At 67.3% G+C, this 228,101-nt stretch carries 216 protein-coding genes, 6 tRNA genes and 1 other RNA gene (2 of these 223 cut by a window edge); 140 read left to right on the plus strand and 83 right to left on the minus strand.

The annotated features are described in order from the left end of the window. From HDC34_RS08820 to hutI, 7 genes are all read left to right on the plus strand, one after another. A protein-coding gene (locus HDC34_RS08820; protein ID WP_218854932.1) for a glutathionylspermidine synthase family protein crosses the window boundary here: on the plus strand, nt 1–20 show its 3' end. It extends 1,186 nt beyond the left edge of the window; only the last 20 of its 1,206 coding nucleotides appear in the window; the start codon falls outside the window, past its left edge; the stop codon is at nt 18–20. Continuing rightward, nucleotides 17–619: a hypothetical protein gene (locus HDC34_RS08825; protein ID WP_179556584.1), complete on the plus strand. Its 603-nt coding sequence runs from the start codon at nt 17–19 to the stop codon at nt 617–619. The genes HDC34_RS08820 and HDC34_RS08825 overlap by 4 nt, the downstream gene beginning before the upstream one ends. A gap of 39 nt (nt 620–658) precedes the next feature. Then, nucleotides 659–1,189, plus strand: coding sequence for a HutD family protein (locus tag HDC34_RS08830; RefSeq protein WP_179556585.1), 531 nt, complete (start codon nt 659–661; stop codon nt 1,187–1,189). Between the two features lie 147 nt (nt 1,190–1,336). Next, the gene (locus tag HDC34_RS08835; protein WP_179556586.1) at nt 1,337–2,002 is read left to right on the plus strand and encodes an IclR family transcriptional regulator; all 666 of its coding nucleotides are present in this window, start codon (nt 1,337–1,339) and stop codon (nt 2,000–2,002) included. 2 nt (nt 2,003–2,004) lie between these two features. Beyond that, nucleotides 2,005–3,663 (plus strand): urocanate hydratase, encoded by a 1,659-nt coding sequence (hutU, locus tag HDC34_RS08840; RefSeq protein ID WP_179556587.1) that lies wholly within the window; start codon nt 2,005–2,007, stop codon nt 3,661–3,663. Continuing rightward, a complete protein-coding gene (locus HDC34_RS08845; RefSeq protein WP_308807292.1) occupies nt 3,660–5,033 on the plus strand; it encodes a formimidoylglutamate deiminase in 1,374 nt (457 codons plus the stop codon). The genes hutU and HDC34_RS08845 overlap by 4 nt, the downstream gene beginning before the upstream one ends. Beyond that, nucleotides 5,030–6,187, plus strand: a complete 1,158-nt coding sequence (gene hutI / locus HDC34_RS08850; protein ID WP_179556588.1) for an imidazolonepropionase — start codon at nt 5,030–5,032, stop codon at nt 6,185–6,187. Before HDC34_RS08845 ends, hutI begins: the two co-directional genes overlap by 4 nt. A gap of 32 nt (nt 6,188–6,219) precedes the next feature. Here hutI and HDC34_RS08855 read toward each other — a convergent pair whose 3' ends face one another. Beyond that, nucleotides 6,220–6,498 carry a hypothetical protein gene (locus tag HDC34_RS08855; protein ID WP_104312085.1) on the minus strand — a complete coding sequence of 93 codons (279 nt, stop codon included), beginning with the start codon at nt 6,496–6,498 and terminating at the stop codon, nt 6,220–6,222. Nucleotides 6,499–6,539: 41 nt separating this feature from the next. Then, nucleotides 6,540–7,115 carry a peptide deformylase gene (def, locus tag HDC34_RS08860; protein WP_104312084.1) on the minus strand — a complete coding sequence of 192 codons (576 nt, stop codon included), beginning with the start codon at nt 7,113–7,115 and terminating at the stop codon, nt 6,540–6,542. Between the two features lie 65 nt (nt 7,116–7,180). Here def and HDC34_RS08865 point away from each other — a divergent pair, with 65 nt between their 5' ends. Both HDC34_RS08865 and HDC34_RS08870 read left to right on the plus strand, forming a co-directional pair. Next, nucleotides 7,181–8,191: a DMT family transporter gene (locus HDC34_RS08865; protein ID WP_104312083.1), complete on the plus strand. Its 1,011-nt coding sequence runs from the start codon at nt 7,181–7,183 to the stop codon at nt 8,189–8,191. A gap of 121 nt (nt 8,192–8,312) precedes the next feature. Further along, nucleotides 8,313–9,566 (plus strand): glycosyltransferase, encoded by a 1,254-nt coding sequence (locus tag HDC34_RS08870; RefSeq protein ID WP_308807293.1) that lies wholly within the window; start codon nt 8,313–8,315, stop codon nt 9,564–9,566. Nucleotides 9,567–9,581: 15 nt separating this feature from the next. Here the strand turns inward: HDC34_RS08870 and map (HDC34_RS08875) are convergent, their stop codons facing one another. Further along, nucleotides 9,582–10,364 carry a type I methionyl aminopeptidase gene (gene map, locus HDC34_RS08875; protein ID WP_179556589.1) on the minus strand — a complete coding sequence of 261 codons (783 nt, stop codon included), beginning with the start codon at nt 10,362–10,364 and terminating at the stop codon, nt 9,582–9,584. Nucleotides 10,365–10,441: 77 nt separating this feature from the next. Between map (HDC34_RS08875) and HDC34_RS08880 the strand changes: the two genes are divergently transcribed. Beyond that, nucleotides 10,442–10,735 (plus strand): helix-turn-helix domain-containing protein, encoded by a 294-nt coding sequence (locus tag HDC34_RS08880; protein WP_179556590.1) that lies wholly within the window; start codon nt 10,442–10,444, stop codon nt 10,733–10,735. Nucleotides 10,736–10,741: 6 nt separating this feature from the next. Here the strand turns inward: HDC34_RS08880 and HDC34_RS08885 are convergent, their stop codons facing one another. Both HDC34_RS08885 and HDC34_RS08890 read right to left on the minus strand, forming a co-directional pair. Continuing rightward, nucleotides 10,742–11,086, minus strand: a complete 345-nt coding sequence (locus HDC34_RS08885; protein WP_179556591.1) for a thiamine-binding protein — start codon at nt 11,084–11,086, stop codon at nt 10,742–10,744. A gap of 53 nt (nt 11,087–11,139) precedes the next feature. Beyond that, a tRNA-Ile gene (locus HDC34_RS08890) sits at nt 11,140–11,214 on the minus strand. A 110-nt stretch (nt 11,215–11,324) separates the two neighbouring features. Here HDC34_RS08890 and HDC34_RS08895 point away from each other — a divergent pair. From HDC34_RS08895 to HDC34_RS08925, 7 genes are all read left to right on the plus strand, one after another. After that, the gene (locus HDC34_RS08895) at nt 11,325–11,951 is read left to right on the plus strand and encodes a TetR/AcrR family transcriptional regulator (protein WP_179556592.1); all 627 of its coding nucleotides are present in this window, start codon (nt 11,325–11,327) and stop codon (nt 11,949–11,951) included. 197 nt (nt 11,952–12,148) lie between these two features. Continuing rightward, nucleotides 12,149–15,871, plus strand: coding sequence for an efflux RND transporter permease subunit (locus HDC34_RS08900; protein WP_179556593.1), 3,723 nt, complete (start codon nt 12,149–12,151; stop codon nt 15,869–15,871). 103 nt (nt 15,872–15,974) lie between these two features. After that, nucleotides 15,975–17,120, plus strand: coding sequence for a glutamate 5-kinase (proB, locus tag HDC34_RS08905; protein WP_179556594.1), 1,146 nt, complete (start codon nt 15,975–15,977; stop codon nt 17,118–17,120). 50 nt (nt 17,121–17,170) lie between these two features. After that, a complete protein-coding gene (locus HDC34_RS08910; RefSeq protein WP_179556595.1) occupies nt 17,171–18,490 on the plus strand; it encodes a glutamate-5-semialdehyde dehydrogenase in 1,320 nt (439 codons plus the stop codon). A 98-nt stretch (nt 18,491–18,588) separates the two neighbouring features. Next, nucleotides 18,589–19,005, plus strand: a complete 417-nt coding sequence (locus tag HDC34_RS08915) for a hypothetical protein (RefSeq protein WP_104312075.1) — start codon at nt 18,589–18,591, stop codon at nt 19,003–19,005. 52 nt (nt 19,006–19,057) lie between these two features. Beyond that, nucleotides 19,058–21,607, plus strand: coding sequence for an alpha-glucan family phosphorylase (gene glgP, locus HDC34_RS08920; protein WP_308807294.1), 2,550 nt, complete (start codon nt 19,058–19,060; stop codon nt 21,605–21,607). A 177-nt stretch (nt 21,608–21,784) separates the two neighbouring features. Beyond that, entirely contained in the window at nt 21,785–22,291 is a 507-nt protein-coding gene (locus HDC34_RS08925; protein ID WP_104253399.1) for a DUF3145 domain-containing protein, read from the plus strand. Nucleotides 22,292–22,425: 134 nt separating this feature from the next. On the opposite strand, the gene fabF is transcribed toward HDC34_RS08925, so the two are convergent. From fabF to aceE, 6 genes are all read right to left on the minus strand, one after another. Then, nucleotides 22,426–23,667: a beta-ketoacyl-ACP synthase II gene (gene fabF / locus HDC34_RS08930; RefSeq protein WP_179556597.1), complete on the minus strand. Its 1,242-nt coding sequence runs from the start codon at nt 23,665–23,667 to the stop codon at nt 22,426–22,428. 90 nt (nt 23,668–23,757) lie between these two features. After that, entirely contained in the window at nt 23,758–24,003 is a 246-nt protein-coding gene (locus tag HDC34_RS08935) for an acyl carrier protein (RefSeq protein WP_068479114.1), read from the minus strand. Nucleotides 24,004–24,092: 89 nt separating this feature from the next. After that, nucleotides 24,093–25,103 carry a beta-ketoacyl-ACP synthase III gene (locus HDC34_RS08940; protein ID WP_151423032.1) on the minus strand — a complete coding sequence of 337 codons (1,011 nt, stop codon included), beginning with the start codon at nt 25,101–25,103 and terminating at the stop codon, nt 24,093–24,095. A 30-nt stretch (nt 25,104–25,133) separates the two neighbouring features. Continuing rightward, complete coding sequence (locus HDC34_RS08945) at nt 25,134–26,057, minus strand: ACP S-malonyltransferase (protein WP_179556598.1); 924 nt, start codon at nt 26,055–26,057, stop codon at nt 25,134–25,136. A 78-nt stretch (nt 26,058–26,135) separates the two neighbouring features. After that, nucleotides 26,136–27,380, minus strand: coding sequence for a CdaR family transcriptional regulator (locus tag HDC34_RS08950; RefSeq protein WP_104312070.1), 1,245 nt, complete (start codon nt 27,378–27,380; stop codon nt 26,136–26,138). Nucleotides 27,381–27,420: 40 nt separating this feature from the next. After that, nucleotides 27,421–30,165, minus strand: a complete 2,745-nt coding sequence (gene aceE, locus HDC34_RS08955; RefSeq protein ID WP_104312592.1) for a pyruvate dehydrogenase (acetyl-transferring), homodimeric type — start codon at nt 30,163–30,165, stop codon at nt 27,421–27,423. 168 nt (nt 30,166–30,333) lie between these two features. Here aceE and HDC34_RS08960 point away from each other — a divergent pair, with 168 nt between their 5' ends. The 13 genes from HDC34_RS08960 to HDC34_RS09020 all read left to right on the plus strand — a co-directional run bounded on the left by HDC34_RS08960 (nt 30,334) and on the right by HDC34_RS09020 (nt 39,928). After that, nucleotides 30,334–30,828 (plus strand): redoxin domain-containing protein, encoded by a 495-nt coding sequence (locus HDC34_RS08960; RefSeq protein ID WP_179556599.1) that lies wholly within the window; start codon nt 30,334–30,336, stop codon nt 30,826–30,828. Continuing rightward, nucleotides 30,819–30,894: transfer RNA gene (locus HDC34_RS08965), tRNA-Val, on the plus strand. Before HDC34_RS08960 ends, HDC34_RS08965 begins: the two co-directional genes overlap by 10 nt. A gap of 1,095 nt (nt 30,895–31,989) precedes the next feature. Beyond that, nucleotides 31,990–32,886 carry a hypothetical protein gene (locus HDC34_RS08970; protein WP_179556600.1) on the plus strand — a complete coding sequence of 299 codons (897 nt, stop codon included), beginning with the start codon at nt 31,990–31,992 and terminating at the stop codon, nt 32,884–32,886. Further along, nucleotides 32,883–33,476 carry a hypothetical protein gene (locus HDC34_RS08975; protein ID WP_179556601.1) on the plus strand — a complete coding sequence of 198 codons (594 nt, stop codon included), beginning with the start codon at nt 32,883–32,885 and terminating at the stop codon, nt 33,474–33,476. Before HDC34_RS08970 ends, HDC34_RS08975 begins: the two co-directional genes overlap by 4 nt. Nucleotides 33,477–33,516: 40 nt before the next feature. Continuing rightward, entirely contained in the window at nt 33,517–33,966 is a 450-nt protein-coding gene (locus HDC34_RS08980; protein ID WP_179556602.1) for a hypothetical protein, read from the plus strand. Nucleotides 33,967–33,975: 9 nt separating this feature from the next. Then, nucleotides 33,976–34,329 (plus strand): hypothetical protein, encoded by a 354-nt coding sequence (locus HDC34_RS08985; protein WP_179556603.1) that lies wholly within the window; start codon nt 33,976–33,978, stop codon nt 34,327–34,329. 681 nt (nt 34,330–35,010) lie between these two features. Continuing rightward, nucleotides 35,011–35,589, plus strand: a complete 579-nt coding sequence (locus tag HDC34_RS08990; RefSeq protein WP_179556604.1) for a hypothetical protein — start codon at nt 35,011–35,013, stop codon at nt 35,587–35,589. Nucleotides 35,590–35,701: 112 nt separating this feature from the next. Continuing rightward, nucleotides 35,702–35,851, plus strand: a complete 150-nt coding sequence (locus tag HDC34_RS08995; RefSeq protein ID WP_179556605.1) for a hypothetical protein — start codon at nt 35,702–35,704, stop codon at nt 35,849–35,851. A 68-nt stretch (nt 35,852–35,919) separates the two neighbouring features. Further along, a complete protein-coding gene (locus HDC34_RS09000; protein WP_179556606.1) occupies nt 35,920–36,753 on the plus strand; it encodes a hypothetical protein in 834 nt (277 codons plus the stop codon). A 30-nt stretch (nt 36,754–36,783) separates the two neighbouring features. Continuing rightward, nucleotides 36,784–37,044, plus strand: a complete 261-nt coding sequence (locus HDC34_RS09005) for a hypothetical protein (RefSeq protein ID WP_179556607.1) — start codon at nt 36,784–36,786, stop codon at nt 37,042–37,044. Between the two features lie 222 nt (nt 37,045–37,266). Continuing rightward, complete coding sequence (locus HDC34_RS09010; protein ID WP_179556608.1) at nt 37,267–37,608, plus strand: hypothetical protein; 342 nt, start codon at nt 37,267–37,269, stop codon at nt 37,606–37,608. A 107-nt stretch (nt 37,609–37,715) separates the two neighbouring features. Continuing rightward, complete coding sequence (locus HDC34_RS18205) at nt 37,716–38,951, plus strand: helix-turn-helix domain-containing protein (RefSeq protein WP_179556609.1); 1,236 nt, start codon at nt 37,716–37,718, stop codon at nt 38,949–38,951. 347 nt (nt 38,952–39,298) lie between these two features. Next, complete coding sequence (locus HDC34_RS09020; protein WP_179556610.1) at nt 39,299–39,928, plus strand: hypothetical protein; 630 nt, start codon at nt 39,299–39,301, stop codon at nt 39,926–39,928. Between the two features lie 104 nt (nt 39,929–40,032). On the opposite strand, the gene HDC34_RS09025 is transcribed toward HDC34_RS09020, so the two are convergent. Beyond that, nucleotides 40,033–40,689, minus strand: coding sequence for a hypothetical protein (locus tag HDC34_RS09025; RefSeq protein WP_179555366.1), 657 nt, complete (start codon nt 40,687–40,689; stop codon nt 40,033–40,035). 621 nt (nt 40,690–41,310) lie between these two features. On the opposite strand from HDC34_RS09025, the gene HDC34_RS09030 reads away from it, so the two are divergent. After that, on the plus strand, nt 41,311–42,240 hold the full coding sequence (locus HDC34_RS09030) for a helix-turn-helix domain-containing protein (protein ID WP_179556611.1): 930 nt from the start codon (nt 41,311–41,313) through the stop codon (nt 42,238–42,240). Between the two features lie 159 nt (nt 42,241–42,399). Here HDC34_RS09030 and HDC34_RS09035 read toward each other — a convergent pair whose 3' ends face one another. Further along, nucleotides 42,400–43,245: a hypothetical protein gene (locus HDC34_RS09035; RefSeq protein WP_179556612.1), complete on the minus strand. Its 846-nt coding sequence runs from the start codon at nt 43,243–43,245 to the stop codon at nt 42,400–42,402. Nucleotides 43,246–43,696: 451 nt separating this feature from the next. On the opposite strand from HDC34_RS09035, the gene HDC34_RS09040 reads away from it, so the two are divergent. The 4 genes from HDC34_RS09040 to HDC34_RS09055 all read left to right on the plus strand — a co-directional run bounded on the left by HDC34_RS09040 (nt 43,697) and on the right by HDC34_RS09055 (nt 48,197). After that, nucleotides 43,697–44,644 (plus strand): helix-turn-helix domain-containing protein, encoded by a 948-nt coding sequence (locus HDC34_RS09040; RefSeq protein WP_179556613.1) that lies wholly within the window; start codon nt 43,697–43,699, stop codon nt 44,642–44,644. Between the two features lie 400 nt (nt 44,645–45,044). Beyond that, nucleotides 45,045–45,575 (plus strand): hypothetical protein, encoded by a 531-nt coding sequence (locus HDC34_RS09045; protein ID WP_179556614.1) that lies wholly within the window; start codon nt 45,045–45,047, stop codon nt 45,573–45,575. A gap of 328 nt (nt 45,576–45,903) precedes the next feature. Then, nucleotides 45,904–47,448 carry an LPXTG cell wall anchor domain-containing protein gene (locus tag HDC34_RS09050; RefSeq protein ID WP_179556615.1) on the plus strand — a complete coding sequence of 515 codons (1,545 nt, stop codon included), beginning with the start codon at nt 45,904–45,906 and terminating at the stop codon, nt 47,446–47,448. 209 nt (nt 47,449–47,657) lie between these two features. Continuing rightward, the gene (locus tag HDC34_RS09055; RefSeq protein ID WP_179556616.1) at nt 47,658–48,197 is read left to right on the plus strand and encodes a hypothetical protein; all 540 of its coding nucleotides are present in this window, start codon (nt 47,658–47,660) and stop codon (nt 48,195–48,197) included. Nucleotides 48,198–48,277: 80 nt separating this feature from the next. On the opposite strand, the gene HDC34_RS09060 is transcribed toward HDC34_RS09055, so the two are convergent. From HDC34_RS09060 to HDC34_RS09090, 7 genes are all read right to left on the minus strand, one after another. Next, complete coding sequence (locus tag HDC34_RS09060; RefSeq protein WP_308807295.1) at nt 48,278–48,829, minus strand: DUF1990 domain-containing protein; 552 nt, start codon at nt 48,827–48,829, stop codon at nt 48,278–48,280. Beyond that, entirely contained in the window at nt 48,826–49,032 is a 207-nt protein-coding gene (locus tag HDC34_RS09065) for a hypothetical protein (RefSeq protein ID WP_179556617.1), read from the minus strand. The genes HDC34_RS09060 and HDC34_RS09065 overlap by 4 nt, the downstream gene beginning before the upstream one ends. Further along, the gene (locus HDC34_RS09070) at nt 49,029–49,307 is read right to left on the minus strand and encodes a hypothetical protein (protein WP_179556618.1); all 279 of its coding nucleotides are present in this window, start codon (nt 49,305–49,307) and stop codon (nt 49,029–49,031) included. Before HDC34_RS09070 ends, HDC34_RS09065 begins: the two co-directional genes overlap by 4 nt. Before the next feature lie 303 nt (nt 49,308–49,610). After that, a complete protein-coding gene (locus HDC34_RS09075; RefSeq protein WP_179556619.1) occupies nt 49,611–50,636 on the minus strand; it encodes a hypothetical protein in 1,026 nt (341 codons plus the stop codon). A 102-nt stretch (nt 50,637–50,738) separates the two neighbouring features. Further along, complete coding sequence (locus HDC34_RS09080) at nt 50,739–51,716, minus strand: zinc-binding dehydrogenase (RefSeq protein ID WP_179556620.1); 978 nt, start codon at nt 51,714–51,716, stop codon at nt 50,739–50,741. A 2-nt stretch (nt 51,717–51,718) separates the two neighbouring features. Continuing rightward, nucleotides 51,719–52,141: an organic hydroperoxide resistance protein gene (locus HDC34_RS09085; RefSeq protein ID WP_179556621.1), complete on the minus strand. Its 423-nt coding sequence runs from the start codon at nt 52,139–52,141 to the stop codon at nt 51,719–51,721. A 2-nt stretch (nt 52,142–52,143) separates the two neighbouring features. Next, entirely contained in the window at nt 52,144–52,602 is a 459-nt protein-coding gene (locus HDC34_RS09090) for a MarR family winged helix-turn-helix transcriptional regulator (RefSeq protein ID WP_179556622.1), read from the minus strand. A gap of 408 nt (nt 52,603–53,010) precedes the next feature. Here HDC34_RS09090 and HDC34_RS09095 point away from each other — a divergent pair, with 408 nt between their 5' ends. After that, on the plus strand, nt 53,011–53,241 hold the full coding sequence (locus tag HDC34_RS09095; protein WP_179556623.1) for a hypothetical protein: 231 nt from the start codon (nt 53,011–53,013) through the stop codon (nt 53,239–53,241). 61 nt (nt 53,242–53,302) lie between these two features. On the opposite strand, the gene HDC34_RS09100 is transcribed toward HDC34_RS09095, so the two are convergent. Next, a complete protein-coding gene (locus HDC34_RS09100) occupies nt 53,303–53,944 on the minus strand; it encodes a Pr6Pr family membrane protein (protein ID WP_179556624.1) in 642 nt (213 codons plus the stop codon). A gap of 64 nt (nt 53,945–54,008) precedes the next feature. Between HDC34_RS09100 and HDC34_RS09105 the strand changes: the two genes are divergently transcribed. Then, a complete protein-coding gene (locus HDC34_RS09105) occupies nt 54,009–55,034 on the plus strand; it encodes an ATP-binding protein (RefSeq protein ID WP_179556625.1) in 1,026 nt (341 codons plus the stop codon). Between the two features lie 36 nt (nt 55,035–55,070). On the opposite strand, the gene HDC34_RS09110 is transcribed toward HDC34_RS09105, so the two are convergent. From HDC34_RS09110 to HDC34_RS09125, 4 genes are all read right to left on the minus strand, one after another. Then, nucleotides 55,071–55,964 carry an SDR family oxidoreductase gene (locus HDC34_RS09110; protein ID WP_179556626.1) on the minus strand — a complete coding sequence of 298 codons (894 nt, stop codon included), beginning with the start codon at nt 55,962–55,964 and terminating at the stop codon, nt 55,071–55,073. Nucleotides 55,965–56,036: 72 nt separating this feature from the next. Continuing rightward, the gene (locus HDC34_RS09115; RefSeq protein ID WP_179556627.1) at nt 56,037–56,837 is read right to left on the minus strand and encodes an SDR family NAD(P)-dependent oxidoreductase; all 801 of its coding nucleotides are present in this window, start codon (nt 56,835–56,837) and stop codon (nt 56,037–56,039) included. A gap of 63 nt (nt 56,838–56,900) precedes the next feature. Then, nucleotides 56,901–57,791 (minus strand): SMP-30/gluconolactonase/LRE family protein, encoded by an 891-nt coding sequence (locus HDC34_RS09120; RefSeq protein WP_179556628.1) that lies wholly within the window; start codon nt 57,789–57,791, stop codon nt 56,901–56,903. Beyond that, nucleotides 57,781–59,586: a glycoside hydrolase family 15 protein gene (locus tag HDC34_RS09125; protein WP_179556629.1), complete on the minus strand. Its 1,806-nt coding sequence runs from the start codon at nt 59,584–59,586 to the stop codon at nt 57,781–57,783. The genes HDC34_RS09120 and HDC34_RS09125 overlap by 11 nt, the downstream gene beginning before the upstream one ends. A 208-nt stretch (nt 59,587–59,794) precedes the next feature. On the opposite strand from HDC34_RS09125, the gene HDC34_RS17795 reads away from it, so the two are divergent. The 6 genes from HDC34_RS17795 to HDC34_RS09150 are packed head-to-tail and all read left to right on the plus strand — an operon-like array spanning nt 59,795 to nt 66,101. Then, the gene (locus HDC34_RS17795) at nt 59,795–60,862 is read left to right on the plus strand and encodes an acyl-CoA dehydrogenase (protein ID WP_257023100.1); all 1,068 of its coding nucleotides are present in this window, start codon (nt 59,795–59,797) and stop codon (nt 60,860–60,862) included. Continuing rightward, complete coding sequence (locus HDC34_RS09130; protein ID WP_308807296.1) at nt 60,859–62,373, plus strand: bifunctional PIG-L family deacetylase/class I SAM-dependent methyltransferase; 1,515 nt, start codon at nt 60,859–60,861, stop codon at nt 62,371–62,373. Before HDC34_RS17795 ends, HDC34_RS09130 begins: the two co-directional genes overlap by 4 nt. Next, the gene (locus HDC34_RS09135; protein WP_179556631.1) at nt 62,370–63,200 is read left to right on the plus strand and encodes a glycosyltransferase family 2 protein; all 831 of its coding nucleotides are present in this window, start codon (nt 62,370–62,372) and stop codon (nt 63,198–63,200) included. The genes HDC34_RS09130 and HDC34_RS09135 overlap by 4 nt, the downstream gene beginning before the upstream one ends. Next, nucleotides 63,197–63,721, plus strand: coding sequence for a hypothetical protein (locus HDC34_RS09140; RefSeq protein ID WP_179556632.1), 525 nt, complete (start codon nt 63,197–63,199; stop codon nt 63,719–63,721). The genes HDC34_RS09135 and HDC34_RS09140 overlap by 4 nt, the downstream gene beginning before the upstream one ends. Further along, nucleotides 63,718–65,145 (plus strand): NAD(P)/FAD-dependent oxidoreductase, encoded by a 1,428-nt coding sequence (locus HDC34_RS09145; protein WP_179556633.1) that lies wholly within the window; start codon nt 63,718–63,720, stop codon nt 65,143–65,145. The genes HDC34_RS09140 and HDC34_RS09145 overlap by 4 nt, the downstream gene beginning before the upstream one ends. A 29-nt stretch (nt 65,146–65,174) precedes the next feature. Next, a complete protein-coding gene (locus HDC34_RS09150) occupies nt 65,175–66,101 on the plus strand; it encodes an aldose 1-epimerase family protein (protein ID WP_179556634.1) in 927 nt (308 codons plus the stop codon). A gap of 37 nt (nt 66,102–66,138) precedes the next feature. On the opposite strand, the gene HDC34_RS09155 is transcribed toward HDC34_RS09150, so the two are convergent. Continuing rightward, nucleotides 66,139–67,185 (minus strand): LacI family DNA-binding transcriptional regulator, encoded by a 1,047-nt coding sequence (locus tag HDC34_RS09155; protein ID WP_179556635.1) that lies wholly within the window; start codon nt 67,183–67,185, stop codon nt 66,139–66,141. A 115-nt stretch (nt 67,186–67,300) separates the two neighbouring features. Between HDC34_RS09155 and HDC34_RS09160 the strand changes: the two genes are divergently transcribed. The 3 genes from HDC34_RS09160 to HDC34_RS09170 all read left to right on the plus strand — a co-directional run bounded on the left by HDC34_RS09160 (nt 67,301) and on the right by HDC34_RS09170 (nt 70,263). Then, nucleotides 67,301–68,125, plus strand: a complete 825-nt coding sequence (locus HDC34_RS09160; RefSeq protein WP_179556636.1) for a Nif3-like dinuclear metal center hexameric protein — start codon at nt 67,301–67,303, stop codon at nt 68,123–68,125. 102 nt (nt 68,126–68,227) lie between these two features. After that, on the plus strand, nt 68,228–68,962 hold the full coding sequence (locus HDC34_RS09165; protein ID WP_104312044.1) for a zinc ribbon domain-containing protein: 735 nt from the start codon (nt 68,228–68,230) through the stop codon (nt 68,960–68,962). Nucleotides 68,963–69,111: 149 nt separating this feature from the next. Continuing rightward, complete coding sequence (locus HDC34_RS09170) at nt 69,112–70,263, plus strand: ABC transporter ATP-binding protein (RefSeq protein WP_104253354.1); 1,152 nt, start codon at nt 69,112–69,114, stop codon at nt 70,261–70,263. Between the two features lie 215 nt (nt 70,264–70,478). Here the strand turns inward: HDC34_RS09170 and HDC34_RS09175 are convergent, their stop codons facing one another. The 3 genes from HDC34_RS09175 to HDC34_RS09185 form a co-directional block, all read right to left on the minus strand. Continuing rightward, nucleotides 70,479–71,441: a carbohydrate ABC transporter permease gene (locus HDC34_RS09175; protein WP_104312043.1), complete on the minus strand. Its 963-nt coding sequence runs from the start codon at nt 71,439–71,441 to the stop codon at nt 70,479–70,481. Beyond that, nucleotides 71,438–72,568, minus strand: coding sequence for a carbohydrate ABC transporter permease (locus tag HDC34_RS09180; RefSeq protein WP_179556637.1), 1,131 nt, complete (start codon nt 72,566–72,568; stop codon nt 71,438–71,440). The genes HDC34_RS09175 and HDC34_RS09180 overlap by 4 nt, the downstream gene beginning before the upstream one ends. A 112-nt stretch (nt 72,569–72,680) precedes the next feature. Next, entirely contained in the window at nt 72,681–73,997 is a 1,317-nt protein-coding gene (locus HDC34_RS09185; protein WP_104312041.1) for an ABC transporter substrate-binding protein, read from the minus strand. 324 nt (nt 73,998–74,321) lie between these two features. Between HDC34_RS09185 and rnpB the strand changes: the two genes are divergently transcribed. After that, an RNA gene (gene rnpB / locus HDC34_RS09190) (RNase P RNA component class A) lies at nt 74,322–74,710 on the plus strand. A gap of 67 nt (nt 74,711–74,777) precedes the next feature. On the opposite strand, the gene ppgK is transcribed toward rnpB, so the two are convergent. Then, a complete protein-coding gene (gene ppgK, locus HDC34_RS09195) occupies nt 74,778–75,560 on the minus strand; it encodes a polyphosphate--glucose phosphotransferase (RefSeq protein ID WP_179556638.1) in 783 nt (260 codons plus the stop codon). A gap of 51 nt (nt 75,561–75,611) precedes the next feature. Further along, a complete protein-coding gene (map, locus tag HDC34_RS09200) occupies nt 75,612–76,484 on the minus strand; it encodes a type I methionyl aminopeptidase (RefSeq protein WP_179556639.1) in 873 nt (290 codons plus the stop codon). Nucleotides 76,485–76,496: 12 nt separating this feature from the next. Here map (HDC34_RS09200) and HDC34_RS09205 point away from each other — a divergent pair, with 12 nt between their 5' ends. Then, nucleotides 76,497–76,685, plus strand: coding sequence for an SPOR domain-containing protein (locus HDC34_RS09205; RefSeq protein ID WP_179556640.1), 189 nt, complete (start codon nt 76,497–76,499; stop codon nt 76,683–76,685). A 29-nt stretch (nt 76,686–76,714) separates the two neighbouring features. Here the strand turns inward: HDC34_RS09205 and panB are convergent, their stop codons facing one another. Then, nucleotides 76,715–77,542 carry a 3-methyl-2-oxobutanoate hydroxymethyltransferase gene (gene panB / locus HDC34_RS09210; RefSeq protein ID WP_257023101.1) on the minus strand — a complete coding sequence of 276 codons (828 nt, stop codon included), beginning with the start codon at nt 77,540–77,542 and terminating at the stop codon, nt 76,715–76,717. Between the two features lie 75 nt (nt 77,543–77,617). Here panB and HDC34_RS09215 point away from each other — a divergent pair, with 75 nt between their 5' ends. Together HDC34_RS09215 and HDC34_RS09220 are read left to right on the plus strand one after the other, a co-directional pair. Beyond that, on the plus strand, nt 77,618–78,955 hold the full coding sequence (locus tag HDC34_RS09215; protein WP_104253347.1) for a glutamine synthetase family protein: 1,338 nt from the start codon (nt 77,618–77,620) through the stop codon (nt 78,953–78,955). Nucleotides 78,956–78,958: 3 nt separating this feature from the next. After that, complete coding sequence (locus HDC34_RS09220) at nt 78,959–81,976, plus strand: bifunctional [glutamine synthetase] adenylyltransferase/[glutamine synthetase]-adenylyl-L-tyrosine phosphorylase (RefSeq protein ID WP_179556642.1); 3,018 nt, start codon at nt 78,959–78,961, stop codon at nt 81,974–81,976. A gap of 52 nt (nt 81,977–82,028) precedes the next feature. Here HDC34_RS09220 and HDC34_RS09225 read toward each other — a convergent pair whose 3' ends face one another. Both HDC34_RS09225 and glnA read right to left on the minus strand, forming a co-directional pair. Continuing rightward, nucleotides 82,029–82,355, minus strand: a complete 327-nt coding sequence (locus HDC34_RS09225; protein ID WP_179556643.1) for a hypothetical protein — start codon at nt 82,353–82,355, stop codon at nt 82,029–82,031. Nucleotides 82,356–82,486: 131 nt separating this feature from the next. Next, the gene (glnA, locus tag HDC34_RS09230; protein ID WP_104312035.1) at nt 82,487–83,911 is read right to left on the minus strand and encodes a type I glutamate--ammonia ligase; all 1,425 of its coding nucleotides are present in this window, start codon (nt 83,909–83,911) and stop codon (nt 82,487–82,489) included. A 167-nt stretch (nt 83,912–84,078) separates the two neighbouring features. Between glnA and HDC34_RS09235 the strand changes: the two genes are divergently transcribed. Further along, nucleotides 84,079–84,504, plus strand: coding sequence for an RDD family protein (locus tag HDC34_RS09235; protein ID WP_179556644.1), 426 nt, complete (start codon nt 84,079–84,081; stop codon nt 84,502–84,504). 36 nt (nt 84,505–84,540) lie between these two features. On the opposite strand, the gene HDC34_RS09240 is transcribed toward HDC34_RS09235, so the two are convergent. After that, nucleotides 84,541–85,260 carry a DUF4191 domain-containing protein gene (locus HDC34_RS09240; protein WP_104312033.1) on the minus strand — a complete coding sequence of 240 codons (720 nt, stop codon included), beginning with the start codon at nt 85,258–85,260 and terminating at the stop codon, nt 84,541–84,543. A 116-nt stretch (nt 85,261–85,376) separates the two neighbouring features. On the opposite strand from HDC34_RS09240, the gene HDC34_RS09245 reads away from it, so the two are divergent. Further along, on the plus strand, nt 85,377–87,050 hold the full coding sequence (locus tag HDC34_RS09245; protein ID WP_179556645.1) for a hypothetical protein: 1,674 nt from the start codon (nt 85,377–85,379) through the stop codon (nt 87,048–87,050). Between the two features lie 18 nt (nt 87,051–87,068). On the opposite strand, the gene sucB is transcribed toward HDC34_RS09245, so the two are convergent. From sucB to HDC34_RS09260, 3 genes are all read right to left on the minus strand, one after another. After that, nucleotides 87,069–88,550: a 2-oxoglutarate dehydrogenase, E2 component, dihydrolipoamide succinyltransferase gene (sucB, locus tag HDC34_RS09250; protein WP_179556646.1), complete on the minus strand. Its 1,482-nt coding sequence runs from the start codon at nt 88,548–88,550 to the stop codon at nt 87,069–87,071. Nucleotides 88,551–88,582: 32 nt separating this feature from the next. After that, nucleotides 88,583–89,983, minus strand: a complete 1,401-nt coding sequence (gene lpdA / locus HDC34_RS09255) for a dihydrolipoyl dehydrogenase (RefSeq protein ID WP_218854935.1) — start codon at nt 89,981–89,983, stop codon at nt 88,583–88,585. Between the two features lie 89 nt (nt 89,984–90,072). Further along, nucleotides 90,073–91,539, minus strand: a complete 1,467-nt coding sequence (locus HDC34_RS09260) for a leucyl aminopeptidase (protein ID WP_179556647.1) — start codon at nt 91,537–91,539, stop codon at nt 90,073–90,075. A 102-nt stretch (nt 91,540–91,641) separates the two neighbouring features. Between HDC34_RS09260 and HDC34_RS09265 the strand changes: the two genes are divergently transcribed. The 3 genes from HDC34_RS09265 (at nt 91,642) to HDC34_RS09275 (ending at nt 95,511) form a co-directional block, all read left to right on the plus strand. Then, the gene (locus HDC34_RS09265; RefSeq protein ID WP_179556648.1) at nt 91,642–92,556 is read left to right on the plus strand and encodes a proteasome assembly chaperone family protein; all 915 of its coding nucleotides are present in this window, start codon (nt 91,642–91,644) and stop codon (nt 92,554–92,556) included. 97 nt (nt 92,557–92,653) lie between these two features. Continuing rightward, nucleotides 92,654–93,970: a nitrate/nitrite transporter gene (locus HDC34_RS09270; protein ID WP_104312028.1), complete on the plus strand. Its 1,317-nt coding sequence runs from the start codon at nt 92,654–92,656 to the stop codon at nt 93,968–93,970. Between the two features lie 131 nt (nt 93,971–94,101). Next, nucleotides 94,102–95,511, plus strand: a complete 1,410-nt coding sequence (locus HDC34_RS09275; protein WP_104312027.1) for an RNA polymerase sigma factor — start codon at nt 94,102–94,104, stop codon at nt 95,509–95,511. A gap of 114 nt (nt 95,512–95,625) precedes the next feature. On the opposite strand, the gene HDC34_RS09280 is transcribed toward HDC34_RS09275, so the two are convergent. Then, the gene (locus tag HDC34_RS09280) at nt 95,626–95,865 is read right to left on the minus strand and encodes a hypothetical protein (RefSeq protein ID WP_104253334.1); all 240 of its coding nucleotides are present in this window, start codon (nt 95,863–95,865) and stop codon (nt 95,626–95,628) included. 227 nt (nt 95,866–96,092) lie between these two features. Here HDC34_RS09280 and HDC34_RS09285 point away from each other — a divergent pair, with 227 nt between their 5' ends. After that, nucleotides 96,093–97,376 carry a Mur ligase family protein gene (locus HDC34_RS09285; RefSeq protein ID WP_249312025.1) on the plus strand — a complete coding sequence of 428 codons (1,284 nt, stop codon included), beginning with the start codon at nt 96,093–96,095 and terminating at the stop codon, nt 97,374–97,376. After that, nucleotides 97,373–98,131 carry a type 1 glutamine amidotransferase gene (locus tag HDC34_RS09290; RefSeq protein ID WP_179556649.1) on the plus strand — a complete coding sequence of 253 codons (759 nt, stop codon included), beginning with the start codon at nt 97,373–97,375 and terminating at the stop codon, nt 98,129–98,131. Before HDC34_RS09285 ends, HDC34_RS09290 begins: the two co-directional genes overlap by 4 nt. An 87-nt stretch (nt 98,132–98,218) precedes the next feature. Here HDC34_RS09290 and HDC34_RS09295 read toward each other — a convergent pair whose 3' ends face one another. Beyond that, a complete protein-coding gene (locus HDC34_RS09295) occupies nt 98,219–99,271 on the minus strand; it encodes an alanine racemase (RefSeq protein ID WP_179556650.1) in 1,053 nt (350 codons plus the stop codon). After that, entirely contained in the window at nt 99,268–99,948 is a 681-nt protein-coding gene (locus tag HDC34_RS18055; RefSeq protein ID WP_179556651.1) for an alanine racemase C-terminal domain-containing protein, read from the minus strand. The genes HDC34_RS09295 and HDC34_RS18055 overlap by 4 nt, the downstream gene beginning before the upstream one ends. A gap of 220 nt (nt 99,949–100,168) precedes the next feature. Here HDC34_RS18055 and HDC34_RS09305 point away from each other — a divergent pair, with 220 nt between their 5' ends. Further along, on the plus strand, nt 100,169–102,268 hold the full coding sequence (locus tag HDC34_RS09305) for a type IIA DNA topoisomerase subunit B (protein WP_258068141.1): 2,100 nt from the start codon (nt 100,169–100,171) through the stop codon (nt 102,266–102,268). A 77-nt stretch (nt 102,269–102,345) separates the two neighbouring features. On the opposite strand, the gene HDC34_RS09310 is transcribed toward HDC34_RS09305, so the two are convergent. After that, nucleotides 102,346–104,892, minus strand: coding sequence for a DNA topoisomerase (ATP-hydrolyzing) subunit A (locus HDC34_RS09310; protein ID WP_257023102.1), 2,547 nt, complete (start codon nt 104,890–104,892; stop codon nt 102,346–102,348). Nucleotides 104,893–104,945: 53 nt separating this feature from the next. Here HDC34_RS09310 and HDC34_RS09315 point away from each other — a divergent pair, with 53 nt between their 5' ends. Then, entirely contained in the window at nt 104,946–106,094 is a 1,149-nt protein-coding gene (locus HDC34_RS09315; RefSeq protein WP_179556652.1) for an alkaline phosphatase family protein, read from the plus strand. A gap of 27 nt (nt 106,095–106,121) precedes the next feature. On the opposite strand, the gene sepH is transcribed toward HDC34_RS09315, so the two are convergent. Next, nucleotides 106,122–107,225, minus strand: coding sequence for a septation protein SepH (gene sepH / locus HDC34_RS09320; RefSeq protein ID WP_179556653.1), 1,104 nt, complete (start codon nt 107,223–107,225; stop codon nt 106,122–106,124). A 214-nt stretch (nt 107,226–107,439) separates the two neighbouring features. On the opposite strand from sepH, the gene HDC34_RS09325 reads away from it, so the two are divergent. Continuing rightward, nucleotides 107,440–107,736 carry a DUF4193 domain-containing protein gene (locus HDC34_RS09325; protein ID WP_104312021.1) on the plus strand — a complete coding sequence of 99 codons (297 nt, stop codon included), beginning with the start codon at nt 107,440–107,442 and terminating at the stop codon, nt 107,734–107,736. 92 nt (nt 107,737–107,828) lie between these two features. Here HDC34_RS09325 and HDC34_RS09330 read toward each other — a convergent pair whose 3' ends face one another. Continuing rightward, a complete protein-coding gene (locus tag HDC34_RS09330; protein WP_179556654.1) occupies nt 107,829–108,293 on the minus strand; it encodes a DUF3093 domain-containing protein in 465 nt (154 codons plus the stop codon). 75 nt (nt 108,294–108,368) lie between these two features. Here HDC34_RS09330 and dut point away from each other — a divergent pair, with 75 nt between their 5' ends. The 5 genes from dut to HDC34_RS09355 all read left to right on the plus strand — a co-directional run bounded on the left by dut (nt 108,369) and on the right by HDC34_RS09355 (nt 114,566). Beyond that, nucleotides 108,369–108,830 carry a dUTP diphosphatase gene (gene dut, locus HDC34_RS09335; protein ID WP_179556655.1) on the plus strand — a complete coding sequence of 154 codons (462 nt, stop codon included), beginning with the start codon at nt 108,369–108,371 and terminating at the stop codon, nt 108,828–108,830. Then, nucleotides 108,817–109,572 carry a DUF3710 domain-containing protein gene (locus HDC34_RS09340; protein ID WP_179556656.1) on the plus strand — a complete coding sequence of 252 codons (756 nt, stop codon included), beginning with the start codon at nt 108,817–108,819 and terminating at the stop codon, nt 109,570–109,572. The genes dut and HDC34_RS09340 overlap by 14 nt, the downstream gene beginning before the upstream one ends. Before the next feature lie 56 nt (nt 109,573–109,628). Then, the gene (locus HDC34_RS09345; RefSeq protein ID WP_179556657.1) at nt 109,629–110,318 is read left to right on the plus strand and encodes a DUF3159 domain-containing protein; all 690 of its coding nucleotides are present in this window, start codon (nt 109,629–109,631) and stop codon (nt 110,316–110,318) included. A 119-nt stretch (nt 110,319–110,437) separates the two neighbouring features. Continuing rightward, nucleotides 110,438–113,254: an aconitate hydratase AcnA gene (gene acnA / locus HDC34_RS09350; protein ID WP_179556658.1), complete on the plus strand. Its 2,817-nt coding sequence runs from the start codon at nt 110,438–110,440 to the stop codon at nt 113,252–113,254. A gap of 160 nt (nt 113,255–113,414) precedes the next feature. Then, nucleotides 113,415–114,566, plus strand: a complete 1,152-nt coding sequence (locus tag HDC34_RS09355) for a glycerol dehydrogenase (RefSeq protein ID WP_179556659.1) — start codon at nt 113,415–113,417, stop codon at nt 114,564–114,566. Between the two features lie 69 nt (nt 114,567–114,635). Here HDC34_RS09355 and HDC34_RS09360 read toward each other — a convergent pair whose 3' ends face one another. From HDC34_RS09360 to HDC34_RS09375, 4 genes are all read right to left on the minus strand, one after another. Continuing rightward, nucleotides 114,636–116,777, minus strand: coding sequence for a 3-hydroxyacyl-CoA dehydrogenase NAD-binding domain-containing protein (locus HDC34_RS09360; protein WP_179556660.1), 2,142 nt, complete (start codon nt 116,775–116,777; stop codon nt 114,636–114,638). Nucleotides 116,778–116,782: 5 nt separating this feature from the next. Further along, nucleotides 116,783–118,009 carry an acetyl-CoA C-acyltransferase gene (locus HDC34_RS09365; protein WP_308807297.1) on the minus strand — a complete coding sequence of 409 codons (1,227 nt, stop codon included), beginning with the start codon at nt 118,007–118,009 and terminating at the stop codon, nt 116,783–116,785. Between the two features lie 75 nt (nt 118,010–118,084). Next, nucleotides 118,085–119,311, minus strand: a complete 1,227-nt coding sequence (locus HDC34_RS09370) for an HRDC domain-containing protein (RefSeq protein WP_179556662.1) — start codon at nt 119,309–119,311, stop codon at nt 118,085–118,087. Beyond that, a complete protein-coding gene (locus HDC34_RS09375) occupies nt 119,301–119,906 on the minus strand; it encodes a DUF3000 domain-containing protein (RefSeq protein WP_104312013.1) in 606 nt (201 codons plus the stop codon). The genes HDC34_RS09370 and HDC34_RS09375 overlap by 11 nt, the downstream gene beginning before the upstream one ends. 102 nt (nt 119,907–120,008) lie before the next feature. Here HDC34_RS09375 and HDC34_RS09380 point away from each other — a divergent pair, with 102 nt between their 5' ends. Beyond that, entirely contained in the window at nt 120,009–121,193 is a 1,185-nt protein-coding gene (locus HDC34_RS09380; RefSeq protein WP_179556663.1) for an alpha/beta hydrolase, read from the plus strand. Between the two features lie 15 nt (nt 121,194–121,208). Here the strand turns inward: HDC34_RS09380 and HDC34_RS09385 are convergent, their stop codons facing one another. Next, entirely contained in the window at nt 121,209–121,652 is a 444-nt protein-coding gene (locus HDC34_RS09385; RefSeq protein ID WP_104312011.1) for a SufE family protein, read from the minus strand. A 107-nt stretch (nt 121,653–121,759) separates the two neighbouring features. On the opposite strand from HDC34_RS09385, the gene zapE reads away from it, so the two are divergent. From zapE to HDC34_RS09405, 4 genes are all read left to right on the plus strand, one after another. Then, on the plus strand, nt 121,760–122,806 hold the full coding sequence (zapE, locus tag HDC34_RS09390) for a cell division protein ZapE (RefSeq protein ID WP_374757228.1): 1,047 nt from the start codon (nt 121,760–121,762) through the stop codon (nt 122,804–122,806). Between the two features lie 191 nt (nt 122,807–122,997). Beyond that, nucleotides 122,998–124,230, plus strand: a complete 1,233-nt coding sequence (locus HDC34_RS09395; protein WP_179556664.1) for an ammonium transporter — start codon at nt 122,998–123,000, stop codon at nt 124,228–124,230. A 110-nt stretch (nt 124,231–124,340) separates the two neighbouring features. Beyond that, nucleotides 124,341–124,841: a DUF456 domain-containing protein gene (locus HDC34_RS09400; RefSeq protein WP_179556665.1), complete on the plus strand. Its 501-nt coding sequence runs from the start codon at nt 124,341–124,343 to the stop codon at nt 124,839–124,841. Between the two features lie 112 nt (nt 124,842–124,953). Further along, nucleotides 124,954–125,832: a hypothetical protein gene (locus tag HDC34_RS09405; protein ID WP_179556666.1), complete on the plus strand. Its 879-nt coding sequence runs from the start codon at nt 124,954–124,956 to the stop codon at nt 125,830–125,832. A 104-nt stretch (nt 125,833–125,936) separates the two neighbouring features. Here the strand turns inward: HDC34_RS09405 and HDC34_RS09410 are convergent, their stop codons facing one another. Together HDC34_RS09410 and HDC34_RS09415 are read right to left on the minus strand one after the other, a co-directional pair. Beyond that, a complete protein-coding gene (locus HDC34_RS09410) occupies nt 125,937–128,771 on the minus strand; it encodes an ExeM/NucH family extracellular endonuclease (protein ID WP_179556667.1) in 2,835 nt (944 codons plus the stop codon). 108 nt (nt 128,772–128,879) lie between these two features. Beyond that, nucleotides 128,880–129,938 (minus strand): Ku protein, encoded by a 1,059-nt coding sequence (locus HDC34_RS09415; RefSeq protein ID WP_179556668.1) that lies wholly within the window; start codon nt 129,936–129,938, stop codon nt 128,880–128,882. 93 nt (nt 129,939–130,031) lie between these two features. Between HDC34_RS09415 and HDC34_RS09420 the strand changes: the two genes are divergently transcribed. Continuing rightward, nucleotides 130,032–132,428: an ATP-dependent DNA ligase gene (locus tag HDC34_RS09420; protein WP_179556669.1), complete on the plus strand. Its 2,397-nt coding sequence runs from the start codon at nt 130,032–130,034 to the stop codon at nt 132,426–132,428. A gap of 81 nt (nt 132,429–132,509) precedes the next feature. On the opposite strand, the gene HDC34_RS09425 is transcribed toward HDC34_RS09420, so the two are convergent. Beyond that, complete coding sequence (locus HDC34_RS09425; RefSeq protein WP_104312004.1) at nt 132,510–132,713, minus strand: hypothetical protein; 204 nt, start codon at nt 132,711–132,713, stop codon at nt 132,510–132,512. A 206-nt stretch (nt 132,714–132,919) separates the two neighbouring features. Here HDC34_RS09425 and HDC34_RS09430 point away from each other — a divergent pair, with 206 nt between their 5' ends. Together HDC34_RS09430 and HDC34_RS09435 are read left to right on the plus strand one after the other, a co-directional pair. Next, nucleotides 132,920–133,414 (plus strand): hypothetical protein, encoded by a 495-nt coding sequence (locus tag HDC34_RS09430; RefSeq protein ID WP_179556670.1) that lies wholly within the window; start codon nt 132,920–132,922, stop codon nt 133,412–133,414. A gap of 83 nt (nt 133,415–133,497) precedes the next feature. Then, nucleotides 133,498–133,737, plus strand: a complete 240-nt coding sequence (locus HDC34_RS09435) for a DUF3263 domain-containing protein (RefSeq protein WP_179556671.1) — start codon at nt 133,498–133,500, stop codon at nt 133,735–133,737. On the opposite strand, the gene HDC34_RS09440 is transcribed toward HDC34_RS09435, so the two are convergent. Next, nucleotides 133,734–134,624: a DUF5996 family protein gene (locus HDC34_RS09440; protein ID WP_218854937.1), complete on the minus strand. Its 891-nt coding sequence runs from the start codon at nt 134,622–134,624 to the stop codon at nt 133,734–133,736. The two genes, HDC34_RS09435 and HDC34_RS09440, sit on opposite strands and share 4 nt — an antisense overlap. A gap of 34 nt (nt 134,625–134,658) precedes the next feature. Continuing rightward, the gene (locus HDC34_RS09445) at nt 134,659–135,873 is read right to left on the minus strand and encodes an amidohydrolase family protein (protein ID WP_179556672.1); all 1,215 of its coding nucleotides are present in this window, start codon (nt 135,871–135,873) and stop codon (nt 134,659–134,661) included. A 205-nt stretch (nt 135,874–136,078) separates the two neighbouring features. Between HDC34_RS09445 and HDC34_RS09450 the strand changes: the two genes are divergently transcribed. Together HDC34_RS09450 and HDC34_RS09455 are read left to right on the plus strand one after the other, a co-directional pair. Continuing rightward, nucleotides 136,079–137,545 carry an amino acid permease gene (locus HDC34_RS09450; RefSeq protein WP_179556673.1) on the plus strand — a complete coding sequence of 489 codons (1,467 nt, stop codon included), beginning with the start codon at nt 136,079–136,081 and terminating at the stop codon, nt 137,543–137,545. An 82-nt stretch (nt 137,546–137,627) separates the two neighbouring features. Further along, complete coding sequence (locus HDC34_RS09455; protein ID WP_179556674.1) at nt 137,628–137,903, plus strand: hypothetical protein; 276 nt, start codon at nt 137,628–137,630, stop codon at nt 137,901–137,903. A gap of 10 nt (nt 137,904–137,913) precedes the next feature. Here the strand turns inward: HDC34_RS09455 and HDC34_RS09460 are convergent, their stop codons facing one another. From HDC34_RS09460 to HDC34_RS09470, 3 genes are all read right to left on the minus strand, one after another. Continuing rightward, the gene (locus HDC34_RS09460; protein ID WP_179556675.1) at nt 137,914–139,317 is read right to left on the minus strand and encodes a hypothetical protein; all 1,404 of its coding nucleotides are present in this window, start codon (nt 139,315–139,317) and stop codon (nt 137,914–137,916) included. Nucleotides 139,318–139,362: 45 nt separating this feature from the next. Beyond that, nucleotides 139,363–139,908 (minus strand): hypothetical protein, encoded by a 546-nt coding sequence (locus HDC34_RS09465; protein WP_308807299.1) that lies wholly within the window; start codon nt 139,906–139,908, stop codon nt 139,363–139,365. 151 nt (nt 139,909–140,059) lie between these two features. After that, nucleotides 140,060–141,298: a hypothetical protein gene (locus tag HDC34_RS09470; RefSeq protein WP_179556677.1), complete on the minus strand. Its 1,239-nt coding sequence runs from the start codon at nt 141,296–141,298 to the stop codon at nt 140,060–140,062. A gap of 152 nt (nt 141,299–141,450) precedes the next feature. On the opposite strand from HDC34_RS09470, the gene HDC34_RS09475 reads away from it, so the two are divergent. Beyond that, complete coding sequence (locus tag HDC34_RS09475; protein ID WP_179556678.1) at nt 141,451–141,981, plus strand: hypothetical protein; 531 nt, start codon at nt 141,451–141,453, stop codon at nt 141,979–141,981. Nucleotides 141,982–143,998: 2,017 nt separating this feature from the next. Then, entirely contained in the window at nt 143,999–144,934 is a 936-nt protein-coding gene (locus HDC34_RS09480) for a hypothetical protein (RefSeq protein ID WP_179556679.1), read from the plus strand. A gap of 104 nt (nt 144,935–145,038) precedes the next feature. Here HDC34_RS09480 and HDC34_RS09485 read toward each other — a convergent pair whose 3' ends face one another. Further along, complete coding sequence (locus HDC34_RS09485; protein ID WP_179555367.1) at nt 145,039–145,857, minus strand: hypothetical protein; 819 nt, start codon at nt 145,855–145,857, stop codon at nt 145,039–145,041. A 321-nt stretch (nt 145,858–146,178) separates the two neighbouring features. Here HDC34_RS09485 and HDC34_RS09490 point away from each other — a divergent pair, with 321 nt between their 5' ends. Both HDC34_RS09490 and HDC34_RS09495 read left to right on the plus strand, forming a co-directional pair. Beyond that, a complete protein-coding gene (locus HDC34_RS09490) occupies nt 146,179–147,069 on the plus strand; it encodes a hypothetical protein (protein ID WP_179556680.1) in 891 nt (296 codons plus the stop codon). A gap of 784 nt (nt 147,070–147,853) precedes the next feature. Further along, nucleotides 147,854–148,564 (plus strand): hypothetical protein, encoded by a 711-nt coding sequence (locus HDC34_RS09495; protein ID WP_179556681.1) that lies wholly within the window; start codon nt 147,854–147,856, stop codon nt 148,562–148,564. Nucleotides 148,565–148,939: 375 nt separating this feature from the next. Here HDC34_RS09495 and HDC34_RS09500 read toward each other — a convergent pair whose 3' ends face one another. After that, nucleotides 148,940–150,070 (minus strand): hypothetical protein, encoded by a 1,131-nt coding sequence (locus HDC34_RS09500; RefSeq protein ID WP_179556682.1) that lies wholly within the window; start codon nt 150,068–150,070, stop codon nt 148,940–148,942. 863 nt (nt 150,071–150,933) lie between these two features. Beyond that, the gene (locus HDC34_RS09505; protein WP_179556683.1) at nt 150,934–151,305 is read right to left on the minus strand and encodes a hypothetical protein; all 372 of its coding nucleotides are present in this window, start codon (nt 151,303–151,305) and stop codon (nt 150,934–150,936) included. 636 nt (nt 151,306–151,941) lie between these two features. Here HDC34_RS09505 and HDC34_RS09510 point away from each other — a divergent pair. Then, nucleotides 151,942–152,997 (plus strand): hypothetical protein, encoded by a 1,056-nt coding sequence (locus HDC34_RS09510; protein WP_179556684.1) that lies wholly within the window; start codon nt 151,942–151,944, stop codon nt 152,995–152,997. Between the two features lie 404 nt (nt 152,998–153,401). Here HDC34_RS09510 and HDC34_RS09515 read toward each other — a convergent pair. Further along, nucleotides 153,402–153,474 (minus strand) — tRNA-Val (locus HDC34_RS09515). Nucleotides 153,475–153,805: 331 nt separating this feature from the next. Here HDC34_RS09515 and HDC34_RS09520 point away from each other — a divergent pair. The 4 genes from HDC34_RS09520 (at nt 153,806) to HDC34_RS09535 (ending at nt 155,100) form a co-directional block, all read left to right on the plus strand. Continuing rightward, nucleotides 153,806–153,877, plus strand: a tRNA-Gly gene (locus tag HDC34_RS09520). 64 nt (nt 153,878–153,941) lie between these two features. Continuing rightward, nucleotides 153,942–154,012, plus strand: a tRNA-Cys gene (locus HDC34_RS09525). Nucleotides 154,013–154,018: 6 nt separating this feature from the next. Next, nucleotides 154,019–154,093, plus strand: a tRNA-Val gene (locus tag HDC34_RS09530). 77 nt (nt 154,094–154,170) lie between these two features. Further along, entirely contained in the window at nt 154,171–155,100 is a 930-nt protein-coding gene (locus HDC34_RS09535; RefSeq protein WP_179556685.1) for a hypothetical protein, read from the plus strand. Here HDC34_RS09535 and HDC34_RS09540 read toward each other — a convergent pair. From HDC34_RS09540 to HDC34_RS09560, 5 genes are all read right to left on the minus strand, one after another. Continuing rightward, complete coding sequence (locus tag HDC34_RS09540) at nt 155,090–155,671, minus strand: SMI1/KNR4 family protein (protein ID WP_179557145.1); 582 nt, start codon at nt 155,669–155,671, stop codon at nt 155,090–155,092. The two genes, HDC34_RS09535 and HDC34_RS09540, sit on opposite strands and share 11 nt — an antisense overlap. A gap of 69 nt (nt 155,672–155,740) precedes the next feature. Next, entirely contained in the window at nt 155,741–156,370 is a 630-nt protein-coding gene (locus HDC34_RS09545; protein ID WP_179556686.1) for an NUDIX hydrolase, read from the minus strand. Continuing rightward, nucleotides 156,367–157,848: a nicotinate phosphoribosyltransferase gene (locus HDC34_RS09550; protein ID WP_179556687.1), complete on the minus strand. Its 1,482-nt coding sequence runs from the start codon at nt 157,846–157,848 to the stop codon at nt 156,367–156,369. Before HDC34_RS09550 ends, HDC34_RS09545 begins: the two co-directional genes overlap by 4 nt. Nucleotides 157,849–157,893: 45 nt before the next feature. After that, a complete protein-coding gene (locus tag HDC34_RS09555; protein WP_179556688.1) occupies nt 157,894–158,736 on the minus strand; it encodes a phosphoribosyltransferase family protein in 843 nt (280 codons plus the stop codon). A 122-nt stretch (nt 158,737–158,858) separates the two neighbouring features. Further along, nucleotides 158,859–159,869 (minus strand): acyl-CoA desaturase, encoded by a 1,011-nt coding sequence (locus HDC34_RS09560; RefSeq protein ID WP_258068132.1) that lies wholly within the window; start codon nt 159,867–159,869, stop codon nt 158,859–158,861. A gap of 329 nt (nt 159,870–160,198) precedes the next feature. Here HDC34_RS09560 and HDC34_RS09565 point away from each other — a divergent pair, with 329 nt between their 5' ends. From HDC34_RS09565 to HDC34_RS09630, 14 genes are all read left to right on the plus strand, one after another. Beyond that, nucleotides 160,199–160,615, plus strand: coding sequence for a hypothetical protein (locus tag HDC34_RS09565; RefSeq protein ID WP_179556689.1), 417 nt, complete (start codon nt 160,199–160,201; stop codon nt 160,613–160,615). 198 nt (nt 160,616–160,813) lie between these two features. Then, on the plus strand, nt 160,814–162,736 hold the full coding sequence (gene thrS, locus HDC34_RS09570) for a threonine--tRNA ligase (protein ID WP_179557146.1): 1,923 nt from the start codon (nt 160,814–160,816) through the stop codon (nt 162,734–162,736). Continuing rightward, entirely contained in the window at nt 162,733–163,305 is a 573-nt protein-coding gene (locus tag HDC34_RS09575; RefSeq protein ID WP_179556690.1) for an HIT domain-containing protein, read from the plus strand. The genes thrS and HDC34_RS09575 overlap by 4 nt, the downstream gene beginning before the upstream one ends. A 119-nt stretch (nt 163,306–163,424) precedes the next feature. Next, nucleotides 163,425–164,342, plus strand: coding sequence for a pyridoxal 5'-phosphate synthase lyase subunit PdxS (gene pdxS / locus HDC34_RS09580; RefSeq protein ID WP_179556691.1), 918 nt, complete (start codon nt 163,425–163,427; stop codon nt 164,340–164,342). A 7-nt stretch (nt 164,343–164,349) separates the two neighbouring features. Next, nucleotides 164,350–164,946, plus strand: a complete 597-nt coding sequence (pdxT, locus tag HDC34_RS09585) for a pyridoxal 5'-phosphate synthase glutaminase subunit PdxT (protein WP_179556692.1) — start codon at nt 164,350–164,352, stop codon at nt 164,944–164,946. 45 nt (nt 164,947–164,991) lie between these two features. Next, entirely contained in the window at nt 164,992–166,296 is a 1,305-nt protein-coding gene (locus HDC34_RS09590) for a M18 family aminopeptidase (protein WP_179556693.1), read from the plus strand. A gap of 169 nt (nt 166,297–166,465) precedes the next feature. Further along, on the plus strand, nt 166,466–167,230 hold the full coding sequence (locus HDC34_RS09595; protein WP_104311984.1) for a YebC/PmpR family DNA-binding transcriptional regulator: 765 nt from the start codon (nt 166,466–166,468) through the stop codon (nt 167,228–167,230). A gap of 5 nt (nt 167,231–167,235) precedes the next feature. Beyond that, nucleotides 167,236–167,865: a crossover junction endodeoxyribonuclease RuvC gene (gene ruvC / locus HDC34_RS09600; RefSeq protein WP_179556694.1), complete on the plus strand. Its 630-nt coding sequence runs from the start codon at nt 167,236–167,238 to the stop codon at nt 167,863–167,865. 4 nt (nt 167,866–167,869) lie between these two features. Further along, nucleotides 167,870–168,493, plus strand: coding sequence for a Holliday junction branch migration protein RuvA (gene ruvA / locus HDC34_RS09605; RefSeq protein WP_151423516.1), 624 nt, complete (start codon nt 167,870–167,872; stop codon nt 168,491–168,493). After that, nucleotides 168,490–169,524, plus strand: a complete 1,035-nt coding sequence (gene ruvB, locus HDC34_RS09610; protein ID WP_104311981.1) for a Holliday junction branch migration DNA helicase RuvB — start codon at nt 168,490–168,492, stop codon at nt 169,522–169,524. The genes ruvA and ruvB overlap by 4 nt, the downstream gene beginning before the upstream one ends. A gap of 125 nt (nt 169,525–169,649) precedes the next feature. After that, complete coding sequence (gene yajC, locus HDC34_RS09615) at nt 169,650–170,057, plus strand: preprotein translocase subunit YajC (RefSeq protein WP_179556695.1); 408 nt, start codon at nt 169,650–169,652, stop codon at nt 170,055–170,057. A gap of 58 nt (nt 170,058–170,115) precedes the next feature. Then, nucleotides 170,116–171,879, plus strand: a complete 1,764-nt coding sequence (secD, locus tag HDC34_RS09620; RefSeq protein ID WP_218854940.1) for a protein translocase subunit SecD — start codon at nt 170,116–170,118, stop codon at nt 171,877–171,879. Next, nucleotides 171,879–172,949, plus strand: coding sequence for a protein translocase subunit SecF (gene secF, locus HDC34_RS09625; protein ID WP_179556696.1), 1,071 nt, complete (start codon nt 171,879–171,881; stop codon nt 172,947–172,949). Before secD ends, secF begins: the two co-directional genes overlap by 1 nt. Nucleotides 172,950–173,034: 85 nt before the next feature. Continuing rightward, nucleotides 173,035–175,269 (plus strand): bifunctional (p)ppGpp synthetase/guanosine-3',5'-bis(diphosphate) 3'-pyrophosphohydrolase, encoded by a 2,235-nt coding sequence (locus tag HDC34_RS09630; protein ID WP_179556697.1) that lies wholly within the window; start codon nt 173,035–173,037, stop codon nt 175,267–175,269. Here HDC34_RS09630 and HDC34_RS09635 read toward each other — a convergent pair. Next, entirely contained in the window at nt 175,256–175,795 is a 540-nt protein-coding gene (locus HDC34_RS09635) for a hypothetical protein (protein ID WP_179556698.1), read from the minus strand. The genes HDC34_RS09630 and HDC34_RS09635 overlap by 14 nt on opposite strands. Before the next feature lie 157 nt (nt 175,796–175,952). Between HDC34_RS09635 and HDC34_RS09640 the strand changes: the two genes are divergently transcribed. Both HDC34_RS09640 and HDC34_RS09645 read left to right on the plus strand, forming a co-directional pair. After that, a complete protein-coding gene (locus HDC34_RS09640; RefSeq protein ID WP_179556699.1) occupies nt 175,953–176,288 on the plus strand; it encodes a hypothetical protein in 336 nt (111 codons plus the stop codon). A 529-nt stretch (nt 176,289–176,817) separates the two neighbouring features. Beyond that, nucleotides 176,818–177,327 (plus strand): hypothetical protein, encoded by a 510-nt coding sequence (locus tag HDC34_RS09645; protein WP_179556700.1) that lies wholly within the window; start codon nt 176,818–176,820, stop codon nt 177,325–177,327. 126 nt (nt 177,328–177,453) lie between these two features. On the opposite strand, the gene HDC34_RS09650 is transcribed toward HDC34_RS09645, so the two are convergent. From HDC34_RS09650 to HDC34_RS09665, 4 genes are all read right to left on the minus strand, one after another. Next, on the minus strand, nt 177,454–178,056 hold the full coding sequence (locus HDC34_RS09650; RefSeq protein ID WP_179556701.1) for an HNH endonuclease signature motif containing protein: 603 nt from the start codon (nt 178,054–178,056) through the stop codon (nt 177,454–177,456). Nucleotides 178,057–178,153: 97 nt separating this feature from the next. Then, a complete protein-coding gene (locus HDC34_RS09655; RefSeq protein WP_179556702.1) occupies nt 178,154–178,657 on the minus strand; it encodes a hypothetical protein in 504 nt (167 codons plus the stop codon). A 9-nt stretch (nt 178,658–178,666) separates the two neighbouring features. Then, on the minus strand, nt 178,667–179,293 hold the full coding sequence (locus tag HDC34_RS09660) for a hypothetical protein (protein ID WP_179556703.1): 627 nt from the start codon (nt 179,291–179,293) through the stop codon (nt 178,667–178,669). 42 nt (nt 179,294–179,335) lie between these two features. Further along, nucleotides 179,336–179,881: a hypothetical protein gene (locus tag HDC34_RS09665; protein WP_179556704.1), complete on the minus strand. Its 546-nt coding sequence runs from the start codon at nt 179,879–179,881 to the stop codon at nt 179,336–179,338. A 30-nt stretch (nt 179,882–179,911) separates the two neighbouring features. Here HDC34_RS09665 and HDC34_RS09670 point away from each other — a divergent pair, with 30 nt between their 5' ends. Next, nucleotides 179,912–180,268, plus strand: coding sequence for a hypothetical protein (locus tag HDC34_RS09670; RefSeq protein ID WP_179556705.1), 357 nt, complete (start codon nt 179,912–179,914; stop codon nt 180,266–180,268). A gap of 989 nt (nt 180,269–181,257) precedes the next feature. Here the strand turns inward: HDC34_RS09670 and HDC34_RS09680 are convergent. Together HDC34_RS09680 and HDC34_RS09685 are read right to left on the minus strand one after the other, a co-directional pair. Continuing rightward, a complete protein-coding gene (locus HDC34_RS09680) occupies nt 181,258–181,755 on the minus strand; it encodes a hypothetical protein (RefSeq protein ID WP_179556707.1) in 498 nt (165 codons plus the stop codon). Between the two features lie 95 nt (nt 181,756–181,850). Further along, nucleotides 181,851–182,501 (minus strand): hypothetical protein, encoded by a 651-nt coding sequence (locus HDC34_RS09685; protein ID WP_179556708.1) that lies wholly within the window; start codon nt 182,499–182,501, stop codon nt 181,851–181,853. Between HDC34_RS09685 and HDC34_RS09690 the strand changes: the two genes are divergently transcribed. Together HDC34_RS09690 and HDC34_RS09695 are read left to right on the plus strand one after the other, a co-directional pair. After that, entirely contained in the window at nt 182,491–182,979 is a 489-nt protein-coding gene (locus HDC34_RS09690) for a hypothetical protein (protein ID WP_179556709.1), read from the plus strand. The two genes, HDC34_RS09685 and HDC34_RS09690, sit on opposite strands and share 11 nt — an antisense overlap. A gap of 11 nt (nt 182,980–182,990) precedes the next feature. Next, nucleotides 182,991–183,269, plus strand: a complete 279-nt coding sequence (locus HDC34_RS09695; protein WP_179556710.1) for a hypothetical protein — start codon at nt 182,991–182,993, stop codon at nt 183,267–183,269. A 357-nt stretch (nt 183,270–183,626) separates the two neighbouring features. Here the strand turns inward: HDC34_RS09695 and HDC34_RS09700 are convergent, their stop codons facing one another. The 8 genes from HDC34_RS09700 to HDC34_RS09735 all read right to left on the minus strand — a co-directional run bounded on the left by HDC34_RS09700 (nt 183,627) and on the right by HDC34_RS09735 (nt 190,730). Then, nucleotides 183,627–184,205 carry a hypothetical protein gene (locus HDC34_RS09700; protein ID WP_179556711.1) on the minus strand — a complete coding sequence of 193 codons (579 nt, stop codon included), beginning with the start codon at nt 184,203–184,205 and terminating at the stop codon, nt 183,627–183,629. A gap of 519 nt (nt 184,206–184,724) precedes the next feature. Then, on the minus strand, nt 184,725–185,066 hold the full coding sequence (locus HDC34_RS09705) for an Lsr2 family protein (protein ID WP_179556712.1): 342 nt from the start codon (nt 185,064–185,066) through the stop codon (nt 184,725–184,727). A 138-nt stretch (nt 185,067–185,204) separates the two neighbouring features. Further along, nucleotides 185,205–185,783, minus strand: coding sequence for a hypothetical protein (locus HDC34_RS09710; protein WP_179556713.1), 579 nt, complete (start codon nt 185,781–185,783; stop codon nt 185,205–185,207). A 121-nt stretch (nt 185,784–185,904) separates the two neighbouring features. Then, on the minus strand, nt 185,905–186,390 hold the full coding sequence (locus HDC34_RS17535; RefSeq protein WP_218854941.1) for a hypothetical protein: 486 nt from the start codon (nt 186,388–186,390) through the stop codon (nt 185,905–185,907). Between the two features lie 124 nt (nt 186,391–186,514). After that, on the minus strand, nt 186,515–186,799 hold the full coding sequence (locus tag HDC34_RS09720) for a hypothetical protein (RefSeq protein WP_179556714.1): 285 nt from the start codon (nt 186,797–186,799) through the stop codon (nt 186,515–186,517). A 60-nt stretch (nt 186,800–186,859) separates the two neighbouring features. Further along, a complete protein-coding gene (locus HDC34_RS09725; RefSeq protein ID WP_179556715.1) occupies nt 186,860–188,455 on the minus strand; it encodes a recombinase family protein in 1,596 nt (531 codons plus the stop codon). 114 nt (nt 188,456–188,569) lie between these two features. Further along, nucleotides 188,570–189,802, minus strand: a complete 1,233-nt coding sequence (locus HDC34_RS09730; protein WP_179556716.1) for a DUF349 domain-containing protein — start codon at nt 189,800–189,802, stop codon at nt 188,570–188,572. Nucleotides 189,803–189,950: 148 nt separating this feature from the next. Next, nucleotides 189,951–190,730 (minus strand): peptidylprolyl isomerase, encoded by a 780-nt coding sequence (locus tag HDC34_RS09735; RefSeq protein WP_104311975.1) that lies wholly within the window; start codon nt 190,728–190,730, stop codon nt 189,951–189,953. Between the two features lie 69 nt (nt 190,731–190,799). On the opposite strand from HDC34_RS09735, the gene HDC34_RS09740 reads away from it, so the two are divergent. The 11 genes from HDC34_RS09740 to aroB all read left to right on the plus strand — a co-directional run bounded on the left by HDC34_RS09740 (nt 190,800) and on the right by aroB (nt 201,952). Continuing rightward, complete coding sequence (locus HDC34_RS09740; RefSeq protein ID WP_179556717.1) at nt 190,800–192,125, plus strand: replication-associated recombination protein A; 1,326 nt, start codon at nt 190,800–190,802, stop codon at nt 192,123–192,125. 196 nt (nt 192,126–192,321) lie between these two features. Further along, nucleotides 192,322–192,951, plus strand: a complete 630-nt coding sequence (gene rpsD, locus HDC34_RS09745; protein ID WP_068484404.1) for a 30S ribosomal protein S4 — start codon at nt 192,322–192,324, stop codon at nt 192,949–192,951. 176 nt (nt 192,952–193,127) lie between these two features. Next, nucleotides 193,128–193,541 (plus strand): DUF948 domain-containing protein, encoded by a 414-nt coding sequence (locus HDC34_RS09750; protein WP_179556718.1) that lies wholly within the window; start codon nt 193,128–193,130, stop codon nt 193,539–193,541. 38 nt (nt 193,542–193,579) lie between these two features. Beyond that, on the plus strand, nt 193,580–193,774 hold the full coding sequence (locus HDC34_RS09755; protein WP_104311972.1) for a Na+ dependent nucleoside transporter N-terminal domain-containing protein: 195 nt from the start codon (nt 193,580–193,582) through the stop codon (nt 193,772–193,774). Nucleotides 193,775–193,848: 74 nt separating this feature from the next. Then, nucleotides 193,849–196,518 carry an alanine--tRNA ligase gene (alaS, locus tag HDC34_RS09760; RefSeq protein WP_179556719.1) on the plus strand — a complete coding sequence of 890 codons (2,670 nt, stop codon included), beginning with the start codon at nt 193,849–193,851 and terminating at the stop codon, nt 196,516–196,518. 1 nt (nt 196,519) lies between these two features. Continuing rightward, nucleotides 196,520–197,017, plus strand: a complete 498-nt coding sequence (gene ruvX / locus HDC34_RS09765) for a Holliday junction resolvase RuvX (protein WP_219819811.1) — start codon at nt 196,520–196,522, stop codon at nt 197,015–197,017. After that, on the plus strand, nt 196,962–198,215 hold the full coding sequence (gene mltG, locus HDC34_RS09770; RefSeq protein WP_308807300.1) for an endolytic transglycosylase MltG: 1,254 nt from the start codon (nt 196,962–196,964) through the stop codon (nt 198,213–198,215). The genes ruvX and mltG overlap by 56 nt, the downstream gene beginning before the upstream one ends. Next, nucleotides 198,208–199,089 carry a shikimate dehydrogenase gene (locus HDC34_RS09775; RefSeq protein WP_104311968.1) on the plus strand — a complete coding sequence of 294 codons (882 nt, stop codon included), beginning with the start codon at nt 198,208–198,210 and terminating at the stop codon, nt 199,087–199,089. The genes mltG and HDC34_RS09775 overlap by 8 nt, the downstream gene beginning before the upstream one ends. A gap of 4 nt (nt 199,090–199,093) precedes the next feature. Further along, a complete protein-coding gene (aroC, locus tag HDC34_RS09780) occupies nt 199,094–200,365 on the plus strand; it encodes a chorismate synthase (RefSeq protein WP_179556721.1) in 1,272 nt (423 codons plus the stop codon). Next, entirely contained in the window at nt 200,362–200,877 is a 516-nt protein-coding gene (locus HDC34_RS09785) for a shikimate kinase (protein ID WP_104311966.1), read from the plus strand. The genes aroC and HDC34_RS09785 overlap by 4 nt, the downstream gene beginning before the upstream one ends. Next, the gene (aroB, locus tag HDC34_RS09790; RefSeq protein WP_104311965.1) at nt 200,870–201,952 is read left to right on the plus strand and encodes a 3-dehydroquinate synthase; all 1,083 of its coding nucleotides are present in this window, start codon (nt 200,870–200,872) and stop codon (nt 201,950–201,952) included. Before HDC34_RS09785 ends, aroB begins: the two co-directional genes overlap by 8 nt. Here the strand turns inward: aroB and HDC34_RS09795 are convergent. Both HDC34_RS09795 and HDC34_RS09800 read right to left on the minus strand, forming a co-directional pair. Further along, nucleotides 201,949–202,533, minus strand: coding sequence for a dihydrofolate reductase family protein (locus HDC34_RS09795; protein WP_179556722.1), 585 nt, complete (start codon nt 202,531–202,533; stop codon nt 201,949–201,951). The two genes, aroB and HDC34_RS09795, sit on opposite strands and share 4 nt — an antisense overlap. A gap of 73 nt (nt 202,534–202,606) precedes the next feature. Beyond that, a complete protein-coding gene (locus HDC34_RS09800; protein ID WP_179556723.1) occupies nt 202,607–203,425 on the minus strand; it encodes a GNAT family N-acetyltransferase in 819 nt (272 codons plus the stop codon). Nucleotides 203,426–203,580: 155 nt separating this feature from the next. Between HDC34_RS09800 and HDC34_RS09805 the strand changes: the two genes are divergently transcribed. The 26 genes from HDC34_RS09805 to trpC form a co-directional block, all read left to right on the plus strand. Then, nucleotides 203,581–204,450, plus strand: coding sequence for a Cof-type HAD-IIB family hydrolase (locus HDC34_RS09805; protein ID WP_179556724.1), 870 nt, complete (start codon nt 203,581–203,583; stop codon nt 204,448–204,450). 22 nt (nt 204,451–204,472) lie between these two features. Continuing rightward, on the plus strand, nt 204,473–204,940 hold the full coding sequence (aroQ, locus tag HDC34_RS09810) for a type II 3-dehydroquinate dehydratase (RefSeq protein ID WP_179556725.1): 468 nt from the start codon (nt 204,473–204,475) through the stop codon (nt 204,938–204,940). Nucleotides 204,941–205,056: 116 nt separating this feature from the next. Next, complete coding sequence (gene efp / locus HDC34_RS09815) at nt 205,057–205,620, plus strand: elongation factor P (RefSeq protein WP_068484432.1); 564 nt, start codon at nt 205,057–205,059, stop codon at nt 205,618–205,620. After that, nucleotides 205,620–206,027 carry a transcription antitermination factor NusB gene (nusB, locus tag HDC34_RS09820; protein ID WP_068484434.1) on the plus strand — a complete coding sequence of 136 codons (408 nt, stop codon included), beginning with the start codon at nt 205,620–205,622 and terminating at the stop codon, nt 206,025–206,027. The genes efp and nusB overlap by 1 nt, the downstream gene beginning before the upstream one ends. A gap of 109 nt (nt 206,028–206,136) precedes the next feature. After that, nucleotides 206,137–206,700, plus strand: coding sequence for a bifunctional pyr operon transcriptional regulator/uracil phosphoribosyltransferase PyrR (gene pyrR / locus HDC34_RS09825; protein ID WP_104253262.1), 564 nt, complete (start codon nt 206,137–206,139; stop codon nt 206,698–206,700). Further along, nucleotides 206,697–207,656 carry an aspartate carbamoyltransferase catalytic subunit gene (locus HDC34_RS09830; protein WP_104311960.1) on the plus strand — a complete coding sequence of 320 codons (960 nt, stop codon included), beginning with the start codon at nt 206,697–206,699 and terminating at the stop codon, nt 207,654–207,656. Before pyrR ends, HDC34_RS09830 begins: the two co-directional genes overlap by 4 nt. Before the next feature lie 29 nt (nt 207,657–207,685). Then, nucleotides 207,686–209,029, plus strand: a complete 1,344-nt coding sequence (locus HDC34_RS09835; RefSeq protein ID WP_179556726.1) for a dihydroorotase — start codon at nt 207,686–207,688, stop codon at nt 209,027–209,029. Beyond that, nucleotides 209,029–209,571, plus strand: a complete 543-nt coding sequence (locus HDC34_RS09840; protein ID WP_179556727.1) for a hypothetical protein — start codon at nt 209,029–209,031, stop codon at nt 209,569–209,571. The genes HDC34_RS09835 and HDC34_RS09840 overlap by 1 nt, the downstream gene beginning before the upstream one ends. Further along, nucleotides 209,568–210,740 (plus strand): glutamine-hydrolyzing carbamoyl-phosphate synthase small subunit, encoded by a 1,173-nt coding sequence (gene carA, locus HDC34_RS09845; RefSeq protein ID WP_179556728.1) that lies wholly within the window; start codon nt 209,568–209,570, stop codon nt 210,738–210,740. The genes HDC34_RS09840 and carA overlap by 4 nt, the downstream gene beginning before the upstream one ends. A 2-nt stretch (nt 210,741–210,742) precedes the next feature. Next, entirely contained in the window at nt 210,743–214,042 is a 3,300-nt protein-coding gene (gene carB, locus HDC34_RS09850) for a carbamoyl-phosphate synthase large subunit (protein ID WP_104311956.1), read from the plus strand. Beyond that, entirely contained in the window at nt 214,043–214,933 is an 891-nt protein-coding gene (gene pyrF, locus HDC34_RS09855; protein ID WP_179556729.1) for an orotidine-5'-phosphate decarboxylase, read from the plus strand. Then, nucleotides 214,930–215,829, plus strand: coding sequence for a guanylate kinase (gene gmk, locus HDC34_RS09860; protein WP_179556730.1), 900 nt, complete (start codon nt 214,930–214,932; stop codon nt 215,827–215,829). The genes pyrF and gmk overlap by 4 nt, the downstream gene beginning before the upstream one ends. Next, nucleotides 215,826–216,152, plus strand: a complete 327-nt coding sequence (gene rpoZ, locus HDC34_RS09865) for a DNA-directed RNA polymerase subunit omega (protein WP_068484449.1) — start codon at nt 215,826–215,828, stop codon at nt 216,150–216,152. Before gmk ends, rpoZ begins: the two co-directional genes overlap by 4 nt. A 70-nt stretch (nt 216,153–216,222) precedes the next feature. Continuing rightward, on the plus strand, nt 216,223–217,440 hold the full coding sequence (gene coaBC / locus HDC34_RS09870) for a bifunctional phosphopantothenoylcysteine decarboxylase/phosphopantothenate--cysteine ligase CoaBC (protein ID WP_179557148.1): 1,218 nt from the start codon (nt 216,223–216,225) through the stop codon (nt 217,438–217,440). Between the two features lie 54 nt (nt 217,441–217,494). Then, entirely contained in the window at nt 217,495–218,688 is a 1,194-nt protein-coding gene (gene metK, locus HDC34_RS09875; protein ID WP_179556731.1) for a methionine adenosyltransferase, read from the plus strand. Between the two features lie 14 nt (nt 218,689–218,702). After that, the gene (locus HDC34_RS09880) at nt 218,703–220,778 is read left to right on the plus strand and encodes a primosomal protein N' (RefSeq protein ID WP_179556732.1); all 2,076 of its coding nucleotides are present in this window, start codon (nt 218,703–218,705) and stop codon (nt 220,776–220,778) included. Nucleotides 220,779–220,825: 47 nt separating this feature from the next. Next, entirely contained in the window at nt 220,826–221,755 is a 930-nt protein-coding gene (gene fmt / locus HDC34_RS09885) for a methionyl-tRNA formyltransferase (protein WP_179556733.1), read from the plus strand. After that, on the plus strand, nt 221,752–223,254 hold the full coding sequence (locus HDC34_RS09890; protein WP_179556734.1) for an RsmB/NOP family class I SAM-dependent RNA methyltransferase: 1,503 nt from the start codon (nt 221,752–221,754) through the stop codon (nt 223,252–223,254). The genes fmt and HDC34_RS09890 overlap by 4 nt, the downstream gene beginning before the upstream one ends. Before the next feature lie 9 nt (nt 223,255–223,263). Continuing rightward, nucleotides 223,264–223,929, plus strand: a complete 666-nt coding sequence (gene rpe, locus HDC34_RS09895; RefSeq protein ID WP_179556735.1) for a ribulose-phosphate 3-epimerase — start codon at nt 223,264–223,266, stop codon at nt 223,927–223,929. A 24-nt stretch (nt 223,930–223,953) separates the two neighbouring features. Continuing rightward, nucleotides 223,954–224,217, plus strand: coding sequence for a phosphoribosyl-ATP diphosphatase (locus tag HDC34_RS09900; RefSeq protein WP_068484501.1), 264 nt, complete (start codon nt 223,954–223,956; stop codon nt 224,215–224,217). 141 nt (nt 224,218–224,358) lie between these two features. Further along, nucleotides 224,359–225,198: an ATP phosphoribosyltransferase gene (gene hisG / locus HDC34_RS09905; protein ID WP_179556736.1), complete on the plus strand. Its 840-nt coding sequence runs from the start codon at nt 224,359–224,361 to the stop codon at nt 225,196–225,198. A gap of 5 nt (nt 225,199–225,203) precedes the next feature. Further along, complete coding sequence (gene hisF / locus HDC34_RS09910; RefSeq protein ID WP_179556737.1) at nt 225,204–226,007, plus strand: imidazole glycerol phosphate synthase subunit HisF; 804 nt, start codon at nt 225,204–225,206, stop codon at nt 226,005–226,007. Continuing rightward, nucleotides 226,004–226,393, plus strand: coding sequence for a phosphoribosyl-AMP cyclohydrolase (gene hisI, locus HDC34_RS09915; RefSeq protein WP_179556738.1), 390 nt, complete (start codon nt 226,004–226,006; stop codon nt 226,391–226,393). Before hisF ends, hisI begins: the two co-directional genes overlap by 4 nt. Beyond that, nucleotides 226,380–227,075 carry a Trp biosynthesis-associated membrane protein gene (locus HDC34_RS09920; protein WP_179556739.1) on the plus strand — a complete coding sequence of 232 codons (696 nt, stop codon included), beginning with the start codon at nt 226,380–226,382 and terminating at the stop codon, nt 227,073–227,075. The genes hisI and HDC34_RS09920 overlap by 14 nt, the downstream gene beginning before the upstream one ends. Nucleotides 227,076–227,109: 34 nt before the next feature. Then, the gene (locus HDC34_RS09925; protein ID WP_146080783.1) at nt 227,110–227,388 is read left to right on the plus strand and encodes an HGxxPAAW family protein; all 279 of its coding nucleotides are present in this window, start codon (nt 227,110–227,112) and stop codon (nt 227,386–227,388) included. 1 nt (nt 227,389) lies between these two features. Further along, nucleotides 227,390–228,101, plus strand: the 5' portion of a protein-coding gene (trpC, locus tag HDC34_RS09930; protein WP_179556740.1) for an indole-3-glycerol phosphate synthase TrpC. 62 nt of this gene lie beyond the right edge of the window; only the first 712 of its 774 coding nucleotides appear in the window; it begins with the start codon at nt 227,390–227,392; its stop codon lies off the right edge, out of view.

Raw genomic sequence — 228,101 nt, forward strand, 5'->3', positions numbered from 1 at the left:
ATCGCGAGGAGCGGCCATGACCTACGAACCGAAGCTGCGGCGCAGCACCGGCGTCACCCTCTCGGGGATCACGCGTCCCTCGACCACCAAGACGGTGGGAGCTATGGGGGTCGCCACCGCGATGATGTTCCTCGCGGGTTGCAGCACGGTGCCCGACGAGGGCATCGTCGTCGAGGGTGCTGACGGGGAGAACTATGTGCTGCCCGAGGGAGCTGAGCGTCCCACGTACACGTCGAAAGAGGACTGCCTCGCCGACGTGAACGAGCAGATCCAGCTCCTCGAGCAGGAAGGTGAGCAGGTGGAAGGCGACGCCGAGTCGCTCTGCGAGTCGTCGAGCAGCTACGGAACGCACTACAGCTCCGCGCTGTGGCTCGGACCGGTGCTGTTCGCCTCATCGCGCTGGAACAGCACGCGCGTGAGCTCCTGGGCGCCGGTCACCTCCGGAGGCTTCGCGGCGCCCGGCTCGGCCGCCCACTCGGATGTGGCGCAGCGTGCTCCGGCGGGGGCGACCGTCGGGTCGCGGGCCCCGTTGAAGAACGGGTTCGGCTCGACCGGGAAGTCGGGTTTCGGTTCGACGGTCAAAGGCAAGGCCGGGGGAGGCAGCTCGACCGGGGGCTGACCCAAGGCCCGTCCCGGCCGGGCGCAGCAGAATGGATGCATGACCGCTGCGCGTGTACTTCGTTACGACGACCTCGAGCCGATGCCCTGGCGCAACGGACAAGGCGTGACGCGGACGCTGCGGGCCATGTCGGATGGCGGGGGATGGGCGCTGAGCATCGCAACGATCGAGGGCCCGGCTGCGTTCTCCGTCATCCCGAGCACACAGCGGGTGCAGCTCGCCATCGATGCGGTGCGTCTCGAGATCGATGGCGACGAGGTGCGGTTGAACAGCGGAGAGCAGGTGCGCTTCACCGGTGAGCAGCGCGTGACCGGAGCATCCGCCGCCGTGTCTTCGCGGGTGCTGAACCTCATGTATGCCGATGGCGCGCCGGAACTCCGGCTCGTCGTCGCACGGACCGTGCCGCAGATTCCCCGAGCGGCCGAGGCAGTGGTCGTTCTGGCCGGGTCGCTCGAAACGGGAGACGAGACGTTGGGCCCCCTCGACTCGGTCCTCTTCTCGGGGTCGCCAGATCATTCGCGCGACTTCGCTGGTCGGGGGGTGTTCGCGGTCGTTCTCCCGCGCAGCTGAGCGCGGTTGGGGCAGAACACCAACCCGGGTCGCCCGAATCCAACACGCCTCTTGCCATGCATTGACATCTCCGTTTTACTGAGTGCAACAAGGCCGACGGGCATCACGACGTCGGCAACCGCGCCCGCCTGCGACGAGGGAGTCACGTTGGCCGAATCATCGACGCGGACCGTCGAACGAGCACTGAACCTCCTCGCGTCCGTCTGCGAGCGGGACGGCCTGAGCCTGGCGGAAAGCGCGCGCCTCGCCGACCTCTCGCCGAGCACCTCCCTTCGGCTCCTTCGAACGTTGGAATCGGCCGGATTCGTGAGCCGCGACGACCAAGGAGACTTCCGCGCGGGGAGTCGCATGGTCCAGCTCGGAGCGCGAGCCCTCTCGAACGACAACCTCGCGCAGCTCTCTGCGCCCGCAATGAGGCTCCTCGCGGAGAAGACCGGCGAGTCGGTCTACCTGTGCGTCGAGGGCCATGCGGAGCAGGCGCTGTACATCGCCATCCACGAGGGCACGCACTCGGTGCGCCATATGAACTGGGTCGGACGCACCATCCCCCTCGACGGGTCCGCGTCCGGCCAGGTCCTTCGCGGCGAGACCCCGCCGCTCGGCTACGTGACGGTCGAGCGCGGCATCGAGCCGGACGTCACCGCGATCGCAGCTCCGGTGGAGCTCCATGATCGCGTGCTCGGTTCGGTGAGTCTGCTGGTGCCGAGCTACCGAGTCACGCCGAGCAGAGCGGCCCGCTTCGGCGAGCTGCTCACCGACGCCGCGGCGAGCATCGAGCGAAGCCTCGGCACACCACCGCAGGAAGGGATCTGAACATGAACACGCACAAGAACATCAGGGCAGCACGCGGCACGAAGCTGACCGCGAAGAGCTGGCAGACCGAGGCACCGCTTCGCATGCTCATGAACAACCTCGACCCCGAAGTGGCCGAGCATCCAGAGAGCCTCGTCGTCTACGGCGGCACGGGCAGAGCCGCACGCAGCTGGGAGGCGTACGACGCCATCGTTCGCACGCTCACGACACTCGAAGACGACGAGACGCTCCTCGTCCAGTCTGGAAAGCCGGTCGGCGTCTTCCGCACACACGAGTGGGCTCCTCGCGTGCTGATCGCGAACTCGAACCTCGTCGGAGACTGGGCCAACTGGCCTGAGTTCCGGCGCCTCGAGGCAGCTGGCCTCACGATGTACGGGCAGATGACGGCGGGATCCTGGATCTACATCGGCACGCAAGGGATCCTCCAGGGGACCTACGAGACGTTCGCCGCCGCCGCCGAGAAACGCTTCGGCGGGACGCTCGCGGGGACCCTCACGCTCACGGGCGGCGCTGGAGGCATGGGAGGCGCGCAACCCCTTGCCGTCACGATGAACGAGGGCGTCGTCCTCATCGTGGATGTCGACGCCAGCCGCCTCGAGCGGCGAGTCCAGCACGGCTACCTCGACGAGATGACACACGACCTCGACGACGCCATCGAGCGTGTGCTCGCCGCGAAGGAAGCCCGCCAGCCTCGCTCCGTGGGCGTCGTCGGCAACGCGGCGACGATCTTTCCGCTGCTCCTCGAGCGCGGCGTCGCGATCGACATGGTCACCGACCAGACGAGCGCGCACGACCCACTCGCCTACCTCCCCGAGGGGGTGGGCGTTGAGGAGTGGAAGGCCGAGGCCGGGCGAGACCCGGTCGGCTTCACCGAGCGAGCCCGTGCGTCCATGGCCAAGCAGGTCAAGGCGATGGTCGAGTTCCAGGATGCCGGGGCCGAGGTCTTCGACTACGGCAATTCGATTCGCGCGGAGGCGAGACTCGGCGGCTACGAGCGGGCGTTCGATTTTCCTGGATTCGTGCCAGCCCACATCCGCCCCCAGTTCGAGGAGGGGCGCGGCCCGTTCCGGTGGGCGGCGCTCTCCGGCGACCCCGCCGACATCGCCGTGACGGACCGCGCGATCCTCGAGCTGTTCCCGGATGACGAGCGCCTGCACCGCTGGGTGAAGGCCGCGGGGGAGAAGGTGCGCTTCGAGGGTCTGCCTGCGCGCATCTGCTGGCTCGGCTACAAGGAGCGTCATCTGGCCGGACTCAGGTTCAACGAGATGGTCGCGTCCGGCGAGCTCTCCGCGCCCGTCGTGATCGGCCGGGACCACCTTGACTCCGGCTCGGTCGCCTCGCCCTACCGCGAGACCGAGTCGATGAACGACGGTTCGGATGCCATCGCCGACTGGCCCCTGCTGAACGCCCTGCTGAACACCGCCTCCGGCGCAACCTGGGTGTCGCTGCACCACGGCGGCGGCGTCGGGATCGGCAGATCGATCCACTCGGGCCAGGTCATCGTCGCCGACGGCACGGATCTCGCGGCGCAGAAGATCGAACGCGTCCTCACCAACGACCCAGGCACGGGAGTCATGCGCCACGTGGATGCCGGCTACGAGCACGCCGCCGACATCGCGAGGGAGCGCGGACTGCGCGTCCCGATGTGGGAGGGCGAGTGACCGATCGTCGGACCGCGCTCCGGCTGCTCGACGAAGGCTGGATCTGGGCCGACACACTCGTGCGGGGTGCGGACACGGTGCGGTCCGTGCGACTCAAGAACGAAGCGGGCGTGCTGGTCGACGAGCAGGTGGGCGTGCGCGCGCAGGACGACGACCTCGTGCTCGGCACCGCCTTCCCCGCGTTCGGCAACGCCCACTCGCACGTCTTCCACCGCCTGCTGCGGGGGCGCACACACGCAGACGGTGGCACCTTCTGGTCGTGGCGAGACAAGATGTACGCCGTGGCGGGTGCGCTCGAGCCACACGCCTTCGAGCGCATCGCCGCCGCAGGTTTCACCGAGATGGTCGCCAACGGATGGGGGGCTGTCGGGGAATTCCACTACGTGCACCACCGCGCGGATGGCGAGTCATACCCTGACCACGACATGGAGTTGGCGCTCGCCAACGCCGCACGGACAGCGGGCATCCGCCTGACACTGCTCGACACCTGCTACCTGACGGGGTCCATCGGAGCGGACCTCTCGCCCGAGCAGCGGAGGTTCGGAGACGCGGACGCAGAGCGCTGGCTCGAGCGGTGGTTCCGTCTGCGAAGCCGCCTCGCATCCACACACCCCGAAGTCCTCCTGGGAGCGGCGATCCACTCGGTTCGGGCTGTCCCAGCCGACGCGATCGCCAGCATCGTCCGAGGGCTCCCGACCGACGTGCCACTCCACATCCACCTCTCAGAGCAGGCCGCGGAGAACGAGCAGAGCCTGACGGCCTACGGTCGGACGCCGGCGAACGTGCTCGCGGATGCCGGTGCCCTCTCAAGCCGCCTGAGCGTTGTGCACGCGACGCATCTGACCGACGACGACATCACGGTGCTCGGGGAGACCGGGGTGCACGCCGTGTTCTGCCCGACCACGGAAGCAGACCTCGGCGACGGCATCGGCCCGGCCACCGAACTGGTCGCAGCCGGCGCACGTCTGGCCGTCGGGTCCGACCAGAACGCGGTGGTCGACCCGCTGCTCGAGCTGCGCGGCCTCGAAGCAGGGGAGCGACTTCGCTCCCAGACCCGAGGCAGGTTCTCACCGCAGGAGCTGCTGACGATCGGCACGCAAGGCGGGTACTCCTCGCTCGGCGTCCCAGCGCCCGGCGCGGTCGGCGGTCCATTCGACTTCGTCGAGGTGGACTCGTCCTCGGTCCGCACGGCAGGCTCGATGCCGCCTCAGCTGCTGCTCGCCGGGACAGGGAGCGACGTGGTCCGAACGATCGTGGGCGGGCGCGTCGTCTACGACCGCGGCAGGGACGGGCCGCGGCTTGCACACGCAGTCGCCGAGCTCGCGCGCTTCGCCGCCGATCCGGCGTCACGATCCGAAGGAGCCTCATGACCTCGACCGTGTTCACGAACATCGGCGAACTCACGACCAACGGCGACGATGGCGTGCTGAGCGATGCCGCCCTCGTCATCGACGGTGACCGGGTTGCGTGGATCGGTCCGACCATGCGGGCGCCCGCGGCAGACCGCCGTGTCGACGTCGGCGGCCGTGCCGTGCTTCCGGGCTGGGTCGACTCGCACACGCACCTCGCGTTCGCCGGAGACCGTTCGACCGAGTTCGCGGCACGCATGGCGGGGGAGGCGTACGCGGCCGGCGGCATCAGGGTGTCAGTCGAGCGAACTCGTGCCGCCAGCAGTGAGGAGCTGCGGGCGCTCATGGCCGAGCGCGTCCGCGCAGCCAATGTCGGAGGCACGACCTGGCTTGAGACGAAGACCGGGTATGGGCTCGACGTCGAGACCGAGGAGCGCTCCGCCCGCCTTGCGGCCGAGATCTCCGACGACGTCACCTACCTCGGCGCCCACGTCGTCCCGGCGGGGTGGCATGCCGACGACTACGTGGGGCTCGTCACGGGCCCGATGCTCGACGCCGTCCGCCCGTACGTGAAATGGATGGACGTGTTCTGCGAGCGCGGCGCGTTCGATGAGGAGCAATCGCGTGCTGTGCTGCAGGCGGGCCGTGATGCAGGGCTGGGTCTGCGTGTCCACGGCAACCAGCTCGGTCCGGGCCCCGGGGTGAAGCTCGCCGTTGAGCTGGGGGCCGCGAGCGTCGACCACTGCAACTTCCTCGACGACGAAGACATCGACCTGCTCGGGGCATCGGCCACCGTCGCCACGCTGCTGCCGGCGTGCGACCTGTCGACACGGCAGCCGTTCCCACCGGCAAGGGCCCTGCTCGACGCGGGCTCGACGGTAGCCCTGGCGAGCAACTGCAACCCGGGCACCTCGTACACGACCTCGATGGCGTTCTGTGTCACCACCGCCGTGCTGCAGATGCGGATGACCGTGGAGGAGGCGGTCTGGTCCGCCACGATGGGCGGGGCGATCGCGCTCCGGAGACACGAGGGTGAACTGCCCGTCGGCGCGCTGGTGCCAGGCTCTCGTGCGGATCTCCAGGTGCTGGACGCGCCCTCGGTCACGCACCTCGCCTACCGCCCGGGCATGCAGCTCACCCACTCTGTCTGGCAGGCCGGGCAGCGCATCGTGTGAGATCGCGGCGCCTCGACGACGTCGCGGGTGGATCACTCCCACCGCAGCACCAGCCGCCAGCCGTCCGGGTCCCTTCGCAGGTCGAAGAGGGAAGCCTCGCCGTCGGAGCCATCACGTTTCGCGCTGACGCGCCAGAACTCGGTGTCGAGGCGAGACGGGTCACCCTCGCCCGTCCACCACCGTTGCTGCACGCGTCGGTAGAACGCCTGCGGCAGACCGTGCACGACGTAGGCGAAACGCTCCCACCAGAAGACGGACGGGAGCTCGTCGACGAGTTCGACCTCGATGGGGTCGTTCAGCGCTGTGGTCATGTCGGAACCCTCGCAGGAGCCACCGACATTGACCGGCGGGGTCAGCCCTCGAGGTCGTCGACCCCAGGCAGCCAGCTCTTGCCGGGCCCGCCCCAGCTTCGCTTGCGCATGACCTTGAACGCGTCCTTGTACCAGGGGTGCTCCAGACGATCCGCGTAGATGACGCCGTTGAGGTGGTCGAACTCGTGCTGCAGGATGCGCGCGAACCAGCCTTCTGCCTCGATCTCGTACTGCTCGCCCTCGAGATCGGACGCACGCAGGAGCGCACGCTCCGATCGTCGCAATGGGTAGCGCTCGCCGGGGAACGAGAGGCACCCCTCGGATTCGAGCTCGTCGTCCAGCTCCAGCAGCGACTCAGGTGCGGCGGGAGTCACGTACAGCTCCGGGTTGATGGCGACACCGCGATGCATGGTCCCGTCGGCGTCCTCGTACGAGTACACGAAGAGGCGCTTGCCGACGCCGACCTGCGGGCCTGCGAGGCCGACACCCGGCGCTGCATCCATCGTCTCGAACATGTCCGAGACGAGTTCACGGATCTCGTCGGTGATGTCGCCCACCGGGGCTGCGGGCTCGTGGAGGACGGGCTCGCCGTAGATGCGAATTGGGAGAGTTGTCATCCCATCAGCGTATCTTCGCGCCAACCTCCCTCTCTGACTCGCGCCGCCCAATAGGATTGCCCATCATGACCATCGCACCCCTCAGTGATCTGGCAGTGCTCCCGGGGCTCAGTCCGGTCCAGATGATCGGCATCCCGCTCGCTCTCATAGGCGCGGTGTTCCTGTCGCTCGGCGCCATGTACCAGCACCGCGGAGTGAGCAAGGTCGAGGCAGCGAGCGGCACGAGCGGTGCTGCGGGGCTGAACCTGAAGCACCTGCTCGCCCTCCTGAGCCGCCCCTCCTGGGTGATCGGCACGGTCATGCTCGGGCTGGCAGTCGTGATGCAGCTGTCCTCGTTCGTGTTCTCGCCGATCATCGTGGTGCAGCCGCTCGGCGTCGTCTCGCTGCTCCTGACGACACTGCTCACAGCTCGCGCCATCAGGCAACGACTGCCGAACGTGAAGATCTTCGCGGTGGCGCTCTGCATCATCGGCGTCGGCGCCTTCGTCACGGTCGCGGCGCTCTTCGCGAAGGAGCGCGCGATCTCAGACGAGCAGGTCGCCACCGTCCTCGTGCTGCTCGCCGTGGTCGTCGTGGTCTTCGGCACCGCCTTCTTCTTCCTGCGCAAGCGGTTCAAGGCGCTCATCTACGTTCTTGGCGCCGGAGTGATCTACGGCTTCGTCGCGACGCTCGCGAAGATCACCATCAACCGCATCCAGCACGACAACTTCGAATGGCTCACGCTCATCTGCCTCGTCGCGCTGCTCGTCGCCACGGGGGTGGGCGGCTACTTCGTCCAAAACGCCTACGCCTCGGGACCGCCGGACATGGTCATCGCCGGCCTCACCGTCATCGACCCGATCATCGCCGTCGGCATCGCCATCGCCGTGCTCGGCGAGGCGAACGCGGCGCCCTGGTACGCCTTCCTCATGTTCGTCGTCTCGGGCGCCATCGCCGTCACGGGCGTGTTCGTGCTCGAACGTGGGCAGACGGATGCGGAGGTCGAGGCCGTGCGTCGAAATGCCGTCGAAGGTCGTGGCACGCAGGACCCCCAAGGGCACCACCACGACTCGGAGGCCCGAGTCATCGAGCAATAGCAGCGCCCCAGCGTGTGCTGAAGCCCCCTCGCGGAGCGCGGCCAGTAGCATGACGTGAGATTCCGCGAGCGACGACCACACCCTGTCGCGAGCCCCCAGACGAGATCGAGGTCACCACCCCGTGCCGAATGAAGGTCACTCAAGCAGCACCCCCGCCGTCGCAGCTGACGGCGAGCGGCCGCTCAAGATCCTGATCGCAGGGGACACCTTCACGCCCAACGTCAACGGCGCCGCGAAGTTCACCGAGCACCTCGCTTCCGGCATGGCGGCCAGGGGGCACGACGTGCACGTCATGGTGCCCGCCGCCAGCCGCCGCCACGGAACCTGGACCGAGCAGTACGACGGGCAGAACATCACCGCTCACCGCCTCCGCTCGCACCGGTGGTGGGCCCACGACTGGCTGCGCTACGCACCCCCGTGGCGCATCCGCTCCGAGTCGCAGCGGGTCGTCGACGAGGTGCGTCCCGACGTCGTCCACTTCCAGTCGGCGGTCATCATCGGCCGCGGGGTGGCGATCGAGGCGGAGAAACGCGGCATCCGCATCATCGGCACGAACCACCTGATGATCGAGAACCTCGTCGACCACTCCCTGCTGCCGCAGGCTCTGCGTGGCCTCGCGGCCAGGATCTGGTGGAACGACGCTCGCTCGACGCTCGGGCGCGCGACGGCGATCACGACCCCGACGCGGCGTGCCGCCGACTTCCTGGAGGCAAACGGGGGGATCTCCGACGTGCTCGCGATCTCGTGCGGCATCCGGACCTCCGACTACGCCTTCGACTTCTCGGCGCGAGAAGCCAAACGCATCCTCTTCGTCGGCCGTGTGACGGGCGAGAAGAAGATCGACGTGCTCTTGCGCGCGCTCACTCTGCTGCCCCCTGACGTGCAGCTCGACATCGTCGGTGGTGGAGACCAGAAGAAGAATCTTCAGTCGCTCGCCAAGCAGCTTGGTCTCGCCGATCGGGTCACGTTCCACGGCTATCTGAGCGACCAGGAGCTTCGTCGCATGTACACGCGCGCCTCGGTGTTCGCGATGCCGTCGATCGCCGAACTGCAGTCGATCGCGACCATGGAGGCGATGGCCTCCGGCCTGCCGGTTGTCGCAGCCGACGCCATGGCGCTTCCGCACCTCGTGCACGACGGCGAGAACGGCTTCCTCTTCGAGCCGAACAACGAGCGTGACCTCGCGGACAAGCTCGCGAAGGTGCTGTCGCTCTCGGACGCCGAGCGTGAGGAGATGGGGAGGACGGGTCTCGACCTCGTTCGTATGCACGACATCGACCGCACGCTCGAGCTCTTCGAGCGCCTCTACCGGGGCGCCTCCGTCAAGGACGTCGCCCGTGACTCGGTGAACGAGCAGGACCACTCGCTCGACTGACCGCTCGGGCGTTCGTCAGTCGACCGGCCCGGCGGGGAGGGTCAGGATGCGTGGCCCGTCTTCGAGGATCGCGATCGTGTGCTCGGAGTGGGCGGTTCGGCATCCCGTCACGCTGCGGAGCGTCCAGCCGTCGTCGTCCGTGACGAGCTCGCCGGTGTCGGCCATGACCCACGGTTCGATGGCGAGCAGCATGCCACGGCGGAGACGCACTCCGCGGCCCGGTCGGCCGTTGTTCGCGACGTGCGGATCCTGATGCATGGTGGAGCCGATGCCGTGTCCACCGAACTCCATGTTGATGTTGTAGCCCGCCGACGCGAGCACCGTGCCGATCGCGTGTGAGAGGTCGCCGATTCGAGCACCGGGGCGTGCGACGTCGATGGCAGCCGCGAGGGCTCGCTCCGTGACGGCGATGAGCGCTTCGTCACCGGCGTCCCGCGTCGAGCCGACGATGAAGCTGATCGCGGCGTCAGCCGCTACCCCGTCCTTGACGATGGCCAGGTCGAGTGTGAGAAGGTCCCCGTCAGCGAGACGGTAGTCGCGAGGCTTGGCGTGCAGCACGGCGTCGTTCACCCCTGTGCAGATGTAGTGGCCGAACGGCCCGCGCCCGAAGGATGGCTCGTAGTCGACGTAGCAGGAGCTCGCCCCCGCTTCGAGGATCATCGACCTGGCCCACCGGTCGATCTCGAGCAGGTTGGTCCCAGTTCTGACCCTCGATCTGAGCCCCTGCAGGATCGACCCGACCAGCTGCCCGGTGACTGCCGCCCGCGCCAGCTCTTCGTCGTTGAGGATCTCGATCATGCGGTGCCTTCCGTAGTCCGACGCGAAAGCGCCCCAATAAGTATCCCGGTAAAGATATACCGGATTAGTATCGGGTCATGGTCAGACTGCCGCTCAGCCCCGATGAGATCGAGCGCGGGGAGCGTCTCGGCGAGTTCCTACGACGAACTCGGGGGAACAGATCGATGCTGCGCGTGGCACTCGACGCCGGCGTCTCGCCCGAGACGCTTCGCAAGATCGAATCTGGCCGAGTCGCGACGCCGGCGTTCACGACGATCGCCGCTATCGCGGGGGTGCTGTCCGTTTCGCTTGACGAGATCTGGGCGCAGATCAGCACGCCAGACGACCGGGCGGAGTCCGCGACGGGTCCCGGCATCCGCGCGGTCAGCTGACGCCGGCTACCTCGACTGGGCCTCGCGCGCCTCGAGGGCCGCTTCCAGGCGCTCGACCTTTCCATCGAGCTCGCCCGTGTGCCCGGGCCGGATGTCCGCCTTCAGCACCAGGGAGACCCGGCTGCCGAACTGGCCGACGGCCTCGGTGGCCGCTTTGACGACGGCGAAGACCTCGTCCCACTCGCCCTCGATCGTCGTGAACATCGAGTCGGTGCGGTTGGGGAGCCCGGACTCGCGCACGACCGCGACGGCTGCTGCCACCGCGTTGTGCAGCGAGGCGTCGCCCTCACCCGGTGAAGGGGCGTTGGGGCTCGGAGTTCCGCTGGGGGCGACAGAGAAGGCAACGATCATGCCACCATCGTGCCACGCGGGCGCTCCGACAGGGAGTGCCGAACAGAGGAGAGTAGGGCGGGTGGGACTCGAACCCACGCATCGTCCAGTTATGAGCCGGATGCCTTAACCAGCTTGGCTACCGCCCCAAGCGCTGTCGATTCTAGCCAGAATTCGCTCCCGCGTGCGGCAGGCCGATGGTCGGGGTGTGCGCAGGTCTAGACTGGTGCCCCACAAGCGGGGTCGACGTCGATCCTGCATGCACGAAAAGCAGGGGATGATGAAGCGAGCTGAACAGCGAGCGCAGACGAGGCAGGCGCTTCTCGAGGCCGCCTCGCTCGAGTTCGAGGCAAACGGATACGCCGCGACAGTGCTCAGCGACATCTCTGATCGACTCGGCATGACCAAGGGAACTGTGTACTTCCACTTCCCGACGAAGGCGCTGCTCGCGCAGGCAGTCACGGTGAGCTGGACGGTCATGTGGGATGAGGAGATCGCGGCGTCTCGTGCTCGCGGCCTGTCGCTCGACGAGCTCGAGTCCCTGATGATCCGCATCGCAGAGCGCTTCCAGTCCGATGCGCTCATCCGCGCGACGATCAGGCTCGTCCGTGAGCGGGAGCTCATCGAGGAAGAGCTGCCCCGCCCGTTCGACCGGTGGCTCGAAGTGACGAAGGAGGCCCTCCAGGCGTCGCGTGAGTCCGGTGCGCTCCGGGATGACATCGACGTAGATGCGGCCGCGTGGCAGATCCTCGCGAACTTGGTCGGCATCCAGCTGCTGATCGACGATCTGAACGACGGCAGGAGCATCGTCGACCGCGTCCGCGAGATGTGGGCGGTCCACCGGGTGACGCTCGCGAACCCGGGACGTGGTGCCACGCACGCCTGATCCGCCGGTCGGCCCACTACCAGAGCCGCGCTCTTCCCGCCGCGCCGGGGTGGCCTTTCGGTCAAAGATCAGCCTCAAGTAGGGCATAGGGCAGACGGAACCCGTCCTTTCGGGCGATTCAGAGGAATCACCCCGGCGACAGGATTGAGGAGCGCCAGGTCACCGCTCGGCGTCGTATCGCGTCGAAAGGGCCCTCTGTGTCTGTGCTCACCCGTCTGAGTCTCAAGTATCGAATTCTGATCGGACTGCTCACGGCGGCGATCGCAGCCGCGGGGATCATCTCGACGGCCCAGCTCAAGCAGGAGCTCATGCCGTCGATGGAGATCCCCCAGGGCTTCGTGACGGCGACACTCGACGGCGCTTCTCCCGATGTGATGGTGTCGGAGGTCACCGAGCCGATCGAGAACGCCTTGCGCGCGGTCTCGGAGGTGCAGTCGGTCACCTCGACGACCTCGGAGGGCTTTGCCCAGATCGTCGTCGCGTGGAGCTTCGACGCGGACAAGACGCAGGTCGAGGCCGAGCTGCGCTCCGCCGTCGAGTCGACGGAGTCCCAGCGTCCTGAGTCATCGACGGCTGAGCTCATGACGTTCTCGCTCGATGCCCTGCCGGTGCTCACGCTCGGTGTGTCGTCGGATGCTGATACGGCCACCCTGTCGAAGACGATGACCGACACCGTGGTGCCTGCCCTCTCGCAGGTCGACGGGGTCCAGAACGTCGAGGTCTCCGGGGCGCGCGAAGAGCGCGTCGAGATCAATCTCCGCCAAGCCGACGTGGATGCTCTCGAGATCGACACGGCGACGATCGAGCCGACGTTGACGGCGGCGGGTCTTGTGCTCCCGGCGGGCGACGTGACGGGCGGCAGCGGCGAGATCTCCGTGCAGGTCGGCTCGCAGCTCGACACGCTCGATGCCATCCGCGCCCTGCCGTTCACCACAGAGGACTCGACGGTCCTGCTCTCGCAGTTCGCGGATGTCGACGTCAAGGAGATCCCCGCGACGTCGATCTCCCGCGTCAACGGTGCGGAGACCCTGACGCTCAGCGTCACCAAGGCCGCCGACGCGAGCACCGTCTCCGTGGCTCACGGAGTGACCGAGAAGCTCGCCGAGCTCACGCCGACACTTACGTCCAACGTCGTCTTCACGGAGATCGAGAACCAGGCGCCGTACATCGAGCAGTCGATCCACGATCTCTCGGTGGAGGGCGGGTTGGGCCTGATCTTCGCCGTCCTCGTCATCTTCCTGTTCCTCGCCTCGTTCCGTTCGACCATCGTCGCCGCGATCTCCATCCCGATGTCGCTGCTCATCACGATGGTCGGCCTCAACGTGGGTGAGTACTCGCTGAACATCCTGACGCTCGGAGCGCTCACGATCGCCGTGGGTCGCGTGGTCGACGACTCGATCGTCGTGATCGAGAACATCAAGCGAAGGCAGGGGACCGGCCCCCTCACGATCGAGGGCATCGTCGGCTCCGTCGGCCAGGTGGCAGGCGCCATCACGGCGTCGACGCTCGCGACGGTCGCCGTGTTCCTGCCCATCGCGTTCGTCGGGGATATCGTCGGCCAGCTGTTCCAGCCGTTCGCTCTGACGGTCTCGATCGCCCTCGTGGCCTCCCTGGTCGTCGCGCTCACCATCGTGCCCGTCTTCGCCTACTGGATGCTCCGTCGCCCGTCGAAGCCCATGAAGCGGGAGCGGTTCATCCGGGCTCGAGCGACGCACGCAGCGTGGACCGAACGGCAGGAGGAGTCTGCCGAGCGCCGCCGGGCACGCCAGGCGGCGAAGCTCGACGCGAAGAACGCGAACCGCGAAGCGCGCGGGAAGACGCTCCTGACGGTCCCCACCACCGTCACCGGTGTGGTCCAGGCGCGAGGCGATGGCGAGGAGGGGTCGCCGTATGACGGCCTGCAGCGCGCCTTCGTCCCGATTCTCGATGCGACGCTGCGCCACCCCCGCCGCACGGTCGCGGCCGCGCTCGCGCTCCTGCTCCTCACCGGTGTCGGGGCGACCGCCCTTCGCAGTGATTTCCTCGGCAGCATGGGCGACGAGACCATCGTGGTCGAGCAGAAGCTCGCACAGGGCACGACCATCGAGCAGAGCCTGGCGGGCGCGGAGAAGCTCGAGGCTGTCATCGCCACGAAGGACAGCGTCGAGACGTTCGTCAGCTCGATCGGGGCCGGCGGGGCGAGCGCTTTCGGTGGTGGCGGGGGAGACACCTCGATCACCGTGATCCCTGTCGAGGGGCAGGATGCGGAAACCGTCGCGAACAGCCTCAGAACTGACTTCGGCGGACTGAGCGACGTCGGTGAAGTGACCGTGACGACCGCCGCTTCGTCTGCGCTGGCGAGTGACGTGCAGCTCGCGATCCAGGGCAACGACGCGGACGCCCTCAGCCAAGCCGCGACGCAGCTCGGAGACGCGGTCAAGGATCTGCCTGGCGTGACCGCGGTCACGAACGACCTCAGCACTGGAGGGAACGTCGTCGTCGTCGACGTCGACCGCAGCAAGGCCGCGGGCTTCGGCTACACGCAGGCCACGGTCGGCCAGGCGGTCTCCGCCGCCCTCAACGGAACCCCGCTCGGATCCGTCCGCCTCGAAGGCGTCGACCGGGACATCGTGATCGCTCCGACCCAGGGCGCCGTCGCGCTTGACCAGCTTGCGCTCATGCAGCTTCCGGTGACCGCGGTCCAGCAGCAGCGCGCCATCCAGGATGCGACGGATGCCTTCGCGGACGAGCAGGAGGCGAAGGCCGAAGAGCAGCAGGCTGAGGCGGTCGAGCAGATGCAGCAGACGGTCGACGACGCCGTCGAGGCGCGAGACACGGTCTCGTCTCAGCTCGCAGAGCTGCAGACGCAGCTTGCGACCCTGCAGACAGCCCCGCTGACGCCGATGACCCCCGAAGTCGGTTCTGCGATGACGCCGGAGCAGGCAGCGCAGGCCGAGCGCGATGCGCAGATCGCGGCGCTCACCGAGGCGATCGCGCAAGCGGAGTCGGGTATCGAGCAGGCGAACGCCGGTGTCGACGCGGCCGTCAAGGCGCAGGAGGACATGGCGGCGCAGACGCTCGAGGCGGAGGAGACGCAGGCCAGGCAGGAGGGGCTCGCCGACACGAAGGCAACGCCCATCCGCCTCGGCGACATCGCCGCGGTGCGCGAGGAGGCGACGCCGAGTGCGATCACCCGCAACGACGGTGCGCGTCAGGTGACGGTCTCGATCACGCCAGCGGAGGGTCAGCTGGGAACCGTCACGCAGTCCGTGTACGCGGCGACCGACGGCCTCGCATTGCCGGCAGGCGTCACGTTCGCGGTCGGTGGCGCATCGGCCGACCAGAGCGAGTCGTTCGAGCAGCTCGGCATGGCGATGCTGCTTGCGATCGTCCTCGTGTTTCTCATCATGGTGGCGACGTTCCGCAGCCTCATGCAGCCGCTGATCCTGCTCGTCTCGGTGCCGTTCGCGGCCACGGGAGCTGTCGCGCTCCTGCTGCTCACGGACACGCCGCTCGGGCTCCCGTCGCTCATCGGCCTGCTGATGCTGATCGGCATCGTGGTGACCAACGCGATCGTGCTGATCGACCTCATCAACCACATCAGGGAGCGCGGAGCGAGCGTGCATGACGCGATCGTGCACGGCACCAGGCTTCGCCTCAGGCCGATCCTCATGACGGCCGCCGCGACGATCTTCGCGCTCATCCCGATGTCGCTGGGGCTCACCGGTGGCGGGGTCTTCATCTCGAAGCCGCTCGCCATCGTCGTCATCGGCGGTCTGATCAGCTCCACGCTGCTGACGCTGGTGCTCGTCCCCGTGCTCTACTCGAGCGTGGAGCGGCGCGCCGATCGCCGAGCCGCGAAGCGGGCGGCGCGAGCGGACCGGAAGGCCGAGGCCGCGGCGCGGAAGAAGGAGCTGGGCGCCGCCCCCGCGGCCAGCTGAGTGAGGCGGCGCTGCGCGAGAGCGCGGCGCCGTCATCCCATCGTGCCCGCGACGTTTCGCGACGCAATTCGGCACGCGCCGAGGATCAGGGGAGAATAGGCGGATGCATCCGATCGCCGCCCGTGCTCAGCTCTCGACCGCCCACCGCATCGTGGTCAAGATCGGGTCCTCATCGCTGACCGGCGCCGACGGACACCTCAACCTCGATGCGCTCCGCAAGCTGGTGCAGGTGATCGCCGACCGTCACGAGAGCGGCCTGCAGACCCTGCTCGTGACCTCTGGCGCAGTTGCCGCGGGTATCGGCCCACTCGGGCTGCCCTCGAGACCGCGTGACGTCGCGACGGCTCAGGCGGCCGCATCCGTTGGACAGGGGATGCTCGTGGCCAGGTACGCGGAGGCCTTCGCCGACCGGGCGATCACGGTTGGGCAGATCCTGCTCACCGCGGAGGACACGGTGCGCCGAACGCGCTACAAGAACGCGCAGCGGTCGCTCGAGCGGCTCTTCCGACTCGGCGTCGTCCCTATCGTGAACGAGAACGATGCCGTCGTGACCGATGAGCTGCGCTTCGGTGACAACGACCGTCTCGCGGCGCTGGTCGCGCAGCTCGTCGGTGCCGACGCGCTCGTGCTGCTCACCGACGTCGACGGCCTCTACGACGGACCGCCCACGAGGGAGGGCACACGGCGCATCTCGGAGGTGCTCGGCCCGAGCGACCTCGAGGGCATCGAGGTGTCCGGGAGGGGAAGCGACGTCGGAACGGGCGGCATGCTCACGAAGCTCGAGTCGGTGTCGATCGCCACGGGGTCGGGCATCCCCGTCGTCCTGACGAAGGCGGACAACGCACGACCGGCGATCGCGGGGGAGCGCGTCGGGACATGGTTCGCGCCCACTGGGAAGCGAGCGTCGCGGAAACGCCTGTGGATCGCGCACGCGGCACGTGTGCAGGGGAAGATCGTCCTCGACGACGGTGCCGTGGATGCCGTCCTCGGCGGCCGCGCCTCCCTCCTCGCGGCAGGCATCGTCGGCGTCGAAGGCGAGTTCGTCGCGGGTGACCCCGTCGAGCTCGTCTCCAGGAGCGGTTCCGTGATCGCGCGCGGCCTCACCGGCTTCGATGCCGTCGAGATCCCGGACATGCTCGGGCAGTCCTCGAGCGCGCTCCGCGCATCGCTGGGCTCAGGGTACGACCGCGAGGTCATCCACCGTGACGACCTCGTGCTGGTGCGCCCGAAGGGGCTCCGCGTCAGCTGAGTCGGGTGCAGCGGGCTGACGGGCTCCCGCGCCGCATAGAATGCACTGTCATGACGATCTTGCAGGGTGAGCGCGCGGAAACGGCCGACCAGGGTGATGCGGACGAGGCGGCGACAGCCGCGATCGTCGAGCTCGCCGGACGCGCACGAGCATCGTCCCGGGTCCTGGCGCGGGCGACGCGCGCGCAGAAGGACGGTGCGCTCCTCGCGCTCGCCGACGCGCTCGTGGCCGCCAGTCCGGAGATCCTCGCCGGCAATGCCCTCGACCTCGAGCGAGGGCGTGCCTCCGGTATGTCCGCGGGACTTCTCGACCGGCTCGCGCTCGACGACGCACGCATCCGCGCGATCGCAGACTCGCTCCGCGAGGTCGCGGCGCTTCCGGACCCGGTTGGGGCAGTCGTCCGTGGGTCGACACTCGCGAACGGCCTCCGGCTGCGTCAGCTGCGCGTGCCCATGGGCGTCATCGGCGTCATCTACGAGGCACGTCCGAACGTGACCGTCGATGTCGCGGGCCTCGCCTTGAAGAGCGGCAACGCGGTGATGCTGCGTGGCGGATCTGCGGCCGAGTCCTCGAACGAAGCCATCATCGGCACGATGCGCGCGGCACTCGAGGCCTACGGGCTGCCCGCCGACCTGGTGCAGTCCATCGACGAGTACGGGCGAGCCGGAGCGCGCGCGCTCATGCGCGCCCGCGGCCATGTCGACCTCGTCGTCCCGCGCGGCGGGGCTGGGCTCATCCAGACCGTGGTCCGCGAGTCCCGTGTCCCCGTCATCGAGACAGGGGTCGGCAACTGCCACGTCTTCGTCGACAGCTCGGCCGAGCTCGACATGGCCCTCGACATCATCATCAACTCCAAGACGCATCGGGTCGGGGTCTGCAACGCGGCCGAGACATTGCTCGTGCACGCAGATGCCGCCGCCGCATTCCTTCCTGGCGCGCTCTCCGAGCTGAACCAGCGCGGGGTTCGTCTGCACGGCGACGAGCGCACGCGGTCGGCCGCCCCGGGCGGCATCGAAGTCCACGAGGCGACGCACGAGGACTGGGCGACTGAGTACCTCGACTACGAGATCGCAGTGCGAGTCGTCGACGACTTCGACCAGGCCCTCGAGCACATCCGCGAGTTCAGCACGGGTCACACGGAGGCGATCGTCACGAGCTCGCTGCAGGCGGCAGAGCGGTTCACCGCCGAGGTGGATGCGGCCGCTGTGATCGTCAACGCGTCGACTCGCTTCACCGATGGCGGCCAGTTCGGTCTCGGCGCAGAACTGGGCATCTCGACGCAGAAGCTGCACGCACGTGGGCCCATGGGGCTCGAGGAGCTCACGACGACGAAGTGGGTCGTCACGGGCGACGGTCAGATCCGCTCCTGACAACCGCCGGGTGCGGGCGCCCAGAAGATCAGACCAGGTGATGACGCGCTCGGTCAGGTGCGCCACGTAGCCTTCTGGAAGTCGAGGAAGGGACGATCATGACCAGCACCCCACTGCCCATCGAGAACCAGCAGCAGAATCTCGACCGAGTGTTCCTCGGCGAACTCGAGGTGTCTCGCGATCGCATCGCCGGTCCCTACGGCTCGCTGCCGACCGCGGGCTCAACGGTCTTCGTCACGAACATGTCGCGAGTCGAGCGGGCGATCCCCACGTGGGCGATCATCGTCGCCATCGCGGGCTTCTTCGTCCTGACGATCTTCAGCCTGCTCTTCCTGCTCGTCAAAGAGGACAGGGTCGTCGGCGGCTACGAGGTGCGCATCTCGAATCCCACCGGCACGCTGACGAGCTTCGTGCCGGTCGATGCGAGGTCTGCCGCATGGATCTGGCAGGACCTCCAGGGGCGCGCAGCCGCCGCACGAGAGATCATCGCGTCGGTCACTTCTTCCGTTCACTGACGTTCACTCGCGCGACGCTGCAAGCGCGCGTTGTGGGGCTACGCTGTACCGCGTGAAGGCCTACGACTCGCTGCCCGTATCCACTGTCCTCCCCGATGAGCTCGCCGCTCTGAGGCTACTTGCGAAGAACCTCCGCTGGTCTTGGCGCCCGAGCGCCGAGCGACTCTTCGCGGGCATCGACGAGCGGTTGTGGCGCGTGTGCGGCCGCAATCCGGTCGTGATGCTGCGCTCACTTTCAGCGTCGCGGGCCGCCGAGCTCGCCGCTGACGACGCGTTCCTCGCCCGTCTCGGACAGGAGGCCGAGAACCTGGCCGCCTACCTCCAGAGCGACCGCTGGTTCCACGAGCGCACCCGCGCGAGCGAAGACGAGGGCACGAGCGTCGCCTACTTCTCCATGGAGTTCGGCATCACCGAATCGCTGCCCGTCTACTCCGGGGGCCTCGGCGTGCTCGCCGGCGACCATCTCAAGAGTGCGAGCGATCTCGGTGCGCCCGTCATCGGCATCGGACTCCTCTACACCTACGGGTACTTCTCGCAGACGCTCTCCCGGGAAGGCTGGCAGCAGGAGGCGTACACGGAGCATCCTCCGACGGATCTCGCGGTCGACCCCGTGCTTGACGCCGAGGGGCAGCAGGTACATGTAGCGCTCGGCTTCCCCGACGGGAGATCCCTCGACATCGCCCTCTGGGAGGCGCAGGTCGGGAGCGTGCCTCTGCTGCTGCTCGACACGAACCTGCCGACGAACCCCGAGGACTTCCGCGCGATCACCGACCGTCTCTACGGTGGTGACGCGGAGCACCGCATCCGCCAGGAGATCGTGCTGGGCGTCGGTGGTGTTCGCGCAGTTCAGGCCTACGCGGAACTTCGCGGACGTCGGCAGCCGACGGTCTTCCACCTCAACGAGGGCCACGCCGGCTTCTCGGGGATCGAGCGGATCGGGCAGCTCATGGCTGACGGCGAGACGTTCGACACGGCCCTGGCGATCGTCCGCTCGAGCACTGTCTTCACGACGCACACGCCGGTTCCCGCAGGCATCGACCGATTCGATGCGCACCTCGTCCAGCGCTACCTGGGCTCGTCGGGCGGCCACACCCTTGTGCCCGAGGTCCCCGCTGCCCGCATCATGGACCTGGGAGCGGAAGACGATCCAGGTCGCTTCAACATGGCGCACCTCGGCCTCCGGCTCGCCCAGTACGCCAACGGCGTCGCCAAGCTCCACGGCGTCGTCTCACGTGGCATGTTCGCGAAGCTCTACCCGGGTGTGGAACCCGAGGAGGTGCCGATCGGCTCCATCACCAACGGCGTGCACATCCCGAGCTGGACCCGACCGGCGATGATGCCAGTCATCGAGGCGATGAACGGCGGGCCGGACCTGGCCACCTCCAACACCTGGGACAACCCCGGCGCGGTCAGCGCTGAAGAGCTGTGGCGCATCCGCGGCGAACTGCGTGCCGAGCTGGTGGGTCGCGCGCGCGACTCCGTGCGCGCGTCGTGGAAGGCACGCGGTGCGCAGGATGCGGAGCTCGGCTGGGTCAGGGACGTCCTCGATCCCAGCCGGCTCACCGTCGGCTTCGCGCGCCGGGTCTCGACCTACAAGCGCCTGACGCTGATGCTCCAGGACCGGGAACGGCTGGCGCGAATCCTGAACAATCCCGAGCGGCCCGTGCAGTTCGTGATCGCCGGCAAAGCGCATCCAGCCGATATGGGCGGCAAGCAGCTCCTGCAGCAGCTCGTCGCGTTCGCGGACGAGGCGGGTGTGCGGGATCGCATCGTGTTCCTGCCCGACTACAACGTCACGATCGCCAGGCACCTCGTAGCCGGGAGCGACGTCTGGCTCAACAATCCCGTGCGTCCACAGGAAGCCTCGGGGACCTCGGGGATGAAAGCCGTCATGAACGGCTGCCTGACCTTCTCGATTTCCGACGGCTGGTGGGACGAGATGGCGGATGACAGCGTCGGCTGGACCATCCCGGACACGAGCGGTGTCGACGAGCACACCCGGGACGCGCTCGAGGCCGGGGCCCTCTACGACATCCTCGAGCATGAGATCGCCCCGCTCTTCTACGATCGTGACGAGCGCGGCCTGCCCGTCGAATGGGTCGAGAAGGTGCGCCGCTCGATCGCGATCGTCGGGCCGAAAGTCGCCGCCGAACGCATGGTCCGCGACTACGTGAACGACTTGTACCTCCCAGCGGGGCGTTCGGCGCGGATCGCCGCTGATCGGGTCGAAACCCGTGCATTCGCCAGCTGGCTGGGCGAGGTGCGCGCTGCCTGGCCCAGTGTTCGGGTCGAGTCCGTGGGAGCAGCGGACCCGGCTCCGAGGACCGGGGAGAGCCTCCGCCTGTCCGCTCGTGTGGAGCTCGGGCAGCTCACCACGGACGACGTGCTGGTCGAGGCGATCGTCGGGACGCCTGGCGAGCAGGGGGAGCTGCAGGGGGCTCGCATCGTGGAGATGCGCCCCGCCAGCGAGTGGCCGTCGGAGTTCCTGGCCGATGTGCCGCTGGACGCTCCGGGTCACCTCGGCTACACGGTTCGAGTGCAGCCCAAGCATGCCTACCTGCAGGCGCCGGCGGAGCTAGGCCTGGTTCGCTACCCGGCCTAGCGGCGAACTTTCGGGCGGCGGCGTCGAATGTAATGACAGGCTTGTCATTCGGCGTCGCCGTCGGGCATAATTCAAGAGACGACAGAAATGTCGACGTCTGGTAAACGATGCAGTTCGCATCCATTCATCACGTGATCGTTGGGGAAGACGAATCACCAAACGAATGGAGGAGAACTCATGGTTGCACCAAACGCAGGAGGGGTGCTCTACGTGCACTCCTCTCCTAAGGCGCTTTGCCAGCACGTCGAATGGGGTGTCGGTCGCGCCCTCGGGTACGCCGTCAACCTTCCTTGGATCGACCAGCCGGTCATTCCGGGGCAGTTGCGTGCGGAGTTCACCTGGGAAGGCGAGCCCGGCGCGGGGGCGGCGATTGCGTCGCATCTGCGCGGGTGGGCTCACCTTCGCTTCGAAGTCACCGAGGACGCGCGTCCTGGCGTCGATGGCGGTCGTTGGATGCACACGCCTGAGCTTGGTATCTACTATGCCCAGACGGATGCCTCTGGCGGCGTCGTGGTTCCGGAAGAACGCGTCCGGTACGCGATGGAGATCGCGGGCGGCAACGCCTCTGAGCTCCACCGTGAGCTGCGCCTCGCGCTTGGGCAGGCTTGGGACGACGAGTTGGAGCCTTTCCGCATCGCCGGAGACGAGAGTCCCGTCGTTTGGATGCACCACCGCGTCGGCTAGGTCAGCCACGCCGTAGGCCCGCCGTGAGGTGAGTCTGCAGCTGTTCTCGATACTCCAAGGACTGTGGCCCCTCAGGTTTCCACCTGAGGGGCCACAGTTCTGTCTGCGCGCGGCGAACCGCGTGCAGGTCTTGCCTAGATGCCGCGGAACGCGACGACGGCGTTGTGCCCGCCGAAGCCGAACGACGTCGAGATCGCGACCTTGCCGGACGCCTCGAACGGGCGCGGTTCGGTCACCACGTCGAGGTGGATGGCAGGGTCCTGCTCGTTGAGGTTGATCGTCGGGGGCAGCGTGCCCTCGGAGAGCGCGAGCACCGTGAACATCGCCTCGATGGCGCCGGCCCCACCGAGGAGATGGCCAGTGGATGCCTTCGTCGCCGAGACGGGGATCGACGCGAGGTGGTCCCCGAAGACGGACATAAGGGCCGTGAACTCGGCGATGTCCCCGACGGGTGTCGAGGTCGCGTGCGCGTTGATGTGGGTGACGTCCTCGACCGAGACCCCGGCTTGCTCGAGTGCAGCCCTGATGGCGCGGGCAGCCCCCGTACCTTCTGGGTCCGGCGCGGTGATGTGGTGCGCGTCTGCGGTCACTCCGCCACCGATCAGCTCGGCGTAGATGCGTGCGCCACGGGCGAGCGCGTGCTCTTCCGTCTCAAGCACGAGCGCCGCGGCACCTTCGCCGAGCACGAAGCCGTCGCGGCTCACGTCGTAGGGGCGTGACGCGTGCGACGGGTCGTCGTTGCGCTTGGAGAGCGCCTGCATGGCCGCGAAGGAGGCGACGGGCAGGGGGTGGATGGCCGCTTCCGATCCGCCGGCGACCACGACGTCTGCGAGGCCCTGCTGGAGGTGCTCGTAGGCGTCGGCGATTGCTTCTGTGCTCGAAGCGCACGCGGAGACGACGGTGCGGACGCCGGCGCGGGCCTGGATGTCCATGCCGATCGCGGCTCCGGGGCCGTTCGGCATGAGCATGGGAACCGTCAGCGGCATGACGCGGCGCGGCCCCTTCTCGCGGAGCGTGTCCCAGGCGTCGAGCAGGGTCCATACGCCGCCGATGCCGGTGGCCCAGTCGACGAGGAGTCGCTCGGCGGGGATGTCGCCAACCGTGAGCCCGGCGTCGGCGAAGGCCTCGCGGCCAGCGATAAGCGCGAACTGGCTTGAGGGGTCGAGGCGCTTCGCCTCGTGGCGGGGGAGCACCTCGCTTGCCGGGACCTTGGCGGTCGCGGCGAATTCGATGGGGATCTCGTACTTCGCGACCCATTCGGCCTCGAGCGTCCGGGCTCCGGACTCACCGGCGAGGAGTGCTTCCCAGGTGCTGCGGGCGTCTCCGCCGAGCGGGGAAGTCGCTCCGATTCCGGTGACGACGATTTTCTTGGTCATGACAATTGCTCCTGAATGAACTGGGGCGAAGGTGAAACAGTCACCAAGAGTGGGCGGCAGATGCCGCCCACTCGAAGTGGAGGACCGTCCTTAGGACGCTGCGACGATGAAGTTGACGGCGTCGCCCACGGTCTTGAGGTTTGCGACCTCGTCGTCCGGGATCTTGACGTCGAACTTCTCTTCGGCGTTGACGACGATCGTCATCATGGAGATCGAGTCGATGTCGAGGTCGTCGGTGAAAGACTTCTCAACGGTGACCGTGTCAGCCGCGATTCCGGTCTCGTCGTTTACGAGCTCAGCGAGTCCCGCGAGAACTTCGTCGTTGGTAAGTGCCATGGTGTTTCTCCTTGATTGTCAATGACCGAGCCAAGTGTATTGGTCGGCGGCGGTGCGTGGTGGAGGCGTGCGGGGAGTTCTTGGCCGCGTTAGGGGAGCACGACGACCTGGGCGCCGTACACGAGGCCGGCGCCGAAGCCGATCTGCAGTGCGAGGCCGCCCGAGAGCTCGGGGTTCTCTTCGAGCAGCCGGTGCGTTGCGAGCGGCACCGAGGCGGCCGAGGTGTTGCCGGTCGTCGCGATGTCGCGGGCGATGACGACGTGGTCTGGCAGGGCGAGCTGCTTCGCGAACTCGTCGACGATGCGCATGTTCGCCTGGTGAGGGATGAAGGCGGCGAGCTGGTCGGGGGTGACGCCCGCCTCTTCGAGTGCGCGTCGCGCGACCTTCGCCATGTCCCAGACCGCCCAGCGGAAGACGCTCGGCCCGTCCTGGCGCAGCGTGGGCCATTCGGAGCCGCCTTGGCGGTACTCCTGCAGGCTCGCGTTCATGGAGACTGCCTCCCAGCGCGAGCCGTCGGATCCGAGGATCGACTTGGAGATGCCAGGAGTGTCGCTCGGCCCGATGATCGCCGCTCCCGCACCGTCACCGAGGAGGAACGAGATGGTGCGGTCGGTTGGGTCGATGAGGTCGGAGAGCTTCTCCGTGCCGACGACGAGGACGTGCTCGGCGACGCCGGTGCGCACGAGCGCGTCGGCCTGGGCGACGGCGTAGCAGTAGCCGGCACATGCGGCGTTGAGGTCGTAGGCTGCCGCGGGCGTCGTGCCGACGAGGTCGGCCAGGCGGGCGGCGAGCGAGGGCGTCTGCATCCCGTTGCTGATCGTCGCGACGATCACGGCACCGATCCTGCTCGGGTCGATGCCGGAACGCTCGATGGCCTCGCGGGAGGCGTCGACGGCGAGGTCGAGTGCGCTCGTGTCCTCGTTAGCGCGGACTCGAGTGATGACGCCGGTGCGCTGGCGGATCCACTCGTCTGAAGAGTTGATCGGCTCGATGATCTCCGAGTTCGGCACGACGCGCTCACCGCGGGCGGCGCCCATTGCGAGGATGCGCGTGAACTGCGCGCCCGTCGACTGCACGAGGGTGGGTGTTGCTGTGGTCATGCGAGTCCTCTCGAGGATGCTCTTGGCGGGTCAGGCGTCGGCGGCGATGCGCTCGCGCGCCACGTCGAGGTCTGCGGGAGTGGAGAGCGCGAGCGTCGGCGTTCCCTTGAGGGCGCGCTTGGCGAGCCCGCTGAGGGTGCCGGCGGGCGCGAGCTCGATGAGCGAGGTGACGCCGGCGGCCGCGAAGGAGCGCATGCAGGCGTCCCAGCGCACGGGCTGCGCGAGCTGGCGGATGAGGGCTGCGCGAAACTCGACGCCGTCCGTCACGGTCTCGCCGGTCTCGTTGGACCAGATGGTGCGCACTGGATCGCGAACCTCGAAGAGCTCGGCGTCCGCGCCGAGTGCGGTGCGGGCCTGCTCCATGTACCGCGTGTGGAACGCGCCGGCGACTTTGAGGGGGATGACGCGCGTCCCGGCGGCCGGTTCGCTGCGGAGCGCGTCGAGGGCCTCCGGGGCGCCTGCGGCGACGATCTGGCCGCCGCCGTTGAAGTTGGCCGGGGTGAGGTCGAGCTCTGCGAGGCGCGCGAGAACGGCTTCTTCGTCTCCGCCCAGCACTGCGCTCATGCTGGTCGGCGTCGCGGCCGCATCCTGTGCCATGAGCTGGGAGCGGCGGGCGACGAAGCGCATCGCGGTGTCGGCGTCGAAGATGCCGGCAGCGTAGGCGGCTGTGATCTCGCCGACCGAGTGTCCGGCGACACCGCGGACGGCGGACGCTGCTCCAGGGAGTTCCATGAGCGAGTTCCACGCGAGGATGCCGGCGGCGACGATGAGGGGCTGGGCGATCGCCGTGTCACGGATCGTGTCGGCGTCTGACTCGGTGCCGTGCTTGACGAGGTCGATGCCGGAGGAGGCGGACAGCTGCTCGAGCGTGTCTCGGTTCCTCGCGTCTTCGATCCAGGGGAGCAGGAAGCCTGGAGTCTGAGAACCCTGGCCTGGGCAGGTGACGACAATCATGGATTCCATCATGACAGCACCTGAGCCCTCAGCCCTGTAGCAACAGTCCCAAGAAGTCGAGAATTCATTAGAGGATCTCTAGTGGGAGGTGCGCCGACCGCGTCGCGGCACGTTGGCTGCTCCGGTCGTGCCCGTTTGGCGTCGCGGTTCGGGCTGCTTGGGCTCGGCGATGTTGCCGAGGATGAGCGCGCACTGCAGGATGAGGGCCTCGCGTGGTCCGGTCGCGTCCCAGCCGATGACTTCGCTGACCCGCTTGAGGCGGTAGCGAACGGTGTTGGGGTGCACGAAGAGCTCGCGTGCGGTCGCTTCGAGTGAGCGGCCGTTGTCGAGGTAGCACCAGAGCGTTGTGAGGAGGTCGCTCTGATGATCGGCGAGCGGCCTGAACACGCGGGCGACGAGCGTCTGTCTCGCGAGCGGGTCGCCTGCGAGTGCTCGCTCCGGCAGCAGTTCGTCGGCGAGCATGGGCCGCTGCGCCTTGCGCCAGGCGCCGGCGACCGCGAAGCCGGCGAGTGCGGCGCGCGCGCTTCTGGAGGCCTCGACGACGCTCGGCACGGGTGGGCCGAGCACCAGACGTCCGTCACCGAAGCTCGGTTCGAGGCGCTCGGCGATCTCCATGAACGGAACCTGCTCGGTCTCGTCACCCTCCCCGTTGGGGTGCGCGCGCCCGATGACGAGCACGAGGCGCCCGCCTTGGACGCCGACGAGCAGGTCGACCTTGTTGTGTCTGGCGGTTCGGCGGATCTGGTCGACCTCGAGGATCCTCGGGGTGGTCCCGACGAGGACGCTCACCTCGCCGTGGCCGTGCCAGCCGAGTGCCGCGATGCGGCTCGGGAGCTCATCATCGTGCTCGCCCGTGAGGATCGAGTCGACGACCAGCGCCTCGAGGCGCGCATCCCACAACCCGCGAGCCTCCGCGGCGCGCGCGTAGACGTCCGCAGCCGCGAAGGCGATGTCACGCGAGTACTTCAGCACCGCTTCACGCACGTCGCCGTCCGTGGACTTCGTCCGTTCCTCGACGACCTCCACGACCACTCGGATGAGCTGCAGCGTCTGCTGCAGGCTCACCGAGCGGAGGAGCTCGCGCGGAGCGGAGTCGAAGACGTCCGCCGCCACCCAGGGGGTGGCGGTCGGGTCCTCGAACCAGGCGATGAAGGAGGAGATGCCCGACTGGGCGACGAGGCCGACGGCGCTTCGTCGCCCAGGGGGCATGTCCCCGAACCAGGGAAGGGTGTCTTCCAAGCGCTTCACTGTCGCGGTCGAGAGCTCTCCCGAGATCGACCGAAGCCAGTTGAGTGTCTGGTCCTTTGTGCGTGGAGCGGGCATGATTCCGAACTGTGAGGTGGCGAGCAGGGGAGGAGGGCCGTTAGGCGTCTCCGCCCGCGCTGCCGCTCGTGCCGGCCTTCGGGTTGTGCAGGTCGTACTTGTCGATGGCCTCCTGCACGACCGAGCGGTCGAGCTTGCCCTGCGTCGCGAGGCGCTCGAGGGCGCGGACGACGACGGAGTGGCTGTCGATGAGGTAGTAGCGACGAGCTGCCGGACGAGTGTCGGAGATGCCGAAGTCATCGGCGCCGAGCGTCGTGAAGTCGTTCTTCACGAACGGACGGATCTGGTCCTGCACGGCGTGCGAGAAGTCGCTCACCGCGATGACCGGGCCCTCTGACGCCTGGAGCTTGTCCGTGACGAAGGGAACCTTCGGCTCCTCGTTCGGGTGCGTCCAGTTGTACTCCTCGGCACGGAGGCCGTCGCGACGGAGCTCGTTCCAGGACGTGACCGACCAGACCTCGGCGGCAACGCCCCAGTCCTTCTCGAGAATCTCCTGCGCCTCGAGAACCCACGGCACACCCACGCCAGACGCGAGCAGCTGCACGCGCGGCCCGGAGGCCTCGGTTCCCTTGAGGTAGTAGATGCCCTTGAGGATGCCCTCGACGTCGACGTTCTCCGGCTCAGCTGGCTGCGCCATCGGCTCGTTGTACACCGTGAGGTAGTACATGACGTTCGGGTCCTGCTTCGGGTTCTCCGACTGGGAGTCCGGGCCGTACATCCGCTCGATGCCTGCCTGCATGATGTGTGCGAGCTCGTAGGCGTAAGCAGGGTCGTAGGTGATGACTGCCGGGTTGGTTGCGGCGATGATCGGCGAGTGGCCGTCCATGTGCTGCAGGCCTTCGCCGGCGAGTGTGGTGCGTCCGGCGGTGGCTCCGATGAGGAAGCCCCGCGAGAGCTGGTCGGCTGCCGCCCACATGGCGTCCGCCGTGCGCTGGAACCCGAACATCGAGTAGTACATGTAGATCGGGATCATGGCTTCGCCGTGCGTCGAGTACGACGAACCGGCTGCCGTGAATGCGCCCATGGCGCCGGCCTCGTTGATGCCGACGTGGTTGATCTGACCCTGTTCGCTCTCGCGGTAGGCGAGGAGCAGCTCACGGTCGACCGACATGTAGTGCTGGCCGTTGGGGTTGTAGATCTTCGCGGTCGGGAAGAACGCGTCGACACCGAAGGTGCGGGCCTCGTCCGGGATGATCGGGACGATGCGTGCGCCGAAGTCCTTGACGCGCATGAGGTCCTTGAGGAGGCGGACGAACGCCATCGTCGAGGCGATCTCCTGCGTTCCGGATCCCTTCTTGACGGACGCGTACGTCTTGTCTTCCGGGACCGCGATCTGCGTGAACTTCGAGCGACGCTCCGGCACGAAGCCGCCGAGCTCGCGGCGACGCTCCTGCATGTACTGGATGGCCTCGTTGTCCGCGCCGGGGTGGTAATACGGCGGCTGGTAGACGTCGGCTTCGAGCGCTGCGTCCGAGATGGGGATGTGCAGCTGGTCGCGGAACGCCTTCAGGTCGGGAAGCGTGAGCTTCTTCATCTGGTGCGTCGCGTTGCGGCCCTCGAAGTGCGGTCCGAGGCCGTAGCCCTTGATCGTGTGGGCGAGGATGACGGTCGGCTGGCCCTTGTGCTCAGTCGCTGCCTTGTAGGCCGCGTAGACCTTGCGGTAGTCGTGGCCGCCTCGCTTGAGGCCCCAGATCTCGTCGTCGCTGTAGTTCTCGACGAGCTTGAGCGCTTCTGGGTCGCGTCCGAAGAAGTTGTCGCGGACGAATCCACCCGACTCCGTCTTGTACGTCTGGAAGTCGCCGTCTGGCGTCTCGTTCATGAGCGTGCGGAGCGCGCCCTTGTCGTCGCGCTCGAGCAGCGAGTCCCACTCGCGACCCCAGACGACCTTGATGACGTGCCAGCCGGCGCCGCGGAAGAAGCTCTCGAGCTCCTGGATGATCTTGCCGTTTCCGCGGACGGGGCCGTCGAGGCGCTGCAGGTTGCAGTTGACGACGAAGGTGAGGTTGTCGAGGTTCTGGTTGGCTGCGACCTGCAGCTGACCACGCGACTCGACCTCATCCATCTCGCCGTCACCCAGGTACGCCCACACGTGCGAACCGGAGGCGTCCTTGATGCCGCGATTGGTGAGGTACTTGTTGAACTGCGCCTGCCAGATCGCGTTGAGCGGCCCGATACCCATCGAGACGGTCGGGAACTGCCAGAAGTCCTTCATGAGGCGCGGGTGCGGGTACGACGGCATGCCGAACGGGGCAGCGGACTGCTCCTGGCGGAAGCCGTCGAGCTGCTCCGAAGAGATCTGACCCTGAAGGAAGGCACGCGAGTAGTTGCCGGGGGAGGCGTGGCCCTGGAAGAAGACCTGGTCGGGCCCGTCCGCGTGGTCGTAGCCCTTGAAGAAGTGGTTCAGACCCACTTCGTAGAGCGTCGCCTGCGACGCGTAGGAGGAGATGTGGCCGCCGACTGCGACCCCTTCGCGCTGCGCGCGCTGCACCGTCATGGCCGCGTTCCAGCGGATCCACGAACGGTACGTGCGCTCCAGCGACTCGTCACCGGGGAACTCTGGCTCATCCTCGGGCGCAATCGAGTTCACGTAGTCGGTGGTTGGAACCATGGGAACGCCGAGGTGGCGCTCCCGAGACCGCTCAAGAAGGCTGAGCATGATGTCTCGTCCGCGCTGGTGTCCCTGCGCGTCTACGACCGCATCGAGCGATTCTCGCCATTCGGCGGTCTCCTCGGGGTCGCTGTCAACGTAATGCTCTGAGTACGGATCCTGGTTGTTAACAGCCACCGTCGACCTCATTTCGTTCCGGGTTCGTCACGTCAATGGCGCACGCCAGGTTACGACGCGCAGTCCACCCGCTAGCCTATCTATGGTTTGTGCGATGCACACGCAGGTTGAGGGGAATCCTTGTCGAAGCGCGCACAACCGAACATCGTGAGTGGAGAGGGCCTGATCGTGAGCGAATTCGCGCCGCCACTCGAATCCATCTCCCTGGTCGATCATCGCGGCGGGATGCGCGTCGTCGCGGGCCCGGCAGCGTCGGCTCGGCTGCTCGTGTTCGTGCCAGGGGCGTTCACACCCGTGTGCGCCGATGAGGTTCGAGAGCTCGTCGAGCTGGTCGACTCGGCTCGGAATACGGGGAGATCCAGCGCCCTCGCTCCAGGCTTCGAGGTCTTCGTCGTCGCTACCGACAGTGCGGCGACGCTGAGAGCCTGGCTACACGACCTCGGCGCTGACGGAGTGCTCACCGGGTGCAGCGACTTCTGGCCGCACGGGCGGGCCGCGCGCGCCTACGGCGCATTCGACGAGGGTTCTGGCGCAGCCACGCGCCGCACCTTCCTGCTGCGAGCGGATGGCAGCTACCGTCTCGTCGCGTCCGCTCACCCGGGGGAGGCGCGTGTTCGAGCGGACCACGCCGCCGCGCTACACTTGCTCGCCGAGGGCCTTTAGCTCAGCTGGTAGAGCGCCACGTTTACACCGTGGATGTCGTCGGTTCGATCCCGGCAGGGCCCACCACTCTGTATTCCTGGTCAGAGCGCGTTGGCACCGAGGTTGTCGCTCCCAGGCTCTCGACCGACCAGCGGCGAGGCGGCCGGGTGACGCGGTGCGCCTTGCGGTGGTGCTGCGTGTGTCCCGCCGCCGAAATCGAATCCGGGTGCGCGGACGGGTGGGGAGTCGCTCGCCGGCATGTGCGGGGCCGCGGAAGACATCACCGAGAACGTTCACGTCGAACGTGACCAACCTTGACAGCAAGGACTTCGTGATCAAGTAGCCGAGACCGCGGTAGGCACTTGCACCGGCAGGCCCATGGCGGCTCGGGTGCGAGTTTGCCAGGCTCCGTTCGTGCGCAAACCGACGCCGGGCCGCCGGCATGCCGTTGCCGGGGAATGCGCGCCAAGGTCCAGGCCAATTCGCGCGACTGATAGCGCATAGCGACCCTTTTCCGTCTGTATCGCGCCAAAGAGCGTCTCCGCCTCGTCGGGTTCCAAGCTCGTAGCTAGGCTCGCGCAGTCGAACTCCGGACGGTCGTCTCGACCAGCCGCGGTGAGAATCCGGTGACCCGGTGGGCGCCCCGTTCCGCCGATGCAGGTCAGGCGCACCATGCCGACGCGGCGGCGGTGACGAAACGAACGGAAACTGATGGGAAACCCCGCCACACGCTTGCTCTCTGCCCTGGTGCTGAGCGCAGCCCTCATCGGCACGACGTTGACACCCGCTGTCGCTGCCACGCTGGACTCGGCAACGATACCCAAGGTAGTAACTTGCACGCCAGCGAGCACAGGTGCGCCGACGCCCCGCGCAGCGGCGACTCCGACCGGGAACGGTTGTTCATCACATACGGCGCCGACGAACGCGACGGCACGGCAAGCTGCAGTAACCACCACCGGGACAACGACCGCGAACCCCGTTCCGACTCCACTGGACGTGACCACGGCAACCGCGACGCCAACAACGTCGAGCCCTGTCCAGACGCCTCCCGATGTGCCCACGCCATCCGCGACGCCGAAGCCCCTGCCATCACCCACCATGACGCTGAACGATCCTCCAAAGACGACTCCCGATCCGGTTGAATCGCTCCCGCCGGACAGCGCCCAAGAAGGTGACCCCTCAGTGCTGGAGCAGCTGCGCGCAGCGAGCCCAGAGAGCGCCCAGTGCTACGGATCGTCCAGCCTGAACTGGATCTGCAGCGGACCTTTCCAGAACGCCGTCCCCGGCTGGAACATCATCAACAACGCCGAAGGAGGCATGACCTCAGCCGGCATCGCGACCGCGGGCGGCGTGCACCAGCTGTACCTGAGCCGTAGCGTCACGATCCCCGCATCCGGATCGGTGCAGCTCGCCTCTCCCGTAGGTAAGCCCTACCCGGACGCAAAGCTCGGCCGCCTCGTCATGGACGCGCAGATCGGCGGCATTGACGGCAAGCTCACCCAGCGCCCCGACCTGACCGACCCACGTCAGCTCTGGGTCTTCACCCGGGACGCGGCCGGCGCGGCCAAGACTGTCGCCCAGAACGCCCCCATCGTGTCGCTCGACAAGCCCCGCCCGGGCGCGACATCGATCTTCTGGCTCGGTTCGAACAACCTCGACGACATGGCCCGCGTCAAGGACGACACCGCCCGCATGATTGAGCTGCACCAGGCGACTTCCAACGCGCCGTTCTACGTCGTCGAGCTGCCGCCGGCCTGGGGCGGTAACGAGCACCCTGTGACCGCCAACCGGAAGAGCCTCAACGCTTGGATCAAGCAGAACTACGGAGAGCGCGTCATTCCTCTCGCCGACTACCTTTCGAACGGGGCCCTCTACGACGCTGGAATCACACGCACCCAGGCTGACCTCGATGCCATCGCTCGAGGCGTCAATCCTCGCTCGTTCTGGATGTCGGCCACCGACCTCACGCACATGAACAGCACTGGTAAAATCTCGCGGCCCGTTACTTCGCCAGGTTCGTCCGTGACGACGCGACTTACAGCAAGGCGTACTCCCGCTTCAACGCGCAGTCGACTATGAACGTCAGCGTCAATGGGGGACAGGTGACCGTCTCCGGCCACGCCTTCGACTACTCGGACCTGTTCCAGTCGATACCGGTCGGGATCACCGTCAACGGCGCGTGGAACGCGACGATGGCCTCCGGCGCATCGACCAACCTGTTCGCGTACGGCATCCCCGGTCGCCACTCATACTCGATGACGTTCAACCTGAACCCGGGCAAGCACTTCATCTGCTCGGTGGGCGTCAACTTCGGTGCCGGAAACGACTATTTCCCGGCGTGCCAGACGATCACCGTCCAGAAGGCTGCTGCGCCCATCGGGCAGGTGATGGATGCACCCGCGTCGAACCGAATGCACCAGTTCGCCGGGTGGACGTACACGCCGGGCAACCCGGCCCGCTCGATCCCCGTAGCGATCCTCGTCGACGGGAAATGGCACCACGCCATCACAGCCAACCGGGACTCGCCCTACCTCAAAGGCGTCCCCGGTAAGCACGCCTTCTGGACAGCGGCTGCCTTCGCTCCCGGTAAGCATTCCATGTGCGCCGTCGCGATCGAGTCCGACACCAACATGACCAACCTCGGCTGCAAGGACTTCGTCATCAAGTAGCGCTGAGCAGTCTCGTCGCTTCGGCCCTGCATAGATGGGCATGAACCCATCCAGTCCCGTCGCTTTCGCCGCGCACTCCGGCGGCATCGTCCTGTTGCGGCGCACGTTCGATGCGGTCTTCATCTCGCTCGGGGCTCTCCTGCTCGCCTTCGCGGCCGATTCCGCCCTCAACCCGCCCACCAGCGACACCGTCATGTTCACCATCACGGCGACGAACACGGGGACGAAGACCATCGGCAACGGGCGCATCCACGACACCGCAGGCGACGAGCTCGGGGCTCAGGCAACTCGAATCATCTCCGGCGTTCTCGTCGCTGCCGCATCCCTCACCGCGGGAATCCTTGTGCTCCGGTTCCCCAGCGGCCCAGCGTCACGGAGACGGGGCCCGAGACATGAAGGACCGTTTGCGCCGAAATCCCTCCATCTCACGTCAATCCATCCCAGCGATCGTGTCGCTCGTCCGCACCGGTCCAAGCCATCCCTACGTTGAGGCCTGCTCATGAAACGAACCACCGCCATCACCTCAGCCGCAGCGATCACCGTCACGCTCCTCGCGGCGGCCGCGCTCACCGTCAACGCCCGCCAGCAGCTGCCCGTCAGCGACGCCGTCACGTGCACCGTCACCGCTAAGGGAGCCGAAGACGGCGCAGAACAGATCAAGCATCTGCGCATCGACACCGTGGACTGCGGCAGCTTCCGAGTCGCCGACCCGATCCTCATCGACGTTGGGACCCGCGCTGACCTCTACCGTTCGATCGAGACCGGGCAGACATACACGTTCGACACTCGCGGCGACCGAATCGAGTTCCTCGGGCTAGTCCCCGGCATCGTCGCCGCGACTCCCGCCGAGTAGCGCCCGCGTGAGCGCTTGGCAGGACGTGCCCACCGGCGCCTGGTTGCTGGTCATGGTGCACCTCTTCCGCGCCGGCGACGACAGGTGGATCGTCGTCGACTCCGAAGCGCGAACGTGACGAGGAACGAGGCACCGTCTACTCGCGCGAGCTGGCGAACATGCACACTGGCATCGCGGACGTCCTGGATGCCGTGTCCCGCGTCGATGACGGCTCCGGGGCACGTGAGCGATGATCGACTGGTCGAAGTTCAGCGAGCAGCAGGAGCAGGACTACAAGCGCCTCATTGAGTACTCCGGCGAGGCCTAGCCGCACTCGTGCTCGGCGGACTAGAGGTGACATGGTCCTCCTTCACGCCCGGGACGTGTGTGCCGGCACTGGCCGTCGTGACACCAGGCGGTCTTCATTCGGCGGGTGTGCCGGTGACTGACCTGAAGCCCCTCCGGCCGTGGCCGCACCGGTCACTGCAGAGTCCCGCTGACATCACCCATCTTCATGTAGTGAATGCTCAGTCCGCGCGACAGTTTGCGACAATCTTCTGCCTTCTTGCGTCTGAACAGGGGCAACGGCGTAGCACGGGATCCAGCTATGCCTACGGTGAACGCTGCTTCTGTGTCCCAGGGGCTTCACCGAGCTGGGTCGCAGGGCGCGAGCAGTGCGCCCGCGTTCACCAGAGGGTCCCGATGACACCACCAGGCCATGTTCACAATCCTGCAGGAGACACTGGCACACCCAGCCGCCGAGCGCTGCTGAAACGCGGCGCCTGGGCGGCACCCGTCGTTGCTCTCACCGTCGCGACACCCCAAGCTGCGGCGTCAGCAGGGCAAGCGACGACACGCTTCAACACGACGCCGCAGATGTTCATCCAGGGCTCCGCGTGGAGCCCGGCACTGAACGGCAGCGTCGTCCTTAGCTACCGGTTCGAGACCAAGTTCGAGAACATCTACCAGCCCCACGCCGTCACGATCCTCACCACCGACCTCGTGATTTCCTACCCATCCGCGTACATAGCGGACCTACCCCTCACCAATCTCAGCAACGGACTCGTCGAGGTTGGCCGGGCCGTGAGCGGCGAGACGATCACCTTCAGATTGCGGCTCACGGAGACGATTGCGAACGCTGCGTCATCGTCAGACATGAGTTGGGTCGCCACTGCCGTCCCCGGCGTCTCAACCTCCCAGGCCGTCCCGTTCTCCGTCACGCTGACTTCGCCCCAGTCGTCCACGACACTCGCGCACTCCGGCACCAACCCGACCTGGTAGCCGCCGCTCCACCCCTGCAAGGTCACGCGTTCAGCGCGCGAATCTCCCTTCTTGGCAACCGGTGGGACCGACCGCCGCGCACAGTCCCCGTGACCCACGCGGAGACTTGCCCTTGACCCACACTTCTGACGCTTGCCGCGAGTCCGCCCGCGGCAACGGAGTCGCCGACGCGGGCACCGCTGTCCCCATCGATTCGCTCAGGCAAGGCGACCGCGTGGACATGCGCCAGGTGATCGAAGCCCACATCGACCGCGCGGACTGAGACCTGGATAGCGCGGTCCGCGAGCTCATGCGCTCCTCGCCCTGTTCCCGACCGCCGTTCGCGCGGATGTGACGTTCACCGATCGCATCGGTCGCTTCGACGGGCCCGTGGAAGACCCGGACGTCGTGCGAGTCCAGGATTTCGCGATCTCCGACACGGACCACGTTGACCTGGTGGAGAAACTCGACGAGGACATCGAGCAGATCAAGGACACCGCGGCCGAGAAACATCGCAAGCTCACGAAGGCGGAGCAGAACAAGCTCACCACCCTCGAGGCCGAACGCGCCACGTTGCGGGAGCACGCGGAAATCGCGCTCTCCGCGATGGAGCACCAGGCCATGTCGGCCGACTTCAACCGCGAGTACCAGCTCAGCATCTCGAAGGTGGACCTCTCCGTCGGCGAAGCGAAGGACATCCACCTCGAGGCGATGGACCGAGCCCGCGCCGCAGCCCACGCCACCATCGACCTGTGCCGACAGGACCTCGCCGCCTACGCCGAGGACTACCGGCTCGACAAGGTCGACCACGTCGAGGTCCACACTCGCGCCGCGGACGCGTTTGAGGAAGAGCACGAGAACAGATACATCAACCGGATCTTCGACCGCGACGGCGAGGGCGTCTACTACTACGCGACCGGCAGGAGAGCGACGACGTGTACGAGCTCGCGGAGTTCGCCGAGCAGGGCATCTACTACCCGAACGCGAAGACGAACGATGCGAACCTGCTTCAGATGTCGAAGCTCGCCCGCGACGCCGCCACCTTTGGCATCGACCCGCAGTACCCTTCCAAGGGACTGCCGGCATCGACCGGGACGTCCGGGAAGCTGCCGCTGTGGGACCCGAGTTCCGACCCGACCAGCGTCTTTCTCTTCGATGCCTGAGCTGATCGCCAGTCTGGACTAGGCATCGTTCTGGATCGGTGTCGCGGCCGCCGTGCTCGTGCCGGCTCTGATCTTCGCGACCTGGTTCGCCGCCATATGCGTCTACGTCCTCGCCACCAACCGGCGCTTCGGGCTCGGCGGATGCATGGTCTGCGATCGGGCGCCCGTGTGCGAGATGAAGGAGAAGACGGAACTGCAGGTGTTGTTCACGAAGCTCTGGCACAACCAGGTGCTGGCGCGGATGCCCGCGCATCGGAAGGCGTGGCGAGCGCACCGCTGGCGCCCCGACAACTGCGCCGCCCGAACCCGCTGAACCCGCCGACCGAAGTTTCACGCATACAAAAGGATTGGCTCGCTATGACGACTGCAGCAAGTTCAGGACGTGAAGCCGCCCGCGGCAACGGCACCACGGGAGGCCAGTTGGCTTCCAGGACCACAGACTGCCAGCGGCCGCTCCCCAGTCGACTCGAACGAGCTCGAGGCAACCCGCATCCAGGTGTTCAACCCGCAGGCGACGTCCGTGAGGAACATGGCGGTGACGACCGCCGCGATCCACCGCGACGTCGGCTTCGAGGACCTGTCGCGGTCCGAACGGCGTGCGCACCGGCACGTGGACAAGGACCGCGGCTGGATCCTCGACGAACTCCCGCGGGATGACCGAGGCGAGATGAACGGTCTGGAAGCCCTGTGGCAGGTTGCAATAGCTCCGAATAACCCCGAGCAGACCTGGGGGATCCGGGCCGGGGCCTCCACGACCGCGATCGCAGCACAGCAGCGCACCAACGTCCTGGCCGCCAGTCACGGGCTCGAGTTCGACCCCCGCGACGGCGGAACGTTCACCCCCCCCGTGGCTTCGGAGACGGACGCGCCACGCTGAGCCACCGTCGCGGGTGAGGAGCGTGCGCGGGCTTCCGGAGCGCGCCCATCCGCAGAAGTGACCGGATTAGCTGTCAGTTCGTCAAGGGTCTAGTTGCAACTGGTGTCGTGTGTATCGACCCGCTGAGAAAAACTGGTCGAAATTTGGGAAGAACTGGTCGGATACCCCGGGATCAGCCATTTCGCGACAGTGCCGACGTGTACGTGACGCAAAATGAACGCTTGCACGTCGGAAGACGTGTCAGCGCTCGCATCCGGGCCGGATGCATGTCTTTTCACGCGCATACGCTTGCCGAAACTTCTCACTGGAGGTGGAATGTGCATGAAGCGAGCGCTCATGGAGCGGCAGCAGGTGCTGTCACGCGTGAAGTCGTCCTCGACGGCGACGCCGCGATCGAATGGGTCGCCGCACTCGGCTGGGTGGCTGAACCCATCAACTCGCGCTTCCAGGTCATCGCCGATCTGATCCGAACCGACAGCTTCGCGATCGGCCGCATCTGGCACACGCCAGCTCACCTCTCGTTCGTCGTCGACGACGAGACCCCGCCGGACCTGTTCCACTCGGTGTACGGCATCGAAGGCACCCAGATACTGACGTCCGACACCGAACGAGTCGATCTGCACCCCGGACAGATGCACGTGCAATCCTTCGGGGAACCACTCACGATCACCTCCCACGAGCCAGTCGCACGCCTGTTCTTCGTCTCCAGCTGGGCCCGCTTGCGAGACTTCGAAGGAAACGTCCCTGAACCGCACACAGGGCTGTTCGGCGCGTCCAACGCGTACCGGGAAATCTTCACCAGCGCAGCACACGCCGCACTGAACTCCGTGACGACGGTGGAAGGTGCTGGATTCGACCGCGTCAGAACCGGGCTCGACCAGCTCTTCGCCGGCGTACTCGCCGATGACGCGCCGGCACGACCCAGGCGAGCGCGCGGGGTCGGAACCTCGCAAGAAGGGAGAGATGGCCTCCGAGTCACGCCCTCGCTGCTTCGGCGCGCGTCGCAGCGGATCGAAGCCTCCGCCAGCGACGTCACCTTCGACGCTGGCAAGCTCGCGCGGGATCTCGGCATCTCCACAGCGAGTCTGTATCGGGCGTACGAAGACACAAACCTGACGCCGGCCTCTCAGCTTCGACGAGTTCGAGCTCGGCTCGCGCGAGACCTGTTGGAGGCACCGGGAGAATTCGGCGACGTTGACACCCAAGACCTGAAGCGCATTGCTGCGGCTGCCGGTTTCGGCTCGGTGCGGGCCATGCGTCGCGCCCTCGATGGGCTATCGGACAGCGAGAGTGAAGCTCAGTCGGACATCTCTGCAGGCGAGTCTGGCATCGCTCGGATCTGAGCGCTGACGCTCACATTCCCACTCGCTGAGAAAGACCGACCGGAAAGTCGGTCGTTCTCGGGTCGACTCTCGCTATTACTGCCAGTGTTTCTCAAACTGAGTGCTGATTCTTCTCCCAGATTGAAGCTCGATGACTGGTCGGATAGCTTGCAGGAAGGGTTGCGGTTTCATCAAAGCAGACCTCGCGCTTGGTGGTAGCGAACTCACGTTCGTGCCGAGATGCAATGCCGTAATGACCTGGGATCTGCGGCTGGTGACAGTTTGCCGGTAAGCGCCCACGTCCTTATCTAACCGGACTGCCGTGGTCTATTCGCGACCTCGTTTCAGCGACAGAGAAAGAGCACACATTGACAAAGAACACTTCTGAGAACCACGGCGCGGCCGGGGACACCACGCGTCGGCGGGTCCTGCAGACAGCGGCATGGACGGTGCCGGTGATCGCGATGACCACCGCAGCTCCAGCATTCGCGGCATCGCCGCCGCGAACGTTCGAGATCCAGTCCAGCTTCGGCATCGGGTGGTACCCGACGGCTCAGGGCCAGACCGCGAACGGTGCGCTGCAGTACGACGCAAAAGAGCCTGGCCAGTATCTTCGCATCACGGGCACGCAGCCCGGTGACGTCCTCTCGAACATCTACTACGAGGTGCTCATCTCCACGGGATGGCCGGCTGTCACGTTCACGCCGATTCCCGGCTCGAACACGGCATGGTCGACACTCGCGAACACGGGCACGACGACGGTCGTTGGTGGCGTCACCTACCGCGTTTACCGCTCGAACTACAGCGGCACCGTGACTGCAACCGGGGCGACGACCAACGTCACGACCGACTTCTTCTTCCGTTCCTCTGGCCCGTACTACGCCGGCCAGACTGCGATCACGCGCCGTTACGTGACGGTCAACAGCACTCCCGTTCAGCTCGTCAGGAACCCGGCTGAGATCGTGAACAGAAACGTCACGACCTACCCCACTCCGTAAGCTCTGACGCCTGCGTCACGGGACGGAAACAGCGAATAACACGGGGGCCAAGACTGCAACAGTCTTGGCCCCCGTTCTCGGTTCCCGAGATGCCCGTTGCGAGGCTACGAGCGGCAGCCGGCCGCGGAGATGCGGGGGAGTCCGATCCGGATGTCGTCGTTCGTGCGGTTGGGGTTGTTGGTCACCCCTGGCACGAGGAAGACGATCGCGAACGTCACGGCGGCGTTGCTGGGGGCCGTCCAGGTGAATGAGTGGGTCTGCCCGCCGCTGAGGTTGTTCGTCGGGCCGCCGGCGGTCGGCTTCGTGATGCCCGCCCAGTGGGTGGTCCCGTTGATGCGCATGTTCAGGGTCTGCGAGTCAGTCAGCGTGGTGTTCGTGTTGGTGACGAACGTGAAGGTGTAGGCCGTCCCGCTGACCGGGACGAACACCGTCGACCACTGCACGGTCGTGGTGCCGCCCTGCAGGTTCCTGTCCTGCACGGACAGGAACGAGTTCGCGTTGTTCTCGGGCAGCGCGAGGTATGTCCCGCCGACTCGGTTGTTGTAGGTCGGATCGGGGTGCACTCGCAACTGACCGGTTGTGCTCGCCGTCCAGCTCGCCGCCGACGCAAACTGCGGGCACGGTGGGGACGCCGCTGCCATCGGGGCTGCGGCCGCGACGGCGATCACGGGGATGGACCAGGCAGCGCCGGCCACGATCGTGCGTCGCTTCATCGATCCTGGCGCGTCGGCCTGGTTCGAGCTGTCGAGAGGATCCGACATGAGTTTCCTTTCGTTGGTGAGCCCCTGCATTCCCACGGGAACGTCCTGCGGATATCGATCACGATGCACGCGAGGTGGCTCTATGAATTGCACGCTGAGAATCAGACGCCAATCCGAACGGTAACTTCTTCACGCGCTCCACGTGCGCTCAGAGAAAGAACGGCGGAAGAAATGGCACGTGAGCATCCGTGGCGGCTCAATTTCATTTCCCCGGGTTCCTGGATACCTATGGATGACGAGAACGATCATGCGAACACTTTGCGACACAAGTCATCCAATTTACGTCTCTTGGCGCCGATTGAAATGTTCTCGACATTTCATGCGGCATGCTGGCAACCGCCGGACGGTGGTGTGTTCTGGGGAGCCGCGTCTTCGCGGGGATCTCGGGGAGATCCGCGCACCGCCCATCCGTGCCGGACTCCTGCGGGTCGACGGCCCCCACTGCCGCCCGCAGGAGTCTCTCTTGTGCGCGCCACAGGCCTCCGGTTCCGACGCAGATGAGCCGCGTGTGGGTCGGGAGCTGATGTTGGCGCGCGTCGCCGCGGACGCTTCACGTCACCACCCACGGTCCCACCACCGACCGCCGCCGAGGCACATCGTTCTAATCGACTTGGAGGACCCATGGAGCGCGTCGCTCGTGCCCATTACAAGGAAGACAGCGGCTGGAGCCCCTTCCCTGGCTACCGGACGCAGCAGTTCAGAATCCGAGGCCCGCTGCCCCCTGGCATCGACAAGGTGCTCAAGGCCGGTGTGGACCTGCGTGCGCCCACGCGTACCGCGACGATCGAGGCCTCGTTGCTGCGCTTCGACCGGTACCTGGTCGTGAGGGGCGAGAGCTCGCCGATCGACCTTGTCTGGAAGCGCGAGCGCGCTTCAGCTCAGGGGCGGACACTGGTGTTGTTCTTGGAGCGAGGTTCGCTCGACGTCGGATCTGACCAGCGACGGCTTCGACTGGAGGCGTCGCAGATCGCGATCGTGCCACCGGGGGCCGGCCCGGTCGTCCTCCACGCCCACGAGAAGATCGCCGGCGTCATCTTTTCCTTCGCAGCCAGCGAGCTCGCACCGCTCCAGACCCGGTGGTACCACTCCGACGGAGGCGTGGTCCGCGAGAGCGTGCTCGCGCTCCTGACTGCAGCCGCGACAGCGTCGCCGATGCCGGACCCGCAAGCCGCGACCTCACTGCGGTCGTTGCTGCGCGCTGCCGCTCACTCATTGCTGGTCGAATCCACGCATGTCAGCAACTTGCGCGACACCGACACGCTCGCTCTGGTCAGGCTCATCGTCGAGAACCGATTCCAGGTCCCGGGCTTCTCCGTCGACGGCATCGCCCGCGAAGCTGGCCTCAGCCGGAGAGTCCTCGAGCGTCGACTCCAGGCGGTCGACGCCAGTGCCGCAAAGATCCTGCGTGAACGCCGCATCCAGAATGCCGAAGCCCTCCTGCAAGAACAACCGGGACTGCCCGCTCGAGAGGTCGCGATGCAAAGCGGATTCTCCTCACCCGTCACCCTGCGGCGAGCGCTCGCTTCGCAGCGCACCAGCCTCGAGTCCTAACCGTTGCTCGCCGTCCCGGCAGGATGCGGGGACAGTTGTTCTCAGATGTCGTGCCAGAAGCCCCACACGTACCAAGAGCCGCCCCGACGATGCGTCGGGGCGGCTCTTGCATTACGGCACGGGATACCCGGGGGAGGTCCTCAGTGCTCGAGCCCAGGTTTAGCAGGCGATCTGCGCGGTGAACCTGATCGAGCTGACGGCGATGAAATGCCATCCCTGGTTCCCGTTGAACGACGTGTAGTCCATGGTGCTGCCGTTTGGGAACGAGTCGAAGCGGAACTCGTCCTGGTACTGCGCCTGCTCCATTGGGTTGGTGGGGAAGAGTCCACCGCTTCTACGGAACGGGTCGGCGAGCGTACCGGTTCCTGCTCCCTGATCGAGCGTCGGCTCCGAAACGATCGACGCAGGCGTGACGCTGAAACCAACTGCGTCCCAGTAGGAGGCACGCCAGGCGGGCACCTCGACGGAGGTGATGTCGAAGATGTCGATCGCGACGTTCGTGGCAGAGATCGCAGCGCCTGATGCGTCGAAGAACTCGAAGGTCAGCGTCTGGCTATCGGTGCCCGGACCGATGGGCGCGGTGGTGCCTTCCTTGCGCTGGTTCAGCACGATCGCGCCGGCCGGACCGAACCCAGAGTAGGTGTAGTCGCCGCTGCCATCGTCCGCGAAGTCGCCGTTCCAGCCGGAGCCGTTCTGACTGAAGTTGTAGGACTGGCCATTTTGCGTGGTCGTCGTCCCGGGGGCCAGTGTTGACGTGATCCGCACGGTGTACGTGTCAGCTGTGTCGGGGCTCGTCGCGTTCAGCACCTTCACCGACCCCGAGTCCGAGTTCGTCACGAACGCAGCGTCGAACTCGGCCGTCGGGCAGGCTGAGGCAGCTGCGAGCGGCACGGCGGTGGCCACGGCCATCACGGGGATTGACCAGGCGGCTCCCGCGACGAGTGTGCGCCTGCCGACGATGGCCGGAGCGGTGCGTGGTGTCGGGTCCTGCGTGGGGTCTGACATCCGATGTCCTTTCGAGGACGAGAACGAGCTCCGCGCCGGGGGGCACTCGCGTGGGGTGGGGGAGGGGTGATGCGGTGATGCCCGTGTCAGCATTGGGCGCTGCACGTAAAGATTCAGGTCCGCATTGAATCGTAGAGAGCCAGGAACGAGCGAATGAGCTCTTGAGAAGAACTGGCGAGAAGGAAGCGCAGCTCGAGTGAACCAGCTAGTGAGAAGCGGTCTGGACGCGATGATGCGCCTGACCAGGGAGGATGAGCGCAAGCCTTCGGGGGCGTTAGGCGCTGTCGATGACGACTCGGCGCGCGCGCTTGGAACCAGGTCCACGCCCGGCCGATAACTGTGCAACTCTTCGATTGAGGAGCCGCGAACATTGCCCGCCAAGCGGGGGCGTGAGCCTGCTCAGGTGTTGAGGTGTCCCCGTGCGCGGGATTCGATTGTGCGAGGAGGGTCAATGGAGCAGAACGCGAACGTCAAGTACGACGAAGACCGAGGTTGGGGCTCGTTCCCGGGCTATCAGGCACACTCCTTCCGGCACAAAGGACCACTGCCTCCCTCCATCGACACGGTGCTCAGAGCGGGCGTTGACCTGTTCGCTCCGACCGGATCCGTCACAACGGAGGTGACCATCCTCCGCTTCGACCAGTACGTTGTCGCGCATTGGAGGTGCTCGCCTGTCGACTTCATTTGGAAGCGTGAGCGTTCCTGGTCCCACGGGCGTGGGTTGGCCGTCTTCCTCGAGCGTGGATCGCTGCTGATCACCTCCGGAGACCGCAGCATTGAGCTTGAGGCGAAGCACCTGGCGATCGTGCCGCCCGGCACCGAACGCGTCGTCATGCACGCGGATCGGGGATTCGAAGTCACGCTCTTCTCGTTCGACGTGAGCGAAGTGGACTCCACGCGCTTGAGCTGGCACCACTCCGCTGGCGGCATCGTGCGGCAGAGTGTTCTCGGCCTTCTGGAAGCTGCCGCGAAGAGACCACAACCATCGAATCCGCAGTCATCGAGTTCTCTACGCGCCCTCCTCAGGACCGCAGCCACTGCCTTGGTCGTCGAGTCGAGAGACTTTTCCAACCAGGAAGACACAGACACATTCGCTCTCGTTCACCTGATCGTCGAGAACCGGTTCCATGACCCGAGCTTCTCCGTCGACGGAATCGCACGTGAAGCCGGTCTCTCTCGCAGGGCCCTCGAACGCCGACTGCGCGGTTCCGGGGCGACTCCTGGCCGAATGCTTCGTACCCGCCGCGTGCAGAAGGCACTGGAGTTGAAGCGCGAGATGCCTGGTCTGCCCTTGAGCGAAGTCGCACTGCGCAGCGGTTTCGCAAGCCCCGTCACCATGAGGCGCGCCATCGCTGCCGAGACCGCCGACCAGGAGACGAACCAGGACGCCACACCATGACAGGGCGTTGACGCCAGCTGTCTCCTACGCACGCAGTTGTCACGATGACCGTCAGAATGCGTCGGGCCGACGGCAGGGAAGTGCTTGCCGGCATCGCGCAATCCACGGCCTATCCGCACCGGCGCGCTGCCGTTCACCACGACCCCCGCAGACGGAAACCCCCGCCGAACAGCCTTCAGACGCGTGAGGTGCGAGTGCGGGGTTCCGCATCCTCGCGACCCGCTGATGTGACCCCGGCGAAGCCTGCTGTCTCTTCCGAACCCGATAGTCACGATGGCGGATCGTTCACCGCGATCGCCCTCCATACGGCCACACGTGTACCCGGGAGGCGTCCAGGATCGATTGGGAGCGTGGTCGCGTCACCCGTGCACGGAGAACAGGCGAACGAAGCGAGGTAGAGATGACCGCAAACCCCAACTCAGAGCTGGCAGCGCCTCCCGAATTGGACGCCGTGATCGGGCGCGGGTGGCTCGTGGAAGTACGCCGGTACACCCTCTGGATCCTCGCGATTGCCGTGTTCCACACCATCGCGAGCAGCGGTTCGCGTAGCTACTGTCCGGGTGGTGTGACCGGGGCTGGAGACTATCTCGACGCGAATGGGGAGATCACGGCCCAGGTCCCGAATTGTCTCGCGATGACGCTGCAGCCCAGTCCGCTCGCATACCTTGCGTTGGCGCTCGGATTCGTGAGCATCCTCACCGTGCTCATCCGCCGGGGAACGATCCTCGCAGACGCTCGACGCCAGTTCACTCGTTCAGCGATCCTGTTCACCATCGTGATCGTGCTCTGGACCGGAGCGTCGCTCTACTCCCTCTTCACGTTCCCGATCGAGCTCTATGACGGTGGCCTCGCTCGTCCTGACGGATTCATCTTCGGCGATGTCGAAGTCGACATCTCCCCTATGCAGGTCCAACTGCCGAACCCGAGTTGACCGGCGGCGCTCGGCGATGCCCATCCACAACCACGGACACAGCAAGGAGCACACCCCACCCCGCCAGCCGGCCACAGGAAGACCGTGCTCGTCGCATTCCGCGCCCTCATGGATCGCAAACGTGGACCCGCGTCCGCTCAGGAATTGTTCACGCGCCTTAAACGTGAACAATCCCCAGAGTCGTGTTGAACAACATAGGGTCGATTGATACCCGGGTGTTCGCACCGGCGATCTTGATCCCTGAGCGCGACCCGCGGTGTACCCACCCCTCTGCCGACGGCGCCGGAGCACCATGAGTCCGACGCCCCCACACCTAGGACAAGAGACCATGACACGCGTCACCAGACGACTCCTCGCCGCACTCGGCGCCGGGGCCATCCTCGCCACCGCGCTCGCCCCGCCGGCGCAGGCGGCACCCGACCCCCGCCTCGAGAGCACCGAGCTCGACGTCGAGGAGCTCCGCCTCAGCGCCACGCTCCCCGGCGAGACCGTTCCCTTCTCCACCCAGATGATCGCATCCACCGGGCTTGAGGCCGCGCTCGACAACTTCTCGGCCACGCTCGCCGGGACCGCACCCGAGAACGCCGACACGCTCATCGTGGAGACGGGACGTGAGATCTGGGACATCGCCGTCCAGAACGCTCAAGACGTCGAAGCAGCCACCCGTTACGAGGACCGCGGTCTCTACTGGGCGCGGCTCGCGATGCGCGCCGAGGTCAAGGACTGGGCCGCCTCCTCCGCCGTTTCGGCTGAGCAGCTCACCGACCTGCTGCACAACCTGGAGGAGGCGACTCGCGGCCTGCTCGAGCTCGGCTTCGACGAGGACCCTGGCGTCACCAAGGTGATGATCAGCGGATTCGACCCGTTCCAGCTTCCCGCCCTGCTTGAGCGCTCGAACCCCTCCGGTGCCGTTGCCCTCTCCCTCTCCGGCCGTGTCATCGAGACGGCCTCCGGTCCAGTGCAGATCCAGGCTGTCGTGCTGCCCGTGACGTGGTCGCGCTTCGACGGCGGAATCGTCGAGGACGCCTACGGCCCCCAGTTCCTCGCGGGTGCCGCATCCCCGCAGATGGCGATGACCATCAGCCAGGGTCGCACCGGCTACGACATCGAGCGCTGGGCGAGCAGTTGGCGCGGCGGCGGCGTCGACAACCTCGACGAGCGCGCTCTCGAAGAGGCACCGGATGCGGCGGCGTGGCCGCAGACCGTCGACGGTGCGCAGTTCATCGAGACGACGCTGCCGTTCGAAGAGATGGTTGCCGCAGAGACGGGCCCGTTCCCGGTGCAGCTCAACAACGCCTTCTGCTACTCCTTCAGCGAAGCTCGGGATGACGAGGCGCAGTGTGTCGGCACGAACGACCCAACGGCGCCGCCCGAGGGATCCTTCGCAGTGAGTGGTGGAGGCGGCGACTACCTCTCGAACGAGAGCATGTACCGCGCGAACCGTCTCCGCGTCGGCCTGGACCGTCAGGATGTGGCCGGCGGCCACCTGCACGTCCCAGTGCTCGACTACGCCAACCTCGCCGCCAACCGGGCGACGAACGTCGAGCAGACGCAGCAGCTCATCTTGGCGGCGGCCGCCGCGCTTCCGACACCCGCAAGCCCGGAGCCCACGCCCACGGCAACCCCGTCAACCACTCCGACCGTCGCGCCCGAGCCCACGCAGGAACCGGAACCCACCGTTGCGCCTGAAACATCGACGGCTCCGAGCCCCGTCGAGACCACGACGTCCGCGCCAGCGGCTCCCGTCGACGGTGACTCGAGTGCATCACTCGCCACGACAGGAAGCGCCGGAGTACCGTTCCTGACGATCACTGCGGCTGCGATCGCCGCACTCGGCGGGCTTGTCCTGCTGCTGCGTCGCCGACGCAGCTAACGCTCGCTTGGCGGGGAAGGTGGCGTATGCGTCTTCCCGAAGCCAGCACAGCCTCCCCGGCTCGCCGACCGCCGCCCCGACTCCGTGGGTCCAGACGGTCGGCTGGTCGGGGAGGAATCCACCGTGTGCGGGAGCCGTGACGACGATCATCCCGCTTTCGCTAGGCTCGCAGTGACACCGCAGGGGCAGCAACCGCCTTGGAGGGGATCATGCCGAACCGAGCACATCGCGCGGAGGAAGAGTCGCTCGTAGACTTCCTTGCCGATTACACACCCGGGGAAGCGACGTTCTCCCTCTCGACCGGTGACACACCACTGCTCAGGGCGATGCTGAATCCAGATCTGATGGCCCGCCTGGGCATCGCTGAGCGGCTGCTCGACGACGGCGCGGATGCATCCGTCACTCTCTCGTCCGGTCTCAACGCCCTGCACCTGCTGTTCTCGAACCGCGAGCACGACCTAGACCGCGAGGCGGCGCTTGTCGCTCGGCTCATCGCGGGCGGGGCCCTCGTGAACGCGATCTCGAAGCGGCAGGGACCGCCGCTGCTCACCATGATCGACTCAGGTATGGCCTCGCTGACCGGCATCGGCGTCGTCATCGACGCGATCACCGAGTCGACGATGATCGACCTCGAGGTCCTCGTCAACCGCAGAGGAAGACCTCGGAAGACACTTCGCGAGGAGATCGCGACATCGGAATGGCACATTCCCGAGGTGAGGGAGCGTCTCGGGATCTCCCACCAGCCTTGACCGAGGCGATAGCCTCGCCAGCCTCGGGCGGTCTCCCCGGAGCGTCTCTAGCCTCGACGGGGCATCCGGCGCGCTCAGCTTCAGGTCTCGCTTGCGGCCAATGCCCGAAGGTACCGGCGGGTCATCCGAGTCTGCACCGTTCGAGCTATTGGGCCGCCGAGGATGGTGAACCAGCGCGCGGGTGCGGAGAAGGCGACGATGCTGAAGGTCACAGTCCCGGAATCCGCCAGGTCCAGCACGAAGCGCTCCTCACCTCGCTCGGGGTGGCCGGGGAGCGTGCCGTAGGCGAAGCCGCAGGAGGTCGAGGTGCGCTCGGCCCAGACGACGAGGCAGGGGATCGTGAACTTCAGCGGACCCATCTGCAGTCGCATGACGACGCGCGATCCCTCCCGCAGGGGGACCTCCGAGAGCTCGACCGAGGCGCCGGCTCTGCTCTGCGCGCGGCCAGCGAGCAGGTCGTGGGCCGCCCGCTCGAAGGTGTCGCGCCCGTGCCCGATGACCAGCGATTCGCGCACGTGGTGGTAGCCAGTCGGCAATTGGCCTGCGGTGGCTCCGACCTCGGTGTACGTGAGCTCGGGCAGCTCACCACGGGAGCCAGAGCCGGGCGTGGGCGGGGCGGAGTCGCGCGTCACCCCTGTGCCGCCGACGCGTCGTCATCTGCCCTCTTCGGTGTCCGTGCCGGCCACACGACCAGGAGGAACACCGCGATCGGGCCGGTCAAGAGCGTCAGCAAGAACCAGGTCCAGGCGGAGCGGCCGCGAGACCGCGCGTACCCCGCCGCGAGAAGCGCGATGCTGAGCCAGATGGCAGAGAGGGTCGACTGCTCAGGTGTCATCGGGCCAACGCTACGGCACGGTCATCATCGCGGGCCGTTGCCAGCGCGCGCATCATGTCGACGAGCTCGCGCGACACAACGTCGAGCTGACTTCGGCTGCCGATGATGGGCCGCGGGTAGGGCAGTCGCGGGTCGGGGTCAGCCCGGCCGTTCAGCTGCAGGATGCTCCGTGCGACGGAGTGCAGCAGCTCGGCGTCGTTCACGGGCTCACCGGAACTGAAGAGCCGGAGACTGCACTCCATCGAGTTCAGTCCGCGTCCGAGCTGGACGGCCATGGCGCACTCCTCATTCCCTGCACCGACCTTCACCGTGAAGGACCGGTTTCGCCCGCTCGTGAACCAGGATCCCTTGGCGACCGTGGCCCCGGCATCCCTGAACGCGTCCATGAACTCCGCGAGCGACAGCGCGGCGTAGCCCCCTCTCGGGGTCGTGAGGTCGTCGCCCTCGGAAGGCCGCGTCGACTCGGCCGACCAGTCGCGCTTGGCGTCGCACCAGCGATACCAGGCGTCGCCGAGGCCCAGGCGTGCGAGGTCGACGGTGAGGCGAGATACGCCGAGGCGGAGGCGGTCGGCATGAACCTAGAACCTCTCCTTCTCGTCGATGGCTGCGGGAGACACGACGGCGGCGATCTGCGTGCCCTCCTCCGCGCTGGTGAAGAGGGCCACGACGATGTCGTCGGTGACCGGCCAGAGGTCGACGTGCTGGATCCACGTCACCTCGAGCTTGTTGGCTGCCCACGAGCCTGGCGCTGGCGCCTCAGCCCGAGGGGTTCCCCACTGTGCGATGAAGGCGGCTCGCACATCGCTCATGACCCGAGCGAGCGCTGCCACATCAGTGGGGCTCCCTGGGTCGTGGGTGTCGATGACGGCAAGCTCATGCCCCCACGCTGCCGTGGTGCGTGGCAGGTTCCGGAGTCGCCCGAACTGGATTCCCTCGATACGCGGCTCCTCGAACAGCTCGAGGCAGGCAGCGATCACCTCGCTGGTGTTCACCTCTGGGGCGACGAAGGGAGTGGCGGCGCGGACAGGCTCAGGTTCCTCGTTCTTGACTTCAGCCACCCAGGCGTCGAACGGGTCTGGTTCGCGAACCTCCCAGTGGGCGGGCACCTCGACGCCGAATTCCGTCTCGACCCACGCCCTGAACTGAGCCAGTGCCGCCACCGATTCCTCGTCCTCGTCAGACGGTTCCTCGGCGAGCACGTAGCCGTTCAGCTCGAGATAGCCGATGGCGAGCAGTCGCAGGAAGTCCACCGCGTCATCAGCGAGGGAAAGGCGCTCGCCCTCCGACCCGAGCACCACCACACGGATGGCGTCCGAGGGGTCGCGCCAGAGCGCGGCGAAGCTTCCGGTGCCGTCGGTCTGCCCGAGCGGGAAGAGGCGGTCGTGCCCCACTTCGTCCGGCTCGAACCAGCCGGTCAGCGACTCGGTGGGGGAGAAGACGATGCCGAGCTCCGCGGTCCCCGCGTATGGGGTGAGAAAGTAGCCGTTCCGGTTCTCGAAGCCCCAGCCCTGTCCTTCCATCCACGTCCACGCCCGCTCGAGCGGCTCGGGGATGGTCATACCGTCGGGGAGCTTCGGCGCCAGGAGGTCTGCGAGATGTGACATGCGTTCAGGATGGCCGCCGAGCTTGAGCAGATCCAGGGAGCGCCGTGCAGAACGCCCCGCCCTGTGACGGGCGGGGCGTTCGAGAAGCCGATGCCTGCGGCGCTAGGGGCGAAGCAGGACCTTGCCGACCCGGCCCGAGGTGAGGCTCGCCTCGACCGCGTCGGTGATCTGCTCGAACGGGAACACGTCGGCCACGGGAAGCGTCAGCTGACCCGAGCTGAGGTGCTGAAGCAGCTCGCCGAAGAGACGCTGCTTCAGGCCAGCGTCGATGGACTGGCTGACCTTGCTGCCCCAGAACCCGCGGACTGTCGCCTGCTTGAAGATGACGTCGCCGGAGGACAGCTCGAGCGTGGGTGACGCCATCGCGCCGAAGACGACGAGCTCGCCGTTCTCCGCAAGGAGCGAGAGCACCTCGCCAGCCGAGTTGCCACCCACGGATTCGATGCCGACCTTGATGGGCGCACCACCGGTGATCGCCTCGACCTCGTCCCGCCAGCCGTCCACGTTCGTCGCGACGATGCGCTCGATGCCCTGCTCGCGAAGCTCGTCAACACCCTCGGACCGACGCACGAGGCCGACCACGTTGACGCCGCGTGCCGCCGCGATCTGGGCGACCATGCGGCCGACGGCGCCGTTCGCCGCGTTCTGCACAAGCCAGTCGCCGGACTCGAGGCCGAGCGACTCGAGCAGGCTGATGGCGCTGAACGGCATCGCGACGAGCTGCGCGGCCGATTCGTCCGGCACGCTGTCCGGGACGGGGATGAGGCCAGCGGCGGGGGTGGTCACGTACTCGGCCCACGCGCCGAACGATCCGCCGGTCGCTACCCGCTGGCCGACACTCAGCCCCTCGACGTCGGAGCCGATCGCGTCCACGACCCCGACAGCTTCGGTCCCAGCTCGTGCGGGCAGCTCGGGCTTGAAGCCGTAGGTGCCGCGCACGGTCCAGAGGTCATGGTTGTGGATAGGTGAGAGCAGGATGCGCAGGCGCACCTCGCCGGGGCCGGGCTGGGGGAGTTCCTGCTCCTCGACGGTCAGGACGTCCTGCGGCTCGCCGAAGATGGGGTGGGTGATAGTGCGCATGTTCAGTCCTCCGAGACCGTGATGGTGACGTCGATGTTGCCGCGAGTGGCGTTGGAGTATGGGCAGACCTGGTGCGCCGCGTCCGCGAGCGCCTGGGCCTCGTCGTGTCCCAGGTTGGGGATGACGACCTCGAGCAGCACGGCGAGCTGGAACCCGCCCTGGCCGTTCGGTCCGATCTGCACGCGTCCGCCGACGCTGGAGTCGCCGAGGTCGAGCTTCTTGCCTCGCGCGACGGCGTTCAGCGCGGAGTGGAAGCAGGCGGCGTAGCCGGCGGCGAACAGCTGCTCGGGGTTCGAGCCGGCGCCCGACCCGCCCATCTCCTTGGGCACGGCCATCGTGAGGTCGACGGTGCCGTCGCTCGAGACGACGCGTCCGTCTCGGCCTTGGCCGGTCGAGAGAGCTTCCGCGGTGTAGAGCACGTCCACAGCTAGTCCTTCTTTCCTTGTGCGTCCGCCTGGGCGGCGGTGGCTTGCATGGTCTCCGTCAGGTGCTGGAGGGTGCGCAGCAGTGCTGCACCCGATTCCTCGCCCTCGAGACCGGTCCCCGCGGCGATGCGGGATGGGATGTGCGAGAGCTCGGTGCGGAGCGCGACGGCTCGGTCGGTGAGCCTGACGTCGACGACCCGTTCGTCACCCGGGCGACGCTGACGCGAGATCAGGTCTGCTTCTGCCATGCGCTTGAGCAGCGGCGACAGGGTTCCGGAGTCGAGCTGCAGCAGCTCGCCGAGCGTCTTCACCGACTGCTCGCCGTCGTTCCAGAGCACGACGAGCACGAGGTACTGCGGGTACGTGAGACCGAACGGCTCCAGGAGCTTCCGGTAGGCCTGCGTCGTGGCACGGCTCGCTGCATAGAGCGAGAAGCAGATCATGTCGTCGGTCACGGGCATGACAAAAGCATTGCACACAACTCAATGGTGCACAACCAGATCTATTGTCAGTTGACGCAGTCAAAGAGACCAGCGGCGGCGGTGGGAACAACCGGCCCTGCGGGGCTCCCGGACACCGTGACCGGAACGTAGCCGTTCGGGGTCCTGCAGCCGGATAGATTAAAGTTTTCCCAACCCGGAGGATCGCCCGTGACTCGCCCGTCGCCCAAGAAGCGCTCCCGCGCCGGAAGAGCCTCTGCCAAGCGCGCGCCGACGACAGCTGGTCCAGGCCGGAAGCGGGTCGCGCCGCGCTCAGCGTCCGCGACGTCGAGGCCGCGCACGCCTCGCCGCGCGAGCACGCCGCCTGCCAGGGGCGCCCGCACGAGCGCGAGCAGATCGGCGCGGCCAGCCGCCGCGAGGCGAGCGCCCGTGTGGTGGATGCAGGCGAAGCCGGTCACCTCCACGCTGCGCTATCCGCGGCTCGCCGCGCTCGCATTCCTGCTGGCGGTCACGCTCGTGACACTCGCTGCGACACTCGGCATTCTCTGGCTCTTCGTGCCGGAAGTCGCTGCGCGTACGGTCGAGCAGGCTCTCCTGCTGGCCCTCGGACTCGCCCAGGTCGTGCAGTCCGCCGTCTCGTGGCTCGGGTCGGTGCTCTAGCGCCTCGAACGTACAGGCCACCTGTCACGGTCTCCCTCACCCGGTCTCGCATCCTCCACCTTCAGCCGCGCACATACCCCCGGAAGCGGCTCGCCCACCAGACGAACGTGGCCGCCACGAGAAGAGCACCGAGCAGGCCCACGACGTGCAGGAACAGAGAAACGGGCCCGTGCTCCGGCAGCAGGAACCCGTAGGGCACCCAGCCGTCAGTCGCACCTCGGAGCAGCACGACGAGCATCCAGAGCAGCGGGTAGGGCAGCACGACCCACAGCCGCTGCCAGGCCAGTCGCGGGCGATCACCGACGAGCAGCCAGTCGAGGGCCACGTAGGCGGGGAAGACGACGTGCAGGATGGCGCTCACCCACGGAGGCGCAGAACCGGTCCCAGGCACGAGCGTGTTGTAGATGACACCCACGATGATCATGCAGCTCGTAGCGACACCACGGAGAACCGCGAGCCATGCGGGAGCATCGCGCCCGAGCATGGCGAGCACTCCCGCCGCGATGAGGAGTCCGCTCGTGATGAGGCTCGTCTGATTCGTGAAGTAGCCGAAGAAGTCGAACGGGTTGCTGTCGCCGACACCGATGCGGCCGACGTAGGTGGAGACGAGCATCGCGATGACGGCGAGACCGACGCCGATCCGCACCACGCCGACAACTCGGCGTGCCGACTTGGACGCCTGGTGCTCTGTCGTGCTCGTCATCTGCGTCAGCCTAGGGCCGCAAGGCTGGCACAGGACTGCGACCCGCGCTCGTAGGATCTGGAGCGTGACCGACGACTTCCCCCTTCGCGACCCCGCTGCCACCACCGCCCACGTGGCGGAGTCCGATCTCACCGACGCCATCGACGAGGTCCTCGATGCCGCGATGGCGTTGCTCTCGGAACGCGGCGATGCGGCGGTCGAAGATGGCGACCTCGATCCCGTCTTCCGCGCCCACGTCGTGGAGATCCTCACCGAGGCCTGGACGAGGCTCGCGGGACTCCGCGATTTCGGGTACCTGCAAGCCCCCGCCTCGCTGGACCTCGGCCTCATGCAGGCGACGGCCGACGTGCTGCTCGCCCAGGGCCTGCACCCGGCCCAGCCTCTCGTATCGGCGAACGTCCTCTTCGAGGTCGCCCTTCCCGCGTTCGCTTCCCGGATGCCGGTGCCGACGGTGACGGTCGCCCAGGTGCTGCACTCGAGCGTCTTCGGCAGGTTCGTCCCGGGGGCCCTCGCCTACGCCGAGACGCTCCGCGGCCAGCTCTCCGGAGTTCAGCGCGTCGCGGAGCTCCGCCTCGCGCGTCAGCTGCGGGAGTCGATCCTGCCCGAGCTCGGCGGTGACCGTCCCGCTCGAGCAGCGGCGATCGTCGACGCGCTCAGCTGGGACCTCGAGCACCCCGCACCGCAGGACTTCCCGGATGCCCTGTTCGAGTACGCGAGCCACGAGCTGCCGATCCTGACGCCTGTGGAGGTGACCGAGATCGGCACCAGGGGCCGAGTCTCCGCGCCCGCAGCTGAGGAACTGCACGCCATCGCGGTCGAGGCGATCAGGAACGCGAGGCGTCACGCCGGGGCGAGTCGGATCGACGTCGTGCTGCTCTGGCGGCCATCGACGCTGGTGCTCACGGTCACGGACGACGGACACGGTGCCGCCGCGCGGCTCGAGGAGCTCGGGGCGCGAACCCACGGCATTGCATCCATGCGGCAGCGGGCGGCGCTTGTCCACGCACGCATCCGCTTCGAGACGAACGAGACGGGCACGACCGTGACGCTCACGTGCCCGACGGATGCAGACGAGGACGCCCGCGCCTGAGGCGCGGGCGTCCGACGTCGACGAATGAGCCGAGTGCTACGGCGTGGGCATGCCGCCGTTCACGTTGAGCGTCTCGCCGAGCACGTAGCTCGACTCGGGTGAAGCCAGGAAGACATACGCGGGCGCGAGCTCTGCTGGCTGCCCCATGCGCCCGAGCGGTGTGTCCTCGCCGAACTGCTCGACCTTCTCCGGCGGCTGGCCGTCCGTGACCTGGAGGGGCGTCCAGATCGGGCCGGGAGCGACCGCGTTGACGCGGATGCCCTTCGGCGCGAGCTGCTGCGCGAGGCCCTTGGTGAAGGCGTTGATGGTCGCCTTCGTCGATGCGTAGTCGACGAGGATCGGAGCCGGCGAGTAGGCCTGGATCGACGTGGTGTTGATGATCGTCGACCCCGGGGGGAGGTGCGGGATCGCGGCCTTCGAGATCTCGAACATCGCGTACACGTTGACCTTGAACGTCTCGTCGAACTGCTCGCTCGTGAGCGTCGTCAGGTCCTCGTTGTAGATCTGCTTCCCGGCATTGTTGACGAGGATGTCGAGACCGCCGAGCTTCGCGACGGCAGCATCCGCAAGGCCCTTCACGTACTTCTCGTCGGTCAGGTCGCCGGGCAGCTGCACGACGTTGACACCAGCGTCCTGTGCGATCGCGGTGATGCGGTCTGCATCCTCCTGCTCTTCGGGCAGGTAGGCGAGAGCGACGTCTGCACCCTCGCGGGCGAAGGCGATGACGGTTGCAGCCCCGATGCCGGAGTCGCCGCCCGTGACGAGGGCGCGGCGGCCCTTGAGTCGGCCGGAACCCTCGTAGGTGCTCTCGCCGAGGTCGGCGGTGTCGCGGAGCTTCGCGTCGAGTCCCGGCTCCGTCTGGTCGTCGGAGTTCGGCTCGATCTCGCTGTAGAGCTTAGTCGGGTCGGTGAAGGTGTACTGATTGGCCATGTTCGACTCCTGTTCGTTCGGTTGATCGTTCGTGGGTGAGGGGAAAGCGAGTCCGCGCGAAGCGGATGACGCTCAGATGGTCGCTACCGAGCCCGCGTCGACTCGGTAGTTCGAGCCGTTCACGAAGGAGGCTCGGTCTGAGCAGAGGAAGGTGATGACGGAGGCGACCTCGTGGGCCTCCCCGCGGCGGCCGAGTTCCATGTACGGGCGCTCCTCGTCGAGGAACGACTCGATGGCCTCGTCGAAGCTCGTGCCGAGCTCGTCGGCGCGCTTCTCCATCATCGCGTCGGTCATGGGCGTCGAGATGAAGGCGGGAGACACCGCATTCACCAGCAGTCCCTCAGAGGCGTAGCTGCGCGAGAGGCCCTTCGAGAGGGCGAGGATGCCGGCTTTCGCCGCGCAGTAGGGCAGTTCGTCGTCGTACGGCTGGACGGCGTCCTCGGAGGCCAGGAAGACGATGCGTCCCCAGCCGCCCTTGCGGAGCGAGGGGAGGAACTGCCGGACGAGGCGGACCGGCCCGAGCAGGTCGATCTCGACCGTCTTGGTCCAGCCCTCGTCGTCGATCTCGTGGAAGAGCCCCTGCGCGCCGGTGATGCCGGCCGACTGGACGAGGATGTCGATGTCTCCGACGTGCTCCTGCACGAAGCCGTGGAGTTCCGCGAGATCGTCGAGCTTCGTGATGTCGGCGGCGTGCGAGAAGAGCCGCCCCTCGGGCGCGTCAAGCTTCGCCGCGGCCTCCGCGAGCGAGTCGTCGTCTCGGTCGCTCAGGACGACGGTCGCACCCTCGTCGAGGAGCTGCTTGGCTGTCTCCCAGCCGATACCTGAGTCGCCGCCGGTGATGAGCGCCTTCTTGCCGGTGATACCTAGATCCATGTCTGCTTCCCGTCTACGTCGTTCGTGTGGTGTGCGGTTCGGTCGAGTTGGGGGACGGATACGTCAGGGTGTGCCGATGGTCTGCCCGAACACAGAAGCGGGGCGCCCCCGACCCACGCCTTCGACGGCGAAGATCGAGCCGCTCAACGGGGCGTCGACCAGGTCGCTCTCCGTGAGGTTCTCGCGCGCCGTGCCGACGAAGAGGGTCGACAGTGCGTCACCCCCGAAGGCGACGGACGTCACGTTCGGGGCGGGGACGCTCAGATCCCCGAGCGGGTCCCCGTCCGAGCTCCAGTGCGCGACGCTCCCGTCACCGTAGATGCCGTTCCAGAACGAGCCGTCGACAGCGTGTGCCAGACCATCCGAGTTCCGACCGCGGATGAACGGCTCGAGTTCGCCGAGATCGTCGGGGCCGGGGCCGTACGCTGCGCGGTAGATGGTCTGCGTCGAGGTGTCCGTGACGTACATGGTGTCGCCCGACTCGCTCCACTCGAGGCCGTTGGTCGTGTGGAACCCGCCGAGCAGCATCCGCACCGTTCCTTCGGCGTCGAACGTGTAGAGAGCGCCGTCGGGGGCCGTCGAGGTGATGTTCATGGAGCCGACGACGAAGCGGCCGAACGGGTCGACCTTGCCTTCGTTGAAGCGGATGCCACCGTGCGAGTGCTCGACCGAGGCGAGGGTCTTCGTGAGGCGTCCGCCGGCGTCGAGCTCGACGATGCGGTCTTGGAGCGAGGCGACGAAACCGCCGCCCGCGGCCGGCTGGATGGCGCTCACCGGAGCTGGGAGCTCGGAGATGCGGTCGTCGCTGCCGTCCCGCGCTCCGCCGAGGCTCCCCAGGTGGAACGTGCCCTCGGTGATGTCCACCCAGGCCAGCTCCTCCGTTCGGGCGTCCCACCAGATGCTCTCCACGAGCACGGAGCGCAGTTCGCGGAAGACGCTCGGTTCACCGGTCATCGTGGGCCTCCTTCGGCACCAGGTCCTTGATCATGAGGGCTGCGTTGATGAGGGCCAGGTGGCTGAGTCCCTGCGGCAGGTTGCCCCAGAACGCTCCGTCCCCGGCAGCGATCATCTCGGCGAGCAGACCGACGTCGTTGGTCTGCGTCACGAGGTCGTCCATGGCCGAGACTGCTTCTTCGTGCCTGCCCACGCACGCGAGCGCGGACACCCGCCAGAAGGCGCAGGCCACGAACGTGTGCTCCTCCGCTGAGACGCCCGAGTACCGGTAGAGCAGCGACCCCTGGCCGAGCTCCCGAGTCAGGGCGTCGATCGTGGACGACATCCGCTCACCTCGATCGAAGCCGCTCGGCGCATGCAGCAGCACCGAGGCGTCGAGGCGGTCCGTCCCGGGGTGCATGACGTAGCTTGCGAGGTCCTCGGACCAGCAGTGCTCGTCGGTCCAATCGTGAATCCGGTCGCGTTCCGCCTTCCAGCGTGCGACGTCGCCGTTGATGTGCGAACCCTCGGCGAGCGCGATCGCGTCGGTCAGCGCCTGCCAGCACCCCATCTTCGAGGAGGTGTAGTGCTGCTCGTCGCCGAGCTCCCACATCCCGGCATCGCGGCTGCGCCACTCGTCGCACACCTTGTCGGCGACCTTGGCGAGCAGGCGCGCCGTCTCGACATCCAGCAGATTGCCGTCGTCGACGTAGGTGCGGCTGATGGCGATGAGGTCGCCGTAGATGCCCAGCTGGAGCTGCCCCTGCGCAGGGTTGCCGGTGACGACCGGGCCGATGCTGCGCCAGCCCGGCACGTCGTACTCGACGACACCGGCGCAGGTCGAACCGCCGAGCGAGTACATGACAAGGACGTCCGGCCCCTGCTCGCGGATGGTCCGGAGCAGCCAGGAGATCGCCGCGTGCGTCTCTTCCCGAAGCCCGAACCAGGTCAGGGAGTGAGCCGTGTAGGCGAGGTCTCGGATCCAGGCGAAGCGGTAGTCCCAGTTCTTGCCGCCAGCCGGGTTCTCCGGCAGAGAGCTCGTCGCGGCGGCGGCGATAGCGCCTGTCGGGCTGTGGATGAGGAGCTTGAGGGCGAGAGCGCTTCGCTGAACCTGCTCGGACCACGGACCCTCGTAGGAGAACTCTTCAGACCAGGTCAGCCAGCTGTCGATGGTCCGATCGATACCCTGGTCGACCTTCGCCGGGCCGGGCACACGAAGCGGTTCGCCTTCCGTTGCGGTCAGGACGAGGAGGTGCCGTGAGCCCGCGGTGGTGGTGAAGCGGCCGTGGAGATCGGCGGGGTCAGCGCTGGTCGGGTCGGAGGGGGCAGGGCCATGGTCCGAGCCGACGATTGCCATCGACAGCTGACCGCAGCGGATGATGGTGTGCTCGCCGACTCGGTCGAGCCACGGGGACTTGGTCCCGAGCATGGTTCCGGGCGAGATCCGCCAGGTGAACTCGACGGATCCGTCGATCCCCTCGACGCGACGCGCGAGTTCGGCCCAGGGGAGTCGTCCGGCGACGCCCGTGACCATGGCGTCGGTGACACGGGCGACGCCGCTGGCGGTCGTGAAGGTCGTCTCCAGCACGTTCGTCTTCTCGATGTAGCGGCGTGTGGATTCGTGGGCTTCTCGGGGGACGAGCTCGACGCATCCGCCTGTCTCCTCGTCGAGGATGCGCGCGAAGACGGGCACGGAGTCGAGGTTCGGGAGGGGCAGCCAGTCGACTCGCCCGTTCGGGGCGACGAGGGCGACGGTGCGGCCATCGCCGAGGGCGGCGTAGTCGCGAAGGGGGAGTCCGGGGGGAGTCTTCGTCATGAGGGTGATGACGCTACGGGACGTCCTGGCCGACTCCGTGGGAATTTCCTCCGCGTGCCTGGGTGTCTGTCGGTACTCGTGAGCGCGCGTAGTTAGTCGGTTGCATGGCCGGTGTCAACCCTCCCGGGGACTCACGGTCGGGGTGCGTAGCGTGCCACGTTCGGGCCATGTGTCGGCTCCGTTCGATGGACTTCCGGAAGGAGAGGCCGTGTCTGAGAGCTTCCAGGGCATCGATGTCGACCCCGACTTCTGGGATGGTTCGTCCGCACTCCTGGCGGCGGCCGGCTCGTGCGATGGAGACGCGGCGTTGGTCATCGACGCCTTGCGTGCTTCGCCCCCGCCGCCCGTTCCCGGCGACGGCGGGACACGGTCGCTGTTCGGGCTGCTGTCCGGCTTCGGCGCGCTTGATCTGACCGCGGCCCGAGTCATCGAGCCGCACTTCGACGCGGCCGCCATCTTGGCCCAGTCCGGATCTTCGATCGACCCCGGGACGAGCTGGGGTGTCTTCGCTTCCGCCTCGCCCGTCGAGGTCCGGTGGGAACCGGATCCCGCGGCGGGCGATGACAGCTCACCGCGTCGCGCGACCCTCTCGGGAACGAAGCGGTGGTGCTCACTCGCGTCGAGCCTCGACCGCGCGCTCGTGACGGCGTCGGACGCGGATGGCGAGTGGATGTTCGTGCTCGACCTCAGCCAGGACGCCGTCGTTCCCCGGGAGGGGGGCGCGCCCCTCACTGGCCTCACCGGGGTGCCGAGCGGGCCGGTGGATCTCGGTGCTGCGTCCGCGTGGACCATCGGCGACGGCGCTGAGTGGTACACCTCGCGTCCTGGGTTCGCCTGGGGCGGCATCGGCGTCGCGGCTGTCTGGTTCGGCGCCGCGGTGGCGCTCGGTCGGGCGCTCGAGAGCTCGGCGCGGTCTCGCGAGCCGGACCAGCTGGGGTACGCCTGTCTAGGGGAAGCCGACCGCCTGCTCCACGGCATCCGCGTGCAGCTGGAGGACGCCGCCGACCGCATCGACGCGGGGACCGCGGACTGGGGCCTCGCGCAGCGGGTGCGCGGCAACACGGCCAGCGCATGCACGCGACTCCTCGCGATCTGCGGGGAGTCGCTGGGACCGGCGCCCCTCGCCTTCGACCCCGTCCACGCCAGGCGCGTCGCGGATCTAACCATGTACCTCCGGCAGCACCACGGCGCGCGCGACGACGCTGCCCGCGGCCGGTCGCTCTCCGACGCGGGCCGGGCGGAGCGCGACGCGGCGCCCGGGGGCGAGGCCTCGTGATCGGCGCAGCGCAGCCTGCGTTCACGCATCTGCAGGGGGGAACTCCCGAAGCTGCCTGGCTGGAGGCCGGCGTCACCGGCTTGCCGCACCTCGACGGTGAGCTGTTCTCGCCGAAGGGCGGAGCGCAGACGATGCTGTTGGTCGGGGCGGCGCATCCCGACGACGAGTCCCTCGGCGCCGCAGGGCTCGTCGTCTCCGCGCTCGCCGCGGGCGTCGACGTGAGCGTGCTGCTGTGCACCCGGGGCGAGGCCTCCCATCCGGAATCGCGGAGCCTCTCCGAGCAGAGGCTCGGCGAACTCCGCCGCGCTGAATTCGATGTCGCTCTCCGCGAGCTGCATGAGGGCGCGGCGATGATCGCCCGCCTGGCGGGACGTCCAGTCGGCCGCCTTGATCTCTCCGAACTCGGATTGCCCGATGGGCAGCTCTCGGCCGCCGTCGACGAGATCGCAGCGGCCGCAGGAGCGAGGCTGCGCGACGCCCCCGACCGGCGGTTGATCGTTGCTGCCCCGTACCGGCGGGACGGGCACGCCGACCATGACGCCGTCGGCGAGGCGCTGGCCCGAGCTGCTCTCGACGCCGATGCGGTGCTGCTGGAGTTCCCCATCTGGTTCTGGCACTGGGCCGACCCGGTGACGGATACGGAGTGGCGACACTGGCGGAGCCTCACGCTCGCCCCGGAAGCTGCCCGGGCGAAAGACCGCGCCATCTCCGCCCACGCGTCTCAGGTGCGTCCCCTCTCCGACGCTGCTGGGGACGAGCCGGTGCTGAGTCAGGCGCACCTGCAGCATTTCCGGCGCGACGTCGAGGTCTTCCGGGTGACGGCTCCCGCCACGCGGGACTCTGCCTCCGCGCGCCTGGCTTTCGACGAAGTGCACGCAGATGCCGTCGACCCGTGGGAGCTCCGCTCGAGCTGGTACGAGCGGCGCAAGCTCGACGTACTGCTCGCGATGCTGCCGGCCGAGCGCTACGAGCGGGGCCTCGAGATCGGCTGCTCGATCGGTGAGAGCACGTCGAAGCTCGCTGGCAGGTGCTCCCGACTCCTGGCCGCGGATGCGAGCCCCGAGGCGCTGAAGCTGGCCGAGGGAAAACTGACCGGCAACGCAGACGTCGAGTTGGTCCTCGCGACCCTTCCACGTGACTGGGCCGCGCTCGACGTGAACGATGGCCAGCTGGACCTCGTGGTGCTCTCCGAGACGGGCTACTACCTGGCCGAGGACGAGCTCTGCGAGCTCATCGCGAGATCGCGTCGGGCGCTGCCCCCCGCTGGAGTGCTGGTGCTCTGCCACTGGCGTGGTCCCATCGTCGGCTGGCCGCTCGACGGGGATCGCGTTCACTCGCTGACCGCCCGCCTCGGCATGCGCCGCCTGGCCTCGTACACGCAGGACGAGACACTGATCGACATCTACGAGAACGGGAGCGTCGCCGGGAACTCCTGCTTCGCCAGCTCGCACGTCACTGTCCCCGCGGCCTCGGATCTCGACAGGGGCCGATTCCCGGAAGAGACGGCATGAGCTGGGCGTCGCGGCCACGAGGAGTCGACGAGGATGCCCGCATCCGCGACGTGCGCATCGTCGTCCCGGCACGCGACGAAGAGCGCACCCTCGAGACCTGCCTCGCTGCGCTGACCGTCGCCATGGATGCCCTCGGCAGGGCTCGGCGAGGCCGCCACGTGCGGGTTCAGGTCGTGCTCGTTCTCGACTCATGCCGCGACTCGAGCCTCGAGATCGCAAAGCGCGCCGCGCACCGCGATCCCCGCATCCACCTGATCGAACGTGCGCACGGATCCGTGGGCCGCGCGAGGCGCGACGGTGTCCGTACCGCACTCACCCTGTCGACAGCCCACTCGGGTGACACCCCATTCGAACTGCACACCGCCTGGATCGCCTCGACGGACGCGGACTCGGCTGTGCCGAGGGACTGGCTGGTCGGGCAGCTCGAGTTCGCCGACGACGGAGCCGACCTGCTGCTCGGCACGGTGCTCCTCGCGCGCAGCGGCGACCCCCGAGACACGGAACTCGAGACCAGATGGCTCGAGGACTACGTCTTCGAGGAGGGTCATCCCCACATCCACGCCGCGAACCTCGGTATTCGAGCCTCCACGTACCTGCAGGCCGGCGAGTACCCTCCACTGCGCGAGCACGAGGACGTCGAGCTCACCTCGGCGGTCATACGGCTCGGTGGCGTCGTGCGCTCGAGCGCCAGACATCCGGTCGTGACCTCCGCACGTACGACCGGACGCACCCCCGGAGGGTTCGCGATGTTCCTCAGCCGTCTTTGCGGTGAGGAGCAGACACCACGAGAGAATCAAGAAACGACGATCTTCAGGAGCATCCGATGACAACGACACGAGGATTCGACCACGAGGTCTACGCGGGCTACCTCAACGCGCACCTCCTTGCCTCGGAGGCTGGACTGAGGGCCTTCAAATCCGCCACTGCCACCTGGGCGGGCACGCCCCACGAGGAGACCATGCGTGTACTCGTGGCACACATCGCCGCAGACCGGCGCGACCTCAAGACGCTGATCGAAGGGCTCGGCTACCAGGAGTCCTTCCTCAAGCTGTGGCTCACCAACGGCGCTCGTCTCGCGGGCACCTTCAACCCCGTGAACATCCTTCGCCTGCGCCGTCGACCGAGCACCCAGCTCGAACTGGACATGCTCACTGGAATGGTCCGCGCCAAGCTGTCCATGTGGGAGGCGCTCATCGCGGTGCAGCCGCGCGATCCGCGCCTCGTGCTCTCCGGGCTCGAAGAGCTCCTGGCGCGTTCGCAAGCGCAGATCGATCTCCTCCAGGGCATCAGCCAAGACTCCGTGGAGGAGCGCTTCCTCGAGCAGGCCTCGAGGGACGTCAGGTCATGAATCGCCGCGCTATCGTCGTCGGCGCGGGGCCGAACGGCCTCACGGCAGCGGCGCTGCTCGCCAAGCGCGGCGTCGAAGTCGTCGTCTACGAGCGCGCCGCGAAGATCGGGGGAGCGTCCAGGTCGGCGGAACTCTTCGGCGACGGGTATGTGAGCGATCTCGGTGCCGCGGCGCATCCGATCGGCATCGCGAGCCCCGCCTTCCGAGAGCTGGAACTCGAGGCCAACGGTCTCACGTGGGTGCACCCTGACATCCCGATGGCCCATCCGCTGCCAGGCGGTCGCGCCGCGATGCTGCACCGGGACATCGAGCGGACCGCCCACGAGCTCGGCGTCGACGGGCCGGCCTGGAGGTGGTTGCACGAGCACTTCTCGCACCACCCCTTCGAGACGGTGGAGAACACCATGGGGCCGCTCCTGCGGATCCCGCCGCACCCGTTCGACATGGTGCGCCTCGGAGCGCTCGGTGCGCTCCCCGCCGCGACGATCGCCGGCCTGCTCTTCCGCAGCGGAGCCGCCAAGGCGCTGTTCGCTGGCTCATCCGCGCACGCGACGCTCCCGCTGACCCACGCGCTGACCGCGGCGTTCGGCATCACCTTCGGCGCGCTCGGCCACAGCACCGGATGGCCGGTCGCCGAGGGCGGTTCGAGCAGCATCACCGACGCGCTCGCCCGGGTCGTGCTCGCGCACGGTGGCCGCATCGAGACGAACGCCGAGGTGACCGACCTCCGGGACCTGCCGGACGCCGACGCGGTGCTGCTCGACCTCACCCCGAAGCAGATCCTGCGCGTCGCGCACGAGCAGCTGGGGTCTCGGTACGCCGCCCACCTCGCCGGGTGGAAGTACGGGGTCGGCGTCCACAAGATCGACTACCTGCTCGACGGTCCGGTGCCGTGGGCGGATCAGCGCGTGACCGGTGCCGGCACCGTGCACGTCGGTGGTCGCATGCAGGAGATCGTCGCCGCGGAGCGGGCCGTGAACCGTGGCCGCATGCCCGACCGTCCGTTCGTGATGGTGACGCAGCAGTCCAACGCGGACCCGAGCCGCACCCACGACGGCAAGCAGGTGCTGTGGACCTACGCGCACGTCCCCAACGGAGCGGACCTCGACGTGCGTCCCGCGCTCGAGGCGCAGATCGAGCGCTTCGCCCCTGGCTTCTCGGAGGTCATCCGTGACCGCCGCGAGTGGAAGCCCAGTGCCCTCGAGGCCTGGAACCCGAACCTCGTTGGCGGCGACATCGGCGGAGGAACGCTCGCCGGCACGCAGCAGATCTTCAGACCTGCTCCGTCGTTGCACCCGTACCGAGCTGGCCGCCGTGGACTCTACGTCTGCTCCTCGTCCACCCCGCCCGGGGGAGGAGTGCACGGGATGCCGGGGATGCACGCCGCGCGAGCCGTGCTGCGCGATTGGTCACGCAGCCGCTGACCGCGGGCTCCGAGCGCTACGGTGGATGCATGCACCCACCCGTCACCGGCGTTCAGCACCATCTCGAGAATGGGCGTGTCCGCGTCGCGGTCGGCACCGTCGCGGCGGTGCTTCGATCTCTCGACGTCGACGGCGTGCAGCTGGTCGAGGACTTCGGCGACGACGTCCTCCCGCCGTTCGGGGCCGGCATCACCCTCTTCCCGTGGCCGAACCGGGTCCGCGATGGCAGATGGAGCTTCGGCGGCAAGACTCAGCAGCTCGACATCACGGAGCCGAGCAAGGGCAACGCGTCGCACGGCCTGCTCCGAAACACCGAGTACGCGGTCCTCGGCACCGATTCCTCGAGCATCGAGCTGGGGGCGACGGTCTACCCCCAGCACGGATGGCCGTTCACCCTCCGACACTGCGTTCGGTATCGGGCGAGGCAGGACGGACTCGAGGTCACGCACACCGTCTCCAATCTCGGGGCGCAGGACGCGGTGTTCGCGGTTGGCGCGCATCCGTACTTCCGGCTGGGCGAGGAGCCCATCGGGGACCTTGTGGTCACGTCCGACCTGACCGAGCGGGTTCTCCTCGACGACCGCCTGCTCCCTGTCGGCACGGAGCCTGTCGTCACCGGAGGCGAGTTCGACTTGACGTCGGGACGCGAGCTTCGGGAGCTCGACCTGAACTACGCGTTCAAGGTCCGCCCGAGCGGCGAGAAGACGCTGGTCACTCTCTCGTCCCGGTCGGGCGCCCGACTCGAGTTGTGGGGCGACGACGACTTCCGGTACGTCCAGCTCTACACGCCGAGCGACTTCCCTCGTCCCGAGGGGCACCATGGCGGTACGGGCCTCGCATTCGCTGCGGAGCCCATGACGGCACCACCGGACGCTCTGAATTCCGGCACCGACCTCATCGGGATCGAACCGGGCGGGGTCTGGACAGCCTCGTGGGGAGTCACGTTCACGAGATAGCGGAAGCCTGCCTGCACGGCTGCCGCTGCCGTTGCCGTCAGATGCCGGAGCCTGAAGACCGTCGTACGACGAGGCGCGGCTCGATGAGCAGCTCATGCGGCAGCGAGTCGTTACCGGCCTCGGCTTCGATGAGCCAACGCGCCGCCTCGCGTCCGATGACGCCGTTGTGCGGGTCGACTGACGTGAGGGAGACCCCGGCTATCGACGCGAGGAACGAGTTGTCGTACCCGGTGAGCGCCACGTCCTCGGGGGTCAGCCCCCGCTCATCGAGAGCACGCTGCACGCCAAGGGCTGCGAGGTCGTTCGCCGCGATGATGGCTGTCGGCGGGGTCCCGCGAGACAGCAGGCTGGTCGCGGCCACGTAGCCGCCGAGTTCGGTGAAGTCGCTGTCCTGCACATGCACGTGACGCGCGAGCCCGTGCGTGGTCATGGCTTCCTCGTACGCCTCCGCTCGGCTGCGACCGACGGCCGTCACACCGCCGAGGTGCGCGATGTCGCTGTGCCCGAGGCCGGTGAGGTGCTCGACGAGGAGGGCGAGGCCCTTCCTGTCATCGGTTCGCACGCTGCCCGCGTTCGGAAGGCCCTCCGCCAGTCCCGAGGCCACGACGACCGGTCGGTCCTCGGCGAGCGATCCGAGTGACGTCACATCCGGGAGGGAACCCGCGATGAGGACGCTTCGGGGACGCAGGTCGCTGAGCGTCGCGATCGTTCCCTCGTTCAGCCGACGAACAGTCCCGGATTTCGGCAGCACGGCGGTTGTCATCAAACCGCGGCGCCCTGCCCGGTCGAACTCCAGGCTCGCGGCGTCGATGATCTCGGCGAAGACCGGATTCACGGGGTCGGCGACGAGGATGCCGATGAAGTCGCTCATGTTCGTCGCGAGGGAACGGGCGAGCAGGTTGGGGCGGAAGCCGAGCTCCTCGGCGGCCGCGAGAACGCGCCCCTTGCGAGCTTCACTGACCTTCTCCGGGTCGCTGTAGACGAGTGACACCAGAGACTTGGAGACGCCAGCGACCGCAGCCACATCGCGGATGGTCGGACGCTTCGCGGGATTCGCGACAGGGCCGCGCTCTTGTTCTGACAAGACGTCTCCTGGGGGAAACTCTGATAGAAGGACTCCCGGGGGAAGGAGCAATGAACTGCTCACTCTACGCGGAAAGTCCAGTGGTTGGCCGCATCACCGCGGCTAGGATCGCCCTATGGTGACCCGACTGCGCGACGTGCTGGAATTTGCCGAGAGAAGCTGGCCAACCGCGGGGGCGGAGGCCTGGGATTCGGTCGGACTGGTGTCCGGTTCGCCCGAGGCGGCCATCACCCGAATCCTGCTGGCGGTGGATGCGACGCAGATCACCGTCGGCGAGGCGGTCGATACCTCGTCTGACCTCCTGCTCGTGCATCACCCGCTGCTCCTGCGCGGTGTCACGACCGTCGCGGAGACGACCGCGAAGGGGGCACTCCTCGCGACCCTCATCCGAGCCCGGTGCGCGTTGATCGCGGCCCACACCAACGCGGACGTCGTGGAGACCGGGACCTCCGCCGCGCTCGCCGCAGCGCTTGGCCTCGAGGGTGCTGTCCCCATCGTCGTATCGAGCGACCACCCGAGTCGCGGACTCGGCCGCGTCGGTCTCCTGCCGGAACCGATGACGCTCGGTGCGCTCGCCCGGAGGGTCGCCAGCATCCTGCCGGCAACCGCCACGGGCATCCGGGCCGCGGGCGCGTTCGACCGGGTCGTCGAGACGGTCGCACTCTGCGGAGGTGCGGGCGACTCGCTGCTCAGCGAGCCAGCAGTCGTGAGCGCCGATGTCTACATCACGAGCGACCTCCGGCATCATCCCGCGTCCGAGGCTCTCGAAGAGACCCTCGCGAGGGGGAGCGGCCCGGCGCTCATCGACACCTCGCACTGGGCGAGTGAGTGGCTGTGGCTGGATCACGCCGCGCGCGAGCTGCGGGAGGCGTTCCCCGAGGTGGAGGTCGAGGTCTCGGAGCTGCGGACGGACCCATGGGACTTCGCCATCCCGCAGTAGTCGACTCAGCGCACGAGAGCGCGCCCTGTGCGGGCAGCGCGCGACTTCACGACAGAATGAGAGCACTATGAACGTCATCCAAGACATGAACACGGGCCAGGCATGAAGGCCAGCGAGGCGGACCAGCGGCGTCTGCTCGAACTCGCCGACGTCGACACGAAGCGTCGACGGGTGCAGCACGTCGCGAAGAATCTGCCGGAGCAGCATCACCTGAACGCCCTCGATGAGGAACGGACGCAGCATCGCGCGGAGGTCGTGCGGTTGCTGGGCCAGCTCGAGGATTCCCGGAGTGAGCTCAGCAAGATCGAGTCGGATGTGGCGACCGTGGAGGCGCGTCTCAAACGAGACGACGAGCGCCTGCAGGGCGCATCGAGCCGCAAGGACATCGAGGCGCTGCAGCGCGAGATCGAGGTGCTCCAGCGTCGTCGCTCGATCCTCGAGGACGGCGAACTCGAGGTCATGCAGCGCGTCGAAGAGCAGACCGCGGCTCACCAGGCAGCGCTCGAGTCGCAGCGCGGGGTCGAGGAACGCGCGACCGAGCTCACCGTGCTGCGGGATGCCGCCCGCGACAACTTGAAAGGCGAGTATCGAGTGCTCGCCGAACAGCGGGAGAGCGTGCTTGCCACGCTCCCGAGCGATCTCGTGGCGCTCTACGAGAAGCAGCGGGAGCGGTACGGGGTCGGCGCGGCCGAGCTCATCGGCATCATCACGACCGGCACGAACGTCGCGCTCGATCGGCCGGAGCTCGAGAAGATCCGCCGCGCCGCGCCGGATGACGTCGTGATCTGCCCGGATTCCGGTGCGATCCTCGTGCGCACGGAGAAATCCTCGCTCTGACTCGAACAAGTCGCGCGCCCGCCGCTGAGTTCTGACATACTCAGTGGTGGAGCGCCGACGGCGTCGCTTGAAGTGAAACGCATCGTTGCTCCTCACCTATTACTACGGATCGTCCGGCACGTACCTGCCGGTAATGAGGGAGTACTCCTATGGCAACTGTGACCTTTGAAAGCGCCTCGCGCATCTACACCGAGGGCGCTCGCCCAGCGGTCGACAGCTTGGACCTCGAGATCGACGACGGAGAGTTCCTCGTCCTCGTCGGCCCGTCCGGCTGCGGCAAGTCGACATCGCTCCGCATGCTCGCAGGCCTCGAAGAGGTGAACCGCGGACGCATTCTCATCGGCGACCGCGACGTCACGCACCTCCCTCCCAAGGACCGCGACATCGCCATGGTGTTCCAGAGCTACGCGCTCTACCCGCACATGACCGTCGGCGAGAACATGGGCTTCGCGCTCAAGATCGCCGGCATCAACAAGGAAGAGCGTGCGAAGCGCGTCCTCGAGGCCGCCAAGATCCTCGACCTCGAGCCCTACCTCGACCGCAAGCCGAAGGCGCTCTCGGGTGGCCAGCGTCAGCGCGTCGCCATGGGCCGCGCCATCGTCCGCAGCCCCCAGGTCTTCCTCATGGATGAGCCGCTCTCGAACCTCGACGCGAAGCTGCGCGTGCAGACGCGCACGCAGATCGCGAGCCTCACCCGCCGTCTCGGCGTCACGACGGTCTACGTCACGCACGACCAGACCGAGGCGCTCACGATGGGCGACCGCATCGCCGTGCTCAAGGACGGCGTGCTGCAGCAGGTCGGGACACCGCGTGAACTCTACGCGAAGCCGAAGAACGTCTTCGTCGCCGGCTTCATCGGCAGCCCGTCGATGAACATCTTCGGTGCCGACCTGACCTCCGAGGGCGTCCGCTTCGGCACCGACGTCATCCCGCTCGAGCGCGCGACGCTGGCGAAGCTCAAGTCGGGCACCGCGACCGTCGGCGTTCGCCCGGACGACATCATCATCTCGCGTGAAGAGAAGCCCGGCCTCAAGGTCGAGGTCGACCTGGTCGAGGAGCTCGGCGCCGAGGGCTACCTCTACGGCCACTCGATGATCGACGGGAAGCGCACGGACATCGTCGCTCGCGTCGACGGTCGCAGCCACCCCGAGGTCGGCGAGACGATCTACGTCACGACCGACAACGACCACATCCACATCTTCGACCCGGAGACGGAGCAGCGCATCAGCGGTGCGCTCACGGAGGCCATCCGCCTCCAGGAGGCGAACGACGCTCTCGCGAGCGGCGCGGCTACCAGCTAGCACTCCTTCGAAAGCACGGAACGCCCTCCGCAGATCTCGCGATCTGCGGAGGGCGTTCTGCTGTCCGTATCCACCTGCGCGCCGCCGCCTCCCTGCGCCGCGGTCCTCCCCGCGGTTCGGATGCAGCGCGGAGACGCGCGCCGCACACGAAGGAGGGGGAGCCTCGCGGCTCCCCCTCCTCGGTGTTGCTGGCACGTGATGGTGCCGGCGGGGTTCTACCCCTTTGTGGATCCAGCCAGGAGGCCGCGGACGAAGTATCGCTGCAGCGAGAAGAACACGATGAGCGGAACCAGGATGGACAGGAACGCGCCGGCTGTGAGCAGCGGCCATTCCTGACCGCGGGAGCCCGTGATCTCGGCGAGCAGCTTTGTCATCGGGGCGACCGCACCGTCGGCGAACACGAGCGCGACGAGCAGGTCGTTCCAGACCCAGAGGAACTGGAAGATGCCGAACGAGGCCACTGCGGGCAGCGTCAGCGGGACGATGATGCGGAAGAAGATCTGGCCGTGGCTCGCGCCGTCGACCCGGGCCGCTTCGATGACCTCACGCGGAATCTCTGCGATGAAGTTGTGCAGCAGGAAGATCGCGAGCGGCATGGCGAAGATCGAGTGGGCGATCCATACCTGCGCGAATCCGGCGTCGGCGCCGAACGCCGCGATGACGGGGACGCCGAAGATCTCGCCGCGAGCGAAGAGCTGCAGGAGCGGGACGAGCGCCATCTGGATGGGCACGACCTGCAGTGCGAAGACCAGGATGAACAGCCAGTTCTTGCCCTTGAAGTCCATCCAGGCGAACCCGTAGGCGGCGAGCAGCGCGATCGCGAGCGGGATGACCGTCGCGGGGAGGGCGATCACGATCGAGTTGAGGAAGGCCTGCGCCATCGTCAGCTGCGTGTTGCCCGATGCGAGCACTTCGACGTAGTTGTCGAAGGTGAAGCCCCAGTTCTCGAAGATCGTCCACCAACCGGTGCTGACAACCTCCGCCTTGGGGCGGAACGAGGAGACGAAGAGCCCGAACGTCGGGATGGTCCAGATGACGGCGATAGCAATCGCCGCGACGGTCGCCCATCGACTGGTGAGATTCTTCTTGACCTTGCCGCTTGTGCTCTGCTCGCCTCGCGCGAGCTGCTCCGCCGTCTTGGTGTCGACGGGAAGTTCGACTGGAACGATGGCGCTCATCGGATCTCCCTCTGCTTCTTCATCTGGTTCGCGTTGTAGATGATGATCGGCAGCACGAGGATGAACAGCACGACCGCGAAGGCGGCCGATCGTCCGGTCTCGAAGGTCTTGAACTGCGTGTACATCTCGTTGGCGATGACGCTCGTGTCGTTGGCGCCTGCGGTCATCGTGCGAACGATGTCGAAGACCTTCAGCGACGCGATGGAGATCGTCGTCACGACGACGACGAGCGACGAGCGGATGCCGGGAACCGTGACGTTGATGAAACGCTGCCACGGGTTGGCGCCGTCGAGCGAGGCGGCCTCGATCTGGTCCATCGGCACGCCCTTGATGGCCGCTGACAGCACGACCATGGCGAAACCGGTCTGCACCCAGATCAGGACGATGATGAGGAAGAACGTGTTGAGCGGCGACTCGGCCAGGAAGTCGTACGGCTGTCCGCCGAACCAGACGAGGATCTGGTTGAGGAGGCCGATCTGGTCCTGGTCTGCGGGCCGTGCCGTGTACATGAACCGGAAGATGATCGACGCGCCGACGAACGAGATGGCCATCGGCATGAAGACGAGCGCCTTCAGGAACTTCTCGCCGCGCGACTTGTCGATGAAGACCGCGTAGGCGAGGCCCGCGACCGTCGACAGGATCGGCGTCACGACGACCCAGATGATCGTGTTGAAGACCGTCCGGAGGCCGCTCGGCTGCGTGAAGATCCAGATGAAGTTCTCGAGGCCGACGAAGTCACCGGCCTTGTTCGTGAACGCCTGCCCGGTCGTCTGGATGCTCGGCACGATGAGGCCGACGACGACGAGGATCAGGGCTGGGCCGAAGAAGCCGATGAGACCGATCAGGTAGCCGGCGCCTTCACGCGACCGGCTGTCGAGCCAGAAGAGGAGCGCGCCGAGCACGATGGCGATGATGGCCGCCCACGTGTAGGTGCCGAGGATGAAGACGAGCGCAACCGGGACTGCGATGCAGACCACGAGACGGAGCACCGTGTACTTGGTGCCGGGACGAGGAGCGAGCTCGACGAAGTAGACGATGAGCGCGACCACCGCGAGGAACGCGATGATGACGATCGGGACTTGCAGAAATGGTGGCAATTGAGCCAACCACGTGAAGAAACTTGCCATGGTGACCTTCCAGGGTGGCAGACAAGCACGTTCGTTCGCGGGGGACGACGTCGTCCGTGCGGTGGAATGCGTGTGGAGCACCCGGCGGACGCCGGGTGCTCCACACGAGTGCTTAGCTGGAGGGCCAGCCGGATTCGATCTGGGTCGTCACGGTGTTGACGTCCGTGCCGTTGATCCAGTCGATGATGCCCTTCCAGAACGTACCTGCGCCCACTGCCGACGGCATGAGGTCAGAGCCGTCGAAGCGGAAGGTCGTCTCGGGGTCCTGAAGGATCTGGATGGACTCCTGCAGGATCGGGCTCTTCGCGTTGGCAGGGTCGAGACCCGTGTTCGCGCTGATCACGCCGCCGAGTGCGACGCGGCTGTTCGCCCACTCCGGGCTGGAGAGGTACTCGAGCACCTTGACCGTGTCCTCGTCCGAGTTGAACGATCCGACGATCTCGCCGCCACCGGTGACAGCCTGCTCCTTGCCCTCTGCGGGGGGCGTCATGAAGGCCCAGACGTCGCCGTCCTCACCCACGGTGCCGCCGGCCTCAGTGATGAAGCCGTCGTAGAAGGAAGCCTGGTGGTGCAGTGCGCACGTGCCGTCGACGAGCTTGGGGGCGACGTCGCCGAATGCCGTCGAGTTGATGGAGCGAACGTCACCGAAACCTGCGTTGACGTAGTCGGGGTTCGTGAGGATCTTGCCTGCCTCTTCGAACGACGCCTGGATGCGCTCGTCGGTGAAGGGGATCTCGTTGGCGACCCACTGGTCGTACACCTCCGGTCCGTGCATGCGGATGACGAGGTCTTCGATCCAGTCGGTTCCGGGCCAGCCGGTTGCCGCGTCGGAGCCGAAGCCCGCGCACCAGGGCGCGGTTCCCGTCTTGCCCTGGATCTCACCCGTCAGCGTGACGAGCTCTTCCCACGTCTTCGGGACCTCGTAGCCGTTGTCCTTGAAGAACTTGGGGGAGTACCAGACGAAGCCCTTGAGGTTCGCCATGAGCGGTGCGCCGTAGACGGTGCCGTCGTAGGACGAGTACGTCTTCCAGTCCTCGGACCAGTACTCTTCGAGGTTGCTCACGACGCCCTCGGGGGCTTCGGTGAGCAGTCCCGTGCTGGCGAGGTCGCCCATGAGGCCAGGCTGCGGGAAGATCGCGATGTCGGGCGGCGTGCCACCCTGTGCGCGCACGGAGATCTGCGTCTCGAACTCCTTGGAGCCCTCGTAGACGATCTCGATGCCGTTCTCCTCCGCCCAGCCGGACCAGGACTCCTCGAGGAGCTCTGCTTCGGCGTCGACGATGGTGCCGTAGATCGTGACCTTGTTGTCACTGGGGGCACCTGAGTTGTCCTGCACGCCGGGTCCGCCTGAACAGGCGGTCAGACCCAGACCGGCAACTGCGAGTGCGGCAACCGCTGTTGCGGCTCGCCGCTTCGTGGATGTTGTCATTGAACTCCTCCTTAAGTCCTTGACTGCGAGTGAACCGCCGTTACGGGCAGTCATTGCCCGGATTCGCTGCGAGAACGCGGCGGGTCGTGCACAGCATTCCTGAGATCTGCGTGTGGAAATGCCGTGCGCTTTTGGAGCGTACACGAACATATGAGTTCATCCACGCCGTTCACTAAGTCGTTATCAAGCGACGTCCCGCGCGGTAGGAAGTGCCTCGGCGTGCGCCGAATTTGTTGTCTGACACGACGATGCCAGCTCGCTCGCGAGTGCCGCGGCGTCGCGACGGTTCGTAGCCACGTCCAGGGCGGTAGCATGGCACGTGAGTAGGTCGACCAGGCGGTCGCGTCATGGGAGACCATGCCGAGGAACGTCCGGGCTCCACAGAGCAGGACGGTGGGTAACGCCCACCCGGGGAAACCCGCGAGACAGTGCCACAGAAAGCAGACCGCCCCGCCGCCGCTTCCTTCGAGGAGCGGGACGTCCTCCGGGACGCAGGGGTAAGGGTGAAAGGGTGGGGTAAGAGCCCACCGGGTGCCTGGTGACAGGTGCCGCACGGTAAACCTCGTCCGGAGCAAGGCCATACAGGGGATGACGACGCTGCTCGCCGAGTCCCCGGGTAGGCCGCTGGATTCGCACGGCAACGTGCGAGCGAGAGAGATGGCCGCCCCCGACGCAAGTCGGGACAGAACCCGGCGTATCGGTCGGCCTGCTCACCTCAGCTTGGAGACAGGAGGCCGGGGGCGACGCGTCGCCCCCGGCCTCCTGTCGTGGAGAGCAGCCCTACACCCAGTGCTCTGCCGCAAGGCACGCGGATCCGACGATCCCGGCGTTGTTCATGAACTCTGCGACGACGATCGGCGTCTCCACATCGATGTAGTGGAGGAACTCATCGGCCTGCTTCGAGATGCCCCCGGAGACGATGAACACGTCGGGGGAGAACAGCGCTTCGAGCTGGCGGTAGTAGGGGGTGAGGCGGGCGCCCCACTCCGCGAACGAAAGCTCCTCGCGCTCCCGAACCTTCGACGAGGCGTACTTCTCGTAGTCGCTGTGCTCGCCGATGCTGATGTGGCCGAGCTCCGAGTTCGGGAACAGGTGGCCGCCGTAGAACATCGCCGTGCCGATGCCGGTGCCGAGCGTGGTCATGATGACGCTGTCGAGCCTGCCGTGCGCGACACCGAATCGAACCTCGGCGATGCCGGCCGCATCCGCGTCGTTGGCGAGTGCGACCTCGCGGCCCACAGCTTCCGAGAACGCCGCGCGTGCCGCGAAGTTGATCCACAGCGGTGAGATGTTGGCGGCGGATCGGGTCACGCCGTGCTTAACGATCGCAGGAACGCTGATGCCGACCGGCACGTCGGTGTCGCCGTCGAGGTCCTTCGCCCAGATCTTCCGGACGATCTCCATGGTCGCGTCGATGACCTCGCGGGGGTCCCCACCGACCGGCGTCGGGACCTTCCGCCGCTTGGAGAGCAGCTCTCCCGTTCGCAGGTCGACAAGCGCTCCCTTGATGCCGGTCCCGCCGATGTCGATGCCGATGGCCTTCGTGGCTCTGCTCTTCCCCATGCCTGCGAGCATATCGGGCGCGGAAGCCATAGCCCTTCTGTGCCGTGGGCGTCAGGCGGTGGGAACCGTGAGCAGGCGCGCACCGTCGGCGGTCACCACGACGGTGTGCTCCCACTGCGCGCAGCGGGACCCGTCGGCGGTCACGACCGTCCATCCGTCATCCCAGAGACGCCAGTCCGACGTTCCGAGCGTGAGCATCGGCTCGACCGTGAAGACCATGCCCTCTTCGATCACGGTCGTGTACTGGGGAGCGTCGTAGTGCGGGATGATGAGGCCGGAATGGAAGGCCCCGCCGACCCCGTGACCCGTGTAGTCCCGGACGACCCCGTAGCCGAACCGGCCCGCGTACTTCTCGATGACTCGGCCGATGATGTTGACCTGGCGACCCGGCTTCGCGGCGGCGATACCGCGCATCATGGCCTCGTGGGTTCGCTCGACGAGCAGCCGCGACTCTTCATCCACCTCACCGACGAGGTACATGCGGTTCGTGTCGCCGTGCATCCCCTCGAAGTAGGCGGTGATGTCGACGTTGAGGATGTCGCCCGATTCGAGCCGTGTGCCGTCGGGGATCCCGTGGCAGATGACTTCGTTGAGCGAGGTGCAGCTCGCCTTCGGGAACCCGCGGTAGCCCAGCGTCGATGGGTAGGCGCCGCGGGCCGTCACGAAGTCGTGGGCGATGCTGTCGAGCTCGTCCGTCGTGATGCCAGGCACGACGTGCTGCTCCAGGTGCTGGAGCGCGTCGGCGGCGATGGCGGATGCGCGAGCGATGCGTGCAACCTCGTCCGGTGTGTACACGTCACCACCGGTCCACGCGTCCGGTGCCTGCTTGCCGACGTACGGCGGGCGTGCGATCGAGGAGGGAACGGATCGGACTGGTGCGCTTGGGCCGGGTGTGAGGAGTCCGGTTCTCGGGTCTTTCGGCATACGCTTGAGCCTATGACCGATACGCATGCACAGGAATTCTGGTACAACTCGCGCACGGGAGAGGTGGAGGTCGGAAAGCAGTCCCTCGGCTCCGAGCTCGTCGGCCCGTTCACCTCCGAGGCGGAGGCCAAGCGCGCCCCCGAAAAGCTTCAGGAGCGCGCCAAGGCCTGGGCTGAGGAGGAAGCCGACGAGGACCGCTGACTCGCACCTCCGTCGGTTGGTCGACGGGGCTAGCTGGTCTGGTCTTCGAAGCTCTCGGCGGCAGAGGGGAACGCGCCGGACTTGACCTCGTCGCGGTACGCGGAAGCCGCATCGAGCAGCGTCGTGCGAAGGTCCGCGTACTTGCGGACGAATCGCGGAACGCGCCCGGTGCCGAGGCCCATCGCGTCAGTCCAGACGAGGATCTGCCCGTCGCACTCGGCACCGGCGCCGATGCCGATGGTGGGGATCTCGAGTTCTCGCGTGATCTCGGCGGCGAGCACGGCCGGCACCATCTCGAGCACGACGCTGAAGGCGCCAGCATCCTGCACGGCTCGTGCGTCCGCGCGCACGCGCTCAGCGGTGTCGCCCCGGCCCTGCACGACGTGCCCGCCGAGACCATGCTCGCTCTGGGGCGTGTAGCCGATGTGCGCCATGACCGGGATGCCCGCCTCCACGATGCGCTTGATGGTCGCGTGCGATCGCACGCCGCCCTCCAGCTTCACCGCCTGCACGCCTGCTTCCTTCATGAAGCGGACCGCCGTGTCCAGCGCCTGCTCCGGTCCGCGCTCGTAGCTGCCGAACGGGAGATCTGCTACGACGAGGGCTCGCGACACGCCGCGCGCGACGGAGCGCGCCATGGGAATCAGCTCGTCGACCGTGACGGGAAGCGTGGACGTCTCGCCGAGCACGGTCGTCGCCGCAGAATCGCCGACAAGAAGGACATCGATGCCGGCTTCGTCAAACACCGCAGCGGTCATGGCGTCGTAGCTGGTGAGCGCGGTGATGCGCTCACCAGCGGCCTTGGCCGCCTGGAAGTGTCGAATTCGGACTCGCTTCGGTGCACTGGCCTGAGACATGCAGGCCATCATACGGCGGGGCGGGCTCAGGCCCAGTAGCCTATGGGGAGGCGCACAACAAGAATTGGAGCCCGAGTGGACAAGCAGCAGGACTTCGTACTCCGCCAGATCGAGGAGCGCGGGATCAAGTTCATCCGCCTGTGGTTCACGGATGTTCTCGGAACATTGAAGTCCGTGGCTATCGCACCGGCGGAGGTCGAGGGTGCCTTCAATGAGGGCATCGGGCTCGACGGCTCCGCCGTCGAGGGCTTCACGAGGCGCTCCGAGGCGGACATGCTCCTCCACCCGGACCCATCGACCTTCCAGATGCTGCCGTGGCGTGGGGACATCGACCCGACGGCGCGCATGTTCTGCGACATCTCGACGCCGGATGGCCAGCCCTCCGTGACCGATCCCCGTCGGGTCCTCCGCCGTGCGCTCGACGTGGCCTCGGCGCAGGGCTTCACGTTCTATGTGCACCCCGAGATCGAGTTCTACCTGCTGAAGTCGGATGAGGCGCTCAACGGCGAGCCCGTGCCCGCCGACAACGCCGGCTACTTCGACAACGTCCCCGGTGGCACCGCGCACGACTTCCGTCGCCGCGCCGTCCGCATCCTGGAAGACCTCGGCATCTCGGTGGAGTACAGCCACCATGAGGCTGGCCCCGGGCAGAACGAGATCGACCTCCGCTTCTCCGACGCGCTCAACACGGCCGACAACGTCATGACGTTCCGCACGGTCGTCAAGGAGGTGGCCATCGAACAGGGCGTGTACGCGACGTTCATGCCGAAGCCCATGTGGCAGCACCCGGGCAGCGGCATGCACACGCACGTCTCGCTGTTCGAGGGCGACACCAACGTCTTCCACGAGCCGGGCGCCGAGTACCAGCTCTCGAAGATCGGCAGGCACTTCGTCGCGGGTCTCCTCAAGCACGCACCGGAGATCACGGCCGTGACGAACCAGTTCGTGAACTCCTACAAGCGCATCTGGGGTGGAGACGAAGCCCCCAGTTACGCCTGCTGGGGCCACAACAACAGCTCGGCGCTCGTGCGCATCCCGACCTACAAGCCCAACAAGGGCGGCTCGGCGCGTGTCGAGTACCGCGGCATCGACTCGGCGGCGAACCCGTACCTCGCGTACGCGGTCCTGCTCTCCGCCGGGCTCAAGGGCGTCTCGGAGGAGTACGAGCTTCCCGCCGAGATCGAAGGCGACATCTGGGAGATGTCGCCTCGCGAGCGCAGTGTGCTCGGCTTCGACCCGCTGCCCTCGAGCCTCAACGAGGCCATCTCCATCATGGAGAACTCGGAACTCGTGGCCGAGACGCTCGGCGAGCAGGTGTTCGCGTACTTCCTCGCGAACAAGCGCGCCGAGTGGAAGCAGTACCGCGCTCAGGTCACCCCGTTCGAGCTGGCCTCGAACCTGCACGCCTTGTAAGCCGTGCGCTCCGACGGACTGCGCACGCGCCTCGCGAGGGCTGGTTTCGCCGCGCCGAGCGAGGCCGAGCCGCACCTCGCGGAACTGACCGAGCTCACGGGCGTGCGCGCGGACGACCTGTTCTCGGTCGTCGACGAGCGCGTCGCAGACCCGGACCAGGCCCTGCAGTGGCTCGTGTACCTCGCCAGGCAGCACCCGAGCGCGGTGGACTCGCTGTTCGCCGAGCGGCCCAACGCGAAGACGGTGGTGCGCCTTCTCGGCGCATCGACTGGGCTCGCCGAGTTCTTCCTCCGGCATCCGCGCACGATGGAGGTCGTCCAGTCGGGCGAGGCGGAGCTGCCGACTCGTGAGGAGCTGCAGCGTCGCATGGCGGCGAGCGTGGGCGTGGACGCCGAACGTGCAGACGCCGACGGCGGCTTCGGCATGGCGGTGGCGCAGCTGACCGGTTCCGATGCGATTCGCTCGCTCCGCGTCCGCTACCGCACCGAATTGGCGCGCATCACCGCGTTCGACCTCGCCCAGGACGATCAACGCGGGTGCGTTCGAGAGGTGAGCCGCGCCCTCGCCGACCTCGCCGGAGAGACGCTGGATGCAGCCATCATGGTCGCGCGAGCTGAGGCGCAGTCGCCGCCGAGCGGTTTCGGTCGCTTCCCCGCCGAGCAGGTCGAGTGCGTCCGCCTCGCAGTCATCGGCATGGGCAAGGCGGGCGCGGAAGAGCTCAACTACATCAGCGACGTGGACATCATGTTCGTCGCCGAGTCGTCAGACCCCGAACAGGTCGCCGTGCCGAAGGCCGTCGAGATCGGTACTCGGCTCGCGAGCCTCACGATGCGCGTCATCGATTCCACCGACGTCGAGCCGGCCCTGTGGGAAGTGGACGCGAATCTCCGCCCGGAGGGCAAGGACGGCGCGTTGGTCCGGACCATCGACTCGTACGCCAAGTACTACGAGCGCTGGGCGAAGAACTGGGAGTTCCAGGCCCTCATCAAGTCACGGGCCATGGCGGGTGACCTGCGCCTCGGCTCGGACTTCGAGCGCAGAGTCGAACCGCTGATCTGGGCGAGTGCGAGCCGGGCCGACTTCGTCAAGCAGGTGCGCGCCATGCGTGAGCGTGTGACCGACCACATCCCCGCCGAGGAGGTCGACCTGCAGCTCAAGCTCGGCCCGGGCGGTCTGCGAGACATCGAGTTCACGGTGCAGCTGCTCCAGCTCGTGCACGGGCAGCACGATGAGAGCGTCCGAGAGCGCTCGACGCTCGCGGCCCTCGAAGCGCTCAGCGAGGGCGGGTACATCGGGCGGGATGACGCGAACCAGTTCTCCTCGGACTACGAGTTCCTGAGGCTGCTCGAGCACCGTATCCAGCTGCGAGCGCTCCGACGCACCCACCTCATGCCGACCAGCGACATCGAGCGTGCCGTGCTCGCGCGCTCCGCCAGCTTCGCGAACTCCCGAGAGCTCACGGACGAGTGGCAGCGGGTGAAGCTGCGGGTCAGGGGCCTGCACGAGAAGGTCTTCTACCGGCCGCTGCTCTCTGCGGTCGCCGCCCTGCCGACGGCTGGCTTCGCGCTCAGCTCCGACCAGGCCGAGGCCCGACTGCGCGCGATCGGCTTCCTCGACCCCAAGGGTGCGCTCGCGCACATCACCGCCCTCGTGAAGGGCGTCTCCCGGCGGGCCATCATGCAGCGCACGCTGCTCCCGGTGCTCATCGACTGGTTCTCGCAGGGGAGCGACCCGGACAGCGGGTTCCTCGCCTTCCGGAAGCTCTCCGAGCGTCTCGGCGACACCGCCTGGTATCTGCGGCTGCTCCGCGACAGCTCGGCCGCTGCGAAGCGGCTGACCCAGCTGCTCTCGGGTTCCAAGTTCGCCGCGGAGTTCTTCGAGCTCTACCCGGAGGCCGTCAAGTGGCTCGACGACGACGCGCAGCTGAAGCCGCGCTCGCTCAACGCGTTGCTCGACGAGGTCGCGACGACGATCCGTCGTCACGACGACGAGGTGGCCCTCAGGCGTGCTCTGCGCACGTTCCGCCGCCGCGAGGTGCTCCGTCTGGCGATCGGCGGGCTGCTGAGCCTCATCGACATCAAGCAGACGGGGGCCGGCCTCTCGGACATCGCGACGGCGACCCTGCAGGGCGCGTACGACGCGGTCCGTCGCATCGACAAGGTCGAGTATCCGCCATTCGCGATCATCGCCATGGGCCGCTACGGCGGCCGCGAGCTCGGTTTCGGCTCGGACCTCGACGTGCTCTACGTGTTCGAGCCCGGTGACTTCTCCAACCCGGACCTCGCGAGCCGACGAGCCCTCGCGCTCGTGCACCGCATCGTCGAGTTCACGGCGGACCCGCGGATGCCGATCGACCTTGATGCGGGTCTCCGGCCCGAGGGCAAGTCGGGCCCGCTCGTGCGTTCCCTGTCGGCCTACCGCAGCTACTACGCGCGGTGGTCGCTCGGGTGGGAGACGCAGGCGCTGCTCCGCGCCCACGATGTGGTCGGCGACGCGAACGTGCGCGACCGCTTCATGGACCTGGTCGACGATGTGCGCTACGGCAAGGAGCTCTCCGAGGACGGACTGCGTGAGGTGCGCCGGATCAAGGCGCGCGTGGAGAACGAGCGGCTTCCGCAGGGAGCTGACCCGAAACGCCACCTGAAGCTGGGCCGCGGATCCCTGAGCGACGTCGAGTGGCTCGCGCAGACCCTGCAGCTGCAGCACGCGATGCACACCGCGCCGCTTCGCACGACGTCGACCCTCGAGACCCTCGACGCCGCCCAGGGGGCGGAGCTGCTGACCCTCGCTGAGGCCAATCAGCTCAAGGACGCATGGCTCTTGGCGTCTCGCGTGCGTTCGGCGCTGTACCTGGCCACGAACAAGCAGTCGGACCTCCTCCCGCAGGACGGTCCGACGCTCGACGCCGTCGCGCGGGCGCTCGGCTACGCCCCTGGTTCGGGTCCGCTGCTGGAGGACGACTACCTGGGTGAGACGCGCCGCGCACGGCGCGTGTTCGAGCGACGCTTCTACGGGGAGTAGCGCCGACGCGAGACCGTCACGCGCGGACCGGCCGGGACTCCGTGGAATGGGTCTAGGACCCTGCGGCCTGCTGGTCGAGAATCGCCCGCTCGAGGCTGTCCGCGATCAGGACGGCATCGAGCCCGGATTGACGGCCGATGCCGACGGCGTGCTGCGCCTCGTGGGCGGCGAGCGCCTGCAACGCAGACTTCGCGGTTGTGAACTCGTGGGCGAGGAGCTCGTCGATGCAGCGATCCACGTCGGCATTGTGCCGCTGCCAGTCCTCGCTCTGCGGCTCGGACGACAGGCGGCGGACGGCCGCCGCGTGGATGCTCGCCGCGAGGCGCTTGTGGTGGTCGATGGCGGCCAGGGCTTGCGCGCGAAGCTCTTCGTCATCCATCCGTCCAGCTTGCCACGTCGTCGGGCGCCAGCCTGAGCGGAGACAGAGACACCGCCACCCGCTTCGGACGCGAACGGAACCGGCCCGCCTCGCAGGAGCGAGACGGGCCGGGTGCGGAACTGCGCTACAGGCTAGACGCCGTAGTAGAGCTCGAACTCGTACGGGTGCGGGCGCTGCGCGAGCGGCTGCACCTCGTTGACCGTCTTGTAGTTGATCCAGTTCTCGATGAGCTCTGGCGTGAAGACGTTGCCCTTCGTCAGGTACTCGTGGTCAGCCTCGAGCGCTGCGAGCGCCTCGGGCAGCGAGGTCGCGAGCTGGGGGATGCTCTTCGCCTCCTCCGGGGGAAGCTCGTAGAGGTCCTTGTCGACGGGCTCGTGCGGCTCGATGCGGTTCTGGATGCCGTCGAGGCCAGCCATGAGCTGGGCGGCGAACGCGAGGTACGGGTTGGCTGAAGCATCCGGTGCGCGGAACTCGATGCGCTTCGCCTTCGGGTTGGAGCCCGTGATCGGGATGCGGATCGCAGCCGAGCGGTTACCCGCCGAGTAGACGAGGTTGATGGGGGCTTCGAAGCCCTTCACCAGGCGGTGGTAAGAGTTCGTGGTCGGGTTCGTGAACGCGGCGAGCGAGTTGGCGTGCGCGAGCAGTCCGCCGATGTACCAACGAGCCGTGTCGGAGAGCGAGCCGTAGCCGGCCTCGTCGTAGAAGAGCGGCTCGCCGTCCTTCCACAGCGACTGGTGCGTGTGCATTCCCGAGCCGTTGTCGTTGTAGAGCGGCTTCGGCATGAACGTGGCCGACTTGCCCCACTGCTCGGCCGTGTTCTTGACGATGTACTTAAACTTCAGGATGTCGTCAGCGGCGCTGACCATCGTGTCGAAGCGGTAGTTGATCTCCTGCTGGCCACCCGTGCCCACCTCGTGGTGCGAGCGCTCGAGGATGAAGCCGGCTTCGATGAGCTTGAGCGTGATGTCGTCACGCAGGTCAGCCGTCTTGTCGACGGGGGAGACGGGGAAGTATCCGCCCTTGAACGGCGTCTTGTTGCCGAGGTTGCCGCCCTCTTCTTCGCGGCCCGAGTTCCAGGCGCCCTCTTCGGAGTCGACCGAGTAGAAGCTCTGGTTCGACGTCACGGAGTAGCGCACGTCGTCAAAGATGTAGAACTCTGCCTCGGGAGCGAAGAACGCGGTGTCGGCGATTCCCGTCGAGGACAGGTAGTCGACAGCCTTCTTCGCGACCTGGCGGGGGTCGCGGTGGTAGATCTCACCCGTGCGGGGGTTGTAGATGTCGAAGACCATGATCAGGGTCTTCGCCTCGCGGAACGGGTCGAGGTACGCCGTCGTGACGTCGGGGATGAGCTGCATGTCCGACTCGTGGATCGACGCGAAACCGCGGATCGAGGAGCCATCGAAGAGCTGGCCGACGGAGAAGAACTCCTCATCGACGGTCGACGCGGGGATGTTGAAGTGCTGCTGCACACCGGGGAGGTCGGTGAAGCGGATGTCGAGGAACTTGACATCGTTGTCGGTGATATAGGCGAGGACTTCAGACGGTTCTTTGAACATGGCTTCTCCGGGTCGTGTCGAAGGTGTTGGCGGACGGGGTCCTGTCATAAGCTAACCACTCGCTGTTGCCCCGTGGTCACTGTTATGTTTCGCGCACGTTACGCAGAGCGTGATAGTGCGCCGTCAGCGGCCCGCTCTCTGCCTCGCTCCGACGGTAAGCTTTTCGGATGCCCGCACAGTCAAGCAGCCCGGAGTTCGCACGTCCGGAGAACAACCGCTACCCGGGCTACCGCCTCGGGTATCCGGAAGAAGGGCGTGGCAGCATGGCGCCGATGCGCCGCCGCGTGCCAGCGCTCATCATCGACTACGCGGCCGCCGCGGGTCTTGCATTCGTGTTCTTCGAGTACGACTCGATCGCGATCCTGCTGCTCTTCTTCGCGATGACGACCGTCGGCATCATGCTGTTCGGCGGCTCCCTCGGGCACCTGGTGTTCCGGATGCGCGTCACGCGCCTCGACGGCTCAGCGCCCGGCTACCTTCGACCCCTGCTCCGCCAGCTGCTGGTGACGCTCGTGCTCCCCATGCTCGTGTGGGACAGCGACCAGCGCGGCGGCCACGACATCATGACGAGACTCGCCCTGCGGCTCGTGTAGAGCAGCAGGGCGAGTCTGTGGCGGGGATGCTGTAGATCAGCGCATCTGCGAACGCGAGGAGCGCATCCGCATCGGGTCGATGCCCTTGGGGATAGGGAGCGCGTTGCTGCCGAGGGCCTTCAAGCGGCTCGTCACGGCGACGATCTCTGGCTTGGTGAGCTTCTTCGGGAGCTTGTTGAGCGTCTTCCGGATCTTCACGAGCTTCACGTCGTCGGCGCCGGTGCCCACGTGGAAGTGGTGGATCGGCACGTTCGGCAGGATGCGAGCCGTCTTGCGGCGCTCGTCGTCGAGCAGCCGCTTCGTGCCGGCCTTGCTGCCCTCGGTGAGAATCACGACGCCGGGCTTGCCGATGGCGCGGTAGACCGCGTCCTGCGTCTTCGCGTTGAACGCGACGGGCATCTCGCTCGTCTGCCACGTTCCGCGCAGGGCGCTTGTGAGCACCTGGCCGGCGGCACCCGCACGGCCTTCGAGCTGCCCGAACGCAACGCGTTCGGCCCGCCAGTTCAGCGTGAACATGAAGAGGAGCACACCGACCATGAGGCCGAGGATCATCGTGAGGATCCAGATGAGCGCGTTCGACCCGGGGAGGAAGATGCTTACGAGCGCTGCGATGATCAGGGGGACGAGCACGGCAGCGGCCATGATCCAAGGTGCGGTCTTGTCGTACTTGACCGTCATCTTGAGGACTTGCCAGATCTGCTTGAAGCGACCCGGCTCTTTTTCCGCTGCTGCGCTGGCTTGTGGAGAGTTCGCCATAGTGCATCCAGAATACCGGCACTTCACCCCGTATTCACATTCGGACTCGTGACGACTTCTCCACAGACGATGAAGCTCGTCCGCTCCGGGCGCGAACGGGGCGTCAGGATCTTCGTGTGCAAGCCAGAGATCAGCGCAGAACCGACCGCAGCCCGGCTCCCACCTACCTCGATATCGCGGGTTGGCGGGTCGTCGACGTGCTGTCCAGCGACGGCCCCTGGCACCGCTACCTGGCTGTGGCGCGGGAGCGGGCGGCGTTGGAAGAGGACGACTGGCTGGCGAGCGCATCGCGATCGCGCCGGCAAGCGACCGCTCCCGTGCCCACGGAGGCCGTCGAGCTTGTCGTAGAGGCATCAGCCGGCCAGGGACTCACGCTCTCTGAGGTGTGCGTGCTGCTCGAGGAGATTGATGCGCCGAGTGCTCCTGCGCTCCGGGATATCGGTCAGACCGAGCAGCGGCAGGCGGTGGCCGTCCTCGAGGCCACCCCTGGGTCGAGTGTGGAGGAACTGCTCGACCGGCCTCACCCCCTCACAGCCGGCGAGATCGTGACGATCCTCGCTCCCATCGCGGAGACCCTCGTCGAGCTCCACGAGCACGGCGTGGCGATGGGCACGTTCGGGTGCGACGACGTCCGCCTGACCCTGGCCGGGCGACCGGTGCTCAAGAACTGGCAGCTGCTGACTCGTCTCGAGCAGAAGGGCCGTCCGCACGCCTGTGCTCTCCGAGACTGGCGATCCTTCGAGTCCCTCGCGGATCTCGTGCTGGCGCAGCTGCCGACGGAGACGGAGCTGCCCGCCGCGCTGGAGCGGGAATTCGATCGCTGCCTGTCGGGGGAGGTGGATGAGGGGCTCGGTGCGCGACTCCTCGACGCCCTGTTCACGTGGCAGGACGCCACGGACATCCAGGACCCGGCGGCAGGTGAGCCGGGGCCCTGGCGTGCGGTGCTGGCCGAGCAGGCGCCGGGGCCTGCCGCGGGCAGTCCCGTCATGGCCCCGTCCGCGGATGGCACCGTGGGCCGAGTCGCTGGTCCGACGCTTCTCGATGGGGAGGACCCGAGCCAAGCCCGGTCAGCGGATGTCGTTCACCGGGGGGACATCGATGGACTCCGACGTCCGTTCGCCGCCAGGGGGCGCGACGCCCAGGTGTCGCGCGAGGCCGCCAGCAGACATGAACGGCGGTCGCGACGACGTTCCGGCTCGAGGGTGCCACTCCTGTCGGCCATCCGGATGCCCTACCGAGTCGCAGCGGTGGCCGCGCTGGTCATGTGCCTGTGCGCGGTGTTCGTGGGAGTGGTCGGCAGTCGCAGCGGGGGAGCGGACGCTGGGAGCGCGAGCGGTGGCAGCGCCGCTCCGGCTGCGAGCTGGCAGACGCAGCAGCCTCACGGAGAAGCCTCCCCCGAAGCGCAGATGGCCGCGCCTCCCGAACAGCCGGCACCGACGGAGGAAGTGCCAGACTGGCGAACCGCGGCTGCGAGCGATGATCCTGCCGCGGCTGCGGCGGCGCTCGTGGGACGACGGACCGAATGCCTCGCCATGGCGGCCGCCGGCTGCCTCGAGGAGGTTTATCAGAGCGACGCGCCGGGACTCCCTGCCGACCTCAACCGACCCGCAGGGGCCGAGGACGAGCTTGTTGGCCTCCCAGTGGCGACGCTCCGCGATCGCTTTGGAGATTTCGCGGTCGTGGAACTGTGGCCCCAGAACGCGGTGCAGACGGCGGAAACGCCACCGGCCTCCCTCACGATCGCTCGTGGGGAGGCCGGATGGCTTCTACGCGATGTTCGAGTGGCGTGAGCCCCTCGAGGAGCGCTGCTAGATCCCGAGGTTGCCCTCGAACGCGCCCTCTTCGAGGCGGTTCTTGATCTGCGAGAGGAAACGAGCCGCGTCCGCACCGTCGATGATGCGGTGGTCGTAGCTCAGCGCGAGGAAGACGAGCGAGCGAATCGCGATCGACTCCTGCCCATCGGCCGTCTTGACGACCGCGGGACGCTTCGCGACGATCCCGGTACCGAGGATCGCGCTCTGCGGGAGGAACACGACGGGCGTGTCGAACAGCGCGCCACGCGAGCCCGTGTTCGTGACGGTGAACGTGCCACCGGCAAGCTCATCGGGGAGCAGCTTGTTGTCACGCGTGCGCTCCGCGAGGTCAGCGATCTGACCTGCGAGACCCGCGATGTCGAGCTCCGACGCCTTCTTGATGACCGGCGTGAGCAGTCCGCGCTCCGTGTCGACCGCCATGGCGATGTTCTCGGACTCCGGGTAGACGATGGAGTCACCGTCGACCGTGGAGTTGATGATCGGGAAGCTCTGCAGAGCCTCGGCCGCTGCCAGCGTGAAGAACGGCAGGAACGAGAGCTTGTTGCCCGTCTTCGAGTGGAAGTCGCCCTTGACGCGATCGCGCAGCTGCGCGATGCGAGTCACGTCGACCTCGACGACCGTCGTGAGCTGAGCCGTCGAGTTCATCGATGCGACCGCGCGCTCGGCGACGACCTTGCGGAGACGCGACATCTTCGCGGTCGTGCCACGCAGCTCGGAGACCTCGAACGGAGTCGGCTCGCCCGGCGTGCCAGCCGAAGCTGCCGGCGCGGGGGCTGCGCTCTTGCTCGACTCGGCGAAGGCGACGACGTCTTCCTTGCGGATACGTCCGCCGACGCCCGTGCCCTGGACCTTCGTGAGGTCGACGCCTGCGTCAGCCGCGAGCTTGCGCACGAGCGGCGTCACGTAGCGCGGGTCGGAACTCGAGGCGGCCGATGCCGACTCGCCGCCCTGCTTGGGCTGCGCCGGCTGCTTGGGCTGCGCCGGCGGCTTCGGAGCGGATGCCGACTGCTGCGCGGTCTGCGCTGCGGGCGTCGCCGCCTCCTTGGCGGGAGCCTCGGACGTCGTCTCCTTCTCGGGAGCCGGCTCCGCGTAGCCTTCGTCTTCCTTCTCTGCGGGTGCCTCTTCGGTCTCAGGAGCCGCGGCGGGCTGCGAGGTGGCTTCCGCCGCCTCCTCAACCTCTGGCTCCGCCGTTGCTTCTTCCTCAGCCGGGGCGCTGTCGTCGGACGAGGCTGCGCCCGAGCCATCACCGAGGCGAGCGAGGACAGCGCCGACCTCGACGGTCTCGTCTTCTCCGACGAGGATCTCCTCGAGGACGCCGGCGATCGGCGACGGGATCTCGGTGTCGACCTTGTCAGTCGAGACCTCGAGCAGCGGCTCGTCGACCTCGACGGTGTCGCCGACGCTCTTCAGCCAACGGGTGACGGTTCCTTCTGTGACACTCTCGCCGAGTGCCGGGAGCGTTACGTCTTCGCTCATGATGTTGGTTCTCCTTGAGTGGTTCTGGCGGGTCAGAGGGCGTGCAGCGGGACACCGGCGAGCAGACGGGCTGCTTCGCCGATCGTCTCACCCTGCGTCGGGTGGGCGTGGATGAGGTGTGCGACGTCCTCTGGGTAGGCCTCCCAGTTGACGATGAGCTGAGCTTCGCTGACGAGCTCGCCGACGCGGCCACCGATCATGTGGACGCCGACGATCGGGCCGTCGTTGACGCGGACGAGCTTGACCGTTCCGCTCGTGCCGAGGATCGAGCTCTTCGCGTTGCCCGCGAGGTTGTACTCGGCGGTGGAGATCGCGTCGTCGCCGAACTTCTCCTTGGCCTTGACCTCGGAGTAGCCGACGGAGGCGATCTCCGGGTCGGAGTACGTGATCTTGGGGATGTTGATGTCCTCGACCTGAACGGGGTTGAGACCCGCGATCTGCTCGGCGACGAAGATGCCGTGCTGGTAGCTGCGGTGCGCGAGCTGGAGGCCGGGAACGATGTCACCGATCGCGTAGACGCCGGGCACGTTGGTCTGGAGCGTCTCATCCACCGGGACGAATCCGCGGTCGGTCGTGACGCCGACCTCCTCAAGGCCGATACCGGCCGTGACGGGGCCGCGGCCGACCGCCACGAGGAGCAGATCTGCGTCGAGCACGTCACCGGACTCGAGCTCGACGTGCACGCCGTAGTCGTCCTGCGTGACGCCCTTGAAGCGGACACCGAGCTTGAAGTCGATGCCGCGCTTCTTGTACGCCCGCTCGAGCTGCTTGGAGACCGATTCCTCCTCGGCGGGCGCGAGGTGCTTGAGGCCCTCAACGATCGTCACCTCGACACCGAAGGAGCGCCAGACGCTGGCGAACTCGAGGCCGATGACGCCGCCACCGAGGATGACGACGCGGTTCGGGAGCCAGTTGAGCTCGAGCGCCTGCTCGCTCGTGATGACGTTGCCCGAGATCTCGAGGCCCGGAAGCGATCGCGAGAAGGAGCCGGTCGCGAGGACGACGTTCTTGCCCGTGAGGGTGTCGTCGCCGACCTGGACGCTCGTGGGCGAGACGAGCTTCCCCTCGCCCTGGAAGACGGTGACGCCCTTGGCCTTCAGGAGGCCCTGCAGGCCCTTGAACTTGCTGGCGACGATGCCCTCGCGGAAGGCGTTGACCTTCTCGATGTCGACGCCCTGGAATTCGGTCAGCACGCCGACGGATGCGGCTTCGTGTGCGTTGTCTGCAAGCTCTGCAGCGTGGAGCATGGCCTTCGTAGGCACGCAGCCACGGTGGAGGCACGTGCCTCCGAGCTTGTCCTTCTCAACGAGAGCGACGGTTGAGCCCAGCTGAACGGCGCGGATAGCTGCGGCGTATCCCGCACTTCCTCCGCCAAGGACGACGAGGTCGAAATTGTGTTCTGACACCCGGAAAACTCCCTCAATGGAATTCATAGAGAAGCGGCGGCCGGTCTGTGGTCGCCACGCGGCGAAATTACCCCTCAGGGAAGCCTACACGCGTCGAACTGGCAGGAATAACCAGCTCAGGCGCGTGACTCGAGCAACGCGATGAGCGTGCGCACCATCACCCCGGTTGCGCCCTTGGGCACGTAGCCGTACGCCGCCGACTCGTTGTTGGACGGGCCTGCGATGTCGAGGTGCACCCAGGGGAGGGCCCCGTTTCCGTCAGCCCGGTCGCCGACGAATCGCTCGAGGAACGCCGCGGCCACGAGCATCCCTGCCGAGCGGTTGCCGGAGCGCATGTTCGCGAGATCCGCGACGGGCGACTTCAGGGTGTCGCCGACCTCCTCGGGGATCGGCATCGCCCACGAGGGCTCGCCGACGGAGCGCGACGCGTCGACGACGCTGCGGATCCACGCGTCGTCGTTGCCCATGACCGCGGTGGTGCGGTCGCCGAGTGCGACGACCTGGGCGCCCGTGAGCGTCGCGATGTCGATGATGAGGTCGGGGTGCTCCTCGCTCGCAGCTGCGATGCCATCGGCCATCACGATGCGTCCTTCGGCATCGGTGTTGGTGATCTCGACGGTCTTGCCCCCGTAGATCGTCACGACGTCATCTGGACGTGTGGCCGTGCTCGACGGCATGTTCTCCGCGATGCACAGCCACCCGGTGACGGCGACCTTGATGCCGAGCTCGGCGGCCGCCTGGAGGACTCCGACGATGGTCGCGGCGCCGGCCATGTCGAACTTCATCCCGACCATGGAGGCGGCGGGCTTGAGCGACAGGCCGCCGGTGTCGAAGGTGATTCCCTTGCCCACGAGCGCGATGTGCAGTTCCGCTCCTTCGGGGCGGTAGGCGAGGCGGACGAGGCGGGGGCCGCGCGAAGACCCCTGGCCGACGGCCGTGAGGCCGCCGAACCCACCGTCACGGAGCTGCTGCTCGTCCCAGACACGGGACTCGAGGCCGTTCTCGTCGGCGACTCGGAGCGCGAGGTCGGCCAGCGCGGCGGGCGGGAGGTCGTTCGGCGGCGTGTTGACGGCGTCCTGGACGAGAGCGACGGCGTTCGCGAGCGTGGCGGCACGCGTGTTCTCTGCAGCAGCGCGGTCACGGTCACCCGTGACGACCGTGATCGTCGTGAGCGCGTCGTCGTCGAGCTCCGACTTATAGGTGGTGAAGCGATAGCTCGCGAGCAGCGCTCCGAGCAGGACCGCCTGTCGGATCGCCGGCTCGAGCGCATCCGCGTCGATCGCGATCGCGGATGTCCCCACGGCACGAGCGAGAGCCCCTCCCGCGCGTCGCGCCTGCTCCTCGTCGCTGCCGTCGCCGAGCCCGAGCGCGATGGCGGCACGCACCCCGCCCTCGTGCTGAATCGCGATCTTCTGCGTCTCGCCGCTCTTCCCGCGGAACCCGGTCGCCTCGAGAGACGGCTCCAGGTCCGGGAGCCCGGGGGGAGCCGAGATCGTCAGAGCGTCATCGAGTCGGAGTACGGGAAGCACCAGGAGGTGTGCATCGGGGGCGGATTCGGCGAGTTCCAGGATGGCGTGCGTCATGCACGCAAGCCTATTGCGGGCCCGAGGGACCAGGCGGGCGGGCTCGTGCGCCAAGCGCGAACGCCCGCGCAGGGGTCAGCGTTCCGACCTAGCATTGTGCCTATGAGCGAGACTGAGCGCATCTTCCGAGTGGCTGCCGCATGGCACGACGTGCCTGCCGGTCTGCCCCTCATCGTGGCGTTGCGTGGCGGCCACGACGCAGGTGCCGTGGCAGCGCAGGTCTCCGACGAGATCGTGGGGCTGGATGAGGACGCGCGGATCGTCGCGGAGTTCGATGTCGACGAGCTGTACGACTACCGGGCACGTCGTCCGATCGTGTCCGTGTCGAATGGTCGCGTGAAGTCTGTGACGGAGCCGAGGCTCGATCTGCGTCTCGTCACGGACGAGCTCGGTCAGGAGTTCCTGTTCCTCTCCGGCTTCGAACCCGACTACCGCTGGCGGCTCTTCAGCGAGGCGCTCGTGAGCGCAGTCGACGCGCTCGAGGTCTCGTCGACGACGTGGGTCCATGCCGTGCCGATGCCGGTGCCGCATACGCGGCCGATCCGCATCGCGGCGACGGGCAACCGAGAAGAGCTCGTCGATTCGCTGTCCGTCTGGAACCCGACCACGGAGGCCCCGGCGCACGTGATGCAGTACTTCCAGGTTCGCGCGGAGGAGCTGGGGCATCCCGTGCTCAGCCTCGCGATGCTCATCCCGCACTACGTTGCCGACTCGTCGGTACCGGCGGGCGCCGTCGCTGCGCTCTCTGCGCTCGGCAGCGCGACAGGACGGATGATCGCGACCGAGGCCCTGCGTGAGCGCGACCGCACCTTCCGTGCCGGGGTGGATGCCGAGCTCGAGTCGAATCCCGATGGGCAGAAGCTCATCAACGCCCTCGAGACGCAGCACGACGCCTACCTGCAGAATCTCGCCGTCAGCAACGACTTCGAGGATGCGGCGGGGGAGCTGCCCTCCGCTGACCAGCTCGCCGCCGAGATCGAGCGCTACCTGGCGCTGGGTCGGGACGACGACGCCTGAGCCGAACGCCGGGCGTTCGCTGCGTCTGATCGGCTGAAGAACCGGTCGATTCGCTCTGTGTGATCGACCGGTTCGCCGACGCGAGAGAATAGACGAGATGAACCCTCGTCTTGCTCCCGCGATGTTCGCCATCACGGCGACTGCCTACATGGTCGCGGTGACGCAGCGCTCGTCGCTCGGGGTCGCCGGCGTGCTTGCGAGCGAGCGCTTCGATGTCGGAGCGACCGCGCTCTCCACGTTGGCGGTCGCGCAGCTGGCGGTGTACGCGGCACTGCAGATCCCCGTCGGCATGCTGCTCGACAGGTTCGGGCCCTCGCGGTTGATCCTGGTAGGCGCCCTGCTCATGTCGGGTGGTCAACTGATCGTGGCGCTGGCGCCGGAGCTCGGTGTCGCCGTCCTCGGCCGGATGCTCGTCGGCGCGGGGGATGCGACGACCTTCGTCTCCGGGCTCCGCATCATCGCCGCATGGTTCCCGCCCCGCCGGGTGCCGATCTTCGTGCAGTGGTACGGCAACCTGGGTCAGCTCGGGCAGGTGCTCTCCGCGGTGCCGTTCGGGTTCCTGCTGCGCGCCACGTCCTGGACGCCTGCCTTCCTCTCGGTCGCGAGCCTCGCGGTCATCACGGCAGCTGCCGTGGCCATCTTCCTCCGCGACAGCCCGGAACTGCGTCGAGCCGGCGAGGCGATCAGCGTCCGCGGTGTCCTCGGCAAGGTCGGCCAGGCCGCCAAGCGTCCTGGAACGAGGCTCGGGTTCTGGGCGCATTTCACGACCCAGTTCCCCGGCACGGTCTTCGGCCTGCTCTGGGGGTACCCGCTCATGACCCAGGGGCTCGGCCTCGAACCTGCTGTGGCGTCGTCGCTCCTGCCGGTCATCGTGCTCGCCGGCATGGTCCTCGGTCCCTTCCTCGGCGTGCTGACGGGGCGCTACCCGCTGAGACGCTCCAATCTCGTGCTCATCTGCGCGCTCCTCATCCTCGTCGTCTGGGTTGCGATGCTCCTCTGGCCTGGCCTGCCACCGCTCTGGCTCCTGATCGTGCTGCTCGTCGTCATGGGCATCGGCGGCTCCGGATCGGCGATCGGCTTCGACTATGCGCGGACGTTCAACCCAGCGTCGAGCCTCGGCTCTGCCTCCGGCATCGTGAACGTCGGTGGGTTCGTCGCGAGCTTCACGACGATGTTCCTCATCGGCATCTCCCTCGATGCGCTCGGGATCGGCGTCACCGGCGCCGTCGACTGGCAGCAGTACAAGCTCGCGTTCTGGGTGATTCCAGGCATCATGCTCGTCGGCCTCTGCGGCCTTCTGCTCAGTCGACGCCGAACCCGCGGCCGCATGGCGCGCGACGAGGGAATAATCATCGACCCCATCTGGGTTGCTATAGGCAGGAAATGGTTCGGTTCAGGACGACGGGGATTGTGAATGCACGGCCCCAATCCAGGGTTTCGTCCGAAACCGTGCCATAATCAACGGATGGACCCTGCGGGTCTGCCTTCGAGCAGACTTGACAAGGGCCTTCCTTATGCCCGCACCGTGACGAGAGGGGTCTGAACATGGCGACACGCACGGGAGCTACCACGGCTACTGCAGAAGCAACCGAGGAAGTCAGCAAGAAGGCGCCAGCGCGGAAGCGCGCGACGCCGGTCAAGGAGGCGAGCGCCGACGCAAGCGCCGCAGCCACGACCGAGAGCACCACTGACGACGCCGCGACGGCGAAGAAGCCCGCCGCCAAGCGCGCACCCGCAAAGCGCAAGGCCGCCGCTGCGGCCGATGGCGCGCCCGCGAAGGCGGCGCCTCGCAAGCGCGCGGCTGCCAAGAAGAAGGTCGACGGCGACGAGCCGGAAGACGGCGTCGACGAGGCTGAGATCGAAGAGGCCGATGCGGAGGCGGATGTCGCTGACAGCCCTGAGTCCGACGACGACTCGGTCAAGCCCGCTGACCCGAAGGACGCCAAGGCCGACGCCGAGCAGGCACGCGTCCAGGGCGCGATCGTCCTCACGCCGAGCGACGACGAGGAAGAGACCCCGGTCTACTCCGCGGCCATCACCGGCGCGACCGCCGACCCGGTCAAGGACTACCTCAAGCAGATCGGAAAGGTCGCGCTGCTGAACGCAGCCGAAGAGGTCGACCTCGCCATGCGCATCGAGGCGGGACTGTTCGCTGCCGAGAAGCTCAAGGAGCAGGAGGGCGAGCTCGACAAGCAGCTCGTGCGTGAGCTGAAGTGGGTTGCCCGCGACGGCGACCGCGCGAAGAGCCACCTCCTCGGAGCCAACCTCCGCCTCGTCGTCAGCCTCGCGAAGCGCTACACGGGCCGCGGAATGCAGTTCCTGGATCTCATCCAGGAGGGGAACATGGGCCTCATCCGTGCCGTCGAGAAGTTCGACTACACGAAGGGCTTCAAATTCTCGACCTACGCCACCTGGTGGATCCGTCAGGCGATCACGCGAGCCATGGCAGACCAGGCGCGCACGATCCGCATCCCGGTGCACATGGTCGAGGTCATCAACAAGCTCGCCCGCGTGCAGCGCCAGATGCTGCAGGACCTGGGCCGCGAGCCCACGCCGGAAGAGCTCGCCAAGGAGCTCGACATGACGCCCGAGAAGGTCGTCGAGGTGCAGAAGTACGGCCGCGAGCCCATCTCGCTGCACACGCCGCTCGGTGAGGACGGCGACAGCGAGTTCGGTGACCTCATCGAGGACACCGAGGCTGTCGTGCCCGCCGACGCGGTGAGCTTCACGATGCTGCAGCGTCAGCTCGAGTCGCTCCTCGACTCTCTCGCTGAGCGTGAGGCCGGCGTCATCCGCATGCGCTTCGGCCTCGGCGACGGCATGCCGAAGACGCTCGACCAGATCGGTGACACGTTCGGCGTGACGCGAGAGCGCATCCGCCAGATCGAGTCGAAGACCATGGCCAAGCTGCGTCATCCATCGCGGTCGCAGTCGCTGCGCGACTATCTCGAGTAGCGAGCACTGCCAGGCTGGCGTCATGCCAGCAACGCAGGAGGCCCGGATGCATCTGCATCCGGGCCTCCTGCGTGTGCTGCGCTGGGCGAGCCAGCGCGTCGTGTGTGTGGGCGACTACTCCGCGGTCTGTCCCGCAGCGGCCTTCTCGCCGTGCAGGCGAGCGGTCTCGTCGTGCCAGGCGACTGCCTGCTGGCGGAGCTTCTCTTCGTGGCGCGTCGCGTGGTGTGCGCAGAAGAGGAGCTCTCCGGCGCTCAGCTGGACTCGGACGTACGCCTGAGCTCCGCACGCGTCGCAACGGTCTGTTGCGGCGATGGGCGCCGAGTCGGTGCGCAGGGCCGTTGTGCTCTCCGTCATGATGCCTCCAAAGCTTCGGTGATCTTGCGATCACGACAATTAGAGCACGCGAGTCGGAGTCCCGCGTGGTTTGAGGGGTCAGGTTCGCCCTGCGCGTAGCCGTCTTCGGCCGGGGTGACGTCGGGCGCCTGGTCGCGGGCCCGTGAGATACTGGCGGCGGTCGGCGAGACGGGGGATTCTCGTCGCTTCGACGACAGCGCAGGCACTGCGCGGAAACGGGAGTGTGCATGGGTGGCAAGCTGCGGCGGATGATCGCCGTCGGTCTCGGACGGAGCGCGCGCGGCGCGATGCGTCTTCGCGGGGGAGGCTCCGCGGTGCCCGGCAGGGTGGCGCTCGCCATCTCCCCGGATTTCCTCGAGACCGCAGTCGCGAAGCTTCCGCTCGGCGTCATCTTCGTCTCCGGCTCGAACGGCAAGTCCACGACGACGCACTTCCTGACCAGGATGCTGCGCCGCCACGGGCTCCGTGTGTTCACGAACTCCTCGGGGGGAAACCTGCCGCAGGGCATCGCGTCGTCGATGCTCCCCGACGTCGACGTCAACGGGAACCTGCGCGCTGACATCGCGGTCCTTGAGGTCGATGAGGCGTACGGGCCGCGGCTGCTCGGTCACCTCCACCCACGTGGCGTCCTGCTGCTCAACGTGCAGGTCGACCAGCTGAACCGCTTCTACGACCCATCGCGGGTGACGGAGTTCCTCCGCACCATCGCCGCGGCGTGCGGTGACTTCAGCGTGCTCAACGCCGATGACGCCTCGCTGCGGAGCCTGCCGCCATCGTTGGACGCGCCCGTGACCTGGTTCGGCGTCGCCCCGGAACTGATCGAGCAGTCCCCGAACGGGCTCTCCAACTTCGATGACATCTCCGCAGCGAGCGTCGAGGTCGCCGCCGGCGAGCGCGCTGTGCAGGTCGTCGCGCTCAAGGGGCGGGACGCGATGCTTCGCATCGGCGACGACGAACTCGCCATCAAGCTGCCCGCACGAGGCCTCCACTACGCGCTCGACGCGGCCGGCGCGGCCGCGACCGCTCAGCGCATCCTCGGAGACTCCTTCGTGCCTGCCCTCGTCGCAGAGGCACTCGGCGAATCGCAGACCGTCTACGGGCGCGGTGAGGTCATGAGCGTTCGCGGTGAGGACATCGAGATCATCATGATGAAGAACCCGCCGAGCCTCCAGATGAACCTGGATGCGCTCGAAGAGGCACCTGAGCAGGTCTTCATCTCCGTCGACGAGGGAACGCCAGATCCTTCTTGGATCTTCGGCGCCGACCTGAGCAGGCTCGACCACGTCGACGTGGTCTCGGGCACCAAGGCCTGGCAGATCGCGACGCGCCTCGGCTACGGGGACATCCCTGTGGGACACGTCGAGCCGAACCTGGGTGAAGCCCTCGACAGGTTCCTCGCGCTGCCGAAGCCGAGCAGGGGCATGAAGACGATGATCGTGAACTACGAGCAGATGATGTCGATCCGGCGCCGCCTCGGGCAGTCCGGCATCGAGGGGAAGGTCAACTCATGAAGCTGCGGATCGCGCACCTCTACCCGGTCGAGCTCGGGATCAACGGGGATGTCGGCAACGTGACGGTACTCGCGAAGCGCGCACGAGCGCGCGGTCTCGAGGTCGAGGTCGTCAACGTCGGTCGTGGCACCGCCTCGCTCCCGGAGCGCATCGACGTCCTCCACGTCGGATCCGGCCCACTCGCCGCAGTGCAGACGGTCCAGGCAGACGCCCTGCGGCACGCGGCCGAACTGCGCGACCTCGTCGGAGCCGGGCTGCCCCTGCTCGCGGTCGGCGGAGGCTGGGAGCTGCTCGGGACCAGCATCACGCACGATGACGGCGAACTCGAGGGCCTCGGCGTGTTCGCCTCCAGGGCCGTTCGCGAATCGTCGCAGAGCGTTGCCGAGACGGTGGTGCGGGGCCACGGCGGGCTGCTCGCCGGGTTCGCCAACCACAACGCGATCACGACCCTCGGCGCTGGCGAGGAACCGCTCGGGGAGATCGTGCGGGGCTTCGGCAACGGTGGCTCGGCGGCCGAGAACACCGGCGCAGAGGGCATCCGCCACCTCGCCGCGATGGGAACGCACCTCCACGGACCGGTCCTCGCCCTGAACCCCTCTCTCGCGGACCAGCTGCTCGAGCGGGCCGTTCACCGTCACGATGCCGACCGCAGTCTCGGGGACGGTGGCGAGGAACTCGCCGGCCTCGACCTCTGGTCGCAGAACGCGCGTCTGGCCCTCATGCGACGGATCGGCGTGGCGGCCCCGGCGTCCTGACCGACGGCAGGGCCGCACCAAGGCGCGCCCGAACGGCCTGCTCGCGTGGATCCGTCAGGGCCGCTTGGGCCTGACGATCTGGGCGCGTCAGGAGACCCCGAAGCTCCGGGCCACTCGTCGGGTGAGGCCGGTCACGATCTCATCGCCGACCGTCTCTCCCCAGATCGCCCACTGCTCGGCCGTCGCCTCGCCGTTCGAGCCATCGCCGAAGACGATGCACTCTCCGCCGGCAGCCACTGCCGCCGCATCCTGTGGGAGCGCCACGACCGTCTCGTCGACGCCGACCTCCACGACGGGGGCGATGTGCCCGTCGACGATGACGTAGGCGCCGCCCTCCGGGTCGGACTGGATGCCGTCACCGTACCCGACGGCGATGCTCGCCAGACCGTGGCGCGCATCCAGCACTGGGGCGCGCAGCTGCATCGCCGGCCTCAGGCCGAGGTCCGCGGCGCTGCGGTCGCCGAAGGGGGAGATGCCGTACGCGGCGATGCCGACGCGCACGAGATCGAAGTGAGCCTGGGGGAGGTCGATGACGGCGGCGCTTGCCCCGAGGTGCAGCAGCTCGAAGTCGGCGCCGAGCGCGCGGGCCTCCTCGACCGCCGCGATGAACACCTCGGTCGACTCGAGGTCGGCGCTGTGCGAGGTGTCCGAGAGGTGGCTCCAGGCCGCGACGACGTCGAGCTTCCCGAGCGCCTGCAGGCGCAGCGCCTCGGTCACGAACTCGGCCCAGCGCGGCCGGTCCGCGCCACCACGGTGCAGGCCCGTGTCGATCTTCAGGTGCACGCGAGGTCGGACGCGCGCATCGCTGGCGGCGATCGCCTCGAGCTGCCAGAACGTCTGCACGCCCAGGTCGACCCTGGCTTCCGCCGCCGCCGCGAAGTCGGTGCCCTGGCCGTGCATCCAGGCGAAGAGCGGGACCTCGACCCCGGATTCGCGCAGCTCGATGCCGGCGTTGGCCTCCAGCACGCCGAACGAGTCGACGCCGGAGTCCAGTCCAGTGCGGACCACCTCGTGGAGTCCGTGCCCGTAGGCGTTCGACTTCACCGCGAGCATGAACTTGGACTGCGGCGCAAGGGCGGCGAGCGCGCGGATGTTGCTGCCGATCGCCTCGAGGTCGACGTGCGCGACTGCAGCGCTCATGTGTAACTCCGTTCGAATCGCGGGCTCATCCTGCTTGCGATCGCGGCGGCCCGGATTCCCGTGGCGTGCTGCCAGTCGAGAATGCTGGGCTCGCCGGCCGCGGGGTCGCCGAAGAGGATCGTCAGGTCGCCTGGCTGGGCTGGAGCGCCGAGCAGATCGACGGAGAACTGGTCCATGGAGATGGCGCCGACGATGGTCCGGGTCGCCTCTCCGATGAGCACGGGTGCCGTGTTGGATGCGCGCCGGACGACGCCGTGCGCGTAGCCGATGCCCACCAGCGCAAGTTGTGTTCGCTGCGGGGTCACGTAGCTGTAGCCGTAGGAGACGCCCTCGCCGGCTTCGACATCCTTGACCGCCAGGATCTCAGCGCTGACGCGCATGGCTGGGCGGTAGGCGCGGTCCGTGAGGCCGAACAGCGAGCCGCCGGTGGTCCTGTCCGAGTTCACGGCATCGGCGTGCAGGAGGGGCGTGCTGAGGTGCAGGAGGGACGCGCGATCCATCTCGGGGGAGACGATGAAGCCCTCGTACCCCTCGGCGTCGAGCGCTTCGGCGACGCGGACCGCGCCGTGTCCATACGCGTCCGCGCGGAGGTCTGCATAGCTGGCGGTCTCCGACCCGAGGAGGCGGGTCGAGTTCTCGCGGATCGCGCGAAGGTCGATGTGGATGCGTCTGCGCACCGGCTCGGGAGTCTGCACGTTGTGCCCTCTCTGGTCGTCGCTGGGCGTGGTCAGGCTAGCACCGGCCGTTCTGGCCTCCGCTGAGGCGCGCGTGGGCCGCGCTGGTGTGGGAGGCGCGCGAAATCCCGCATCCGGTCTACGCTCGAAGGTGGCCCGCCGCTGCCCTGCGGCCGGGTCGAGATCGAACGCACGACGACGCAGAAGAAGGACGTGGACCTCGGTGGCGAATTCCGGAGACGCATACTCAGCCAGACACCTCTCGGTGCTCGATGGGCTCGATGCGGTTCGGAAGAGGCCGGGCATGTACATCGGGTCGACCGACTCCCGGGGACTCATGCACTGCCTGTGGGAGATCATCGACAACTCGGTCGACGAGGCCCTCGCGGGTCACGGCTCCCGCATCCGCGTCCAGCTGCACAGCGACGGGTCCGTCAGCGTCGACGACGACGGACGTGGGGTGCCCGTCGACATCGAGCCGAAGACCGGTCTCAGCGGTGTCGAGGTGGTGTTCACGAAGCTGCACGCCGGTGGCAAGTTCGGCGCGAGCAACTACGGTTCCGCAGGTGGCCTCCACGGCGTCGGCGCATCCGTCGTGAACGCGCTCTCCGCTCGCCTCGACGTCGAGGTGGACCGTGGCGGCAAGACCTACGCCATGAGCTTCCGCCGCGGCGAGCCCGGAATCTTCGAGGACGGCGCTGACGGGCCGAGCCCGACCTCGAACTTCGTCCCGTTCACCAGCACCAGCGAGCTGCGAGTCGTCGGGAAGGCCAAGCGCGGGGTCACAGGAACGCGGGTGCGGTACTGGGCGGACCCGCAGGTCTTCATCCGCGAGGCGAGCTTCCAGACGAACGACCTCGCCGAGCGCGCGAGGCAGACGGCGTTCCTGGTGCCCGGCCTCGAGATGGTGATCGAGGACGCGCGCGACGAGTCGACAGCTCCGACGACGCAGCAGTTCCGGTTCGACGGCGGCATCACCGAGTTCGCCGACTTCCTCGCTCCGGACGCCCCCACGACCGACACGTGGCGCATCGAAGGCAGCGGAGAGTTCACCGAGACCATCCCAGTGCTCGACGACGAGGGCCTCCAGCTCGTGACGAAAGAGGTGGCGAGGACCATGCACGTCGACCTCGCTCTGCGCTGGGGAACCGGGTACGAGACGAACGTGAAGAGCTTCGTCAACATCATCTCGACCCCGAAGGGCGGATCTCACCTCGCGGGCTTCGAGCAGGGCATGCTCCGCTTCTTCCGCGCAGAGGTCGAGAAGAACGCCAGGCGTCTGAAAGTCGGCAACGACAAGCTCGACAAGGACGACGTCCTCGCCGGGCTCACCGCCGTCGTGACGGTCCGCATTCCCGAGCCGCAGTTCGAGGGGCAGACCAAGGAGGTGCTCGGCACGCCGGCGGCGCGCGCCATCGTGCAGAAGGCCGTGACGGCCGGCCTGACCGAGAAGTTCGCCTCCACGAAGCGCCAGGACAAGGCCGAGACGAACCTCCTGCTCGACAAGGTCGTGCAGGAGATGAAGTCGCGCCTCTCCGCGCGCGCCCACAAGGAGACACAGCGTCGCAAGAACGCGCTCGAGAGCTCCTCGCTGCCGACGAAGCTCGTCGACTGCCGGTCGAACGACGTCGCGCAGAGCGAGCTGTTCATCGTCGAGGGAGACTCCGCGCTCGGGACGGCGAAGCCGGCGCGCAACTCGGAGTTCCAGGCCCTGCTGCCGATTCGCGGCAAGATCCTGAACGTGCAGAAGGCCTCGATCTCGGACATGCTCTCGAACTCCGAGTGCGCGTCGATCATCCAGGTCGTCGGCGCGGGTTCCGGTCGGAGCTTCGACATCGGCCAGGCGCGGTACGGCAAGGTGATCCTGATGAGCGACGCCGACGTCGATGGCGCGCACATCCGCACCCTGCTCCTCACGCTGTTCTTCCGCTACATGCGCCCCATGCTCGACGAAGGGCGGGTCTTCGCTGCCGTGCCGCCGCTTCACCGGGTCGTGATCATGCATGCCGGACGGAAGCCGAACGAGACGGTCTACACGTACTCCGAGAAGGAGCTGCACACGCTCCTCTCCAAGCTGGAGAAGCAGGGGAAGCGCTACCAGGACCCCATCCAGCGCTACAAGGGTCTCGGGGAGATGGACGAGGACCAGCTCTGGAACACGACGATGGACCCGAGCGCGCGGCTCCTGAGACGAGTCACGAACGCTGACGCCCACAATGCGGAGCGAGTCTTCGACCTGCTCATGGGCAGCGATGTGGCGCCCCGCAAGGAGTTCATCATCGAGGGATCCGAGCAGGTCGCGCGGGCGGACATCGACGTCTAGCTGCCCCGACTCGCCGCGTAGAGGAAGGCAGGCTCCTCCGGGAGCCTGCCTTCTCGCTGTCTTGCGGAGCCGACGGGTCAGTCGGCGACGGAAGCACCGGCCCCGGCGTCTGAGTGCGCCGTTCCCTCTTCATCGTCGGCGCTCGGGACCGGCGTCGGATCGCCGATGCCGCGGCCGATGAGGTCCACGACCTGCTCGAGTGGGGTTCCGGACGCGTCGCGCTTCGCGCCACCCGCCGGCAGCGCGCGCACGGCGCCGTCCCGCGCGTTTCCGAAGGGGGCGCCTGGCCCGACCCAGGCCGCGCTGAGGCGGCGCTCGCCGCGGAGAAGGCGCTGGGCTCTGACCCCACCCGTCGCGCGGCCCTTCGCCGGGAACTCGCTCAGGCTCGAGACCTTCGCGGTTCCCGAGTCCGTGCCTTCCAGCGCGTCCTCGTTGCGTGCGACGCTCGCGACCTCGGCAATGTCGATGTTGGCCGCCGCGACGACGGCGAACGAGAGCACGGCTGCCCCGTCCGACAGCTTCATGCCGGCCATTCCCGCCGCCGAGCGGCCCTGTGGACGCACGAGCTTGCCGGAGAATCGCAGCAGCTGCGCGTCGTCGGAGACGAACACGAGCTCGTCGTCGTCGGCGGCGAGCGCTGCACCGACGACTTCGTCGCCCGCCTTGAGCGTCATGATCTCGAGTTCGCGGTTCTTCCCGAAGTCGATGCCCGTGACCCGCTTGACGACGCCGAGCTTCGTCCCGAGGGCGATGGGCGTCTCCTGGTCGATCGGCACCAGGGCGACGACCTGCTCCTTCGGGCTCGTCAGGCCCACGAAGTCGTGTGCCTTCACCCCAGCCGAGAGCAGCACTGACCCCTGCGGGCTCGACGGGAGCGCCACCACTGGGACACGCAGGAGCCGTCCGAGGTTGGTGACAGCGCCGAGCTCGCCCTGCACGGTCGTGGTCACGTGCGAGCGGACGGCGTCGTGCTTGCTCCGCCTCGGCGGCTGCTGCAGGCGTGCATCCGCCTCGGTCGTGTCGATGCGGAGCAGGCGGCCCGTCGTGGAGAGCAGCACCTGCGTCGGCGAGTCGGCGAGCTGCAGCTGCGTCGTCTCGATGGCCTTCCCGCGCTTCGGGGGAGTACCGACTCCCTCGGTGAGCAGCGTTCGGCGAGGCGTCGCGAATCGGTCGCTGGTCTCGCGGAGCTCCGCGCCGACACGTGCGCGGAGCAGGATATCGTCGCCGAGGAGCCGCTCGAGCTCGGCGATCTCCTGCCGCAGCTGGTCGCGCTCAGCCTCGAGCTCGATGCGCGAGAACTTCGTGAGGCGTCGGAGTCGGAGCTCGAGGATGTACTCCGACTGGAGCTCCGAGAGGTCGAAGACGATCCGCAGGCGCTCGCCGGCGGCCGAGGCGTCGTCGCTCGAGCGAATGATCTGGATGACCTCGTCGATGTCGAGGATCGCGATGAGCAGGCCCTCGACGAGATGGAGGCGTTCGAGCTTGCGCGCGAGCCGGAAGGCGCTCCGCCTGCGCACCACCTGGATGCGGTGGTCGAGGTAGACGCGAAGCAGCTCGATGAGGCCGAGCGTCTGAGGCCCGCCGTTGACGAGCGCCACGTTGTTGATGTGGAACATGTCCTCGAGCGGCGTGTGCCGGTACAGCTGCTCGAGCACGGCCTCGGGGTCGAAGCCGGTCTTGATCTCGATGACGAGCCGCAGTCCGTGCTTGCGGTCCGTGAGGTCGGCGACGTCGCTGATGCCGGCCAGCTTCTTGGCCTGCACCCCGTCCTTGATCTTCTCGATGACCTTCTCGGGACCGACCATGTAGGGGAGCTCGGTGACGACGATGCCGGACTTGCGCGCCGTGACGCGCTCGACGCTCGCCGTCGCGCGCGTCCGGAACGAGCCCCTGCCGCTCGCGTACGCGTCCCGGATGCCGTCGAGGCCCGTGATGCGAGCCCCAGAGGGCAGGTCGGGCCCGGGGATGAACTGCATCATCTCCTCGAGCGTCGCTCCCGGGTTCTCGAGCAGGTGCAGCGCTCCCGCGATCACCTCGCCGAGGTTGTGCGGCGCCATGTTCGTCGCCATGCCGACGGCGATGCCGCTCGCGCCGTTCACGAGCAGGTGCGGCCATGCGGCAGGAAGCACCTCTGGCTGCGTCGTCGAGTTGTCGTAGTTGGGAACGAAGTCGACGACGTCCTCGTCGAGCTCAGCCGTGAGCGCCAGGGCGGCGGCGTCGAGTCTCGCCTCCGTGTAGCGGGGAGCCGCGGGGCCGTCGTCGAGCGACCCGAAGTTGCCATGGCCGTCGATCGTGGGCACGCGCTGCACGAACCCCTGAGCCATGCGGACGAGCGCGTCGTAGATGGCGGTGTCACCGTGAGGGTGCAGACGCCCCATCACCTCACCGACGACACGCGCCGACTTCACGTGCCCACGATCCGGACGGAGCCCCATCTCCGCCATCTGGTAGAGGATGCGACGCTGCACGGGCTTGAGCCCATCCCGCGCGTCGGGAAGCGCCCTGGCGTAGATGACCGAGTAGGCGTACTCGAGGAAGGAGGACTGCATCTCGGTCGAGACGTCGATGTCCTCGATGCGCTGCTCGCTCATTGCCGAGGAGTCGTTGTTGCGTGTTGTGCTCATGTCACCTGTCGGAAGGGAGGTTGCCGCGGCGCCCCTGTGGGAGACTGGGACGGATGTCGTCCATGCTATTCAGCGCGGCGAGCGGTCGCCCGACGCTCTCCGACGTGTTGCCGAATTCGCTTGCCTCGCTGCGAGGTGAACGCGGGCCGCTGGGTCTCCCAGCGGCTCGGTCGGCGGTTGTCGTGCTCGTCGACGGGCTCGGTGCTGCGATGCTCCGTTCCCGAGCCGGGCACGCGCGGCGGCTGAGCGCCGGCTGGCGCAAGAAGGACACCGCCTTCTCGTTCCCCTCGACGACCGTCGCGGGGATCACCTCCCTCACGACGGCCACCCGCGCAGGCGAGCATGGGCTGCTCGGATACTCGCTCTACGACCGAGACGCCGGAGTCATCCGCAACCAGCTGTCCGGCTGGGGTGATGGCATGGACCCAGCCACCTGGCAGCTGCAGCGGACGGTCTTCGAGCAGCTGCGCGACGCGTCATCCGGAGTGCAGAGCATCGTGGTCGGCATGCCCCAGTACCGGGACTCCGGGCTGACGCACGCTTCGCTCCGGGGCGCCATGTACCTCGAGGGCGAGTCGATGCAGGAGCGGGTCGAGGTGACCCTCGCCGCCCTCGACGCGCACCCACGCGCGCTCATCTACCTCTACAACGCCGAGCTCGATCAGGCTGGCCATGCGCACGGATGGGAATCCGACGCCTGGCTGGCGCGGCTCGAGGAGCTCGATGCGGCCTTCGACTCACTGACTCGCGGGGTGGATGCGGGAATCGGCATCCTCGTGACGGCAGACCACGGCATGATCGACATCCCGCGACATCGGCAGATCGACATCGACGATGACGACCCGCTCTTCGACGGGGTCATCGCGATGGCGGGTGAGCCCAGGCTCCGTCACCTGTACCTGGCGCCGGACGCGCATGCTTCGGCGACGGAGGAGCTTCGCAGGCGGTGGCACGAATCGCAGAGCTCTCGCGCCACTGTCCTCACGCGTGCAGCGGCGATCTCCGAGGGCTGGTACGGGCCCGTCGTCGCCCCGGAGGCGGCAGCACGCATCGGCGATGTCATCGTCGCGGCCACCAAGAGTGTGACCTACTACCCCTCGTCCGTGCAGTCAGGGGCGAGGCTCGTCGTCGGACAGCACGGATCGATCACGCCGGAGGAGACCATCGTCCCCCTCATCCGGGCCGGCGCCTACGCGCACTGACCCGCAGGGCAGGTCGATGGTCGGCGACTACTCGTCGCTGCGGGTGCCGAAGACGATCTCGTCCCAGCTCGGCATCGCCGCACGCCCTGAGCGCTTCGGCGAGTGCTTCGAGTGCGTCGGCTCGTCAGGGTCACGCGCAGGCTCGTCGAGCCCGTCGAGCGGCACATCGACGGCGCGCACGCCGCCAGCGCCGAGGTCGCTCGGCTCGATGGTCTCCGTCTCGAAACGATCCTCGTCGCGGGCGCGAGGAGCGAAGAGCTTCACGGGACTGCGCTCGGGAGAGGGCGATCCGCTCTCGTCAAGGGCGCCCTCGGGGCTCGACTCGTCCTCATCCGTGCCATCTTCGTCGTCGAACGACTGCGGGACTCGCTCACCCCGGCGTCGACGGAGTGCCTCCAGCAGATCGGCCGTCTCGTGGTGCTGCTGCTCAGTCGCACGCTCGAGTCGGGATGCCGCCGCGCCGATCCACGAGACCGGCTCCTTCGCGGAGGGCTCAGCGCTGGCGGCCGGTGCCGCCTCGCGCTGGGGAGCTTCGACGACGGCCCGCAACCGGGGGCTGCCGAGCGCCGGCGCCTCTCCTTGCTGCGAGAGCATCGTCGCCGTGGGGTTGAGCGGGGTCAGGGCCTGCGTCTTCGGCTCGAAGCCCCACAGGGCCTCTCGCGAGATCTCGTCGACAGCGAATGAGAGGCCGACGCGCCAGCCTTCCTCGTCGTCCTTCCAGGCATCCCAGACGACGGCGGTGGCACTCGACGCCTCGAGGCGGTCGTCGATGACCTCGCCGAAGCTCGTCCCGTCTTGTCCGAGCGGGTCTGCATCGGTCTTCAGGCGCACCGTCACGGCCCGGGCCTGCCGAACCAGATAGTCGCGCTCTGCGCGCACGGGACCCTCGAAGCGCACCACGTCCTCGCGAGCGGCCCCGGTGAGGTCGATCACCTCGTCGATCGTCTTCCCTGCGCGGATGAGCTGCTGGATCGCCCGCGGGGGCACCTTGGGCGCATCGACGCGCGTCGAGATGCGCGGCCGCAGGGCATCGCGGAGCGCTTCGTCGATCACGACTCGGAAGCGCTGGCCGTCATCTCCGGACACGACGAGGGCACCTTCATCCAGGTCGATGAATCTGAGCTCTTGCATGCTCGTACTCCTTGGCGTTGCCGATTCCTGGGGCACAGCATCACACGTCGGGACGGTGCAAGCGGGGAGCCCTGGGGCGCGCCGCCCAAGTCGGAAGGACATTTGATCTCGCTCCGCGCGAACAACGCTCGTCTGGGTTTGAGTTTCACCCCTGAGTCGTGCACAATTGCCGCGCCTGGGGGAGTTCCCCTCGTTTGAAGAGATTTGGATAGGTATGGCGACCGACTACGACGCACCTCGCAAGACCGACGATGACGCAGAGTCCATCGAGGCGCTGAAGGAGCGAGTGCCGGATCGTCTCTCCGGCAGCGTTGACGCCGAGGACGCGGACAACCCCGGCAGCTTCGACCTCTCGGCTGCAGACCTCGCAGACGTCGAGCTCGAGACCGTGGTGATCCCGCCGCAGGCCGACGAGTTCACCTGCGTCGAGTGCTTCCTCGTCAAGCACCGCTCTCAGCTCGAGAAGAGCTCGGCACTCGGACCCGTGTGCCACGACTGCGCGACCGCCTGACGGACTGATCGCCAGCACGACCCACGAACGAAGCCGCATCCGACCGGATGCGGCTTCGTTCTTTTGTCTGCCCCAAGCAGGCGGCGGGTTGTTCAGCCGGCCTGTCGTCGCGCGCCCGCCCGGGCTTCGGTGATCGCGGAGGCGAGCTCCGAGGGCCTGCGCGTCGACACCAGCCAGTACGGAACCGGATCTGCCTCATCCGTGATCTCGATCGTGAGCGAGGTCGGAATCCATCCTCTGATGCACAGCCACGCGCGGAGGTCGAGCTCAGGACCGGCCGCCAGGCGGGCCTTCTCCCTGGTCGTATGGGGGATGCACTGGCCCGTGAAGCTCAGTGGGACGTGCGCCCCGGCGACGCGGACCTGGGTCGCCGTGACCTCGATGATGGGGGAGTACGCCAGGATCAGCGTCAAGAACGCCGCGTAGAGGGTGACCGCGATGGCGGCGCCGATCCAGACGTTGATGGGCGTGAAGACGAGGATGACGGCAGGCACCATGAGGAAGCCGACGGCGTAGACCCAGGCGGCGGGCCACAGGCGCTCGTGGAAAACTGGCATGGCGATATTGGATCACGCTTTGCCGGGCATCGCTGTCAGATCACGATCCGGTCACGCCTCAGCTAGGCTCGTACGGTGAGCTTTGTCATAGATGTGCCCGTCTCGGGCGTCCTCCCTGCGTTCGCCCAGCCAGGCGACGCCGGTGCCGACCTGACCGCCACGGAGGCGGTCACCCTGGCCCCTGGCCAGCGAGCTGTGGTCGGCACAGGCGTTCGACTCGCACTCCCAGAGGGGACCGTCGGCTTCGTGATGCCCCGGTCGGGCCTCGCGGCCAAGCACGGCATCACGCTCGTGAACGCCCCCGGCACCATCGACTCCGGGTATCGCGGTGAGATCAAGGTCATCCTGCTCAACACCGACGCGGCAGAGACGTACGCCATCGCTGCGGGTGACCGCATCGCCCAGCTCGTCGTGATGCAGCTCGCGCCGGTGAACTTCATCCAGACCGAGCAGCTCTCCGCGTCACAGCGCGGCGAGGGCGGTTTCGGCTCCACCGGCTACGCATCTGACCAGGAGGCTCACCATGGGACTGTTTGATTTCCTCAAGAAGGAAGAAGAGAAGCCTGAGAAGGCCGACAAGCTCACCGTCGACGACGAGCTGCTCGACGACGATGAGCTCGAGGTCGAGCTCGACGACGACGACGAGCACGACGAGGAGGCGAAGTCCGCCCCCATCGATCGGGAGACTCGGGGTCCGTTCGACATCAGCGAGGCCAGCCCGGCGAAGCGATACGTGGACCTCGGTGCACTGCGGATCCCCGCCCGCGAGGGGCTCGGTCTTCGTCTCGAGGTCGAGGAGAAGACCAAGCGACTCGTCGCGGTCGCCCTCGACTACAAGGAATCGACGATGCAGATCCAGGCGTTCGCCGCCCCGCGGTCGACGGGCCTGTGGCATTCGATCATGGCTCAGCTCGCCGAGCAGGTGCGAAAGCAGGGTGGCACTGCAGAAGAGGTCGAGGGCATCCTCGGGCCGGTGCTGGACACCAAGATCCCAGTCGTCGTCAAGGGAGCCGCGTCCTCCCAGACGCGCTCGGCGCGCTTCTTCGGGGTCGATGGACCTCGCTGGTTCCTCCGCGGCGTGCTCACGGGGAAGGCGCTCCGCGATGAGGCGACGCGAGTCGAGCTGGTCGAGCTCTTCCGGAGCGTCGTCGTGGTGCGTGGAGATGCTCCGCTGCCGCCGCGCGAGCTCCTGACGCTCGTCGTGCCGAAGGCCATGGCCGACCCAACGTCGAAGACCGCCACGGAGGACGCCGCATCGGGGGCGGCAGACAAGGCATGACCATCCCCGACGGTGAGAGGCAGGACGCTCCACAGCCGGCATCTGACGCGCCGAACATGCGGAAGCTCGAGGAGGCCGCGAAGTCATCCTCCCTCGGGCGGCTCACCGAAGGTGGAATCAGCGGCGCGTCGCTGCTCGCGGCCATGGGCGGAATCCGGGGACTCATCGAGACCCTGCTGCCCGGCATCGTGTTCCTGGTCCTGTTCACGCTCGGAACCGAGCTCTGGGTCGCCGTCGTCGCGCCCGCGGCTCTCGGCCTGCTGTTCATCCTCATCCGTGCGCTGCAGAAGGAGCCGGTCGTGCCGGCGATCTCGGGCCTCGTGGCATTGCTGATCTCCGGTGTCCTCGCCATGACCACCGGTCGGGGGGAGAACTTCTACCTCGTCGGCTTCTACACCAACGCCGCGTACGGAGGAGCGCTGCTCGTCTCGGTTCTCGTCCGCTGGCCCGTCATCGGGCTCGTCACGGGGCTCATCACCGGTCAGGGATCCAGCTGGCGTCAGGACCGCTCGATGCTGCGGTGGATGTCCATCATCACGCTCGTCTGGGTCGGGTTCTTCGCGCTGCGCCTCGCCGTGCAGCTGCCGCTGTACTTCGCTGGCAACGTCGAGGCGCTCGGGTTGGCGAGGCTGCTCATGGGAACACCCATGTACGCGGTGGTCCTCGTCGTCACCGTGCTCTTCGTGCGCGCGCTCCTGAGCGCGTCACGGTCCCGAGCGCAGAGTGAAGCAGGTAAAGTATCTTGATGTCAAGATAAAAGCGTCTCGATCAACTCAGGATCACCTTCGAGGCAAGCCACGGCGAGACGCGAGATGATTGCTGGGCGCGGGCCGCGCACCCAGAGTTGCAAAGAAGGAGCCGAGACGTGACCGCAGTCAACAGCTTCGGGGCCAAGGACACGCTCAGTGTCGACGGCACCGAGTACGAGATCTTCCGCATCGACAAGGTTGAGGGCTTTGAGAAGCTCCCCTTCAGCCTCAAGGTTCTCCTCGAGAACCTCCTCCGCACCGAAGACGGTGCCAACGTGACCGCAGAGCAGATCCAGAAGCTCGGTTCGTGGGTGCCTTCGGCAGACCCCGACACCGAGATCCAGTTCTCGCCCGCCCGAGTCGTCCTCCAGGACTTCACCGGCGTTCCCTGCATCGTCGACCTCGCGACCATGCGCGAGGCCGTCACCCAGCTCGGCGGCGACCCCGAGAAGGTCAACCCACTCGCTCCAGCCGAGCTCGTCATCGACCACTCGGTCATCGCCGACCTCTTCGGTCAGGCCGACGCGCTCGAGCGCAACGTCGAGATCGAGTACCAGCGCAACGGCGAGCGCTACCAGTTCCTCCGCTGGGGTCAGACGGCCTTCGAGGACTTCAAGGTCGTCCCCCCAGGAACCGGCATCGTCCACCAGGTCAACATCGAGTACCTGGCGCGCGTGACCTTCGTCCGCGAGGTCGGCGGCGTCCTGCAGGCCTACCCGGACACGCTGGTCGGCACCGACTCGCACACGACGATGGTCAACGGCCTCGGCGTGCTCGGCTGGGGCGTCGGCGGCATCGAGGCAGAGGCGGCCATGCTCGGCCAGCCCGTGTCGATGCTCATCCCCAAGGTCGTCGGCTTCAAGCTCAAGGGCCAGATCCCCATGGGCGTCACGGCGACCGACGTCGTCCTCACGATCACCGACCTGCTGCGCAAGCACGGCGTCGTCGGAAAGTTCGTCGAGTTCTACGGCGAGGGCGTCGGGGCGGTTCCGCTCGCCAACCGCGCCACCATCGGCAACATGAGCCCCGAGTTCGGCTCGACGGCCGCGATGTTCCCGATCGACGACGAGACCCTCAACTACCTGCGCCTCACGGGCCGCAGCGAGGAGCAGGTCAAGCTCGTCGAGGCGTACGCGAAGGAACAGCACCTCTGGCACGACCCGAGCAAGGAGCTCTCGTACTCCAAGTACCTCGAGCTCGACCTCTCGACGGTCGTACCATCGATCGCCGGACCGCGCCGCCCGCAGGACCGCATCGAGCTCTCGAAGGCCAAGGGCCAGTTCGGCGCCGACCTGACCGACTACACCGCCGAGGACTTCGGTCTCGTCGATGTCGCCGGTGAGGACAGCTTCCCGGCGTCCGACCCCGCGAAGCTCACGCCGTCCTCGCAGGACTCGGATGTCCGCGAGCGTCAGACGCCCCCCACGTTCTCGCACGAGCGCAAGCCCGTGCAGGTACAGGGCTCAGACGGCCAGAGCTACACGATCGACCACGGCTCCGTGGCCATCGCCGCCATCACGAGCTGCACGAACACCTCGAACCCCTCGGTCATGCTCGCAGCCGGTCTCCTCGCGAAGAAGGCGAGCGAGCGCGGACTCAAGGCGAAGCCGTGGGTCAAGACCACGCTCGCGCCCGGCTCCAAGGTCGTGACGAACTACTACGAGAAGGCCGGTCTGACCGACTCGCTCGAGGCGCTCGGCTTCTACACCGTCGGCTACGGCTGCACGACCTGCATCGGCAACTCGGGACCGCTGAACGAGGAGATCTCCGAAGCGATCAACGACAACGATCTCGCCGTCACCGCGGTCCTCTCCGGAAACCGCAACTTCGAGGGGCGCATCAACCCCGACGTGAAGATGAACTACCTGGCCTCCCCGCCGCTCGTCATCGCGTACGCGCTCGCAGGCACCATGGACTTCGACTTCGAGACCCAGCCGCTCGGTACGGACTCGGATGGCAAGGACGTCTTCCTGAGCGAGATCTGGCCATCCGCTGACGAGGTGCAGTCGACGATCGACACGTCGATCGACACCGACATGTTCACGCGCGAGTACGGTGCCGTGTTCGACGGCGACGAGCGCTGGCGCTCGCTGCCGACGCCGACCGGCGCCACGTTCGAGTGGGACGACCAGTCGACGTACGTGCGAAAGCCCCCGTACTTCGACGGCATGGTCATGGAGCTCACGCCGGTCACCGACATCAAGGGCGCCCGCGTCCTCGCGAAGCTGGGCGACTCGGTCACGACCGACCACATCAGCCCCGCTGGCTCGATCAAGGCCGACAGCCCGGCTGGCCGGTACCTGTCCGAGCACGGCGTCGACCGCAAGGACTTCAACTCCTACGGCTCGCGTCGCGGCAACCACGAGATCATGATCCGCGGCACCTTCGCGAACATCCGCCTCAAGAACCAGCTCCTCGACGGCGTCGAGGGCGGATACACCCGCGACTTCACCCAGGCAGACGGACCGCAGGCGTTCATCTATGACGCAGCCCAGAACTACGCGGAGGCCGGCACACCCCTGGTCGTCCTCGGCGGCAAGGAGTACGGCTCCGGCTCGTCACGTGACTGGGCCGCCAAGGGCACGAGCCTCCTCGGCGTCCGCGCCGTGATCGTGGAGAGCTTCGAGCGCATCCACCGCTCGAACCTCATCGGCATGGGCGTCGTCCCGCTGCAGTTCCCCGCCGGTGAGACCTGGGCAACGCTCGGTCTCGACGGCACGGAGTCGATCTCCATCCAGGGCATCGAGCAGCTCAACGAGGGCTTCACGCCTAAGACGGTGCACGTGATCGCCGAGCCGACGTCCGACTCGCCAGAGGGCAAGCAGACGATCGAGTTCGACGCTGTCGTCCGCATCGACACCCCCGGTGAGGCCGACTACTACCGCAACGGCGGAATCCTGCAGTACGTGCTCCGCCAGCTCGCCGCGGCGTAGCCAGCAGCAGCACGGGAGGACCGAAGGGCGGAGCCGAGAGGCTCCGCCCTTCGGCGTTCTCCTACACGCTCTCCGTTCTCTGTCTCTGAGAACAAGCGTGGTCCGCGCCCATCTGCGCTCGTTAGCGTTGGGGCGATTTCCGATTACGAAGGAGTTCCCCATGACGAATGAGACCCCCATCCGCACAGTCCTCAGCCCCGGCCGATACGTGCAGGGCAAGGGCGCGCTGGCGCGCCTCGGCGAGTTCGTCGCGCAGATCGGCCAGTCGCCCCTGCTCCTCACCGACGACTTCGTCTGGGACCTGCTCGGCGAGCGCCTCACGACCTCCTTCACCGGTGGGGACGCAGAGGTGCCGCGCGAGCGGTTCAACGGTGTCGCCTCGTCCGGTGAGATCGACCGCATCGTCGAGGTGATCACGCAGAGCGGCAGCGACGTCATCGTCGCCGTTGGCGGCGGCAGCACGATCGACGCCGCGAAGGCAGCCGGCTTCCTGGCGGGAATCCGCTGGGTGAGCGTGCCGACCGTCGCCTCCACCGACGCGCCGACCTCCGCGCTCGCCGTGGTCTACACCGAGTCGGGCGAGTTCGAGGAGTACCGCTTCTTCCCTCGCAACCCCGACCTCGTGCTCATCGACTCGCAGCTCGTCGCGGACGCTCCCGCTCGATTCCTCGTCGCGGGCTTCGGCGACGCCCTCGCCACCTGGCTCGAGGCGCGTGCCACCAGCCGCTCGAACTCGAAGACGATGGCAGGCGGACTCCCGACGCAGACCGGCACGGCGCTGGCGAAGCTCAGCTGGGACGTGCTCTGGGAGAACGCTCCGACCGCGCTCGACGCGGTGGAGGACGGCGTCGTGACGCCGGCACTCGACCGTGCCATCGAAGCGAACACCCTGCTCTCGGGACTCGGCTTCGAGTCGGGCGGCCTCGCCGCCGCGCACGCGATCCACAACGGCCTGACGGCAGCCCCGCAGACGCACGGCCTTCAGCACGGCGAGAAGGTCAACATCGGCTCCATCGCACAGCTCATCCTCGAGGGCGCACCCGAGGAGGAGATCCGCGACTTCATCGTCTTCACCACGAAGCTCGGGCTGCCGACGACCCTCACGGAGATCGGGCTCTCGACGGACGACAAGCACGAGCTCCGGCTCATCGCCGAGGCCGCGACGGTGCCGGGGGAGACCATCCACAACATGCCGTTCGCCGTGACCGCCGACGACGTGATCGCGGCCCTGACCTCGCTCGAGCGGCTCTCCCGGCGCATCCGTGCCGAGGCCGGCCTGCCGGAACCGGTCAAGTACCACGCCGCGCACTAGCCTCGCTCGACGAAGGCGCCTCCCCACCCGAGACGGGCAGGGAGGCGCCTTCGATGTTGGCGGCCCGGGTCAGCGGGTGGCAGCCCCGCGGATGGGCGGCGTGTGGAAGGTGCCGCCGAACGCCTTCTCAGAGGCGCCGATCCGGTCGAGGTATGGCGTGATGCCGCCAGCCTGGAAGGGGTACCCTGCGCCCAGGATGAGGCACAGATCGATGTCCTCAGGAGCGGCGACCACCTGCTCGTCGAGCATGCGCTTGATCTCGTCGGCGAGGCCGACCTCGACCCGCTCCGCGAACGACTCTGCGGTCATCGGGGTCTTGCCGCCCGCGACGATCTGCACGGCCTTCTTGTCGAAGCCCTTCTTCTTGCCCTTCCCGTCGCGGTCGTACAGCTTGCCGTAGTCGGCGAGCCTGTGCAGGTTCTCCGATTCGAAGAAGCGGTCAGGGAACGCGGCGTGGTGGGTGTCGAGGACGTGTGCTCCCACCTTCAGGCCAACGAGCTCGAGAAGCTCGAAGGGTGTCATGGGCAAGCCGATGCGGTCGAGCGCATGGTCGACCGTCTCGAAGGACGTCCCGGTGTCGACAGCGTTCATCGCCTCGCCGAGTACCTTCGCGAGGACTCGGTTCACGACGAAGCCTGGAGCGTCCCTCGTGATGACGGCGGTCTTCTTGAGGTTCTTGGCTGTTGCCATCGCCGTCGCGAGTGTCGCGTCGTCGGTGCTCTGCGTCTTCACCACCTCGATGAGGGGCATCTGTGCAACAGGGTTGAAGAAGTGGAAGCCGACCAGGCGCTCCGGGTGCTCGAGCTGCGCGCCGATCTGCGCGACCGACAGCGACGAGGTGTTCGTGGCGAGGACGGCCTCAGGTCCCACGATCTTCTCGAAGTCGGAGAAGACCTGCTGCTTCACGCCGAGTTCCTCGAAGACAGCCTCGATGACCCAGTCGCAGTCGGCGAACTCGCTCCTGTTCGTGGTTCCGTGCACGAGCCCGGTCAGGCGCCCGTATTCGTCTCCGTCGATCCGACCCTTCTCGTGCAGCTTCTCGAGTTCGCGACGCACCGCGGCGACGCCCGAGTCGACCCGTGCCTGGTCGAGGTCGGTGATGACGACGGGGACTTTGAGGCGACGCACGAACAGCGTCGCGAACTGCGTCGCCATGAGCCCGGCGCCGATGACGCCGACCTTGTTGACCGGGCGCGCCAGTGCCTTGTCCGGCGCCCCCGCTGGACGCTTGGCGCGCCTCTGCACGAGGTTGAACGCGTAGATGGATGCCACGAACTGGTCGCCGGAGATGAGATCGGCGAGCGCTTCGTCCTCGGCCGCGAACCCCTTCTCCCGGTCGTCGCCCTTGGCGAGCTTGAGGAGGTCGAGAGCCCTGTACGGGGCAAGCGCGACCGTGCCGAGCTTCTCCTCCAGCGTCCGCCGCGCGACCCCGAGTGCGAGGTCCCACTTCGCGAGTCGCTCGAGACGTCCCGGCGCGTGGGGGCGCTTGACCTCGATATCCCCGGTGATGACCTTGTCGGCCCACGCGAGCGAGTCCTCGAGGAAGTTGAGGCTCGGGAAGATCGCGTCCGCGATGCCGAGCTCGGCGACCTGGGGCCCCTTGAGCATCCGGTTCTGCTTCAGCGGATTCTCGATGATGACCTTGAGCGCGTTCTCGATGCCGATGAGGTTCGGCAGGATGCTGGCGCCTCCCCAGCCCGGCACCAGGCCGAGGAAGGTCTCGGGGAGCGCGAAGGCCGGAACCGTGGCGTCGACCGTGCGGTAGTCGGAGTTCAGGCCGATCTCGACCCCGCCGCCGAGCGCGAGTCCGTTGTAGAACGTGAAGCTGGGCACGCCGAGCCTGCCGAGTGAGCCGAGCACCTCGTGGCCGAGCTGCGCGAGCTGCAGGGCAACCTCACGGCTGGGGATCGAGCCGACGTTGGAGAGGTCGGCACCCGCGGCGAAATTGAAGCGCTTGCCGGTGATGGCGACCGCGTCGATGTCGTGCGACGACGCTCGCGCTCGGAGACGCGAGAGCACCTCCCCGAGCTCGGCGAGCGTCTCGGGCCCGAGCGTGTTCGGCCGCGTGTAGTCGTGGCCGTTGTCGAGCGTGATGAGCGCCAGCGTTCGGCCGCTCGGCAGGGTGACGTCGCGGACAAGCGAGTGCGTCACGACCTCGTCGGTGCTCATGGCGAGCAGGGGAGCGTAGCGTGCTCGGAGATCAGTTGCCATGGTGATCAGCGTCCCTTCTTGCCGAAGCCTCGGCGTGCGTGCGACTTGCCGTTCCAGTTGGGGTTCTCCCAGATGACGGTGCCGCCCTGTCCGAGGCCGACGCACATGGCGGTCAGGCCGAAGCGGACCTCCGGATGCTCTTCGAACCGCTTCGCGAGCTGGGTCATCAGGCGGACGCCGGATGAGGCGAGCGGGTGGCCGATCGCGATGGCGCCGCCGTACGGGTTCACCGATGGGTCGTCGTCGTCGATGCCGTAGTGGTCGAGGAAGGACAGCACCTGCACGGCGAATGCCTCGTTCAACTCGAAGAGACCGATGTCGTCGATGGTCATGCCGGCCCGGGCGAGGGCCTTCTCCGTCGAGGGCACGGGTCCGAGGCCCATGACCTCGGGCTGGACGCCGGCGAACGCGAACGTGACCATGCGCATCTTGGGCTTGAGAGAGAACTCCTTGGCGGCGGCGCTCGATGCGATGATCGCGGCGGTCGCGCCGTCGTTCAGGCCGCTGGCGTTCCCAGCGGTCACTCGACCGTGCGGGCGGAAGGGCGTCTTCAGAGTGGAGAGCGTCTCCATGTTCGTCTCGGGCCGCAGCGTCTCGTCTCGAGTCGCGAGTCCCCAGCCAGCCTCGGACTCGATCGCCACGGGGATGAGGTCGGGCTGCAGCTGGCCGTTGTCGTACGCGGCGGCGGCCTTCTGCTGGCTGCGCATGGCGTAGCGGTCGCTGCGCTCGCGCGTGAGCTGAGGGAAGCGGTCGTGCAGGCGCTCTGCGGTCTTGCCCATGTTGAGGGCGTCACCGCTCACGAGCTGCTCGGCGACGAACCTCGGGTTCGGGTCGGCCCCGATGCCGAGCGGGTGCCGGCCCATGTGCTCGACGCCGCCGGCGATCGTGACGTCGTAGGCGCCGAAGCCGACGCCGGAGCCCATGGTCGTGACCGCCGTCATGGCGCCGGCGCACATCCGGTCGATGGCGAGACCGGGAACCGTGTTCGGGAGACCGGCGAGGATGGCGGTCGAGCGACCGAGGGTCAGGCCCTGGTCACCCTGCTGCGTGGTCGCCGCGATCGCGACGTCGTCGTAGCGGTCGTGCGGGATCTGCGGGTTCCGGTCGAGGAGCCCCTTGATCGCCTTGACGGCGAGGTCATCCGCACGGGTCTTCCAGTACATGCCCTTCTCGCCGGCACGTCCGAAGGGGGTCCGAACGCCGTCGATGAACAACACTTCTCGATTGGCCACACTGCCTCCAAGCATCTATTGACTCGGTCATCCTATGAATGCCCGCCTGATGGGAAGCCAATGCCTCGTGCGAAGCTACGAAGCCTCTCCGTCCGGAGCGGAAGTCAATTGGTCAGCTCCTACAAAAGCGGCGGCGATTCCCTGTGCGACCTCGCTGGTCTGCCACGGTCGAGCGCCCAGCTCGCGCAGGTGCTCGGCAACCGCGTCTGCCGAGATCGGCTGGCGCGGGTTCCAGGCCGCGCGCCTGAGCAGCTCGGGTGTCAGCAGGTTCTCGACCGGCATGTGGAGCTGCTCGGCGTGGGCCACGAGGAACTCACGAGCGAGCTTGAGGCGGCGGTCTGCCTCAGGGGCCCGCTGCTCCCACTGGCGGTGGTGCGGCATGCGGTCCGGGTCGCGCGGCGCCTGCGGTGGCAGCTCGTCCGTCGTGAGTCCGCGCTCGACGGCGCCCCACCAGCGATCGAGTTGCGTTCGGGATGCCCGCCCCGTGAATTCCTTCAGTCGCGCCAGCTCGCCACGCGTCCGGGGCATCGCCGTCGCAACGGCGGCAAGTGCCCGATCCGGGAAGAGGCGCCCAGGCGCGGTATCGGAGCTTCTCGCCATCTCATCGCGCGAGAGCCAGAGCTCCCTCGCCACTGCAAGAGCCCGTGGACTGCGGAGCCGGCTGATGCCGCCGATTCGACGCCAGGCGTCTGGCTTCTTCACTCCCAGCTCACGCTGCAGGATATCGGCGAACTCTTCGCGAGCCGCTTCCAGCTTCCCGGCATCCACGAGCTCCTGGTGCAGCTGGTCACGGACGTCGATCAGCAGTTCCACGTCGAGCGCCGCGTAGGCGAGCCAGGTCTCGGGAAGCGGCCTCGTCGACCAGTCTGCCGCGGAGTGCGCCTTCTCGAGTGAGATGCCGAGGAGGCGCTCGATGACGGCGCCGAGCCCGACTCGCTCGTAGCCGAGCAGTCGCGCGGCGAGCTCCGTGTCGAAGATGAGCGTCGGGTCCAGCTCGAGTTCGCGCAGGCAGGGCAGGTCCTGGGTAGCCGCGTGGAAGATCCACTCCTCCTCGCCGATGATCTCCTGCAGGCGAGCAAGCGACCCCGTCGCGATCGGGTCGATCAGCAGCGTGCCGCTTCCGCGACGGAACAGCTGAACGAGGTAGGCACGCTCTGAGTACCGATACCCGGACGCGCGCTCGGCGTCCACGGCGACCGGCCCTGTTCCAGCGGCGAGCCTGTCGAGTCCCGCCCGCAGCTGGTCCTCTGTCTCGATCACGTCGAGTCCGCCTGCCTTCAGGCGGTCCGCGTCAAGCCCCATCTTTCGCCTTTCGAAGGTGCCGCAGGACCTGGACGCCGTCGTCTGCCTCGGCTTCGGGCGGCATGCCGGCGAGCAGGCACAGCAGCTCGCCCCACGCCTCGGCGTGAGCCGCGAGGTCGGTCTCGCGGGGTGTCCAGGATGCGCGCAGCTCGATCTGAGCGCCCTCTCCCTGGTCTTCGAGCTCACCGAAACCGCGACCGTTGATCGTCGTCGCCGTTCCGGAGGGATGCTCGAAGGCGGCGCCCCTGGATTCGAGGGCATCCATGAGCCAGGACCACGCGACAGGCGCGAGGAAGGGGTCGACGCCGATCTCGGGCTCCAGCGGAGCTTGTGCGAAGCAGACGACGCGGAACGCTCCGCGCCAGGCTTCCGGCTCGCTCTCGTCGTGGAGCAGGATGAACCTGCCGGTGCCGAGCTCTGAATCGCTGGCGTGGGCAGTTGGTCGCACGTCTCCGGAGAGAGCGAGCGATTCGGGGGCCAGGTTCGCTGGGGGACGGATCTCGCTCACCGTGAGGGCAGAGCGGAACTCGGCCGCACGGACCGCCTCTACGGCGGCCTCGAACTCCGGGGCAGATCGATGCAACGGGACAACCACGCGACGAGACTAGGCCTGGCCTCCAACAACGCAGATCAGGCGCGCCGTAAGCGGCGCGCCAGCCGTTCGGCGTGTTCACGGGCGGTGTGCGCCATCATCGTCATGATGTGTGCCGCAAAACGTGCCTCGGCTGAGTCGACCGCGACTGCTGCGAAGTTCGCGGCGGCGACGCTCGGCGCAGTCGTCGTCGGCCTCGCCGCTATCGCCGGCACCGCGGCCACCATGGTTGCGCGTGCCGTCGTCACGCCACCCCGGCGCCGCCGGGACCCGGTGCGCCTGCTCCGCGTGGACAAGCAGGCGGGCACGGTCACCCTCGCTCGCACCCCCGAGACGGCGGCACCCGGCCACTACAGTCTCGTCTTCGCTGCGGAGACGGGCCGGGCCAACGTCGGGGCCGTCGTCGACGAGTCGGAGCGCACGGTGACCAGGCGCTTCTGGGGCGAGCAGGGCGCGCAGCTCGAGCGCGTCCGGTCCGTTCGTCTCGCGTCGGCTCCGCAGCTCTGGGTGCGGGACCTCGATCTGCCGTGGCGCTGGGTCGACGTGCAGACCCCGCTCGGTGCGATGCCCGCCTGGCTGATCCCCGCGGCGCAGGCCAGCGATTCGTGGGCGATCCACGTGCACGGTCGGGGCGCCGTCATGACGGAGCCCCTGCGGGCTGTCCCGCTGTTCCGCGGTCGAGGCTGGAACTCGCTGGTGGTGAGCTACCGGAACGACGCGCTCGCGCCGCCATCGCCAGACGGGAAGTTCGGTCTCGGCGCGACGGAGTGGCGCGACGTCGAGTCCGCGATGCATTGGGCCGCCGAGCGCGGCGCGAAGCGGATCATCCTCGTCGGGTGGTCCATGGGTGGTGGAACCGTCGTGCAGGCGTCGCTCAATGCCCGCCACCGCGAGCTCGTCGCCGGCATCTTCCTGGAGTCGCCTGCGTTGAGCTGGCGCTCGATCCTCCGATACCAGGGTCGGGCCATGCGGCTTCCTCGGGCGGTGACGGCTCTCGGGGTCTGGCTCATCGGGAGTCCCTTCGCGCGCCCTCTGCTCGGCCTCGATGCGCCGATCCCGCTTGCCGAGCTCGAGATCCCGAGCCGGCTCGGGGAGCTACGCGTGCCCATCCTCTTGTTCCACTCCAGCGCTGACACCGTCGTGCCGGTCGAAGCGAGTCGAGAGGTGGCACGTCGCCGCCCCGACCTCGTCACCTACCGGGAATTCGAGCGTGCCTTGCACACGCGCCTCTGGAATGTCGACAGTGGTCGCTGGGAGCAGTCGCTCGACGAGTGGCTCGCGACGTTCTAGGACGCGAATCGGTCCCTAGGAGCGCTCCTCGACGGCGATGCGCTCGAGCAGCTGCCTCTTCGCGCGCGCCTGCAGCGCGACCATTCCGCTGCGGCGGAGCGGGGAGACGAGGTCGGCCAGGCCGAGGACACTCGGGAGGTCCTCAGGGAGTCCGAGGAGCGCGGCTGGCTCTTGACCGTCGACGCCCTGCACGAGAGCCGCCGCGAAGCCGCGCGTCATCGGCGCGCCAGGCGGGACAGAGATACGCAGCCGGATGCGTGCGTCCCCGCTCAGCGAGACGTCGAGGTACACCGGCGACTGGCATTCGATGACGCGCTCGAACGCCTCGACCTCGGAGGCGTCGACAGGTGGGAGCTCGGCACCGATCTCGGCGAGGAGCTCGAGGCGATCGCGGGGGGAGACCTCGAGGAGCTCCTCACGGAGCAGCTCGAGCGGTTCAGGCAGCGTGACGTCGTGCATGTGACCACGGTACCGGCCCTCGATACGGGACGACCGGCGGGAGCGGCTGACGGTAAGATCGGTTGTGCCCGCACCGGGCATCTGTCACTGGAAAGTACGAGGACTCCGTGGGCGAAGGCCGCTTGCTGCACCTGACCGAACTCTCGCCGACCGTCACAGCGGCTGAGATGGTGAAGGACCTCGTGCCTCCCCGGCAGTTCGACGGTGCTCAGTTCTCGACGTATCGACCGGATCCCGAGTACCCCTCCCAGGCTGCCGCCGTCGAGGCGGGCGAGCGGTTCGCCGGGGTCAAGGCGGCCGCGAACTCCGGAGGCAAGGGGCTCTTCGGGTTCCTCAAGAAGGCACCACCGGTCAAGCCGGGCATCTACCTCGACGGCGGGTTCGGTGTCGGCAAGACGCACCTCCTCGCGTCCATCTGGCACGCGCACCCCGGGCGCAAGTACTTCGGCACGTTCATCGAGTACACGGCGCTGGTCGGAGCCCTCGGCTACGCAGAAGCCGTTCGCTCGCTCAAGGGCACGAGCCTCATCGCCATCGACGAGTTCGAGCTCGACGACCCGGGCGACACGATGGTCATGTCCCGGCTCCTCGGGGAGCTCGTGGACTCCGGCACGAGCGTCGCCGCGACGAGCAACACCCCGCCGAATGCGCTGGGCGAGGGACGCTTCGCCGCGTCCGACTTCCTCCGCGAGATCACGAAGCTCGCCGGCGTCTTCGACACGCTGCGCATCGACGGCACCGACTACCGACGGCGCGACATGTCCGGCCACGCGGCCGTCACCCCGGCCGAACGACTGGACGTGCTCGTCGATGAAGCGGTCGCCGACGGCAGGAGCGTCGCCTACGACAGCTTCGATGACCTCGTCCAGCACCTTGCGACCGTCCACCCCTCGAAGTACGTGCGCCTCGTCGAGAAGGTCGACCTCCTTGCACTCCGTGACGTGCATGAACTCACCGATCAGGCCGAGGCGCTGCGGTTCGTCGCCTTCATCGACCGCGTCTACGACGCACAGATCCCCATCGCCGCCTCCGGTCTTGCTCTCGACCAGATCTTCGGGGGCGGAATGCTCGACGGCGGCTACCGGAAGAAGTACCTGCGCTGCGTGTCGCGCCTCATCGCCTCGACTGCCCAGGAGCAGACCGCCTCCGTCTGAGATCCCGCCGAACCGACCCGGCTCCGTTCCCGACACAGACTCGTAACACGCCGGGCCGCTCCGAAACATGATCGAAACGGCACCGCCCCACCAGCGACACGAGCCCCCAGCAGACTCGTTGCATCTCCCCACACCGTGTCACGACGACGCGTCCTCCAGGCCGCAGCACGGGTGGCGAAAGCGAGGATGCAATGGATACCGGTGGAACCGCGTGGCTGATGATCAGCGCAGCGCTTGTGCTCTTCATGACACCAGGACTCGCCCTCTTCTACGGCGGCATGGTCAAGGAGAAGAGCGTCGTGAGCATGATGATGCTCTCGTTCGGGGCGCTCGGCCTCGTCGCCGTGCTGTGGATTCTGTACGGCTACAACATGTCGTCCGTGTCGGGCGACTCCTTCTTCCAGTTCGCTGGGGATCCGCTCTCTGACTTCGCACTGACCAACCTCATCCAGGACAGCAACGCGACGGCCGGTGCGGCCTACGGCGGCACGTTCGCCATCATCACGACCGCCCTGATCTCCGGGGCCATCGCGGACCGCGCCAAGTTCGGTTCCTGGATGCTCTTCGCCGGCATCTTCGCCACGTTCGTCTACTTCCCCGTCGCAGCGTGGGTCTGGGGCGGCGGCTGGATCATGCAGCTCGGCGCTCAGCTCGGCTTCGAGGGCATCGAGGTCATTGACTACGCAGGTGGAACCGCCGTGCACATCAACGCAGGAGCGGCAGCACTCGCACTCGCACTGGTCCTCGGCAAGCGCGTCGGCTTCGCGAAGGGCATCACGCAGCCCCACAACGTGCCACTCGTGCTCCTGGGCACGGCGATCCTGTGGTTCGGGTGGTTCGGCTTCAACGTCGGCGCCGCATGGGGCGACCTCGGCGGCTCGGAATTCCCCGGCCCCGGACTGCTCTTCATCAACACGATCGCCGCTCCCGCCGCGGGCATCCTCGGCTGGATCATGGTCGAGAAGCTGCGCAACGGCAAGGCGACGTCCATCGGCGCCGCATCCGGTGCCATCGCGGGCCTCGTCGCCATCACGCCGGCGTGCGCCGTGCTGACGCCGGGCTGGGCGCTCCTCCTCGGCCTCGTCTCCGGCGGCCTCTGCGCGTTCGCCATCGAGCTGAAGTTCAAGCTCGGTTTCGATGACTCGCTCGACGTCGTCGGTCTGCACCTCGTCGGCGGTCTCGTCGGATCCATCTGGCCTGGTCTCTTCGCCTTCGACACCGGCCTCTTCACCGGCGGCGGAGTCGAGCAGCTCATCGTCCAGCTCATCGCATCGCTCGGTGTCCTCCTCTACTCCTTCGGTGTGAGCTTCCTCGTGGCCTGGGCCATCCAGAAGACCATCGGCTTCCGGGTGCGCCACGAGGATGAAGTGGCCGGCGTCGACGTGGTCGTGCACGGCGAGACCGGTTACGCGCTGTCCCGCTGATCACGCGGACGGCCTTCGGGGGCCGTGCATCCACTCTCCTGTGGATGCACGGCCCCCGTTCTCATGCGCACCACCCAGGAGGGGCGTTCGGGAACCGATACGGTTGACCCATGAGTGCCCCCGTGATCGCTGCAATCGTCGCCGTGGTCCTCGCGATCGTCGGCATCATCGGTATCATCGTGCCGGTGCTGCCCGGCAGCATCACCATCGTCATCGGCTTCCTCGTGTGGGCGATCTTCGCTGGCACCTGGCCCGTCTGGGTTGCCTTCGGGGTCGGGGCGGCGCTGCTCATCACCGGCATGATCATCGGCTGGGTGCTCACGGGGCGCGGGCTCAAGAAGAAACAGGTCCCGAACCGCTCGGTGCTCATCGGCCTCGCAGCCGGCATCGTCGGCCTGTTCGTGCTCCCGGCGTTCGGCCTTCCGATCGGCTTCGCGGTCGGCCTCGTGGCCTCCGAGTACGCACGCGTGCGTGAGTTCCGCGCGGCCCTGGACTCGAGCTGGACCGCGGTCAAGGCGCTTGGGCTCGGCATGGTCATCGAGCTCATGTGCGCGCTGGTCTCCACCACCATCCTCGCGCTGTCGATCTTCATCCAGTTCGTCTGGCTCTGAGTTTCCTGAGCGACCCGGGCAGTTCTGACTTCGACTTTCGGCGGGATCGTCTTACTCTTAGGGAAGCTGTGCGCGGAATGCGCGACGCAGCAGAACGTCGTAGAGGAGCCGTATGTCGAACGGGGAGACCTCGAACGCCATACTGGCGTTCGTCAAGAAGCGCCCGGGTGAGCTCGCCGCCGCGACGATGAGCGTCATTGCCGTGGGGGCGGTCGTTGCTGCCCTGACGGTCACGAACGGCCAGGGGGGCGACGTCGCGGCACCCGTCGAGACCGTGGCCGTCCCTGCGACGACGAGCGCTGCCGTGGCGAGTGCCAGCTCCAGTGACGTCGTCAACCTGCACATGCTGGCCCAGCCGCTCGCGAGCCTTCCGTCTGAGCGGGTCGGAACGGCCGAGAAGGCTGCGTTGGAAGACGCTCTCGGCCAGGTCAAGGATGCGCTGAGTTCGACGTCGTCAGCGTCGAACGCGCTGCAGACCTCCTACACCGCCCTGCAGAACGCCGTGGGCGGCATGGCGACGAGCACGCTCGCCCTCGGCCAAGAGCACCGCCTTCAAGTCACGCTGGCTTCGGCAGACATCCTGACCGCGTACGACGCCGCACTCATCGAGCTGGCGGATGCGGCCGATGATCGCGCGCGCACGACGGGGATCTCGTCGGTCGTTCGCCAGGCGACTGCAGCGCAGAGCTCGCACAGCGCGGCGGTCGACACGCAGCAGGGTGAGGACACGAGCGTTCCCGAGCAGCCCGTCGACGACTCGGGTGTCGACGCCCCCACGCAGGCACCCGCGCCCGCCGACCCGACCACGCCGACTCTGACCTCGCAGCCGGTTCCGGACGGGGCCGGAGGCAGCACGACGCCACCCGCGCCTGTGGAGACGCCAGAGCCCACTCAGCCGCCAGTCCCAGATCCCACCGACGAGCCCGTCGACCCGCAGCCGACGAGTGAGCCCACTCCGTCCGAGCAGTCCGGGAGCGACTCCGGACCGTGATCGCGGGCTGCGGTCCTGACGTCTGATGACCGGCCGTGAAGCGATTGCGCTTCACGGCCGGTCTCTCAGTTGAGGCGATTCTGCGCGCGCCCCTGACGATCAGGTCAGGCGCGGTCGATGCGGCGCCTCAGCAGGAATGCAAGCGCACCCGCAAGGAGCGCGGCACCGGCCGCGATGGGCAGGAGGGCGCTGAGTTCGACGCCGGTGGTGGCCAGCTGCTGTCCGTCGGCGTCCGGGGCCACGGGACTGGTTGGCTGGCTGGTCGTCGGGCCACCCGCGGCCGGCGGGTTCGCGGTCGCCGAGGGGGACGCTCCTGGCACGGTCCCGTCGGACTGCGTGGGTTCGGGAGTCATCGTCGCCGTCGGCGTCGGGCCTGCCGTCTCGGTGGGCGTCGGCGCCACGGAGAAGTCGAGGCCGATCAGGAAGGGATTGTGGTCGGACGACCGGTAGACGTCATCCGTGTAGAGCTGGGTGACGTTGGAGTTGAAGCGGCTGTACTCGGTGCCGACCTGCTCATACGCGTTGATCGTCCACACGTCGGCTCCCGTCACTGCTTCGGCCGCTGCGCCGCTCGCGAGGATGTGATCGAGTGAGCCGACGGTGCCGCCGAAGCTGTACGAGTACTCGGTGCCTGAAGAGCCGGGCTCGCCAGCCGCCCGGTTGCGCGAGTCCCCGAGGTTCTCGTAGCCGGCGTCCTCGAGCACCCGCATGGGCTCCTCCTGCGAGTAGCTGTTGAAGTCGCCGGTGAGGAACAGCAGGTCCGTGCCGTGCTCGGCGCGTTGCGCTTCCGTGAAGCCGGCGAGCGCCTGAGCCTGCCGTGTCCGGTCGCCGTTCCACCCGCCGACGGCCCCAGCGGGCCCGACGATATCGTCCTCGTTCGCGTTGTCGCCCTCGCCGGAGCCGCCCTTCGACTTGAAGTGGTTGGCGACCACGATGAAGTCCGTGTCCGTCGCGGGATCCGAGAACGTCTGCGCGAGCGGAGCGCGTCCGTTGATGAACGCGGGGTCGTCGAGGATGCTCGAGGACCCGCTCAGCCCGACCGTCGCGGGCTGGTAGATGAAGGCGGTGCGGATGACGTCGTCACCCGTAGCCGGGATGTCCGCGGGCGAGGGGACGTGCGCCCACCGGTCCGCGCCGGCCGCGGCGTTGAGCGCGTCCACGAGATCCACGAGCGCCGCATCGCGATCCTTGCCGAAGTCCGAGGAGTCCTCGATCTCCTCGAGCGCGACGATGTCGGCGTCGAGCTGGTTGATCGCGGCGACGATCTTCGACTCCTGCCGCTCCAGGTTCTCGGCGTCCCAGGCACCGCGCGGAAGGCATCCGTTCGCGCTGATGGGGTTGCCCTCACGGTCGGTGTAGCTCTGGCTTGCGTCGCAGGAGTCGACGCCGAGGCTCGTGAAGTAGTTGAGCACGTTGAACGTGCCGATCTGCAGGCTGCCGCCGACGGAGTCCGGCCCAGCCTCTCGCACGTCGGAGAAGGTGACGGGTGCATCTTCCGTGCCCGTGAGGGTCGTCGTCGGCTGGAAGCGGTAGCTGTCGAAGGAGTAGTGAACGACGACGGGTTCGCTGAAGGTCGCCGTCGCGCCGACGGTGACGGGGGTCTCGATACTCAGGTAGGGAAGCGGGATGTTCGCGTTGACCATGCTGCCGCCTTCGCGTCGCAGGAAGTCCGTCGAAGCGCCGTCGTCGAGGATGACGCTGTGAGCGGCGTTGTACTCGGCCTGCGCGACCGCCTCGGGACTGCCCGGGGCTCCGACCTCGGTCGGCGTCACGAGCAGTCGCTCTCCGACGGAGAGCCCCACCTCGCCGTACTGGTTGAGCGCGTAGTTCTCTGAGACACGGTAGGTGCCGGTGGGCGCGAGCAGCATCCCCTCGTAGCGTTCCCGCTCCTCATCGGTCTCCGGCCATTCGATCGCGACGGGCTCGACGACGTGCTCCGGTCGGACTTCGAGCTGCTCGACTCCGCTCGCGCTGATCTGGGTGGACTCGAAGCGCTCGCCGACTCGCCCGGTGACCGCGACTCGGTCGCCGACGCTGACCGTGGCGGCAGCGGCAGGGCCGTAGACGAAGACCCCGGTCGAGGCGCTGTGGGTCGTCGGGTCTGTGACCCCTGGCGTCTGGATGTTGAAGCCACCGAGCCCGCCTTCGGCGTAGACCGCCGTCACGACGCCCTCGGTGGTGACCGTCTGGTCGACGAGCGGTGAGGCGGCCCCCGTGCCCTGGATCTCCGCGATCGACACGAGCGCCGCCTCCGGCGGGACGGTCGGAACCGCGGTCGTCGTCGGCGCTGGAGTCGTTGTCGAGCCACCCGCGGAGTTCTCCGGCGTCGGCGCCGCCGCGACGAAGTCGGCCGCGTTCTCGTCGGTGTCGACTCCCGCAGCTGCGCGCTGGGCGCTGAGCGCATTGCCGAGCTCCGGCGCGGGGGCGGCACCCTCGAAGGCGCTCGCGCTCCCGTAGCCGAGGAGGTCGACGACGCCGACCGCATCCACGGCCGTGCCCGCGGGGAGCGTGACCGCTTCGGCCGTGTCGGCGAGGGCGACGATGCCTCCGCGCGCGCCCATCGCGATCTCCCCGCTCGCATTCGGCACCGGGAGCTCACCGGTCTGCGAGTTACCGGCCGAGAGGGCGACCAGGTAGTGCGAGGACGGTGCGACGGTGCCCGAGAGCTCCGCCACGCCGCCGAGATTGCCGCCCGCGGAGAAGTACTGGACTGACCAGCCATCGACGCTGATCGCAGCCGGGCCCGGGTTGTAGAGCTCCACGAAGTCGTTCGAGTACAGCGAGCCGGAGTTGCCCCCGCCCCCGTATGCCTCGTTGATCACGAGCTCGGTTCCGCTGGGAGCAGCGTCGGTCGGGGGAGCGGCTGCGACGAGCAGGCCGCCTCCGGTGAGCGTCGTCGCGGCTCCCACCGCGAGGAGCTTCTGCCAAGGTCGTGTCACGTGCGTCCTCCTGGGGCGTGCGTCTCTGACGGGATCGCCGTCACCGTACCCGCACCGTCTCGCGGGGGGACTTCCCGCACGTAAACACCCGGTGAACTGGAGGACGTCTCAGGCGCTCTTCCGCTCTTTCGCTGGCGCTGCCTTCTTCGTCGCCGTCTTCGTGTCAGCGGCCTTCTTCGTGGCCGACTTCGTCTCGCTCTTCGCGGTCTTCCTGGGAGCGCTCTTCGTCGCCCCGGTCTTCTTTGGCGAAGGCTTCTTCGACGTCGAGTTCTTCGACGTGCGCTTCTTCGCCGCCGTCTTCCCCGAGGAGGTCTTGCTCGCGCCCGCCTTGTCGTCCTTGGTGTCGCCCTGCTTCCCTGCGGCCTGACCCGACGGCGTCCTCCGCCCCTTGTCGATGCTCCGGCGGAGTGCGTCCATGAGGTCGATGACCTCGCCGCCCGCTTCGTCGTCGTCCTCGGGCTCGCCGAACGTCGCGGCGGTGTCGAGTGCGTCGCCCTCCGCGAGCTTCGCGTCGATGAGCTGCTGCAGCTGCTCCTGGTAGTCGTCGGTGAAACGGTCGGGCGCGAAGTCTGCCGCGAACGAGTCGACGAGCGATGCAGACATCTTCAGCTCCTTCGCCGAGATCCTCACCCGTTCATCGAGGGATGCGAAGTTCGCCTCCCTGACCTCGTCGTCCCAGAGGAGCGACTGGAGCATGAGCACGTCACCGCGTGTCCGCAGCGCTCCGAGCCGAGACTTCTGCCGGAGCGAGAAGTGCACGATCGCAGTTCGGTCCGTCTTCTCGAGGGTCTTCCGAAGCAGCACGTAGGCCTTCGGCGATTTCGAATCTGGCTCGAGGAAATAGCTGCGATCGAACATGATCGGGTCGAGCTGGTCGCTCGGCACGAACTCGACGACGTCGATCTCACGGCTTCGCTCTTCCGGCAGCGAGCTGAGGTCGTCCTCGGTGAGCACCACCGTCCGGTCCTCGTCGGCGTAGGCCTTGTCGATGTGCTCGTAGTCGACCACCTTCCCGCAGATCTCGCAGCGTCGCTGATAGCGGATGCGCCCGCCGTCCTTGTCGTGCACCTGGTGCAGGCGCACGTCGTGGTCCTCCGTCGCGCTGTACAGCTTCACTGGGACATTGACGAGGCCGAATGCGATGGAGCCCTTCCAGATGGATCTCATGCTGCAAGTACATCGGACGCGGGAGTTCGGGAGCCGAGTCGACGCTGAGTGTTCACCGGTGATCGCCTCAGGCTCGGGGTGCATCCTGGGCGGATGGTGACCCCGAAGCAGACGGTGACGGTTGATGGCCACCATGTGACGCTCACGAATCTCGACAAGGTGCTCTACCCGGAGACCGGCACCACGAAGGCCGAGGTGCTCGCGTACTACGCGGAGATCGCTCCGTTCCTGCTGCCGCACGTGCGGGAGCGTCCCGTGACCCGCAAACGCTGGGTCGACGGTGTCGGGACCGCCGAGCACCCCGGCAAGGTCTTCTTCCAGAAGAACCTCGAGGCCAGTGCGCCGGCCTGGGTGCCGAGGGAGGGGATCGAGCACCGGGAGCACCGCAACGAGTACCCCATCGTGCGGGATGTCGCGACGCTCACCTGGCTCGCGCAGGTCGCTGCCCTCGAGCTGCATGTCCCTCAGTGGCGTTTCGGTCCGGGCGGAACGCCGATGAACCCCGACCGCCTGGTCCTGGACCTCGACCCGGGCGAGGGCGCCGGCCTCCTCGAATGCGCCGAGGTGGCGAGACTCGCTCGTCGGATCCTGCAGGGCATGGACCTCGACCCCGTCCCGGTGACGAGCGGCAGCAAGGGCATCCACCTGTACGCCGCCCTCGACGGAGCGCACACCTCTGATGAGGTGTCGCAGGTTGCGCACGAGCTCGCGAGGTCGCTGGAGGCCGACTACCCGGACCTCGTCGTGAGCGACATGAAGAAGACTCTGCGGGCGGGCAGGGTGCTCGTCGACTGGAGCCAGAACAACGCGTCGAAGACGACCATCGCTCCGTACTCCCTCCGCGGACGCGCGCGGCCGACCGTGGCCGTCCCACGTACCTGGCGCGATCTCGCGTCACCGCAGCTGCGCCACCTCGAGTACGACGAGGTGCTGACACGGATGCGCACTCGGCTGGACCCGCTCGCTCCCGTCGCCGAGGCCGCCAGGGAGGACCGGCTGAAGCGCTACCGGTCCATGCGCGATGCGTCCAAGACCAACGAGCCGGTGCCGGCGGCTGCCCCGCCTTCCTCATCCGGCCGTACCTTCGTCATCCAGGAGCACCACGCGAGACGGCTCCACTACGACTTCCGGCTCGAACACGATGGCGTGCTGGTCTCCTGGGCTGTGCCCAAGGGCATTCCAGCGGATACGAAGAAGAACCACCTGGCGGTGCAGACCGAGGACCACCCCCTGGAGTACGGCACCTTCGAGGGCACGATCCCGAAGGGCGAGTACGGGGCCGGTGAGGTGTACATCTGGGACGCGGGGACCTACGAGCTCGAGAAATGGCGCGAGGGCGAGGAGGTGATCGTCACCTTGCACGGCCAGGCCGCCGGAGGCCTCGGGGAGCCGACGCGGGTTGCGCTCATCCACACGCGGGGGAGCGGTGATGACAAGAGCAACTGGCTGCTGCACCGGATGTCAGCCGAGAAGTCGCCGAGGACGGGTGCGACAGCGTCACACCGCACCACGAGGCGGACCGGGCGCTCCAAGCTCTCGATCCCACCCATGCTCGCGACCTCGCGTAACACGAGCGTCTTCGACGACGAGGGTGACTGGGCGTTCGAGATGAAATGGGACGGCATCCGCATCGTGGCATCCGTCGAGCCCGCCGGGCCACGGCTGCTGACGAGGAACGGCAATGACGTGACGGCTGCGTACCCGGAGGTCGCCGATGCACTGCGCGCGAGCCTGAGCGGGCGGGTGGCGGTTCTGGACGGCGAGGTCGTGGCGTTGGACCGCCGGGGACGCCCTGACTTCGGCCGGCTCCAGTCGAGGATGGGCTTGCGCGCACCGCGCGACGTCGAGCGGGCGGCCGCGGAGGTGCCCGTGCATTACTTCGTCTTCGACCTGCTCGAAGCTGACGGCGAGAGCCTGATCGATCGACCGTACGAGGAGCGGCGCGACCTGCTAGTCGAGTACGTGCGCGAGCATCGCGGGCTGCGTGTTCCTCCGGTCGTCGAAGGCGACGCGAAGCTGGCGCTGACGAGCAGCGCTGAGCTCGGGCTGGAGGGCATCGTGGCGAAGCGGCGAGACAGCGTCTACCGTCCGGGTCGCCGTTCCGAGAGCTGGGTCAAGGTCAAGCACCACAGGTCCCAGGAAGTTGTCGTCGGGGGATGGCGTCCCGGACGGGGACGACGTGCCGACAGCATCGGCTCGTTGCTGCTCGGCGTCCCAGGCCCGGACGGACTCCGCTACGTGGGCCGTGTCGGCACAGGGTTCACCGACCGACAGCTCGAACGGACCGCCCAGGAGCTGGCGTCCCGCGAGCGTGACACCCCGCCGTTCGCCGACATCCCTGCGGCGGATGCGCGGGGTGCGGTCTGGGTGGAACCGGAGCTGGTCGGGGAGGTCGAGTTCGCAGAATGGACCGCCGGTGGCCGCCTCAGGCAGCCGAGCTGGCGCGGATGGCGCCCCGACAAGTCACCGGCGGAGGTCAGCCTCGAGTGAGGCTGACCGGCTTCGCTCAAGAACGCGCCGAGCGCGCTGGAGGCCGGGTCGCGATCGCGATCCCGGCCTCCGCTGGTGCGTTCAGCCGTTGACACCCGCTGGCGGCACCGTGTCGTCGCGGTGCTGCGCCGCGTCATCGCGGACCTGCGTGGGCGGCTGGTCCGGCCGTTCCCGGTTGGGCTCACCCGTGCCGAGGCCCTGGATCGATTCTGCTTCGAGCCGCTCGTTGGTCTCGTCGAGGGTGGCGTCTTCGTCGTGGTCGGGGGTTGCATGCTGTTCTGTCATGCTCCGACCGTACGCACGCCAGCCGAGACGAAGATGAGTGGCCGGCGCTGCCTCGCTCGAACGCGCGCATCCGTTCACACGCAGCGCATAAGGTGCTGTAGCAGAATCTGACGCGTCTGACTACGAGGAGACCTCTGCCTATGACGAGCACCCGGCCCGCGCCGCCAGCCCACGCCCGATCCGCGTCTCCACGCCGACGGCGGTCGATGGGAAACGCGGTCCTCGGGGTGCTCGGCACGACACTCGTCCTCGCCGGGGCTGTCATCCTGGCGATGTCTCTCTTGACGCCGACGACCGTGGAACGCGGGTACGGGCAGGTGAAAGCCGCAGTGAACGACGTCGCCGCGGAGGTGCAGCTCCCCGCGGTCCGGCTCGGGGTCGAAGGCGGCCAGGAGGAACTCGACGTGTGCGACGGATCATTCATCGAGATGACCAGCTACCGCAACACCGTCGGAGTTCCGGCCGTGTACGCGGCGCACAACAACTGCGGGGGAGACATCGTCCTGAACTGGGCGGTCGGGACGCAGTTCGAGGTCGAGGGGCAGCCGGGCACGTTCGAGGTCGTCGACGTGCGGCACACGGCGAAGCACTGGGAGACGACGGAATCACTGATCGGACTGCAGGGGGACTTCGCACTGCAGTCGTGCTTCTACGGCGAGGATCGCATGCAGTTCGTCGGCATCAGACCGGTGGCCGGTTGACGTCACCCGCCTGGGCCCTACAGAGGTGACGACTGAAAAGCAAGAGCGGGTCATCTCGTTATGTCCTGACCTACTCTTCAGGCATGATCACCGCACGAGCAAGGGCGCTCCTGGAGTTCGAGGCAGCTCACCCTGGCCGCGACCGTCCGAAGCTCGACAGGATCCGGCAGCTCGGCCTCACTCCGGGGGGGTATGAGGCCAGGCTCGAGGTGCTCGTCGCCGACGTCGACGTCATGGCCGAATACCCCGAGCTCGTCTATCGCTACTGGAACCAGCGCCGCGATCGCGCGCCCGGCCCTGAAGTCAGGTCCCGGATGCGCTAGGCGCTTGTGGTGACGCTCGCCCAGTCGGCGAGGTCGGCCTCCGCTCGGTAGGTCGCCGTCAGGAAGTCCTGGACCAGCGCATCGGGGTCGGCCGCCTCGCGAACGACTTCGTACGGCAGGAGGTACTCGCCGAGGGCCTCGTCCCAGTAGGCCCCCTCCGGCACTCGCGCGTCCGCGAACCCGACGGGAGCGGGGTAGGCATACGAGTAGTAGGCGCCCTCGCGCCCGCCGCCTGGCCAGAACCCGGCGCTCGAGATCTCGTGCGAGTACCCCTCGATCATGACCTCGTTGGGGCAGTTCGGGGCGCCGCCCGGGTGCCGCGGCGCTTCGCGGCCGGAGAAGCGCGTCACGGCGAGATCCATGGCTCCCCAGAAGAAGTGCACGGGGCTCACCTTCTCGGTGAATGCTGCGCGGAACCGCGAGAGCGCCCGGTCCGCGTCGACGAGCTGTCGCCAGAACGCGTGGGCCGCGTCGCGGTCGTAGCTGGCGTGCCGTGTGTCCTCGGCGAAGGGGATCGCGACCTCCACCTCATTCGGAGCGCCGTGGATGCGCGGGTGGAGGTTGAGCTCTCCCAGCAAGGCGAACAGGCGGGATGATAAGTCGGCGACGGACATCGGCTCGAGGTGCAGCACTCGCTCCCCGCCGTCGCTGTGCCGGATGACGAGACGGTGCTCCACGAAGTCGAACTCGATGTCGAAGATCGCGTCGCCGTGTGATTGCGTGCCCGTCCCGAGCCCGCGAGGAGTGACGTGCAGGGTCACGTTCCACCAGTGGTTGACGTGCGGCGTGCTGACCATGCGGATTTTCCCCACGATCTGCAGCCAGCGGTGCAGGGTGTCGCGGGTGTCGGTCCAGCTGTCCACGGCGAGGATCGGTCGAGTCGTCACATGCTGACGATAGCGGAATGGGCCTCGAGCTGGGTCACTCCCAGGGAACCTCGCGCATTGACTCCAGGTCGACGAGTCGTCCGCCGGCGATCACCGCAGACCGGTCCACGCGGCGCACGAGCGCGTCCATCGCGTTCTCCGCGTCGAGCAGCACGATGTCTGCCCGGTCGCCGACCCGGAGGTCGTGTGACTCGTCGGTCGCGCACCAGGCGCCGTCGCTCGAGGCGAGCTGGACGATCCGGGTGAGGTCCTCGTCCCTGACGAGCCCAGATGAGCGGCCGTACTGCCAGGCGATGCCGAGGATATCGCCGTCGCCGTAGGGGCTCCACAGGTCCCGGATGCCGTCGGTACCGAACCCGAACCGGACTCCAGCCGCATCCAGCTCGTGCAGGGGCAGCTGGCGCATCCGCACGGGAGCGACCGTCGTCATGCTGACGCCCAGCTCGCCCATGCGCTGGAGGAGGTCGCGCCGCCGCTCGGCGTCGACGTCGACGAGCGCGAATCCGTGGGCGATGTTCACGAGGCCGGCCGGCAACCCGTCGCGCTCGACCCGGTCGAGGATGAGGTCGAACTCGAACGCGCCGAGGTCTCCCGGTTCGTGCAGGTGGATGTCGAGTCCGCAGCCGTGGCGCGATGCGATGTCGAAGAGACCGTCCAGCTGTCCGACCGGGTCCCGGTCGATGAGCGCTGGGTCGAGGCCCCCGATGTGCTCGGCCCCGTTCGCGGCGGCTCTCTCGAGCAGCTCGAGGACGCCGGGTCTGCGCAGCACGCCGTCCTGCGGGAACGCCACGATCGAGAGTTCGATGGCGCCGTCGAGGCGTTCTGCCGCCTCTCGGACGAACTCGATGCCGTCCAGGCCCACGCCGAGATCCACATCGACGTGCGTGCGCATCCGCGTCGTGCCGGTCAGCAGCGACTGCTGCAGCACCCGCAGCGTGGTCTCGACGCTCGGGATGCCGAGCGCATCCCTCCGCGCTCGCTCGTGGGCGATCCTGCCCTGCGTGCTGGACTCTCCGCCGAAGGACTCCCACGGCTTCCCCCACCAGCTCTTGTCGACGTGGGCGTGCGCGTTGACGAGACCCGGGAGGGCCAGAAGGTTCCCTGCGTCGAATTCGACGTCGCACGCGGCCTGTGCGGCGGCCTCGCCGACCGCGTGGACGCGGCCACCGGCGAGCAGCAGCTGCGTGGGTTCACCGCCCCAGACTCGCGCGTTCGTGACCTTCAGGGACGGTGAGGGCAGGGGACTCATGCGGGCAGTCTAGGGATGGGCACCTCTCGTACGCATGTGGTCGGGGTCCCCCCTCGTGACGAGGAGGCTCGCCCCAGCCTTCGGCACCCTTGACGAGTACTCGTAAGCACTGTCCACTCGTCCGCAGTCGCATCACCTCGCATACTGAGGATGCGGAATCGATCTTCACAGGGAAGTGACGGTCGCGCGACAACGAGGAGTACCGATGAGCACACGAGGTTCGTCCCAGTCGATCATGCGGCGGAAGCCGATCGAGGAGATGGAGGAGGACAACAAGAGCAGCGGCCTCTTCAAATCGCTGGGGCTCTGGCAGCTCACGGCGATCGGCGTCGGCGGCATCATCGGCGTCGGCATCTTCTCCCTCGCTGGGCTCGTCGCCGCAGGCAGCGAGGGGACCCCGGGAGCTGGACCAGCTGTCCTCATCTCGTTCCTCATCGCCGGCCTCGCCTCGGCCGCCGCCGCGCTCTCCTACGCGGAGTTCGCCGGCATGATCCCAAGGGCGGGCTCGGCCTACACGTACGGGTATGTCGCCCTCGGGGAGGTCATCGGCTGGTTCATCGGCTGGGACCTCCTGCTGGAGTACATCGCCATCGTGGCCGTCGTCGCCATCGGCATCTCCGGGTACTTCGACGCCTTCCTGTCGGGCCTGGGCATTCACATGCCGGTCTGGATGACCTCCACCGTCGACGAGGGCAAGGGAGGGATCGTCAACATCCCGGCCATCGCCGTCTGCCTGCTCGTGACCTGGATCCTGTCGCGTGGAACGAAGGCCTTCGGACGGTTCGAGCTCGTCGCGGTCGCCATCAAGGTGATCCTGATCCTGTTCATCATCGGCCTCGGCGTCTTCTACATCGACGCGAACAACTACAACCCGTTCATGCCGAGCGGCTTCGGCCCGGTGCTCGCCGGCTCGGCCACGGTGTTCTTCGCCGTCTTCGGCTACGACGCCATGAGCACCGCGGCAGAGGAGGCCAAGGACGGCAAGAAGCACATGCCGAAAGCCATCATCCTGTCGCTGATCATCGCGATGCTGCTGTACGTGGCGGCGACGCTCGTGCTGACGGGAATGCAGAACTGGGAGGAGATCGACCCGACGGCGGGCTTCGCCTCCGCGTTCAACAGCGTCGGCCTGCCGGTGATCGCCACGATCATCTCCGTCTTCGCAGTGCTGTCCATCCTGACCGTGATGCTGACGTTCCTCCTCGGCGTCACCCGTGTCTGGTTCTCGATGAGTCGAGACGGGCTGCTCCCGGGCTGGTTCGCGAAGACGGACCGCAACGGGACCCCGCAGCGCGTCACGTGGATCGCAGGCGTCGCGTCAGCCCTCCTTGCGGGTGTGTTCCCGATCAAGGCCGTCGCGGACCTCACCAACATCGGCATCCTCGCCGCGTTCGTCGTGGTCTGCCTGTCGGTCATCATCTTCCGCTACAAGCGCCCGGATGCTCCCCGAACGTTCAGGCTGCCGCTCATGCCCCTGGTGCCCGCGTTCGGCATGCTCGCGTCGGGGTTCCTGATGCTGCAGCTGCACTGGGAGACCTGGCTGCGGTTCGGCGGGTGGCTCGTCATCGGCCTGATCATCTACTTCGCGTACGGTCGCAGGCACTCGCTCATGAACCCGAACAGCCCGCGGCATACGGCGCTGAGCGACGGGAAGGGCAGCCAGCACGACTAGGCCGGTGCTGAGGCGGGCAGGCGTCATGCGGCCCAGCCTCGGTCCCGCAGCGGGTGTTCCGGCGTTCGGGTAGCGTCAGGGGATGGACCTCGAACAGGACGGACCGACAGCCCGCTCTGAGCCGCCGGAGCCGCCTCGCGCGGGACCGTGCCTCGCGCTCAACGGGCGGCGGAGCGGACCGTACATCGGCGCCGCGCTCGCGACGGTCCTCGGGTGCATCTTCCTCCTGCCGCTGGTCGACAGCTGGTGGCTCAAGGTGGCGGTGTTCTGCGTGTGCATCCTCCCGATCGTGATCGCTGTGTGGATCACCCGGAGAGCCATCCGCCGCGAGACGAACAGGCGGGCCGGGGAGCGCTGATCCGCGGTCGTCAGCCTCGAGGGAGACGGAGGGCGGGGATCTCGAGCGCTGCCGTCCCGAGGTCGCGGGCCTCCCACTGCTCGGCCGTGTAGCTCGCCCCGTCAGGGAACACCTGTGGATCCCGCCACGCGGTGTAGGTGAGCAGCCGCGGACTCTCGACGCTGTACCCATCACGAAGCACGGTGACCGACATCTCCGCAAGCGCACGCGTGACCGGGCGGCCGTCGTGCCGACGGGCGGTTGCCGACCAGTTCGGCTGGCTCGGACCCGGCGGCGTCCAGCCCGCGCCCCGGAGGACGCGCTCGTCGGCATCGGCGACGACACTGCGCCCGGGCGCCTCTGCATCCATCACGTCGGGTCTCCCCGCGAACTGCACGTACCTTCGCGTATCACCGGACGCGGACACGATGACGAAGACCCGGTCGGTGACCTGCTCGAGCGCCGCGGCGAGCGCTCCGGCGAAGTCGCTCCACGTCGTGGGCACGCCCGTCGGCGTGCGCTCTCTCTCGTTCCGCAGCCACGGCGGGGCCGACGGAGCCCGCGTCGTCCTCACCTGCAACTCGGGGTCATCGCGCGCGACCGAGTGCACGTACTCCTGGATCTCCGGGCGCTCGAAGCCGAACTGCACGAATCCGCGGTCCACCGAACGTCGGTCCCGAGTCGAGAGCTGCACGGCGTGCGCGGACGTCGGCCTGACCCGGACCGACAGCTCACGGTACGTCCCGGGGTGCAGGATCGTGACGTATGCAAGCTGATCCTCGGGGGTGATCATTCGGAGATGCTCTCCCCGCTGCGGCACGAAACCGGGTCGCGGCTCCTCGGATCGCAGGGCCCACCCAGTGCTCCGCCGCACGACCGGGTAGTCGAGGCCATCGAGCACCGCATACAGCCCCGGGGCCTGGAGCCGCGGAGAAGTCGCCGCACCGCTCCGCTTGCCCGGAGCGGTGCGAGCACTCGCCTGTGCAGGCTCTCGGGGCGGAAGGACCTCCTCGGGGTGTCCTTCCCAAGGGGTCGGCTTGCGAACCCTGGTGCTCGTGACCGTCAGCTCGGGGTCTCCATTGGTCACGGTCTTCCGCCAGTCGTTGCCGCCGCGACGCAGCGCCTCGGCCGTGAACCCCAGGTCCGCCGACGAGCGGTCGGTCGAGACGAGGAGCAGTCCGGCGCCGCCGGGACGCGGCGCGACGTGCACCGGCAGCCCCCGGTAGGCGCCGGTGTGCTCGAACCCGAAGCACTCGACCTCATCGTCGATGGCGATCGGGCGGATGTACACGTCGTGATCGACGACGAAGCCCCGCACGGGGCTGGCCGAGCGGAACGCCCACCTGCCGTCGTGCACTCGCAGCGGGTACACCACGCCGTCGTGGGTGGCGTAGAGCCCGGGCCCCGGAACCAGGTTCGATGCGGTGTGGTCCATGATGTCCTCTTCCTGCTTGTCAGCGCCTGCTGAGCATGCCGAACGTCAATGATCCCGGAGTCGACGCGCCTCGCGGTCGTACGCTTCGGCGTCGAAGTACGAGTCGGGTGCGAGCATGACCGGTTCCGAGTCAATCCAGACGGCGTTCCCATCGACCCGGAGGATCGCGATGACCATGACGAGGTCGCGCTCTGACGACCAGATCGTCAGCAGGCGGTCATCACCGTTCGCGAGCCGCGCTGCGGCGAGCCCCTCGATCGCCGGTCCGCGGCGAGCGCTTCCCACCTCCAATGCCGTGAGGACGTTCTCGAGGGGAAACCCGGCCCTCACCCCGAGGATCACCGGGTTCTTGAGAACACCGCCGCCGCGCACGCGCCACCGGCGGGCGACGAGAAACGTCAGGACGATGCAGGCGACGAAGGCTAGCGGGGGGAGGACAAACGCACCGGCAACCGCCTGACCGCTCCGCACTCGACCGCCCAGCAATTCGACGGTGGCTGTCGGGTTGAGGTAGACGAGCAGCGCGACGAGGCCGGCGGCGACAGCTGAGGCCAGCCAGAACACCGTCTTGCGCGGCGATCTCTCAGACACGAACAGCTCCGGTCGCGTCGCGAACCAGACCGACAAGTCGCGTGACCTCGAGCGAAGCGGTTGGAACCCCATGACCCCACCCTACGGAACGTCCGGTGCGCTCGAACTCCGGCTGCTGGCGGCACGGACCTCAGGAAGCTCGCCTCCCGAGTCACCCGACTGGCGCGTTCATGCCGGCTGCCCAGTCGCGGATCGCCTGGCGCTCGCTGTCGCCGCAGACGTAGCCGTAGCCGGTCTCCTTGACGCCGTCGCTCAGCGTCCACTCGTTGAGATACGTCAAGGCGTAGCAGTCGGCCATGACCTCCTCGCTGCCCTGGAACAACCCCTGCGCGAGGAGGGCCTGGTAGCCGCCGTCGTCGTCCGGGTATCTGACGTCGTCTGCGCGTTGGTACACGTGCGCGAGCTCGTGGACGGTGGTCATCTTGGCATGCCACTCGGTGCGCTCGGCATCGGGGAGGAGGTGCACGATGAGGGGGCTGCCGCCCTTGACGCATCCGACAGTCTGGTAGCCCTGGTCTGCGTTCTCGTGGGTGCCGCAGGCGGTGGCCGCGTCGTACTGGACGTCGATGAATCCGTTCCCGGCGGCGTCGATGAGGCCTTCGCTCATGGACCCGCTCGCGTTCGTGCGGCGCGTCTCCGCGTCGGTGACGCTCTGTTCCAGGTCCGCGCGGAAGGTGCTCATCTGGTCGGCGAGGAGTTCCGCCGAGTACGCGGTGAGGTTCGGGTCCGTCATCTTGGCGTCCTGGTCCTCCATCCAGTCGAAGAGGGCCACGAGGGGCTTGACTGGGTTTGCCTCGAGCGCTGTCGAGAGTTCATCGATCTTCGTCCGCTCCTGCTCGTACAGCGCGATGTGATCGGCGAGGTCCGCGGCGCCGGTGTCGACCGGGGCTGCTTCGACAGAGGGGCTCGGGGTCGTTGCCGCGTCGCTCAAGCCGAGGATCGCGCCAAGGCCGGCGAACGCGAACAGGCCCATGAACGCGACCACGACCAGGCAGCCGCAACCGGCGAACCAGTACCCCGCCTTGCCTTTCCTGCGCGGCGGGTATGGGCTTGGACCGGGGGCGTACGGGGCGGCGGCCAGGCCTGCACGCGGCGGGTACGCGCCTTGACCGGGGGAGGAGGGGGCAGCGGCGAGCCCCGGATGCGTTGGGCGGGGCCCGTACCCGGGACGCGTTGGAGTATGCGTCGGCTGCGGTTGCGGCTGCGGCTGCGGCTTGCCTGGCCCGCTGACCCCGTTCATCCATCGGATCAGCTCGGGCGTGGCGCCCGGGTTCGCGGCGATGTCCGCGCGGAGATCGGGGCGGCGCATGGCGATGTTGGTCAGGACGTGCGGTGGCGTTCCCGCGGCTCGCGCCGCTGCCCGATCCCGGTCCCATCCCACGTTCGCCATTGCTCTCCTCGTCGTCGGCCCTGATGCCGAGTTTAGAGCCGACCGGAGCCGAGGAACCCGCAGTGGACCCGTCGATCGCTCGCGTCACAGCGACTGTCGCCCGTCCCACCGGCCCGGCCGCGCCCGAGACCAGTGCCGCATAGCATGTGAGCGTGACGTATCCCAATCACTTTCCTCACGCGACCTTCTCGGGTGCACTCGGAGTCAGCGGCGGGGGAGGCTATGTGCCCGCCACTGCCGAGATCGGCGACGGCTGGATGACGTTGTGGGCCCTCGCGCCAGAAGGGTGGACCGTCGTCGTCCGCGCACCTGCATCCCAGGTCACGGTGACGTCGAGGGCGCAGAGCATCCATCTCGCCGTCGGGGGAGTGAAGTACCCGCTGCTCGCCGACCCTGGTGCCGTGAACCGCGCACTCGGGTACACCACCGCAGGCGCAGTCGCCGCAGTCCTCGACCGTCCGATGGCTGGCGCCGCAGCGGATGTCGGCGCCCTCCGGAATCAGATCTCGGCCGCGTCTTCCTGGAGCGCCGGCGGCGGACCGCAGTTCCTGGACGCGGCACGCCAGTCCGGCGCGCGCGTCTCACGCCTCGGTTACGGCGCTATCGCCGCCATCGGCTGCGGCACGGGCATCGCGGTCGTCGTCGTCGTCACGGTGCTGACCGTCTTCGCGGTCAACTTCTGAGGGCGGCCGGGCAGCAGCGGGGTCCGGGGCTAGGCAGGCCACGGCCGCATGGACCGACGCTGCAGACGCCTCCGGTCACAGATCTACGCGCTGACAGCGATCATCCGTACGACCTCGGTCCCGAGCATGTGCGCGCGAACTCGGCGGCCCATAGCTCGCGCGCGCACTCCGCGTGGATCGATCAGAAGACGCACATCTCCGGCACGGGGCGCGTCAACCCGGTCCAGGTCCTCATGCACGGACTCATCGAGAAGGCGCTCCTGACGCGAGCCAGGCGTTCCCGACCGGACGTTTCCTCATCGCTGCCAAGGAAGAGCTGTTGAGGAGCGCCGCCGCTCGTTCGTGGCTCGCTGCGCGACCGATGGCTGTGACGCCGTCGTGGTCGCCGATCAGGCATACACGAGCATCGGCGTCGCCCACGAGGCGGAATCCCCGTGGAATCAGGACCGGAAGCACGAGATCGCCGATCAGATCCGTGAGACTCTCACCGGATGCGCGGCCGCGAAGCGCACCAGGTCAGCCGGAGCCCGATTCAAGGAGATCTGCCACGAGGTGGCCGACGACGACCAGCACAGGCGGCCTCGGTGGCGTGACGATTTGTGCTGGATACCGACCACTTTCCGCAGTGAACGTCACCGGGAACGTGCCGTCTCTACAGTGATGACTGGTCGTGTTCTGGGGAGACGGGCGTCGGGGGACACCCGCGGCCTGGTGGGAACCTCATGCCGGCACGACCACTGAGGGCCGCGCGAGTCCGGGTGCACCGTTTCGCGCGGCCCTCACTGCACTCTCCCGGCTCAGCCGCGCGTGATCCACTCCGACACGAGCGGCGCCGCAGGCGCATACGCAGGCTGGTAGAGGCCCGCGACCTTCTTTCAAGACCCGTCCATACCCCTGGTCGTCGGCGACGACTGCCGGCGAGTCCGGCGTGAGAGGGCTGGTGAGGCGACCTTCGAGTTGCACGCCGTGGCCATATCCGTATGTGCCCCGGATCACCAGCACGTGCGGGTTCGTCGACGTGACCCGGCGGTCGCCAACAACAATGTTCGGGCGGTCGGCACGGATACCCCAGCGCGTGACGGGCTCGAGGTCGGTGGAGGCGAGGACGTTGACGGCAGTCGCTGAACGGCTCGTACGCGCCGCCCCTGCCCCCGATGATGAGCTCCCGGATACGCTACTGGCTTGTCTCGATCGTCTTGATCGCCGCTCCCGTGAAGAGCCTCTGTAGCATCTGCTCTCGAGCCTTGAACGCGGCCTCCGGGGCCGCACTATTCAGGTCAGGGAAGTCGTGGAGCGCATCCTCTGCGCCTAGCCCGGAAAGCTGCACGAGCTGGGCGTGTGTGTTCCTGCCAGGTCGCCTGCAGCGTCGGACACGTCTCAGTGGGCCGCCGTCCAGGAGGTGGGCCGCCGCCCAGGAGCGGTTGGCGTCCTGTGTGGAGTGTGGGTGGTAGCCGAGCTCTCCACCGGTGGTGCGGGTGCCGCGGCTGGACTCGAGGCGGCGGGCGAGTTCTCGTCCGTGCTCGGTCAGGAGGCGGCCGCTGGACAGAGTTCGGGTCGGTCGGATAGATCGGCTCGGAGAAGTGATCCAGGTCCGCATTCGTACCGGTGACGGAGAACGAAGAGATACCCGCACCGCTGTTCTGCCGCACATACCCGCCTGATCCTCGTCGCCCGTATGCGCCGACGCGGCCCGGGCAGCCCCGTAATCGCCCTCCGTGATACTTCGCGCGAACGCGTGACCGTTTCCTTTCCGACGTGTGCTCCTGGCGGTGTCTCCTCTGGGTCGAGGGGAGTGTGTGCGGCGGCGCGGGATCGGCGGATATCGGCCGATTTTTTGCGTATCCGGGCTCGCGACTGGCACTGCGTGCCCTCGGTTCGGGACTCTTGGAATCATTCGGAGAATCGGAGCAATCCAGTTGCCGTTTGTCTCCGAATGCCTTGCGTTGCCCGGCCCCCGCAACTCGGAAGGTGAGTCACCGATTTCATGACGGCGATTAGTCACGCGCATGGACACACGATGATCCGTGTCGACGCGGTGGAGACGCCGCTCGAGTTCGCGACGACGCTCGTGAACTCACATGTGAGCGTGTCCGGGCTTGCCCCGGGAGCCGCGGCGTCGATCGCCGCCACAGCGGCTCCGCGCTGGTACGCCGCCCATTCGACGTGGCCCGCCTGCAGGCTGCGCATCGAGCGTTCGGCCTACGTGGCGGCGCAGCGGCGCCTGTTCATCTTCGTCGCCAGGGGTGAAGTCGACATCGACACCGGTTCACGCCAGTACACCTTGCAGCGAGGGCACGTCGCGTCGAAATCACCGGACACGCTGGTCCTCCAGCTCGACGCAACGGCCCAGGAAAACGAGCTGGTCATTCTCAGTGTCGAGCTGCCGGACAGTGGTGAGCACAAGCACGAGCACGAGCCCGGTCGGGTGACACGTTTCCTGGACCCTGCTATCAACGCGTTTACGTATGCTGCGGCGTACGGCCTCGCCCGAGCTCCGCTCCCGCAGACTGCCGGCGCATTGGACGTGCTGTACTCCGCTGCCGCCAACATCGGTCGAACGCTGCTGCGTGCACCCGAGCCGGGTGACAGGCGCGCGCCTTACGAAGCGGCGATCCACTACATCAGCCTCCACGCCAGCGACCCGGGTCTTTCGGTCGCCGAGATCGTCAGTGTTACCGGGGTCCCGACCCGCACCCTGCAGCTCGCGTTCCACACGAACGGGGACACGATCGTGCGCGCGGTTCGGCGGGCGCGGGTGCTCGTCGCGCATGGAATCTGGACGAGGAACCCCGATCAGGCCCACGAAGCGGTCGCGAAACAGGCCGGGTTCAGCAGCGTCCGCCGGCTCCGCATGGCGTTGCAAGAGTTCGACGAGGTGACCGCGAGGCTGATGCCGCGAGCCCGGAAGCCGGTGGTGCCAGAGGTGGCACAAGCGACGACCGCAGGCGATTGACCGGGGGAGGATGCGCCGGCTGCCCAGCCCGAGGAGATCCCCCGGCGGTCGCGGCCTGCCCCGGAGATCAACGTGATCTGCGGGGCAGGCGCGCGCGGGTGGTGTCAGCCCTCCTGCGGGGCTGGGCCTGGCTCGACGCTGGGGAACTGCTCGTTAGTCGGAGCCGCGCTTCGTCCTGCGGCACTGGGTCGGGTGATCGTCACGCCCCACAGCTGAGACGACACCGCCGGGTTGGAAAGCACGACGGGTGCTCCTGTGGTTGCACTGCAGGTGTCGACGCGAGCGATCGCGTAGAAGTTGTTGCCGTAGTGCGTGGTGGTGCTCGCCTGCGAGAGGTTCGAGCCGTAGCTCGCCGGGCTTGGACGCGGCGTGGTGATCGGCGCGCTCACGTTGATGGACGGTGCTGTGGCATTCGCGGGCAGAGCCAGCGTGTAGCGGAGGATGACCTCGTAGCGGCGGACGATGGCCAGCCCGAACATGGTCGGAGCTTCGGAGATGGCCTGGGGCGTGTCGATGACCCAGCCAGCGGGGAGCGGGCTGGGAAGGCCCAGGCGCGAGTATGGCGTCGAAGTGCCGGCTGCGGCTCGACCCGGATTCGACCAGAGGTTCAGTCGAACGGAGAAGGTTCCAGCCGGCAGGGCAACACTGGAGCTGTTTCGGAAGCTGTAGGCGGCCGTGACCGTGTCAGTCGAGGCCGCGTAGTCGATGCGTCCGTTGTACGCGGCCTGCGTGCCGTTGGTCCACGGGCCCGCGGGTCGGCTGACGTTCGTGACTGTCGTCACGATCGGGTTCGTGATCGGCTGGCACCTGCTGGCCGCCTGTGCTGGTGCTGCGACCGCGGTCGCGATGATCGGCACCGACCAGGCGGCGCCTTTCAAGATGGTGCGGCGGTTACGGACAAACTCTGGATTCGGTGTCGTCATGGTGATGCGTCTTTCACTCTTCGGGTTCTCACGCCCACGACTGCGCGGGCATGACGGTGAGCATCGTCCACACGGCGAGGCCCGCGCCACCGCGTTCGCCGAAATCGACATGAATACGCAACCAACTGGTCGGGAGGCGCAGAATGGTGGAACGGAGATGCGCCGAGGATGTGCGGCACGGCACTGTTACGTCGGCGCCCGCATGGCGCGCTGCACCCCAGTCCCCGCTCGCTCTCACTGTCGAGCTTCGACCTCGTCGCCCCAGATGAGGGAGTTTCGTGCGCACTGGACGCTGCCCTGACAGAACGAAACGAGCCACACGTGTCCCCAGCATCTCCACTTGGCTATGCCCGCCTGCATACTCGCGACTCGAAAGACGAGGTTCACTTCGCGGCGCTGCTGAACAGCACGGGCATCCAGCTCATCGACGCAGACCGGGGTGAGAGCTACAGCATCTCCGCGCTGCGTGGCCCTTCCTTCATCTGCGCCTGGGCGAGTGTGCCCGTCTCGAGGTACCAGGTGCGTCGGGCCGGGACGCCGCTCGTGTCCCGGACGTTGTTCGTGTTCGCGAACGCCGGTCACGTGCACGTCGGCCTGGACGGGCAGACGATGCCGCTCGCGCGCGGGGACGTGGCGGCCGTCGCCCCGGGGAGCTCGACGATCGAGCTCGTCGCCACCGGTGAGCGGAACGAGGTCGTGCTGTTCAGCATCGATGTGGCGGTCGCCGGTGGCGACGAGGACGCGGTGCCGGTGCAGGGCATCACTCGTCTCTCCGACCCGACGCTCAACACGTTCGTCTTCACGTCCTGCTACGGGCTCGCGCAGGCGCCTGTGCCGACGTCGAAAGCGACCGCGGACACGGTCGAGCACGCTGCCGCGACGCTCGCTCGGGGTCTCCTGGCCCGCATGGCGCACCTGGAGGAGCCGGACCTCTACCGGGCATCGCTGCGGCATATCCGTCTGCACGCCGCTGACCCCAACCTCAGCCCTTCGACGTTGGCCGACCGGTTCAAGGTCTCGACGCGGAAGCTCCAGCTGCGCTACAGCCAGGAGGGCGACACCGTCGTCTCCGCGATCCGCAGGAGCCGGGCGGCGATCGCGCACAGCATCTGGCAGCGGGACCCGTCCCTCGCCGCAGCGATCGTCGCTGCCAGGTCGGGGTTCACGTCTGCTCGGATCATGCGGCGCGCGCTCGCCGAGTTCCCCGAGTGACGTCCCCGGTTTCCGAGCTCAGCCGACGAACGACCCGATGAGCACCCACGCCAGGTACGCGGTCACGGCGGCTCCGAGGATCCATTCGAGGATGGAGTCGGTTTTTCCGAGTACGGGGAGAGTGAAGTGGCCGTCACCGTGAAGCCGACGAGCGCTGACCTGGCGATCAACAATGCCCAGACGATCGGACGAGCCCACCAGTCGTCGCGGTCGCAAACTGCCGACCCACGCGACAGGCGTAAGGACTGGGATGGCGAGAACCAGTGGGTGCGGTGGCGGTGCCCGCCGAACCTGCCCGCATCGATGCCATCCCAATTGAGCAGCGCTTGGAGTTCATCAGCGTCGCCGTCCGCGAGCGAGGTCTTCCCCGTCAAGATGGAACCCCGAGTCACACGTCTCTTCCAACAACCGCACTTCCTCGACTGCGCGTTCGAACGTGACTGAAGCAAGCTCGGAAACGCAGACACCTGGCCGTTATCCGCAAGACAGGAAATCCGGCACGCCCCGCTCAGCCTTCCCCGCTCTGGCATTCCAACGCATTCGAGCGTCGACCCTCCGAATCGCACCGGCCTGGGATATGGCCCCGTGACCGGCACTTTCCCCGGGGGAACAGTGACCGCCAGCTGGTCGCGGAGTGTCGAGCCTTGACGGCAACGGCGGCCGCAACCCGGGAAAGCGCGCTCCCCGAAGCGCCGCGTCTGCTCGGCATACTGGGCGGCGTCGAGGTTCTCGGCAGTGGACGGCACACGTCGTCTTCCCCTGCGCAGAAGGACGTGCCATGCCCATGAGCAACCATTCCGAAGACTCCGCTGGCGTCTCCCGTCGCGCCGTCACCACCGGAGCTGCGTGGGCGGTACCCACGATCATGCTCGCCGCGGCCGCTCCTCTGGCGAGCGCGTCCCCGTGCGTTCCGCCGCTGACCAACTGGCAGTTCCGGCAGGTGAGCACCAACTTCAACTCCGGCGAGTTCGGCGTCCGCACCATGGCCAACGGCTCAGCAGACTCCTACTACGTCCGCGCTGACCAGAGCCCCATCAACGCCAACCGGAACGGGTACGTGCACGTCTTCGCCCCGATCGATGTCGTCGCAGGCCGCACCTACTCGTTCGACTTCACGGGACTGCAGAACGGTGGCGGCGGAGGCCGGAACCTCGCCGCGCGCGTCGACGTCTTCGCCGGCCTCCGCACGACCGCGCAGCTCGACCAGCAGCTCACCGGAACGACCGCACCGACCTGGCTGACGAACAACTCCATCTGGCGCGCCAGCTCCTACGGAAACACCGGCGCGGGCATCCCGCAGGTCAAGCTCGTCAACGATGGTCAGATCGCCCCGAACAGCAGCACCACGAGCCAGCCCTACTCCGGCACCTTCACCGCGACCACCACCGAGTCCCTCTTCTTCGCGTACACCTGGCTCCTGACGCCCACGTCGGGCGCGGCGAACGTGAACGACGACATCGCCCTCAGCCTCCCCACGATCGCCTGCCCGGCGTAGCCCGGCCGCGTTTCAGTCGAAGAGACCGCGCCCCTGATCGGCAGTCGGCGCGGGCGCGTTCGCGGTCACTGGGCGCTCGGACAGGTCCGCGGCGGGCGCAGGTGGAAGGTTGGACTCCGGGCCACTTCTCACGAGCATCAGACCATCGGCCGCCGAGGTCGAGATTGCCTTCACTGCGCATCTCCTCGCGCCTCCAGGCGGCGGTTCAATCGTGGACCGGGCGTGCGTGTGCAACCTGGAGAGAACGCTGCCGGCCAGGCGGCGGCGCCGGGAGAGCGACAATGACGAGAGCCGTCAGCACGCGCCCTCAGATGGGCGGTGCTGACGGCTCTCGTCATGCTAGGGGTGCGGGGCTCTGCCCGCCGGTTTCTGGGGCTAGAGGCAGACCTGGTACGACAGCTCGATGCGGCCGGCAACGCGGGAGTTCGCGGCCGTGTTCCGCTCGGTGCCGCGCGTCAGGGTGCTCGTGGAGTTCACGGGCGTCACACCTCCGACGGCGCTCGAGGCGATGAAGCTCCCGCCGCCGCCGCCGCCCGCGCCGACGCCGATTAGGCCGTTGTAGCCCGTGGTCGGGGAATTGAGGTACTTCGCCGCGTACGCGCTGCCCCCGCCACCGCCGGTGTAGCCGCCGCCGCCGCCGCCGCCTGCTGTGCCACCGCCCGTAACGTTCTGGTTTGGGTTCGTGGTGGTGAAGGCTGCGTATGCGATGTTTCCGCCGGTGCCGCCGGCCGCGCCACCGGTGGTGATGCCCTGACCGCCAGCGGCTGGACCGTTGAAAGCCTCGGTCGGTGTCACGGTTGTCGACCCCGTTCCTCCGCCTGCACCGGCGGCGGTGCTCGTGCCTGTTGCGCCGCCCCTGGCGGAGATCGTCCGGTTTGGGGCAGTCCATGTCCGCGCCGCGTTGCCAGCGTTGAATCCGCTGTCGCCGCCAGCGTTCGGCACGGTGAGCGTCGAGGAAATGGTGCCGGGGCCGCTGATGCCCGAGCCCGATCCGCCGCCACCACCGGCGACGACGATTGGGGCACCGCCGACGAGGATCGCTGATCCGCCGCCGCCGGAGCCCGCGGCGAACTGGAACTGAGGGCCCGAGGGGCCGCCGGCGCCGCCGTTGCCGTATCCGGTTCCCCCGGCGGACGGGGCGACCCCGCCGCCGATGTAGGTCCCGCCGGCTGCAACCCGCAGCACGAGCGTCTGGCCGGGGACGACGGTGAGCGTGCCGGTCGCGACCTGGCCTGCTCCACCGGAGTTCTGGGTGCTCTGGCCGCCGCCGGCGGCACCTACGACGCGGTAGGTGATCGCGGTCACCCCTGCAGGCACGAGGAACGGCGTGTCGACGTAGGTCGCACCGGCCGGACGTGCAGCTACCAGCGCCTGCGCGGGGCCGCAACGGCTGGCCGCTTGGGCGGGGGCTGCCGCTGCGAAGCTGATGATCGGCACGGCCCAGGCGGCGCCGGTGATCATCGCTCGTCGGGATGTGGATGGCGGTGTGTTCTGGGGGTCTGTCATGAGGTGGCTCGTTTCATGGTCGGGGGGGGCGGTGTCGCGCTCGCGCGCGGGTGTCGTCCTCTGCGAGACACCAGGCCCGGGCTCGGACTTCTGATCGGGCACACGGTGCGTCGGGGCTGAGACAGCCGTCGTCTCAGGCCCGACGCCGGCGTGTGTGTGGGCAGCATCTCGGCGGGGATCTCAGACCTCAGCTCGTTCGATCGTCGTCTCCACCGCCCCGTACCGACCACGTGCGCCGAGACGGGACTTCCGGACCCTGGGGGAGGGTCCGGAAGCTACTGTCCACGCTACGAGCTGACGTGGCGCCGACGAGGGGCGGATGTCCCGGTGTGCGCATATGGGCCGCTTCCTTGCGGATACCGACCCAAAACGCGGAACCGGCGGCCACACCGCTGGCTCCCGGACTCGAAGCGTTGTCAGGTCGCCGACTCCAGAGGAGGATCCGAACTCGGCATCTACTTCTGGGACGAGGCAGGTGAACGTGAGCCTCCACGACTGCCGCGATCTTGGGCTCGTCGTGGACGTCCTGCTGGTCCCGGACGTCATTGGCGTCCGGTTGTAACGCCTACAGGCCGAAGACGCCGACTTCCGCCGGCTCGTCGACGCGATCACCGCGAAGCAGGACAAAGCTGCCGACGAGGTGGTGGCCGAACTCGCGGGCGGTTGGCCCAAGGACTAGGACTTCCGGGAGATGACCGAAGACCTCGCCGGTCGGCGCAGCCCCGGCACCGACCTCCCCTGGCCGGACGCGTAGAGACCAGGGTCGCGCTCCGCCGTCTCGAGTCTGGCCGGCAGGACACGAGCGCTCCGGACGCCATTGTCTGAGCGCAGACGTCAGCGTTCGTATCGAACGACGGGCTGGATCAGCACAGGCCCCGTCGTTCGAAGGTGAACCCGGTCACAAACACGGCCTGATCGTTGTTGGTGTTCGGGCTTCCGCCGAGCAGGTACCCGGTGTTGAGGTACCTGATTGTGAAGGAGGTGACCGGCCCTGGGAATCGAACGCGCATCTCTCCACCGGGTGCGTTCTCGTCGATTCCTCCGTCATTCGCGTTGCGCCATGGTGACGGCATTGTTCCATCCCCGGTGACGCTCGACCCGGCGGGTGGCTCGGCGACGAACGAGGACGCGGACTCCAGCACGATCCCATCGACGAAATCGCGAGTGCCGAACCAGCTCGTCGACCAGGCGCTGTCGATGTCGGTGATCGCGAAGCGGAGATCGTAGAGGGGCACAGCGGCAATGGGAGCGAGCGTTGGAGTGCATTTACTCGGACGCGAGACGCATGCCCTTCGCCGAGTTGGCGTGGCCCTCGAGCGCGGCCAGGTTCATCGGGTCGTCGGCGAACGCCCCACGCTGGTCCGCTTCCCAAGAGTCTGCGCCACCGATCCCAGCAGCAGCGAGTGGGGTGTTGTGTGCGATCTGGACGGCACCCGACGTCGCGACGCCGCGGGCATCGCAACTCTTCCCGTCGCCGTGGTGGGGACGAGGGCGAGAAATGCGCGGTCAGCGACGCTGCGGAGAAGGGAGAAGGGACGTGCCTGCCCTGCAGGCTCGGACGAGCTGGCACGTCTCCTACCCGGGGACTGCAGGGGCGCCCGTGAACCGAGACGCCTCCGCCGAGCGGCGGGGTCGCCTTTGCGCGTGGGCGGCGTGGCCGATCGCGGGAAATGGCCCGGATATCGCGTATCGCGGTCGGCAAGGCCTGCCGTTTCTGGCCCCCGCATAGCCTGTTGTCGTTGTCGCCGAGGATCGGCGAGTGTTCACCACCGTCGGGCCTTCGTGACCTCTCGAACAGTGAACCGACGACGCTCCGCGGCCAACATCTGGTCGCCCCCGTGATGGGGAATCTCCTGGAGGACATGCCACTCGTGACGAACAACGAACATGCCAATGTCGGAGTCTCGCGGCGCTCGCTCGTGAACGGAGCCGCCTGGTCGATCCCGGTCATCGCCGTCGCCACGGCCACCCCGTCTGCTTCGGCGTCCTGCGGGGCACCCGGGAACGAGATCTACGCGCCCGGCGTCTACGACCTGACGCTCCCGCAATGCGTCTCATCCGTCACCTTCGAGGTCGTCGGCGGCGGAGCAGCGGGTGCAGCCGCCGGGCGGATCCAGGGAACGCTCACCCTGGCGGGCCGGGGCGTGACGCTGCGCCTGGTCGTCGGCGCAAACGGCGGTTTCTCGTCCAGCACCACGGTCGGCGCCGTCGGCGGCGCAGGCTACGGCGCGGGCGGCTCCACTCAGCCCAGCGCACGAGGCAGCTCAGCAGGCGGCGGTGGCTCCGCCATCCTCATCGGCACGACCCCGTACGTCGTCGCCGGTGGAGCCGGCGGAACCGCGACGTTCAACGCCAACGGCAACCCGTCTGGCCCCACCTGGGGTGGGTATGGCGAGGTGACAACCTCTTTGAACGGCGTGCCGTACGGCAACTCCAATGGTGGCCCCACCCCCGGGAACGGGCGCGGGCGCACCGCCAACTTCTACGAGGGAACGACCCTCACCCGAACGAACGTCGCTGGTGGACAGCCTGGCAGGGCAGCAAATGCCGGTGCTGGCGGCGCCGGCGGCGCAGGACTCGCCTACAACAACTTCACGACAGAGTTCACCGCCGTTTCGCCGGTCACCGGCGGCGCGGGCGGAAACTTCGGAACGGGATCCAATGGTGGTGGCAACGGCGGAGCCGGATTCCTCATGATGTCGGGTGCGATCCAGGGTGTCACCGGTGGTGGCGGCGGCGGGTACGCCGGCGGAGGCGGTGGCGGCGGCGCGATCGCGCGTCACACCGCGAGTGGCTTCGTGAACACGTACACGACGGGCGGCGGAGGCGGCTCGTCATACACCGGCGGCGCTGGAGTCGCAACGACCCTCGTCGGGACCGGCACGGCCGGGCTGAACGCCGGACTCATCCGCATCTCCTGGACCTGATCCGGTACGCCCCACCCACGCATCCCAGGTGATGCGTGGGTGGGGGCGCATCCCGTCGTCGGCATCCGACAGCACCCGCGTAGCTGGGACATGACCACTCGATACACGAGCCGGCTGGATCCAGCCGGACGCAGGAGGCCTCGGCGCCGCCCTCTCTGGCCTCCTCGACCATGGCGCCGGAGGTGTGAGCTGCGCCGAGCTGAACCCTGCCCTGCACGCGTTCTCGACCTGCGCACTCAGCACTGACGACCTCGCCAACCGGTCGCCGCGACTGTGCGGACGTTGGACCTGGGAGAGGTGGCCGCGGTGGCTCCACCGGCATCTGACCGGCTTTTGCGCCCAGATGGGAGCAGAAACCCCCGGACCAGGGAAAGACATGTCTCCTGACCGGGGGTTTCTCGCGGTGGGTGATGCGGGACTCGAACCCACGACCTCTTCCGTGTGAAGGAAGCGCGCTACCAGCTGCGCCAATCACCCGCGACGAGGACTAATCATGCCACAGAATCCGGCGGGGGATGAGCACGCGGCATTGAAGTGCCGAACCGTGTCGCCGTGTCGTCCAGGTGCACGAGTCGGTCGAGCACGCCCCGGGACTGCGGGCGTGCCTGCAGCACCTCGAACGGCACCCTCCGGCGACTGTTCGCACCAGCCCCTCGTGCAGGAGACCCAAGACGCCCGCCGCGGCTTGCCGTTCTGACCAGGACTTTCGGCGAATTACACCGGTGGATTTTGTATCGCGGCTCGAGTTCCTATAGAGTCATTCTCGCGCTGGTCAAGCCGGAACGGAAGTTCCCGAGACAAGCGCGATGCGGATGTGGCGCAGTGGTAGCGCATCACCTTGCCAAGGTGAGGGTCGCGAGTTCGAATCTCGTCATCCGCTCGAGTGTGACTCAGTCTGGTGGTAAACACCAAACGGGGTTTGCACGGGTTTCAACCCACAACACGGTGACGTGGCCGAGAGGCGAGGCAGCGGCCTGCAAAGCCGTCCACACGGGTTCGAATCCCGTCGTCACCTCGCAATGGGCGATTGGCGCAGCGGTAGCGCGCTTCCCTGACACGGAAGAGGTCACTGGTTCGATCCCAGTATCGCCCACCATTGAGAAGAAGGCCCCTGAATTTCAGGGGCCTTCTTCGTGTCCGCCGTCACTGCCGAACAAGCGGAGGATCCTCACCATGACGTCCGCGAGGGATACGACAGGCTCCGCAGCCGCAGGCAGTCAGCGCTCGAGACTCGAGGAACGCTACTTCCGGCGCATGGCGGCCGCCGTCGACGAGAAGACCGAGCTCACCCACTGGCTCCGAGGTGGACGCATTCTCGACATCGGCGCCGGCGGGGGAGAGCTGGCGGCCAGGATCGCAGCACTTCCTGACGTCGACGACGTCATAGCGCTCGACGACTCCGCCGACGCGGTCGCCCACTTGCGTGCTATCCCCGGCATCACGGTGCGGTCAGGGACCGCCGAGCAGCTTTCGGAACTCGGGTTGCGCGACCTCGACGGCATCGTCATGAGCTCGGTGCTGCACGAGATCGCCTCGTACAACCCGCGGGGACCAGAGCACGGTCGACAGGCTGCGCTGGCGAACCTCGCCGTCATCGGGACGGCGCTCGCCCCCGACGGGGTGCTGATCATCCGCGACTTCGTCATGCCGAGCAACCCGGACCGGCCGCTGACGCTCGTCACCCCGGGACGGGATGGGGACGATCTGCTCGGCGCCTACCGGGAGCAGGTCCCAGTGCCCGAGCTCGCGGACTTCACCGCACGCGGCCCCCACACGTTCATGGCGACAGCGCGTGCTGTCACGGAGGCGCTCCTCACGGTCAGCTGGGGTGAGGGGTCGCTGCCGAGAGAGGCCCAGGAGCAGTACTGCCAGTTCGAGCTCGACGAACTCCCACACGCGGTTCTGGCCATGGACCCGGAGCTGTCGCTCCTGCACAGGGAGGCGTGGATCCAGCCCGGGTATCGACAGCACCTCGCGGGCTGGACTGTCCTCGAGGAGGACGGGACGCCCTGGTTCCCGGACACGAAGGCCGTCTGGGTCTTCGAACGGAGTCAGGCGAGGGCCCACAACGGCGGCCGGGATCGCCGAGCGCTCACGCCGTGAGGTCCCGTTCGAGTCGGAGAACGCCGAGTTCGCCATCGACGGTGAATTCCCCGTCGTCGAGGCGGCGGGCCAGACTCGTCAACCAGGCCCCGTAGGAGACTGCGATCGGAGCAGGAGTCGGTCCGTCGATCGGCAGCCAGATGACCTGCCCACGTTGGCCTGCGGGGAGCGGATCGAGGTCCACGGCGTGACCCGTCCCGTCAGAATCCGTGAAGCGGAGCCAGCCGCTGCTGTTCGGAATCGCTCGCACCCGATCCGGAGCCATCCACGAATACTCCGTCGAGCCCACATCGTCGCCGAGCGCTTCGGACCGCACGCGGTGATCTTCGAGCATTGCCTCGATGCTCAGGAATGTCAGATAGTCGAAGAGGTCGAGGAGCTGCGTCGGGTTGTCCTGCCCGTCATGAATGCGCAGGCTCGCCACCAGCTCGTCTGGCAGGTCACCGACTGCGCCTGCAAGCTGGTCAAGCGAAGCGTCGTCTGCGCCGGGACGCAACGTGTCAGCGACGGCAGGGACGTGACGGCGCAGGACGCGCTCGATCGTCTCCCAGGCCTCTGCGATGTGCGGCATCTCGGCCAAGAGCCCAATCCTCTCTTCGTGTGTGAACCTGCAAGGTGCCCGGTTTTTCCGGGGCATGACTCAGTCGCTCCACTCCCACACGGTCGTGCGGCCCCTGAGCTTGACGCCCGTCGTGTCGGTGGTGACCCGCACGACACCGGTTCCCTCGAGCCAGCGTCGGAAGTTCGGGCGATCGTACGGCTCCGATTCCAGCGCTGCACCGAGCGCGAGGGCGGTGCCGGAGGTGAACTTCTCGCCGAGCAGCGCTCGCGTGACCTCCCAGTCCCGCCAGAGGATCTCACCGAGCCTCACACGCGCCGCCTCTACGATCACCGTGTGGTCGAAGGGCAGGCGCAGCGCGTCGTCGAGCGGATGCCAGACCAGTTCACCGGCCCGGGCACCCGGTTCGAGGAACACGAGACTCGCGAGGGAGATCGTCGCACTGCGTGGGTCGCGCATGGTGCCGTCGAACCAGCCGAGCTGGCGGGTAAACCGCACCTCGGGCTCCGGGATACCGGCTTTCGTGCGCATGGCACGCAGCACTGGGACCGGCCCGTGCTCGCCCGCAAGCAGGAGCACCCCCGGAAGGGCCTCGACGCCCGCATGCGGGTCGTACTGTCGCACCGCCAGACCGAACTCCAGCCGCTCGTCGCGATAGCGCACGGGCAGTGCATCCATCGCGACGAGCGGCTGATCGTACGCTTCGCTCAACGCAGCACCGTCTGCGCGGCCAGCACCGCGCGAATGTCGGAGAACGTCTGACGGCGAACGAACGCCCCGTCCTCCCACACGGTCTGCAGGAGGGACTCGGCCTCCTCCGCGGGCGTGGCGCGCTCGATGAGGCGCATCCGAGCGTCTGCGTCTCGGACGACGGCGAGTCGCCCCGTCGCGCTCTTCTTCGTTCCGCTGTCGGTCACTGGGTCCTTCCGGATGTCGACGCCGCGACCATCGACTCGGATCCACGTCGCCTTGATCGCGGACATGAACGTGTCCCTGGTCTGGTACTGGTACCCGAAGCTTCCCATGCCGAAGACGACGTTTCCAGACGCGAAGCCCTTCGCCGCGAGTCGCTCGGTGATGCGCACAGCCCGCTCGCGGGTGATGGAGTCGCCGTAGATGGCGCCGATGTGCGGGTCGAGCTCCCGGAAGCCCGCGGCGTTCACGGTGCCGCCGAACGTGTCCCAGAGGAGCTCGATGACCCCCTTCCGCTCGGCCGTGCTGACGCCATGGCCCTCGTCCTCGATACCGCAGAGGATGTCGACGGGGTCGCCTGAATCCGGCCGAATGACGAGCTTGCCGTCGCGCGCGAGCACCTCCTGCTTGAGGGCGGGCAGGTACTCGGTGAGGACGCGCCAGAGGTCGAACGTGTCGGAGACCACGGAGACGATGCCGTTCGGGTACAGGTGGAGGAGTCGCTCGAACAGCTCGCGCTCGCCGACCGTGGCGATGCCGGCGCACATCACGGAGTGCTCGGTCGCAGGCACGCTCCCCGCGACGAACTCGCCGCCGTAGCGGCGCTCGATCCAGTCGATGGAGACGAGAGAGTCGGTTCCCGTGAAGCTGAGCAGGTGCGCGGCGCCGCTCATCGCCGCAGTCTCGTTGGAGGACATGCCACGGTAGGAGAAGTCGTGTCCCTGCCAGTCGACGGCTGCGGGCGGCGTGCCCGTCCTGGCGGCCGCGACCTCGAGCGTCTCTCGCATGGCCCTGGCGAGCGTCGCCGTCGTCGAGGCCTGCCAGATCTCCGCGCTCAGGACCGTCTCGACGTAGTTCGTCAGCCAGAAGAAGTCGGGGTGCGTGTTCTCGATCGTGAAGCTCGGGATGCGCAGCGGCACCGCCGTGCCTTCTGGGACCGCGCAGAACCGCAGGGGCAGGAACCCGAGCCGGTGCAGTGCGCGGATGTGCGCGCTCCCGATCGTGTTCGGGCCGAGGATGCGCGCGAGTCGCGCCTCGTAGGCCGCGCAGACCTCGTCCTCCTCGGCGTCGAAGAACACCCGGAAGGAGTCCGTGTAGCGCTCGAGGAACGCCTGGAGCCCGAAGTGCACGACGGCCCCGATGTCCGCGATGCGAGATCCGCGGTTCGTGTAGTTGGAGTAGACGCCCGTGACGTTCCCCGCGAGTCCGTACTGCTGCAGGTGGCCGAGCTTGTACGCGTCCGTCTGGAAGAGGGGAGCGATTGCCGTGAAGTTCATGGTCGTGCCTTTCTGGTGGCGAGGTGGAGGTCGTCGTCGCGCTGCTCAGCGCTCGACGAAAGGGGCAAGGATGTTGCGAATCGAGAGCACCTTGGTCGCCACGCCTTCGCGAGCGGAACCGGGGTGCGAATCGGTGGTGATGATCTCGGCGAAGTGCTGGCGCAGGGCAGGCGCCTCACCGGAGAACACGCCGTGGCTCACGAAGAGGGAGAGCCGCTCGCGATTCAGGCCCGTCGCCTCTGCAAGTCCTCTGAACGTGCCGCCGCCGTCGCAGATGTCGTCGACCACAAGCAGTCGTCCGTGCTCCGGCAGCTGCTCGCAGCTGAAGCCGGAAAGTCTGCCCGTGGCGAAGTCGCGGTGCTTCTGTGCACGGAAGAGCGGAAGGTGCAACGCGTCGGCCGCAGCCTGCGCACGGGTGACGGCGCCCGCGTCCGGCGCGATGACGCCCGTGAAGTCGTGGGTGTCGCCGACACGACCGATCGTGGCACGACGGATGTACGGTGCGGAGCCGATCACCTTGACGTTGTCGATCAGCGCGGGCGCGACTCGGGAGTGAGGGTCGAAGACGATCACCTGGTCGAGCCGGAAGCTGTTGATGAGGTCGGCGTAGACCCTCGCGCCGAACGGCACGCCGCGGTCGGCCCGGGCCGCGGGCAGGTACGGGAGGAGGGCGACGGCGCGGTGCCCGAGCCCGTGGGTGTAGTCGGCCCACATCCCGAGGGTAACGAGGTCCGACGGGTCAGCACCGGTCACGGTGGCGTAGGCCGGCACCTCCTCAAGGGAGTCGGGCACGACGAGGGAGACCTCGCCGCCCGGGAAGCGCATGGTGCGGATGGCGCTCGTGGCCTTCCAGCCGGAAGGCATCTGTGCTTGGAAGTGGATGCTCATGACTCGAGCATACGCCCCTATTCGTAGATTTACGAATAGATGTCGGCGAGTGACCTGGGAGGGACACGAAGAAGGCCCACCCGGATGATCCGGATGGGCCTTCGAGCACGTGTGGGGTCAGGTCACACGCGACGGAACTGATTGACGAGCGGGCAGTCGAACGGATCGCGTGCCTGCAGGCCGACGCGGTTCAGGTACTCGATCACGATGCCGTACGACTTGATGAGCGTCGTCTCGGTGTACGGCACCTCGAGGTTCTGGCAGTGCTCGCGGATGATCTCGCGAGCTCGAGCGAGGTGCGGACGCGGCATGCTTGGGAAGAGGTGGTGCTCGACTTGGTAGTTGAGACCGCCCATGAGCGCGCTGGCCCACCAGCCACCGCTGACATTGCGGGACGTGAGCACCTGCTTGCTGAAGAAGTCCATCTTGACGTCTGCCGGGATGATCGGCATGCCCTTGTGATTCGGCGCGAAGGAGGCGCCCATGTAGACGCCGAAGACGGCCATCTGCACGGCGACGAACGCGAAGGCCATGCCGACGGGCAGGAGCCAGAAGATGGCGCCGAAGTAGATCGCGAAGCGCACTGCGATCATGGTGAACTCGACCCAGCGACCCTTGATCGGCTGTCGCGTGAAGAGCGACTTGATCGAGCGGAAGTGGAGGTTGTAGCCCTCGAAGGTGAGCAGCGGGAAGAAGAGGTAGCCCTGCTTGCGCGTGATCAGTGCGAGGAGACCGGTCTGCTTCCGGGCGTCTTCCTCGGTGAACGAGATCGTGTCGAAGTCGATGTCAGGGTCTTTGCCCATTTTGTTCGGGTTCACGTGGTGCTTCGTGTGCTTCGTCATCCACCAGCTGTAGCTCATGCCGACGACGCCCGCCGCGAGGAAGCGACCGAGGCGGTCGTTGCCCGGGCCGGACTCGAGCACCTGTCGGTGCGAGGCCTCGTGCGCGATGAACGCGAACTGCGTGAAGATGATGCCGAGCGCCGCGGCGATGAGCAGCTGGAACCAGCTGTCGCCGAGCAGGATGAAGCCGGTGATCGCGCCACCCAGGGCGACGATGAGGCCGGCAGCCAGCATTCCGTAGAACCAGCGAGTGCGCTTGAGGAGGCCCATCTCACGGATGACCTTCGACACTGCGCTGTAGCTCTGCGTGACGGACTTCGCTCCCGGTGTGCGGGGCTTCGTGGTTCGGACGCGACCGAGACCCTGAAGCGGGCCTGAGGCCTGGGGGAGCGCAGAAGATGAAGTCGTGATGTGAGGATCCCCTCGGTCGGCAACCTTCGGTTGTTCGTTCGCCAAAGGCAGTCCGCCGATCGCTGACTTCAGGCTAGCCGGATGTGCCGCCCTGTTGGCTGTGTATCTGCACGCGTCGCGTCACCCAGCGTCTTCACACGCGATGTATCTCGACCCGGCGTATCTTGTTCCCATCACGGATCGCGCCGAGCGGCGCACTTGGAGGAACCATGTCTTCGACAGGCAGCAGCGCAGGTGCGAACACGGGCGAGCCGAGGGGCGGTCGAGTGCGCGACTCCGCGAACTCGGGAGCGCGCGTGCAGGCCGTGCACACGGGGCTCAAGAAGGTCGTCACGGGTCGCGAGAGCGTCATCAAGGAGCAGGCGGTGAAGCTCGCCGAGAAGCTCGACGTGAAGACGGATGGGCGACACCACCAGAAGATCCGGCTCGCGCTCCTCGCCCTGAACAGCCTCGTGGACACGCTCGGCAGGGACGGCACGTCTGCATCTGAGACCAAGAGCTCCGAGCGTGGTGAGAGCAAGGAGCCTGCGGGGAACTCGAAGGGGCGCACGGCATCAGCGCCGGGTTCGGACGAGCCAGAGGACATCGGCAGCTTCACCGCCAAGGGGGACCGTCCCGCGAAGTAGCGGAGATCGTCCTCTGCGCGCCGACCGGTGCTCTGCGCGAGGCCGTGCCGCGATAAAGTGGTCGCTTGTTCATGCCTAACGACAAGGAGCATCGTGACCAGCGATCCCGTTGACCTCGAGACCGAACCCCGCCAGAGCGATGCCGGCGGCGCGACGACCACCGGATTCGAGCTCTTCACCGACCGCTCCGTCGTCGCGATGAAGCTGGACGGGGAGCTCGTGGACCTCGCCCGCGAGGTACCGGAGGGCGCAGTCGCAGAGCCGGTCACGATCGACAGCGAAGAGGGGCTGAGCATCCTCCGCCACTCCGCCGCGCACGTCATCGCGCAGGCCGTGCAGAAGATCAACCCGGACGCCAAGCTCGGTATCGGTCCCCCCATCACCGACGGCTTCTACTACGACTTCGACGTCGAGACCCCGTTCACGCCGGAGGACCTCAAGGCCATCGAGAAGGAAGCCCAGCGCATCCAGCGTCAGGGCCAGCGCTTCGTGCGACGCGTCGTCACCGACCACGAGGCGCGAGCGGAACTCGCGAACGAGCCGTACAAGCTCGAGCTCATCAGCATCAAGGGGTCCGGCGCGAACGCGGACAACGAGTCCGTAGAGGTCGGGGCCGGTGAGCTGACGATCTACGACAACGTCGACCCGAAGACCGGCGAGGTCTGCTGGAAGGACCTCTGCCGAGGCCCGCACGTGCCGTCGACTCGCATGCTCAGCAACGGCTTCGCCATCCTCCGCTCCGCCGCCGCCTACTGGCGCGGATCAGAGAAGAACCCTCAGCTGCAGCGCATCTACGGCACCGCGTGGCCGACGAAGGACGAGCTGCGCGCCTACAAGGAGCGCATCGAGGAGGCCATGAAGCGCGACCACCGTCGCCTCGGCCGCGAGCTCGACCTGTTCAGCTTCCCGGACGAGCTCGGCTCCGGGCTTCCGGTGTTCCACCCCAAGGGCGGCATCATCAAGCTCGAGATGGAGGAGCACTCCCGGAAGCGCCACGTGCAGGAGGGCTACAGCTTCGTCTCTACCCCGCACATCACGAAGGGGCGCCTCTACGAGATCTCGGGCCACCTCGACTGGTACCGCGACGGAATGTACCCGCCGATGCGCATCGACGAGGAGGTCGACGAGGCGGGCAACGTCACGAAGCAGGGACAGGACTACTACCTGAAGCCCATGAACTGCCCCATGCACAACCTGATCTACAACCAGGGCGCGCACTCGTACCGCGAGCTGCCGTTGCGCATGTTCGAGTTCGGCACCGTCTACCGCATGGAGAAGTCCGGGGTCGTGCACGGCTTGACCCGTGCCCGCGGCTTCACGCAGGACGATGCGCACATCTACTGCACGCGTGAGCAGATGCGTGACGAGCTGTCGAGGACGCTTGAATTCGTGCTCTCGCTCCTCAAGGACTACGGCCTCGACGACTTCTACCTCGAGCTGTCGACGAAGAACCCGGAGAAGTTCGTCGGAGACGACGCGACCTGGGAGGAAGCGACTCGCACGCTCGAGGAGGTCGCGACGGCGTCGGGGCTCGACCTGGTCCCAGATCCGGGCGGAGCGGCCTTCTACGGGCCCAAGATCTCGGTGCAGGCCCGCGACGCCATCGGTCGCACCTGGCAGATGTCGACCATCCAGCTCGACTTCAATCTCCCCGAGCTCTTCGACATGGAGTACGCGGCCCCCGACGGCACGCGTCAGCGGCCCGTCATGATCCACCGAGCGCTGTTCGGGTCCATCGAGCGCTTCTTCGGCGTGCTCGTCGAGCACTACGCCGGTGCGTTCCCGGTCTGGCTCTCCCCGGTCCAGCTCGTCGCCATCCCTGTCGCCGAGCAGTACGGGGACTACCTGCAGGGCATCGTCAACGAGCTGCGTTCACACGGCGTCCGCGCGGAGCTCGACGCCTCAGATGACCGCATGCCCAAGAAGATCCGCAACCACACCAAGGCGAAGGTGCCGTTCCAGCTCATCGCCGGCGAGGACGACCGCGCCGCCAAGACGGTCTCCTTCCGATTCCGTGACGGCACGCAGCGCAACGGCGTCCCGATCGAGGACGCGATCCGTCTCGTCCGCGGGGCTGTCGACGAGCACCTGCTCGTGAACACGGCAGAAGACCTGGCATGAGCGCCCTCGGGTTCCCGGACGGCGAGCTGGATGGTCTCGAGATCGAGCGCTCTACCGACTTCGCCGGGGTGCCCGACTCGTTCCAGCGGCTCTGGACGCCGCACCGGATGGCGTACATCCAGGACGGGCAGGACCCGGCCGCGGACGCCTGCCCGTTCTGCGTCGGGCCCACGATGGACGACGAGAAGTCGCTCATCGTGGCCAGGGGCGAGCACGCGTTCGTGGTCATGAACCTGTACCCGTACAACTCCGGCCACCTGCTCGTCTGCCCGTACCGCCACGTCGCGATGTACGACGAGGCCACGGAGGACGAGGTGCTCGAGATCGCACACCTCACGCAGACCGCGATGCGCGTGCTGCGTGAGGTCTCGAACGTGGACGGCTTCAACATCGGCATGAACCAGGGCCGACTGGCCGGGGCTGGGATCGCCGGCCATCTGCACCAGCACATCGTGCCGCGGTGGCAGTTCGACGCCAACTTCTTCCCGATCATCGCCAAGACGAAGGCGTTCCCATCGCTCCTCGGAGAGACCAGGCAGGCTCTCGCGGACGCTTGGCCGCGGGCCTGACATCCAGCGTTTTCATTGGGCAGTCGCCCAACCATGCGTCGACCGCGCCGCGTCTACACTTGAGCACACTTCACACCCGAACCGCCTCGCACTGACTGCGCGCGGAGACTAAGGACATCATGAGCGAACGCACTGCCACCTCTGTCGGCGCCGACGGAACCGTCGGCTCCAACCGCGTCAAGCGCGGACTTGCCGAAATGCTCAAGGGCGGCGTGATCATGGACGTCGTCACCGCCGAGCAGGCTCGCATCGCCGAGGACGCTGGCGCCGTCGCCGTCATGGCGCTCGAGCGCGTTCCTGCGGACATCCGCGCACAGGGCGGCGTCGCGCGCATGAGCGACCCGGACCTCATCGAGAGCATCATCGCCGAGGTCTCCATCCCCGTCATGGCGAAGGCCCGCATCGGGCACTTCGTCGAGGCACAGGTGCTGCAGGCCCTCGACGTCGACTACATCGACGAGTCCGAGGTGCTGAGCCCTGCTGACTACGTGAACCACATCGACAAGTGGCAGTTCACGACGCCCTTCGTCTGCGGCGCCACGAACCTCGGCGAGGCCCTGCGTCGCATCAACGAGGGTGCCGCGATGATCCGCTCCAAGGGCGAGGCCGGCACGGGAGACGTCTCCGAGGCGACGAAGCACATCCGAAAGATCCGCGGCGAGGTCGCGTCCCTAACCTCAATGACGCGTGACGAGCTCTACGTCGCGGCCAAGGAGCTGCAGGCGCCGTACGAGCTCGTCCGAGAGATCGCCGAGACCGGCAAGCTGCCGGTTGTGCTCTTCACGGCGGGAGGCGTCGCCACCCCGGCCGACGCCGCCATGATGATGCAGCTCGGCGCCGACGGCGTCTTCGTCGGCTCAGGCATCTTCAAGTCGGGCAACCCCGCCCAGCGAGCGGCGGCGATCGTCAAGGCGACCACCGCGTTCGACGACCCCGCCGTCATCGCGGCAGCCTCGCGCGGGCTCGGCGAGGCCATGGTCGGCATCAACGTCTCCGACCTGGCTGCCCCGCACCGCCTCGCTGAGCGCGGCTGGTAGCAGGTCGTTGGCAGCTCCCACGGTCGGCGTCCTGGCGCTGCAAGGCGACGTCCGTGAGCACCAGCAGGTGCTCACGGACCTCGGCGCCGAGGTCGTGCTCGTCCGCACTCCCGCGCAGCTCGAAACCGTCGCCGGTCTCGTCATCCCCGGTGGGGAATCGAGCGTCATCGACAAGCTCTCGCGCATCTTCGACATCGCTGAGCCCATCAAGGAGCGGATCGCGTCCGGGATGCCGGTGCTCGGCACCTGCGCCGGGCTCATCATGCTCGCAGACACCGTGCTCGACGCCATCGACGGGCAGCGGAGCTTCGGCGGGCTCGACGTCACCGTCCGCAGGAACGCCTTCGGGTCGCAGAACCAGTCGTTCGAGACCGAACTCGAGGTTCCCGAACTGGGCGGGCCAGCGGTTCATGCCACGTTCATCCGCGGCCCGGTCGTGGACGCCGTCGGCGACCGAGCCAGGATCATGGCCGCGCTGCCGGACGGCCGCGTGGTGGCAGTGTCGCAGGGGAACCTGCTCGGCACCTCGTTCCACCCGGAGATGAACGGCGAAACACGGTTCCACAGGTACTTCCTGGATCGCGTCGCCGATCACGCCGCCTGACCACACCTATTCACGCATCGACTCGAGAGAAGCCAGGAGACGAATATGGCGAGACGCCGACCGAGCAGAGCCGCGCGAAGCAAGCAGGTCAGCGATTCGCTCGCCGCCTTCATCCGCGACGCACCGTCGTCCTTCCATGCGGCGGCTGAGGTGGCCAGGCGGCTCGAGGACGCGGGCTTCACCTCCCTCGACGAGCGTGAGGAATGGCCGCAGGACGCAGGTGGGTACGTCGTCGTGCGTGACGGCGCCGTCATCGCCTGGCGCGTCCCAGCATCCACCACTCCGACGACACCGTTCGCGATCGTGGGAGCGCACACCGACTCGCCCGGGTTCAAGGTCAAGCCGACCCCCGAATCGTCAGCGCACGGCTGGCAGCGCCTCGAGGTCGAGGTCTACGGCGGTCCGCTGCTCAACTCCTGGCTCGACCGCGAGCTTCGAGTCGCGGGACGTCTCGCGCTCGCCGACGGCACGACGGTGCTCGCGGCCTCGGGACCCATCGCGCGCATCCCGCAGCTCGCCATCCACCTCGACAGGGGAGTGAACGAGCGCGGCCTTGTCCTCGACCCGCAACGGCACACGCACCCCGTGCTCGGGCTCGAGGCGGCGGGCGGCGTCGTAGCGGCTCTCGCAGAGAGCGCGGGCGTGGATCCGGAGACGATCGCCGGCTTCGACCTCTTCCTCGCCGACGCGCAGGAAGCGCAGCTCTTCGGCCATGGAGAGGCGCTGTTCGCCGGCGCTCGCCTCGACAACCTCGTCAGCGTCCACGCGGCCACGACCGCACTCGTCGAGACGGTCCCGAACGGCGTGATCCCCGTCATCGCGGCGTTCGATCACGAAGAAGTCGGGTCCGCGAGCCGGTCCGGAGCGGCAGGTCCCTTCCTCGGCGACGTCCTCGCACGCATCCAGGAGGGACTCGGCGCTGGACCCGCGCAGCAGCGGCGCGCGCTCGCAGCCTCGTGGCTCGTCTCCAGCGACCTCGGCCACAGCGTGCACCCGAACTACCCGGAGAAGCACGACGACGAATCCCGGCCCATCGCGGGACGAGGCACGCTCCTCAAGCTGAACGCGAACCAGCGGTACGCGACCGATGCCAGGGGGAGCGCGCTCTGGCACGGCGTCTGCCAGAACGCGGGCGTCGCCGTGCAGCCGTTCGTCTCCAACAACGCGCTGCCGTGCGGCTCGACCATCGGCCCGATCTCAGCCACCAGGCTGGGCATCTCGACCGTCGACGTCGGCATCCCCATCCTCTCCATGCACTCGGCACGCGAGCTGGCGGCCATCGCCGACATCGAAGCCCTCGAACGCGCACTGGCGGTCTTCCTGGCCGGAGCCTGGCCAGAGCACGCGTAAGCCGGCTCGCCTCGAGCAGGCGCAGCCCAGGAGCACGAGTAAACTGGGGACAGACCGCGCGCCGACGACGACCGGTCGTGTCCCGATTCTTGGGCAACGGTGTCGGCGCGCACACGATCAGAAGCAGGCGCCCGCCTCCGGCGAGACGCGCGAGAACAACGGAGAACACATGTCCGGACACTCCAAGTGGGCGACGACGAAGCACAAGAAGGCCATCATCGACTCGCGCCGCGCGAAGTCGTTCGCCAAGCTCATCAAGAACATCGAGGTCGCCGCCAAGATCGGCGGCGCTGACGTCGCAGGAAACCCCACGCTGGCCGACGCGATCCAGAAGGCGAAGAAGACCAGCGTCCCGATCGACAACATCAACCGCGCAGTCAAGCGCGGGGCGGGTCTGACCGGCGAATCGATCGACTACACGACCATCATGTACGAGGGCTACGGCCCCGGAGGCATCGCGCTCCTCATCGAGTGTCTGACCGACAACAAGAACCGGGCAGCCGCCGAGGTGCGCACCGCCATGAGCCGCAACGGCGGGAACATGGCAGACCCGGGCTCGGTCGCCTTCAACTTCGAGCGCAAGGGCGTCATCGTCGTCCCGCACGAGGAGACGCCCACCGAGGACGACATCCTCGAGGTCGTCCTCGACGCTGGCGCCGAAGAGGTCATCGACCACGGACACGTGTTCGAGATCCGCACCGAGGCGAGCGAGATGGTCGGCGCACGCGCGGCCCTGCAGGCCGCCGGCATCGACTACGACTCCGCGGACGCCGAGTTCGTCCCGAACGTCAAGGTCGAGGCCGACGCTGAGACCGCACGCAAGGTCTTCCGCCTCGTCGACGCCCTCGAGGACAGCGACGACGTGCAGAACATCTTCACCAACATCGACGTGTCGCCAGAGGTGCAGCAGCAGCTCTCGGAAGACGACGAGTAGTCCGAGTGCCGCGGCGCATCCTGGGCATCGATCCGGGTCTCACCCGCTGCGGCCTCGGCATCGTCGACGTGCACGGGCGACAGCGGGTCGAGTTCGTGCACGTCTCGGTCGTCACGTCATCACCTGCTGACGAGCTGCCACGGCGCCTCCGGCTCCTCGCCGACGGCATCGAGGCGATCCTCGACGAGTACACGCCCGATGCCATCGCGCTCGAGCGCGTCTTCGCGCAGCAGAACCTTCCGAGCGTCATGGGTGTCGCCCAGATCTCCGGGGTCGTGCTCGTCGCCGCCGAGCGCCGGGGCATCGCGGCCGCCCTGCACACTCCCTCGGAGGTGAAGGCGGCAGTCACCGGCTACGGATCCGCCGAGAAGAAGCAGGTCGGCACGATGGTGCAGCGCATCCTGCGCCTGGACGACATCCCCAAGCCCGCCGACGCGGCCGATGCGCTGGCCCTCGCCATCTGCTCGGCCTGGAAGACCCCGCTGGGAGCCGCCGCGGGCAGCGCTGCCGAGGCGGCACCGCCCCGGCGAGCCTCAGCAGCTGCCGGGCGCACGCCTGATGCGCCGACGGCGGCGCAGAGCGCGTGGCTCGCCGCCGAGCGTGCCGCGAAAACTCGCGGCCGCCGCGTACGGTAGACCGGTGATTGCTTCCCTCCGCGGCCAGGTGCTGTACCGAACCGCCACCACGGTCACGATCGAGGCCGCCGGTGTCGGCTACCAGGTCTTCGTGACTCCGGCCCACGCACTCCAGCTGCGCCTGGACGCCGAGGTGCTGGTGCGCACGCACCTCGTCGTGCGCGAGGACGCGTGGACCCTGTACGGCTTCCAGCGACCCGAGGAGCTCGAGATCTTCGAGCACCTCATCACGGTGACCGGCGTCGGACCGAAGTCGGCGCTCGGAGTGCTCGCGCACCTCGAGCCGGAGCAGGTCGCACGCGCCGTCGCCGAGGAGGACGTCAAGGCCTTCACCGCGGTGAGCGGCATCGGCCCCAAGACGGCCAAGCTCATCATCCTCTCCCTCGCCGGCAAGATCGCTCTCGCCCTCTCCCCGAGTCCTGCGGCTGGCGAGCCAGTCGGCCAGAATGGTTCGGCGGCACTGCGCCGCGACGTCGTCGAGGCGCTGCTCGGCCTCGGCTACGCGGAACGCCAGGCGGCTCCCGCGGTCGAAGACGCCGCGAAGGCGCTCGACGGTGAGGACCCTGACGTCGCAGCGCTGCTGCGCGCGACGCTGAAGCTCCTCGGCCCCGCGGGGAGCCGCTCGTGACCGACGTCTCGCGCATCCCCGAGTCACCGGAATCAGAGGCGGAGATCGCCTTCGAGGGGGCGCTTCGTCCCGCGAACCTCGCCGAGTTCGTCGGCCAGGCGAAGGTTCGCGTGCAGCTCGAGCTCCTGCTCAAGGCAGCGGCCATGCAGAGCCGGACGCCCGACCACATCCTGCTGGCCGGCCCCCCGGGACTCGGAAAGACGACGCTCGCCCTCATCGTCGCGGAGGAGACGGGGCAGCCCATCCGCCTCACGAGCGGCCCGGCCCTCCAGCATGCCGGCGACCTCGCGGCCGTGCTTTCGAGCCTCGTGCCCGGCGAGCTGCTCTTCATCGACGAGATCCATCGGATGGCGCGCACCGCCGAGGAGATGCTGTACCTCGCGATGGAGGACTTCCGGATCGACATCATGGTCGGCAAGGGGGCCGGGGCGACCAGCGTGCCCCTCGAGCTCGCCCCCTTCACCGTCATCGGCGCCACCACCCGCGCCGGACTCCTGCCGAACCCGCTCCGAGACCGCTTCGGCTTCACCGCCCACCTCGAGTTCTACGAGGACGGGGAGCTCGAGCGTGTCCTCGCGCGCGCGGCTCGCCTCCTCGATCTCCGGGTCGACGACGCGGCGCTCGCCGAGATCGCGACCCGCAGTCGGGGAACGCCCCGAATCGCGAACCGGCTCCTGCGGCGAGTCCGCGACTACGCGCTGGTCCACGAGACCGATGCAGACGAGCAGGCCGTGCAGCACGCGCTGCTCGTCTACGACGTGGATGCGCTTGGCCTCGACAGGCTCGACCGGGCCGTCCTGCAGGCGCTCATCGATCGCTTCGCCGGGGGACCGGTCGGCGTCAAGTCGCTCGCCGTCTCCGTCGGCGAGGAAGCAGAAACGGTCGAGAGCGTCGTCGAGCCGTTCCTCGTCCGCACGGGACTCGTCACGCGAACGCAGCGGGGCCGCGTCGCCACGCAGCAGGCCTACGCGCACCTCGGCCGGGCGCTGCCGGGCGGCGCCGTGCCGCAGGGGCCCCGCCTCGATATCTAGTCCTCCCGCCAACCTTCGATCACTGGCTGAGCGACATCCGCACGACCGCGACGTACACTAGATGCGTTTGCCGTCGTTCCGGGCGTGCATAGTCGTAGTACGGACTGCCAGAAAGGCACCCACATATGGATCTCACGCTCCTTCTTCCCCTCGTCCTCCTCGGCGTCATGATCTTCTTCATGTGGCGCAGCAACAAGAAGAGGACCCAGCAGCAGCAGGAGATGCGCAGCAGCGCCGTCATCGGCGCAGACGTCATGACGCAGAGCGGCGTGTACGGCACCATCGTCGACATCGACGAGGACAACAACTTCACGACGATCGAGTCCGAGCCCGGCACGCGCCTCCGCGTCCACTCGATGACGATCGCGAACATCCTCACCCCGTCCGTCCCGGACGACGCCTCCGCGCTCTCCGTCGAGGAGACGGTGGAAGAGTTCCCCGCCACGGAGCCCGAGCACCGCGACGCCGCGGACGCAGACCGCCGCGACGGCGACAACGGCTCCGAGTCCGGACCCAACACCAACAAGGCGTAGGCGACTCCCTCACCTCTCACGCACGGGCCTCGTCTTGAGGTCAGAAGGCAGAACTCTCTTGGCGAAGTCGACAACGTCATCGGCGCGTCGTGGTCGGGGTGCTGGCATCGTCCAGCGCGCCTGGCGCACGCTCACGTGGCTCCTGATCCTCATCCTTGCCCTCGTGGGCCTCAACTGGCTGGCCGTCGCCACGCAGGGCGGTCAGTGGACCCCGCGCCTCGCGCTCGACCTCGAGGGTGGCACCCAGGTGGTGCTCGCCGCTCAGCTTCCAGAGGGGCAGGCCGACCCGTCATCTGAGCAGATGCAGCAGGCGGTCTCCATCATCCGTCAGCGCATCGACGCCTCCGGTGTCTCCGAGGCCGAGATCACCACGCAGGGCGGACGAAACATCGTCGTCTCCGTTCCCGGCGAGATGGACCAGCTCACCCGTGACCGCATCGAGAACTCGGCCAAGCTCGAGTTCCGCGCCGTGCTCGTCGCCGACCAGGCTGCGAACACGCAGGCCATCCCCGCAGACCAGCTGCCTGAGGAGCTCTCGACGACGCCGACCGCGGAGCCGACGGACGCGAGCGACCTCAACTGGGTCACCGAGCAGATGTACGTCGACTTCGTGCAGTTCAACTGCGCCGACCTCGCGCCGGCCGCCGACATCGATCCGACCCAGCCGCTCATCACGTGCGACGACACGGGCACGGAGAAGTACGTCCTTGGCCCCGTCGAGGTCACCGGAGAGCGCATCGCTGACGCCACCAGCGGTCTCACCACGACGAGTACCGGCGCCACCACGAACCAGTGGGCCGTGAACATCGAGTTCGACGCGCAGGGCACCCAGGAGTTCGCCGCGGTCACCGAGCGTCTCGTCGGCCTCACCGAGAACCAGAACAGGTTCGCCGTGACGCTCGACAACCAGGTCATCGTCGCCCCGACCACCAACGCCGCGATCACCGACGGCAAGCCGCAGATCTCGGGCAACTTCAACGAGGAGAGCGCGAAGGCGCTTGCCGACCAGCTGAAGTTCGGCGCGCTGCCCTTCAACTTCGTCGCGCAGTCCACCTCCACCATCTCGGCCACGCTGGGAAGCTCGCAGCTCGTGAACGGCCTCATCGCCGGCCTCATCGGCCTCGCCGCCGTCGTCGTCTACTCGCTCTTCCAGTACCGAACGCTCGGGCTCGTCACTGTGGCCTCACTCGTCATCGCGGCAGCCTTCACCTACATCGTGGTCACCTATCTCTCCAACCAAGAGGGGTACCGGCTCTCGCTCGCGGGTGTCGCGGGCCTCATCGTCGCCATCGGCATCACGGCGGACTCGTTCATCGTGTACTTCGAACGCATCAAGGACGAGCTGAGAGACGGCAAGGGGCTCGTCTCCGCAGTCGAAGGCGGATGGACGCGCGCGATTCGCACGATCCTCGCCTCCGACGCGGTGAACTTCCTCGTCGCGATCGTCCTGCTGTTCGTCGCCGTCGGCAACGTGCGCGGCTTCGCACTGACGCTCGGTATCACGACCATCATCGACATCGTCGTCGTCACCCTCTTCACCCACCCGCTCATGCGGCTCCTGGCGCGCACCTCGTTCTTCGCGGACGGGCACCCGGCATCCGGCCTCGACCCCCGCTCCCTCGGCGCCGTGTACCGCGGCCGCGGAACGTTCCGCACGCCGGAGCAGAAGAAGCGCGGCGCGACCCGAGAAGCGACCAAGCGCCAGACCCTCGCCGAACGCAAGGCGGAGGCAGCGAAGCAGGGCGGTGGCGACGACCTGGTGGCCGCCGGCTCGTCCAGCGCTGAACAGACGTCGACGACGAGCAATGGGGAGAAGGCCTGATGAGCAAGTTCCAGACGCTCGGCAACGATCTGTACACCGGAGAGCGCTCGTTCGACTTCGTCGGCCGGCGGAAGATCTGGTTCTCCATCGCCGGAATCGCCGTCCTCATCTCGATCCTCGTGCCGATCCTGCGCGGCGGCCTCGAGCTCGGCATCGAGTTCACCGGCGGCTCGGAGTTCCTGGTCTCGCAGCCGGCGACCGACGAACAGGAGCCAGCCATCACGGCGGCGGCCGAGTTCACGCCGACACCCGCCAAGGTGGCCGTGCTCGGCGACGGCGGCATCCGCGTGCAGACGGACTCCCTGTCCGAGGAAGCCAACACCGAGCTGCGCGCGCAGCTCGCCGAGGCCTACTCCGTGCCTGTCGAGGACGTCAACCTGTCCACCATCGGACCATCCTGGGGCCAGGACATCACCAGGCAGATGGTGATCGGCCTCGGCGTCTTCGTCGCGATCGCCGCCATCCTCATGTCGCTGTACTTCCGCACCTGGAAGATGTCCATCGCCGCGCTCGTCGCCCTCGCCCACGACCTGGTCGTGACGGCCGGCGTCTACGCCGTCACCGGCGTCGAGGTCACGCCAGCCGCGGTCATCGGCTTCCTCACGATCCTCGGCTACTCGCTCTACGACACCGTCGTGGTCTTCGACAAGATCCGTGAGAACGCCGAGGACTACAACGCGGAGTCCTCGAGGACGTTCGGCGAGCTCGTGAACCTCGCCATCAACCAGACCCTCGTGCGTTCGATCAACACGTCGGTGGTCGCGCTGCTGCCCGTCGGAGCGATCCTCTTCATTGGCGCCTTCCTCATGGGAGCAGGCACGCTGCGCGACATCGCACTCGCGCTGTTCATCGGGATCTTCGTCGGGGCCCTCTCGACGATCTTCGTCGCCGGCCCGCTCTACGCGGCACTCCGCTCGCGCGAGCCCGAGATCGCACGCACGGACAAGCGCATCCTCGCGGCCCGTGCACGTGCCAGGAAGGATGTCGACGGGACCGAGACCGACCCGGCCGACGACACGACCGACTCCGCGGAAGAGCCCGAGACGGCATCCAAGGCATCGGCGTCCTGACGACCGTCCGCACGGTGATAACTTGTCATCACCCTGGTCCGCGTATCCACGCAGGCCAGGGTGATGATGCATATGGAGGTGCTGCATGAGCGAAGTTTCCTCGCTGCGCTGGCGAATGCCGAGAATGTTCGCGAAGCAGCCTGTGCATGTTCTCGAGCCGATCCTGAAAGCGCTCAGGAAGCACGACCCACGCGCCAACACCGCGCTCGTGCAACGCGCCTACGAGGTCGCGAAGGACGCGCACGAGGGGCAGTTCCGACGCAGCGGCGAGCCGTACATCACGCACCCGGTCGCCGTCGCCAAGATCCTCGCCGACCTCGGCATCGGCTCGATCACCGTGGCAGCGGCCCTCCTCCACGACACGGTCGAGGACACGGAGTACACGCTCGATGAGCTCCGCTCCGATTTCGGAGACGAGATCGCGATGCTCGTCGACGGGGTCACCAAGCTCGACAAGGTCAAGTACGGCGACAACGCGCAGGCGGAGACCGTGCGGAAGATGGTCGTCGCGATGTCGAAGGACATCCGCGTCCTCGTGATCAAGCTCGCCGACCGTCTCCACAACGCCCGCACCTGGGGTTTCATGTCGCCGGAGAAGGCGAAGAGCAAGGCCAAGGAGACCCTGGAGATCTACGCGCCCCTCGCGCACCGGATGGGCATCCAGGCGATGAAGAACGAGCTCGAGGACCTCTCGTTCGCCGTCATCAACCCCAAGATCTACTCAGAGATCAAGAACCTCGTCGCCCACCGACAGCCGGAGCGCGAGAAGTACGTCCAGCGGGTCATCGCCGAGGTGCAGTCGGACCTCCGCCAGCTGAAGATGCGCGGCGACGTCTACGGGCGGCCTAAGGAGCTCTACTCGATCTACCAGAAGATGATCGTCCGCGGGCGGGACTTCGACGAGATCTATGACCTCACCGCGATCCGACTCATCGTCGACTCGGTCCGCGACTGCTACGGCGTGCTGGGAGCGATCCACGCCAGGTGGACGCCGATGCCCGGCAGGTTCAAGGACTACATCGCGACGCCCAAGTTCAACCTCTACCAGTCGCTGCACACGACGGTCATTGGGCCGGACGGCAAGCCGGTCGAAATCCAGATCCGCACCGTCGAGATGCACCGCCGCGCCGAGTTCGGTGTCGCGGCGCACTGGATGTACAAGCAGAACGCCCAGTCGGGCAAGCAGGACAAGGCGGATGAGACCCAGACCGAGATGGCCTGGCTCAAGCACCTCAGCGACTGGCAGCAGGAGACGACGGACCCGGGGGAGTTCCTCGACTCGCTGCGCTTCGACCTCGGCGCGAAGGAGGTCTACGTCTTCACACCGCAGGGCAAGGTCATCGGTCTCAGCGCAGGGGCGACACCCGTCGACTTCGCGTACGCCATCCACACCGACGTCGGTCACCGGACGATGGGCGCGAAGGTCAACGGGCGGCTCCTCCCGCTCGACTCGAAACTGCAGAACGGCGATGTCGTCGAGGTGTTCACCTCGAAGAACCCGGACGCGGGACCGAAGCAGGACTGGCTGACGTTCGTCGCGAGCGCCAGGGCGAAGAACAAGATCAGGCAGTGGTTCTCGAAGGAGCGCCGCGACGAGGCGATCGAGCAGGGCAAGGACTCCGTCGCGAAGGCACTCCGCAAGGCGGGCCTCCCGCTCAACAAGGACCATGTCCAGGAGGCGTTCTCGTCGGTCGCCTCCAACCTCCGCTACCTCGACGTGACCGCCCTCTACGCGGCCGTCGGCGACGGCCACGTCTCGACGCAATCCGTCATGGAGAAGCTGCAGGCCGCGCTTCGGCAGGAGCAGGACGTCCCGGCCGCCGATGAGGCGCCGCAGTTCACGCCCGGCACCACCATCCCGACCACGAGCGACTCCGGGGTGCTCGTCCGCGGCGCGCCCGACATCCTCGTCAAGGTCGCCAAGTGCTGCACGCCGGTTCCGGGTGACGAGATCCTCGGCTTCGTCACGCGTGGGCAGGGCGTCTCGGTGCACCGAGCCGACTGCAACAACGTGGCGAGCCTGCTCCGCGAGCCGGAGCGGATGATCGAAGTCCAGTGGGCTCCGAGCTCGTCGAGTGTGTTCCTCGTCAACATACAGGTCGAGGCGCTCGACAGGTCTGGCTTGCTGAGCGACGTCACGCGGGTGCTGAGCGAGCACCACGTGAACATCCTCTCGGCGACGGTGCACACCTCGAAGGCGCGCCTCGCGATCAGCAAGTTCTCGTTCCAGATGGGCGACACGACGCACCTCGACCGGGTGCTGAACGCCGTGCGTCGCATCGACGGCGTCTACGACGTCTACCGGGTCAAGACCCAGTAGCAGCCATCGCCAACGTCGCACGTCTCCTCGCCAGGGCCGCGAACGGCCGGCGCAGCGTGACGTGGGTCGCAAGCAGTTCGACGGGATCCAGTTCAAACGTCCTCACGGCAAGATCGATGGTCGCCTGGTCGGCTGCCGGGTCGTGCAGCAGATCGACCAGCGCCAGCCACGGCACGACGACCCGCACGCCTCCGACGAGGCGGACCGCAGCGTCTGGCGGAGCGGTGGAGCGATAGCGGACGCCAGCGAGATGCTGCTTGGGCGGACGCGCTCCACGCTGCGTGGAGATGGTGAGCTCCGACGGCGCAGGTCCGCCCGCGTGCACCCAGACGGCTGAGGCGCCACCCACCGCAGAGGTTCCTGTCACGAGTGGCGCGAGCGATGCGGCTCGGTCGTCCGGGGCCAGCCGGTCGGCGACGGACGCATACGCGACTGCGCAGGCGTGACCGAACCGGACGACGACGCCGTCGCGCATCATGACCTGCAGCTCCGCATCGGGGAAGAGACAAAGTGGGGCAGGATGCACGCGCGCGTGTCTCAGTTTCCACCTTCTGCCTGTTGCGGGGACGGTCTCCGTTCGGGAGAGCGTACAGCCCCCTTGCGGGCGACGTTGACGGCTGTGGATGAATCCCCGGGGCGGCGGCTCGCCCGTCTGCTGGCTAGCATGGTCGAGACATAGCGAGATGAACCCAACGAAGGGAACACCCATGACTAGTGAGTATTTCGACCCAGAACTCGAGAACATCAGACTTCAGCTGGAGGAGGCGAAGGCATTGGTTGCCCGCCTTGAGGAAAAGAAGAGCGAAAAGCTTAAGGAGGTTATGGAGCAATTCCAGCCAATGGGTGTTGACCTCACCGAAGAGGAAGCGGAGGAGTTCATGAGCGCAGTTGAGGGGGTGGAGCCCGGAAGTCCAGAGCACGTGCAGAAGGTCTCCTCGGTGTTTGCGCAACGTTTCCCTCAGGTGATTGTGGCGGCGGGAGAGACTGGCCTCATCTTCAGGGTCCCCAGCACGGACTAGCCCCCGCTCCCAGGCCCCTCTCGTTATCTACGAGAGGGGCTTTTCGTCGCCACTACCTTTGTAGCGCCCAGAGTGACACGAAGGTAGCGCCGTTGCTGTTCGTCCCTTCTGTAAGCCGTTCTAAGGCCCTGGCATCCTCGGGGTAGGCATCAACCCGTATCGGGGGAGTTGGCTTCGTTTGCTCTATTAATATAAGGGCTAAGAATAATGCTTGCATTGTTGCATGCTCTTGTGGCATCATCGTACTTCGGGGTCGAAGTTTCATTGTGTGTATTGACTAGGTGCACTGACTTCAGCATGAATCATCATTGTCTTAACTAGGTGTTCATATAACTACATGTGTACGGTCAGTAAGAGCGGAGCAGTCTTACGGCATGACACAACATCGTATGACTTCACTGACAAAGATAAGGGATTACATTCTGAACCTTGAGTCCTGTTCGAGTGGTATTCGCATGAAGTATCTTGCAATAACTCTTGATTGTGCATGTCTATTGATGGTATAATGGGCCGCTCAATGGGTGGCCTCGTGGCCTACTGGCTCGCGCTGTACTCAGACTTCGCACCCTTGGTTGTCGCTCTCATCATCAACTCAGGAACAACAGACCTGACCGAACGCTACCGAGTAGCGGGAGGGACGGACCTTGCGAATATGAACGCCGCGTATGGGCTTCCGGGCACGACAAGAGACGAGGCGGCGTTCGCCGTTGCCTCTGTCGGTCATGACCCGATGAAGTTCCCACTAGCTGACTGGTCGCAGATGCGCGTCATGCAACTTTGGGGAGACGCAGACACAACCGTTGTGCCTGCTACTCACGGTGAAGCTTGGGCGCTCAAGTACGGACCGAGTACCGATGCACTGGTGACGAACGTTCGCGCTGGTGGCGATCACTCAGGCCATAACGGTTCTTACCTACAGGTAGGCCCCATGATCGACTTCGTTCTCGGGTCGCTCGAAACGACAGGCACGGGCTGGCTAATCAACGACACTTGGGTAAAACTCCATGGTCAGATTCTGCCGGTCATCTTCTACTTCTAAGTGAACACTTTGAGAGGGGCACAGGGGATATCGATTCTCTGCTCTTCTTGTCGATTACCTATATGGTCTGATTCACGGCGCACACAAGACCGCACAACGCGCGATCCTCTGCGACGTACTCAACAGCTAGCCCACTTCACCAAGGATCGGCTCGGCACCAAACCACCGAGCGACGAGCTGTCTTCCAGCTTCGGTGAGGGCGTAGTGATCTGTCCCCCCGATGCGCTCCGCGCCTGTGTTGTCAATGCGGGGGAGGTCCGAGCTAGTGACCGTGAAAGGAAGGACCATAGCCATCGTTCCGTTCGCGAGACGCTCCATGTCGGTGCGACCCTCGGTCACGGACAGCATTCCATCGCGAACTAGGTTGCGGACCATGAGTTCCACGGTTGCAGAGTGGTCCAGCTCAACGCTGCTGGAGAGGCCGCTTCTTACGAATCTCTCAAGTAGGCGACGCTCAAAGTCGTTGTACCTACCGTTCATGACCGCAAGGTTCTGCTTGTAATTCAAGATGGCTGAACGTGCTATCTCTTTCCTGTCATAGCGTCGGTGACAGACTGCACACAGGATGATTAGGTTCTCGAAGCTGTCGTCCTCGGTTTCAGCATGGGGCACAATATATGCACGGTCCAAGGCTGCTGTTTCGCGGCAACCAGGAACGGCGCAGCGGTAGCCTGACTCTTCGAACAGTTGCCGGGATACTTCGACCGGTATGGACTTACGGTTGGACATGGTTCCTTCTCTTCGTTGGGGCTTTTGGTTTGCCCGCATCAGGGCGCTGCTCCTCTTCGGGAGTGGCGCTCCTGGTCGGCGTCTGTGCCCCTCGGTCTTACCGGTTTTCCCGACTCCGGTTTTGTAGGTCGCGTGCTTCTTCCTTTAGGTCCGCAAGCTCGCGCCTAATCTCTCCTTGTCGCTTCCAGACGCCAGATAGCGAGCTTAACAGCAAGAGAGCACTCAGGAATATTAGGAAATAAGTAATGTTCTGACTGACTGGATCGGTAATTCCGACGAGTGATCCGAAATCGCTTATGAAGTATCCGCCTAGAGTAAGCGCCATTGCAACCAAGGGTCGCCAATACATGCGCCTGTTCCTCTTCCGTTCTGGGTTTCTGCTCAGGTTGTATCTTTTCAGGTCGAGGTTGATGAGTCTCAGTAGCTCCTCTTTATCTTCGTTTCCTGGGAGTTTGTCTGCTAAATCCATCTCTTCTTTAAGTCGCTTCCGCAGTCTGAACGAAGAGTTTAAATACTCCACTCGTGCGAGAAGTGCGACAGCCAACGCGGCAATGATGACGCTACCAAGCGCACCGGGCGCTATCAAAGATGACAAATCCATAGCTTTAGACTACCTACCTTCACGGGTGCTACTAGTGCCATTTCTGGCTTTGCGGTTTGCGCGCTTGTCTCTGTAGTCCAGGAATCTATCTTTGAGATAGCGGGGTTTCAGTTCTTTCCAGAAGTTTGACTTGGTAGCGCCTAGTTCGCGGCTCATGTCTCTCTTGGTGCGTTTCAGGACAAAGAATACTTTACTCTGGAATTCGGGGAATCCATCCTCAGTTACAAGTGTTCGAAGTCTACGCCTACCCACCGAGTAAGACTTTACGTCATTTACTACATTTTCACTGCTTATTAGTTCGATGTTCGCCACACAGAGCTTTTCGCGCCTCATGAGGGCGGCGTATTCCTGTTGCAGATCTTTATCTTTGTGCTCAGGCGGTCTATTGCTCACATGGTTGTGTCGCATATTGTTTAGTATCGCTTCCATCTCGGTTGCTACCGATACAAATTCCGCGTAAGCCTCTCGGCGCTGTCCACGCAACCAAAGTTCCGACGCCATTTTGTGCTGCCTATATCCGGTGTGGATGGTTCCAATGATTGCCAGTGCGGCTATGCCGATTGTTACCCACTGCAATACCGGATCGCCCGCAGCGTCGTAGGAAGCAGATTCAGAAGTGGCCGTAAGTAAGTTCATGTCCTGATGATACCTGTTTCCTCTCTTGGACGAGCGAGGGCGCTACTTACCTTCACCGGTAGTAGCGCCCTTTCGTGATACCCCTAGCTCTATACTCATTTGTTCACGTACCGCAAGCATTGCAGCCTTAAGGTCTTTTTGCTTGCTCCCGAAGTCAGGTTGGGCTATCTCATGGTATAGCTTGCGCTTTTTGTCTTGGTAAGTCTCGGCTAGTTCGTACAACTTACGACTAGCGAGCACGTCAAGAGTTGCAATAGCCAGAAGTTCTCTACTTGTCAGTTCGGCGTATTCCTCTTCTACGTCCTCTTGGTTCCTACATGGTGCCTCATATGCAGCGTAGCTCACGTGCAAATCGGCAAGCGTTCTGTATTGCTGTGTCGTGATAGCTATGAACTCAGCATATGCCTCGCGGCGTTGGGTGCGTAGCCATTGCTTACCCGCCTGTTGCTGCGAATAGTACGCAACCCAAGCACTTACCCCGACTGCCAGCGCAGCCACTACCAGCGTTACGACGTTAAAGAAGATATCCGGTTGCGACGATTCGATAACTACGTCGCCGCCTGGGGGTATCGGTTGAAGGATGTTCATAACTCAACACTACTTGAAAGGGGCCAGCCATTGAGCTACCCAATTGACGTAGGCCCTTTCGAGGTCTACAACTCAGATACATTCACCCGGGTCTTTGGGTTCGAGCGCAACGACGCTCCACTCGAAGACCTTGCTGACTGGACCAACTGGCGCGCACAGTGGCGCGGAGACGACGAAGGCGAGCTTGTGGAGCTGACTATCACAGTCTTTCCTCTCCTCGGGACCGTCACTGTCTCAGCCCCAGCCGCTCTCGTTCCTCTCATGCATAGCCCCGGACAGTTCGACGTGAAGGCAACCCGCGGCACTGAGGTCCGCACCTGGATCAGAGGCGAGACCTATTGGCGCTCTGGCGTCACCCGAGACCTACCAGGGGAGGAGGAACTATGAGCGACGTAATCAAGGTCCAAGTCCACGAGACCGAGACAGTCAAGGTCAAGGTCTACGACGGCCTTCCCGGTCAGGCTGGTCACGTTGGTCCTCAGGGTGCAACCGGCATCCCAGGTCGAGACGGTATCGACGGAACACCCGGCCTGCCTGGCCGCGATGGAGCTGACGGTGCACGCGGGCCACAAGGCACCCCTGGTGAGCGCGGACTACCTGGTGCTGACTCCGTTGTACCTGGCCCTCAAGGCGAGCGCGGACCTGTCGGCCCCGCATCCACGGTTGCCGGTCCCGTTGGTCCTGCCTCTACTGTTCCTGGTCCTGAGGGACCACGAGGGCTACAAGGCATCCAGGGTCCAGCCGGTACAAGCTCTGTGGCAGTCAGTGAGCACGAGCGACGAGGCGTCGGCTTCCCCAACGGCAAAGAGACGGCCCCTGTTGGCACCTACTACACGGATACAGCCGGAACGAATGGCGCGTGGCGCTGGCTCAAGACGAGCGGCACCGGCAACACTGGCTGGTCAATCGTCTTCGGGCATACGGGACGCAGAGACATTAGCTCTCTCTTCCCTGCAACTCTTCCGAACACGACGCCCAACACCTGGCCTGCCCTCATGTGGCGCGACGGTAACAGGGTCTACGTCACTGCGAACTCTGCTCCAACGGTCAACACTGCCATTCAGGTTATGTCCCTACCGGTTGGTTTCCGACAGCCGGCAGCGGATTGGGTAGGTGGCGCTACAGGAGTAGTAGGCGGCGCTGTCCCCGCTGGCGGTCTCGTCTGGCTTAAGGCAAATGCGCTCCGCTTCCAGGTGGCTACAGCCGGGCCGCACAAGCGTTGGTCTATCTCGTGGGACAGCTTCGACCCTTGGCCTACGACTCTTCCCGGTACGGCTATCAACTAAATAATTCACTAACTACAGAACCATCGCACGGCTCGGGTGTTTCACAGTGACCTTCAAACCGAAAAGAAAGGACCTTGGGTTGTACCCCATCTATTCGGGGCCATTCCGTGTCTCCTCATTGTCAAGGTATGCCTGACGGTTGCTCTCGATTCGGCGGTCAATCTCATCTTCGCGTTGAAGGCTGACGCGCTCATAAACGCCAAGGTCTACCCACATTTGAATCGTGAGTATGGCTATTGTTGCAGACAACTCACGCTTGCTTCCAGGGTACGCTTCAGTGCCCGCGTGCGCGAATGCGCTTCTTAAGTTGCTGTCGTAGATCTTCAGCAATTTTTTCGCGGGCAGGCTGCCAATTACTCGAACGTCTGCGACTGCGAGGAAGTGCCGTTCGTCAGCCGACACAAAAGCTCTGAAGGCCGCATCTGTTTTGCCAGCGTGGTATTCGTCAAGCGCACGCAGAGTATGCGAGTATGCGGCTTGAAACTCCCGGTAAGCCTCTCGCCTTTGCTCTTTGACCCAAGTTCGCGTCGTGTATACGCGCTGTTGCCGAGACAGCCACAGGGTTCCGAGCAAAGATACTGCGGCCACGCCTAACGTTAGATAGCTTAGCCACGGGTCATTGGCGGAGGCGTAGACAACGGTTTCGGGTATCGAAGGTTGTGGTGTCGGCGTTTGCCACAGCATCATTTCTCTGAACCGGTCGTTTCGGGAGCCGCGTGTTTAGGTGCATCAAATCTTATGGGAACTTCGAAGTTCTTTGGTGAGCGAGGTCTGAAATCTTCCGACTTGAACAGTTCTCGTTTCGCTTCTGCGTATGCCACATCCTCTGGCGAAGTGTCTACCTCCATCTCTTGCCGGAATAGGATAGTGATGATGTCGAGAAGGCGTTTCGCTTCGTGTTCCTCATTGATCCCGGGAATATCATCCGCTTTTTCTGCGAACAAGATATCGTTGAAAGTAGTCACAATCTCGTTGGACGCGGCGTAACAGGCGGTCTGTGTGACCGTCGGTGCATAGATATCTACGCGAGCGTTCCTAGCCATGAGTTTTTCTACTTGTTCAGTGATTGCGTCTCGAAGGGCGGCAGGATCGGTTCGCCGGAGAATCGAGAAATGGGCGAACTTGCCAATCGAAATGTGAGCCTGTTCCAGGTATGCCGAGTACGCCAGTTTTCGCTGTTCCCGTAGCCAGGCCTCCCGCGACTGCTCGCCCTGTAAGAGCTGAACCTTCTCGGGTACTCCCTTGGTCGCCACGAGCGCCCAGACGGAGATGCCTGCCGCCGCCAAGGCGGCTACTGCTGTGACGCCTTGCGTCCATGCCTCAATGATTTCCACCCTCAAACTTTACGCGAAAGGGGGCCGCATGACGGTTCCTCACATCAAGTCTGCCTGGCAACGTGCCGTTGCCTACGTGGACGAACCGCGCGCTCATCGCGTGGCCTACCTCATGCTGTACGGCTTCGTGCTCTCGGCTGGCTTCCAAGCGATCTTTCAACCACCGCGAACGCTCGTCGCTGAGCTTGGTCCTGGGGGAGTGTTTGGCATCGGCTTGACGCTCGTCGTTGGTGCTTCCCTCGGTGCGGCCTTCGCGCTGCGGACGTGGTGGTACTTCGAACGCATTGGTCTCATCCTGTCCGCAGCGGGCATCCTCATCTACGGATCGTCCATCATCTATCTGCACTTCGCCCAAGAGGGGAACCGGCTGTTCAATGCCTCGTTGCTCCTGGCCTTGGTGGTCGCCCTCGTCATCCGATATCTAGAACTTGTGCGGGAAGAAAAGCTTGCAAATAAGATTCATGCACTGACTTCGTAGCGGGGTAACTAATGACCCTGCAACTCTGGATATCAATCATCATCGCCGCTCTAGGCTCAGTCCTCATCAAGGACACCATTCAAGGTGTCGTGCGGTGGGTCAAAGGGCGACCGGTGTCAGCGAAGAAGAACGACCGCGCGCAAATCCGCGATGTGGATTCGGTCTTCAACGCCTACCTACTTTGGAAAAACTACGCCTTCACGCTTGTCGGGATGCTAACAAGTCGCGGTGTGTCTCGTGAAGATATTCCTCCGGCTCCTGACGTGGACCCGCTTCAAGACGAGAAATAGGAACATATTATGAAAAACGAACAGCTAGCCGCTCTGACGGCTGGATACAGAACAGGCGCACAGGCTGCGTCAACAACCCTCGGTCTCGCTGTGATCGCTTCCCAGGTGGCAACGTGGGGTGACGTTCAGGCGCAGCTTGTCAGCTTCGGTGTTGCACTCGGCAGCGCGGCTATCGTCGGTGTCAGTTCGGGCCTTGTCGCGTACCTACAGTGGATTTCCAAGGGTGCGCCGGACGCCTACCAGACTGCAAGTAACACCCTGCCTCAGTAAACCCTTGTATTAATTGAGCAAACTTGCTCAGGACTCAGCCCCCTACTTCATCCTTCATTGGGTGGAGTTGGGGGCTTTCGTCGTCGTCTAGAAACTGGAATCAATCTCTTGGAAAGTGGGCTTCAAGCCCGCAAGTTTTGAAGCCTGAGCTACTTCCTCAAATCCTGGGTTGCCCTCCGGTAGCCCCTCTTCGCCTCTGATGTACATTGCCATGGTGTTGTACCCATCACCCGCGAGGAAAGTGCAGGTCTGCAAGCTGACTCTATTCAGCTTTATCCCGGCCCTGTAGAGGTCTTCAAAAGCAATGTCGATTTTGTACACGTGCTTCCGGGTTCGCTCATTGGTGAGAAGCATTGACTCTTGCGCGATGATGCGAGACCGCTCCTCACTCCAGATCGTCATGTGCTGTTTTCGGCTTATCTTCCGTGCGCTCGGGTCTCCGAGCACGATCATGAATTCCCTCTTCATGTCTCGGTAGATACCAAGTAGTTTCTTCGCAGAGTCTAGGCTGTCGCGACGAAGTAGTTCCTCGTGCTCCGCTCTCCGGCGGTTGTCTTCGCGGTTGGCGCTGAGCCTTGCGACTGCGAAGGTTGCAAAACCACCCACGCCTGCACCGACGAGTGCCGAACCAGCGCCTACGAGGGCCGTCACAAGCTCAATCTCCATGCTCTGACCCTACACATGACGAAGCCCCCTACCTCGCGAGAGAGGGAGAGGGCCGCGGCGTGAGTCTGATGTTCACACTGGGTAGGTGATGGGAACGTCTGCTAGCACGTTGGTAGTGAATTCTTCAAAGAGGACTACTCGTGTGGCTCGGTCGAGACTTGAGACGTGTCCGGTGCTGACCGACGTTGACCCTTGCGTTCCAAACGCACCATTGCTGACCAGCTCACCCTGGAAGAGCCTGAACGAGTACACGCTATTTGGTGTCCCGTTAGTCAAGGTGAACTCGTAGAGGTAACCGCCGCCTGTCGGGCCTCTGTAGAACATCTGAAAAGTCAGCGCGGGAGGTTCACCCGACGCCGCGCGTGCGGGGGGCGCGACTGAGAGTGCAACCACGGGGGCTGTCCAGGCGGCAACCATGAGACCACGGCGCGACATGGGGGAGTGTTCGGGCATGCGCTGAGCATACGACGAAGCCCCCCCCGCCTGAGTAGAGGCAGAGGGCTAGCGCCGGGGTCTCGCTTAGTTGGCGGCGTCGTACGCGTCCAGGATCGCGGACGGGATGCGGCCACGGTCGGACAGCGTGTGTCCGTTGCTCTTGGCCCATGCGCGAACCTCGGCAAGATCGGTGCGCTTGCCAACGCTGCTCACGCTGCCCTTGGAGGACTTCGAACCCTTGCCAACCTTCGTGCCCGCTTCGACGTAGCGGTTCAGGTGTGAACGAAGCTTGTCAGCGTTCTTGCTGTTGAGGTCAATCTCGTAGTCCTTGCCGTCCAGGCTGAACGAGACAGTCTCGCCTTCGCCCTCTTCAAACGGCGTCTGGTCAATGTCGTCTACGAACTGGTAAATAACCTTGCGTGCCATGGTGCGGGCCTTTCGTTGGGTGTTGCTTTAAGTCTGAAGAGAGAGTAACAGGTCTAAGGCTGGGGGAGGGTTAAGGTGGCTCGCTTCAGCCGAAAGCGTCAAGTGTTCGCACGTTTGTTCAAGCGCCGTGACTCGGAATTAGTTGGCTCCCTTGACATATTCCCGGTTCGGCTCCACTACGTACGTGTCTGTCTGCCCCTCGGTGGTCACATCCAAAACCACGTAGTTCAAGGTGAATGGATCGATAGGGTTACCGGCTGTGTCAACCACGGCAAGGGTGTAGTTGGGGCTAATTTCGCCGTGCAGCCTTGCCGAGTCCTCAAGCTGGTTCGACTCTTCCCAGGCGAGACGCGAGGCGTGGATGCGGAGTACGGATGCATCCCGCTCCACCTTCGAAACAAGGTAGTTCTGCGCGTCTTGCTGAACCTGGTTGCCGTTGGGGTCCACAATCTCGGCGGTGCCGTGACCGTGCTGCACCAGGGGGAGTACCAGTTCAAGGGGCTTGAAGCGGATTACGTCACGAGCCGTGGACATTTCGTCCAGCTCCTCTTGACCGAGTACGTCCAGCTCTTCGCCGTTCGGGTTGGTCTGCGTCTCCTCGGTCGCGTCGGCGGCGGGCGCTTCTGCTGGTGCTGAGCATGCCGAGAGGCCAACGGCCATAAGTACGAAGGCGACGAGGACGAGGGGGAGTGAGAAGAGCTTGTGTGTGACGGTCATTTTGAGTTCCTGGTGTTCGATGGCTTGAGGGGGATAGTTGCCGGTGCTGAAACGGTCATGGCGATGATTGGAGTTGACCACATAAGCGAGAGACGGGGAGCAATTTCGGCAGTGTTCATTACTAAAAACTTGTCCAAGGTGTCGGCGTGGGGGTCGGTGTTGCCGTAGGTGTCGGCTCGGGTGTGCTCGGCAGAGTGGCGACCGGCTCAGGCGTCGGCGTCTCCTCCACGGGTGGGCGACTTGTGCTGACCGGCGTCGTGCTTGGGGTGCTCATTGGTGCTGGCTCTGGGAGAGGGGCTGTGACTACTTCCGGAGTCGTCCCGGCCTGTGCGGTCGGCATCGTCGCTACTGACTGCGTGTAGGTCTTCGGCACGGGGGCTTCCATCTTCTCTACGAACTCCGGGGATAGAACTTCCTCGGGGGCGGGCTGTTCTGCCTGCTCGGTGAGCACCGGTAGAGACGCTTCGTGAGTCATGTCGGGAGCTTCGTTCGATCCGCTTCCAAGCCATGTAACAGCGAGCACGGAGAAGAGCGCGGCTACGGCTGCCGTAATGCCCGTCATTAGAAAGGGCTTCAGCTTCTCGCTGGCCGTCTTCGTGGTAGTCACTCGGTCTACTCCTGTGCTCGTATAACTGCGGGTGTGAGCATTAGAGTACAGGTGTGTAATGCATTTACACACCTGGTCAGCAAAAAGCCCCCGTCGGCTTGACGAGGGCTGCGACGCTGCGTGCCTACGGCTGCGTCTTGCTTCGCTCTATGGCTTTGTACACGGCGTCACGGCTCTTGAACCCTGCAATGCGGATCAGGTCCGCCATGGGTACGCCGGACTCTTTGGCGACCCACATAGCGGCGTTGCGTTCGGCCTCGGCATCGGCAAGAGCGGCCTTGCTGTCTTCAAGCTTGGAGACGGCGCGAGTCAGGTTCTCGGCTGCTGTCGCGCGTTGCTGTTCGAGGGCGCGTAGCTGTGACTCAACGCTGACTGACGACGATTGATCGTTGGTGCTGTCTTTTGCCACGAGAGGAGGCTACCAGCGGGGAGTGCACACCTTCAGAAGACACGTTGTGCAGTTGCAGAATCACCGAGAGTCCTCTTCCGCTGTCATTGCTTTAGCCAGCTCGGCATCGCGTGCGGTGAACTCGTACCGCTTGGTAGCTGATCCACCCTTGATGCGGGGCTGAATGGTGATCTTGTAGAAGTACTTCACCAAAGCTCGGCGCTCATGGATCGGCAGCGCGTCGAACCTCTCTAGAAGAGCCTTGCGATATTGGCTAGCGTCGCTGAAGTCGATTCGTTGTGCACCCAGCAAGCCGATACGAAGGTCGTGTAGTCCCTCGTATTTCGTGGCTTCGGTCTCCTCAATGAGCGTTATAAGTTTCGCTTCCTCGTCTTTGAGCTGGCGTAGCTTCGAGGAGATATCAGCCAGTTCGTATAGCTCTCCAACGCCGGACAGGAGTTCGGAACGAGTGCGCTTCAGTACGTCGTGATCATCTCGCAGCTTGGCCGTATCGGCTCGTGACTCTTCGTTGAAGCGGTCGCCAACCTTGATGAAAGCGTAGACAATTTGAGTGCGCGTGTAGGCGTCCAGCTCGGTTGCGTCGGCAGTGACGTGGCGCTTCATCTTCTCTGATGCGTCCCGGGTGCGGTTCTTGGATTCGCACCGATAGGTGTAGCGGCGCTCGCCTGGCACCTTGCTAGCAACGCTGTTGGCTTGCATGACGTTTCCGCAGACACCACAGGTCGCAATGCCGGACACTAGGCGTTCCGAGATTCGCCCCGTCGTCGTGCGGCGGCTCTCACTCGTGAGGATGCTCTTGACCTTCAGATAGGTCTGCTCGTCCGTGATGTGTTCCCACTGGCCGCGCACGTCCGGCAGATAATCGAGCGTGCGCCCGTGGAGGCGAACAAAGCCCGCGTTGGACGGTCGAAGCAAGACCGTTCGAACGCTCGATGAAGTCCATACCTCGGCCTTGCCAACGGTTGGGTAAAGCTCGTTCCAGCGGTTGCGGATACTTGCCAGCGAGGCAGGCGAATCGCTAGACACGATTGCCGCGTAGGCATCTCGGATCGCTTCGGCTTCTACAGGTTCGAGCAACATGGACCGTGCAGGGTTGCCCTTCTCCCACTGCCAGCCAAACGTTTTCTTGGCGGCACGAAGACGGCCCTCTACTCGGCGTTGCTCAGTGACGTTGCGCGCCGTCTCGCTCTTCTGTGCGGACTGGAGTTCGGCTAGAGACTGGTAGAGCTGAAGTTGGAACTTGTCCGCGGACTTGCGCGGGTCCATCTTGTTTCCGTCGAACGTGTGAAACAGGACGCCCTTGTCTGCACACGAAAGACGAATGAGGGAGTTCTCCTCGTCGTTGCACCCGATGCGGTCTATGGCGCGAGCCACGATCACATCAATCTTCCCGGCCTTGATCGTCCGCATGAGTTCCGCGAACGCCTGACGGTTTGCACCTGGCTTGTAGCCGCTGATTCCGTCGTCCACCAGGGGAGTCCCGACGAGCCTGTAGCCCTCGGCTTGGATGAGAGCAAGCCCCCGTGTCTGTTGAGCACGGATGCTCACGGAGGCTTGCTCGCCCTTCTCCTCGCGTGTGACGTGCCCCTTGGCTACGTCGTCGCTTGAGACGCGTACGTACAGCGCTGCCCTAGGGATGCTTGGCGAGTCGGCCATGGACGCATCCAAGCATGGAAAGGTGGAAACTTAAGGATGCACACTCGCATCCTGCCCCACTTCGTGGTCTTCGCGCCGCTCAGCCTGGTGAGCTGTGGACAGCGCTCAACGTTCTCAGCTGCCGAGGGCTCCGAGCCACACGCGGCGGGCTTCGAGCGCCTCCTCGGCTTCCTTCACGGCACGCTTGTCTCCACGAGCCTCCGCGGCAGCGCGCTCGGCTTCGAGCTTCTCGATCGCCTCGGTGAGCTGGCTGTGCATGCCCTGGCTGCGCGCCTGGCGCTCCGGGTTGGACTTCTGCCAGTGGTCGTCGTCGAGCTTGCGAACGTGCTGCTCGATCGCACGGAGGCGGTCTTCCGTCGCCTTGAAGTTCTCGCGAGGAACACGGCCGATCTCATCCCAGCGTCGCTGGATGTCGGCGAGCTTCTCGCGTGCAGCGCGACGGTCGGTGATCTGGAGAATCGGCGTGGCCTCCTCGAGCAGGGCGGCCTTCGCTTCGTAGTTCGCGGAGTACTCGACGGTCTCGGCCGCGTCGACTTCGCCCTTGGCCTGGAAGAGCACGTCTCCAGCCGCCTTGAACTGGTTCCACAGGGCGTCGTCGTACTTGCGGCCAGCACGGCCAGCGGCCTTCCACTCGTCGAGCAGGCGACGGTACTCGGCCACGCCGTCCGCGCCGCGAGGTGCGAGCGCCTCGGCGCGCTCGAGGATCTTCGTCTTCGCGTCCCGAGCGGTCTTGTGGCTCGCGTCGAGTTCGGCGAAGAACGCACGACGCTCACGCTCGAGCGTGCTCCGGGCGCCACGGAAGCGCTTCCAGAGGGCGTTCGCCTCGGCCTTCGGCAGGCGCGGCCCATCCTGCTGGTGCGCCTTCCACTTCGTGAAGAGCTCGTCGATGCTGGCCGTCGTCTGCTTCCACTGGATGGAGGCTGGGGGCTGGGCGGCGAGGCGCTCGGCCTCGACGACGATCGCCTCGCGTTCCGCGAGGGCCCTGGCGATCTCCTCCTGCTGCGCTTCGCGCTGCTGCTCGGTGAGCTCGCTGACCGTCCCGCCGAGCGCGTCGAGGCGCGACCGGAGCGCCGCGAGGTCGCCGACGGCGTTCGCGTCGCTCAGCTGTGCGCTGAGGTGCTTGGCAGACTTCGCGATGTCGGAGGCCGGTGCGCCGTTCTTGACTCGCTGCTCGAGCAGCGAGACCTGACCCTCGAGGTCAGAGAACTTGCGGACGAAGTACGCGAGAGCCTCCTCGGCCGTGCCATCCGGGTACTGGCCGACCTTGCGCTCAGTCCCTTCTTCGATCACGTACACGGTGCCGTCTTCTTCGACGCGGCCCCACGGGTTCTGGGGGAGTGCAGACATGGCGGGTATTCCCTCACGGTAGGCGTTTGCGCAGCTTGCGCGACTGACTCCCCATGCTAGGACACTGCGGACGCTTCGTTCACCAGCGCATGCCCAGTCTCTGCAGACGACGGGGAGCCCCGTCGCCGCGTCCGGGCGGTCCGACCCGCTACTCGAGCGTGAGCGACGTGATCACCGCGGGTGCGACCGGCGCACCATCGCCGCCCCCGGAAGCGGGGTCGACGCCGGCGTCCACGATGCCCGTGATCAGCTGGTCCAGTCCGTCCGTGACCTGGCCCATGACGGTGTAGCCGCCTGCTGCGTCACCGGGGAGGGTGGTGTCCTCGTAGACGATGAAGAACTGGCTGCCCATGCTCTCGGCGTTGCCGCCCTGGCGGGCCATGGCGATGGTGCCAGCCGGGTAGACCCCGTCTTCAGGCGCGTTCTCGATCGGGCCCCAGCTGTAGCCGGGCCCACCCGTCCCGGTTCCGGTCGGATCGCCGCACTGCAGCACGAAGAGGCCCTCCGTCGTGAGGCGGTGGCAGGAGGTGTCCGTGAAGTAGTTCTCACCGCTGAGGGAGACCATGTTCGCGACCGCCTGGGGAGCTGCCGCGCCGTCGAGCTCGATGCCGAGCGTGAGGTCGTCGTTGAACGTCAGCTCGCCCGTCCAGGTGCGCGCCTCGGCGATGGCCGGGTCTGGCACCTCGCCGGCGGGCGTGGCCGCAGGCGTCGAGGTGGCGTCCGCTGCGGGGGCTGGAGCACCGGGGCCGCCGGTGAAGTAGAAGACCTGCAGGGCGCCGACGACAAGCGCCACGACGACGAGGGCGACGGTCCAGACGCGGTTGTCTCGACTCCGACGTCGGACACCCCGTTCGTGGACGGCGACGCGCGCCTCGTACTCGCGGGTACGCCGACGCTGTTCACGCGTGTTCTTCTCCGAAGTTGCCACTGTGCCTCATTCGCTTGTCCTCAGCATGCCGTGCAGGCACCAGAGGGGAGTTTACTAACATCGGGCCTCATGACCGGTGACGCGCCAAGCCTGGCGGGTACAACCGCGCCCCTCGCGGTGCGGATGCGCCCGCGATCCCTCGACGAGGTCGTCGGTCAGCGGCACCTGCTGCGCCCGGGCTCGCCCCTCCGCGCGCTGGCGTCCCCCGAGCAGGACGCTCGCGCTGGCACCTCCGTGATCCTCTGGGGTCCGCCCGGAACGGGCAAGACGACGCTCGCGCAGGCGATCGCGCACACCTCCGGCAAGCGGTTCACCCAGCTCTCCGCGATCTCGGCCGGCGTCAAGGACGTCCGCCAGGTGATGGATGAGGCACTCACGCAACGCGATCTCTACGGCATCCAGTCGGTGCTGTTCCTCGATGAGATCCACCGGTTCACGAAGGCGCAGCAGGACGCGCTCCTGCCTGGCGTTGAGAACGGCTGGGTGACGCTGGTCGCAGCCACGACCGAGAACCCGTCGTTCTCGGTCATCAGCCCGCTGCTCTCCAGGAGCCTGCTGCTCACGCTGCAACCGCTCGACGAGGCGGACCTGATCGAGCTCATCGACCGTGCCGCCACCGACAAGCGAGGGCTCTCGGGGGTCTTCGAGGTCGCGGACGACGCCAAGCGGGCCATCGTCCAGTTCTCCTCCGGCGACGCGCGGCGCGCGCTCACCACGCTCGAGGCCGCGGCCGCGGCAGCGCAGGCCTCGGAGCAGACGACCATCGACGCCGAGATCGTCGCGAGCGCCTCCGACCAGGCGCTCCTGCGCTACGACAGGGACGGCGACGAGCACTACGACGTCATCAGCGCGTTCATCAAGTCCGTCCGAGGGAGTGACCCGGACGCTGCGCTCCACTACCTGGCGCGGATGATCGTCGCGGGGGAGGACCCGCGCTTCATCGCCCGGCGCCTCATCGTGCTGGCGAGCGAGGACATCGGACTCGCGGAGCCACGCGGACTCGAGATGGCAGTCGCCGCGGCAGACGCCGTGCAGCTCATCGGCATGCCGGAGGGGCGGATCCCGCTTGCGCAGGCGACCGTGTTCCTGGCTACGGCACCGAAGTCCAACGCGGCCTACTCCGGCATCAACGCCGCCATCGCCGATGTCAAGGCGGGCGGCATCGGCCGCGTTCCCAAGCACCTCAGGGACGCGCACTACGCAGGAGCGAAGCGCCTCGGTCACGGCAAGGGGTACAAGTACCCTCATGACGACGCGCGCGGCGTCTCCGAGCAGCAGTACCTCCCCGACGAGCTGAGCCAGCGCGAGTACTACTCGCCGACCCGCTTCGGCGAAGAGCGCGAGATCGCTGCCAGGCTCGAGAAGCTCCGCGCCATCACCAAGCCGGGTACGTGACGGTACGCCGCACTGTGCTAGTCTTTCTCGGTCTACGTCCCGGGACCGTGCGGCTGCGCGTCTGGGAGTAAGGCGTGCAGTCTGTAGCCGACGCACGCGCGACACTGCTCAAGTTTGACGCCGGGGCATGGCCTTGGCGGAGAGCAACTTCATTTCTGCGCGCTCACGCGCGCCAAACTTCGCTCGAAAGGCAATTGTGTCCAAGACCTCACGTTCACGCAGCAAGGTGCGCCTCAGCCGCGCACTCGGCATCGCGCTCACCCCGAAGGCTGAGCGCGCGCTCGAGAAGCGCCCGTACGCACCGGGCGAGCACGGCCGCACGCGTCGCAAGACCGACAGCGACTACGCCGTCCGTCTGCGCGAGAAGCAGCGCCTGCGCGCCCAGTACGGGCTCCGCGAGAAGCAGCTTCGCATCGTCTTCGAAGAGTCGCGTCGCGCGGCAGGCCTGACGGGTGAGAACCTCGTCGAGCTGCTCGAGATGCGCCTCGACGCGCTTGTCCTGCGTTCGGGCTTCGCCCGCACGACGGCTCAGGCTCGTCAGCTCGTGGTGCACCGCCACATCCTCGTCGACGGCAAGCTCGTCGACCGCCCCAGCTTCCGCGTGAAGCCGGGACAGCTCATCCAGGTCAAGCAGCGCTCGGAGGCCCTCGAGGTCTTCCAGGTCGCCGCAGCCGGTGGCCACGCGGACGTCCTCCCGAAGCTCCCCGCGTACCTCGATGTCGACCTCGCAACGCTCCAGGCGCGCCTCGTGCGTCGCCCGAAGCGCGTCGAGGTCCCGGTCACGTGTGAAGTCCAGCTCGTCGTCGAGTACTACGCTGCTCGCTAGCCACGCTGGCGCTCCGGTTCGCCGGAACTGGCAGTTCGGGGCAACCCGCGCCGCCGGAGCCAACTAACATAGGGGCGGGTCATCGCAAGATGACCCGCCCTTTTGTCTGTCCTGCGGCGCTGCGGCGCTCGTCTATCCGTGCGGCGACGCGCCGCGCTCACTAAGGAGCAAGCACCATGTCTGGTGGCGACATCGCCGGCCTCATCGCGGCCGCAGTCTTCCTCATCCTCGTCCTCCTGCTCGCTGTTCCCCTGCTGAAGCTCGGCGGGGTGCTCGACGAGGTGCGCAGCGGCATCCGCGAGTCCGTCGACGCGATCACGCCAACCCTCGCCGAGACGCAGGTCACCGTGCTCGAGGCCAACAAGCAGCTCGCGAAGATCGACAGCATCACGACCCACGTCTCCGAGACCACGAGCAACGTCTCAAGCCTCGTCGCACTCACCGCGGCGACCGTCGGCGGCCCCCTCATCAAGCTCGCCGGCTTCTCAGCCGCCGTGCGCGCCGGCATCTCCAGCCTCAAGAGCGATGGACCTGCGGCGGTCAAGTCCACCTCGAAGCCGAAGAAGCCGAAGAAGCGCGCAACGCGCTGACCCGCCAGACACCCGCTCACCACGTTCCAGGAGATCTCATGCGCACAGCGCTCAGCATCATCGGCGGTATCGCCGCAGGCTTCGCCCTCGCCCACCTCGTCAACTCGACCCCAGCAGGCCGCACGTTCTTCTCCGGCGTGAACGGACGCGTCGACGAGTTCACCGAAGCCGTGGCGGAGGGCTACCGCGCGCGCACGCAGGACCTCACCGCGGCTATCGCCGACATCAAGTAGCGCGACACCCCACCCACATCCCGGGGGGCCTCGTCGCCCGTCGCCAGTCGCCACAGAAAGAGCCACACAGCACGATGCAAACCGCCGAGATCCGTCGCCGCTACCTCGACTTCTTCGAGAAGCGGGGGCACACCGCAGTCCCCTCAGCGCCCCTGGTGAGCGACGACCCGACGATCATGTTCACGATCGCGGGCATGGTTCCGTTCATCCCGTACTTCACGGGAGTGGTCCCGGCCCCGTTCGACCGCGCGGTCAGCGTGCAGAAGTGCATCAGGACCAACGACATCGAGGAAGTCGGCAAGACCCCTCGGCACGGCACCTTCTTCCAGATGTGCGGGAACTTCTCGTTCGGCGACTACTTCAAGCAGGGCGCGATCGAGTTCGCCTGGGAGCTGCTGACCACGCCGGAGAGTGCGGGCGGGCTCGGATTCAAGCCGGAGGACCTCTGGATCACGGTCTACGAGAAGGACGACGTCGCACGCGGCATCTGGCGTGAGGTCACGGGGTTCCCGGATGCACGCATCCAGGGCCTCGGCATGAAGGACAACTTCTGGTCGGCGGGCGGCCCCGGCAGCCCCGCCGGTCCCTGCTCCGAGATCTTCTTCGACCGTGGCCCCGCATACGGAGCCGACGGGGGACCGGCAACCGACGACGACCGCTACGTCGAGATCTGGAACCTCGTGTTCATGCAGTACGAGCGCGGTGAGGGAACCACGAAGGACGACTACGAGATCGTCGCCGACCTCCCGAAGCAGAACATCGACACGGGCATGGGCCTCGAGCGCATCGCCTTCATCAAGCAGGGCGTCGACAACATGTACGAGATCGACCAGGTTCGCCCGGTCCTCGACAAGGCCGCTGAGATCTCCGGCAAGGCCTATGGTGCCTCCCACGCGGACGACGTGCGCATGCGCGTCGTCGCCGACCACGTGCGCTCCTCGCTCATGCTGATGGCCGACCGGGTCGAGCCGGGCAACGAGGGACGCGGGTACATCCTGCGGCGCCTCCTGCGCCGGGTCGTCCGAGCCATGCGCCTCCTCGGGTTCGAAGGCGCCAGCCTCCCGCAGCTCCTGCCCGCTTCCAAAGACGCGATGAAGGACGCCTACCCAGAGCTCGTGGACGAGTTCCCGCGCATCGCGCGTCTCGCCTACGCAGAAGAAGAGACCTTCCTCCGCACGCTCGCAGCTGGCACGGCCATCCTCGAGACCGCCGTCACCGAGACGCGTGCGAGCGGGGTGCAGCACCTCTCCGGTGAGACCGCGTTCAAGCTCCACGACACCTTCGGCTTCCCCATCGACCTCACCGTTGAGATCGCCGAGGAGGCGGGCGTCAGCGTCAACCGCGAGGCGTTCGAGCGGCTGATGAGCGAGCAGCGCACGCGTGCGAAGGCGGATGCGAAGTCAAAGCGCTCCGCCCTTGCCGACGTCTCGGTGTACAGCGAGTTCCGCTCGCTGGGCGAGACCACGTTCGTCGGCTACACCGACCTGACCCACGAGAGCGAGGTGCTCGGGCTCATCGTCGACGGTCACCCCGCCGTCAGCGCCAGCTCCGGACAGCAGGTCGAGATCATCCTGGCCAGCACGGCGCTCTACGCGGAGTCGGGCGGACAGGAAGCAGACTCTGGCCAGATCACCTCAGCCACCCGCGGACTCGTCGCGGACGTCGTCGACGTCCAGCGGCCCATCGCGGGCCTCGTGAGCCACACCGTCACCATCGTCTCCGGTGAGGTCGCCGTCGGCGATCGCGTCGAGACGATCGTCGACCCGGCATACCGTCGCAGCGCCAACCAGGCCCACACGGCGACGCACCTCCTCCACGCCGCGCTCCGCGACGTGCTCGGACCCGACGCCCACCAGTCCGGCTCGTACAACAAGGCCGGGTACCTGCGCCTCGACTTCTCCTGGAGCCAGGGACTCACGAACGACACGAAGGCCGAGCTCGAAGGCATCGTCAACGACGCCATCCGCGCCAACCACGTCGTCACGACCCGCGAGATGGACCTCGACGAGGCCAAGTCGCTCGGCGCTCGCGCCCTGTTCGGCGAGAAGTACGGCAGCCGGGTGCGGATGGTCGACATCGGCGGCCCCTGGTCGCGAGAGCTGTGCGGCGGCACGCACGTCGGCAGCTCGTCGGAGATCGGGATCGTCAACCTGGTGGGGGAGTCCTCCGTCGGCTCGAGCAACCGCCGCATCGAATCGCTTGTCGGGCGAGACGCCTTCGCGGACTTCGCCGTCGAGCGCGCCATCGTCTCGCAGCTCACGAGCAACCTCAAGGCCCCACGCGAGCAGCTCGCCGACCGCGTCCAGGACCTGGCGACGAGCCTCAAGGCCGCTCAGAAGCGCATCGCGGAGCTCGAAGCCGCCGAGGCCATGCGGCGCGTGCCCGCGATCGCCGCCGAGGCCAGCTCCGCTGGGAGCGTCCTGCTCGTGGCGAAGCACCTCGGCGAGGTCCGTAGCGCGGACGAGCTCCGCTCGCTCGCGCTCGCCGTCCGCGAGCAGCTCGGCGACCGACCTGCCGTCGTCGCGCTCGGCGCCGCCTCCAACGGCAAGCCGATCGTGCTCGTCGCCACCAACCCGGCCGCGCGTGACGCTGGGGCCGCAGCAGGCGCCCTCGTTCGCATCGCGGCCCCGATCCTCGGCGGAGGCGGCGGCGGGAAGCCGGACGTCGCGCAGGGCGGCGGCACCGACGTCGAGCGCCTCGACGACGCGCTCGCCGCGATCCGCACTGAACTCGCGAATGGCTGACATCCGTCCAGGCACGCGCCTCGGCGTCGACGTGGGCAAGGCCCGCGTCGGCGTGAGCAGAAGCGACCCGCACGGAATGCTCGCGACGCCGCTCGAAACGGTGCCGCGGGACGGAGCCAAGGGCGATGCCCACGCCAGGCGGATCGCGGAGCTCGTCGTCGAGTACGGCGCCATCGAGATCGTCGTGGGCCTCCCGCTGTCGCTCTCAGGTGCCGAGACCGCATCGACTGCGGACGCGCGGGCGGTGGCCGAGCAGATCGCCGCCCACTCTCCGGTTCCACTCAGGTTGGTGGACGAGCGTCTGACGACGGTCAGCGCGAGCCGGCAGCTTCGCGACGTGGGCCGGAAGGCCTCCAGATCTCGGAACATCATCGACCAGGTGGCGGCAGTCGTCATCTTGCAGACCTCGCTCGACGCGGAGCGCCAATCCGGACGTGCGCCGGGTGAGCTCCTCTCCCGAAAGGATCAGGACTCTGACGGACAACCAGCCCCCAGGTAGCCAAGAAGGTCGCAAGCGATTCACCCCGGACGATCCGTTCGGTGACCTCTTCTCCGACGAGACCGCGAAGCAGGCGGACGCCAACGACGGCAGTCCGCGAAGGTCCGGCGGGAACCGCAGGCGCCAGTCGGCCGCGGTCAAGCAGGGCAAGCGCAGCCTGATCGTCATCCTCGTGCTCGTCGTTGTCGTGGCAGTGAGCGCGGCGGTCGTCTGGTTCGGCTTCGGCTCCCAGCTGCGCAGCCTGTTCGGGGGTGGTGCGTCCTCTGCGGACTTCGAGGGCAGCGGGAACGGCACGGAGATGGCGTTCACCATCGAATCCGGCGACACCGGCACCTCCATCGGCGAGCGACTCGCCGAGGTCGGCATCGTGAAGTCACCTGGCGCCTTCGTGGATGAGGTGCTCGCGCAGCCCGAGGATCCGGTCTTCATCCCAGGCAGCTACGGAATGCAGGAGGAGATGAGCGCCGAATCCGCGCTCGCCTCGCTGCTCGACCCCGCGAACCGCCAGGAGTCGACCGTCGTGATTCCGGAGGGCACAGCGCTCCAGGACGTCTACGCACTCATCGAGGGTGGCGTCGGCATTCCCGTCGCCGATCTCGAGGCGGCGGCCATCCCGGCGAACTTCGGACTCCCCGCCGAGGCGACGACCCTTGAAGGGTTCCTGTTCCCGGCGACCTACAGCTTCGACCCCGGCGTCGACGCGAACACGGTGCTGAAGACGCTGGTCGACCGCATGTTCCAGTCACTCGACGAGCACGGCGTCGCTCCAGAGGCACGCTGGGACACGATCCGCCTGGCCTCGCTCATCCAGAAGGAAGCGGGCCTCCGCGAGGACTACTACAAGGTCTCGCGGGTGTTCCTCAACAGACTCGACATGGGCATGCTCCTGCAGTCCGACGCGACGGTGGCCTATGGCACCGGCAACACGCACCGAGTCTCGACGAGCGATGCGGAACGCGCCGACGCTGCGAACATCTACAACACCTACGTGCATCCGGGGATGGTCGCGGGGCCGATCTCGAACCCGGGTGACATCGCTATCGATGCTGCCGTGAACCCCGCCGACGGGCCGTGGGTGTACTTCGTGACCTGGAACCTCGACACGGGGGAGACCATCTTCTCTGAGACGTTCGAGGAGCACGAGGTCGCGGTCGCCAAGTGGCTCGCGTGGATGGAAGATCACCCCGAATATGGCTGAGGCAGGCGTGGACTCGCCGGAGACCAGGCTCGCCGTCCTCGGCTCGCCCATCGACCATTCGAAGTCGCCGGCGATCCATGCCGCGGCGTACAGGGAGCTCGGGCTGGACTGGCGCTACGAGCGATTCGACGTTCCGGAAGGCGAGCTCGCCGGCTTCATGTCGACGCGCGGACCGGGGTGGCGGGGGTTCTCCGTCACGATGCCCCTCAAACAGGAGGCGCACGAATTCGCTTCCTGGCTCGCCCCGGCCGCTGTCGAGATCGGGGCCGTCAACACGCTCGTCTTCGACGATCCGGACGCGGGCGGCGCCGCTCGTGGGTGGAACACGGACGTGCTCGGGTTCGTCGCCGCGCTGAACGGTGCGGGGATGGAGGCTGCGCCGAGGGTCCGCCTGCTCGGGGCCGGTGGCACGGCGGCGGCCGTGGTCGCAGCGCTGCCCTCCCTCGGCACGTCTGAGCTGCGTGTCGTCGTCCGCGCGCCCGAGCGCGCGCGGGAGCTGGCCACGCTGGCATCATCGCTCGGGGTCGGCGTCGACGTGCTGACCTTCGCCCAGTTCGACGCCCTGCCGGCCGAGTCCAAGCACGCCGAGCTCGTCGTCAACACCATCCCGGGTGACCAGGACCATCTCCTGGTCGATGAGGCCTGGGTCGACGGAGCACTCCTGTTCGACGTGCTCTACGACCCGTGGCCGACGAATCTCGCGTCGCGCTGGCTGTCTGCTGGCGGACGGGTCGTCTCCGGACTCGAGCTCCTGCTCGAGCAGGCTCTCGTGCAAGTGCGTCTCTTCACGGGACGCGGGGTGTCCGAACGGCTGCCGCGAGAGGCCGAGGTGCGGGCCGCGATGCGGAGCGCCGCGCTGCGCGTGTCAGAATAGTCCAATGCTTCGATGGCTCACGGCCGGGGAATCCCACGGCCCAGAACTCCTTGCGATCCTCGAGGGACTCCCAGCTGGTGTCCCGCTGTCCCTCGACGATCTCCGCACCGACCTCGCGCGGCGAAAGCTCGGCCACGGCCGGGGAGCGCGGATGAAGTTCGAGCAGGACGAGCTGACGCTCTCCGCGGGCGTGCGCCACGGCGCCACGATGGGTTCGCCCATCGGCATCCGCATCGGCAACACGGAGTGGCCCAAGTGGGTCGAGGTCATGAGTCCGGAGCCGGTGGATCCCGCCGTGTTCGACACTGGCCGGGGTGCGAAACTCACGCGTCCACGCCCGGGACATGCCGATCTCATCGGCATGCAGAAGCACGGCTTCGACGACGCCCGCCCCGTCCTTGAGCGCGCGAGCGCCCGTGAGACAGCGGCGCGCGTCGCGCTCGGTGCGATCGCGAAGCGCTTCCTGGCCGAGCTGGGGATCACCACGCTCAGTCACACGCTGGCCATCGGCACGGTTCGCGTTCCAGACGACGCACCCCTGCCCGTCTACGCGGACCTCGCGGCGATCGACGCCGATCCCGTCCGCGTCTTCGATGCGGAGACGTCGGCGGCGGCCGTCGCGCTCATCGACGAGGTCCGCAAGAGCGGCGACACGCTCGGCGGGGTCACGGAGGTCCTCGTGTGGGGACTGCCGCCTGGCATCGGCTCCTACGTGCACTGGGACCGTCGACTCGACGCGCGTCTCGCGAAGGCGCTCATGAGCGTCCAGGCCATCAAGGGCGTCGAGGTCGGCGACGGGTTCGAGACGACTCGTCGTCCGGGAACCTCGGCGCACGACCCGCTCTACGTCCGGGATGGCTCCATCGTGCGCTCGAGCGACCGCGCCGGCGGTATCGAGGGTGGCATGGCGACGGGCACGGTCCTGCGCGTGCGCGCGGGCATGAAGCCGATCGCGACCGTTCCGAAGGCGCTGCACACCGTGGATGTCGCCACCGGTCAGGACGCGGCGGCCCACCACCAGCGCTCCGACGTGTGCGCGGTCCCGGCCTCCGGCGTCGTCGTCGAGGCCATGGTGGCCCTCACGATCGCGGACTCGATCCTGGAGAAGTTCGGCGGGGACTCGGTGGCGGAGACGAAGCGGAACATCGAGAGCTACCTCGGGAGCATCCCACCCCTGCTGCGCACGTCCCACGAGTCGGTCTCCGAGTCCGAGCTGCAGGCTAGTCCCGTCGACGAGACGCCGATGGGGGACTCGCTGAGCGAGTGGCGCGTATGAGCGTCGTCCTCATCGGCCCGCCGGCGGCCGGCAAGTCGAGGGCCGGGCGCCGCCTCGCGAAGGTGCTCGGCGCGAGCTACGCCGACACCGACAAGGTGATCGTGGCGCGCCACGGGGCGATTCCCGACATCTTCGCCGCGCACGGGGAAGTCGAGTTCCGGCGACTCGAACGCGACGTGATCGCGGAGCACCTCGAGACGACCGAGGTCCTCTCACTCGGGGGCGGGGCGGTCATGGACGTCGAGACGCAGTCGCGGCTCGACGGCCACACCGTCGTGCTGCTGACCGCGTCCCCCGCTGCCATCACGGAGCGCATCACCGGCAACTCGAAGCGGCCGCTCATCACGGGCATCGAGAGCTGGACGCAGATCTACGAAGCCCGTCGCGAGACGTACGAGCGTCTCGCGGACGTGAGCTTCGACACCTCATTCCGGCCCATGGTCCGCGTCGTCGACGACATCGCGGAGTGGCTGGAGCAGAACTCCAAGGAAGGACCAAGCGACGTTGCCTGAGATCATCGAGGTTCCCGGCGCCCACGGCGACATCATCATCGGGGGCGGCCAGTTCCGCGACGCGGCCGCCGTGGTCCCGGCGCTGCTCGGCGAGGGCGTCGCCAAGGTCCTGATCGTGCACGCCCCCCACCTCGCGAATGTGGCGGAGCGTGTCCGGGAGCAGCTCGTCGGCGAGTACACCCAGGTTCTGATCGCCGAGATCCCGGATGCGGAGGGCGCGAAGCGCATCGAGGTGGCCGCGTTCTGCTGGCAGATCCTCGGCCAGGCGGACTTCACGAGGTCGGACGCCGTGATCACGATCGGCGGAGGCGCGACGAGCGACATCGGCGGCTTCATCGCCGCGACGTGGCTGCGTGGCGTCAAGGTCGTGCACATGCCCACGACGGTGCTCGCGATGGTCGACGCAGCGATCGGTGGCAAGACAGGGCTGAACACGAACGAGGGCAAGAACCTCGTCGGGTCCTTCCACCCTCCTGCTGGCGTCGTCATCGATCCGGAGATCCTCGACAGCCTGCCGCGAAACGAGCTCCTGGCCGGCTTCGCCGAGGTCGTGAAGGCCGGCTTCATCGCGGAGCCGGAGATCCTCGACATCATCGAGCGTGACCCGGAGCGGGCTACCGACCCCACGACCCCCGAGTTCCTCCGGGTGCTCGAGCTCGCGATCCGCGTCAAGGCGAGGGTCGTCGGCGAGGACTTCACCGAGCAGGGGCTGCGGGAGATCCTCAACTACGGCCACACGCTCGGGCACGCCATCGAGAACGCGGAGCGCTACCAGTGGCGCCACGGTGCCGCCATCTCCATCGGCATGGTGTTCGTCGCCGAGCTGGCGAGGCTCTCCGGGCGCCTGGACGACGCGACCGCGGACCGCCACACGGCGATCCTCGAGCTCCTCGGTCTCCCCACGAGCTATCCAGCCGGCCGCTGGAAGACGTTGCTCGCCACGATGCGCCGCGACAAGAAGGCGCGGGGCGCCATGCTCCGGTTCGTCGTCCTCGATGGCCTCGGGCGTCCGACGATCATGCGCGCGCCTGACGAGAGCCTGCTCTTCGCCGCGTACCAGGAGATCGCCAGCTAGGCGCCCCGGCGTTCGTCGCACCGAACATACTCGTCGAGCGTCACGCCTGATTCGAAGCGCCGCGTCGCGCTCAGGGTGAATGCCTGCGGTGAGTATCCAGCGTGGCCGAAGAGCGGAACGCCGGCACCGAAGACGACCGGGTTCCGCTTCAGCACGAGGCGGTCGATCTCACCGCGCAGTGAGCCGGCGAGCTCCCCTCCGCCGCAGAGCCAGATCGGCAGCCCGTCCTCGTCCTTCAGCCGCCGGACGGTGTCGACGGGGTCGCTCGTGAGCGTCATGTCATCAGCGACGCGCCGGTCGCCGCGGCTCGCGACGACCTGACGCAGATGCGGGTACGGGCTCTCGATGCCGACATCGAGAGCTGGGCGTAGGGTGTTCCAGCCCATGATGACGGTGTCGAACGTCGTGCCGGGGGCCTGCATCCCGAGCGCTTCGAGCACGTGCGCAGGGAACGCGTCGGCGTAGTCCGCGAGCAGGGTGGCCATGTGGTCGCCCTCCATCGGGAAGGCGTCGAAGCCTCCGCTCGGGTCGGCGATGAATCCGTCGATGCTCGTCGCGACGTAGTACACGAGCTCACGCATGAGCTTGCCCCCTCTGCCTCACTGGTTCGAGGACCCTACGATGCCGCCCTGGGTCGCCGCTCCCAGTCGGCGTTCAGCAGCAGCTGGTCCGCGCTGGACCCTCCAGGTAGCGGAACGCCCCGAGCCGGTGATACCCAAGCCGGTCGAAGAGACGGATCGAGGCGTCGTTGCCGTCGACCACCATGGCCAGGCAGGACGATGCGCCGAGCGCGAAGGCTTCGTGCTCGGCACGCTTGAGGAGCTGACGGGCGTAGCCGCGTCCCCGGCTCGCCCGATCGGTGACCAGGCAGTCGACGATCCCGAGGCCGTCGACCACCGTGAGCCGCGCTGTCGCCACGAGGGAGCCGTCGACGCTCACGCTGAGGAAGCTCGGCGTGCCCTGGCTCAGGATGCGCGGGGCGAGGCGGCGGTCGCTCGGCAGGCGGCGGCCGTTCCAGGTCAGCCAGGCGTCGAGCCAGTCGGGTGGGAGCTGCGGGGCGGATGCCGAGACGACCGCGGATGGATGCGAGCCAGTGAGCGGCTGGCGAGGGCCGTCCGCTGGGCCGAGCGAGCACGCGAAGACCTCGCCAGAGAGCGAGGTCACGTAGCCGAACGCCCGCAGCGCCGCCACCTCATCCGAGTCACTCAAGTCGGTCGTGAGGAAACGGCTGGGGAGCCCACGCACGCGGTACGCCTCCTCGACGGCGCCGACCGCCGCCGGTAGGTCCTTCACCGCGCCGAGCATCCACACACTGTTCGCGCGCCTCGTGAACCCCTCCGAGAAACCGAGGAGCCAACCGCCGAGTCGTCGCTCGTCGAGGGCGGGCCAGCTGCCTCGCAGCGCCGCGACCGCGCGATCGAGCGACAGCGTGGAGGCCCGCTCGCTGGCCGGGGTCGCAGGGTCGGCAGACATGCTCAGAGGCTAGGCGGTCGCCGTTCGCTCCGCCAGGTGCCTGTGCCCGTCGGCGTGCTCGCATCGTCTAGCCTGGTGGACGGCCAGGCTGCTGCGTCATCCTCTCGACGGAGCACCGAAGGCATCAGTCGCACGCACCCACCAGAAGGACACAGTTGACCAGGCGCATCGTCTTCCTCGACATCGACGGCACTCTCATCGACGATCAGGAGCGCATCCAGCCGTCGACGGTCGAGGCCGTCAGCCGCGCGAGGGCCGCCGGCCACCTGGTCTTCATCTGCACCGGCCGGTCGCGCGCGGAGATCTACCCCCAGATCCTCGACATCGGCTTCGACGGAATCGTGAGCGCCGGCGGCAGCTTCGTGTGGTTCGACGGGGAGACGCGCGTCTCACGCACGATGTCGCTCGACGACGTCGCCTTCGCCATCGACGTGTTCACCCGGTCTGGGATCGATTTCTACGTGCAGAGCGACTCGGCAGTCGTCGCAAGTCCCGGCTTCCGCGCGCACCTCCGGAGGCTGCTCGCCGTCGAGCTCGCCGACTCCGACCGTGTCGAGGCCGACGGAGCGCTGCAGTTCGAGACGTTCTTCGAGGAGGGTGGCGAGGTGCTGCGAGACGACATCGGCAAGATGTGCTTCCTGAGCGCCGAAACCCCCATCGACGCTATCCGCGAGGCCTTCGCCGGACGCTTCGACGTCATCAACGCCACGGTCCCTGTTCTCGGCCCCCACAGCGGCGAGCTCCTGCAACTCGGCGTGAACAAGGGGAGCGCCATCCTCGAGGTGTGCCGCCTGAAGGGGCTCGAGCGGGCGGACACGATCGGGATCGGCGACAGCATCAACGACGTCGAGATGCTCCAGCTCACGGGAGTCGGCGTCGCGATGGGCAACGCACCCGATGCCATCAAGGCCTACGCCGACCAGGTGACGACCGGCGTCGACGACAACGGGGTCTGGAACGCGTTCGTGCGCAACGAGCTCATCTCGGCGGACGAGTCGGTCGTCCCGACCGCGGCCTTCGCCTGACCCCGTCTATAGACTGACCCGCATGCGCATCCTCGTTCTCGGCGGCCCCAACCTCGATCGACTCGGCACCCGCGAGCCGGAGACGTACGGCACGCAGACGCTCGCCGACATCGTCGAGCTCCTCCGCGCTGCAGCTGGCGGCGGCGTCGAGATCGACGCACGGCAGTCCAACTTCGAGGGCCAGCTGGTCGAGTGGCTGCATGAAGCGGCGGATGCGCGCACCCCGGTCATCCTGAACCCCGCCGCGCTCACCCATTACTCCATCGCGCTCCGCGACGCGGTCTCGATCGTCACGGAGACGGGGACCCCGGTCATCGAGGTGCACCTGTCGAACCCGCACGCACGCGAGGCGTTCCGGCACACGAGCGTCATCTCGGCGGTCGCGACGGGCGTCGTCGCAGGTCTCGGCGCAGGCTCGTACCTGGCGGCACTCGAAGGCATCCGCGCCATGAGCGAGGCGAAACAGGCCTCTTCGGAGACCCTGCACTAGACTTCTCCGGGGCCGCTGGGGCAAACGCCTCGCGCCGACAGCTCGCGCGTACCTCAACCAGGTGGCGATAACTGAAGAATCCCGCTCTTGCGCGGGATGGACACGGAGAAACTTCCATGGCAACTACGGCAGACATCAAGAACGGCGTTGTGCTTCTCATCGAGAAGCAACTCTGGCAGGTCATCGACTTCCAGCACGTCAAGCCCGGCAAGGGCGGTGCCTTCGTGCGCACCAAGCTCAAGCAGGTCGTCAGCGGCAAGACCGTCGACCGCACGTTCAACGCCGGCGCCAAGATCGAGACCGCGACGGTCGACCGCCGCGACTTCCAGTACCTCTACCGCGACGGCGACGGCTACGTCTTCATGGACCAGACCGACTACGACCAGATCACGCTCGACGAGCGGATCGTGGGTGACGCGGCCAAGTACATGCTCGAGCAGCAGAGCGTGCAGATCGCGCTGAACGAGGGCGAGCCGCTCTACATCGAGCTCCCGCCGTCGGTGGTGCTCGAGATCACGTACACCGAGCCGGGCCTGCAGGGCGACCGCTCCAATGCGGGCACCAAGCCCGCGACCGTCGAGACCGGCGCGGAGATCCAGGTGCCGCTGTTCGTCGACGCCGGCACGAAGGTCAAGATCGACACCCGCACGGGCGACTACCTGGGCCGCGTCAACGACTAGTGAGCGCGCGCACGAAGGCGCGCAAGCGCGCCATGGACATCCTGTTCGCCTCCGACGTTCGCGGGACCCCGATCCCCGAGCTCCTCGGCCAGGAAGCGGAGCGGGCCGCTGATGAGCCCGACCGCGCGGCGAGCTGGCGCTACGCCAGGGAGATCGTGCTCGGCGTCATCGAGCACGCAGATGAGATCGACGGCTACATCGTCGAGACCGCTCGCGACTGGACGCTGGAGCGCATGCCCGCGCTCGACCGCTCGATCCTCCGCGTCGCGATCTGGGAGCTCAAGTACAACGACGAGATCCCCGCCGCCGTGGCCATCACCGAGGCCGTCAGCGCCGCCGGTGAGTACTCGACGGACGCGTCGGGCAAGTTCATCCACGGCGTGCTCGGCCGCATCAGCGAGCAGTAGCCGATGCTAGGCTGGGGGCTCGAGCCGAGACCGCCACAGGCGAGACGGCCCGGCCCCCAGTTCCAGACATCCTTTAACACCGTCCAGTGAGGCGGGGAAGGAGGTCGACGTGCCCCAGCGAACCGTGCTGAATCACGACGACGTTCAACGAGCCCTCGTGCGAATCGCGCACCAGATCCTCGAGCAGAACCGTGGGTCGAAGGACCTGCTCCTGCTCGGCATCCCGAGCCGAGGAGTTCCCCTCGCGAAGCGCCTCGCCAGCCTCATCGCCGGCTTCGAGGCCTCGAACGGGACACACGTCGACGCCGCGGAGATCGCTGGCGCACTCGACGTGACGATGTACCGTGACGATCTGCGCCGCGGACCGGCACGCGTCTCGCAGCCCACGCACATCCCCGTGGGCGGCATCGACGGCAAGACCGTGGTGCTCGTCGATGACGTGCTCTTCTCCGGTCGCACGGTGCGAGCCGCCCTCGACGCGCTCAGCGATACCGGCCGGCCTCGTGCCGTGCAGCTCGCCGTCCTGGTCGACCGCGGGCACCGCGAGCTCCCGATCCGCGCGGACTACGTCGGGAAGAACCTGCCCTCCGCCCGGAGCGAGCGCATCGGCGTCGAGCTCACGGAGCTCGACGGCGGCGACCGCGTCGTCATCACCGACGGGGGACGTGCATGAAGCACCTGCTCTCCACGAAGGGCATGAGTCGCGAGGACGCGATCATGCTGCTCGACGTCGCCGAGGACATGTCGGATGTCGGCGACCGCGAGGTGAAGAAGCTGCCAGCTCTTCGAGGCATCACCGTCGTGAACCTGTTCTATGAGGACTCGACGCGCACCCGCATCTCGTTCGAAGCCGCGGAGAAGCGGCTCTCCGCTGACGTCATCAACTTCGGCGCCAAGGGATCGAGCGTCTCCAAGGGAGAGTCGCTCAAAGACACGGCGCAGACGCTCAAGGCCATCGGCGCCGATGCCGTCGTCATCAGGCACCCCTCGAGCGGCGCGCCGCAGCTCCTCGCCGAGCGTGACTGGATCGACGCCCCCATCCTGAACGCCGGCGACGGCATGCACGAGCACCCCACGCAGGCGCTCCTCGACGCGTTCACGCTGCGACGTCGCGTCCACGGACGCGCCGCGGCCCGGGGAAAGGGGCTCGACGGCTGCCACATCGTCATCGTCGGTGACATCCTGCACTCGCGAGTGGCCAGATCGAACGTGTGGCTCCTCACGACGCTCGGGGCCGAGGTCACGCTCGTCGGCCCGCCGACCCTCGTCCCCGTGCGCACGGAGTCCTGGCCGGCGACGATCACGAGCGACCTCGACGCGGCGCTCGCCACGCACCCGACCGCGGTCATGCTGCTCCGCATCCAGGCGGAGCGGATGCACGACGCCTTCTTCCCGAACACGCGCGAGTACGCCAAGAACTGGGGGCTCGGCGAGACCCGGTTCCGGAGCCTGCCCGAGGCTACGATGGTCATGCATCCCGGCCCCATGAACCGCGGTCTGGAGATCTCCTCGATCGCCGCCGACTCACCGCAGTCGACCGTCCTCGAGCAGGTCGCGAACGGCGTCGCCGTCCGCATGGCCGCGCTCTACGTGCTCTGCTCCGGCGAGCGCGAGGGGAGCGGCTCGTGAACCAGGGCCCAGGAAACGAGAAAGGCACCATGACCACGCTGTATCGAGGCGCCAAGCTGCTCGGCGCCGACCCCGTCGACGTGCTCGTCGCCGGAACCACGATCGCCGAAGTCGCCCCGGTCGGATCCGTCTCCGTGGACGGCGTGGAACGCGTCATCGACGTCCAGGGCCTCGTGCTCCTGCCCGGCCTCGTCGACCTCCACACGCACCTGCGCGAACCTGGCTTCGAGTCGAGCGAGACGGTGCTCACCGGCACCCGCGCTGCGGCGTTCGGCGGGTACACGACGGTGTTCGCCATGGCGAACACCTCTCCGGTCCAGGACACGGCGGGTGTGGTCGAGGCGGTCGCCGCGCTCGGTCGCGCCGCCGGATACGCCGATGTCCGGCCCATCGGGGCCGTGACGGTCGGGCTCGAGGGCGAGCAGCTCTCCGAGATCGGCGCGATGGCGCAGTCGAACGCCGGCGTCCGCGTGTTCTCCGACGACGGCAAGTGCGTCTTCGATCCGCTCATCATGCGTCGCGCCCTCGAGTACGTGAAGGCGTTCGGCGGAGTCGTCGCCCAGCACGCCCAGGACCCTCGCCTCACGGCAGGGGCCCAGATGAACGAAGGAGCGCTCTCGGCCGAGCTCGGCCTCGGCGGGTGGCCGGCGGTGGCCGAATCCTCGATCATCGCGCGCGACGCACTGCTCGCCGATCACGTCTCCTCGCGCCTGCACGTCTGCCACGTCTCCACCCGCGAAGGTGTGGATGTCGTGCGCTGGGCAAAGACACGCGGCATCGACGTGACCGCTGAGGTCACGCCCCACCACCTCCTCCTCACCGAGGAGCTCGTGCGCGGCTACGACGCCCGGTTCAAGGTCAACCCGCCGCTTCGGACGCAGGATGACGTGCTCGCGGTGCGAGAAGCGCTGGCCGACGGCACGATCGACATCGTCGCCACCGACCACGCGCCGCATCCCGTCGATGCCAAGGAGACCGAGTGGGACCAGGCCGCGATGGGCATGGTCGGGCTCGAGTCCGCCCTGCGCGTCGTGCAGCACACCATGGTCGACACGGGCGCGCTCAGCTGGGCGGACGTGGCGCGGATCATGTCCGAGACTCCTGCTCGCATCGGGGGCGACTCCGCATCTGGACGCCCCGTCGCGGCCGGTGAGCTCGCCAACCTCGTCTTCTACGACCCAGCTCCGACGGCTGACTTCACGACGGCCGCACTCGGAGGCAAAAGCATCAACTCGCCATTCCTCGGCATGCCGCTGCCCGGCCGGGTCGTGCACACCGTCTACCGCGGAACCCGCACGCTCGACGACGGCGTCCTCCTCTCGGCCGAAGGTGCGGCCGCCGCCGCCCGAGCGCGCGAGCAGGAACTCGCCTGATGGACGACCGCGTACTCCCCGCCGCCCTCACGATCGTCGCGTTCCTCGTCATCGTCGCGCTCATGTGGCTCGGCTGGCGACGCCGGACACGGGCGCAGGCCGGCATCGCCACGCCCCTGAGCCCCCCGCAGTCGACGGAGCAGCCGCTCGGGCACTGGCACGACGTGCACTACGTGTCGACGAGCCGCACGGGTGACACCCTCGACCGCATCGTCGTCCCGCCGCTCGGATTCCGGGGGCGGGCTGAGGTGACCGTGCTCCGGGAAGGACCCGTCGTGCGCATCGCAGGCGAACGAGCCTTCTTCATCCCCGCGGCAGACATCGAGGCCACCATCGACGGCACCGTCACGATCGACCGAGTCGTCGAGAACGGCGGGCTCACGATCATCCGGTGGCTCCTGCCCGGCGACGACGCAGCGAGCGACCGCGTGAGCGTCGAGACCTCCCTCAGAGTTGTCGACGCCACCGCGCGAGAACAGCTCAAGACCGCGCTGCACTCGCTGCAGCGAACACCAGCCCCCACGACCGAGGAGTCCTCATGACGCCACCAATTCCCGCCGTGCTCGTCCTGGAGGACGGGACGCGATACGAGGGCGACGCGTACGGCGCCGTCGGCGAGACGCTCGGCGAAGTCGTGTTCTCGACCGGCATGACCGGCTACCAGGAGACGCTGACGGACCCGAGCTACGCAGGCCAGATCGTCGTCCAGACCGCCCCGCACATCGGCAACACCGGGGTCAACGCGGAGGACATGGAGTCGCGCCAGATCTGGGTCGACGGGTACGTCGTCCGCGACCCCTCCCGCGTCGTCTCGAACTGGCGCTCCGAGGACACGCTCGAGAACGCCCTGACCGAGACCAGCATCGTCGGCATCGCCGGCGTCGACACCCGTGCGCTCACGCGACGCATCCGCAGCGAGGGCTCGATGCGCGGCGGGATCTTCTCCGGCGAGGCGGCCTCGGCCGACGAGACCACGCTGCTCGAGAAGGTGCGTTCGCAGCCGAGCATGGCGGGCCGCAACCTCAGCGACCGCGTCTCGACGCCGGAGCCCATCGTGCACCCGTCGACGGCCGACGAGCGGATCGGCTCCGTCGCCATCATCGACCTGGGCATCAAGACGGCCACGATCAAGGCGCTGGCCGAGCGTGGCTTCGACGTGCACGTGCTGCCGCACGCCACGACCATCGACCAGCTCCGCGAGCTCGCCCCCACCGCCGTCTTCTACTCCAACGGGCCGGGCGACCCTGCATCCAGCGACGCGCACGTGGAGCTGCTGCAGAACGTCCTCCGCGACGGCACACCGTTCTTCGGCATCTGCTTCGGCAACCAGCTGCTCGGCCGTGCCCTCGGCTTCGACACGTACAAGCTGCCCTTCGGCCACCGCGGCATCAACCAGCCCGTCGTCGACACGTTCTCCGGCCGCATCGAGATCACCGCCCAGAACCACGGCTTCGCCGTCCAGGCTCCACTCGACGGCCCCGTCGAGACGCCAGCCGGCTTCGGCCGCGCGCAGGTCAGCCACATCGGCCTCAACGACCAGGTCGTCGAAGGCCTCCGCTGCCTCGACATCCCGGCGTTCAGCGTGCAGTTCCACCCAGAGGCGGCGGCGGGCCCCCACGACTCGGCCCCGCTCTTCGACCAGTTCAGGCAGATGGTGCGCGAGCACCTCGCCACCTCATCCACCCCCACCAACGGCCAGGAGAACGCGTAAGCATGCCAAAGCGCACAGACATCTCGAGCGTCCTCGTCATCGGCTCGGGACCCATCGTCATCGGCCAGGCGGCCGAGTTCGACTACTCGGGCACGCAGGCCTGCCGCGTGCTCCGCGAGGAGGGCGTCCGCGTCATCCTCGTGAACTCGAACCCCGCGACGATCATGACCGACCCGGACTTCGCCGACGCCACGTACGTCGAGCCGATCACCCCGGACATCATCGAGTCGATCATCATCAAGGAGCGCCCTGACGCGATCCTCCCCACCCTCGGCGGGCAGACGGCGCTCAACGCGGCCATCGCGCTCCATGAGGAGGGCATCCTCGAGCGTCACGGCGTCGAGCTCATCGGCGCGAAGGTGGACGCGATCCGCCGCGGCGAGGACCGCCAGATCTTCAAGGACCTCGTCATCGAGGCCGGCGCCGAAGTCGCGCGCTCCCACATCGCGACGAGCGTCGAGCAGGCGATCGGCTTCGCCGAGGACCTCGGCTACCCGCTTGTCGTCCGTCCCTCGTTCACCATGGGCGGCCTCGGCTCCGGCTTCGCCTACAACGAAGAGGACCTGATCCGCTTCGTCGCCGACGGCGTCCAGTCGAGCCCGACGGGCGAGGTGCTCCTCGAGGAGTCGATCCTCGGCTGGAAGGAGTACGAGCTCGAGCTCATGCGCGACACCGCCGACAACACGGTGGTCGTCTGCTCGATCGAGAACGTCGACCCCGTCGGCGTCCACACGGGCGACTCCATCACGGTCGCGCCCGCGCTCACGCTGACCGACCGCGAGTACCAGCGCCTCCGCGACATCGGCATCGCGATCATCCGACTCGTGGGCGTCGACACCGGTGGATGCAACATCCAGTTCGCCATCGACCCCTCGAACGGTCGCATCATCGTCATCGAGATGAACCCTCGCGTGTCTCGCTCGTCGGCGCTGGCGTCCAAGGCGACGGGCTTCCCGATCGCGAAGATCGCGGCGAAGCTCGCCATCGGCTATCGCCTGGATGAGATCCCCAACGACATCACGAAGGTGACGCCCGCGAGCTTCGAGCCGACGCTCGACTACGTCGTCGTCAAGGTGCCCCGCTTCAACTTCGAGAAGTTCCCGGCCGCCGACACGACGCTGACGACCACCATGAAGTCGGTCGGCGAGGCCATGGCCATCGGTCGCAACTTCTCGACCGCGCTGCAGAAGGCACTGCGCTCGCTCGAGAAGCGGGGATCGTCGTTCACGTGGGCTGCAGACGAGGTCTCCGTCGAGGAGCTCCTCGAGACGATCAAGATCCCGACCGACGGCCGCATCGTCAACGTGCAGCGCGCGCTCTGGAAGGGTGCGACGCCGGAGCAGATCTTCGAATCCACGGCCATCGACCCCTGGTTCATCGACCAGATCGTGCTCATCAACGAGGTCGCGGCCGAGATCAGCTCCGCAGACGTCGTCGACGCCCGCCTGCTCCGGCACGCGAAGCGCCACGGCTTCTCCGACGCCCAGATCGCGGAGCTCCGCGGGAGCCGCGAGGACGAGGTCCGCGCGATCCGCCACAACTTCGGAGTCCGCCCGGTCTTCAAGACCGTGGACACGTGCGCCGGTGAGTTCCCGGCCTTCACGCCGTACCACTACTCGAGCTACGACCAGGAGTCCGAGGTCACGCCGAGCGACCGCCGCAAGGTGATCATCCTCGGCTCGGGCCCGAACCGCATCGGTCAGGGCATCGAGTTCGACTACTCGTGCGTGCATGCGTCGTTCGCGCTCTCGGACGCCGGCTTCGAGACCATCATGATCAACTGCAACCCGGAGACGGTCTCCACCGACTACGACACGAGCGACCGCCTCTACTTCGAGCCGCTCACGCTCGAGGACGTCCTCGAGATCGTCGAGGTCGAGCGCGGTGCCGGCGAGCTGCTCGGCGTCGTCGTCCAGCTCGGCGGCCAGACTGCGCTGGGACTCGCGAAGGGGCTCGAGGCGGCTGGCGTCCCGATCCTCGGCACGAGCCCGGCAGCGATCGACCTCGCCGAGGAGCGCGGACTCTTCTCCGGCGTCCTCGACCGCGCCGGCCTGATCTCGCCGGAGAACGGCACCGCGACCGACCTCGACGGGGCCCTCGATGTCGCCACGGGCATCGGCTACCCGGTGCTCGTGCGCCCCAGCTTCGTGCTCGGCGGACGCGGGATGGAGATCGTGTACGACGCAGAGCAGATGCAGGACTACTTCTCGCGCATCGAGGGTCAGGCGATCGTCGGACCCGCTCATCCGCTGCTGGTCGATCGGTTCCTCGACGAGGCCACGGAGATTGACGTCGACGCCCTGTTCGACGGCGACGAGCTCTACATCGGCGGCATCATGGAGCACATCGAGGAGGCCGGCATCCACTCCGGCGACTCGGCGTGCACCCTGCCTCCTGTCACTCTCTCGAGCGCTGTCCTGGACAACGTGCGCGACGCGACCCTCGCCATCGCCCAGGGCGTCGGCGTCCGTGGCCTGCTCAACGTGCAGTTCGCGCTGTCGGGCGGCAAGCTGTACGTGCTCGAAGCCAACCCGCGCGCCTCCCGGACCGTGCCCTTCGTCTCGAAGGCCCTCGGTACGCAGCTCGCGAAGGCCGCCGCCCGTGTCATGACGGGGGTCTCCATCGCCGAGCTGAAGGCCGAGGGACTCCTCCGCGACCAGGACGGCACGCACCAGCCGGCCTCGAGCCCCGTCGCCGTGAAGGAGGCAGTGCTTCCCTTCAAGCGCTTCCGCACGAAGGACGGACGCATCGTCGACTCGCTGCTCTCGCCGGAGATGCGCTCCACTGGCGAGGTCATGGGCATCGACACCGACTTCCCGACCGCATTCGCCAAGAGCCAGCTCGCGGCCTACGGCGGCCTGCCGAAGTCCGGCACCGTGTTCGTCTCGGTCTCCGACCGCGACAAGCGCGCGATCGTGCTTCCTGTCGCGAAGTTCGTCGAGCTCGGGTTCTCGATCGCGGCCACCGAGGGCACAGCTGCCGTCCTCGCGCGCCACGGCATCACCGCCAAGGTCGTCGGAAAGTTCACTCCGGATTCGCCCGACGGCACCACTCCCGGCCAGGACCGCAATATCGTGGACATGATCCACGGGGGAGAGGTCGACATGGTCATCAACACCCCATCGGGCCGCGCGTCACGGGCCGACGGCTACGAGATCCGCACGGCGGCAGTCTCCGCCGACCTGCCCATCTTCACCACGATCTCGGAGCTGTCCGCCGCTGTCGGTTCGCTCTCCGCGCTGCGAAGCGGATTCACGGTGACGAGCCTGCAGGAGTACAACACCCAGAGGGGGGACAGCTAGTTGACTGAGGCGTTCGCGGCGCGTGCTGGAGGGAGCGGGTTCGGAGCCCGACTCCAGCACGCCGTGGAGAACCGGGGCAGGCTGTGCATCGGCATCGATCCGCATGAGTTCCTGCTCGACGCGTGGGGGCTGCCGAACACCGCGGCGGGTGCCAGGGAGTTCGGACTCCGCGTCGTCGAGGCATCGGCGGAGCGCGTCGGCGTGATCAAGCCGCAGATCGCGTTCTACGAGCGATTCGGCTCCAGCGGATTCGCGGCGCTCGAGTCAGTGCTCGGCGCCGCGCGGGAGGCGGGCCTGCTCGTCATCGCCGACGTCAAGCGCGGGGACGTCGGCACGACCCTCGAGGCCTACGCCAAGGCGTGGCTCGACGAGGGCTCGCCGCTCGAAGCGGACGCCATGACCGTGAACCCCTACCAGGGCTTCGACTCCCTCGCCTCGGCGCTGGAGCTCGCCGACCGTCTCGGCAAGGGACTCTTCGTGCTCGCCGCCACCTCGAACCCGGAGTCGACCTCGATCCAGACGGCCCGCCGGGACCGCGGCTCCCAGTTCGGCGAGACCGTCGCCGGGGGAGTCGCGAAGCGCGCGGCCGCCTGGAATGCCGAGCACACGACCGGCGCGCTCGGCTCAGTCGGCGTCGTCCTCGGCGGCACGGTCGACTTCGACCTCCTCGGCGTCGACCTCGCGATGCTCGGCGCCTCACCCTGGACCCCGATCCTCGCCCCAGGCTTCGGCCACCAGGGTGCCGAGTTCGCGCGCATCAAGGAGACGTTCGGCGCAGCAGCTGAGTCCGTCATCGTCAACGTCTCACGCAGTGTCCTGGCCGCGGGGCCAAATGGCATCGCCGACGCCATCGACCAGCAAGCCGCTGAGCTGGAGGACGCCCTCTCATGACCCAGGTCCCACCTCCGGTCGATCGCGTCGCCGCGTCGCGCGCGGCGGTCCTCGCACGCCAGGCTCGCGCTGAGGTCAAACGCGCCCTTGCGAACGGAACCCGCTCGCCGATCTCCGTGCTCGACGCGAGCCAGTCCGCAGAGCACGCCGCCGAGCACTCCCTCCGCGTGACGCAGTTCCTGCTCAGCATCCCGCACATCGGAGCCACGAAGCAGGCGCGCATCCTCGAAGAGCTCGCGATCTCGCCCTCCAAGCGCCTCGGTGGCCTCGGCCGCAACCAGCGCATCCGTCTCCGCTCGTTCCTGGAGGAGCGGCTGGGCGCGCAGACCGGCGACAGTCGTCTCGTCGTGCTGGCCGGCCCCACGGCGGTCGGCAAGGGCACCGTCGCGAACTACATCCGAGAGCACTATCCGGAAGTCGAGCTCTCGGTGTCCGCCACGACGCGTGCCCCGCGTCCCGGTGAAGTCGACGGCGTGAACTACCACTTCACCGACGACGAGGGCTTCGACCGGCTCGTCGCCGACGAGCAGCTCCTCGAGTACGCCACCGTGCACAACGCCTTCAGATACGGAACCCCGCGCGGACCCATCGACGACGCCATCTCCTCGGGACGCTCGGTCCTCCTCGAAATCGACATTCAGGGCGCAAGACAGGTCCGATCGCGCATGCCAGAGGCTAGACTGGTATTTTTGTTGCCTCCGAGCTGGGACGAGCTCGTGCGGCGCCTCGTCGGGCGCGGCACGGAATCGGCCGAAGAACAGGCTCGGCGCCTCGAAACCGCGAAGGTCGAACTCGCCGCCCAGGACGAGTTCGATGCACTGGTCGTCAACGACTCCGTGCCTGAGGCTGCGGCACGCGTAGTCGAACATCTGGGACTGAACAAGGAGCACGCATGATTGAGAAGCCAAAGGGCATCATCGACCCGCCCATGGACGAGCTGCTGCAGCGAGTCGACAACAAGTACCAGCTGGTCATCTTCGCATCGCGTCGCGCGCGTCAGATCAACGACTACTACTCCGACCTGCACGACGGAGCGATCTACCAGAATGTCGGCCCGCTGATCGACTCCTCGATCGACGACAAGCCCCTGTCGATCGCGCTGCACGAGATCAACGAGCAGAAGATCGTCATGGTCGAGGCTCGCCCGCTCGAGACCCCGGACGACGTCATCGTGTTCGATGACGAGATCAACTTCGAAGACGACGCCCCTCAGGCATAGCACGACCGTGAGCGAGACCGCCGGCGCGCATCCGGCTGACCACGGGACCGACGCGTCCGACGGCCAGCCGATGCGCGTCGTCGTCGGTGTGACCGGCGGCATCGCCGCCTACAAGGCCGTCCAGGTCATCCGCGACCTCGTCCTCCTCGGTCACCACGTCGACGTCGTCCCCACGGAGTCCGCTCTGCGGTTCGTGGGCCGTCCGACGTTCGAAGCCATCTCACGCAACCCCGTGCGAACGGACGTCTTCGACGACGTGGCCGAGGTGCGGCACGTCGCATTGGGTCAGCAGGCCGACGTCATCGCAGTGGTCCCGGCCACCGCGAACTCCATGGCGAAGATCGCCGCTGGGCTCTCCGACGACCTGCTGGGCACGACCATCCTCGCGTCGACGGCTCCACTCATCCTCGCTCCGGCCATGCACACCGAGATGTGGCTCAACCAGGCGACGCAGGCCAACGCCGCGCGGCTGGACGCACGCGGAGTTGTCCTCGTCGGGCCTGCCGAGGGTCAGCTGACGGGCAACGACTCGGGCCCGGGACGCCTCGCCGAGCCCAATGAGATCGTCGCGACGATCCTGAGCGCCGGCCGCGGCGAGCGACGCCGTCGCAGGGACGCCGAACTCGCCAGCGATCTGCGAGGCAGGCGGGTCCTCATCACCGCCGGCGGCACGCGCGAGCCGCTCGACCCGGTCCGGTTCATCGGCAACCGATCGAGCGGACGGCAGGGCTTCGCGCTCGCCGAGCGGGCGCTTGCCCGTGGCGCGGAGGTCACCCTCGTGGCGGCCAACGCCGAGGTCCGCCCGCCAGAGGGCGTCAAGCTCGTGACGGTCTCGAGTGCCCAGCAGCTCGCGCAGGCCTGCGCCGAGATCGCCCCACGACACGACGTCATCATCATGGCCGCCGCAGTTGCCGACTACCGTCCGGTCACCGTGGCGGAGGGCAAGATCAAGAAAGAGCAGGCTGGCGAGGAGCTGACGCTCACGTTCACCCGCAATCCGGACATCCTGCAGGATCTCGCATCCGCCCGGGGCAGCGAGCAGGTCATCATCGGCTTCGCCGCGGAGACCGAGACGGACGACGCCGCACTGCTCGAGCTCGGTCGCGCGAAGATCGCTCGCAAGGGGTGCGACTATCTCGTCGTGAACCGGGTCGGCTGGAACCTCGGATTCCAGTCGGACGAGAACTCGATCTTCGTCCTCTCAGCGTCCGGCGACGTTGTCTCGCGTCACACTGGCGACAAAGTGTCGGTGGCCGATGTCATCCTGGACCTGCTCGTCAACGTCTAGCCGTACCGGCCGGTCCAAACCGTCCGGCCGCAACTTCACCGCAAGGGGTTCTTCTTGTCTACGCTTCGCCTGTTCACCTCGGAGTCGGTCACCGAGGGTCACCCCGACAAGATCTGCGACCAGATCTCCGACCGCATCCTCGACGACCTCCTCGCGCAGGACCCGGCCTCACGGGTCGCGGTAGAGACGCTCGTCACGACCGGCCAGGTGCACGTCGCCGGGGAGGTCACGACCAACGCCTACTCCGACATCGCGGGCATCGTCAGGCGCACGATCAGCGACATCGGCTACACGTCGAGCGACGTCGGCTTCGACGGCTCGTCGTGCGGTGTCTCGATCTCCGTCGGCGAGCAGTCGCCCGAGATCGGCGAGGGAGTCACGACCTCGCTGGAGCACCGCTCTGAGAGCTCGGAGGACGCGATCGCCAAGCAGGGCGCCGGCGACCAGGGCATCATGTTCGGCTACGCGACCCGAGAGACGGACGCGCTCATGCCGCTTCCGATCCACCTCGCCCACCAGCTCGCCCAGCAGCTCGCCGCGGTGCGCAAGTCCGGCGAAGTCGCCTACCTGCGGCCAGACGGCAAGACGCAGGTCACGGTCGGCTACGAGGGAAGCGTGCCGCGTTCCATCGAGACCGTCGTCCTCTCGACCCAGCACGACCCGGGCCTCGAGCAGGCGCAGATCCGCGAGGACGTCATCGCACACGTGGTGCGGCCCGTCCTGGAGCGCAACGGCTTCGCAGGAGCCGAGCCCACCTTCCTCGTGAACCCGTCTGGCAGCTTCATCGACGGGGGCCCCCGAGCCGATGCAGGCCTCACGGGGCGCAAGATCATCGTCGACACCTACGGCGGCATGGCCAGGCACGGCGGTGGGGCGTTCAGCGGCAAGGACCCGTCGAAGGTCGACCGCTCTGCCGCCTACGCCATGCGGTGGGTCGCGAAGAACGCTGTCGCGGCCGGGCTCGCGGATCGACTCGAGGTCCAGATCGCCTACGCGATCGGCAAGGCTGAGCCTGTGGGACTGTACGTCGAGACGTTCGGCACGGGCGCCGTCGCGGACGACAAGATCATCGCGGCGATCCTGGACACCTTCGACCTCCGCCCCGGTGCGCTTGTCGAGGACCTCGATCTCCGCCGCCCGATCTACGCGCAGACCTCGGCGTACGGACACTTCGGGCGCGAGCTGCCCGACTTCACGTGGGAGCGCACCGACCGGGCCGAGGAGCTCCGCCAAGCGGCAGGCCTCTGATCAGCCAGCTCACCATGAACGACGACCTTCCTCGGGTCGCGCGAGTTGTCGTCGCCTCGCCGCTCCCGCAGCTCGATCGGGAACTCGAATACGAGATCCCCGTCGAGCTGCGCGAGCGGATCGGCGTGGGCATGCGCGTGGCGGTGCCGCTTCGTACCTCGAACCGCCAGTTGCAGGGGTTCGTGGTCGCCCTCGAGCAGGCCGCCGAGTACGGGGGGAAGCTCGCCTCGATCACCGAGCTCGTCTCGACCGCTCGCGTCCTGACCCCCGAGATCGCTGGGCTCGCACGAGCGGTTGCGGACCGGCAGGCGGGATGTGCGGCCGATGTCCTGCGTTTGGCGATCCCGGCCCGGTCCGTGCGCGTCGAGCAGCGGTGGCTGGAGGCACAGGCGGCGCGAGACGACACGGACGACCAGGCGGCGCCGGCCAGCACCGAGGATCAGGCCTCGGCAGACCAGGCCGCGACTTCGGTCGCGGCGCAGCCCACCCCCGCAGTCCCCGCCGTGCTCGAGGACACCGAGGCCGCGCTTGTGCCCATGTACGGCGCGGACGCGGCTGCGCTCCTTGCGAGGGGTTCGGCAGCGAGGCTCGCGATCGATGCGCCCGTCGGCGTCGACGCTGGCGTGCCTCGCTCGCTCCTCGCTCTCGCAGCTGTGGCCGCGGCGAGGGTTCGTGCGGGGGAGTCCGTCATCCTCGCCGTCCCGGACTACCGAGACGTCGAGCTCGCGCTGAAGGCCCTCGGACGATTCCTCGAGACGTCCAGCATCCGCCGCCTCGACACGCGGGCCAAACCCGCCGAGCGGTACGCATCCTTCCTCGCCTGCCTCGACGACACCCCCGGCGTCGTCGTCGGGACGAGAAGCGTCATCTACGCCCCCCCGTCGCACCTCGGCGCAGTGCTCGTGTGGGACGACGGAGACGAGAGCTTCACCGAGCAGCTCGCCCCCTACGCGAGCACGCGCGACATCGCCCTGCTGCGAGCAGAGCGGGAGTCGCTCACGCTCGTGTTCGCCGCTCACACGCCGAGCCTCGAGGTCGCGCGTCTTGTCGGCATGCACTGGCTCACGCCCGTGCCGCTGGCCCGGCCCGAGGCCCCCAAGGTCATCTCGGGGAGCCAGGCGCTCGCCGAGGAGACGCCAGCCGCGCACGCTCGCATCCCAGCCCTCGCGTGGCAGGAGGCACGACGTGCACTCGAGCACGGGCCCGTGCTGCTGCAGGTCGTCAGGGCCGGTTACATCCCGAGTCTCAGCTGCGCCAGGTGCCGCACGCCAGCTCGTTGCACCGTCTGCGGCGGGGCACTCGAGTTCGCGCGGCCGTCCGCGCCGCCGTCATGCCGGGTGTGCGACGCCCTCCACCCCGAGTGGCAGTGCCCCGAGTGCGGAGACAAGCGCCTTCGCAACACCTCGCTCGGAGCCGAGCGGACCGCAGAGGAGCTCGGTCGTGCGTTCCCCGGCACGCGCGTGGTCGTGGCCGACGGAGCGTCAGAGACGGTGTCCATCGACGACCGCCCCTGCCTCGTCGTGGCGACACGAGGAGCTGAGCCCGTGCCGACTTCCGGCTACGCCGGCATCGTGCTGCTCGACACGGAGCGCTCCCTCGCGCAGGAGCGACTCGACGCGGGCGTCGACGCGCTCCGCGGGTGGTCGAACGCCGCCGCGCTCGCGCACCCGAACGCCAAGGTGGTCATCGTCGGAGGCGAGACACCGGCCGCGCACGCCCTCCGCACCTGGCAGCAGCCCGAGTACGCGACTCGTGAACTGTCCGAACGCCGTGAGCTGCACTTCCCACCAGCCGTGCGCGTCGTCGCACTGACGGGAACTGACGAGGAAGTGCGCCGGGCCCTCTCGACCATCGACGCGGTGCCAGAGCTCCAGCCGGGCGGCGCGCTGCAGGTCCTCGGACCGACGCCACAGGAGGTCGGGAGCAGGGCCGTCATCAAGTTCGGCTACGCGCTCGGCACGCCACTCGCGAAGGCGCTCAAGAGCGAGCTCGTGCGTTCGGCCACCAGTAGGCGCCCGCGGGTCGCCGGCAGAGGAGGCGGCCACGCGTCGACCCTGCGCGTACGATTTGACCCGCCGGGGATCTTCTGACCCTCGTCCCAGCTCCACGTTCCACACAACCTCGAGAGGCACCAGCTATGCGGCTCGTCTTCGCCGGCACACCCACCACCGCCGTCCCCAGCCTCGATGCGCTGGTCGACGACGGCCACGAGATCGTGGCTGTGCTGACGCGCGACGATGCGAAGGTCGGTCGGTCCAGGGCGCTGACACCGTCCCCGGTGGCTGCCCGCGCCCACGAGCTCGGGCTGCATGTCATCAAGAGCAACCGGATGACGCCTGAGGTGACGGACGAGCTCACGGGGCTCGGGGCCGAGCTCGGGGTCATCGTGGCCTACGGCGCCCTCATCGACGCTGCGACCCTGACGGCGCCGTCGCTCGGCTGGATCAACCTGCACTTCTCCCTCCTCCCCGACCTCCGCGGCGCCGCCCCGGCCCAGCGCGCCGTGATGCGAGGCGACACCACCACCGGCATGACCATCTTCCAGCTCACCGCCGGGCTCGACGAGGGGCCGATCTTCGCTGTGCAGCACTCCCCGATCGGCAAAGAGGAGACCGCTGGCGACCTCCTGGAGCGTCTCGCGGGGGAGGGCGCGGCCTTCCTCACCCGGACTGTCGGCGCCATCTGCTCCGGAACGCTGAGCGCCGAGCCGCAGACTGGCGAGGCGACCTTCGCGCCGAAGCTCGGCAAGCACGACTCGATCATCGACTGGGCGGCTCCCCTCGACCTCGTCGAAGCCCACATCCGCGGAGTCACTCCAGAGCCAGGAGCGGTGGCCCAGGTCGACGGACAACCGCTGCGCATCCTGCGCGTGGCGCGCCCTGATGTGGCGGCGGACGCGCCCACGCTCACCCCCGGCCAGCTCGGTGCGGTCGGCAAGGACGTCTTCGTGGGCACGGGAACCGGCCCGCTCCGGCTGCTCTCCGTGCAGCCGGCGGGAAAGAAGCCGATGCCTGCCAGAGACTGGCTCCGCGGCCGCCGCGACGCAGCGACGCTGGTGCTCGCATGAGCCCCGCAGGAGCTGGTGGCCGCGGCGGCAGCCCCTACCAGGGACGGCGGCGACCAGATCAGCCTCCGGCCGGGCGCGGAGTGACTCGCTCACGCCAGGTGGCGTTCGAGGTGCTGAGGGCCGTCGACGAGGACGACGCCTACGCGAACCTGCTGCTTCCGCATCGCATCTCGGCGGCGCGGCTCTCGCCGTCCGACGCGGGGCTCGCCACGGAGCTGACCTACGGCACGCTCCGACGCAGGGGGACCTACGACGCCATCATCGCGGAGGCCTCCGGTCGCGACGTCCGGGACATCGACCCACCTCTCCTCGACGTGCTGCGGCTCGGAGCCCATCAGCTGCTCAGCATGCGCACACCGAGCCACGCGGCGGTCAACGAATCGGTCGAGCAGGCCGCGCGCATCGCGTCCCGCGGTGCCTCTGGCTTCGTGAACGCGATCCTGCGCAAGATCTCCCGCACGGACCTCGACGACTGGCTCGACCAGGTCTCCCAGGGCCTGACCGAGGAACGGGAGCTCGCCGTCCGAAACTCTCATCCGGACTGGATCGTGCGCGCGCTCCGCGACGCCCTCACCGCGGAGCATCGCGGCGACGAACTCGCCGCGGGCCTCGCTGCCAACAACGAGTCGCCTGCGGTCAGCATCGTGTCCCTGCCAGGATTCGACACGCCGGAGGAACTCGTCGCGTCCAACCCCGACCTGCTGGTCTCGGGTCGCGTCTCACCGCGCGGCCTGACCCTCGCGTCGGGCGACCCCTCATGGGTGCCGCAGGTCAAGGCCGGGCGCGCGCGCGTGCAGGACGAGGGCTCGCAGCTCGTCACGCTCGCGCTGCTCGAGGCGGAGCCCGTGCGGCCGGGGGAGCGCTGGCTCGACATGTGCGCCGGCCCCGGTGGCAAGGCGGCCCTGCTCGCCGCCAGCGCCACCGAGCTGCAGGCGAGGCTGACGGCCAACGAGCTCGTGCCGGCGCGCGCTGGGCTCGTGCGCGCCGCCCTCGCACCGCTCGCGGCCCCCGTCACCGTCACGAACGAGGACGGCCGCGCATTCGCCGACTCGCATCCGGGCGCGTTCGACCGCGTCCTGCTCGACGCGCCCTGCACGGGCCTCGGCGCGCTGCGTCGCCGACCGGAGGCACGATGGCGCAAGCAGAGCAGCGACGTCGCCGAGCTCGTCAAGCTGCAGGAGGAGCTGCTCGAAGCGGCACTCGCCGCGGTCAAGCCGGGCGGGATCGTTGCCTACGTCACCTGTTCGCCGCACCAGGCGGAGACGACGGCCGTCGTCCGCCGAGCGGTTCGGCTCTCGGGAGCGGAGGTGCTGGACGCGGCGGCCATCGCGACGCGCGCCTCGAACGCTCCGGATCTCGATCTCGGAGCCCGCCCTCTCGGCGACGGCACGCTCGTGCAGCTGTGGCCGCACCGCCACGGCACCGACGCGATGTTCCTCGCGCTGCTGCGTCGGGCACCTGCCGCGAACCCCGACGAGCAGACGACGCGGACCCCGTAGGATCGGCCCGTGAACGCGCGCATCAACCCCAGCATCCTGGCCGCCGACTTCGCGAACTTCGAGCGTGATCTCAACCTGATCTCCACCGCCGACGCGGCGCACGTCGACGTCATGGACAACCACTTCGTCCCGAACCTCACGTTCGGGCAGCCGATGGTGGAGCGCCTGCAGGAGATCACCCCCGTCCCGCTCGACCTGCACCTCATGATCGAGGACCCCGACCAGTGGGCACCGCAGTTCGCCGAGATGGGCGTCTTCTCCGTGACGTTCCACGCGGAGGCTGCGACAAGCCCCGTGACGCTCGCGAGAAAGCTCAAGGAGCGAGGCGCGCGAGCTGGAATCGCCATCAACCCGGCAACCCCGCTGAGCGCCGTCGAGGAGATCCTTCCCCACTTCGACCAGCTGCTCATCATGACCGTCGAGCCCGGCTTCGGTGGACAGTCCTTCATGGCGGACATGATGCCGAAGCTCGCCAAGGCCGACGCGCTTCGCCGCTCGCACGGCCTGGAAACCTGGCTGCAGGTCGACGGCGGGATCTCCCTCGACACCATCGAGCTCGCGGCGGCGAACGGGGCGGACACGTTCGTCGCAGGATCCGCGGTCTTCCGAGGCGACCCCGGCGAGCAGATCGCCGCGCTGCGCGCCGCGGCGACTGCGGCTGCGCACGCGCACTGACCGGCAAGCGACTACGCTGTGCCTGTGAAATCCTTCGACACGCTGTTCGCAGAACTCTCCGAGAAAATCAGCTCCCGCCCCGAGGGTTCCGGGACGGTCCGAGAGTTCGACGCCGGCGTTCATACGATCGGGAAGAAGATCGTGGAGGAGGCCGCCGAGGTCTGGATGGCCGCGGAATACGAGAGCGACGAGGAGACAGCCGAGGAGATCTCGCAGCTGCTCTACCATCTGCAGGTCCTCATGCTGGCCAAGGGCCTCACCCTCGACGACGTCTACAGCAAGCTCTAGGCAGCACGACCCCGCCAACGCTCCAAGCAGCGCGCACGAGCCAGCGCAGCACGCGCGCGGCCGAGACGGTGCCCCGGGTGCACACCCGGCGCCGCGCATCCACCCCCGACGCACACTTCCAGAACCAAGGACGTTCCCACAATGCTTCGCATCGCCGTGCCAAACAAGGGCATGCTCGCCGAGACGGCCAACGAAATGCTCCAGGAGGCCGGATACCGCGGCCGCGGTGACAGCCGAGAGCTCGTCGCCATCGACCCCATCAACGACGTCGAGTTCTTCTACCTGCGTCCGCGCGACATCGCGACCTACGTGGGATCCGGTGTGCTCGACGCCGGCATCACCGGCCGCGATTTCCTGCTCAACACCGAGTCGGCCGCCAAGGAGGTCCGGGCGCTCGACTTCGGCGACTCGACCTTCCGCTTCGCTGGCCCCGCCGGCGAGTTCACGGACGTGAGCCAGCTGCAGGGCAAGCGCGTCGCGACGAGCTACACGGGTCTCCTGGGATCCTGGTTCGCTCGGGCCGGCATCGAAGCCGAGCTCGTGCCGCTGGAGGGCGCCGTGGAGTCGGCCATCCGCCTGGGCGTCGCTGACGCCGTCGCCGATGTCGTGTCGACCGGTGGGACGCTGCGCAAGGCTGGCCTCGAGGTCTTCGGCCCCGTGATCCTCGAGTCGACCGCCGTGCTCATCTCGACGCCCGAGAAGGAGCACGCAGCGAGGCGCCTCCTCGGTCGCCTGGACGGGGTGCTCGTCGCCCGCCGCTACGCGATCATGGACTACGACATCGAGTCATCGAAGCTCGACGCGGCCCTCGCCATCACGCCCGGCTTCCAGTCGCCGACGATCTCGCCTCTGCGCGACTCCGACTGGGTCGCCGTGCGCTCGATGGTGCCGCAGAACGAGCTCAACCAGGTCATGGACCGGCTTCAGGACGCCGGTGCGAAGGCCATCATCGTGACGGCCCTGCAAGCCGTCCGGATGTGATCTAGATGACCACCTCCTCCTCCCCGCGGACCTCGACCGGCCTCGCGACGCGTGTCATCCCCTGCCTGGACGTGGCAGCGGGGCGCGTGGTGAAGGGGGTGAACTTCCTCGACCTCCAGGACGCCGGTGACCCGGTCGAGCTCGCGGCCCGCTACGCAGAACAGGGCGCGGACGAGCTCACGTTCCTCGACGTCACGGCTTCGACGGAGGGGCGGGGCACAACCTACGACCTCGTCACCCGTACGGCGGAGCAGGTCTTCATCCCCCTCACCGTCGGAGGTGGTGTGCGCAGCGTCGAGGATGTGCGCGTCCTGCTCGCGTGCGGCGCGGACAAGGTGGGCGTCAACTCGGCAGCCATCGCCCGGCCCGCGCTCCTCGACGAGATCTCGTCGACCTTCGGCAACCAGGTGCTCGTGCTGTCGCTGGACGTCAAACGCTCCGCGTCAACCGCATCCGGATTCGTCGTGACGTCGCACGGAGGCCGCACGGACACGGGCATCGACGCGCTCTCCTGGGCCAGTGAGGCCATCGAACGCGGCGCGGGGGAGCTCCTCGTCAACTCGATGGACGCCGACGGCACCAAGGCCGGTTTCGATCTTGAGCTCACGAGGCTCATCCGCGAGCTCTCTCCTGTCCCGGTCATCGCCTCGGGCGGTGCCGGTGCGCTCGAGCATTTCGCGCCCGCCGTGGAGGCGGGCGCCGACGCGGTTCTCGCGGCGAGCGTCTTCCACCACCGGCAGTTCACGATCGACGAGGTCAAGGACACCCTGGCCGAGGCCGGGGTCACCGTGAGGAGGAGCATCCGATGAGCACTGCCAGCTTCCCTCTGCCCTCCGAGCAGCTCGATCAGATCGTGGCCAGGACCTCCTTCGACGACCGGGGTCTCGTCCCCGTCATCGTCACGCAGTACGACACCCGCGAGGTGCTCATGCTCGCCTACATGAACGAGGAGTCGCTCCGCATGACCCTCACGGAGGGCCGGGTCGTGTACTGGTCCCGTTCGCGCTCCGAGCTGTGGCGCAAGGGCGACATCTCCGGCAACACGCAACGGCTCGTGAGCTTCGCGCTCGACTGCGATGCCGACACGATCCTCATCCGCGTCGACCAGCACGGTCCTGCCTGCCACACCGGCACGCGGACGTGCTTCGACGGCGACCAGCAGGCCCTGGACTTTGAAGCCCATGCGCGCGCCTGACGCCGCCGGAAAGCGAGGCAAGCGCACGGCGCTGATGTCGATCGTCGTCGGCGCCGGGCTGGCGATCCTCGCGTGGTCACAGGCGTGGTTCTCGTTCGACCTCGTCCTCGGACCGGAGAGCTACAGCGGTGAGGTCCGCGGAGACGTCGCAGCTCCCGCCGTCATGGCGCTCGCACTCGCCGCGCTTGCCGTGCTCGCCGCGCTGGCGCTGGCTGGCCTCATCTTCCGTTACGTTCTCGGCGGCCTGCTGACGCTCGTCGGCGCCGTCCTCGTGCTGCAGTCGTTCATCGCAGTTGGGAACCCGGCTCCGGCGATCGCGCCGGAGGTGACGGCGGCGTCCGGCCTCGCGGGGGAGCAGACGATCGCGGACGCGGTCGCGGCCGGCACGGTGACGGTCACGTTCTGGCCTTGGCTCGCGGTTCTCGCGGGAGCGATCCTCGTGCTCGCGGGCCTCGTGGTCATGACCACGGCTCGCAGATGGCCGACCGGGGGACGGCGTTTCACGACCACCTCGCTCGAGCCCGCGGATGCGACTGCGGGCGGCGACGATGAGCCGGCCGCCGCACCGGCCGCCGCACCGGCTGTCGCACCGACCGACAGCGACCGGCGGGTCGAGCAATGGGATGCGCTCAGTCACGGGGACGATCCCACCGACACCGGTGGCACACGAGCATCCAGCTAGACTTACCCAAGCGCACGTGACAAGGAGCACCCTCATGACTGAAATGTCCGCGAAGACGTCCCACGAACCCACGAACATCGCCGAAGCCGAGGAGGTGCAGGAAGCTCCGCTGCAGGAGCCGCACGAGAGCCACGGGCACTCGGTCGCCGCCTGGACCGGCGTGCTCATCATGCTCGCGGGCTTCACGATCGGCACCCTCGGGATCTGGTTCGATCAGGCAGTCCTGACCTGGGTCGGCGTCGCCGCCGTCGCGGTCGGTGCCGTCGCCTGGCCAGTGCTCGCGCGCCTCGGCTTCGGGCCGAAGGCGCACTAGCTTGCTCGAGTCGCTCTACCACGGCGCACTCGAGGACGCCGCAGAACGGCGGGAGCGGACGCCGGCACGTGCGCTCGAGGCACGAATCGCCGACGTTCCGCCAGCGCTCGACGCCTATGCGGCGCTCGCGCGCTCGGAGCGCGTAAACATCATCGCCGAGGTCAAGCGCGCCAGCCCATCGCGCGGCCGTCTCGCTGACATCCCGGACCCGGCCGTCCTCGCCGCCTCCTACGAGCGTGGGGGAGCAGCCGCGATCTCGGTCCTCACCGAGCAGCGCAAGTTCCTCGGCTCGCTCGACGACCTCCGAGCCGTGCGCGACACGGTAGCCGTTCCGGTGCTGCGCAAGGAGTTCATCGCCGAGGAGTACCAGCTGCTCGAGGCTCGTGCCTGCGGCGCCGACCTCGCCCTGCTCATCGTCGCCGGCCTCGACCAGTCAACGCTGGTGCGACTCGCGGAGTTCACCGAGCAGCTCGGCATGACGGCCCTCGTCGAGGCGCACTCGAAGGACGAGCTGCTGCGTGGCCTCGACGCTGGCGCTCGCATCCTCGGCGTCAACGCGCGCAACCTGGCAACGTTCGAGCTGCACCCCGAGCTCTTCGGAGAGCTCGCCCCCCTGTACCCGAGTGACGTGGTGAAGGTCGCCGAATCGGCCGTCCTCGAGCCAGCCCACGTCCGCCGCTACCGCGATGCGGGCGCGGACGCAGTCCTCATCG

Source organism: Pseudoclavibacter sp. JAI123 (genome assembly GCF_013409665.1).
GTDB lineage: Bacteria > Actinomycetota > Actinomycetes > Actinomycetales > Microbacteriaceae > Pseudoclavibacter.

Coding starts and splice junctions, on each gene's coding strand:
- gmk (WP_179556730.1), top strand. CDS start 214,930: ATGACCCAGGTCCCACCTCCGGTCGATCGCGTCGCCGCGTCGCGCGCG.
- HDC34_RS09500 (WP_179556682.1), bottom strand. CDS start 150,070: ATGACAGACCCCCAGAACACACCGCCATCCACATCCCGACGAGCGATG.
- HDC34_RS09640 (WP_179556699.1), top strand. CDS start 175,953: ATGAACCCAACGAAGGGAACACCCATGACTAGTGAGTATTTCGACCCA.
- HDC34_RS09045 (WP_179556614.1), top strand. CDS start 45,045: ATGACCGCAAACCCCAACTCAGAGCTGGCAGCGCCTCCCGAATTGGAC.
- pdxS (WP_179556691.1), top strand. CDS start 163,425: ATGAGCGAACGCACTGCCACCTCTGTCGGCGCCGACGGAACCGTCGGC.
- HDC34_RS09235 (WP_179556644.1), top strand. CDS start 84,079: ATGCCCGCACAGTCAAGCAGCCCGGAGTTCGCACGTCCGGAGAACAAC.
- HDC34_RS09275 (WP_104312027.1), top strand. CDS start 94,102: ATGGCGACACGCACGGGAGCTACCACGGCTACTGCAGAAGCAACCGAG.
- HDC34_RS09415 (WP_179556668.1), bottom strand. CDS start 129,938: ATGAGATCCATCTGGAAGGGCTCCATCGCATTCGGCCTCGTCAATGTC.
- HDC34_RS09310 (WP_257023102.1), bottom strand. CDS start 104,892: ATGAGCACAACACGCAACAACGACTCCTCGGCAATGAGCGAGCAGCGC.
- HDC34_RS09140 (WP_179556632.1), top strand. CDS start 63,197: ATGACAACGACACGAGGATTCGACCACGAGGTCTACGCGGGCTACCTC.
- HDC34_RS09125 (WP_179556629.1), bottom strand. CDS start 59,586: ATGACGAAGACTCCCCCCGGACTCCCCCTTCGCGACTACGCCGCCCTC.
- HDC34_RS09265 (WP_179556648.1), top strand. CDS start 91,642: ATGAGCGAGACTGAGCGCATCTTCCGAGTGGCTGCCGCATGGCACGAC.
- def (WP_104312084.1), bottom strand. CDS start 7,115: ATGACAACTCTCCCAATTCGCATCTACGGCGAGCCCGTCCTCCACGAG.
- HDC34_RS08985 (WP_179556603.1), top strand. CDS start 33,976: ATGAAACGAACCACCGCCATCACCTCAGCCGCAGCGATCACCGTCACG.
- HDC34_RS09920 (WP_179556739.1), top strand. CDS start 226,380: ATGCGCGCGCCTGACGCCGCCGGAAAGCGAGGCAAGCGCACGGCGCTG.
- HDC34_RS09650 (WP_179556701.1), bottom strand. CDS start 178,056: ATGTCCAACCGTAAGTCCATACCGGTCGAAGTATCCCGGCAACTGTTC.
- HDC34_RS09100 (WP_179556624.1), bottom strand. CDS start 53,944: ATGACGAGCACGACAGAGCACCAGGCGTCCAAGTCGGCACGCCGAGTT.
- aroC (WP_179556721.1), top strand. CDS start 199,094: ATGCTTCGATGGCTCACGGCCGGGGAATCCCACGGCCCAGAACTCCTT.
- hisI (WP_179556738.1), top strand. CDS start 226,004: ATGAGCACTGCCAGCTTCCCTCTGCCCTCCGAGCAGCTCGATCAGATC.
- HDC34_RS09840 (WP_179556727.1), top strand. CDS start 209,029: ATGGACGACCGCGTACTCCCCGCCGCCCTCACGATCGTCGCGTTCCTC.
- fabF (WP_179556597.1), bottom strand. CDS start 23,667: ATGACCAAGAAAATCGTCGTCACCGGAATCGGAGCGACTTCCCCGCTC.
- HDC34_RS09495 (WP_179556681.1), top strand. CDS start 147,854: ATGAGCAACCATTCCGAAGACTCCGCTGGCGTCTCCCGTCGCGCCGTC.
- HDC34_RS09080 (WP_179556620.1), bottom strand. CDS start 51,716: ATGCGCACTATCACCCACCCCATCTTCGGCGAGCCGCAGGACGTCCTG.
- hutU (WP_179556587.1), top strand. CDS start 2,005: ATGAACACGCACAAGAACATCAGGGCAGCACGCGGCACGAAGCTGACC.
- HDC34_RS09025 (WP_179555366.1), bottom strand. CDS start 40,689: ATGTCGGATCCTCTCGACAGCTCGAACCAGGCCGACGCGCCAGGATCG.
- HDC34_RS09160 (WP_179556636.1), top strand. CDS start 67,301: ATGGTGACCCGACTGCGCGACGTGCTGGAATTTGCCGAGAGAAGCTGG.
- HDC34_RS08895 (WP_179556592.1), top strand. CDS start 11,325: ATGCACGAAAAGCAGGGGATGATGAAGCGAGCTGAACAGCGAGCGCAG.
- HDC34_RS08940 (WP_151423032.1), bottom strand. CDS start 25,103: ATGACCACAGCAACACCCACCCTCGTGCAGTCGACGGGCGCGCAGTTC.
- HDC34_RS09260 (WP_179556647.1), bottom strand. CDS start 91,539: ATGACGCACGCCATCCTGGAACTCGCCGAATCCGCCCCCGATGCACAC.
- carB (WP_104311956.1), top strand. CDS start 210,743: ATGCCAAAGCGCACAGACATCTCGAGCGTCCTCGTCATCGGCTCGGGA.
- efp (WP_068484432.1), top strand. CDS start 205,057: ATGGCAACTACGGCAGACATCAAGAACGGCGTTGTGCTTCTCATCGAG.
- HDC34_RS09785 (WP_104311966.1), top strand. CDS start 200,362: ATGAGCGTCGTCCTCATCGGCCCGCCGGCGGCCGGCAAGTCGAGGGCC.
- HDC34_RS09115 (WP_179556627.1), bottom strand. CDS start 56,837: ATGGATCTAGGTATCACCGGCAAGAAGGCGCTCATCACCGGCGGCGAC.
- HDC34_RS09420 (WP_179556669.1), top strand. CDS start 130,032: ATGGTGACCCCGAAGCAGACGGTGACGGTTGATGGCCACCATGTGACG.
- HDC34_RS09750 (WP_179556718.1), top strand. CDS start 193,128: ATGTCTGGTGGCGACATCGCCGGCCTCATCGCGGCCGCAGTCTTCCTC.
- HDC34_RS09280 (WP_104253334.1), bottom strand. CDS start 95,865: ATGACGGAGAGCACAACGGCCCTGCGCACCGACTCGGCGCCCATCGCC.
- HDC34_RS09430 (WP_179556670.1), top strand. CDS start 132,920: ATGGGAAACGCGGTCCTCGGGGTGCTCGGCACGACACTCGTCCTCGCC.
- HDC34_RS08865 (WP_104312083.1), top strand. CDS start 7,181: ATGACCATCGCACCCCTCAGTGATCTGGCAGTGCTCCCGGGGCTCAGT.
- secF (WP_179556696.1), top strand. CDS start 171,879: ATGAGCAAGTTCCAGACGCTCGGCAACGATCTGTACACCGGAGAGCGC.
- HDC34_RS08880 (WP_179556590.1), top strand. CDS start 10,442: ATGGTCAGACTGCCGCTCAGCCCCGATGAGATCGAGCGCGGGGAGCGT.
- HDC34_RS09460 (WP_179556675.1), bottom strand. CDS start 139,317: ATGGACCACACCGCATCGAACCTGGTTCCGGGGCCCGGGCTCTACGCC.
- HDC34_RS09345 (WP_179556657.1), top strand. CDS start 109,629: ATGCGGAAGCTCGAGGAGGCCGCGAAGTCATCCTCCCTCGGGCGGCTC.
- HDC34_RS09800 (WP_179556723.1), bottom strand. CDS start 203,425: ATGTCTGCCGACCCTGCGACCCCGGCCAGCGAGCGGGCCTCCACGCTG.
- rpoZ (WP_068484449.1), top strand. CDS start 215,826: ATGATTGAGAAGCCAAAGGGCATCATCGACCCGCCCATGGACGAGCTG.
- HDC34_RS09135 (WP_179556631.1), top strand. CDS start 62,370: ATGAGCTGGGCGTCGCGGCCACGAGGAGTCGACGAGGATGCCCGCATC.
- HDC34_RS09690 (WP_179556709.1), top strand. CDS start 182,491: ATGATTTCCACCCTCAAACTTTACGCGAAAGGGGGCCGCATGACGGTT.
- HDC34_RS09325 (WP_104312021.1), top strand. CDS start 107,440: ATGGCGACCGACTACGACGCACCTCGCAAGACCGACGATGACGCAGAG.
- HDC34_RS09700 (WP_179556711.1), bottom strand. CDS start 184,205: ATGGAGATTGAGCTTGTGACGGCCCTCGTAGGCGCTGGTTCGGCACTC.
- HDC34_RS08975 (WP_179556601.1), top strand. CDS start 32,883: ATGAACGTCAGCGTCAATGGGGGACAGGTGACCGTCTCCGGCCACGCC.
- HDC34_RS09285 (WP_249312025.1), top strand. CDS start 96,093: ATGGGTGGCAAGCTGCGGCGGATGATCGCCGTCGGTCTCGGACGGAGC.
- sepH (WP_179556653.1), bottom strand. CDS start 107,225: ATGCAAGAGCTCAGATTCATCGACCTGGATGAAGGTGCCCTCGTCGTG.
- map (WP_179556589.1), bottom strand. CDS start 10,364: ATGATCGAGATCCTCAACGACGAAGAGCTGGCGCGGGCGGCAGTCACC.
- HDC34_RS09110 (WP_179556626.1), bottom strand. CDS start 55,964: ATGGCCAATCAGTACACCTTCACCGACCCGACTAAGCTCTACAGCGAG.
- HDC34_RS09755 (WP_104311972.1), top strand. CDS start 193,580: ATGCGCACAGCGCTCAGCATCATCGGCGGTATCGCCGCAGGCTTCGCC.
- HDC34_RS09925 (WP_146080783.1), top strand. CDS start 227,110: ATGACTGAAATGTCCGCGAAGACGTCCCACGAACCCACGAACATCGCC.
- HDC34_RS09145 (WP_179556633.1), top strand. CDS start 63,718: ATGAATCGCCGCGCTATCGTCGTCGGCGCGGGGCCGAACGGCCTCACG.
- HDC34_RS09425 (WP_104312004.1), bottom strand. CDS start 132,713: ATGACAGAACAGCATGCAACCCCCGACCACGACGAAGACGCCACCCTC.
- carA (WP_179556728.1), top strand. CDS start 209,568: ATGACGCCACCAATTCCCGCCGTGCTCGTCCTGGAGGACGGGACGCGA.
- HDC34_RS09340 (WP_179556656.1), top strand. CDS start 108,817: ATGGGACTGTTTGATTTCCTCAAGAAGGAAGAAGAGAAGCCTGAGAAG.
- map (WP_179556639.1), bottom strand. CDS start 76,484: ATGCCGAAAGACCCGAGAACCGGACTCCTCACACCCGGCCCAAGCGCA.
- HDC34_RS09595 (WP_104311984.1), top strand. CDS start 166,466: ATGTCCGGACACTCCAAGTGGGCGACGACGAAGCACAAGAAGGCCATC.
- HDC34_RS09330 (WP_179556654.1), bottom strand. CDS start 108,293: ATGCCAGTTTTCCACGAGCGCCTGTGGCCCGCCGCCTGGGTCTACGCC.
- yajC (WP_179556695.1), top strand. CDS start 169,650: ATGGATCTCACGCTCCTTCTTCCCCTCGTCCTCCTCGGCGTCATGATC.
- HDC34_RS09880 (WP_179556732.1), top strand. CDS start 218,703: ATGAACGACGACCTTCCTCGGGTCGCGCGAGTTGTCGTCGCCTCGCCG.
- HDC34_RS09040 (WP_179556613.1), top strand. CDS start 43,697: ATGGAGCAGAACGCGAACGTCAAGTACGACGAAGACCGAGGTTGGGGC.
- HDC34_RS09055 (WP_179556616.1), top strand. CDS start 47,658: ATGCCGAACCGAGCACATCGCGCGGAGGAAGAGTCGCTCGTAGACTTC.
- fmt (WP_179556733.1), top strand. CDS start 220,826: ATGCGGCTCGTCTTCGCCGGCACACCCACCACCGCCGTCCCCAGCCTC.
- HDC34_RS09435 (WP_179556671.1), top strand. CDS start 133,498: ATGATCACCGCACGAGCAAGGGCGCTCCTGGAGTTCGAGGCAGCTCAC.
- HDC34_RS08855 (WP_104312085.1), bottom strand. CDS start 6,498: ATGACCACAGCGCTGAACGACCCCATCGAGGTCGAACTCGTCGACGAG.
- HDC34_RS08935 (WP_068479114.1), bottom strand. CDS start 24,003: ATGGCACTTACCAACGACGAAGTTCTCGCGGGACTCGCTGAGCTCGTA.
- HDC34_RS09090 (WP_179556622.1), bottom strand. CDS start 52,602: ATGCCCGTGACCGACGACATGATCTGCTTCTCGCTCTATGCAGCGAGC.
- HDC34_RS09400 (WP_179556665.1), top strand. CDS start 124,341: ATGAGTGCCCCCGTGATCGCTGCAATCGTCGCCGTGGTCCTCGCGATC.
- HDC34_RS08915 (WP_104312075.1), top strand. CDS start 18,589: ATGACCAGCACCCCACTGCCCATCGAGAACCAGCAGCAGAATCTCGAC.
- HDC34_RS09455 (WP_179556674.1), top strand. CDS start 137,628: ATGGACCTCGAACAGGACGGACCGACAGCCCGCTCTGAGCCGCCGGAG.
- HDC34_RS09485 (WP_179555367.1), bottom strand. CDS start 145,857: ATGACGACACCGAATCCAGAGTTTGTCCGTAACCGCCGCACCATCTTG.
- HDC34_RS09665 (WP_179556704.1), bottom strand. CDS start 179,881: ATGAACATCCTTCAACCGATACCCCCAGGCGGCGACGTAGTTATCGAA.
- HDC34_RS09165 (WP_104312044.1), top strand. CDS start 68,228: ATGAAGGCCAGCGAGGCGGACCAGCGGCGTCTGCTCGAACTCGCCGAC.
- HDC34_RS09035 (WP_179556612.1), bottom strand. CDS start 43,245: ATGTCAGACCCCACGCAGGACCCGACACCACGCACCGCTCCGGCCATC.
- HDC34_RS09890 (WP_179556734.1), top strand. CDS start 221,752: ATGAGCCCCGCAGGAGCTGGTGGCCGCGGCGGCAGCCCCTACCAGGGA.
- HDC34_RS09380 (WP_179556663.1), top strand. CDS start 120,009: ATGATGTGTGCCGCAAAACGTGCCTCGGCTGAGTCGACCGCGACTGCT.
- HDC34_RS09775 (WP_104311968.1), top strand. CDS start 198,208: ATGGCTGAGGCAGGCGTGGACTCGCCGGAGACCAGGCTCGCCGTCCTC.
- HDC34_RS09290 (WP_179556649.1), top strand. CDS start 97,373: ATGAAGCTGCGGATCGCGCACCTCTACCCGGTCGAGCTCGGGATCAAC.
- lpdA (WP_218854935.1), bottom strand. CDS start 89,983: ATGAATTCCATTGAGGGAGTTTTCCGGGTGTCAGAACACAATTTCGAC.
- coaBC (WP_179557148.1), top strand. CDS start 216,223: ATGCGCGTCGTCGTCGGTGTGACCGGCGGCATCGCCGCCTACAAGGCC.
- HDC34_RS09360 (WP_179556660.1), bottom strand. CDS start 116,777: ATGGCAACTGATCTCCGAGCACGCTACGCTCCCCTGCTCGCCATGAGC.
- HDC34_RS09030 (WP_179556611.1), top strand. CDS start 41,311: ATGGAGCGCGTCGCTCGTGCCCATTACAAGGAAGACAGCGGCTGGAGC.
- hisF (WP_179556737.1), top strand. CDS start 225,204: ATGACCACCTCCTCCTCCCCGCGGACCTCGACCGGCCTCGCGACGCGT.
- HDC34_RS09240 (WP_104312033.1), bottom strand. CDS start 85,260: ATGGCGAACTCTCCACAAGCCAGCGCAGCAGCGGAAAAAGAGCCGGGT.
- alaS (WP_179556719.1), top strand. CDS start 193,849: ATGCAAACCGCCGAGATCCGTCGCCGCTACCTCGACTTCTTCGAGAAG.
- HDC34_RS09655 (WP_179556702.1), bottom strand. CDS start 178,657: ATGGATTTGTCATCTTTGATAGCGCCCGGTGCGCTTGGTAGCGTCATC.
- HDC34_RS08980 (WP_179556602.1), top strand. CDS start 33,517: ATGAACCCATCCAGTCCCGTCGCTTTCGCCGCGCACTCCGGCGGCATC.
- HDC34_RS09830 (WP_104311960.1), top strand. CDS start 206,697: ATGAAGCACCTGCTCTCCACGAAGGGCATGAGTCGCGAGGACGCGATC.
- HDC34_RS09470 (WP_179556677.1), bottom strand. CDS start 141,298: ATGGCGAACGTGGGATGGGACCGGGATCGGGCAGCGGCGCGAGCCGCG.
- HDC34_RS08950 (WP_104312070.1), bottom strand. CDS start 27,380: ATGCCCGCTCCACGCACAAAGGACCAGACACTCAACTGGCTTCGGTCG.
- HDC34_RS09535 (WP_179556685.1), top strand. CDS start 154,171: ATGACGTCCGCGAGGGATACGACAGGCTCCGCAGCCGCAGGCAGTCAG.
- HDC34_RS09450 (WP_179556673.1), top strand. CDS start 136,079: ATGAGCACACGAGGTTCGTCCCAGTCGATCATGCGGCGGAAGCCGATC.
- HDC34_RS09565 (WP_179556689.1), top strand. CDS start 160,199: ATGTCTTCGACAGGCAGCAGCGCAGGTGCGAACACGGGCGAGCCGAGG.
- HDC34_RS09480 (WP_179556679.1), top strand. CDS start 143,999: ATGATCCGTGTCGACGCGGTGGAGACGCCGCTCGAGTTCGCGACGACG.
- HDC34_RS08945 (WP_179556598.1), bottom strand. CDS start 26,057: ATGATTGTCGTCACCTGCCCAGGCCAGGGTTCTCAGACTCCAGGCTTC.
- HDC34_RS09170 (WP_104253354.1), top strand. CDS start 69,112: ATGGCAACTGTGACCTTTGAAAGCGCCTCGCGCATCTACACCGAGGGC.
- HDC34_RS09540 (WP_179557145.1), bottom strand. CDS start 155,671: ATGCCGCACATCGCAGAGGCCTGGGAGACGATCGAGCGCGTCCTGCGC.
- ppgK (WP_179556638.1), bottom strand. CDS start 75,560: ATGGGGAAGAGCAGAGCCACGAAGGCCATCGGCATCGACATCGGCGGG.
- HDC34_RS09225 (WP_179556643.1), bottom strand. CDS start 82,355: ATGGATGACGAAGAGCTTCGCGCGCAAGCCCTGGCCGCCATCGACCAC.
- HDC34_RS09695 (WP_179556710.1), top strand. CDS start 182,991: ATGACCCTGCAACTCTGGATATCAATCATCATCGCCGCTCTAGGCTCA.
- glnA (WP_104312035.1), bottom strand. CDS start 83,911: ATGTTCAAAGAACCGTCTGAAGTCCTCGCCTATATCACCGACAACGAT.
- HDC34_RS09730 (WP_179556716.1), bottom strand. CDS start 189,802: ATGTCTGCACTCCCCCAGAACCCGTGGGGCCGCGTCGAAGAAGACGGC.
- HDC34_RS08990 (WP_179556604.1), top strand. CDS start 35,011: ATGACACCACCAGGCCATGTTCACAATCCTGCAGGAGACACTGGCACA.
- HDC34_RS09835 (WP_179556726.1), top strand. CDS start 207,686: ATGACCACGCTGTATCGAGGCGCCAAGCTGCTCGGCGCCGACCCCGTC.
- HDC34_RS08910 (WP_179556595.1), top strand. CDS start 17,171: ATGACGATCTTGCAGGGTGAGCGCGCGGAAACGGCCGACCAGGGTGAT.
- HDC34_RS08830 (WP_179556585.1), top strand. CDS start 659: ATGACCGCTGCGCGTGTACTTCGTTACGACGACCTCGAGCCGATGCCC.
- HDC34_RS09120 (WP_179556628.1), bottom strand. CDS start 57,791: ATGACCGGTGAACCGAGCGTCTTCCGCGAACTGCGCTCCGTGCTCGTG.
- HDC34_RS09705 (WP_179556712.1), bottom strand. CDS start 185,066: ATGGCACGCAAGGTTATTTACCAGTTCGTAGACGACATTGACCAGACG.
- HDC34_RS09075 (WP_179556619.1), bottom strand. CDS start 50,636: ATGTCACATCTCGCAGACCTCCTGGCGCCGAAGCTCCCCGACGGTATG.
- HDC34_RS09370 (WP_179556662.1), bottom strand. CDS start 119,311: ATGGGGCTTGACGCGGACCGCCTGAAGGCAGGCGGACTCGACGTGATC.
- HDC34_RS09710 (WP_179556713.1), bottom strand. CDS start 185,783: ATGACCGTCACACACAAGCTCTTCTCACTCCCCCTCGTCCTCGTCGCC.
- hutI (WP_179556588.1), top strand. CDS start 5,030: ATGACCTCGACCGTGTTCACGAACATCGGCGAACTCACGACCAACGGC.
- HDC34_RS09315 (WP_179556652.1), top strand. CDS start 104,946: ATGTCGTCCATGCTATTCAGCGCGGCGAGCGGTCGCCCGACGCTCTCC.
- aroQ (WP_179556725.1), top strand. CDS start 204,473: ATGCGCATCCTCGTTCTCGGCGGCCCCAACCTCGATCGACTCGGCACC.
- HDC34_RS09740 (WP_179556717.1), top strand. CDS start 190,800: ATGACCGGTGACGCGCCAAGCCTGGCGGGTACAACCGCGCCCCTCGCG.
- hisG (WP_179556736.1), top strand. CDS start 224,359: ATGCTTCGCATCGCCGTGCCAAACAAGGGCATGCTCGCCGAGACGGCC.
- HDC34_RS09180 (WP_179556637.1), bottom strand. CDS start 72,568: ATGGCAAGTTTCTTCACGTGGTTGGCTCAATTGCCACCATTTCTGCAA.
- HDC34_RS09575 (WP_179556690.1), top strand. CDS start 162,733: ATGAGCGCCCTCGGGTTCCCGGACGGCGAGCTGGATGGTCTCGAGATC.
- HDC34_RS09555 (WP_179556688.1), bottom strand. CDS start 158,736: ATGAGCATCCACTTCCAAGCACAGATGCCTTCCGGCTGGAAGGCCACG.
- HDC34_RS09405 (WP_179556666.1), top strand. CDS start 124,954: ATGTCGAACGGGGAGACCTCGAACGCCATACTGGCGTTCGTCAAGAAG.
- HDC34_RS09395 (WP_179556664.1), top strand. CDS start 122,998: ATGGATACCGGTGGAACCGCGTGGCTGATGATCAGCGCAGCGCTTGTG.
- HDC34_RS09175 (WP_104312043.1), bottom strand. CDS start 71,441: ATGAGCGCCATCGTTCCAGTCGAACTTCCCGTCGACACCAAGACGGCG.
- sucB (WP_179556646.1), bottom strand. CDS start 88,550: ATGAGCGAAGACGTAACGCTCCCGGCACTCGGCGAGAGTGTCACAGAA.
- HDC34_RS09295 (WP_179556650.1), bottom strand. CDS start 99,271: ATGAGCGCTGCAGTCGCGCACGTCGACCTCGAGGCGATCGGCAGCAAC.
- HDC34_RS09445 (WP_179556672.1), bottom strand. CDS start 135,873: ATGAGTCCCCTGCCCTCACCGTCCCTGAAGGTCACGAACGCGCGAGTC.
- HDC34_RS09795 (WP_179556722.1), bottom strand. CDS start 202,533: ATGCGTGAGCTCGTGTACTACGTCGCGACGAGCATCGACGGATTCATC.
- HDC34_RS09550 (WP_179556687.1), bottom strand. CDS start 157,848: ATGAACTTCACGGCAATCGCTCCCCTCTTCCAGACGGACGCGTACAAG.
- HDC34_RS08925 (WP_104253399.1), top strand. CDS start 21,785: ATGGTTGCACCAAACGCAGGAGGGGTGCTCTACGTGCACTCCTCTCCT.
- HDC34_RS09385 (WP_104312011.1), bottom strand. CDS start 121,652: ATGCACGACGTCACGCTGCCTGAACCGCTCGAGCTGCTCCGTGAGGAG.
- HDC34_RS09660 (WP_179556703.1), bottom strand. CDS start 179,293: ATGAACTTACTTACGGCCACTTCTGAATCTGCTTCCTACGACGCTGCG.
- HDC34_RS09270 (WP_104312028.1), top strand. CDS start 92,654: ATGAACCCTCGTCTTGCTCCCGCGATGTTCGCCATCACGGCGACTGCC.
- HDC34_RS09070 (WP_179556618.1), bottom strand. CDS start 49,307: ATGGCCGTCCAGCTCGGACGCGGACTGAACTCGATGGAGTGCAGTCTC.
- panB (WP_257023101.1), bottom strand. CDS start 77,542: ATGTCTCAGGCCAGTGCACCGAAGCGAGTCCGAATTCGACACTTCCAG.
- HDC34_RS09355 (WP_179556659.1), top strand. CDS start 113,415: ATGACGAATGAGACCCCCATCCGCACAGTCCTCAGCCCCGGCCGATAC.
- HDC34_RS09050 (WP_179556615.1), top strand. CDS start 45,904: ATGACACGCGTCACCAGACGACTCCTCGCCGCACTCGGCGCCGGGGCC.
- HDC34_RS09150 (WP_179556634.1), top strand. CDS start 65,175: ATGCACCCACCCGTCACCGGCGTTCAGCACCATCTCGAGAATGGGCGT.
- HDC34_RS09630 (WP_179556697.1), top strand. CDS start 173,035: ATGAGCGAAGTTTCCTCGCTGCGCTGGCGAATGCCGAGAATGTTCGCG.
- HDC34_RS08825 (WP_179556584.1), top strand. CDS start 17: ATGACCTACGAACCGAAGCTGCGGCGCAGCACCGGCGTCACCCTCTCG.
- proB (WP_179556594.1), top strand. CDS start 15,975: ATGCATCCGATCGCCGCCCGTGCTCAGCTCTCGACCGCCCACCGCATC.
- HDC34_RS09590 (WP_179556693.1), top strand. CDS start 164,992: ATGGCGAGACGCCGACCGAGCAGAGCCGCGCGAAGCAAGCAGGTCAGC.
- HDC34_RS09065 (WP_179556617.1), bottom strand. CDS start 49,032: ATGACACCTGAGCAGTCGACCCTCTCTGCCATCTGGCTCAGCATCGCG.
- HDC34_RS09725 (WP_179556715.1), bottom strand. CDS start 188,455: ATGGCCGACTCGCCAAGCATCCCTAGGGCAGCGCTGTACGTACGCGTC.
- HDC34_RS08885 (WP_179556591.1), bottom strand. CDS start 11,086: ATGATCGTTGCCTTCTCTGTCGCCCCCAGCGGAACTCCGAGCCCCAAC.
- HDC34_RS09185 (WP_104312041.1), bottom strand. CDS start 73,997: ATGACAACATCCACGAAGCGGCGAGCCGCAACAGCGGTTGCCGCACTC.
- HDC34_RS09205 (WP_179556640.1), top strand. CDS start 76,497: ATGACCGATACGCATGCACAGGAATTCTGGTACAACTCGCGCACGGGA.
- thrS (WP_179557146.1), top strand. CDS start 160,814: ATGAAGCTGGACGGGGAGCTCGTGGACCTCGCCCGCGAGGTACCGGAG.